The following is a 229,143-nucleotide window of genomic DNA, read 5'->3' on the forward strand; positions in this document are numbered from 1 at the left end:
TCCTGCTCAGGTGGCTGAAGGGTTTTTTGTCCCTCTTGATCGCTCTCTTCCAACTCCGGCCCAAGCCGGTCGCCGCTTAGAGCCCGGATTGTTCACGGTCGACAAGTTGAAGACCCCGCGTGGCCCCATTTCCAGGGCGCAAGCTGCCGGCGGGCCATGATCGGCTTTGCTAGCGAGGCGTAAAAGAAGGCCGGAGTGCCTTTTCGGCTACTTGCCCCACGCCGAGCGTCGATCGGATATCATCGCAGCAGGTAGTGCCTGACGGCCATTCGCGTTCGTGTTGAATGGCTCGATGCTTGGCCTCAGGCACACACAGGAACAGCGCCATGACACCCACCAAGGTTCTAATTGGGCAGATCGCCGTTGTCTTCGCCTTTGTCATCTTTGGTGTTTGGACAGCAACGCAATGGTGTGCCCAAACGTTAGACTATCAGCCGCAACTCGGACCCCCATGGTTTGTCGCAGCCGGCTGGCCGATCTACAAGCCGTGGCAACTGTTCGGTTGGTGGTTCCATTTCGATGCCTACGCGCCTGAGGTGTTCGACAAGGCGGGCGCACTTGCCGGAGCCAGCGGGTTCCTGGGCTGTGCGGCCGCAATAGCTGGCTCCCTCTGGCGCGCGCGGCAGAGTGGGTTGGTCACCACCTATGGTTCCTCACGATGGGCCGCGGCTCGGGAAATCGAGAAGGCAGGCCTGTTTCAGCCGGCCGGCGTTTTCCTTGGCAAACTGGAGGATCACTATCTGCGCCATGACGGGCCGGAACACGTCATGGCCTTTGCGCCGACACGTTCGGGCAAGGGCATCGGACTAGTTGTTCCGACGCTTCTTTCCTGGACCGGCTCGGCCGTCATTCACGACATCAAAGGCGAGAACTGGCAGCTGACCTCCGGCTGGCGGTCGAAGTTCACCTACTCCCTTTTGTTCAACCCGACCGATCCAAGGTCGGCGCGGTACAACCCGCTGCTGGAAGTGCGCAGGGGTTCAGATGAGGTCCGCGACGTTCAGAACATCGCCGACATTCTCGTCGATCCGGAAGGCGCGCTGGAGCGGCGGAATCATTGGGAGAAGACTAGTCACTCACTCTTGGTCGGGGCCATACTGCACGTGCTGTACGCCGAAGAAGAAAAGACGCTCGCTCGTGTCGCCACCTTCCTGTCGGACCCGCAACGCTCGTTTGCCACGACGCTGCAGCGAATGATGACGACCAACCACCTTGGAGTGCCCGACAGTCCCAAGGTTCATCCTGTCGTGGCCTCGGCGGCGCGTGAGGTGCTGAACAAGTCAGAGAACGAGCGTTCAGGCGTTCTTTCGACCGCCATGTCGTTTCTGGGGCTCTACCGCGATCCCACTGTGGCGGCGGCAACATCGGCCTGCGACTGGCGTATTGCCGATCTAACGGATGCAGAACGACCGATGTCGCTCTATCTGGTCGTGCCTCCATCAGACATCTCTCGCACCAAGCCGCTGGTGCGACTGGTGCTCAATCAGATCGGCAGACGGCTGACGGAGCGCCTAGAGGGAGATCCCAAGAAGAGCCGAAAGCATCAGTTGCTCATGATGCTTGACGAATTTCCTGCACTCGGGCGGCTCGACTTCTTCGAGACCGCACTCGCCTTTATGGCTGGCTACGGCATTCGCGCCTATCTGATCGCGCAATCCTTGAATCAGATTTCAAAAGCGTATGGCGAAAACAACGCCATTCTCGACAACTGTCATGTGCGGATTGCCTTTTCCTCCAATGACGAGCGAACGGCCAAGCGCATTTCGGACGCGCTGGGCACAGCGACGCAACTGAGATCCATGCGCAATTACGCCGGCCACCGGCTGGCACCATGGCTCTCGCACGTCATGGTGAGCCGCCAGGAGACTGCCCGGCCGCTGCTGACTCCGGGCGAGGTGATGCAGCTGCCACCATCCGACGAGCTGGTGCTGGTTTCGGGGTTGCCGCCCATCCGTGCCAAAAAGTTGCGTTACTACGAGGATCGGAATTTCACCGAGCGGGTGGTGCCTGCGCCGGCGCTGCTCGACGGTCCCTATGTCGATCGTCCTCCGTTGCGTCCAGAGGATTGGTCTGGGCAGGTCCGCAGCGTTGACCGCCGTCTAGCCACCGACGACGAAAGCGCCGGCGCGACGATCGAAGACGAGGGCGGCGTGCAACAGCAGCGACATCCCGGCCTGCCCGACGAACAGACCATCGTCGCGCAGGAGTCACACCAGGACAACCTGTTCAAGCCCGCCGACGATGACAGCGAGGTACTCGCCGACAAGCGCGTCATGGATCGGATTTCCACTGCCGCGCGCGCCTATGGCATCAACGAGGGACGGGGCGACGACAGGGACATCTTGCCCGGCTTCTGAGCGCTTCCCCGGCTCGGGCGTATCTCGGCGTAAATAACGCCCATAAGCGATTTTGCGGATCTCGACGATGCTCGTTCTCACCGGCGCATCAGCGCCGGTCCATCGGAACGAGCGCATGAAGTCTCACCGCATTCGCCACCAATTTCTGCTCGAACCGGAATTGAGCGAGAAGCTCGAGACCCTCAGCCGCAATCCTTCGACCACCAAATCGGCGATCGTGGCCAGAGCGGTCGAGGCCTTCATCGAACGGCGCGGCGAGAACGAGCTCGATCAGCGCTACGGCAAGCGGCTCGACCGTCTTTCCCGCGACCTCGGCCATGTCAGGCGCGATGTCGAGATGCTCCTGGAGAGCCTGGCGCTCTTTATCCGCTTTTCGATTACGCTTCATTCCCACACGCCGGTCCCGGATCGGGCGACACAGGCGATTGCCCAAGAGCGCTTTGACAAATTCGTCGAGCAGGTCGGTCGCCAGATCGCCTCCGGGAAGCGCTCGCTTGGCAACGGCAATGGCAATGGCAATGGAGGCGAAGGATGAGCTCTCATCCCGCAGCCGACCACCGCCGCCGCGCCATGCTGCGCACAGCCATGGGCCCCGCGATCACCGAGGCCCTTGCCGATCCGACCGTCATCGAGGTGATGGTCAACCCTGACGGCGCGCTGCGGCTCGACCGGTTGGGAGAAGGCCGGGTCGATACCGGCGTGCATATGTATCCATCCGAGGCCGAACGCATCGTCCGCCTCGTTGCCTCTCACGTGCGCGCCGAGGCGCATGCAGATAGTCCGATTGTCAGTGCCGAATTGCCATCAGGCGAGCGCTTCGAGGGTCTGCTACCGCCGGTCGTGCTGGCGCCATGCTTCGCCATCCGCAAGCCGGCAGCAAAACTCTACACGCTGGCCAACTATGTCGCCGATCGCATCATGCTCCCGCTGCAGGCTGATGCCCTGAGGAAGGCGGTACGCGAGCGGCGCAACATCCTGGTCGCCGGCGGCACATCATCGGGCAAAACGACCCTTGCCAATGCTCTTCTGGCAGAAGTCGCCGAATGCGATGAGCGGGTGATCCTCATTGAGGACACCCGCGAGCTGCAATGCGCGGCCAAGGACTGTGTTGCGCTGAGGACGAGGCGGGGCTCCGTCACACTTGCCGATCTCGTACGCTCGACCCTACGGCTGAGGCCCGACCGCATCATCGTCGGCGAAGTCAGAGGCGCGGAAGCGCTCGACATGCTGAAGGCGTGGAACACCGGTCACCCCGGCGGCATCACCACGGTCCACGCCAATTCGGCGCGCTCGGCCCTCTACCGGATCGAGCAGCTCGCCCAGGAAGCGGTCGTCACCGTTCCCCGCCGGCTGATCGCCGATGCTGTCCACCTGATTGTCTTCATCGCCGGACGCGGATCGTCGCGCCGCATAGACGCGATTGCCGAGGTCACAGGCCTCGACGGCAGTGGCGACTACGCCGTTGGCCAGCTCACTCTTCCGCAACTCCAGCAGCTTTGAAAGGTCATCTCATGCGCAAGAAAATTTGCTTTCTTTCGTCCGCCGCCGTCGCGCTTCTTCTCACGGCCCAGGCTCACGCTGCCGGCTCCGGCATGCCCTGGGAACAGCCGCTTCAGCAGATCCTGGAATCGGTGCAGGGGCCGGTGGCCAAGATCGTTGCCGTGATTATCATCATAACCACTGGCCTTACCCTTGCGTTCGGCGACACGGCCGGCGGTTTCCGCCGGCTGATCCAGATCGTCTTTGGCCTGTCGATTGCCTTCGCGGCCTCGAGCTTCTTTCTCTCCTTCTTCTCCTTTGGTGGCGGGGCGCTCGTCTGATGGCCATGGGAGAGAAGCATATCCAAGGCTTCGAGGTGCCCGTCCACCGGGCGCTGACTGAGCCGATCCTGCTCGGTGGCGCGCCGCGGGCGGTGGCGATCCTTAACGGCACTGCGGCCGCCGCAATCGGCCTTGGCCTGCAGCAGTGGATTGGCGGTCTAGTGCTCTGGATCGCCGGCCACACGCTCGCGGTCTTTGCCGCACGGCGCGACCCGGACTTTGCCAGCGTACTTGTCCGTCATCTTCGTCAGAAGGGCTGGCTTGCATGCTGAAGCTTTCCGAATACCGCGGCAAAGCCGACCGGCTTGCCGACCATCTGCCCTGGGCAGCACTCGTCGCGCCCGGCATCGTGCTCAACAAGGATGGCAGCTTCCAACGGACATTGCGGTTTCGTGGCCCCGACCTTGAAAGCGCGACGGAGGCCGAACTTATCGGCATATACGCGCGGGCAAACAATGCGCTGAAAAGGCTCGGCTCCGGCTGGGCATTATTCTTCGAGGCCGAGCGCAGCGAAGCGCTGGGCTATCCGAGCTCGGCGCTTCCCGATGCTGCCTCATGGCTGATCGATGAGGAACGGCGCTCGGCCTTCGAGGGCAAGGTCGCGCATTTCGAGAGCATCTATCATCTGACCTTGGTCTTCATGCCTGGGCCCGATGGCCAAGCGCGCGCGGAAAGTGCTCTCGTCGACTCGCATGACTTGGGAGGGGAAAGAGACTGGCGCCAGGAGCTTGCCCGGTTCCGAGACGAGACTGACCGCGTTCTCGATCTTCTTTCGGGCTTCGTGCCCGAGGTGCGCGCGCTCGACGATGCCGAGACCCTGACGTACCTGCACGGCACGATCTCGACACGCCGTCATCCGGTCGCCGTGCCGGAGACGCCAATGTATCTCGACGGCGTCCTGGTTGACGCGCCGCTGACCGGCGGCCTAGAGCCGATGCTGGGCGAACAGCATCTGCGCACGCTCACAGTTCTCGGCTTTCCGAACGTCACCCGGCCAGGAATCCTTGATGCGCTCAATAACCAGGATTTCGCCTATCGCTGGGTGACGCGCTTCATTCCACTCGATAAGGCGGAAGCCACGAAGACGCTGACTCGGCTCCGCCGGCAGTGGTTTGCCAAGCGCAAATCGATCGCGGCTATTCTGCGCGAGGTGGTGACCAACGAACCGGTGCCTCTCGTCGACAGCGACGCCGACAACAAGGCGCTCGATGCCGATGCAGCACTGCAGGCATTGGGCGGCGATCATGTCGGCTTCGGCTATCTCACCACAACGGTGACGGTGTGGGATCAGAACCGTAAAGCCGCCGCGGAAAAGCTTCGCGCCGTCGAGCGGATCGTCAACGGGCTCGGCTTCACCACCATTCGCGAAAGCATCAATGCCGTCGAGGCGTGGCTTGGTTCATTGCCGGGTCATGTCTACGCCAACGTTCGCCAGCCGCTCGTTCACACGCTTAACCTTGCCCATCTCATGCCGCTGTCGTCCGTGTGGGCAGGTCCAGCGGAGAACGAGCATCTTGCCGAGGTCACCGGCGATTACGCTCCGCCGCTTCTTTTCGCCGAAACCAGCGGCTCGACGCCGTTTCGGCTTTCGACCCATATGGGCGATGTCGGCCACATGCTGATTGTCGGGCCGACCGGCGCCGGCAAGTCGGTTCTGCTTGCCCTGATCGCTTTGCAGTTCCGGCGCTACGCTGGCGCGCAAATCTATGTCTTCGACAAAGGCAATTCGGCCCGCGCCGCCGCGCTTGCCATGGGCGGCGACCACCATGCGTTGGGTGCGAATGGTGCGCTTGCTTTCCAGCCGCTGCGCCACATCGACGACCCGGCCACACAGAGCTGGGCGGCCGAATGGATCGCCGGCCTCATTGCCCACGAGAATGTCACCGTCACCCCGGAGGTGAAGGAGGCAATCTGGTCGGCGCTCACCAGCCTCGCCACCGCGCCGGCGCAGGAACGCACGCTGACTGGCCTGTCGGTCCTGCTTCAGTCCAATGCGCTCAAATCGGCGTTGATGCCCTACACGCTCGACGGTCCATTCGGCCGGCTGCTCGATGCCGATGACGACCGGCTGGCCATCTCGGATGTGCAGTGTTTCGAGACCCAGGAGCTGATGCACAGCCAAGGCGCTGTGCTGCCTGTGCTCACCTATATGTTCCATCGTCTTGAGGACCGGTTTGACGGGCGGCCGACGCTGCTCATGCTCGACGAGGCCTGGGTCTATCTCGACAACCCGCTCTTTGCCGCCCGCATCCGCGAATGGCTTAAGGTACTGCGTAAGAAAAACGTCTCCGTCATCTTCGCGACGCAGTCGCTTGCCGACATCGCCGGCTCTTCTATCGCACCGGCAATCATCGAGAGTTGCCCGCAGCGCATTTTTCTCCCCAATGATCGTGCGGTGGAGCCGCAGGCACGGGCAGCCTATGAGCGCTTCGGTCTTAATGAGCGACAGATCGAATTGGTCGCCCGCGCCACGCCGAAGCGCCACTACTATCTGCAGTCGCGCCGCGGCAATCGCCTCTTCGAGCTCGGGCTAGGCCCGATCGCTCTTGCGCTTTGCGGCGCCTCCGACCCGGCCGCGCAGAACCTGATCGACAATATTCTTTCCGAAGAAGGGCAGGGCAGCTTTGCCGCCCGTTTCTTCAGTGCGCGCGGCCTGGATTGGGCTGCCGAGCTTCTCCAGCAATTTCCTCAACCTAACAAGGAGCAATCGTCATGATCGGACGCCGCCTTTTTACTAACCTGGTCACCGTTTCCCTGATCGCCAAACCGATGGCTGACTACGTCCAGCCGGCCTATGCGCTCATCGTGTTTGACCCGTCCAACTATACGCAGAATGTGCTGTCGGCAGCACGCGCATTGGAGCAGATCAACAACCAAATCCAGTCGCTTCAGAACCAGGCGACCATGCTGCAGAACATGGCGCGCAACCTTCAGCGCCTGGATTTCTCTTCCGTGGGCCAGCTTACCGGCTCGCTCCAACGGATTGACGGTCTGATGACCCAGGCGAGCGGCCTGAGCTTCGATCTCGACAAGCTGCAGGACCAGTGGCGCCAGCAATATCCGGAAAGCTACGACGCCACCATCAAGGTCAGCGATGTGGCGAGCGCCGCGCGCGAGCGCTGGCAGAGCGCCATGCAGGCGTTCCGCCAGACCATGAGCGCGCAGTCGCAGATCGTCGAGAACGTGCAGGCCGATGGCGACCTGCTTACCGATCTCGTCAATCGCAGTCAGGGCGCGGCAGGTGCCCTCGAGGCAAGCCAGGCTACCAATCAGCTGATCGCGCTTTCGACCAAGCAGCAGATGCAGATCCAGACGCTGCTTGCGACCCAGTTCCGGGCCGAAGCCGAGGATGCGGCGCGCAAGGCGCAGTCTGAGCAAGCCGCTCGCGAGACGACGAAGCGTTTCCTGGGCACCGGCACGGCTTATCCCGGCAACTGAGCGGCAGTTCTTCAAGACAACGAGGAAGGCGGCGACATGAACGACCTCGGAGTCATCGATCGCTTCATGGAGACCTTTACCCGCTACATTGACAGTGGGTTCGGTCTGCTTTCGGGCGACGTCGCCTTTCTCACCACCATTCTGATCGGCATTGACATCACGCTCGCGGGCTTGGTCTGGGCGTTCGGCGGCGAGCCCAACATACTTGGCCGGCTTGTTCGCAAAGTGCTCTATGTCGGCGCCTTCGCCTTCGTCCTGAACAATTTCAAGAACCTCGCCGACATAATTTACCGCTCCTTTGCCGGTCTCGGCATCAACGCATCGGCCGGCAACCTGTCCGCCGACAGTCTCCTGCGGCCAGGCCGCATTGCCGCGGCCGGCTTCGAGGGCGCCTGGCCGCTCCTCAATCAAGCGAGCCAGCTAGTAGGCTTCCCCGAGATCTTCGGTAACGCGCTCACCATCTTCGTGCTGCTTCTGGCCTGGTTCCTGGTCCTCATCGCATTCTTCATTCTTTCCATCCAGCTCTTCATCACCATCCTCGAGTTCAAGCTCACCACGCTGGCCGGCTTCGTCCTGGTGCCCTTCGCACTCTGGAACCGCTCGGCGTTTCTGGCCGAGCGCGTGCTCGGCAATGTGATTTCGTCGGGCATCAAGGTGATGGTGCTTGCCGTCATCGTCGGCATCGGCTCCACGCTCTTTGGCGAGTTCGCTTCCGCCCTGCAGGGCCAGGAGCCGGACCTGGCGGCGGCCATGTCTCAGGTGCTGGGTGCGCTGGCGCTGCTTGGGCTCGGCATTTTCGGCCCCGGGATTGCCTCGGGTCTTGTTTCCGGCGCGCCGCAGCTTGGCGCCGGCGCGGCACTTGGAACAACGGCGGCCGCAGCTGGATCAACGCTCGTTGCCGGAGGCGCTGCGTTTGCCGGCGCGCGCATGGCAACAGGCGGCGGCCTCGCCGCAGTCCGTGCTGGCGCCGCCATGGGGTCCGCTGCCACCGTCGCTTGGCAGACGGGGCGCGCGACATCGCCCGAGTCCGGGCTGTCCGGGGTAGCTGCTGGGCTGCAGGGGGTTGCGAGTGCCGCTAGCGGCGCCGCGATGCGGGGAATGCGATCCGCAGCAGAACCATTCCGCCGTAGTGCCGACGCCGGTCGCGATGCCGGCTGGACCGCGACCGGCGGCATGCCGACCAGCTCGATGAGCGGAAGCTCTCCAGTTACAGCTCCCGCGGCCGCGCCTGCCTGGGCAAGGCGTCTGCGTTCCGAACAGACCGCACGCGCCCATCGCAATGCTGCCACGCAGGCGGTGCGCGATGGAGATCGGGGCGGAAGCGGCGCCAATCCCTCCCTCAATGACAAGGAAGACTAGATGCTCTTCAAGCGACCCGTTCAGCGTTATGGAAAGACGCCCGAACCCGTAACACCCTACCAGAAGGCCAGCCAACTCTGGGATGAGCGCATCGGCGCGGCGCGCGTGCAGGCCAAGAACTGGCGCTTCATGGCCTTTGGCTGCCTGGCTCTGACGACGGGGCTTTCCGGTGGGCTTCTGTGGCAGTCGATGCAGGGCCGCGTCGTGCCTTATGTCGTCGAGGTCGACCGCTTTGGCGAGGCGCACGCGGTCGCGCCGGCAGTCCAAAACTACCAGCCCGACGATGCCCAGATCGCCTGGCATCTCAGCCGCTTCATCCAGAATGTTCGTTCGGTTTCCACCGATGCGGTTCTGGTGCGGCAGAATTGGCTGTCGGCCTACGACTTTGCCACCGACCGAGCGGCGCTCTTCCTCAACGAATATGCCAAGGCGAACGACCCTTTCGGCCAAATCGGCACGCGTAGCGTGTCAGTGCAGGTGACCAGCGTGGTCAGGGCTTCCGACAGCTCGTTCCAGGTCAAATGGACCGAGCAGGTGTTCGAGCGCGGCAGCCTCGCCAGCACGACGCGCTGGATCGGGATCCTCACCATCCTCATCCGCCCGCCTAGGACAACCGAGCAGCTGCGCAAGAACCCGCTCGGCGTCTTCATCAACGCCATCGACTGGTCGCGCGAGCTCGACAGCGCCGCGCCAACCCCCGTTTCCCCTAAGGAGCCCGCCAATGACAAATAGAGCCCCATTGCTTCGTGCTGCCTTGATCCTGTCGGCGTCTGCTGCGGTTCTTTCGGCCTGTGCCTCGAAACCAGTGCCGCCGCCTCAGATTTCCTATGACCACGAGGACTTCAAACCAGCCGCGATCGAGAAGGCGGCGGAGAAGCCGGTCAAGGTCGTGGAAGTGCCGAAACCGTTACCGTTGCCTGGTCAGTTGATGCCCGCACCCGGCAAGCCCGCCCCAGATAAGCGCTCGCCGGAAGAACAGGTCGCCGATGCCAACAAGGCGGCGACGCAACAACCCACCAAGTTTGGCTATGTCAATGCGGTGCAGGTTTACCCCTTTGCCGACGGCGCGCTCTACCAGCTCTACGCCGCGCCGGAGCGCGTCACCGATATCTCATTGCAGCGGGGCGAGAAGCTGACCTCGGTCTCAGCCGGCGATACGGTCCGTTGGGTGATCGGTGACACCGTTAGTGGCTCAGGCGATGACCAGCGCACTCATGTGCTGGTGAAGCCATTCGCGCCGGGGCTTGCCACCAATTTGGTCATCACGACGGACAGGCGATCCTATCACCTGCAGCTTCAAAGCACTGAGAAAACTGCCATGGCGGCGCTCTCCTGGATTTACAGCGAAGACCAACTCGTGGCGCTTCGGCGGCGCAACGCTCAGGCCGAGGCTGAAATGCCCGCAGCCTCGAACGTAGCACTCGAAAACATCCGCTTCCGCTATTCGATCGCCGGCGACACGCCACCGTGGAGACCGACGCGCGCCTTTGATGATGGCAGCAGGGTCTATATCGAATTCCCGCGCCGTATCGACCAAGGTGAGGCGCCGCCGCTCTTCATCGTCGGAGCCGACGGGAACAACCAGCTCGTCAACTATCGCATGCGCGGCAACTACTACATCGTCGATCGCCTCTTTGCTGCGGCCGAGCTAAGGCTGGGCACCAAACAGCAGCAGGTGGTGCGCATTACGAGAACCGACGGTCGGCAACCGCCGCGGCGGGTTTCGCTGTTTTCGCGTTTTGGCAGGTGAGGGGAGGCTCATGACCGATACTTCCCATCCGAATGCTCCGCCGAAGCTCAATCCCGAACAGCTGCAGCTGCGAGCCTCGCCCCGCCGACCGGTGCGGTTCAGGCGCGGCATAATCGTCGCGATCGCTGCTGTTGGTTCCGGCGCTGTTTTTGGCGTCACGATGATGGCGCTGCAGGGATCCGCATTGCGCCTGAAACAGCAGGCCGAAGAGCTCTACAGCACGGACCGCAAGCCGACCGCCGAGGGACTTGAATCGCTGCCTAAGGACTATTCCGGGAGCAAGCCGAAGGCTCCGGTGCTTGGACCGCCGCTGCCCGGGGATCTCGGCCGTCCTATTCTCGAGCACCAGCGCCAGCTTGGCATCGCACCTGGGCAAGACGTTTCCGCCGAGGCGCAGCGGCTTGCACAACAAGCGATTGAGGCGCGCGAGTCGCAAGTCCTCTTCCGCATCGAAAAACGGCTCCAGCAGACGGAAGCTTTTGGCAGTGGGCAGGGCGGACGTTCGCCTTTCGAGACGGCGTCTCCGCAGCCAGATACCGAAAGCCAGCGAGCTTCCGTCGCGCCGGCCGAGGGCGACCAGAACAATCAACAGCGCAAGCTCGATTTCATCGATCAACGGAACACCGGCGGGATCTACAATCCGCATGCACTGCAGACGCCGGCTTCGCCCTATCAGATCATGGCCGGTAGCGTGATCGCTGCAAGCCTGATCACCGGCATCAATTCTGATCTGCCCGGCCTTGTCGTCGCCCAGATCACCGAGAATGTGCACGACAGCGTCACCGGCAGCATCCTGCTCATCCCGCAGGGCTCACGGCTGATCGGCACCTACGACAGCGTTGTAGCCTTTGGGCAAAGGCGCGCTCTGTTGGTGTGGCAACGCATCGTGATGCCGGACGGCTCCTCTACCGAAATCGACAATCTGCCCGTGACCGACGCGGCCGGCTATGCCGGGCTCGAGGACAAGGTGGATTTCCATACCTGGCAGCTGATCAAGGGCATTGCGCTCGCCACCTTGCTGGGCGTGGGCACCGAATTGAGCTTTGGGGAAAATGAAAGCGACTTGGTCAAGGCAATTCGTGAATCCACCCAGCAGAACGTCAGTCAAGCGGGCCAACGGATCACTGAAAAGAACCTGAACGTCCAACCCACGATCACCGTGCGCCCTGGTTGGCCGTTGCGCGTCATCGTGCACAAGGACCTCGTGTTGCGGCCATACACGGGGTGAACAGGAGGACTTCATGGCTAACCTGAAACTCGGAAAACTTCCGGACCGGACACCTTCGAAGATCACCATCACCGTTGGCGCCGACTTGAGCCAAGCACTCAACGACTATGCCGCACTTTACCGTGAGACCTATGGCGAGTCCGAAACGGTGGCGGAACTGATCCCCTTTATGCTGGTCGGGTTCCTGGAAGGCGACCGGGCGTTTGCCAAGGCCAGAAAGGAAGGTCTGCCGGGCGCCGGCGCGTCGGAGAAACCACGAAGGCAATCATCTTCCACACTGGACAACGGTTAGCGCTTGGTGTCGTTTTGGAGCACGCTAGGTTCTTGATCCTGACCGCGTTGCCGCCGGTCCGTACTCCACCAGTTCGAGTGCCTCCTCCTTTGTGCAGGAATTCGCCTGAGCGAGTTCGAGCGCCTCTTCAAGGAAGCGATGATTGCGCTCCTGTACATCGAGGTGCGCCGGCGTCGGAAAGCACGCGACAATCCATTGCCACACGCGGTGTTGAAAGGAGCCTGAAGGCATGTCTAATCCCAGAGGTTACCCTGAGAAGACACTGAGTCTGAGGGAGATTCAAGTTTCAGGGGAACAACTAAGCCTGCTAGACAATAAAGGTTGTGCATAAAAGCCGTGGCTTTTTCTTGCGGCCGGCCTCGTTCTCTTCGGACAAAAAATCGATCTTGTCAGGATGCCGCCAGACCGGATGCTGAATGACAGCTTCTCGCCAACAGTAATTGAATAGCGGACCAGACCGCTCCCGGCCCCGACAACGTTGTTGAGTTCTCGACCAGCGGTCATTCTCGATGGTACCGTGGCGAAAGGTCGATCGCACATTGTTGCGTGGCGCAATGATTTTATATAGGTTCGTATATGAAGGTTGCCGATATGTAAACCTATATAGCGTTAAATTGATATAGTAACGTATATTGACACCCGTCATATACGAGCCTATATCAGGCTAGCTCATACAGAAATCGTATACGCCATGAAGATCAGAACAGCTCGCGACATTGGAATCCTGATCAAGGAGGCCCGCACCCGGCGCGGCCTGTCACAGGCTGCCTTGGCCAAAATGATCAACACGACGCAGACGTGGGTGTCGTGGATCGAGAACGGCAAGCCCAGCGCCGAGATCGGCAACGTGCTGCTGGCGCTGACCACGCTTGGTGTGGAGATGGACTTTCAGATCCCGCCGGCGCCGACGTCGGCTGATCATCATCATAATGCCGATGAACGGCATGTCGACCATGACGACGACGAGATTCCCTACAAGCTCTAGATGACGATGATCATGTGAACCCGATCGACACCCTCGACGTCTATATCGCTGGCAGACCGGTTGGGGGGCTCCACCACCTGCAGGGCGGCAAGCTTTCGTTCTCCTATCACGAGGCATGGATGGAAGGCCGGGTGGCGATCCCGCTCTCCCTGTCCATGCCGACGATCACCAGGACCTACGAGGGCAAGGTCGTCGAGGCATTCCTCTGGGGCCTACTGCCGGATAATGAGCAGACCCTCGCCAGATGGGCGCAGAGGTTCCAGGTCTCCGCCCGAAACCCGTTTGCCCTGCTCAAGAATGTCGGCCGCGACTGCGCCGGCGCCGTCCAGTTCCTTTCGCGTGGCGACCAGATTTCCTGCGGCGAGAACGTGGAGTTGCTCACCGAGGCGCAGATCGGCGACCGCCTGCGCGATCTGCGCAAGGATGGTGCAGCGACCCGGCGAATCGGCGATCCTGGTCAGTTCAGTCTCGCTGGTGCGCAGGCAAAGACGGCGTTCCATTTCGACACGGGCAGCAATCGCTGGGGTATTCCTCTAGGCGACACGCCCACGACACACATCTTAAAGCCGCCTTTGCCGCACTTGCACGGGCATACTGAGAACGAGCATTTCTGCCTGCAGCTTGCATGCAAGCTCGGCATGGACGCTGCACACAGCCAGGTTCTCGACTTTGCAGGCGAAAAGGCGATCGTTCTCGAGCGCTACGACCGCCGCAACATCGACGGCAAGACCATCCGCATCCATCAGGAGGACATGTGCCAGGCCCTGTCGGTGATGCCGACGCTAAAGTACGAGAACCAGGGTGGGCCAGGTATCACGACGATCTCCAAAAAGGTGCTGTCGGCCTCCCTCGACCCCGTCCAAGACCGTCAGACCTTCATGGCCGCGAACGTCTTCAACTGGATCATCGCCGGCACGGACGCGCATGCAAAGAACTACTCGATGCTGCTCGGTGCCCAGGGCGAGGCCCGCCTAGCTCCGCTCTACGACATCTCCTCCATTCTGCCGCACCTGGGCGAGGGAGAGATCCAAGCTGAGATGCGCGACCTTAAACTGGCGATGAAGATCGACAGAGTCTACCCGATCGACGAGATCATGCCGCGCCACTGGGGGCGCTGTGCGTCCTCAGCAAAGGTCGGCGCCGAGTACACGGTGCGGACGATCCGCCATCAGCTCGCGGTGATGCCCGATATGGCATCGGAGTGCGCCCAAGAGCTTCGCCAAGAGGGGATCATCCATGAGATCGTTGGTCGCCTCGTCGACGCGATCGCGACGCGCATCAAGGGCTTATCCCGGATCTATGGAGAGGAAGCCGCCGCGGAGCCCCTGGAGGTTGTGGAGGTGAAAGTCGGGCGGGGATAGCCGGATCCACGGACTAATGCCGGCGAAACGGACGGACCGCACACTGCCCAAGGGATTCTCGCTCTAGTAGCGCGGCCCCGGGCCGGGTAGATGGCCGGTTTCGGAACCGGCCATCCGGCATCTTGAATGACGGGAATGGGGTCGGCTGCAGAACGGCAGCTTCCCGCCGAACGTCCAGTCCGCTCTCGGCCAACCGTCATCATTCACCAACCTTATTGATACCCCGGAGAGAAAGTTGATCCTCCGGGCCGACGATTTGGCGCGAGTTTCGGCGTTTTTCGACGGTCAGTATGATTTCCGGCGGTTAGAGATTTGCATCGGCGTTTGGTGAACGGCCGCTGTTGGGTTCAAAGTGGATGGTCGCGTTGGCTTGCGGCGTCCCTCGATTGAGATCACCCGCGGGTTTTTGCTCTTGAGTTCATCCAGATAGTCGGCCCACCATTGCATCATTTTCACGCGCTCGTCCCAGTGCTCTGCCCGGGCGTAGGCGCGCCGAACGTCGTTGTTCTCAATGTGGGCCAGCTGCCGCTCTATGGCGTCCGGATGCCACTTGCCGCATTCGTTCAGCAGAGTTGATGCCGTTGCTCGAAAACCATGCGCGGTTGCTTCTTCCTTGCCGTAACCCATACGACGCAGCGCGGCGTTAAGCGTGTTGTCGGAAATCGGACGCGAAGCCGATCGAACACTAGGAAACAGCAGCGATCCACCACCAGAGATTTCCCTCAGTGAAGTCAGGACGCTGATCGCCTGCTTTGACAGGGGTATGCGGTGCGGACGTCGCATTTTCATGCGTGCTTCAGGGATGGTCCATACCGAGCTTTCAAAATCGAACTCTTCCCATTCAGCGGAGCGAAGCTCGCCGGGGCGGGGAAACATCAGAGCCATCAGCTTCAGACCGGCTCGGGTTGTAGGCTGTCCGTCAAATGCATGGATCGCCCTCAGCAAACCGCCCAAGGCCTTCTGATCGGTAATCGCGGCGCGAGGCGTTACCGTCGGACTGATGAGTGCGCCTCTGAGGGCGAAGGTCGGATCTGTCTCGGCGCGTGCGGTGGCGATTGCGTATCGAAACACGCTGCCGATGGTGGAGCGCAGTCGCCTGGCCGACTCGTATCGACCGCGAACCTCAACGCGACGGAGGGCGGCAAGGATGGTGGCCGTATCGATCTCCCGAATGCACTTATCGCCGATAATCGGATAGGCAAAGTCGAGCAGCCATTTGACCTTGCTGATCGTCCGGTCGGCACGTCCCTCCTTCTTTAGCTTGTCGACATATTCGTCCGCGATTGAGCGAAAGGAGTCCTTAGCCGAATCAGCCTTTTGCAAGCTGCGTTCCTTTCCAGGGTCGACGCCAGCTAGCAGGAGCCTTTTAGCATCATCGCGCGCCTCCCGTGCCTCGGCGAGAGAGATAAGGGGATAGCTGCCCAGCGCGAGCAGTTTCTGCTTGCCCTTAAAGCGGTAGGCGACCCGCCAGAGGCGAGAGCCCGTGGGCTGTACCCATAGCTGCAGCCCGCCCCCGTCAGATAATTTCACGAGCTTGGAAGCAGGGCGGGCATTTCGACATTTCACGTCGGAGAGGGGCATTCGTCAGGTCTCCCTTGGCTGTTTCGATACCATCAGGATGTCGAATACCAACGGAAATACCATCCCCCCGCCTCGTTGGACCAAATGCTCCTGAAGCGCTCCCTGTCCGCTTAACTGCGCAATGCGACTGCAAAACATCAACAATTCCAGGCGCTTGCAGAAGCTGCAGCGTAGAAGGTTCGGTGAAAGGGAGTGTCGGGAGAAGGGGGGATGGTGCCCAGAGGCGGATTCGAACCACCGACACGCGGATTTTCAGTCCGCTGCTCTACCAACTGAGCTATCTGGGCCTGTTCCGGCAAACGAAAACTCGCGGACCGGATTTCATGAAGGCGCCGTGGACGCCCCTTGAAAGCGCGTGGGTTATAGCACGGGAATCCGGCCTGTCCAGCGCCCAGATAGCGAATTCCGGCAGGAAAAGAGATGCCACGCCGCAGGCGCTTTTCCAGGCGGCTTCCTGCGCCAGAATGGCGCGGGGCCCACCCTTTCGGCGTCCCGGCTGACGCCGCCGTGCCGCGCTGGAGCGATCCGCCTTTAGCCGGCGATCAAGCGCGGCAATGCATTCTGCGTCACCGTGGAAGCGCCGCCGGTCGGCGCGGATTACTTGGCGCCAGCCAGGCCCTTGCGAAAATCGGAGGGCGTCATGCCGGCGAGCTTGCGGAACGATTTGTTGAAGGCGCTGAGCGAGCCGAAGCCCGAATCCATGGCGACGCGCAGCACATTGGCGTCCTGGTGCATCAAAAGCGCCTGCGCGTAGCTCAGCCGCAAGAGGTTGACATATTCGTTGAGCGTCATGCCGGTCGATTTCTTGAACAGGCTCATGGCGTATTTGGGATGGATGTCAGCCGCCGCAGCTATGTTCATGCAATCGATCTCGTAGAGAAAATTCTCGGCGATGAAATCGCACATACGCCCGACATTGCGTGACGATTGCTGGTCGAAGGGGCTGCCGGCCTCCTGCCCGGCCGTGGTTCCGGGCACCAGCCGGTATGGCTCGAACCGTATCCGTTCCAGCCGCAGCAGCAATTCGCTGACGGCGTGCTCGGTCCTGGCCGCGTCGCCCGAGCGGGCATAGCGGTTCCAGCGGGCGAAATTGTCGTTGTCGGACTGGTCGGTGGAGCTGGTCACCAGTGTCGCGCCGGTCATCAGCCGGTGGCGTATGTCCGCCGGCAGATGCAGCCGGAAGAAATGCACCAGCGGCAGATGCGCGCCGGCATAGACGGCATCGTCCGTCAGATCGTCCATCTGGTGCGGCAGTCCGCCCCAGAACAGGCACATCTCGCCGGCCGAAAGCCAGATCTCGTGCTCGTTCATGCGGTAATGCACGCTGCCGCTGACGATGAAATTGACCTCGACCTGGGCATGCCAATGCGGCTTGAGCATCACCAACGGGTGGTTGTGGAACATTTGCAGCGCCAACGGGAAGCCCTCGACGCTGCTGGCGCCGGGCTGGTAAAACGGCCGTTCCGTCATCTTACTTTCCGCCAATTCCTTATTCCCTTTGTCGGCGACAAGCCGTCCGCGCTGCATAGTCTAGCCAGGCTCGCAGAGAGAGCAAATGAAATGGGAGGATTTCAATGCGCATCACACTGACCTGCGCCGCGCTGGCGCTTGCCTTGGGCTCAGCCCCGGCCTTCGCGCAATCCGGCGAAATCACGATCTGGAGCTGGAACATCGCTGCTTCATCGCTGAAGGCGACCATTGCCGGCTTCAACAAGCTGCATCCCGACATCAAGGTCACGGTCCAGGATCTCGGCAATCAGCCGACCTACGACAAGTCGATCGCCGGCTGCGCCGCCGGCGGCGTCGGCCTGCCCGACATCGTCACCATCGAGAACGGCGAGGCAGAGAACTACTGGAGCCAGTTCCCCGACTGCTTCGTCGACCTGCATACGCTGGGCTACACCGCCGAGGATCAGGCGAAATTCCCCGATTTCAAACGCACCGAGCTCGAAGTCGGCGACAAGGCCTATTCGATGCCGTGGGATTCCGGTCCGGTTGCGGCCTTCTACCGCCGCGACTTCTACGAGAAGGCCGGCGTCGATCCGGCGTCGATCAAGACCTGGGACGATTTCATCGCCGCCGGCAAGAAGATACAGGCCGCCAATCCGGGCGTCTCGATGACAAACGCCGATTTCAACGGCGATACCGAATTCTTCCGCATGATCTCCAACGAGCAGGGCTGTTCCTATTTTGCCGAAGATGGCCAGTCCATCACGGTGAACCAGCCCAAATGCGTCGACGCCATGACCAAGCTCAAGGAGATGAAGGACGCCGGCATCATCTCCTCGGCGGACTGGGGCACCAAGATCACCAACAACACGGCCGGCACCGTCGCCACCCAGGTCTATGGCGGCTGGTACGAAGGCACCATTCGCACCGAATCGGCCGGGGAAAACGGCAAGTGGGGCGTGTATTTGATGCCGAGCCTCACCGCCGATGGCCCGCGCGCCGCCAACCTCGGCGGGTCTTCGCTGGCCATCACGTCGGCCTCGAAGAACAAGGAGGCGGCCTACGAGTACCTGAAATACACGCTCGGGACCAACGAGGGCCAGATAACGATGCTCAGGGAATTCGGCCTCGTACCCTCGCTGGTGTCGGCGCTGAACGATCCCTTCGTCTCGCAAGGCCTGCCCTACTGGGGTGGCCAGGCGGTGTGGAAGGATATTCTCGGCACCTTGCCCAAGGTCGTCCCCAGCCGTGGCACGCAGTTCCAGAGCGATGCCGAGATCATCGTCCGCGCGGTGCAGACCAAGTACCTGGCCGGCGGCTATGCCGATGCCAAGGCAGCGCTCGACGATGCCGCCAGCCAGATCGCCGCGGCGACCGGATTGCCGGTCAAGTCGTAACCTCCCGAGCCGGGTCCGGGACCGACACACGTGTCGCCCGGACCCGACCATGTCCCGCGAGTTTCTCCTCGCGGGGCGTGCGATGGCTTGCAATCTCGACAGATCGGTTCCCGCTGCCGCGGGAACCGCTTGAAACACCGGCAAGAGAAGGAGGAGCAAGATGCGCAACCGCAACGCCACGGCCTATCGCTTTCTCACGCCCTACCTCCTGATCTTCGCGATCTTTTGGGTATGGCCGATCATCAGCTCGTTCCTGATTTCGTTCCAGGCGACGCGCACCGTGCCCTGGCGGTTCGCGCCCGGCTTCAACTGGGGCCGGTTGATCGGCGATCCGGCCTTCTTCAACGCGCTGAAGAACACGCTGCTGATCCTCGTCATCCAGGTTCCGGTGATGATCACGCTGGCCATGGTGATGGCGGTGCTTCTGAATTCGCCGCTGCTGAAGGCGAGGGGGCTCTACCGCTTCGCTTTCTTCGCCCCGGTCGTGGTCGGCGAGGTCGCCTATTCGGCGGTGTTCCGGCTGATGTTCAATCTCAATTTCGGCATCATCAACAAATTGCTGAACAGCGTCGGCCTGCCCAGCATCGACTGGTTCTCCAACGTCACGCCGGCAATGGCGCTGATCATGATCGCGGTTACCTGGCGCTGGGCCGGCTACAACGCGATCATCCTTCTGGCCGGCATGCAATCCATTCCCGAAGACGTCTACGAGGCGGCGACGCTGGACCGGGTCAGCAAGCTCAAGCAATTCTTCTTCATCACCTTGCCGCTGTTGAAGCCGGTCATCGTGTTCTGCATGGTGCTGTCGATCATCGGCACCATGCAGCTGTTCACCGAGCCGTTCCTGATCACCGAGCGCGGCGGACCGGGCGGCGGCACCGAGACGCTCGGCCTGCTGCTCTATCGCCAGGGCTTTCGGTCACTCAATTTCGGCTATGCCTCGGCCGTCGCCTACACCATGGCCGGGCTGGCGATCGCGATCACGCTGGTGCAGCTGTGGCTGACGAGGGAAAAGCAATGAGCTCGCTCTCCGCCGCCAGGCTGAGGCGCAGCATCGCGCTGCATCTCTTCCTCACGCCGCTGGCGCTGATCTGGCTGTTTCCGCTGTGGATGATGGTGGTGTTCTCGACCATGCCCGACAACGGCATTTTCAGCCCCGGCATAGAGTTGCTGCCGCACGGCAACTTCGTGGATAATTTCAACAATCTGCAACGCGACACCAACTTCGTCGGCGCCATCGGTATCTCCGTCTCCGTGGCGGTGACCTACACCTTCCTGTCGGTGCTGCTGACCTCGATGGCAGGCTGGGCACTGGCGCGCTACCAGTTCTTCGGCAAGGGCGTGGTCGTCGCCATCATCCTCGGCACCATCACGCTGCCCTACGCGGTGGTGCTGATCCCGCAATTCATTATGGTGGCGCGCGACTTCAAGCTTGCCAACACCTGGGTGGCGCTGATCGTGCCGCCGCTGTTCAATTCGCTCGGCGTGCTGTTCATGCGGCAGAGCTTCTCGATGATGCCGGACGATCTGTTCGACGCGGCGCGCGTCGAAGGCGTGAAGGAATGGCGCATCTTCGTCTTCGTCGCGCTGCCTCTGGCGCGGCCGATGCTGGCGGCACTCGCCATCATCCTGTTTCTCGCCTCCTGGAACAATTATCTGTGGCCGCTGCTGATCAACAGCCAGCCGGGCTCGATGACGGCGCCGGTGGCGCTCGGCACGCTGATCGGTCTCACCAAAGTGTCGTGGGGCGGCATCATGGCCGGTGCCGTGATGCTCACCGTGCCGATGCTCGTCGTCTTCGTGCTTTTGCAGCGTCATTTCATCGCCGGCATAGCCGCCGGCGCGGTCAAGTAAAGGAGCAGCATGGCGACCGTCACGCTCAACAATGTCGTCAAGCGCTTCGGTGTCTTCGAAGTCGTCCATGGCGCCAACATAGACGTCAGGCACGGCGAGTTCGTCGTCTTCGTGGGCCCGTCCGGCTGCGGCAAGTCCACGCTGCTCAGGATGATCGCCGGGCTCGAGGACATCAGCGCCGGCGAGATCGCCATCGGCGGCAAGCTGGTCAACGACGTCGAGCCGGCCGACCGCGGCATCGCCATGGTGTTCCAGTCCTACGCGCTCTACCCGCATATGAGCGTCGAACAGAACCTCTCCTTCGGGCTGCGCATGACCGGCAATCCGAAGGCCGACACAGACCGGCGGGTGAAGCGGGCGGCCGAGATCCTGCGCATCAGCGAATTGATGGAGCGGCGCCCGAAAAAGCTCTCCGGCGGCCAGCGCCAGCGCGTCGCGATCGGCCGCGCCATCGTGCGTGAGCCGCAGGTGTTCCTATTCGACGAGCCGCTCTCCAATCTCGATGCCGAATTGCGCGTCCAGATGCGGGTCGAGATCTCGCGACTGCACAAGGAACTCGGCGCCACCATGATCTACGTCACGCACGACCAGACCGAGGCGATGACGCTGGCCGACCGGATCGTCGTGATGCGCGCCGGCCATATCGAGCAGATCGGCCGCCCGCTCGATCTCTACGACGATCCCGACAATCAGTTCGTGGCCGGGTTTGTCGGCTCGCCGAAGATGAACTTCATCAAAGGCCGCATTGTCGGGCACGACGCGCGCGGCGTCGTGGTCGAGCTGGCGGCTCAGGAGAAGACCCGCATCACGCAACCGCTGACAGGCACCGCACCCGAAACGGGCAGCAAGGTCATCGTCGGCGTGCGTCCCGAACATTTCGGCGGCCAGGGCGAAGGCGACACCGACCTTGCCGTTGCCATCGACGTGGTCGAGCACCTGGGCGGCACGAGCTTTATCTATGCCCGGACCGCCCATGGCGAAGACGTGGTGATCCAGCGCGACGCGACAAGGGTTCCCGACACGTCCGAGATCACCGTTTCCATCCGCAAATCCTACCTGTTCGACGAAAATGGGTTGCGGCTGCGCTGACCCCTTCCAGCCTTCAAGGAGAATGACAATGACCGCAACCACGCCCATTCGCTGGGGTATTCTCGGCCCGGGCAGCATCGCCCAGGCCTTTGCCGGCGGCGTGGCCGCTTCGCGCACCGGCACGATTGTCGCACTCGGCGCGCGCAATCCCGCCAAGCCGGGCCTCGCCGGGAAGTTTCCCGGCGCCCGCATTCTTGACGGCTACGATGCCTTGCTCGCCGATCCGCAGGTCGATGCCGTCTACATCGCGATACCGCATCCCGGCCACGCGCAATGGGCGATCAAGGCCGCCGAGGCTGGAAAGCATGTGCTGTGCGAAAAGCCGCTCGGGCTGACCGCCTTCGAGGCCGACGCGATGATCCATGCCGCGCGCAAGGCCGGCACCTTTCTCGGCGAGGCCTTCATGTACCGGCTGCACCCGCAGACGCTGAAGCTGGTCGAACTGATCAAGTCGGGTATTATCGGCGATATCAGGATGATCAAATCGAGCTTCGGCTTCGCCATGCCGGGCTTCATGCCGCAGCACCGGCTCTATGCCAACGAGTCCGCCGGCGGCGGCATACTGGACGTCGGCGGCTATCCGGTCTCGATGGCACGGCTGATCGCCGGGGCGGCATCCGGACAGGCATTCGCGGAGCCCGACAAGGTGGTCGGCGTTGCCCATCTCGGCCAGTCCGGCGTTGACGAATGGGCCTCGGCGCTGCTGCACTTTGCCGGCGGCATCGTCGCCGAGGTGTCCTGCAGCATCTCGCTCAACCAGGACAATGTCTTGCGCATTTTCGGCACCAAGGGCCGCATCGAAGTGCCCGACTTCTGGTTTGCCGGCGGCAATCGCGATGTCGGCCTCGGCCAGATCGACGTGATCGGATCGGACGACGCGCGCGAGACGATCAGTGTCGACGAAAAGCGCCATGTCTATTCCTTCGAGGTCGACGCCGCCGGCGAGGCCATACTCGCCGGGCGCCAGGAATTCGCCTGGCCGGGCATGACCTGGGCCGACAGCCTCGGCACTTTGCGCGTGCTCGACAGATGGCGCGCCGCCGTTGGCCTGGAATACGAGATCGAAAAGGCAGCGCTGCGCACCGACACCATCTCCGGCCGGCCTTTGCGATCCGGCGGCACGGCGATCGCCAAGCGCGCCATTCCGGGCCTGTCGAAGCCGGCCTCGGTTGTGGCGCTCGGTTTCGAGGATTTCCGCACCTTCTCCTCGGGTTCGATCCTGCTCGATGCCTTTTTCGAGGCCGGCGGCAATCTCTTCGATACCGGCTATGTCTATGGCGGCGGCTACACCGAGACCTTGCTCGGCCAGTGGCTGAAGAACCGTGGCGTGCGCGAGCAATCGGTGGTCATCGCCAAGGGCGCGCATTCGCCGCTCTGCTATCCCGACGTGATCGGCAAGCAGCTCGCCCAGTCGCTCGATCGTTTGCAGACCGATCATGTCGACATCTATTTCATGCACCGCGACAATCCGGACGTGCCGGTCGGCGAATTCGTCGACGCCATGGATCGCGAGGTCAAGGCGGGCCGCATCCGTGGCCCGTTCGGCGGCTCGAACTGGACGATGGAGCGCATGGACGAGGCGATTGCCTATGCCGAGCGGACCGGCAAGCAGAAGCCCGGCGCGCTGTCCAACAACTTCTCGCTGGCCGAGATGCTGGAGCCGATCTGGGCTGGTTGCGTCACCTCCTCGACCGACCGATGGAAGGCTTGGCTGGCCGCGCGGCAGATGCCGAATTTCGCTTGGTCAAGCCAGGGCCGCGGCTTCTTCACCGACCGTGCCGGGCGCGACAGGCTCGACAGTGAGGAACTGGTGCGGGTCTGGTACTCGGAGCGCAATTTCGGCCGCCGCGACCGGGCGATCGAGCTCGCCGCAAGGCTGGGCAAGAGTCCGATCCATATAGCACTGGCCTATGTGCTCAATCAGCCGTTCCCATCCGTTCCGCTGATCGGGCCACGCACGCTGGGCGAACTGGACGACAGCCTGCGCGCCCTCGACATCGCGCTTTCCCCGGCCGATCTCGAATGGCTGGATGGCGGCAGCCGTCACGCCGCCTGATGGATGTCACCTGGAGCGCGCAGCGGTTTGGGGTAATGACAGGCATAAAACAGGGGTTTTAAACCGGCGTCAGGCCTCGTCATCCGACGGCCTGACGCCGTGCCTGGCCGGAATCCTCAAACTGGCGTACATGCCGGTGGTGCGGAACTGGCTGGGCGTGATGCCGTAGCAGCGGCGGAACACCTTCGAAAAATAATTCGCGTCCTCGAAACCGCATAATATGGCGACTTCCTTGACCGGCAGGAAGTCCACCTTGGTCAAGAGTTTCGCCGCGCGTTGCAGGCGCTGCTGCAGCACGAATTCGGCGGGCGGCAGGCCTTCGCTCTCGGCGAAGCAGCGCGAGAAATGAGCCCGGCTGAGGCCACTGATGTGGACAAGGTCTGCCACCGGCAGCGGCCCGTCGAGATTGGCGTTGATATGATCGATGACCGGCTGCATGGCGCTTTGTTTCTCGGCGAAGGCGTGCGAGCCGAAAACGTCGTCATAGAGAGCCATCGCGGCCTCGTATGCGACGGCGGATGCGGCACCCGGCGAAGCGGCACCCTTGATGAGACGCAGGCTGCAATCGGCCAGATGGTCGATCGTCGCCGGCTGCAGCCGGAACACCGGGCCCGACGTGCCGAGAATGGATTTGTGGATGCGCAGCGCCTCTTCGCCGTTCATCGAGATCCAGAAATATTCCCAGCGCTCGTCCCTGGCCAGCCAGTAGCGATGGTTGTGCGGCACCAGCACCAGCAATGTGTCGTTCTTCTGCAGGCGGTAGTCGCGGTTTTCGTAGCGCAGGCGGCCGGTGCCGCTGATCGTGTGCTGGAGCACGGTGAACGGCGTCTGGCCGCGCCGGCGCCCGTCCCAGTCGTAGGTTTCATTCTCGCGCACTTCATAGCCCGTGCTTGTCGGCATGGCATGCAGGCGCTGGCGTCCGCGCGGTAGCGAGATCGTGCGCATCGACTGTCCGTTGGCGATCAAATCCCGTAGCACAAAATTACCCCTGAAAGCATAATCCTTCTCTGGTCGCGCTCGCGAATAAGGGCATAATCCCTCCTCGAAGAACGGAAGAACCCGCGGTCGAGGAGCGGGCGGGAGGAGAAAAAGCCGGATTCCGGCTTGAATGGCATGCGCGCCCTGGCGCGTCGTCATATCCTCCCTTGGTTGCTCCTTGCCTATCATTCGATCGGATCGAGGTGAAGGTGATGAGTTTCAAAATCGCTATTATCGGCGCCGGCAGCGTCGGCTTCACCAAAAAACTGTTCACCGACATACTATGCGTGCCCGAATTCAAGGACATCGAATTCGCGCTGACCGATGTCAGCGAGCACAATCTCCAGATGATCAAGGCGATCCTCGACAGGATCGTCGAGGCAAACAAATTGCCGACCAGGGTGACGGCGACCACGAACCGCCGCAAGGCGCTCGAAGGCGCGCGCTACATCATCAGCTGCGTACGGGTCGGCGGCCTCGAAGCCTATGCCGACGATATCCGCATCCCGCTGAAATATGGCATCGACCAGTGCGTCGGCGACACGATCTGCGCCGGCGGCATTCTCTACGGCCAGCGCAACATTCCGGTGATCCTGGATTTCTGCAAGGACATAGGCGAGGTCGCCGAGACCAACGCCAAATTCCTCAACTACGCCAACCCGATGGCGATGAACACCTGGGCGGCGATCGAATACGGCAAGGTCGACACGGTCGGCCTCTGCCACGGTGTCCAGCACGGCGCCGAGCAGATCGCCGAGGTGCTGGGCGCGAAGTCTACTGGGGAACTCGACTATGTCTGTTCCGGCATCAACCACCAGACCTGGTTCATCGATTTGCGCCTCAACGGCCGCAAGATCGGCAAGGACGAACTGGTCGCCGCCTTCGAGGCGCATCCGGTCTATTCCAGGCAGGAAAAGCTGCGCATCGACGTCTTGAAGCGCTTCGGCGTCTATTCGACCGAAAGCAACGGCCACCTGTCCGAATACCTGCCCTGGTACCGCAAACGCCCCGAGGAGATCACGCGCTGGATCGACATGTCCGACTGGATCCATGGCGAGACGGGCGGCTACCTCCGGTACTCCACGGAAACCCGCAACTGGTTCGAGACCGAATATCCGCAGTTCCTCGAAGCGGCGTCGAAGCCGATCGACACTTCCAGGCGCTCCAACGAGCATGCCAGCCACATATTGGAGGCGCTGGAGACCAACCGCGTCTATCGCGGCCACTTCAACGTCAAGAACAATGGCGTCATCACCAATCTGCCGCGGGACGCCATCATCGAGTCGCCCGGTTTCGTCGACCGCTTCGGCATCAACATGGTCTCGGGTATTACGCTGCCGGAAGCTTGCGCCGCCACCTGCATCGCCTCGATCAACGTGCAGCGCATGTCGGTGCATGCCGCGATATCGGGCGACATCGACCTGCTCAAGCTTGCGGTGTTGCATGACCCGTTGGTCGGCGCGGTGTCTACACCAGAGGAGGTCTGGCAGATGGTCGACGAAATGGTGGTCGCCCAGGCCGCCTGGCTGCCGCAATATGCCCACGCGGTTCCGGCCGCCAGGGAGCGGCTGTCGAAATCGCAGGTCAAGACCCGTGAATGGGCGGGCGCCGCGCGGCGAAGCGTCCGCTCGATCGAGGAGTTGCGGGCCGAAAAGGCAGCACTCAAACAGGCCGGCTGAAAACCGGGCGGTGGCGGGCCCGCGGGAGGCGGTCCGTCGCAATCAGCCGTCCGGGCACAAGACCAAAAGCAGCAAACATCTGAACACCGAGGGAGGAGAAACAAATGAGGAATTTACGCAGAATTGGAATTGCCGCCGGTTTGGCGCTGAGCGTCTCCATTCCGGCACTCAACGCGTTCGCTTCCGAACCGACGGTGCCGCCGGAGCCGGCAGCGTTCCCGGCCGAGGGCAAGATCAAATACGTCGCGCGCGACTCCATTGTGGAGTTCAAGGCGCTGCCGGACTATCACGAGCCGGACTGGGTTACCGAGAAATACGTCAAGACCGGCAAGCTGCCGCCGGTGAAGGACAGGCTGCCGAAGGAGCCGATGGTCTTCAAGACCGCCAACATGCCTGACGGCATCGGCACCTATGGCGACACGATGCGCCATGTCATCGGCGGAAGGCCGGAAGGCTGGAACTACGGCGCCGGCCAGACGCAAGGCTGGGGCGGCATCGATATCGGCCTCTCCGAGTGCCTGACGCGCACCGCGCCGCTGTTCCAGGTCGAGGCCAAGGATACCGAGCCGCTGCCGAACCTCGCCAAAAGCTGGGACTGGTCGGCGGATGGCCACAAGCTGACCATGCATCTGGTCGAGGGCGCGAAATGGTCCGACGGCGCGCCCTTCAATGCCGACGATGTCATGTTCTATTGGGACGACGAGGTCGTCGACCCGAACGTCTCGCCGCTCAATGGCGCGACACAGGAAACCTTCGGCGTCGGCACCACGCTCAAGAAGATCGACGACTACACCGTCGAGTGGACCTTCAAGGACGCCTTCCCGAAGCAATATCTCTATGCCATGGCCTACGGCACCTTCTGCCCCGGCCCGTCGCATATACTGAAGCCGCAGCATCCGAAATATTCGAAGAACACCTACGACCAGTTCAAGAACGCCTTCCCGCCGGAATATATGAACATGCCTGTGATGGGCGCCTGGGTGCCGGTCGAATACCGGCCGGACGACATCATCGTCATGCGCCGCAACCCCTACTATTGGAAGGTCGACGAGAAGGGCAACCAGCTGCCCTACCTCAACGAGCTGCAATACAAGCTGTCGACCTGGGCCGACCGCGACGTCCAGGCCGTGGCCGGCTCGGGCGACTTCTCCAACCTCGAGCAGCCGGAAAACTTCGTCGCCTCGCTGAAGCGGGCGGCGGAAGCGAATGCGCCGGCACGCCTGGCCTTCGGCCCGCGGCTGATCGGCTACAATCTGCGCCTGAACTTTTCCGCCAATGGCTGGGGCAACCCGGACGAGCGCGGCCAGGCGATCCGCGAACTGAACCGCAACGAGGATTTCCGCAAGGGCGTCACCATGGCGCTTAACCGCAAGGCGCTCGGCGAGTCCCTCGTCAAGGGGCCGTTCACCGCCATCTACCCCGGCGGCTTCTCCTCGGGCACCAGCTTCTATGACCGCAAGTCGACGGTCTACTATCCCTTCGACCTCGAAGGCGCCAAGGCCGAACTCGCCAAGGCCGGCCTCAAGGATACCGACGGCGACGGCTTCGTGAACTTCCCGGCCGGCACGGCCGGCGGCAAGAACGTCGAAATCGTGATGCTGGTGAACAACGACTACGGCACCGACAAGAGCCTCGCCGAAGGCGTCGTCGGCCAAATGGAAAAGCTTGGCATCAGGGTCGTGCTCAACGGCCTCAATGGCACCCAGCGCGACGCCTCGCAATATTCCGGCCGCTTCGACTGGCTGATCAGGCGCAACGAGCAGGAGCTGACCTCCGTCGTGCAGAACACCGTGCAACTCGCGCCCGTCGGCCCCAAGACCAGCTGGGATCACCGCGCGCCTGAAAGCGGCGTGGTCGACCTGATGCCTTTCGAAAAGGAACTTGTCGACATCGTCAACAAGTTCGTCTCCTCCTCGGACAATGACGAGCGCGCCAGCCTGATGAAGCAATTCCAGAAGATCTCGACCGAACACGTCTACAATATCGGCCTGACGGAATACCCCGGTGCGTTGATCGTCAACAAGCGCTTTTCCAACATTCCGCAGGGCACGCCGATCTTCATGTTCAACTGGGCCGAGGATTCGATCGTCCGCGAACGGGTCTTCGTCGCGGCCGACAAGCAGGCGAAATATGAATTGTTCCCTGAAGAACTTCCCGGCAAGCCTGGAGACAAGGGCCCGATGGATTAAGGTTTACCTCCCCTGACTGAGAGAATTCCGGCCGCGCCGCTGGCGCGGCCGGACAAAGCCAACCTCCGGAAGCCCACGCGCGACCGGCGAAAATGTGGAAGCGGACCGCCCGATGTTGCGATTCCTGTTCATGCGCATAGCGTCCGCAATTCCGGTCCTCGCCATCCTCAGCATCGTCACTTTTGCCATTATCCAGGCGCCGCCAGGCGACTATGCCGACTACATCCGCTCGCAGCTGATCAACCAGGGCGGAGCTTCCTTCGCCCAAGCCGATGCGCAGGCGCAGGCCTACCGCGTCGAACATGGCCTCGATAAGCCGCTGCCCGTGCAATATCTCAACTGGATCGGCGGCATCATCACCCGCGGCGATTTCGGCTACAGCCTCTATTACAACAAACCGGTGGCCGATGTGGTCGGCGAGCGCCTGCCGCGGACGCTGCTCTTGGCGCTGGTCTGCCACTTGCTCGCCTCGGTGCTGGGCATCACCTTCGGCATCTGGGCGGCGACCCGGCAATACACCTGGGTCGACTCGATCCTGTCGGCAATCTCCTTCCTCGGCATGACGGTGCCGCGCTTCCTGATGGCGCTGATCATCGTCTATCTCCTGGTCTTCCAGTTCAACGTGTCGGAGATCGGCAGCTTCTTCTCGCCGCAATATGGCGGTGCGCCATGGTCGTGGGCGAAGTTCGTCGACCTGGTCAAGCATGTCTGGCCGGTCGTGGCGATCGCCACCTTCGGCGGCCTCGCCTACAATATGCGCGTCATGCGCGGCAATCTGCTCGACACGCTCAATGCGCAATATGTCGAGACGGCGAAGGCCAAGGGGCTGACCGGCGGCGCCGTCGTCATGCGCCACGCCGTGCCCAACGCGCTGCACCCGCTGGTCATGTATCAGGGCGTGGTGCTGCCCTACATGCTGACCGGCGAGATCGAGACGGCGATCATCTTCGCGCTGCCCACCGTCGGTCCGGCGATCGTCGGCTCGATGGCGGTCGGCGACGTCTATGTCACCGCCACTTTCATGATGGTGCTGTCGGCGACACTGATCGTCGGCAACATCGTCGCCGACATGTTGCTGGTCCTGCTCGATCCGCGCGTGCGCCAGTTCGGAGAGAACTGATGCTTGCCCGCGATAAATCGCCACCCCCACTGCCGGCCGAAGGGCCGGTCGAGAGACCCGCGCGCGGCAACGAGAGCTATACCGCGCTCGTCTGGCGTCGGCTGAAGCGTTCCTGGACCGGCATGGCGGGGTTCTGGCTCGTCGTGCTGCTGATCCTTATGGCCGTGTTCGCCGAGTTCCTGGCGCCGATGGACCCGAAGGTCACGGATGTCGGCTTCGCTCCGCCGCAAGTGCCTGTCTTCCGTGACAAGGACGGCAATTTCGTCGCGCGGCCGAGGGTCTACGCGCTGGCCGATTCGGCGGACCTCGATCCGGTCACCTTCCAGCCCGTCGTCGGCCCCGACTACGACCATCCGAGGCTGCTTGGGTTCTTCGTCCAGGGCGCGCCCTACAAGCTCCTCGGGCTCCTCCCGGCAAACCGGCATTTCTTTGCCTCGACGGACGGCCAGCCCGTGCATTTCCTCGGCACCGACAAGTTCGGCCGCGACGTGCTGTCGCGCGCCATCCATGGCTCGCGTGTCTCGCTGATGATCGCGCTGACGGTCGTCTTCATCATCACCGTCATCGGCACCACCGTCGGCACGGTCTCCGGTTATTTCGGCGGCCGGTTCGATGTCTGGATGCAGCGCTTCGTCGACCTGGTGCTCGCCTTCCCGCAACTGCCGCTCTATCTGGCGCTGACGACGCTGATCCCGGTCACCGCTCCAACCAACGTCTTCCTCGCTTTCGTCATCATCGTCATGTCGGCGTTGGGCTGGGCGCAGATGTCGCGCGAGGTGCGCGGCAAGACGCTGGCGCTGGCGCGGATCGAATATGTCCGCGCCGCCATGGCGGTGGGGGCCACCGACCGGCGCATCATCATGCAGCACATCTTCCCCAATGTGATGAGCCATGTGATCGTCGCGGTAACGCTTGCGATCCCGACCGTGGTGCTGCTGGAATCCTTTCTCGGTTTCCTCGGTTTCGCCGTCAAGCCGCCGCTGATCTCGTGGGGCCTGATGCTGCAGGACACCGCCACCTATTCGGTCATCGGCACCTATCCCTGGATCCTGTCGCCGGTTGGTTTCGTGCTTGTCACCGTCTTCGCCTTCAACGCGCTGGGCGATGGCCTGCGCGACGCCGTCGACCCTTATTGAGGTGGCAGGAATGACCGTTGCGCTCGCCACATCCTTCGCCCCAGCCGTCCGCCACGACCATGGCGCACGCCAGGACCAGCCCGTCATCGACGCTCGCAACATCGAGGTCGCCTTCAAGGTCGAGCACGGCGTCGTCGAAGCGGTCAAGGACATCTCGTTCCAGCTCTATCGCGGCGAGACGATCGCCATCGTCGGCGAATCCGGTTCCGGCAAGTCGGTGACGGCGCGCACCGTCATGGGGCTGCTGTCGCGGCGGGCCACGGTATCGCCGAAATCGAGCATCGAATATGACGGCCAGGACATCCTGAAATTCCCCGAGCGCGACCGGCGCAAGCTGCGCGGCAACCGCATCTCGATGATCTTCCAGGAGCCGATGAGCTCGCTCAACCCGATCTACACCGTCGGCAGCCAGATCGTCGAGGCGATCAGGGTGCACCGCAAGATCGGCCGCAGGCAGGCGCAGGCGAGGGCGCTCGAACTGTTGCAGCACGTGCAGATTCCCGAGCCCGCCGCGCGCCTCAAGCAATATCCGCACCAGCTCTCGGGCGGACAGCGCCAGCGGGTGATGATCGCCATGGCGCTGGCCAACAATCCCGACGTGCTGATCGCCGACGAGCCGACCACCGCCCTCGACGTCACCGTACAGGCACAGATCCTGAACCTGATCCGCAACCTGCAGAAGGAGCTGCGGATGGCGGTGATCCTGATCACCCATGATCTCACCGTGGTGCGCAAGTTCTCCGATTACGTCTATGTCATGCAGCATGGCGAAATGTGCGAGCACAACGTCACCGAGCGGCTTTTCGCCGACCCGCAGCATCCCTACACAAGGCGGCTGCTTGCCTCCGAGCCGCGCGGCCGGCCGCAGCCGCTCCCAGAGGGCTGCGGCACCATTCTGGAGGCGAGCGGCGTGCGCGTCTGCTTCATGCTGCGCCACGGCACCTTCCTGAAGCCGGACTGGCGCGAGCTGGTCGCAGTCGACGACCTCGACCTGACGCTCAGCCGCCACGAAACGCTCGGACTGGTCGGCGAGTCCGGCTCCGGCAAGACCACTTTCGGCCAGGCCTTGCTCCGGCTGATTGACGCCAAACGCGGCGAGATCCGCTTCGAGGGCAAGCCGATCCAGGGCCTGTCGCGGGCCGAGATGCGGCCGCTGCGCTCGCGCATGCAAATCGTCTTCCAGGATCCGTTCTCCTCGCTCAATCCACGCATGACGATCGGGCAGATCATCGAGGAAGGACTGGTCGTCAACAGCATCGGGGCGACGCGGCGCGAGCGGGTCGACCGGGTGCGCGAGGCGCTGACCAGCGCCGGCATGCCGGGCGACATCCTCTCGCGGTTCCCGCACGAATTCTCCGGCGGCCAGCGGCAACGCATCGCGATCGCCCGCGCCATCGCGCTGGAACCCGAATTCATCCTGCTCGACGAGCCGACATCGGCGCTCGACCTCTCCGTCCAGGCGCAGATCATCGATCTCCTGCGCAAGCTGCAGGACGAACGCGGCTTGAGCTATCTGTTCATCTCGCACGACCTCAAGGTGGTGCGCGCGCTGTGCCATCGCGTCATCGTCATGCAGCACGGCAAGATCGTCGAACAGGGACCTGTCGACGAGGTCCTGTCCAATCCCAAGACCGCCTACACCGAACGGCTCGTCAGGGCCGCTTTCGACGTGGCCTGAACACATGCCGGAGGTTAGCGTGACAAGAAATCCCAGGATCACTTTCATTGGCGCCGGCTCGACGGTGTTCATGAAGAACATCGTCGGCGACGTGCTGCAGCGCCCGTCGCTGTCGGGCGCGACGATCGCGCTGATGGACATCAATCCGCAGCGCCTGGAAGAGAGCGCCGTCGTCGTCAACAAGCTGATCGCGACGTTGGGCGCCAAGGCGAAGGTCGAGATCCATTCGGACCAGCGCAAGGCGCTGGCCGGCGCCGACTTCGTCGTCGTCGCCTTCCAGATCGGCGGCTATGAGCCCTGCACGGTCACCGATTTCGAAGTGCCGAAGAAATACGGCCTGCGCCAGACCATCGCCGATACGCTGGGCGTTGGCGGCATCATGCGGGGCCTGCGGACCGTGCCGCATCTGTGGAAGATCTGCGAGGACATGCTCGCCGTCTGCCCGCGGGCGATCATGCTGCAATACGTCAACCCGATGGCGATCAACACCTGGGCGATATCAGAGAAATATCCCGATATCCGGCAGGTCGGGCTCTGTCATTCGGTGCAAGGCACGGCGATGGAACTCGCGCATGATCTCGACCTTCCCTATGACGAGATCCGCTACCGCTCGGCCGGCATCAACCACATGGCGTTCTACCTGAATTTCGAGCATCGCCAGCCGGACGGCTCCTATCGCGACCTCTATCCGGATCTCGTGCGCGCCTATCGCGAAGGCCGCGCTCCCAAGCCCGGCTGGAACCCGCGCTGCCCCAACAAGGTGCGCTACGAGATGCTGACGCGGCTTGGCTATTTCGTCACCGAAAGCTCGGAGCATTTCGCCGAATACACGCCCTATTTCATCAAGGAAGGCCGCCCCGACCTGATCGAGAAATACGGCATTCCGCTGGATGAATACCCCAAGCGCTGCATCGAGCAGATCGAGCGCTGGAAAGAACAGGCGGCGGCCTATCGCTCGGCCGAGCGCATCGAGGTCGAGCAGTCGAAGGAATACGCCTCCTCGATCATGAATTCGGTCTGGACCGGCGAGCCGTCGGTGATCTACGGCAACGTCCGCAACAATGGCTGCATCACCTCGCTGCCTCGCGATTGCGCCGCCGAGGTGCCGTGCCTTGTCGATGCCTCCGGCATCCAGCCGACCTATATCGGCGAGTTGCCGCCGCAGCTGACGGCATTAATCCGCACCAACATCAACGTGCAGGAGCTGACGGTGCGGGCGCTGATGACGGAGAACCGCGAGCACATCTACCACGCGGCGATGATGGACCCCCACACATCAGCCGAGCTCGACCTCGACCAGATCTGGTCGCTGGTCGACGAGCTGCTCGCCGCTCATGGCGACTGGCTGCCGGCCTGGGCACGCGTGAACCGCAAGAACGAAGCCGCCTGACCGGGCGGCCCTATTTCGGCTCGTCGGGGTCGGTCTCTTCCTCGTCGTCGCGGGCCTTGATGACATAGGCCCCCTTCAGCCAGCGGTTGAGATCGATGTCCTTGCAGCGCTTCGAGCAGAACGGATAGGTCTCGCGCGCCGACGGCTTGCCGCATTCGGGGCAAGGGCGTTTTGGCCGTAGCGGCGTCACCTTGTCGTCAACACTCATGGCCGCGCGGAGAACCAGCTTTGATGGATCTTGAAGCCTTCGCCGGACAGCAGCGCCACCGTCTCATAGAGCGGCAGGCCGACGACGTTGGTGTAGGAACCGACCAGCTTGACGACGAAGGAGCCGGCTAAACCCTGGACGGCGTAGCCGCCGGCCTTGCCGCGCCATTCGCCCGAGGCGACGTAGGCGTCGATCTCCTCGCGTGGCAGCCGCTTGAAACGCACCCGCGTCTCGACCAGCCGCTGGCGCAGCTTGCCGCCCGGCGTGATCAGGCAAATGCCGGAATAGACCCGGTGCGAACGGCCGGACAACAGCCCGAGGCAGTTGGCGGCGTCATCGAGGGTCTCGGCCTTGGGCAGGATGCGCCGCCCGACCGCAACCACCGTATCGGCGGCCAGCACGAAGCCCGGCGCATAGTCGTCCTCGGCCTTCAGCGACGCGAACGCTTTCTCGGCCTTTTCCTTCGACAGCCGCTTGGCCAGCGAGCGCGGATGCTCGGCGCGCAGCGGCGTCTCGTCGACATCGGCCGGCAGCACACGGTCCGGCTCGATGCCGGCCTGCTGCAAGAGTTCGATGCGGCGCGGCGAACCCGAGGCAAGCACCAGCTGCTGCAAAATGCTCATCGCGTTTCGGTCGAGCCTTGATCTTATTTGAAACGGTAGGTGATGCGGCCCTTGGTCAGGTCGTATGGCGTCATCTCGACCAGAACCTTATCGCCGGTCAGCACGCGGATGCGGTTCTTGCGCATGCGGCCGGCCGTATGGGCGATGATCTCGTGTTCGTTTTCGAGCTTTACCCGGAACATCGCGTTGGGCAACAATTCCGTCACGACACCCGGAAACTCGAGGACTTCTTCCTTCGGCATTCTATACCTTTGCTTGGATGGCGGTTCCGGCTCCCCGGCCGGAATTTCGGCGGAACCTATATGATAATCGTGCGCTTGTGAACACGCTTAATCCGTCGCGTTTTTTTGTTCCGGAAGCAAAAAACGTCGACCAATGCGCAACTTCAGCCGCTCGCGAACGTCGCGGTAGGCCGCCATGATCTGTTCGCGCGTGCCGCCGGCATCGGTCGGGTCCGGCGTCGGCCAGTATTCGACCTCGACGGCGAGCGAGCGGGTGAGTTCGAGCGCGGCATGATGCGCCTCCGGCGCCAGCGTGACGATGAGGTCGAAATAATCGTCCTCGAGATCGTTCAGCGTCCTTGGGTGGCGCTCGCCCAGCGACAGGCCTTCCTCGCCAAGCACCGCATCGACGAACGGATCGCGCTCGCCCGCACGCACGCCGGCCGAGGCGACGAAGACGGTGGCCGGCAGCATCCGGCGCGCCAGCTGCTCGGCCATCGGCGAGCGCACGGCGTTCATGCCGCACAGGAACAGGATCGAGCGGGGCAGGGCGCCGGGTACCAGGACTAGCCCCGCCAGTGCAGCACGCAGACCAGCGTGAACAGCCGTCGCGCCGTGTCGAAGTCGATATCGATCTTGCCGGAGAGCCGGTCCATCAGCGTCTGCGATCCCTCATTGTGCAAGCCGCGGCGGCCCATGTCGATCGCCTCGATATGGCTCGGCGTCGAGGAGCGGATGGCGTCGTAATAGCTTTCGCAGATCATGTAGTAGTCCTTGACGATGCGCCTGAGCGGCGTCAGCGACAGGATGTGGGTGACGACCGCGCTGCCGTCCTCGCGCGCCACGGCAAACACCAGGCGCTGCTCGGCCAGCGACAGTTTCAGCCGGTAGGGGCCGGCGCCGCTGTCGTTGACGGGTTGAAAGCTGTTCTCCTCGATCAGGTCGAAGATCGCCACCGCGCGTTCATGCTCGACGTCGGGGGTCGAACGGCCGATCGATTCATCGAGTTCGATATCGATCAGCTTTGCGCGGGTTTGATCGGAGCCCGTCATGCCGGCCTACATGTTCAGCCGTATGGAGACGGATCGGCCGTGCGCGTCCAGCCCTTCCGCCTTGGCGAGCGCGATCGCCGCCGGCGCCAGCGCGCGCAACTGCTCCGGTCCAAGCTTGAGGATCGAGGTGCGCTTGACGAAGTCGAGCACGGACAGGCCGGACGAGAAGCGCGCCGAGCGGGCTGTCGGCAGCACATGGTTGGAGCCGCCGACATAGTCGCCGATGGCTTCCGGGGTATGGCGGCCGAGAAAGACGGCACCTGCATTGCGCATCCGCGACAGGAAATCCTCGTCGTCGTCGATGGCCAATTCGACATGCTCGGCGGCAATGCGGTCGACCAGCGGCAGTGCTGCTTCGATCGTCGGCACCAGGATGACGGCGCCGAAGTCGCGCCAACTCGCCGACGCCGTGTCGGTCCTCGGCAGGCTCTTCAACTGGCGCTCGACCGCCGCTTCGACCGCTTTGGCAAAGGCTGGATCATTGGTGATCAAGATCGACTGCGCCGACGCATCGTGCTCGGCCTGGGCCAGCAGGTCGGCGGCGATCCAGTCCGGATCGTTGTTGCCGTCGGCCACGACAAGAACTTCCGACGGGCCGGCGATCATGTCGATGCCGACCGTGCCGAACACCTGCCGCTTGGCCGCCGCGACATAGGCATTGCCGGGACCGACGATCTTGGCGACAGGCTTTATCGTCTCGGTGCCATGGGCCAGGGCGGCGATCGCCTGGGCACCGCCGACGCGGTAGATTTCGGATACGCCTGCTATGTCGGCCGCCACCAGCACCAATGGATTGATGACGCCGCCCGGCGCCGGCACCACCATGACGATGCGCTCGACACCGGCCACCCTGGCCGGCATGGCGTTCATCAGCACGGAGCTTGGGTAGCTCGCCGTGCCGCCCGGGACATAGAGTCCGACCGCCTCGATCGCCGTCCAGCGCCAGCCGAGCTCGACGCCGGCGCCATCCGTGTAGCGATCGTCCCTCGGCCGCTGCCGATCGTGATACGAGCGGATGCGGTCGCGGGCGAATTCAAGCGCCTCGATCGTCAGCGGATCGGCGGCTTGGTAGGCCCGGGCGATGTCGTCCGTCGATACGGCGATGCCGACGCTTTTCAGGTCGGCCCGATCGAATTTCAGCGAGTAGTCGATCAGCGCCGCGTCGCCCTCGGCGCGCACGCGCCCGATGATCTCGCGCACCGCGGCGTCGACATCGGCCGACACCTCCCGCTTGGTGGTGAGGAAGGCGGCGAAACGCGGCTCGAAATCGGCATCGGAGTGACGGAGCGTGATGGCCATTTTGACCCTCAAGCCCTGTGCACGGGACGCGACGTGGCTTCCCAGGCGCCGCCTATGTCGGCAAGGCGGGCCTCGATGCATTCGACGTCGAGCATGATGGCGCCGCCGCCCGAAAAGATCAGCTCGACGATGCCGGCCGGCTTGCTGATCTCGATGAAGCTGATCGCCAGCAGCGACAAGACCTCGGCCGGCTTGTCGCGGGCGATGCCGCTGGTCTTGGCGCCCAACACCCTGTCGAAATGCAGCACCGCCTGCCGCCGCTCATTGTGCTGGCGAAAGATGCCGGATTTGGCCTCCCAGACGAAGCGGTTCATTGTCAGCACGAAACGCTTGGCCGATGGCAGGTATTCGAGATCCGAAACCTTCATCACGGCATCCTGTACATGGGCCGAGACGATGCTCAGATCCTGATCGTCGAGCGCGATAAGCTTGAGGGCATTCATGCGGATTTCGCACCTGGAAGTTGATGTTCAGCCTTCTGTTAGGCGGTCTTGGCGATCCGTGCAACCGCGCCAATAACCGCGGGTTTGCGCTGCCCCTCATCGCCCTGCCCATCCTCCGCAGCTGCTGCGGAGGACGGGCAGGCGGATGAGGGCAGCGCCGAGATCGACAGTTAGTCTGGCGCCCTCGCCGAAGCGCCTAAGCCGAAATCCGCTCGATCACCGCGCCGCAGTTGGAGAGCTTTTCTTCCAGCCGTTCGAAGCCGCGGTCGAGATGATAGACGCGGTTGACGGTCGTCTCGCCTTCGGCCGCCAGACCTGCGATGACCAGCGAAACGGAAGCGCGAAGATCGGTCGCCATGACCGGCGCACCCTTCAGCTTCGGCACGCCCTCGACGATCGCCGTCTGGCCGGAAAGCGTGATATGGGCGCCGAGCCGGGCCAGTTCCTGCACATGCATGAAACGGTTTTCGAAGATCGTCTCGGTGATGCGCGACTTGCCCTTGGCCATCGTCATCAGGCCCATGAACTGCGCCTGCAAATCGGTCGGGAAGGCCGGGAAGGGCGCCGTCGTCACGTCGACCGGCGAAATGCCGGCGCCGTTGCGCCTCACCCGGATGCCGGAATTGGTCTGCGTGATCTCCGCGCCCGTCTGCGCGATCACGTCGAGCGCGGTCTGCAACAGCTCCGGCCGAGCGCCCTCGAGCACGACATCGCCGCCGGTCATCGCCACCGCCATGGCATAGGTGCCGGTCTCGATGCGGTCGGGGATGACGCGCACGCGCGCGCCCGACAGCGCTTCGACGCCGTCGATGGTGATGGTCGGCGTGCCGGCGCCGGAAATCCTGGCGCCCATCGCGTTGAGGCATTCGGCGAGATTGACGATCTCGGGCTCGCAGGCGGCGTTTTCGAGCACCGTTTCGCCCTTGGCCAGCGCAGCCGCCATCATCAGGACGTGGGTGGCGCCGACCGACACTTTCGGAAAGATGTAGCGGTTGCCGACAAGCCGGCCGTTCCTGGTCTTGGCGATGACGTAGCCGGTGTCGACATCGATGTCGGCGCCCAGCGCCTGCAGGCCTTCGAGGAACAGGTCGACCGGGCGCGTGCCGATGGCGCAGCCGCCGGGCAGCGACACCTTGGCTTCGCCCATGCGGGCAAGCAGCGGGCCGATGACCCAGAAGGAAGCGCGCATCTTCGACACCAGCTCGTAAGGGGCCGTGGTGTCGACGATATTGCGGGCGGAGAAATTGATGGTGCGCGAATAGCCTTCATTCTGCTTTTCGCGGCGGCCGTTGACCGAATAGTCGACGCCGTGATTGCCCAGGATGCGGATCAGCTGTTCGACATCGGCCAGATGCGGCACGTTTTCCAGCGTCAGCGTGTCGTCGGTCAGGAGCGAGGCGATCATCAAGGGCAGGGCAGCGTTTTTCGCGCCCGAGATCGGAATGCTTCCGGCGAGCTTGTTGCCGCCGACAATTCTGATGCGATCCATGGAAGAACGTCCCTCTCGGCCGAAAAAAGCCGGTTCAATCGTTTGAGTATCGGCCCGTCTAGACCATTGGCCGGCCTGGTTCAAGAAATAGGATTTCGCCAAACCGGCGCCAAGAATGGCCGATTCGAGTTAATCTTTCTGCATTTCCTTGCCCGCGCCCAGCCCGTCCGGCCGCTGGTCGGCGCCGCCGGTGCGGCGCGAGCGCGATTGCGCCTTGCGTTTCTGCAGATTGGCGCGCAACTGCTCGGCGAGCCGGCCCTTGCGGTCCGCACCGCCTTTTTTCGCTGGATTTGTCTTGTCGTCCATCGTCCCGTCCCGGCCCGCCGGCCAATCTGCCGTTCAGGCATAGCCAACATTGTGGCACCGCCATGTCATCGAAGCCATCCGGCACAGGCTTTCGCAGAAGCGTTGTTCTTGGCCTTGCGCTTACCAGTTCGATATGGCAGAAGCCCCGCCATCAGCGGCTGCGGTAGCTCAGTGGTAGAGCACTCCCTTGGTAAGGGAGAGGTCGAGAGTTCAATCCTCTCTCGCAGCACCAGTTTCCAAGGCTTTTCGCAAAAGGTTTCTATGCTGCTGTGCACAGCCGCGCAGGGTTACGCGCCGGATTGTGGCACAAAATCCGGCACAGCATGACCTGTCGGGGAACTATCCTCCCAGCTTCCGCAGCATTCTGCATGCTCTCTTCCTGCCCTCGCTGCAATTCTGCCGACAGCGCTCTATGTTGCCGTCACGGCATCGGCCCTCGAAGATCGTTGTGGTCGTCGGCGGTTTTGATACGCTCGACCGGTTAGGTGCTAGTGCCGGAGCAACGACAGGTTTCGTCTTCTTAGTGGACGTTTGGGGAGCTTTCGTTCTGGGAGCTTTTGGCTTCTTAAGGTTCGAGATCCGGTCTTTGGCAATCTCGCTAAAGGTGCCCGCCGGGAACGCTGCCAAGTAGGCACGGAACATCTTTATCTCCGAAGTATCCTTGATCGAGCGCCAAAATTCGAGGTCAGCCGCATTGGATTCGATGGGCGGTTTGGAGTTCTGAATTGTCGATTTCTCTTGCTCTGGGTCCGGGCGGAATGCAAATCCTGGCTCAATCAGCGACGAGTTGCTCCAAGGCACCTGCTGCTGTTCGGTCGCCTCCATAACGTCCGCTCGAACCCGCCGCATTAAGATCTCAATATCGATTTGCGACGTTGCGATATGCCTTAAGAGCGCGGCAGCAAAAGGGCTGTGGTCGCCATCTCCGTCGAGCGCGACATTGCCTGGTTGCGTTGCAAAACCAATATACACCCCTCTTCCTGCATCGACTGGCGCAAGACCGAGCCCGAAATTGATGGCGCGGCTCTTTTTTGCGAGCGACAGAGTTTGGGTAAAAGGATTGTTGCGGCAGGCGTCCAGGAGAAGAATTGCCGTGTTGTTTTCAACGGTCATGGCGTCGATGACATCGTCGAGACGCTGTCCTTCAATGGCTAGATCCGACGGGCGTTTTAGGGCCGCGTCCACCGGGATGAGATAGTTTGTGCCATTCGCCTGCAGGCCATGACCGGCATAGTAGAACAGCGACACATCACCCGGCCGCAAGCTACGGCTGAACTGCTCGACAGCCTCGCGCATTGCCTCATGGTTGACATTAAGACTGAGCGAAACGCCAAAGCCTAGATTTTGCAGCGCCGTAGCAATGGCAGCGGCGTCTTTCTTCCCATTAGGAAGTGAAGGGGCATGCTGATAGTCCGAGTTGCCGATGACGAGCGCAAACCTGCCGGCGGACCGAATTGCCACTGTTTGTCGTGCGGCCAGGTCGTCCGCGATTGTCTGCTGACCATTGGCCTGCCCCCACAGGCTGGCCAGCGCAAGCAACAAAAACGCGCAGAAGATGCGAAGCTTGAACAAGTCCGCTCGCCTTCCTTTCAGCAGCTTGCAGACTAACTTTTTCGCTGCTGCTTGGAAAGAGACGGCATTGACCGTTGGTACGGACCCGAACTATCGCTCCCCTGCAGCGCTGCCCGAGCGTTCGAAGAAGCCAGAAAAGCCAAAGCACAAGCTGGTTGGCCGGAAGTGGTTGGATGCCTTTATGGCAGAGGCGGACAAGGGCAAGCTTCCGCACCCGCCTGCGCTGTGACACCGTTGCCCCTGTAGAACCGTCGGTGCCGGGCGCTGCCCTCGTTCAGGACAGCCTACGCGGCGTGCCGACCGATCTGGGCGCTGCCGATGCGTCAATATCGGCATTTGCGCCGGCGGCCCGCTCGTGATCCAAGACGACGAGAAATCTTGAGGCAGTCGTCGTTGCCGTTGGAGCGTTGAATGACCGTGCTGACACGCCGCGGGCTTTTGAAATCGGCCGCGGTTGCCGGCGCGGGCGGGATCGGGCTTTCGGCCATGGGCAGGCTTGGCGGCTGGGCCGCTGCCAAGCCCGAGCCCGTGGTGCTGCAGACGGCCAAAATCCAGGCGAAGCTGATGGATGTCGGCCAGACCAGGGATGTGCTGACCTATGGCAATGCAGGCATGCCGCCGGTGCTCAGGATGAAGAAAGGCGAGCCGTTCGCCGCGCGGCTCGTCAACGCCATCGACGATCCGACGACGATCCACTGGCACGGCGTTCGGGTCCCCAACAAAATGGACGGCGTTCCGTTCCTGGTCCAACCCTATGTCTATACAGGCGATCACTTCGATTACGCCTTCACGCCGCCCGACGCCGGCACCTTCTGGTACCACCCGCATTGCAACACGCTGATCCAGATGGGCCACGGCCTGACCGGGGTGATCGTGGTGGAGAACCCGAGCGACCCGAAATTCGACGCCGAAATGGTGCTCAATCTGCGCGACTGGCGGCTCGGCGACGATGGCCAGTTCATCGATCAGTTCCGGCCCCGCGATGCCGCGAGAACCGGCACCTATGGCACGGTGCGCACCGCCAACTGGCTCGATCAGCCGCAATATGATGCACCGGCCGGCGGGCTGGCGCGGTTGCGTGTCGCCATCACCGATGTCACTCGCATCTATGCCTTTCGTGTCGATGGCGCCGACGCGACAGTCATCGCACTGGACGGCAATCCGGTGCCGCGGCGTTTCTCCCCCGACGCCTTGCTGCTTGGACCGGGCCAGCGCATGGAACTCGCCATTCGCATGCCGGACGAGGAGGGCGCGATCGTCAGCTTGCGGGACGTCAGGGGCACCAAGCCCAAGGTGCTGGCGACCTTGCGTGCGACGGGAGGTTCCCTCAAGCGCGATGTTCGCGATCTTGCTCCCCTGGAGGCCAATCCGGTGGCGGAGGTGGATATCACCAGCGCCCAGCATATCTCGCTGGCGCTGAGCGCCACGGCCGAAAATGTCCCGAGCGACGGCATCTGCGGTTCGCTCGGCTATAGTTTCTGGGCCATCAACAAGGTTCCGTGGCCGGGCGATACGTCGGATCCAACCGCACCGCTGGCCGAACTGAAGCTCGGCAAGAGCTATGTCATCGACATGGAAAACCTGACGCCGCAATCGCATCCGATGCATCTGCACGGCATGAGCTTCAAGGTGCTGTCGTCGTCGACGCGCCAGGTGCAGCCTCTGATCTCCGACACTTATCTCATCGAGCCCAATGAGAAGGTCAGCCTGGGCTTCGTCGCCGACAATCCTGGCGACTGGCTGCTGCACTGCCACATCATAGAGCACCAGAAATCGGGAATGACCAGCTACGTCAGAGTGGTTTGAAGCCGAGCTGTCGTCGAGGCCGTGCAACCGCTCGCGATCGTCACTTGCGCATCATAACGTCAATTGACAACCCCTTGAGCCAATCCAGGACGAGATGCTCGAGGTCGCTGGCGTTGTCATGACAGGTGCACTATATTGTAGTGACAGAGACGCTGAGGATCGGCCAATGAATCTCCAGATCAGGGATCCGCGTGCGCGTGACTTGGCACGACGTCTTGCGGCGAAACGCAAGATTTCCATGACCGAAGCGGTTATCGAAGCGCTTGAATCTGAATTGAAGCGGGAAAGCGGACGCGTTCCCTTGGCGGAGCGGCTAGCTGCTATCGCCGGTGACTTTAAAGCCAAGGCTGGCCAGGGGGGGCGGCCAGTGACCAAGGACGAGATCGACGACATGTGGGGACATCCCTGATGTTCGTCGACACATCCGTCGTTGTCGCAATTCTTTCGGAAGAGGAAGATGCCGGCGAGTGGAGTAACCGCATCGAAGCAGCACCTCACAGGATTACCTCCGCTCTGGTGGTGCTTGAGGCGGCGATGCGGCTTTCCACTATGCTTGCCGTCGAACCTGTGGTTGCGGAAACGGCGATAGAGGCTTTTCTGCGCGAGGCTGAGATCGAAATCGTGCCGATCCACGCAGGCGACGCCAAACTCGCGATCCGGGCGTTTTCAGACTATGGAAAAGGGCGCGGGCATCCCGCCCAGCTCAACCTTGCGGATTGCCTATCCTACGCCTGTGCCAAGAGCCGCGGCTCAGTTCTGCTCTACAAAGGCAACGACTTCTCGCATACGGATCTCGCCTAGCGACGTCTACTTTCCCAGCTCGATAGATCGCAGCCGCGCCGCTTCCACGGCCTGGGTGACGAGATTGGTCAGCCGGTCCTCGCCCATCAGTACGGCAAGGGCGGCTGCCGTGGTGCCGTTGGGGCTGGTCACCTGCTGGCGCAGGATGCCGGGCTCTTCGCCGCTTTCGGCGGCGAGCGAGGCAGCGCCGTAGACGGTCTGCATGGCGAGCAGCTTGGCGGTCGCTGCCGGCAGGCCTGCCTTCTCCGCAGCCACGGTCAGTGCTTCGATGAAATGGAAGATATAGGCCGGTCCAGATCCGGACACGGCGGTCACCGCATCCATCAGGCTCTCATCGTCGATGGTGGTCACTTCGCCGCTCGCCGAGAGCAGGTCGGCGACGAAGCGCTTGGTATCGTCGGACACCAGGTGATTGGAAAACACCACCATCATGCCCTTGCCGATGGCGGCAGGCGTGTTGGGCATGCAGCGCACAACAGGCGCGCGGTTGCCGAGGATTTCCTCGAAGGTCGCGGCAGGCGTGCCCGCCGCGATGCTGACGAAAGCCGTGCGGCCGTCGCCGAAGCGCTTGTAGGCGGCGGTGACGTCGCGGATCACCTGCGGCTTCACCGCGATAACGACGAGATCAGGCACGGCATCGGCCGGAATATCGCCGGCATCCGCGGCGGTGCCGCAGCCCAACGCTGCCGCGCGCTGGCGCAGGTCGGCATTGGGCTCTACCACGAAGACCGCCGAAGGCGCGAGTTTGCCGGATTTCAGCCAGCCCGAGAGCATGGCGTAACCCATATTGCCGCAGCCGGCGAGAACAAGCCTGATCGTCATCGAGAGCCTCCGAAAGGTCTTCCCATAGACGCTCGCGCTCCGGTGGGGAAGCCCTGTCAGGGGCGGCCGGAAAATCCCGCACCGCGATCGGGATTGCGCACCGGGATCGGCCGCAGCGACACTTGCCTCAGGCCAAACACGCCGAGCACGAAGAACAGCCAGACCTGATCGCCGCGATGGAAGAAGAAGCTTTCGAGGAAAGCGTTGAGCGCCGCGAACAGCACCACCATCATGAAGAAGTCGCCGAGATAGATATTCTCCTTGCGCAAGGGAATGCGCATGTAGTCGCGCATCGGCGCGATGAGGAAGGTGTGGACCGCCACGCAAAGGGCGGGAATGCCCATCAGCACGGCAATGTCGAGGTAGCCGTCATGGCCATGCACGATGGTCCGGATGTCCCAGGCCCGATCGAAGGGCTGATCCTGGTTGAGCAGCAGCGGCGTGCCCCAGAAGCTTTCATAGCCGTAGCCGGTCCACGGCTTTTTCGCCAGCATGCTGCCCGCGAACTCCCACAGCGTTGCGCGCCCGGTATAGGTGAGATCGGGGAAATAGATCGCCGCCAGATGTTTGACCGGCGGCAGGAAGACGATGCCCAGCGTGCCGACCGCGGTAGCGATAATCGCCAGCGCAAACAGGATCGGCGTGCCGAGCCGCATGCCCATCAGGCTCGGAAACATCACGATCAGGATCGAGAAAGGCACCAGGCCGGCCGTGGTCTTGGAGCCGGTGTGCAGCATGAAGATCATCGCCGCGCCGAAGATCCCGGCACCCCAGAACCGTTGTCCACGCCGGTAGAGATAAAGGCCCGCGAAACTGAAGCAGGCCATGATCGGGCCGGCGATGTTCTTGTGGGTGAGCACGCCGCGCCACAGGCCGGCATGTTCGGGTTCCTGTGAATCGGCCGTGTGCATCGCCTCGTGCGGAAAGACGATGAGGCCGAGATAGGAAAGGCCCATCACTACGACGGCGGTGAAGATGATGACCTTCGAGATGGCCTCGGCATCGCGTGGCAGCACCAGGATCGTTGCCATGGTCAGAATCCCGATCATGGTGAAGAAGGCGGCGCGCATGGCCGAGGGCGGATCGGTCGCCAGCACCACAGACAGGAAAAAGAAACCCAGCATCAGCATCCAGGACGGGCTGAGCAGCGAGCGCACGATGCGCGGATCGGCAAAGGCCATCAGCGAGAAGACCGAGATGGCGCCGAGCGAGCCGAAGCCAAGCTGGTTGACGATATCGCCGCCGTCGCCGGTGAGTTCCGCGCCGGCCGGCTGGAACGGGCGGAAGGACACCATGATGACGGTGAACAGCAGCGCCGCGATCGCCGTCGCCACGCCTTCGCGCGTGAACGCAGCGCTGAGCGGCGCGCGCTCAGTTTTTCTCAGGCTGGCGGTATTGCTCATTGGCATATCCGAATTCGGCCAGCACGCGACCAAGCGCGACATGGATGGGATAGATGGCGATCGCCGGCGATCCTGTCCGCGCCAGCCGCATCATGCCGCGAAACGGCGAGGCGGCAAGCAGCGCCAGGCTTTTCAGCAGCACTTTGGCGCCGGCGAACGGCGTGCCGGCACGTTTCTTCTTTTCGACCAGCGTCGAAATCACGCCGTTGCGCAGGCTGCGCGCACGGATCCAGCCGGCTTCGACGCGCCGGGCCGGAACGGTTTCATGCACCTGTGCCTCGGCGCACCAGCCGAGCACGAAGCCTCGCTGCGCCGACCGGCTGAGAAAGTCGGAATCGCCGCCGCCCATAAAGTTGAACTTCAGATCGAGAAAGGGTGGCCCCATGGCAATGAGCACGTTGCGCCCGACCAGGAGATTGCCGGACGAATAAAGTGCGGGCACGCGTCCCGTTTCCCGGTAGGGCGGCGCGAAAACAGGATGGCCGGCCCATCTCGCATGGGCCGGATCGGCGAATACGGGCACCTGCGGGCCGCCGACGATATCGGCATCGAGCGCCTCCGCTGCCCCGCACATCCGTTCCAGCCACTGTGGATCGGCGATCTCGTCGTCGTCGATGACCAAGAGATGCCTGAAGTTCGGAAAATGCAGGATCGCCGTCTGCCAGCCGGCATTGTAGGCGCTGCAATTGCCGCGCTCATGCGCGATGATGACCATGCCCGGCATCTCGCCGCGCTCGAACAGGGGCAGTGCCGCCTCGGCGCCGGCGCGCAGTTCGGCGTCGTTTTCCATGACGATGACGGCAAAGCGCCTGCCGGTCTCTTGCGCCCGCAATGACGCCAGCGTTTCCAGCACCTGTTCGGGCCGCGTGAAGGTCGGCAAGGTGACGACCGCTTCGACGGCTTCCACGTCAAGCCGCGGAGACCGTCCCGCGATCGATACCGAACCGTCCGACGGCAAAGAGATCATTCGCGTCCAGCCACATGGTGAGTTGCGGTTCTGGTAGCACCACGATGATAACGTTTCGTTAATCACCTTGCACGGAGAAGCCTCCCGGCAGGGGCTTTCGGCCGTTGATTGTCGCCGTTTAATCAAGGGTTCACCGCGCTTTGCTACCGCCTACACCACAGGATAGGTGAGATGCATCTGCTGTTCGCCACATCGATCGTGCCCGACGGCGCTCTCGCCTCGGGCTACGAGATCGCCAATGCCGCGATTATCGCCGCCTTGCGGCGTGCTGGCGCGCGCGTCACGGTCATCGGCTTCACCTGGCCGGGAAAACCCGCCGCCGATCCCGAAAACACCGTGGTTCTGGGTGCCATCGACGTTCGCACGGAAAACGCCTCCGCGCTGCAGAAGCTTGCCTGGGTCGGCAAGGCGATGCTTTCGGGCCTCACATTCGCGTCGGTCAAGCTGCGAACGGTGTCCGACGAAGATGTTCTTGCCGCCATCGAGCGGGCCGGCCCCTTCGACGGTTATGTGCTGAATTCCGTGCAGTTCGCCGGCGCCTTCGAAAAGCTCTTCGCCGACCGGCCCTCGATCTTCGTCGCTCACAATGTCGAGCATCTTTCGGCGCGGGAGAACGCCGCTGCAGCCGGTAGCCTCTTCCAGCGGCTTTTGTTCCGCCGCGAGGCGAGATTGCTTAAGGAAATGGAGCAGCGTCTCTGCCGCCGGGCCCGCTTCATCTTCACGCTGGCCGAGGAAGACCGCGCGGCACTCGATGTCGCCTTGGACGACCGCTCGGCGGTGCTGCCGCTGGTGACGACCGCCAAGACGCCGGCCCGGAAGCCGCGCCGGATCGATTGCGACGCGGCCCTGGTCGGCACATGGACCTGGCAGCCGAACCGCACCGGCCTGGACTGGTTCCTCGGCAAGGTGGTGCCGCATCTCGGGCCGGATTTCCGCGTCCGCATCGCGGGCCACATGCCCTCAAGTGTCATCTCGATGCATCCGGGCGTCGAATTCATCGGCCGCGTCCCCGACGCCCAGGCCTTCGTGCGCAGCGCTGCCGTCATACCTTTGATCAGCACGGCCGGCAGCGGCGTCCAGTTGAAGACCATCGAGACTTTCGAACTCGGCCTGCCTTCCGTAGCCACCAGCCGTTCGCTGCGCGGCATCGACCACCGCCCGGCCAATTGCGTCGTCACCGACGATCCCATCGCCTTCGCCAGGGCACTAGAGGCCGCGGCGGCAGACGTCCGCGACGTCGACGGCGGCGCGTTCCATCGCCGGCAGGTCGAGGCGCTGGATGCCGCCATCCGGTTCGGCCTCGAAAAGCTAGGGCCGCTCAGGCAGGAGGCGTTTGCATGAACATGCATGCTGCCCGCGCCGCGTTCGGGCTCGACACTTTGAAGACGATCCTCGGCATCTCGGTGCTCGCGATCCACTGGGACGATGCGGTCGCCCTGCTGAACCGCCTGATTGCCGAGCGGCGTTTCACCAAGGTCAGTTTCCTCAACGCGCATAATGCCAACCTCGCCCATACCGACCCGGTCTTCGCCGAGGCGCTGGAAGATTTCCTCATCCTGCCGGACGGCGTCGGCGTCGATCTCGCGGCGCAGTTGCTCTACGGTCAGCCGTTTCCGGACAATCTCAACGGCACCGATTTCGTGCCGGCCTTCCTGCGGGCCTCGACGACGCCGCTGACCGTGGGCCTGCTCGGCGCGACGCGCGTCAACGCGGAGGCGGCGTCCGGCAAACTGGCGGCCATCGCCGCCCAGCACAGTTTCGTGGTCATTCATGACGGCTATTTCTCCGCCGCTCAGGAATCGGAAATCGTCAACCGGATCGCGACGCTGCGGCCGGACGTGCTGTTGGTGGCCATGGGCGTGCCGCGCCAGGAACTGTGGATCGCCAGGCACATCGACGAACATCACTGCACGCTGCCGATAGCCGTCGGTGCGCTGCTCGACTTCTTGAGCGGCTCGGTGCCACGCGCGCCCCTGTGGATGCGCCGCCTGCGGCTGGAGTGGCTGTTCCGGCTGGCCGTCGAACCGGGCCGGCTCTGGCGACGCTACGTGGTCGGCAATCCTCTGTTCCTGTGGCGGGTCGTCAAACAGAAATTGTCGCGCCGCTCTGCGGGAGATGCTGCTTGAACAAAAGGTTTGTTCCAGGCGCTCTTGCCGACCCCAAGCCATTGCCGGGAACACCCACGGCTGCGATGGTGACGGCAAGCTACGCGCCGGACTTCGAGCGTTGCCGCCTGTTGTGCGAAACAATCGACCGGTATGTTTCAGGCGCGGCACATCATTACATTCTGGTCGAACATCGCGACGTTGCGCTTTTCCGTCGGTTGGAGACCAGCCGGCGCTCGGTCATCGACGAGCGTGAACTGCTGCCGCGCTGGCTGCACGCTCTCGACGATCCGCTCAGCCTGTTCCGGCGCCGCGTCTGGCTCAGCCTGAAGACGCAGCCGCTGCGCGGCTGGCATGTGCAACAGCTGCGCCGCATCGCCATATCGGCACACGCCAGGGAAGATGTGCTGGTGTTCTGCGATTCCGACGTCGCTTTCCTCAAGCCTTTCGACTGCGGCGCCTTCTGGCGCGACGGCAAGGCGCGACTATTCCGCCGCGAGGGCGTGCTCGCCGATGACGGCCACGACGAGCATCTCCTGTGGTCGCGCAATGCCGGTTCGGCGCTCGGCATCGACCCGTCCCGGACATCGGTCCACGATTACATTTCGACGCTGATCGCCTGGCGCCGCGACACGGTGCTTGCCATGTGCGGCCAGATCGAAAAAGTCCATGGCCGCGGCTGGGTCGAGGTCGTCGGTCAGGCGCGCAGATTCTCCGAATGCATGATCTACGGCCGCTATGTCGACGATTTGCTGGAAGGTGCCGGCCATTTCCACGCATCGGAGGAATTCTGCCGCATCCACTGGACCGGTGAAGCACTGTCGGATGAGGAGTTCCGCCGCTTCGTCGGCGCCATGGCGCCGGAGCAGGTGGCGATCGGCATGCAATCCTTCATCGGCACCGATATCGGCCGCATCCGTCGCCTGATCGGGCTGGATGAAGCATGATCCTCAAAAGTGGGAACCGGTCTTCGGAAAAGATCACGCTCAGGCAAGAAGCCTAGACGGATTTCGCCGGCTTGCGCAGCGCCGAATAGGTCAGCAGCATCGACGCGAGATAGAGCAGCAGGAAGACGACATTGAGCGACAGCACCAGCTTCGGCGTATCGGCAATGGTGGTCAGCACGTAGGTCAGCAGCAGCGCCTTCAGCGCGGCGAGCAGGCCGAGATTGAGCGCCCGCACCAAAGTCTGGCCACGCGCGAACAGAAGCTCAGCCTGGTATTCGACCAGGTTGCGCAGGCCCGGAACGCAGATCGCCAGTGCGACCAAGGGGGCCGCCTCGGCGACATTCCTGCCGAGCGCGTTGGGAAAGAAATGCAGCACGATGGCGAGCGTCAGCAGCGCCAGCGTCGAGACGGCGAACACGCCGCCCTCGATACCGCTCTTGACCGCCAGCCGCGACAAGAGTTCCGGCGCGCGCATCATGCGCTGCACCAGCATCATCGAAAAGGTGCGAATGGGGATTGCCGTCAGGTCGACCAGCCGCATGATGATGGCATAGATGCCGGCCAGGTGCGGCCCTCCGATGGCCAGCACCAGCAGCTTGTCGAATTCCATCTGCAAGTAGAACAGCACCTCGGCGCCGGCCACGTAGATCGAATCCGCGAGCCGGCGTAGATAAAGCTCGGTACGCAGCCGCAGCCGCTGGCGCGGATAGAAGAAGCCGAAGGCAAGCAGCAGCGATGCCGCATTGGCGCCGATATAGAACCAGGACCACACCCAGACGCTGTGCTGCCCCCAGACCATGAACAGCACCGCGCCAAGCGCCCGCAATGCCGTGGCCAGGATCGTCAGCAGCGCGGCGCGGCCGAACCTGCCGAGGCCGTTGTTGACGATCAGCGCCACTTCTACCGGCCGCCACAACAGCGCCTCGGCAAAGACGACGGCCGAAAACACCGATAGCGGCACGGTGCCGGCGAAGAAGATCGCGTAAACGCCGAACGAGCTCGCGGCCAGCAGCGGCAGCGAAGCGACGCCGAGCAGCAGGAACCCGGCGCTGAAGGTGCCGATCAGATTGGGCCGGATGGTCGCGGTGCGATAGAGCGCCGAGATGAAGCCGAAGGCCAGGAGGCGCGACAGCATCACCCCGGCTGCCGACGCGGTGGCGAACATGCCGAAATCGGAGATGGACAGCGTGTTGGCCAGCGCGATGAAATAGGCGAGGGAAAACACCAGCCGCCCGCCGGCGCCGCTGATCGCCGACAGATAGTCGCGGAGCAATCCCCGGCGTTCGGCCACGAAGGTGCCGATCCGGGTGAGGGTCCGCCTTTGCGGTATGTCGCTGGCCTCGGTCATGCGTCGGGGAAGGCATAGGCGGGAATGTTTAACGTGCCGTTCTGAGGCGTTCCGCATGGGCTGGATTTATGCAACCAAGGCGGGAAACCTTCCCCTTCCAGCTGGGAAAATTAACCTTTTGTTTTCTATGCTTGTTTAGCGTGACTTAACGAATGGCCGACCGCCGCTGCCAAGCGGCCAAGAGTGAAGCTCCAAGACAATGGTCGACAGGAATGATCGTGAGGATTGGAAGCGCGAGCGCTCGTTGCTGGCGTTGGGCCAGGCCGTGCGCGGTGAGGACGACGCATCGCTGGTCTCGATAGGGGATCGCGCGGACCCGTCATGGCGCGAGGATGCGGCCACGCGCCACCGGTTGGCCCGTTCCCGGCGCGAAGTGCGGACCTCGCCCGCCGGCATGGGAACAGAGCGGTTCCAGCCGGACGAGCACCCGGCGGCGCAAGACGACGTTCGCCGCCCGCAGGAGACCGGTGTCGACGATTTGCCGCCAGCCTCGACGCACACAAGGACCGCCCCCAAAGAGCATTCCGGCAGCGGCCCGCATGATGCGTCGGGATCCCGGTATGCGAGACAGGCGGATGCATCCGCCGGCGATGGTCAGGACGACCAGCAGTGGAAGCCGCTGATCGATCCGATGCAGGTGGTTCGTGGCATCGCCAGATCCAAGGCGCTGATCGTCACGACCACGATACTGGGCGCCGGCCTCGGTATCGCGATCGCTTTGTCCATGCCGAAGAAATATGAAGCCACCGCCGAACTGATCGTCGACCCGCGTGATCTCAAGCTCACCGACCGCGATCTCACCCAGAATGTGGTCGCCTCCGACGCCACGCTCGCCATCGTCGAAAACCAGGTCCGGGTGCTGACCTCGGGCACTGTTTTGAACAAGGTCGTCGACAAGCTCAATCTCGTCAACGACCCGGAGTTCAATGGCCAGGGCAGCGGCGGCCTCGGCGTCATCTCGCTCGTCCGTTCGATCCTGTCGCGCCACGATGGGCCGGGCGGCGTCGACGATGCCCGCCGCCGCGCGCTCGCCGTCGGCAATCTGGCCGAAAGCCTTTCGGTGGCGCGCGGCGGCAAGACCTTCGTCATCACCGTCAGCGCCGTTACGCAGAATGGCGAGAAATCGGCTCTCATCGCCAACACGATGACGGATGTCTTTCTCCAGACCTTCGGCCAGATCCAGTCCGATACCGCCGGCCGTGCGACGGATGAATTGACGGCAAGGCTCGGCGAACTGCGCAAGGGCGTCGAGGCGGCCGAACGCAAGGTCGAGGAATTCAGGGCCTCGCACGACCTTGTCGACGCACAGGGCCACCTGATCAGCGACGACGAGATGCTGAAGCTCAACGAACAGCTGTCGGTCGCTCGCGCCCGTACGCTGGAGCTTAATGCCAGGGCGGCTTCGGCGCGCGCGGTCGACGTCAACTCGGTTCTGTCCGGCACCTTGCCCGAGGAGATCAACTCCAACACGATGAGCGAATTGCGCTCGCAATACGCGGCGCTCAAGCAGGAATCCGATCGCGCCGCCATCCGGCTCGGCCCGCGCCACCCCGAACTCCAGGCGATCAATGCACAGCTTGCCGGCGCGCGCGACCGCATCGCCGGCGAACTGCGTCGCATCGCATCGTCGCTGCAGGTCGATCTGAAGCGCGCCGTCCAGCTCGAGCAGGATCTGGCCTCGCGCCTGGCGCAGCTCAAGGTCCGCAGCGGCGACGTCAACAGCGATCTGGTATCGATGCGCGAACTGGAGCGTGAAGCCACGGCCAAGCGCTCCGTCTATGAACAGTTCCTGCTGCGCGCCAAGGAGACCGGCGAGCAGAAGGACATCAACACCGCCAACATGAATGTGATTTCCAAGGCCTTCGCGCCGCTCGAGCCGAACGGCCCGTCGCGGGCCGTGGTCGTGCTCGCCGGCCTGCTCCTGGGTCTTGCCTCCGGCATAGGCCTTGGCGCCATGCGTGGCGCCTATGAGAGCTTGCGCGAGACCGCGACTTCGCGATCGCGCCATGGCCGCAAGGCATCGCTCGAGGAACAGTCATTCCGGGCAGCACCTCCGCCTGTGCCGCCAATGCAGGCATCGCCGGTGACCCCGGCACCGCCACCGCCTGCACCACCGCCGCCCGCCGCGAAGGCCGAAGCCGCTTCCGTCGAGAGGTCCGGGCGGATCGGCGCTCTCATGGCGAAGCTGCGCAAGGCTGTATCCCGCGAGCCGTCCGGCGAGGCGCACGAAGCCATTTCCAACGAGTTCGCCCCACCTGCTCCGGCCGGAAACACGCGGCCGCCGGACACTTCCATGCTCCCTCGCTATCCGCACCCGGATCCCGCCTTCATGCCCCCGCCGGCCTACCCGCAGCTACCGTTCCCACCGGGTGCCGATGCCGCATATCCGCGGACAATGGGTCCGCCGTCACGGTCGCCGTTCATGCCGCCGCCGCAGGCGATGTATCCGCTTCCTGCTTCGCCGTCCTATCCCCAGGCGCAGCCGATGGGCTACCCGCAGATGCAGTCCTGGCAGACGCGGGCGCCGGCAGGCTCCCCCTACGGCCAGGCATTGGCGCCGTTTGCCGGGCAGATGCCGTATCCGCCGCAGCCCGCTCCGGCGCAGCCGCCGGCCCGTCCTGCCCAGCCACCGGCGGATCCTGCTCCGCGGGTCGAGGAGGGCGCCGAACAGGCACCGATCGAGGAAATTCGCGCCAGCCTGCGCGAATTCCGCGAGGCGGTTCGCGAACTCACCGAGAGCCGCGCCCACCGCCGCTACTTCTGAGCCATACAAAAGTCCCCGGTGCCGAACAAAACCCCGCCGGTTTCGAGTAAACGGCATGAGACGGCGCTTTGACGGGATTGCGTGCTTGAATTTTCGTGAAAATGCCGCGCTTGTGCATGTCGCCAAAAGCATGCATCCGGGCCTGGTTCAAGGCTTGAGCGAAACGGTGTCGAGGGTTGTCCATGGCCGAATTGATTGACGGAAAGAGCGTCGCCGAAGACGTGGTGCGGACAGTCAAGACGCTGACGTCAGAGCTTGTCGCCAAAGGCAAGGCCAAGCCTGGTCTCGCCGTGGTCATCGTCGGCGAGGACCCGGCGAGCCAGGTCTATGTCGCCTCGAAATCCCGCACTGCCAAGGAATGCGGCTTTCATTCGCTCCAGCATACGTTGCCGGCCGAGACATCCCAGGACGCACTGCTCAAACTCATCGGCGAGCTCAACGCGGACCCGGCCATCAACGGCATATTGGTGCAGCTTCCGCTGCCCGCCCATGTCGACGCCGGCAAGATCATCCAGGCCATCGCGCCGGAGAAGGACGTCGACGGCTTTCATTTCATCAATGTCGGCAAGCTCGGCACCGGCGAACTCGAAACCGCCTTCGTGCCCTGCACGCCCGCCGGCTCGATGCTTTTGATCGAGCGCGTGCGCGGCAAGGACCTGTCCGGCCTCAACGCCGTCGTCGTCGGCCGCTCCAACATCGTTGGCAAGCCGATGGCCAACCTTCTGCTTGCCGCCAACTGCACCGTCACCATCGCGCACAGCCGCACCAAGGACCTGCCGGCACTTGCCCGTACCGCCGACATCCTTGTCGCGGCGGTGGGCAGGCCTGAGATGATCAGGGGTGACTGGGTCAAGCCCGGCGCCACCGTCATCGATGTCGGCATCAACCGCATTCCCGCACCCGAGAAGGGCGAGGGCAAGTCCCGCCTCGTCGGCGATGTCGCCTTTGCCGAAGCGGCCAAGCAAGCCGGTGCCATCACACCGGTACCCGGCGGTGTCGGGCCGATGACCATTGCCATGCTGATGGCCAATACATTAGCCTCCGCCTACCTTGCGGCCGGATTGAAACGGCCCTCCTTCTGAAAGCGCCAGCTTTGCCGAACCCCTCTGTTTCCCAGGAACGGCCGGTCATGAATGATCCCGTTCAAGGCGGCCGGCAATTCGCATTCCTGCTGGTCGACAAGTTCTCGATGTTCTCGCTGGCCGCCGCGATCGACACGTTCCGCTCGGCGAACCGGCTGCTCGGCCGCGATTTCTACGGCTGGACGACGGTGTCGGCCGATGGCGACCCGGTGATGGCTTCCAACGGCCTGCCGCTCAAGATCGACTACAGCGTCGCCGACCTCCCGGCCGTCGATATCCTCTTCGTTTCGGTCGGGCTGACGACGGAATTCCCAGGCAAGAGCAAGGTGCTGGCGGCACTGCGCAGCTGGGGCCGGCGCGGCAATGCGCTCGGTGCGCTGTCGGTCGGATCCTATTTGCTGGCCGAGGCCGGCCAGCTAGAAGGCTATCGTTGCACCATCCATTGGGAAAACCGCGCCGGCTTCGTCGAGCGTTTTCCCGACATCAACTGCACCGGCAATGTCTTCGAGATCGACCGCAAGCGTTACACCTGTGCCGGCGGCACCACCTCGATCGACCTGATGCTGGAGATCGTGCGCGGCGATTTCGGCTCGAACCTCGCCAACGGCGTCGCCAACCAGTTCCAGCATGAGCGCATCCGCTCGGCCGGCGACCGCCAGCGCGTCGGGCCGGAACGAGACCTGACCGGCAAATCCGAGAAACTCAGGCGCATCGTCGAGCTGATGGCCGATCATCTCGACGAGCCGCTGTCGGCGGTGCAACTCGCCAAGTCGGCTGGTCTTTCGGTGCGCCAGGTGGAGCGCCTTTTCCTGCGCCACCTCAACGTCACGCCGGGCCGCTACTACATGCGGCTGCGGCTGGAGCGGGCGCGCGAACTGCTGCGCCAGACCAACATGCCGATCCTCGACGTGGCGATCGCGACCGGCTTCACCTCGCATTCCTATTTTGCCCAGAGCTACCGGCTGCAGTTTGGCCGCCCGCCTTCCGAAGAGCGGCGCACGACATACTGAGCGACATCCATGCGCAGGACTCCGAACTCAAGTCGGCAAAAGGCCTGACGACGGCCAAAACCGGCGATGCCGCCAGCTTGTTGCCGGCATTCTCGATAGGAATTTTTTCTTGACATCCTGACCGCAGCTATGGTAGGTATTCATCCACGGTGCAGATGTGCGCCAGTGACCGCTTCTCAACCCAACGCGCCGGCGAACGCTCCCCGTTAACCCGGATTCGTTGCCCTGCATCCATGCGCCTCGGGCTTGTGTCCCGATCCGCGCTCAAATAGTTTCCCCGTGCGGACGAGGGGGCTAACTCAGGAGATTTCGATGGCGGGACTTGCACGGAGCGTCGCTGCGGCGATCCTCCTTTTGTCGATGACGACGTTCGGCTTTGCCGCGAACAAGGTCATCGTCATTCTCGATGCCTCCGGCTCGATGTGGGCGCAGATCGACGGCAAGCCCAAGCTCGAAATCGCCCGCGAATCGCTGAGAACCGTGCTTCAGTCGGTTCCCGCCGACGACGAGATAGGCTTCATGGCCTACGGTCATCGCGAAAAAGGCAGCTGCGAGGATATCCAGTTGATCGTGCCGCCCCAGGCAGGCTCGGCAAGCGCCATCTCGGCCGCTGCCGACAGTCTGAAGTTCCTCGGCAAGACGCCGCTGACATCAGCCGTCAAGCAGGCGGCCGAAGCGCTGAAATACACCGAGGACAAGGCGACCGTCGTCCTCATCACCGATGGGCTTGAAACCTGCGGTGGCGACCCCTGTGCGCTTGGCAAGGAATTGGAGGCGTCCGGCGTCGACTTCACCGCCGATGTCGTCGGCTTCGGCCTGACCGCCGACGAAGGCAAGCAGATCGCCTGCCTCGCCGACAACACCGGCGGCAAATACATCCAGGCCTCCGACGAAAAGGCTTTGCAGGAGGCGCTTGTCGAGACCGTGGCGGCACCGGCGGCCGCTCCCGAACCGGCTCCGGCCCCCGTGCCCGAGCCCGCGAAACCGGAATTCAACTTCCAGCCGACGGTGGTGATGGCCGAAGGCGGCGAGCCGATCACCGACGGCAATGCCTGGGAGATCTACAAGGCCAAGCCGGACGGCTCGCGCGGGGATTCCGTCACCACCGAATACGGCACCTACAACGGCAATCTCGAGCCCGGCGACTATGTCGTCGTCGCCCGCGACGACGAGGCCAAGGTCGAGCAGAAGGTCAAGATAGAGGCGGGTCAGGTCTACAAGCCGTTGTTCACCTTGAACGCCGGCACGGTGCTCATCCATCCGCGGCCGAGCCAGGGCGCCGAAATCAGCGACGAAGCCCATGTCGATCTCGCCTATCCCGGTGGCAACACCACCCATTACGGCGACACCAAGGTCATCGTCCCGGCGGGCGAACAGAAGATCACGGTCGAGATCGGCGCCGGCACCGTCACCGAGACCGTCCAACTCGCCGCCGGACAGACGATCGAAAAGGACGTGGTCGTCGGGGTCGGGCATGCCGTCCTCAACGCCTATTACACCGCCGGCGGCGACAAGGCCGACAGCTCGGGCATCGGCTTCCAGATCGTCAAGGCGAAGAAGAAGATCGACGGCTCGCGCGACAGCGTCGAGCACTCCTATCGGCCTGATTGCAAATTCTGGCTGCCGCCGGACGACTATGTTGCGGTCACTACGCTCGATCTTGCGGTTGTCGAGCAGCCGTTCACCATCAAGGTCGGCGACAGCCTGGACGTGAAAGTCGCGCTCGATGCGGGCGTGCTCGCAATGTCGGCGCCCGGCGCTTATTCGATCGAGGTGCTTTCGTCGAAAAAGGACATCGAGGGCAAGCGCAAATCGCTCGGCTTGAACTACGGCGACAGCTGGCAGCAGACGATCCCGGCCGGCGATTATGTCGTTGTCCGGCACATGTCGGACGAAGGCCATGACAAGGAGATGCCTGTGACGATCAAGGCCGGCGAACGGACCGAGATCACGGTTCAGTAGGCCCCCTCTATCCGCGAGATCGATGGCGAGGAACGGTTCAAGGTGGTCGGCATCGTCGGGGAGAAGCTGTTCACCGGCGTCTTCGTCTGGCGGGGCGAGCTGCCCCGCTTCGCTTCATTTCGGTGAGAAGGAGCAACAAGGGTGAAGAACGAGCATATCTCACTACCTGCTGACCCGGCTGACGCCGAAGATTTCGACGTGGCGGCCGAGGCGATGGACCGGGGCCAGCGCGCCCGCCTGATCCGCAAGACGAGGACCGGGCTTGGCCTATCGCAGTCCGAGTTTGCCAGCCGCTTTCGGGTTCCGGTCGGCACCCTGCGCGATTGGGAACAGGCGCGGGCAACCGCACCGGATTTCGCCATCGCCTATGTACGGGTGATCGGTCGGCATCCGGACATGGTGGCGAAGGCTGTCGCATAGCTTGCGTTGCCGGGAGTTTCGGCTTGCATGTCGTAGCTGTCCATTTTCATTGCAGCGCGAATTCCGCTGCGGCGGTTCCGAACGCGCTGGCGCCGTGGTCGGCGCGGCCCACCAGCTGCCGCAATCCGGCAAAAAGCTCGCGGCCGAAGCCGAATTCATTGCCGATGAGGTCGGCATCCGCTGTTCGCCGCAGCGCGAATTCCGCCGCCGGCACCAGGACTTCGAGCGTTCCCGCATCGGCATCCAGCCGAATGACGTCGCCGTCGTGGATCCTGGCGATCGGCCCGTCCTCGACTGCTTCCGGCGTCACGTGGATCGCCGCCGGCACCTTGCCCGAGGCGCCCGACATGCGCCCGTCGGTGAGCAGCGCCACGCGCTGGCCGCGATCCTGCAGGATGCCGAGCACGGTGGTCAGCTTGTGCAACTCCGGCATGCCGTTGGCCTTTGGGCCCTGGAAGCGGACGACCGCGATGAAATCGCCGGTGAGCGTCCCCGCCTTGAAGGCGTCGTTCAGCCCTTGCTGGCTGTCGAACACCTTGGCCGGCGCCTCGATGATGCGCCGCTCCGGCTTGACGGCGGAAGTCTTGATGACGGCATGGCCGAGATTGCCTGACAGCACCTTCAGGCCGCCTGTCGGCTGGAACGCCTTCTTGAACGGGGCCAGCACCTTTTCGTCGCCGCTGGCGCGCGGTGCGGCTTCACGCACGACGCTGCCGTCGGCACCGAGCTTTGCCTCGACCGCATAGGGCCGCAGGCCTTCGCCCCACACAGTCTGCACATCCTCGTGCAGGACGCCTTCGTCGAGCAGTTCGCGGATCAGGAAGCCGAGCCCGCCGGCGGCGTGGAAATGGTTCACGTCGGCAAGACCGTTCGGATAGACGCGCGCCAGCAGCGGCACGGCTTCCGAGAGGTCCGAAATATCCTGCCAGGTGAGCGCAATGCCGGCCGCCGCCGCCATGGCGATGAGATGGATGGTGTGGTTGGTCGAGCCGCCGGTGGCATGCAGGCCGACGACGCCGTTGACGATCGAACGCTCGTCGATCATCCGGCCGACCGGCGTATAGGCATTGCCGAGTGCGGTGATCGCCAGCGCCCGCTTCGTCGCTTCGCGGGTCAGGGCGTCGCGCAGCGGCGTGCCGGGATTGACGAAGGAAGCGCCCGGCGTGTGGAGGCCCATGATCTCCATCAGCATCTGGTTGGAGTTGGCGGTGCCGTAGAAGGTGCAGGTGCCCGGGCCGTGATAGGATTTGGACTCGGCCTCCAGCAGTTCGGCGCGTCCCGCCTTGCCTTCGGCATAGAGCTGGCGGATCTTGGCCTTTTCGTCGTTCGGGATGCCCGTGGTCATCGGCCCGGCCGGGATGAACACCGCCGGCAGATGGCCGAAGGTCAGTGCCGCGATCACCAGCCCCGGCACGATCTTGTCGCAGACGCCGAGATAGACGGCGGCGTCGAACATGTTGTGCGACAGCCCGATCGCCGCGGCCATGGCGATGACATCGCGCGAAAACAGCGACAGCTCCATGCCGGGTTGTCCCTGGGTGACGCCATCGCACATCGCCGGCACGCCGCCGGCCACCTGGGCGAGGCCGCCGGCCTCGCGCGCCGCCTCCTTGATCAGGGCGGGGTAGGTCTCGAACGGCTGATGCGCCGACAGCATGTCGTTGTAGGAGGTGATGATGCCGAGGTTCGGCACCTTGTCGGCCCCGAGTGCCAGCTTTTCCGAGGGGCTGCAGACCGCAAAACCATGGGCAAGGTTGCCGCAGGACAGCACCGACCGGTTGGCGGTCTGGCTCGATGCGGTGGCGATGCGGCTAAGATAGGCCTCGCGCCCCGCCTTCGAGCGTTGGCGGATGCGGTCGGTGATGGCTTCGATGTCGCGTCTTGCGGTCATGGCGGTCGGTCCTTTCAAGCGAGGTCCCGGAAACATCCTCCCGCCGTTTGCCGGGACCATTGTGAATCTGTAATCAGGGTGCCCAGAAAACCTCTACGGGCTTGCGTGCGGCGTCGAGCACGGCGCGGATCGGCTTTCGCGGTCCGGGCGCAATCGCCCCGTCGAAGGCGCTGCGCTTGTCCTCGCCCTCTATGTGCAGCGCGATCAAACCGGCATCGACAATGCGCGCCAGCGACAGGGTCAGCCGCGGTTCACCCGCACTCAACGCATGAACCGGCAGCACGATCCTGTCCGAAGAAGGATCGAGCAGCTTTGCCAGGTCGTCGGCATCGGGAAAGAACGACGCGGTGTGGCCGTCCAGCCCCATGCCGAGCACGACGACGTCGAGCGGCCAGGGCAATGACCGCAGGGCCGCATCGTCGGATGTGGCCGCATCCTCGATGCCGGCGCCCTCGTGGTAGAGCGGCACGAAGCGCGCTGCCTTGGCTGCGTTCTGCAACAGATTGGCGGCAACCAGCCCGGCATTGGAGCGCGGCGAGGAGGCCGGGACGAAGCGCTCGTCGACCAGTGTCACGATCACTTTGTCCCAGGCGATCGGCGACCCTGAAAGTGCCGCGAGGAATCTCGCCGGCGTCGTGCCGCCGGAAACCGCCAGCAGCGCCGTGCCGCGCTCGGCTATCGCCTTGGCCAGACGGCCCGAGACTTCCGCGGCCAGCGCGGCCGCCAATTCCGGGCGATCGGAAAAGGCGTTCCATCCATAGCTGGCGCTGTTCAATTGCTCTCGTGCCATGTCCGCCCGTCACGTTCGATCAGTGCTATGGAAGCCGAGGGTCCCCAAGTGCCCGCGGTATAGCCCTGTGCCTCCTGCCGGGCACTCTCCCAGGCGTTCTGGATCGGGTCGATCCATTTCCATGCCGCCTCGACCTCGTCACGGCGCATGAACAGGGTCTGGTTGCCACGGATGACGTCCATGATCAGCCGTTCATAGGCGTCGGGCGCGCGGCCGTCGAAGGACTGCGCGAAACTCATGTCGAGCGAGATCTGGCGCAGCCGCATGCCGCCGGGACCCGGATCCTTGATCATGATGAACTGCTTGACGCCTTCGTCGGGCTGCAGCCGGATGACCAGCTGGTTGGCGAAGATCGGCCCGGCGCTGTCGCCGAAGATCGAATGCGGGATCGGCTTGAATTCGATGACGATTTCCGAAACCCGCGTCGCCAGCCGCTTGCCGGTCCTCAGGTAGAACGGCACGCCCGACCAGCGCCAGTTGCCGATCTCGGCCTTGATGGCGACGAAGGTCTCGGTATTGCTGTCCTTGCCGAGTTCCTCGACATAGCCTTTCACCGGCCCGCCGGCCGAGGCACCGGCGCGGTACTGGCCTCGCACGGTGTGCTTCGGTGCCTCGTTGCCGTTGACGCGCTTCAGCGCCCGCAGCACCTTCAGCTTCTCGTCGCGCACGGCGTCGGCGTCCATCGACGACGGCGCTTCCATGGCGACGAGGCAGAGCAGCTGCAACATATGGTTCTGCACCATGTCGCGCAGCGCGCCGGCCTTGTCGTAATAGGTAACGCGGTCTTCCAGGCCGACGGTTTCGGCGACCGTGATCTGCACATGGTCGATATGGGCGGAGTTCCACAGCGGCTCGTAAAGCGCGTTGGCAAAGCGCAGCGCCATCAGGTTCTGCACCGTTTCCTTGCCGAGATAATGGTCGATGCGGAAGATCTGGCTTTCGTGGAAATCGTCGCCGACCAGATCGTTGAGCGTCTGGGCCGAGGCCAGGTCGCGGCCGATCGGCTTCTCCAGCACGATGCGCGAATTCGGCGTGATCAGATTGTGCTCTTTCAGCTTGTGCGAGATATCGCCGAACAGCGCCGGCGCGACCGCCAGGTAGAAGGCGCGGATGCGGTCGCTGTCGCCGATCGCCTTCTTGAGCTTGTCGAAGCCAGCACCGGTCGTCGCATCGGCCGACACGTAGGACAGCCGTGCCAGGAAGGTCGTCAGTTCCTTGGCGTCGATGTCGGCCGGCTTGACGTGGTCGGAGATCGCCTGTTTGGCAAAGGACTGGAATTCCTCATCGCTCATCTTCGAACGAGACGTGCCGATGATGCGCGTCGGCTCGGAGAATTGATGGTCGCGCTGGCGGTAGTAGAGCGAAGGCAGAAGCTTGCGTTCCGACAGATCGCCGGTGCCACCGAAAATGATGAAATCGAAAGGCTCGACGGGGATGATCTGGCTGGTCATGGTCTGTCCGCTTTGACGCCGGTCGCTAGTACGCGGCTGATATAATCTAATCGATTTAAATTTTCCAGTGCCATGGTGTCACATCGAGGACCAATCGCTGCATACTGGTTCGGTCCACATGTGCGCTTGACACCGGCGTCCCCCGGAGGCTTGTCGCTAGGCGACGACTCCCGAAAGCGTTCGCAGTTGCAGCATAGAACGTGAATGTGACGAAAGCTAAGGGAGAAATCGGCGCGGCCGTCGCGGCATGCGTCATGACGATGGGGCCTGTTATGCCAGTTGTGGGATGATCTCAATGAGCGGGAAAACCATGCGTCTCGAAAACAAGGTCGCCATTGTCACGGGCGCGGCGTCAGGCTTCGGCGAAGGCATGGCGAAGCGCTTCGCGCAAGAGGGCGCGCGGGTGCTCGTCGCCGACCTCAACGCCAAGGGGGCCGAGCGCGTGGCCAACGAGATCGGCGAAAGCGCGATCTGGACGCAGACCGATGTTTCGCTGCGCTCCGAATTCGACGAGATGGTCCATGCCGCCAAAAGCGCCTTCGGCCGCATCGACATCATGGTCAACAATGCCGGGTTTACCCATCGCAATGGCGACATGCTCGAGGTCGACGAGAAAACTTTCGACCTGATCACCGCCGTCAACATGAAGGCGATCTATCACGCGGCACTTGCCGTGGTGCCGGTCATGGAGCGGCAAGGCGGCGGCGTCATCCTCACCACCGCTTCCACGGCGGGTCTCAGGCCCCGGCCGGGCCTCACCTGGTACAATGCGTCGAAGGGCTGGGCGATCACCGCCACCAAATCGATGGCGGTGGAACTCGCGCCCAAGAACATCCGCGTCAATTGCCTTTGTCCGGTCGCTGGCGAAACCGGCATGCTGGAGAAGTTCATGGGCGCCGACACGCCTGAAATCCGCGAGAAGTTCCGGGCATCGATCCCGCTCGGCCGGCTTTCGACACCGCTCGACATCGCCAACGCGGCACTTTGGCTGGCATCCGACGAAGCCGCATTCATCACCGGTGTGGCGCTCGAGGTCGACGGCGGACGCTGCATCTGAGGCGCATCGCGATTGCAAGTTTCGGAGCAGGCATTGCCTTGCCACCGGGTTTGACTTGACTCGAAGTTGCCCGAAGCGATTCCGGGAAAAGTGCGAAACGGGTTTGTCCGGAATTGCCTAAAAAAGATGGTTAGCGCAGTAGGTATCAGGCGCCGGTCTTGATGTAGCTCTTGTAGATCCAGCCAGTCTTGCCGTTGTAGACGACTTGGCACCATTGCTTGCAACTCATCACCTGCACCGAGCTTTTGGCGGGCACCGTGCCGATGACTGCTGCATTCTTCTTCGGACCGGTGCGCATGGTCACGGCCCTGAGAGTCCGGCCCGACCCGGCAGCGGCCACTTTCCGTGGCTCTTCCTTGGCCTGGCTGCCGTCGCCTTCAACCGCTACGGCCTGCGGAGCCGGCACGTGCGGCTGCGCCTCCGGGATGGCGGCGGCCGGGATGGCGGCGGTTTGTGCGCCATCGGGATTGCTGCCCGTGGCCGGAGTGGGCGCGGCGACCTTCGCAAGTTCGGTGCTGGCATCGGTATGGGCTGCCGGCTGCGTGAATGCCGCCGCTTTGTTCAGGGCCTGTTGAGCCTGTTTCGCCACCTGATCGGAAGAAGTCGGAGCGGGAGCGGACACGGCCTTCGGCTGTGCGCCCGTCCAACGCGGATCATTGGCCGAGAGTGCCGGAATGGCGGCTTCAGCGACAGCCACGGTTGGTGAAACCTGGTCGGACTTGCGCGCCGCCTGCGGCGCGGCTGCCGCGGTCACCGTGGTCCCCGGAGCGGCGATCTTGGTCGTTTTGACCGGGACAGCCGGAATGGTCTGCTCGGTGCTAGCAGCAGCTTGCCTCTCGCTCGCCGGCAATGCCAGCCAGAGCGCCACCGCCGCCACGCCAAGCAGCGCGGCAGTGCCGACCGCGGCAATCACCAGATGGGAATTGGAACGAACTTCCTGCCAAAATGACGGGCGCATGTCATAGCCGAATTGCATGGCAAAGCGCCGACGTTCCGGAGCACCGAAACCGAAGGGCTCTCTCACTCTTGCAACCTCCATAAGCGGGCCGGTGTTCTTACGATCAAATACCGCAAATCGTGCATTCGATCAGCATCGGTCCCAAATCAAAAGCGGGCGAGCCCGCATAAGTCCCCGTATAGAAGCCCATATCAGGCATCTTTTACCCGTGATTGTGGCATCAGTGCGCCATTGCGGAGGATTCTGCGCTATTGCCGGGGATTCCGCAACGCACGGCCTGGGCAAGAAATATTACAACAATATTACAATGAGCGGATCGATCTAGATCCTGTCCCGCAGCGCGAACCAGTTGAGTGCGAGGAAAAGCAGCGGCGCGCGAAAGCGCCGGCCGCCTGGGAACGGCGGAATTTTCAAATCCTCGATCAGCTTGAGCCGGTCGCGGTTGCCGGCAACGGTCTCGGCATAGAGCTTGCCGAAGAAGTTCGACAGCATGATGCCATGGCCGGAATAGCCGCCGGCCGAGATCACGTTCGGCATCACTTCGCGCACGAACGGTTTTCTCGGCACCGTGATGCCGACATAGCCGCCCCAGCCATGCGTGATCTCGACATCCTTCAGCGCCGGGTAGAGTTCCGCGATCTGGCGGCGGATGTGGATGTGGATATCCCTAGGATCGTTGACGCCATATACCTCGCGTCCGCCGAACAGCAGCCGTCCGTCCCCGGATCTGCGGAAATAACGCACCACGAAGCGGGAATCGTCGACCGACTCGCCGCCCGGAAGCACGTTCGAATCCGCTCCAAGCGGCACGGTCGCGCCGATGAACGAACCGATCGGCATGATGTGCGAGGCACTCACCGGCTCGATCGTGCCGCCATAGGCATTGACCGCGACCAGGCATTTCTGCGCCGTGACCGTCCCTTTGGCTGTCGAAACCTTCACCATGCCGCCGCTCGAAACAATGCCGGTCGACGGCGTCCCCTCGAACAATTGTGCGCCGGCCTGTGCCGCCACCCGCGCCGTGCCGATCACCAGTTTCATCGGATGGATGTGGCCGGTGCCGGTGTCGCGCGTGCCGCCGAAATAGGCGGTCGAGCCCAGCCGCTGCGCAGTTTCCGTCGCATCCATGAAAGAAATATGCGGATAGGAAAAACGGCCGGCCATGATCTCGGCATGCGCCTTGTACTCGTCGACATAGCGCGGCTTGTGCGCAACCGAGAGCTGGCCCGGCATGTAGTCGATATCGATCTGGTTGGCGGCGGCGAATTCGAGGAGATGCGCCTTCGCCTCCTCGGCGAGATCGAACAGTGCCTTGGCACGGGAAAATCCGTATTCCGCCTCCAAGTCTTCGACCCAGGCCCGCTGTCCGGTGCCAAGCTGGCCGCCATTGCGCCCAGACGCGCCATCACCGAAGCGATGCGCCTCGATCAACACGACATTGGTTCCCGCCTTGGCAAGATGGGCGGCCGCCGACAGCCCGGTGAACCCGCCTCCAATGATGACGACGTCGCAATTCCGGTCGCCGTCGCGCGCCGGATACCCGGGCCGTGGGCCGGCCGTGTCCTCATACCAGGACCGGCCAGGGGAGATTGGGGATTGGTAGGGCATGATGCTCGACAAGGGAGGGGAGTAGGGCAGTAGGGGGGACTATTCAGGTGACAATTTGCGGATCAGAAGCCGCAACAGCGTTCCCACGCTCTCGCTGGAGGTCATCAACGGGTCGATTGCCTCGTTCGAGGCGATTCCGACGCGCTGCGCAATCAGCAGATGCGTCTCCGACTCCTTGAGGGATCCCTGCGCGATCCTCAGAAATTGCTGATAGGAAGCTCGGCTTTCTCGTCCATAGCCCTCAGCGATGTTGGCGGGCACGGAAGTTGCTGCGCGCCGTAGCTGACTTGTCAGTCCATAAAGCTCTTCTTTCGGCCAGGCTCTTGTCGTCTTGTAGATTGATACCGCCAAGTCCATTGCCTGCTGCCAGACGATCAGATCCCTGTACGAATCTATCTTCACCATCGTCTGTGGCCCCCTACTGCCCTACTGCCTTACTCCCCTACTCCCTTACTCCCCTAGACATTCAGCAACAAATACTCCCTCTCCCACGGGCTGATCACTTCCATGAAGGTCTCGAATTCCGCCCGCTTGATCGCCGCATAGGTCGCGGCGAAGGACTTGCCCAGCAGCGCACAGAGTTCCTCATCGCCCTCGAACAGGTCGACGGCCTCCAGCAGGCTGCGCGGCAGGTCGATCTCGTCGGCATTGGCCGTCGTCAGCACCGGAGGCTCGGCCTTGATCTTGTTGGTGATGCCGATCAGCCCGCAGGCGAGCGAAGCGGCGAGTGCCAGGTAGGGATTGGCGTCGGAGGAAGGGATGCGGTTTTCGACGCGCCGCGCCGCCGGATCCGAACGCGGCACGCGAAACGCGGTGGTGCGGTTGTCGTAGCCCCATTTGTTGTTGACCGGAGCCGAGGCCGCCTGTGTCAGTCGGCGGTAGGAATTGACATAGGGCGCGAACATCACGAGCGCGTTCGGCACATGCTTCTGCATGCCGCCGATGAAATGGAAGAAATCCTCCGTTTCCGAGCCGTCCTCGGCCGAAAAAATGTTGCGTCCGGTCTTCTTGTCGATGATCGACTGATGGATATGCATGGCCGAGCCCGGCTGGCCCTGGATCGGCTTGGCCATGAAGGTGGCATAGATCTCGTGCTTGAGCGCCGCCTCGCGAATGGTGCGCTTGAACATGAACACCTGGTCGGCCAGCTCGATCGGGTCGCCATGGCGCAGGTTGATCTCGAGCTGGCCGGCGCCTTCCTCATGAATGAGCGTGTCGATCTCCAGGCCCTGGCTTTCGGAGAAATGATAGATGTCGTCGATGAGCTCGTCGAATTCGTTGACGCCGGCGATCGAATAGCCGGCGCCGCCGCCGATCGCTCGCCCCGAACGGCCGACGGGCGGTGTCAGCGGATAATCCGGATCCGGGTTCTTGCGCACCAGATAGAATTCGATCTCGGGCGCCACCACCGGTTTCAGCCCGCGCCTGTCATAGGCGGCTAGAACGCGCTTCAAGACGTTGCGCGGCGTGAATTCCACCGAGCGGCCATCCTGGTGGACGAGGTCGCAGATGACCGCGGCCGTCGGGTCTTCCTCCCAGGGCACCACCGTCAGCGTCGACAGGTCCGGCATCAGCTTGAGGTCGCCGTCGTCTTCGGGGTAGTGGAAACCGTTGCCGTCCTCGGGATAGCCGCCGGAAATAGTGGTCATGAACACCGCCGAAGGCAGCGCGAGCGAAGTGTTGGAGGTGAATTTCTTCGACGGCATCATCTTGCCGCGCGCAACGCCGGCCTGGTCAGGGGTGATGCATTCGATATCCTCGATGCCGCGCCATTCCAGCCAGGCGCTGACTTCCTTCCAGTTCTTGACGCCGCGTTGGTTCTTCACGAAGGCAGGGGTACGGGCTCGTCCTCCGCGGCTCGACGGACGGACTTCCTTTTTTGCAGGCGGCATCATTCACCAGATTGGATTGCGGATTTCCGAGTATAGCCGTGCCCCACTGTGGAAGGAAAGGGGAGCCGAGACCGGCATTCGCCGTTGCGGTTGAAAATCGCGCCGTTCGGCTTAGGTTCGGGCGCTTCCAACCCAGAAGGGTGACCCAAAAAAGGCCGTCGATGCCAAACAACAGCGAACTGACCACCATCGGCTTCGATGCCGACGACACGCTCTGGCAGAACGAGCAGTTCTTCCGCATGACGGAGAAACGCTTCGCCGCCATGCTTGCCGATCATGGCGAGGAGAAGCAGATCTCGGCTCGCTTGCTCGAGGCCGAAAGGCGCAACCTTGCCGTCTACGGCTTCGGCATCAAGGGGTTCACGCTGTCGATGATCGAAACGGCCATCGAGGTCACGGAAGGCCGCGTGCCGGCCCCGGTCATATCCGAGATTCTCGGTGCCGGCCGTGAGATGCTGAGCCATCCGATCGAGGTCTTGCCGCATGTGCGCGAAACTGTCGAGAAGCTTGCCGGCGCGTTCCGCCTTGTGCTCATCACCAAGGGCGATCTCTTCGACCAGGAGCGCAAACTGGCCGGGTCTGGCCTCGGTGACCTGTTCGACGCGGTCGAGATCGTCAGCGACAAGAATGCCGCCACCTATGCCCGCCTGTTCGACCGCCACGGCGATGGTCCAGCGAAAAGCATGATGGTCGGAAATTCATTGAAGTCGGACGTGGTGCCGGCCATCGAGGCCGGCGGTTGGGGTGTCCATGTGCCGCACGAACTGACCTGGGTGCTGGAGCATGTCGAAGCGCCCGTTGCCGAACCGCGCTTCCGTCAGATATCTGATCTCGGACAATTGCCCGAACTGATCGAAAGCATCACGAAACCAGGTTGATCGAAGCGGGCGGGAAATCGTTACACGTCGCCTGGAATAGCGCTACCGCTTGATCAGGCAATCGATCACCGGTTGCAGCCGTTCGGGTGTGATCGGCTTGGCCACGATCGCGTCGATGATATCAGACAGGCCCAGGCCCTCCGGCGTGCTGTTCTTGGTGGAGAGCAGGATCACAGAAGGCAACGATTTGCCCGAGGCCCGCCGCAGCGTCTCGATACTGGACATCAGATTGTCGCAGTCCCTGTTGTCGGGGCCGCCATCGAGGACAACCACGCCGGGGATGAGCGAGCGCAATATCCTCGCCGCCGTGTCCGGCGATTCCGAGATTGGCTTGAGCCCGGACCGTTCGACGATCTTCGACACCACTACGCGATTGATCGGCGATTTTCCGACGACAAGCACCTGCGAGGCGTCGCGGATCGTCTCGGTATCTGGATCCCGGGATGCCGGATTCCGATATCTCGCATTCTCGCCCTCGCGATTCATTGGGAACCCAAATCGGCCAAGCAGCTCGCCCCGTTTCAATGCAGAGTTGAAATTTCGGGACAATTGGCGTGAGATCGCCGCCCATGTCAAGTTGAAATAAAAGGGTCGTGAAACACCTCCGGCAGCAGTGGATTCAAGCAACGGTACTGTACTGCCCTGTCCACGGTTTAGTCACATGAAAATAAAATTCACCTGCGCATAAATTGCGCAGGTGAAGGTTCGGTTGCGAAATCGATCAGCCGTGGCTCTGCTGCGTGACGATCACCGGGATCAGCAGATCGCCCCAATTGCCGTCGCCGCCGTGATGCCGTGCCGAGCGCACCAACTCCACCGAAACACCGGCCTCGACCGCCTTCATCACGGACTGGTTGAGTCTGTGCAGATCGTTGGCCAGCATCCGGATCGTCGCCTGCTGGTCGACGCTCATCGTGGTCGATTGCTCTTCTGCCCGTTCCTTGACGCGGCTTATCGATGCCATTGGACTTCTCCTGTATATTGAGCCCTCGCGGGCGTTTCCTCGGTGTTCTGTGGTCTGCTATTCCGCGGCCGGCTTGAACTGCGCATGCTCGGTCGATTCATGCATAGCGGTGGTCGATGACTGGCCGCCGGTAATCGCCATCGACACGGCGTCGAAATATCCAGTGCCGACCTCGCGCTGGTGCTTGGTCGCGGTATAGCCGTTGGCTTCCGCCGCGAACTCCGCTTCCTGCAATTCCGAATAAGCCGCCATCTGGCGCGCCTTGTAGCCGCGGGCCAGTTCGAACATGCCGTAGTTGAGCTGGTGAAAGCCGGCGAGCGTGATGAACTGGAACTTGTAGCCCATGGCGCCAAGCTCCCTCTGGAACTTGGCGATCGTCGCGTCGTCGAGGTTCTTCTTCCAGTTGAAGGACGGCGAGCAATTGTAGGCAAGCAGCTTGTCCGGGTGATGCCTGCGCACCGCCTCGGCGAATTTTCTGGCCTGCGCCAGGTCCGGTTTCGACGTCTCGCACCAGATCAGGTCGGCGTGAGGCGCGTAGGCAACGGCGCGGGCGATACAGGGTTCGATGCCGTTCCTGACATGGTAGAAACCTTCAACCGTGCGCCCTGCATCGTAGTCGACGAAGGGCTGGTCGCGTTCGTCGATATCGGACGTCAGAAGCTTTGCCGCCTCGGCATCGGTGCGCGCGACGACCAGGGTCGGCGTGCCCATCACATCAGCAGCCAGTCGCGCGGCATCGAGGTTGCGGATGTGGGCAGCGGTCGGGATCAGCACCTTGCCGCCGAGATGGCCGCATTTCTTCTCCGATGCCAGCTGGTCTTCGTAATGGACGCCAGCCGCACCTGCCTCGATGAACGCCTTCATGATCTCGAAGGCGTTGAGCGGTCCGCCGAAGCCGGCTTCGGCATCGGCGACAACAGGCGCGAACCAGGTCTCGACCGACAGCCCGTTGCCTTCGGAGGTCTCGATCTGGTCGGCGCGCTGCAAGGTGCGGTTGATGCGCTTGACCAGTTCGGGCGCGGCGTTGGCCGGATAAAGCGACTGGTCGGGATACATCGCCGAGGCGGTGTTGGCATCGGCGGCGACCTGCCAGCCCGACAGGTAGATCGCTTTCAGCCCGGCGCGCACCTGCTGCATGGCCTGGTTGCCGGACATGGCGCCGAGCGCGTTGACGAAGTCCTCTTCGTGGATGAGCTTCCACAGCCGGTTGGCGCCCATTTCGGCCAGGCTCTGGCGAATCTGCACCGAGCCGCGCAGCCGCTTCACATCCTGTGGCGAATAGGGACGTTCGATGCCGTCGAAGCGACCTTCAGGCGCCGAGGGAACAAGGTTGTAAAAATCGGTCATTGGTCACTCCGAAGGATTTCTGTTTGATATCCAGTCGCCATCTGCTTCGGCGCTGGAACGTGACTGAATTTACATTTCGGCGCAAAACGAGCCAGGGAAATCAACAAACCTGCATGGAGATAAGGGAAAACCTGTGTTGTGTTTGACAGAGAGGTGCGGTAAATTTGTCATGATTGTCAAAGGCGGGATCATCTGCACTGTCGGAGTGGCAATGTAAATTTCTGTCAAGGACCGGCATCAAGGATCACCCCATGGCTGACCAGAAGATTTTTGCCGGGCCACGCATCCGCCGCATCCGCAATGCCAAGGGCTTGACCCAGACGGCTATGGCCGAGGGGCTTGGCATCTCGCCGTCCTACCTCAACCTGATCGAGCGCAACCAGCGGCCGCTGACGGTGCAGCTGATCCTCAGGCTGGCGTCCGTCTACAAGGTCGATCCGCACGAGCTGCACGGAGAGGCAAGGGGGTCCGTCGCCGCCTTGAAGGAAGTGTTCACCGACCCGCTGCTGGTGGGCGAATTGCCGGGAGATCAGGAACTGATCGAGCTTGCCGAGGCGGCGCCCAATGCATCGGCGGCGGTGATAAAGCTGTTCCGCGCCTACCGCGAGCAGGCCGAGCGCCTGTCCGACCTCAACGAGCTTCTGGCTCGTGAAGGGCGGGCGACGGCGCTTTCCGGCGCTCGCCTGCCGATCGATGAAATGCACGAGACTTTCGAGCGGCGGCCAAATTATTTTGCCGCACTCGAGGAAGAGGCCGAGGCTTTCACGTCGGTGCTTGATCCGGGCGACGACCTGTTCGGCGCGCTGAAGGCCTGGCTGAAGCGCGAATACGGCATCGTCGTCAAGGTGCTGCCGGTCGCCACCATGCCGAACTGGCGCCGCCGCTACGATCGCCATTCGCAGCGCCTGTTCCTGTCCGAACGCCTGTCGCCGTTCGATCAGTTGCGCGAGGTGGCGATGGAGGCCTGCCTGATCCGCATGACGGTTGCGGTCGCCGCAGAGATCCAGGCGCTCAGGCTGACCACCGACGAGGCCCGCCGCCTCGCCCGCTTCGAGCTTGGCCGCTATGCCGCGCATGCGCTGATGATGCCCTATCAGATCTTTCATGCGGCAGCCGTTCGCGCACGCTATGATATCGACGTGCTGCGTTCGCGCTTCGGCGTCTCCTTCGAACAGGCTGCGAACCGCCTGACCATGCTGCAGCGGCAGGGTGCCCTCGGCGTGCCGTTTTTCATGCTGGAGGTCGACAATGCCGGCAACCGTTTTCGCAAGGCCGGCAGCCAGGGCTTTCCGCAGAGCCGCTTCGGCGGTGGCTGTCCCAAGCTCCCCGTGCATGTCGCCTTCTCTCAGCCCGGTCAGATCTTCATCGAGGCGGTGGAAATGCCCGACGGCGCCGAATTCCTGTGCATCGCCCGCACGCTGGAAGGACCGCAAGGCGCGTTCTCGGAGCGTCCGCGCCGCACCGCCCTGCTGCTCGGTTGCGATATCGGCTTTCGCGACGACATCGTCTATGGCGCGGCACTTCCCGGCGCGGCAGCCGGCGCAAAGACGGGGCCGGTCACGGCGACCCCGGTCGGGCCCGCCTGCCGGCTTTGCGAGCGCGTCGGCTGTCTGGCGCGCGCCGAGCCGCCGGTGACACGTCCGCTCGGCCTCGACGAAATGGTGACGGGCCTGAGCGCGTTCGACTTCCAGTGACGCTGCCGCAACTTGCCGGCAATCAGATTGTGCAGGCTGGCCTGCTGGTGGTAGCGCTCGTCGTACTGATCCTGCTGATTCCGTTGGCCGGGCTTTGGCGGCTCGTTCGACGCAACAAAGGCTCCTCCTCCTAGGTCGGGATACAGGCGTCTCGCCGGTGCGCCAAAGAGAACGTGCAGCTGGATCACGCCCGATCGCCGCCGATGCGTTAGGCGAAAATAGCACGTTTCTGTCGCCCACTGCGCATCGTGCAGCGCCGGAAACGCCGACAGTGGCAGCCATGAACAACATCGCGTCGCCAGCCATCTCGCCACGCGAGGAACGCGTCGGCATGCTTTTGGTCTTCCTGTCGGCGCTGATGTGGAGTTTCGGCGGCACCATCGCCCGCTTCATCGCCGCCGGCGACAGCTGGACGATTGTTTTCTGGCGTTCTGTTTGGGCAGCGGCTTTCCTGATCTGCTTCATGATCTGGCGCGACGGCTGGCGCGGCATGTCGAAAATGTTCCGCGGCATGGGCCTGCCGGGCCTTGCCGTCGGCTTCTGCTTCGCCACCGCATCCACCGCGTTCGTCGTGGCGCTTGCCTATACAACCGTCGCCAATATCCTGCTGATGCAGGCCGGCGTGCCGCTTCTGGCGGCGCTGTTTGCCTGGGCGCTGTTTCGCGAAAGAGTGGCTGTCGCGACCTGGGTGGCGATCGCCGCCGTCATCACCGGCGTTGCCATCATGGTCTCGGAATCGCTCGATGGCGCCGTCTCGCCGATAGGCGACGGGCTGGCGCTGCTGATCGCGGTCATGTTCTCGATCGCCACCGTCATCACCCGGCGGTTCTCCAGCGTGCGCATGACGCCGGCGACCTGTCTCGGCACGATCCTGGCGGCCGGCTTTGCCGCTTCGCAGACCTCAACCTTCGCCGTATCGACCAGCGACATGGGCTTTCTCTTCGCTTTCGGCGTGGTCAATCTCGGCATTGGCCTGGTCTTCTTCGCCACCGGCGCGCGCCTGATCCCGGCGGCTGTCGCGGCACTGCTCGGCACGTTCGAACCGGTCCTCGGACCCGTATGGGTCTGGCTCATCCATTCAGAGGTGCCGTCCGGGCGCACCATTATCGGAGGCGCGGTGGTGGTGGCGGCGCTGCTGGTCCATATCGGGCTCGAGTTCAAGCGCCAGGCGCGGCCGCAGCGTGCAGGGGTCACCGGCGTGCCTTCGCCCAATTGATTTGGCGCGCTCAAGCTTTGCCATTGACAATGTTGCTGCCGCCCGGGCAGGCTGGCAATACGGCAACAACAAGACAGGCCCATCTTGCCAAGTTCCCCCGGCGGCTCGATCGAGACCGGATCACATTCCTGTATTTCTGTCCGCGCGGCGGCGAAAGCTTCTGGCGGCGCCGTCATCTCTTCCAGCCCGGGACAATCGGGGATGAGTATCGCTTGCGGCCGCGTTTTGCGCGGCAATTGGCGCTTGTCGCCCCTTGGAAAGCTCAATAGTCTCAAAGCAAATGCCCGGCCGCGCGAGAATGCCGCGACGAGCCGGCGATGGAACACTCACCAAAGGAGAATAGCATGATCCGCAAAGCGCTCTGGCTTTCGGCGACTTCGGCATTTCTGGCGCTTTTCACGCTCGGCGGTCACGCCGAGGATCGCGTCGTCAACGTCTTCAACTGGTCGGATTACATCGACAGTTCGATCATCGACGATTTCACCAAGGCAACCGGCATCAAGGTCGTCTACGACACATTCGATTCCAACGAAATCCTTGAAACCAAGCTGCTTGCAGGCGGCAGCGGCTACGACGTCGTCGTGCCCAGCGGCCACTTCCTCGCGCGCCAGATCCAGGCCGGCGTGTTCCAGAAGCTCGACAAGTCGAAGCTGCCGAACATTTCCAACATGTGGGACACGGTTTCGGAAACAACCGCGAAGTACGATCCCGGCAACGAGTATTCGGTCAACTACATGTGGGGTACGGTCGGCATCGGCTATAACATCAAGAAGGTGCAGGCAGCGCTCGGCACCGACAAGATCGACAGCTGGGATGTGTTCTTTAATCCCGAGAGCCTCGCTAAGTTGAAGGATTGCGGCGTCTACGTGCTGGATTCGCCCTCCGACATCATCCCGGCGGCATTGAAATATGTCGGCCTCGATCCGAACAGCACCTCGCCCGACGACATCGCAAAGGCCGAGGAGGCGCTGATGAAGGTTCGGCCCTTTATCAGGAAATTCCACTCCTCCGAGTACATCAACGCCCTCGCCAATGGCGACATCTGCCTGGCGGTCGGTTGGTCGGGTGACGTGTTCCAGGCTCGCAACCGTGCGGTCGAGGCCAAGCAAGGCGTGGAAATCGGCTATTCCGTGCCGAAGGAAGGCGCCCAGATGTGGTTCGATCAGATGGCGATCCCCGCCGATGCGCCGCACGTCGCAGAGGCACTCGAATTCATCAACTACATGATGAAGCCTGAGGTGATCGCCAAATCGTCGAACTATGTGCTCTACGCCAACGGCAACAAGGCGTCGCAGCAATTCGTCGACAAGGCATTGTTGGATGATCCTTCCGTCTATCCCGATGCCGAGACGATCAAGAAGCTCTATACGGTCTCGCCATACGATCCGAAGACCCAGCGCGTCATCACGCGCACCTGGACCAAGATCGTCACCGGCCAGTAAGCAATGGATATGACCCCGGCAGCGTCTGCCGGGGTCGATTTCTCTCGGGGCAAGAAGCAAGAAACAGGACGGAGTGGGGATATGAAATCGCTTGGCAGCATCCGCAGGGATTTTGCGCCATGGAACGACCCGAAAGCCAAGCCATATATCCAGTTCGAAAACGTCACCAAGAAGTTCGGTGACTTCATCGCCGTCAACAATCTGTCGCTGACCATATTCGAGCGCGAGTTCTTCGCCCTGCTCGGCGCCTCCGGCTGTGGAAAGTCGACGCTGCTCAGAATGCTCGCCGGCTTCGAGGAACCGACGGCCGGCCGTATCCTGCTCGACGGCCAGGACCTGCGCGGCATTCCGCCCCACCGCCGGCCGGTCAACATGATGTTCCAGTCCTATGCGCTGTTCCCGCATATGACGGTGGAGAAGAACATCGCCTTCGGCCTCAAGCAGGAAGGCATGCCCAAACCCGATATCGAAAAACGCGTTGCAGACATGCTGAAGCTGGTCAAGCTCGAGCAGTTCGCCAAGCGCAAGCCGCACCAGCTCTCCGGCGGCCAGCGCCAGCGCGTCGCGCTGGCGCGCTCGGTCGCCAAGCGGCCGAAGGTGCTGCTGCTCGACGAGCCGCTTGGCGCGCTCGACAAGAAGCTGCGCGAGGAAACGCAGTTCGAACTGATGGACTTGCAGCAGGAGCTTGGCCTTACCTTCGTCGTCGTCACCCACGACCAGGAAGAGGCGATGACCATGGCTGACCGCATCGCCATCATGGAGAAGGGCGAGGTCATGCAGGTTGCGACGCCGGCGGAAGTCTATGAAGCCCCGGCGTCGCGCTTCGTGGCGCATTTCGTCGGCAACGTGAACATGTTCGAGGGTAAAATTGCCGAGCGCTCGGCGAACACGACGCGCATCACCGGAGCCAGCGGAGCCCAGATCCTTGTCGAAAATGGCGGCTCCGCCGCCGCCAATGCCGACATCGTCTTCGCCATCAGGCCGGAGAAGATCAAGGTGACGTCGAAAAAGCCGGCCGATGCCGTCAATGCGCTGGAGGGCGAAGTCTATGATATCGCCTATCTCGGCGACATGACCGTCTATCACGTCAGGCTGGACGATGGGCAGATCGTGCGGGCTAGCGCCTTGAACGCGGCACGCGTGAGCGAGGATCCGCTGACCTGGAACGACCGCGCCTGGGTGTCCTTCCGGCCGGACGCCGGCGTCGTGCTGGCACGATAAGGGGCCGATATGTCCAACATCGCTGCCACCGATGCCGCCGCTCTACCAGCCGTCGCCAAACCGTTCCTGGCGCGGCTGGGCGCCGGTTTCACCAGCCGCCTCGTCATCCTAGTCCCTTATCTCTGGCTGCTGTTCTTCTTCCTCGTCCCCTTCATCATCGTCTTCAAGATTTCGCTGTCGCAGACGGCGATCGCCATGCCGCCCTACACGCCGGTGCTCGATTTCAAGGACGGCATAGCCGGTTTCTTCGCCGGGTTCCGCGACCTCAATTTCGACAACTACGCCTGGCTGACGCAGGACGCGCTCTATTTCAACGCCTATATCACCAGCCTGATTATCGCGGCGATCTCGACCGTGCTGACGCTGATCGTCGGCTATCCCATAGCCTACGGCATGGCGCGCGCGCCGGCGACGATCCGCCCGACATTGCTGATGCTGGTCATCCTGCCGTTCTGGACGTCGTTTCTGATCCGGGTCTATGCCTGGATAGGCATCCTGAAGCCGGAAGGCTTGCTCAACCAGCTGCTGCTGTCGCTGCATCTGATCGACCAGCCGCTGGTGATCCTCAACACCTATACGGCGATCTTCATAGGCATCGTCTACTCCTACCTGCCCTTCATGGTGCTGCCGCTCTATTCGTCGCTGGAAAAGATGGACTATTCGCTGATCGAGGCGGCCAAGGATCTCGGCTGCCCGCCGACCGCCGCCTTCTGGAAGATCACCTTTCCGCTGTCGCTGCCAGGCGTTATTGCCGGCTGCCTGCTGGTTTTCATTCCCGCCGTCGGCGAGTTCGTGATCCCCGATCTGCTCGGCGGCTCGCAGACTCTGATGATCGGCAAAACCTTGTGGAACGAGTTTTTCGCCAACCGGGACTGGCCGGTCTCGTCCGCGGTTGCCGTCATCCTGCTGCTCCTGTTGACCGTGCCGATCATGCTCTTCCAGCAGGCACAGGCGCGCGCCCAGGAGCAGGACAAATGAACACCACCTGGAGCCGCTTCAACGTCACCTCGATCGTGCTGGGTTTTGCCTTCCTGTATCTGCCTATCGTCCTGCTCATCGTCTTCTCTTTCAACGAGTCCAAGCTCGTCACCGTCTGGGGCGGCTTCTCGACCAAATGGTACGTGTCGCTATTCCACAATCAGGGCCTGATGGACGCCACCTGGGTCACGGCGCGAGTCGGCGTCATTTCGGCCACGGTGGCGACCGTGCTCGGCACGCTGGCGGCGCTCACCTTGACGCGTTACACGCGCTTCCGGGGCAGGATGCTGTTTTCCGGCATGGTGTTCGCGCCGCTGGTCATGCCGGAAGTCATCACCGGCCTGTCGCTGCTTCTGCTCTTCGTCGCCATCGGCCTCGACCGCGGCTTCCTAACCGTGACGCTCGCCCACATCACGCTCACAATGTGCTTCGTGGCGGTCGTCGTGCAGTCGCGCCTGGTCTCCTTCGACCGTTCGCTGGAGGAGGCGGCTATGGACCTAGGCGCTACGCCGGTGAAGACCTTCTTCCAGATCACGCTGCCGGTCATTCTGCCGGCGATCGTGTCTGGCTGGATGCTGGCCTTCACCCTGTCGCTCGACGACCTGGTCATCGCCAGCTTCACTTCGGGGCCGGGAGCAACCACGCTGCCGATGAAAATCTACAGTCAGGTCCGCCTCGGCGTGACGCCGGAGATCAACGCCGCCTGCACCATCCTGATCGCCGTCGTCGCGGTCGGCGTCATCCTCGCTTCGATCGCCAACAAGCGGCGTGAGGTGCAGCGCCAGCTCGATGAACAGGTCGCGCAGCGCGGGTAGGGTCAGGAGCAGCGGCGGCCTATTCGCCCGAGACGCCGCGGCTTATCGGCGAAATGAACGGCGTGCTCCACGTCCCGCCGACGAAGAAGGCCGACTGGCTGGGGCCTTGCTGGGCGTTTGCCTGCGTCGCTGCCTGGTCCGGCTGGATGACGCCGCCGGACAGCGCTAGTCCGCGCCCGGCATAGGACGCGATCCCAGACAGCCAGATCTTGTATTGCGCCGAATTAGCCTCGGCCTTGTCCAGCCTCGCCACGCCTTTCGAGATGGTTGCCTTCAACTCGGCGCCGTCGATCGGCAATGTCCCGTCCGAGACATCGTCGAGCGCGAAGAAGCCGCCTTGCTGCGTATGCTTGAGAAAGGCTGGCAGGTTGAGTTTGCTGAGCGCGCCGGGCCCGAATGTAGCCGACGCCGAACCGTCGGCGTTTTCAAAGATCGAATCCCAGGTCCTGCCCGGCCCCTTGAGGATCACCGAAACGGTCCCCGTGCCGACCGGCACCAGCCGGGTCATCCCGGCGGCGGTGCCGAAAGCGCCTCCGTCGATATCGGAGGCCAGCAGCCGGATCTCGACTTGGGTGCCCTCGGGCTTGCGGTCGAAACGAAGGCTGGTCTGGATATTGCCGCCGAAGGCCGAGGCGTCCGAGATATCGAAAACCGAAAGACCGTCCTTGACCTGGGCGGTGGCGGCGACATCGGCAAGTTGGATGCTGCCCGCAGTCGCGTGTGCCGCCGACAATCTGAGATCGAGATTGATTCGGTCGGCGAAACTTGGGTCGACTTCGCTCGGTTCCGCCCCACTTCCCGGCCCGAGCGGCGTGAAGGCCGACAGAAACGATCTGAGGTCGAGCGTATCGAAGGCGAGCGTGCCCGAGATCACCGGCCGTGCATCGCCAAGCGACAGGTCCAGCGCGCCCATTCCCGGATTGTTGTCCAGCGCCAGCGCGGTGTTCTCGAACTTGATCCGTCCGGTCGTTGCCGTGACCTTGCTCGAGATACTGACCGAGCCGATCGCGGCGCCCGGCGCGATGCCGGCCTGCGACCATTCCAGCACGCGGCGCAGCGAGGGCGCCGAAAACTTCGCCTGACCGTCGAAATAGGCGTTTTCGGACATGCTGGCCATGCCGTCGAAAGAGAAGGTTGCGGGTGCTGCCTTAAAAGACAGGATAAGCGGCGCCATGCCCCCGGCGAACAGCACCAGCGGCTTCGCCGAAGCGATATCGAGGGCGACGCTCTCGCCACGCCAGATCCCGGTTGCCGACAAGGTGGCATTGCTGTTCATCGCCGCCCAGGTCGCCTGGCCGCTGAGACTGCTCAGGACCTCGACGTCCTTGCCGTTGACGGAGGCCACCATGCGGCCGTCCCTGAACTCCACCGTGCCGAAAGTGTCGGCGGGCAGCTTGTCGAGATCGGGCTTGGCGGGATCGGCGCTGACCACGCCGCGCGCCGCATCGATGGAGCGGGCGATACGGCCGCCGGTCGGTACGGTGGGCAGGAACAAGCCGTTTGCCGTGCGCTGGACCCGGATCGTCGGCCGCACCAGCCTCGCCGTGGAAAACACCACGTCGCCCCGCAATGCAGCCATGGCCGACAGATCGACTTCGACCCGTTCGGCCTCGACGACGGGCGGCGCGTCGACGTCAGTCCACTTCGACAGTGTCACGTCGGTCAGAATTGCGCGGAATTTCGGCCAGACCTCGATGCGAGGAGAGCCCTCTATGGCGACCCGGAAGCCGCTCCATGCGCTCATCTCCCAGGCGATGCGGTCGCGCACGATACGGGTCGAGGCGATCAGCGGCAGGGCGGCGACCACCAGCGCGATGACGATCACGGCAGCGCCGATCGCCCATATTCCGCGGCGGATCAAGGATGATGGCATATGCCCCGTGTCTTCCATTCCGACAAGAATCGTCCGACGGGTGTAACCCCAGTCGTCACTACGACTTAGGGCTGAGGCATTTCAAGTCTTTATGGCCCGGCGATGGCATTTGCACACACCTGGCGGCTTCGACCGAACAAAATCTTGCTCTGCTGCGCGGCGATATGCATAAGCGATGGCGACCGTGGGAGGATCGATCATGGCTGCCGAAGTACCGCTCTGGACCCCGACGCAGGACCAGATTGACGCCTCGCCGTTGACTGCTTTCATGAAGGCCGCGGCCGCGAAAACCGGCGTTGCGCTCTCCTCCTATGCCGACCTGCACCGCTGGTCGGTCGCGGATCGCGAGGCGTTCTGGAGCCTCGTCTGGGACTTCTGCGGGATCGTTGGCGACAAGGGCGAGACCGTGCTGGTTGATGGCGACAGGATGCCCGGCGCATCGTTCTTTCCTGACGCCACCCTGAACTTCGCCGAGAACCTCTTGAAGAAGACCGGCGCGGGCGAGGCCATCGTCTTTCGCGGCGAGGACAAGGTCGAGCGGCGGCTGTCCTGGAACGAGCTCGAGGGCCTGGTCTCGCGCCTGCAGCAGCTTTTCCTGTCACTCAAGGTGAAGAAGGGCGACCGCATTGCCGCGATGATGCCCAACATGCCCGAGACCGTCGCCGCCATGCTGGCCGCCGCCTCGATTGGCGCGGTGTGGTCTTCCTGTTCCCCCGATTTCGGCGAACAAGGCGTGCTCGACCGGTTCGGCCAGATCGAGCCCGTCGTCTTCATCGCGCCCGATGGCTATTGGTACAACGGCAAGGCGATCGAGATCGCCGACAAGATCGCCGCTGTCGCGGCCAAGCTCGGCACCGTTCGCAAGGTCCTGGTCGTCGATTATCTCGGCACTTCGGCCGACATTGCCGATACGATCGACAAGGCCGTGGCGATGGAGGAGGCGCTGTCGCCCTTTGGCCCGAAGCAGCTGACCTTCGAGCGGTTGCCGTTCGCGCATCCGCTCTACATCCTGTTTTCGTCGGGAACCACCGGCATTCCCAAATGCATCGTCCATTCGGCCGGAGGGACCCTGATCCAGCATGTCAAGGAGCACCGTCTGCATGCCGGTCTGGTCGACGGCGACCGCTTTTTCTACTTCACCACCTGCGGCTGGATGATGTGGAACTGGCTGGTGTCCGGCCTCGCTTCCGGCGCGAGCCTGCTGCTTTACGACGGGTCGCCCTTCTACCCCGACGGTAATGTGCTGTTCGATTTCGCCGATGCCGAGAAGATGACTTTCTTCGGCACGTCGGCCAAATTCATCGATTCCGTGCGCAAGGCCGGTCTCAAGCCGATCCGCAGTCATGATCTGTCGACCGTGCACGCGATCTCCTCCACCGGGTCGCCGCTATCGCCCGAGGATTTCCGCTTCGTCTATGACGGCGTCAAGAAGGACGTCCATCTGGCCTCGGTTTCCGGCGGCACCGATATCGTCTCCTGCTTCGTGCTCGGCGTGCCGATCGAACCGGTCTGGACCGGCGAGATCCAGGGACCTGGCCTCGGCCTTGCCGTCGATGTCTGGGATGACGAAGGCAAGCCGGTCCAGCAGGAGAAAGGCGAACTGGTCTGCGCCAAGGCGTTTCCGTCAATGCCGATCGGCTTCTGGAACGACCCCGACGGCAAGAAATACCACGCGGCCTATTTCGAGCGTTTCGACAATGTCTGGTGCCATGGCGACTTCGCCGAATGGACCGCCCATGGCGGCATGATCATTCACGGTCGTTCCGATGCAACGCTCAACCCAGGTGGCGTGAGGATCGGCACGGCGGAGATCTACAACCAGGTCGAACAGATGCCCGAGATCCTCGAGGCGCTGTGCATCGGCCAGGATTTCGACAATGACGTGCGCGTCGTTCTGTTCGTACGGCTGGCTGCTGGCGTTGAGCTGGACGAGGACCTCGAAAAACGCATTCGCGCCAAGATCCGCAGCGGAGCAAGCCCCCGACACGTGCCGGCAAGGATCGTCGCCGTCACCGATATCCCGCGCACCAAGTCCGGCAAGATCACCGAGCTTGCCGTACGCGACGTGGTGCATGGCCGCGCCATCAAGAACAAGGAGGCGCTCGCCAACCCGGAAGCGCTGGAGCTGTTTCGCAACCTGCCGCAGCTTGCCGAATAGGGCCCGTCCGCCATGGTTAACGAAATATCTCGCTCGAATTTACCTAGATTTCACGAGTGGTACACATTCGTAAATTTTTCGCGGCGCCGGTAAGGACTTGTTAAGTCCCGGCGTCGATAGTCGTGCGTAACTTGAGGGAGAAATCCCGTTCCTCAGCCCCCGGAGGATCTGAATTCGCTCAAGCCCCCGTTGTGACAGCAATCTCATTTCTAAGGCGTCCTCCCGGGCGCCTTTTTTCTTGTGTGGGCGCAATTCCAGAGTGTGGAACCGTCCGCAATTGCGCCAAAACAAGGAGATCGCCGGGGCGAGATCTATTCCGCCAGCACCCTGGTGGACGGGAAGGCGACTTCCACCAAGGTTCCCTCGCCAGGCGTCGAATTGATGGTGAACCGCGCGCGGTTGGCCTCCACCATCGCCTTGGTCAACGGCAGACCAAGGCCTGTTCCGTCACCGCGCCCGCGCTTCAGCGCATTGATCTGCTTGAATGGTTTCAGCGCTTGCTCGATCTCGGCCGGGCTCATGCCGATGCCGGTATCGCGAACGCGCATGACCACGTCGCCTGAAGTCTCGTAGGCGGTCGAAACGATCACCTGGCCGCCGGCTTGCGTGTAACGGATGGCGTTGGACAGGATGTTGAGCGCGATCTGGCGCACGCTGCGCAGGTCGGCCACCACTTCGGGCAGCCGCGACGCAAAGCTGGAGCGGATGATGACGCGCTCGCGGTTGGCCTGCGGCTGCATCATCGCCACGGTCTCGGCCAGCGTGTCATTGAGCGACACCGCCTCATACGCCATCTCCTGCTGGCCGGCCTCGATCTTCGAGATGTCGAGCAGGTCGTTGACAAGATCGAGCACGTGGTTGCCGGAACGGTTGATGTCGCGCAGGTAGTCGCGGTAGCGGTCGTTGGCGACCGGCCCGAACTTCTCGTCGACCATCAGTTCGGAAAAGCCGATGATGGCGTTGAGCGGCGTGCGGATCTCATGGCTGATGCGGGCGAGGAAATCGGTCTTTTGCGAGGAGGCGCGTTCGGCTACCGCGCGCGCTTGCGTCAGGTCCTCTTCAGCCCGCTTCCACTGCGTGATGTCGCGCACGACGGCACAGAAGCCGCTGTCGTTGGGGAGCCGGCCAATGGTCATGAACAGCGGGATGAAGCGCCCCTGCGCCTCGCGCCCGATCACCTCGCGGCCATCGTTCATCACGCTCGCCACGCCTGGCTCGGACAGGCCTGTGAGATAGTCGCGCGCCGCGCGCTGGCTTTCAATGGCAAACAGCGAGGCGAATGGCTTGCCGGTCACGTCGTCGCTGTCGAAACCGAACAGCGCTTCGGCCGGGCGGCTGATCGAGCGGATGGTGCCGTCATTGCCGATCAGCACGACGCCGTCGGTTGCCGTGTCGATGATGGTGCGCATCTCGGCGATGCGTGCCTTGAGCTCTGGAATATCCGGCTGTGTCTGCTCCTCGCCGATCGCGTGCAGGGCCGCCGGCACGTCTTCCTCGCCGGAGCGGCGCACGACCAGCATCAGCGCCTTACCGTCGCGCCAGGGCACCGACCGCAGAATGGCCTCGATCGGGAATTCCTGTCCGCCCTGCGTCTTCAGCCGCAGCGGCCGGTCGCCGCCATCGGAGGCTCCGTCATCGGCGTACGGATCGGCAAACAGCGCGCCCAGACCGCCGGCGCCGGCCAGATCGTCGAGCGTCGCGTATCCGGTCAGGTCCAGGAACTCCTGGTTCGCGTAGTGCAGCTGATCGCCCGAATGAATGAGCAGCGGCACCGGCAGTTTTCCCAGCAACGTGGTATCCGGAGCCCTGTGCTCGTCTCCGGCCGAAAAGGCCGACGGCACGAACCCTTCCGCCTTGAGCGGCGGCACCTGCAGGCGTGGCCGCTCGACGGGCGTCTCCGCAGGGCTGCCCGCGCTGGCGGTTTCTTCGGCGGATGTCCGCTCATCGGCCGCGGCGGCTTCGTCGCCGTCGGCCCAGTCCTCGCTGTCCTCGGCATCGCGGAAATCGGCCGATGTCATGCTGTCATCGTCGCCTATGCCGTCATGCTCCGCCGCGATCGGCTCCGAAGCCGGTGGCTCGTCGCTCTTTTCAGTAATCGAACCGGGCTGGTCATTCCGGTCGGCATAGTCGAGCAGCGAGCCGGTGACATTTGATGTGGCTTCGGCGGGTTCTTCTCGATCCGCTTCGTCCGGGTGACCGCCATCAAGCCGGGCAAGGTCGTCTACGGCCTCGGCATCGGTATCGCTCTCGGATGGCTCGGCCGGCACAGCTTCGCCATCCGGCGCCGACGGAATCTCATCGGCATCTGTCGCTGCCTCGGGCGGCGCCGTATCGGAGGGCGATGAACCCATTCCGGCAGCTTCGTCCGGAGCTTCGGTCTTGGCCGTCGGTGTCTCTGCTGTTCCCGCCGCAGGCGTCTTTTCGATCACCTGCTCCGCGGCGGTGTCGATGCCGGACTTTCCGGCCTCCGGCGGCTCGGCCGGCGAACTGTCCTTCTTCAGCCGTTCGCCGATCTCGCGGAATGCACTGCGTTCCAGGGTCGACAGGCCCTTGTCGTTGGCCGGCTGCCGGTGTTCGGCCAGCCGGATCACCTTGTCGGCAAAGCGGCGCTCCGGTTTCGGCACGATGGTCAGCGCCGGCACTTCGCCCTTGAACGGATCGGATGCCCCGGATTCCTGGCCCTCCGGCACCTCGACCTTCGGCACCTCGGCCTTGGGCTCTTCGCCCTTCGCCTGTTCGGCTATGGGCTCGATGGCCTCCCGTGCCGGTGTCGCCGGAGCCCGGCCATTGGGCATCAGTGCCATGCCGATTGCTTCCGGGTCGATGACCGCATCGCCGGTTCGGGCGACGCCGAAGCCGCGGAAACCTTCGAAGGCACGGCTGCGGCCATAGACAGGCAGCGCCGCCAAGTCGACTGGGATCTTCAGGTCGGTGCCGACGACCGGCCACAGCACGGAGCGGCCGGACCAGGTGTCGCGCCGTTCCAGCAGACCGGCGATCTCGCCGGACGCATCGAGGCCGAAGGCCGCCGCGACATCCCTGAACCGGCGGCCGATCACGTCGGCCGCCGGCTTGCCGACAATATCGGCGAATTCCGGCGACAGCATGCTGAACTTGCCTTCGGCATCGGTGCGCCAGACAAACCGCATCGGGGCGGCTGTGCGGTCTATCATCCGGACGGCTGGCGTTTCGGCCGGAGCCGGCGAGGTGGGCTCGACGTCGTCCTGCCCGGCACTTTCCGCGGGCCTTTCGCCGTGGGTTTGGCCAGCTCTGGTTTCAGCGCCCGGCTCGGGCGGCGCTGGTCGCCCGTCATTCTCGCCGGCGTTGAAGTACCAATGGTCGTGCTGCGATGGTGCGCCACCCATCGGTGGCTGGTCATTGTCTGCCGATGTCTGCCCGGCAACCGTCTCCGTCCGCGAAACATCAACTGCCGGCTTGTTGTCCGGTTCGGGCTGGAACCGCGCGGTGCCGCTGTCGGCCGCTATTGCCGCACCGGCATCGGTTTCATAGGCGGGACGTTCCGTCGCCGCGGAAGGGTCGCGCGCCGGAGTTCCGTCCGCGTCCCCGATCTTGTCCTCGTCGATCACGACCAGGAGATGCCGCTCCGGCGTCAGCCGGGCGAGGCCGGCCGGGTAGGAGGTGTTGCCGCCCGGAACGAGGCGCTTGACGATGCGGTCGCCCTCGGCAGCCACATCGGCCACCAGTGCCGCCAGCGTCGCGGGCTCGATGCCCAGTGCCGAAAACCCCTCGGAAGCGGCCTCGACATTGCCCTTGGCATCGATGAAGGCGATGAAATGACCGTCCTCGGTAAAGCCGCCGATCGCCCGGCTGGCGATCTCGGCGGCACTTCGCGAGCCTGTCTGCGCCGCAGGCACCGTCAGCATGATCGCATTCTCGCCATCGGGCAGCGTCACCGCGCTGGCAAGGAAGCCGACCGCGCGACTGGTCATGCCGGTCGCCAACCTGAGCGTGACGGCGCGGTCGCTGCCGATCTCCGGAAAGCCGCTGGTCGCCATGATCTGGCGGCGGGCGATCAAAGGCAGCCGCGCCGAGGCGCCGATGATTGCCTCGATATAGGGATAGCCGAATACCGCGGCTCCTGGCCCATTGGCCCAGATCACCTGTTCCAGGTCCGCCGACAGGATCGCGATCGCGTCGCCGGCGGCAAACCGCTGGCGGACCGCGTCGAGCACGGCGACATCGAGAAAGGAATAATCGGACGGCATGCGCTTGGCGGACCTCGGGGCGGCGAATTTGCGGTTAACGCTTTGTTAATAAAAGCCGACGGCGCGAAGGTCCACAAGCCAGAACGTGCAAAGGATGGAATCTAGCCGTTTGGTTAACGGCGCGGGGAAATTTATGGTGCAGTGCAACAAGGATATTGCATTGCACAAAATTTGCCTTTATATTGCCATCATAGATGAATGAGACGGCTTTCTGTCAAAGCCGCTGAAAGGATGGAAAATGTCCAGGACCAAGACCGCTGCCGAGACGATCGAAAACGTCGAATTTCCGAGCTTCGACGCTTCCAAGGCCACCGACCAGATCCGCGCTTTCGCCGAGAAGGGCGTTGAGCAGTCGAAGGAAGCCTACGCCAAGCTCAAGACCGGCGCCGAGGAGACCCAGAAGGCTCTGGAGTCCACCTACGAGACCGCCAAGACCGTTTCCAGCGATCTGTCGCTGAAGAGCATCGCGGCACTGCGCGCCAACGCCGAAGCCGGCTTCTCGCATCTCGAAGCCCTGATCGGCGCCAAGTCGCTGTCGGAAGTCGTCGAATTGCAGACCGCCTTCCTGCGCAAGCGCGTCGAGATGAGCGTTGAGCAGGCCAAGGACTTCCAGACCGTCGCCTCCAAGGCGGCCGAGGACGTTTCCAAGCCGATCAAGGCCGCCTTCGAGAAGGCGATGAAGGACATTAAGGTTGCCTAATATTTACGCATGATCGGAAGATGCAGCAAAAGGTCGCATTTTCTTAAAACCGATCACGCGTATGATGGCAGCCATCAGCGAATACCCGGCGGGTGGAACCTCCTCCCTCTGCTCCCGGGGTGACCAGCCAGCACCTCCTCCCGCTGGCTCGTAACAGGAAAAGGCCGGCACCTCCTCCCGCCGGCCTTTTTCTTATGTCTGGTGTTCTTTTCGTTGCCGATGAATCTCGCACCGATGTGGGCGACCGATCTTTGCTTTCCAAAAGCCTTGAATTAAAATCCATAAGCCCGTAAGGACGCATCGCCGAACGACAGAGCGGGGAACAGGTTTCTGCCTCGACCTCGCCCAGGCAGTGTGCCGTTGTAGCTCAGCTGGTTAGAGCGCCGGATTGTGGATCCGGAGGTCGCTGGTTCAATCCCAGCCAACGGTACCATAATTTCTTCCAAGCTATTGTCAGGCGGGCTCGGTCATGACGCCGATCCGCCGGTAGACGAAAGGTTCATCCTTCGAAGGAACCGCCGCGGTACGCTGGGCTTGGTCGATCAGCGTCGCCATGCGGGCATGGATCGGCGATTTCGCGCAGGCCGGGTCCGTTGCAGCGGCATCGCCGGCAATCGCCATCGCCTGGCAGCGGCAACCGCCCCAGTCGATCTCACGCCGCTCGCAGCTGCGGCAGGGCTGCTGCATCCAGTCGGTGCCGCGAAAGGCATTGAATGCCGGTGAATCGGTCCAGATCTCGGCCAGGTTGCGCTGTCCGAAACGCTCAAATCTCAGCGACGGGATTGTCTGTGCGGCGTGGCACGGCAGCACGGTGCCGTCCGGCGTCACCATGAAGGCGTCGCGCGCCCAGCCGCCCATGCACGGCTTGGGATAGATGGCGAAATAATCCGGCGGGACGTAATCGATGTTCATGATGCCGGCGAGCCGTTCGCGCGCCGCCGCGACGATCTCCGCCTGCCGGTCGACCGCGGCACGCTCGGGCATCAGTTGATCGCGATTGGTCAGCGCCCAGCCGGCGTACTGCACATTGGCGATCTCGAGCCGCTCCGCGTCCAGCGAGAGGGCGAGCTCGATGAACTCCGGCACTTCCTCGATGTTGTGGCGATGGATCGGCGCATTGATGGTGAGCGGCAGGCCGGCCGCGCGGGCGCGGCGTGCCGTCTCCAGTTTCTTCTCGTGGCCGCCTTTGTGGTTGCCGATGCGGTCGGTGGTCGCCGGCTGTGCGCCTTGAAAGCTCAGCTGCAGATGGTCGAGCCCGGCTTCGGCAAACGCCTCGATGCGGCCTTCGGCAATGCCGACGCCGGCGGTGATCAGGTTCGTGTAGACACCCCGCGCCGAAAGCCCTGCGATCAATTGCTCGAGGTCGCGGCGTAGCGTCGGTTCACCGCCGGACAGATGCACCTGGAGAACACCGAGATCGGCGGCCTGCGAGAACAGGTCGAGCCAGGTCCGGGTATCGAGTTCGCGATTGGCCTTCAGCAATTCGAGCGGATTGGAGCAATAAGGGCACTGCAGCGGACAGCGATGCGTCAATTCCGCCAGCATGCCGATCGGAGGGAGAAGGGGTTCGCTCATAGTTTCACCAACAGCTTGTCCGACCATTCCTGAAGAAAGGCGATGACGTCGGCCGCCACGGCCTCCCGTTCGGCGTCATAATCCGCGGCAAGGCCGGCAATGATGTGGGCGACCGTGGACCGTCCATCGCAGCGGCGCAATATGTCGAGGCTGATGTCGTTCGGCCAGAATATCTTTTCCGGCGAAAGCACGGCGAACGCCTGCCGCACGGGATCGTACTGTATGCGCACGTGCTTCGGCAGCGATGGCGCCGATCGCGGCGACACCAGGGCTCTTTCGCGCAGCGCCATCATCGCGCTGCCTCCGGACGGAAGGCGCCGGGCGGTATGTTTCCCGGCTCGCCATAGGCGTGCTGAAGCGCGTCGAGCATGGCCCAGAGTATATCGCATTTGAACACCAGCGCATCGATCGCCTGCTGCTGGCGTTCCGCCGTGTCGGCATGGCCGAGCACATAGGCGAGGGCGAAGTCGGCGTCGCGCGATGCCTGTTCGGGCCGTCGGCTGAAATAGGCCAGCGTATCCTCCGTGATGTAATCGTATTTGGCCAGCATCGCCGGCACCCGCTCGCCGATGATGAGCGGCGAGAACATCTCGGTCAGCGACGACGCGACCGCCTCGAACAGCGTCCGGTTCGTGCAGAAGGAGAGGTAAGCGCCGACCGCGAAGCGTGTCGCCGGCAGCGCCAGCCTTTCGCTCTTCACCGCATCGGCACCGAGACCGAGCGACGTCGCCAGATGCAGCCAGCGCGCAATACCGCCGCTCCAGCCGTCCTCGCCGTCATGGTCCTCGATGCGTTTGCGCCAGGCGGCGCGAAACGCCGGGTCCTCGGCTTGGGCGAGGATCATGGCATCCTTGCGCGGAATGACAGCCTGGTAGCAATAGCGGTTCAGCGCCCAGGCCTGCATCTCGGTCCTCGACAGCGCACCGCTGGTCATCCTGTGGTGGAAAGGATGGCGGTTATGATAGCGCTCGGCACCGACCTGCCGCAGCACGGCTTCGAGTTCGCTGGAGGACAGGCCGTCTCTGGCCGCGTCGTGGAAATTACTCAAAATTCCATCTCCATCCCGTCGCGGGCGACTTCCCAGCCGGCCGCTTTGACCGCTGCGTGTTCGGTGGAATCCTCGTCCAGAACAGGGTTGGTGTTGTTGATGTGGACGAAGACGCGGCGGCCGATCCTCACATCGGCCAGCCCGGCGATGGAACCCGTTTCTCCCGACATTGCCAGATGCCCCATGCGCGCACCGGTTTTTTGGCCGACGCCGGCGGCAATCATCTCGTCGTCGGCGTAGACCGTGCCGTCGAACAGAAGGCAGGCGGCATCGGCCAGACGCGCGCGCAAGGTCGCATCGATGCGTGCACAGCCCGGGATATAGAAGACCGAGCCGCGACTGCCGGCACCGGCGATACGGACGCCGATCGTGTCGCCGGTGTCGGAGCTGAAATTGGCGTCTGGCTGGCTTCTTTCCTCGAGATAGAGGGCTATCTTGCCGGGCACGGGAAAGCTCTCGACGGTCACGCCGGTGTTGTGGCCGTCCGCATCGCAGATCGCAAGTTCTTCCGCCGGCGGCAAGGGGCGTCGCGGCACGAGTGCCGGATCGAGAACATTGAAAATCGAATTCGCCTCCAGCGTCGCCAGAACCTGCGTCGTTGCATAGATAGCGAAAGGCTGCCGCTCGCGCAGGCTGAGCAGGCCGGCGACATGATCGACATCCGCATTGGTCAGCACCACCGCGCGGATAGGCGTCGAACGCAGCGGCGCATCGTGCGCGGGCTGCAACTCAGGCGTTGCCGCGATCTGCTGGCGAATGTCGGGCGAGGCGTTGAAAAGAACCCAGCCGGCTCCATTCGCCGATGCGGCGACACTTGATTGGGTTCGCGAATGCACGCCAGCCATCCCGGCGCGAGCGGCACGGCTCAGGCGATAGTTGCAGTTCCATTGCGGAAAACCGCCGCCCGCCGCCGATCCGATGATCTTCAAGCGCATGGCCAAGCCCACTCTGCGGCTTGTTCAATCAGCAGGAAACTTGCGGTCGTAAACGACTTCATCACCAGATCGCGTGCGTCAAAGCCTCCCGCGAAGACCGCGTGCGGCAAGGGGATGCGTGCCCCTGTTGCCAGGGACACGCACCTCTGCGGCCTACTTCTTGGGAGTAATTTCAGCAGGCAGATACCGCGAAATTTCAAAGCCCGCAGCAACCTGACACATGGTCGGTTTCTTCCAGCTCTTCTTCATGACATTTCTCCTCTTATACCAGCCCGAAGGGGCCGATCCTGTCGTTAGCCAGCCATTGCAGGGCACCGAAGCAATGGCTCGTCCATCAAATCTCAAAATGGACAAATGAAACGGTAGGTTTTGAAAACCGAAAAACAAACTGTCGAACGTGATCCTCCTTCAATTGTCCATCGCGTAGGGCCTTTTCTCCTCCAGCGGGAGATTTGCACTTTCCCATCCATCAGCGCCGAGCGGATACCAGATCACTGAGCTGTAGCCCCACTCGACCGCCCGCTTCGCGGCATTCCAGGACATCCAGCAATTTGTCATGCAATAGAACAGAATCGCGCGTGTTTTGTCGGTGCCAGCCGCAGCCGCGAGGCCCTGGCGAAAATAGCTGGCTGTCTCCTCCGAAATTGCGCCGTATCCCACGTTGGCCAGCCATATGCTGCCAGGAATGTCCTTTCTGACCTTGTCTCTCCATATCGTTCCTGCCGGCAAATTGGTCGGCTTCGGCGTGTTCGGCATTACGTCGAAGAAGACTGCCTTTTTCGCTCGCCACAGCGCTTCCGCCTCCTCCGTTGTCGCCACCGTGGCGCCTCGCAGCGTGTCCGGCACCGGCGCCCGGTATTCGTCCAGCCGGTAGCCTGCGGGTTCATCAACCCCGCCCGCCCATGCCGGCTCCATAAGGCCCAGCACACCTGCCGCCATCAGAAAAACCGCTTCCTTTCCTTTCATCGCCTGCCACATTCTTGCCGGCTCATCCTAGCTATTGCGTGATCGGATTGTCGTGTTCGTCGATCAGCGGCACGTTGTAACTCAGCAGGATCTTGGTGATCTCCGCCTGGTTTTCCTTGATCACCCGGTTGAGCGTCCGCTTCCATTCCTGGTCGGACGGACGTACGCCCATGGTGATGCGGTAGGACATGCGCGACCCGGTCTTTTCCTTCACCAGCGGAATGATCGCAACATCGGTGCCGAGTTCCTTGGCATAGTAGCCTGCCATCGGACCCCACAGGACCGCTGCGTCGATCTTGCCGGCGAGCATGTCCTTGATCATGACCTCCCCCATCGACGGGGTGACCCGCGTATCGACGGCCAGCGGATAGATTTTCGCTGTTCGCAAGAGCTTGTTTGCGGCCATGTTGGCGGTTGGCGGCGTGCTTTCGACGACGCCGATTCTCTTGCCGGAGAGTTTCGGATCTTCGATCGTTTCGACGCCTTCCATGCCATTGCCTCTCGGGTGCACCAGCACATAGGAGGAGCGATAGTAGGCGTTGGTGTTCTGCACCAGTTCATCGCCCTGGGCATAGCCCATGATGATGTCGCATCGGTTGGCTCCAAGCGTGTTGCGCACGAAGCCGGTGACAGTGGGAAACCATGTGTAAGCGACTGATTTCCGCCCCGTCTTCTTGGCAACCAGTTCGGCCAGCTTGTTTTCGAAGCCTTGGCCGTTCTTGTCGGTGAAGGGCATGTTCGAGGGATCGGCGCAGACGCGCAGGATATCGGGATCGACCAGTTCTCCCGCGGCGCCAAGGCCGGCGTTTTGCGCCAGCGCGTTCGACGGCAGCAAGGCGATCGCGCCGAGGATCGGCAGGACGATGCGCAGCTTCGATTCAACGCAGCCGGTCATATCATCCCCCCATGCAGGATGCTTCGGCATCCTTGGCTGCCTGGGCTTTGTCTTCGTGCTTGGGCGGCCTGCCGCGGGGCGCCGCGCCATCGGCGCGCGCGCGCAGATAGACGTAGAGATCGTCCAGGTAGCAATAGACGTTCTTGTTGTCGCCAAACGCAGGCATGACGTTTTCCTTGCCGCCGCCGACATTCTTGCGGCCCTCGGCGACGATCGAGAGGAACGTCCCGTAATCCATGGTTTTCAGACTGTTGACCAATGCCGGCGCATAGCTCGAACCTGTCGCGTCCTGTCCGTGACAGACATGGCAATCGGAGTGATACCGGCGGTATCCGCTGAACGTGTACCAATCGACGGTTCCGTTCTCGATCTTGTAGGTAGGATTTCCGTCCGCGTCCAAATACTTGCCACCTTCTTCCTTCACCGCCTTGGCTTTTTCCATGCTGTCGTCGGCCTGCGCGGGACCTGGGCCTGCCAGAGGCAGAAGAACCAGAGCGAGGGCCGAAATTGCAATGCGAACAAACATTCAAACTCTTCCTTTGGTTCGCCATGGACGCGGTTTTGCAGTCGCCAAGCGGCATTGATCGATGTTTTGGTGCGCAACGAAAGAGAGAGCCCCGTCCTCGGTTCCAATGAGCCGGGGCTCTCTTTCTCAACCCTTCAATCCCTTCAAGGACCTCGGGCATGCTTTATGGTTCCCGCGTGTCAGTCCGGGAGGCCGAAGACGGTGAGCTGACCGCCCAGTGTCGTGTAGTCGGCAAGTGCCGCGTAGCCGCCGACTGCACCCAGACCAGCGGTTCCAACGACCGCGGCTTGGTCGCCTTGCGCACGGCCCTGATCGACGGCGCCATGCCAGGCAGCGGCGTTATCGGGCGAAAGCAGGCCACCTGCCAGACCGATACCAGCCCATCCACCGACGCCGGACAGAACGGCGATGTACTGCTTGCCGTCATGCTCGTAGGTCGTGATGTTGCCGATGATCCCGGACGGGGTCTTGAACTTGTAAAGTTCCTTGCCGTCCTTATCGACCGCCTTGATGTAACCTTCGAGCGTACCGTAGAAGACGACGTCGCCATCAGTCGCCAATGCGCCCGACCATACCGAGAATTGCTCGGGCTTCGACCAGACGATCTCACCCTTGGCTGCATCCCAGGCAATGAAGTTGCCCATGTTGCCGTCACCGCCAGGCGCCGGATACATCGACACGGTGGCGCCCACATAGGGCTGACCGGCGGTGTAGCTCACTTTGTAAGGCTCATAGTCCATGCAGACATGGTTGGTCGGCACGTAGAACAGCCCGGTCTTCGGCGAGTAGGCCGCCGGCTGCTGGTCCTTCGTTCCAAGCGCGGCCGGACAGATGCCGGTCGAGTTGGTGTCTTCGCCGTTCTGCTGGGTCGAGTATTTGGCCACGACCTGCGGGCGGCCATACTGGTCGCTCTTGGGATCCATGTTGACTTCCGTCGCCCAGTTCACCGCCGGATCGTATTTTTTGGCGACGAGAAGTTCGCCGGTGGCGCGGTCCATGGTGTAGGCAAAGCCGTTGCGGTCGAAATGCACCAGCACGTCGTGCTTGGCGCCGTTGACTTCCATGCCATCCACGAGAATCATCTCGTTGATGCCGTCGAAGTCCCATTCGTCGTGCGGGGTCATCTGGTAGAGCCATTTGGCAACGCCAGTATCGACATCGCGAGCCATGATCGTCATGGACCAGCGATTGTCGCCGGGGCGCTGGACCGGGTTCCACGTCGAGGGATTGCCGGTACCGTAATAGACGAGGTTCAGCTTGGGATCATAGGAATACCATCCCCATGTCGTGCCGCCGCCTGTCTTCCACTGTTCGCCCTCCCAGGTGTTCGTACCGGAATCCTTTCCGACAGGCTTGCCGAGATGGGTGGTCTTCTCGGGATCGAGCAGGGTGTCTGCGTCCGGACCTTCCGAATAGGCCTTCCAGGCGAGCTTGCCGTCACTCAGATTGTAAGCGGCTATCCAGCCGCGAACGCCGAATTCGGCGCCGGAGACACCGACGAGCACCTTGTCCTTGATGACGACGGGTGCCGATGTGCCTGATTCGCCCTTGCCGCCGTTGGTTTGGTCGCCGTTCTTGACCGACCAGACGACCTTACCGGTCTTGGCGTCGAGCGCGACGACGGTGGTGTCGGCCTGGTTGAGAATGATCTTGCCGTCACCATAGGCGACACCGCGATTGACCGTGTCGCAGCACATGATCGGTATGACGTTCGGATCCTGCTTGGGTTCGTATTTCCAGAGGATCTTCCCGTCGTTGTTGAGGTCAAGGGCAAAGACGTTGTTGGGGAAAGGCGTGTGGACATACATCACATCGCCGATGATCAGCGGCCCACCTTCGTGACCGCGCAGCACGCCGGTGGAAAAGCTCCATTTGACCTGCAGGTTTTTCACATTGTCCGCGGTGATCTGGTCGAGCTTGGAATAGCGGGTGTTGGCGTAGTCACCCGTCTGCATCGCCCAGTTCTTCGCATCCGATGCGAGCTTTGCAAGGTCTTCGTTGGCCGAAGCCGCATAGGCCGCGCCGAGCGACAGAAACGCGGCGGTCGTCAGTATGTAAGTAGTTTTCGCAAGTGCACGCATCCGAAATCCTCCCGGGTTCACAGTGGAGAATCGATCGTCAAGCCCCAAGGGCTTGCCCAAGCGATCCATGTGGGAAGTATTTCCGGCAGCTGTCACGACCTACCCCGACAAGCAGAGGGCACCGTTACTGCCCGCCCCACTTGGCCTTCGCAAGACTGCCGCCGCTCCCTAATGACGATGGCGCTTTTGAAGCCGGAAACAGGGAAAAAGCTATGTCATTGCAAAACGCCAGGCAAGCAAAAACCCATGCTGCGCTCTTGCGGTGCAACATAAATTATGATGCGTTGCAATATGAAGAAACAAGTAAGATGAGAATCTGCCAGTAAACTATTGAACGGATTGGCGCCTGCCGCAATTTATATAGTGGTCCTATTATGACGGTATTCTCCATGCGGTGCCTATTCGAACTTATTTAGATATAGTTCTCCAACTACGTTGGGTTAAGTATGTGTGCGTCTTGTTGGACGCCGATAGTGAGCAAGGCGGGAAATGAACGCTGGAACCGGGGCACGGAGCGGATCATGAAGCTGTCATGGAGGGCTCTTGTCGGCGGATGGGACATTCCTCCTTTGGTCCTATACGGAGGCCACGGGAGCTTGACTGGATTTGCGGTGCGTCGCCAATTGGCACGATGTCCCGTCTGGATGCGTCGTATCCAGGCCAACCGGAGGTTCCTTCATGATCGGATATGTTGGATTTTCTACTTTGCCGCTGGTCTTTACGGCGACGCTGGCCTTCGCAAATCCAGCCGGCGCCGCGGGAGATTACCCGACGGTAGCGGTTGCCGACTACGTGCTCGGCTGCATGCAGACAAATGGCCAGACACGTCAGGCGCTTGAAAGCTGTTCCTGCTCGATCGACGTTATCGCCTCCATCCTTCCCTACGATCACTATGAGAGGGCGGAGACCTTCAAAAGCATGTCGCTGACGACAGGGGAGGCCGCAGGGTTGTTTCGCGAAAGCGCGCCGGCGAAAGCGGCGCGCACAGAACTGAAACGCGCGCAAGCGGAAGCCGACATACGTTGCTTTTAGAGCATGATGCCGAAAAGTGTGAAGCGGTTTTCGGACGACATCATGCTTCATCTCTTTGATCTAGAGGCGGATTCAGATTTCAGGTCGACTTGACCTGAAATCATCCGGCTCTAGTCAGGCGGAGCAGGCGCGCGCGACGGTGCCTTACAGTCCGGCCGCTTCCATCGGCCAATGGCCGCGAAACACCTCGCCATCCGTGTCTGTCGCCTCGACACGGATTTCGCCATTGCCGTGCGCCGTGAAATCGAACCGGAAATTGGGATCCTCCGAAATCGATATTCCGCCCTCCATCGAGAGAATCGGCTTGTCGGCCTGAGAGATCGACAATTCGTGGATGAAGTGCGCGGGGATGAAATACTGGGTCAGCGGGTCCCGCTGCAGGCCCGAATTGTTCGGGTGCCGGATCATCAACTGCAGCTCCTGCACCTTCGTCATCGTCTCTTGAGGCGGGAACTGGCGCAGTTTCATCTGTCCCGTCGTCGCCATCGCCTCGTCCATGTTCTTGACCGCGGGAGCCGAACAGCCGCCTGACGCCTTGACGAAGGTCTTGGCCATGTGGAGTTCCCCGCCTTGCGTCTCGGCGATGGCGCGCAGATAGGAATAATCATTGACGCGTACGCGTGTCGACAGATGTGTCACGCCGGCGTCCTTGCCGATCTGGAACGTCGCCGCCACCGGTGCCGGATTGACGTCGATGATCAAGGTGATGGATTTGATGCCGTCGGGCGCCTTGGCGGGATCGATATAGATGTCGACGGGTACGATGGCGGCATCTTGTGCCCGCTTCGGCGCCTCGATCCTGACGACGCCGGTATCGACCAGCATCGCCCGATCGCCGAACACGTCGCCCTTCAAATCCTGCCAGATCCGGTCTGAATAAACGCTTGTCTGCTGTGCTGTGGCGGTTCCGGAGGAACCGAAGAGCGTGCCGATGGTCAAGATGCTCACGGCCAAGATGGTTGCGAGCGGCAAGGCGAGCTGCCGGTTGTGGTAAGTGTGTTCTTGCATGTCGATGCCTCCACCGATGTCAGAGAGGTGGTGCCCAGGCTGGCGCCAAGGGTAGGCCTTTGACGATGCGTTGGCAAATCGATCCATTTCACCGCCTGCGGCGCTGTCGGTGTGGTCTATTCCCATTCCAGCTCGGCGAAGGCTGCTGTTGCATTGCGTTCATTGTAGTCGTCGAACAGGTGCCAATTGCCCCGTTCGCTTCGGCCGGCGGTTTTGACTGCCGCGCCGAGCGGCGTCCCGTCGGCGATCGCCTTGCGAATATCGTAGGCCAGAACCTCGAAATAGCGCCGCTCTCCCGTCAGCGCTTCCGGCCAGTCGGTCGGTGCCGGACCATGACCCGGCACGACGCGCGCAGCGCCGATCGCGGCGAGTGCGTCCATCTGGCGGAGCCAGCCGAGCAGCGATCCGTCGAGCGTCGGCAAAGAACCCATGAACACGAGGTCGCCGGCAAAAAGGGTGCTGGTCGCGGTGTCGAAAACAGTCAGGTCGTTGTCGGTGTGCGCCGGCTTCCAGGCCTGCAATTCGAGCGTGCGGCCGCCGAGGTCGAGTCGCATGCGATCGTCGACCAGCATTGTCGGCGGCACGATCTCGACCCCCTTCATAAGCGCGTCGCCGACCTGTCCGCGATAGTTGTGCAGGTAGAACGCGCCGCGCGCCTCGAGGGCGCGGGGCAGATTGTGATGGCCGACGATGGTCGCACCGATCTCTCGGAATGCGGCGTTGCCGAAGATGTGGTCGGGGTGCATGTGGGTGTTGACCAGGAAGCGGATCGGCTTGGCGGTTATCTTTCCGATCGCGGCAATGAAGGCATGCGCTTCTACCAGGCTGCCGCCACTGTCGATGACGGCAACGGCATCGGTGCCGACGACGACGCCCAGATTGCAGATCGCGCCCTCATTGGCGGCCGTCATCAATTCATCTGCGCCCTGGAAGGCGAAAACGCCGTCCGCGATTTGCCTGACCGACAACTGCAGGCCGCCGGCAGCGGCCAGAACGGCCCGTCCAAAGCAGCATGGCAGCATCGCGGCGCTGGCGCCGACGCAGGCGAAACCACCCACAAATCTGCGCCGGACCTCGTCGATAGGCATGGAATCTCCGCTAAGCATCTGGCCGTCGCGACGATCAGGTCACGCCCGGAAATTTTCGATGGAACGACCGCAACAGATCGCTCATCACCCGTGGATTGCGATGTTGCCGCGGCAGCCGCACATCGAACATGCCCAGCACATGGCTCGGTTGCGGCGCGAGCACGATGATGCGGTCCGAGAGCATCAGCGCTTCACGCAGATTGTGCGTTACCATCAAGGCGGTCGTTGGCCGCGCCGACCACACCGACAGAAGCAGGTGACGAAGCCGCAAGGCAGTCCGCTCATCGAGTGAGGCGAAGGGTTCGTCCAGGAAAAGCACCGCCGGCTCGTTGGCGAAGGCCCTGGCAAGTGCTGCCCTGCGCGCGAGGCCGAGCGAGAGTTCCGTCGGATAGAGCGAGCGCATGCCGGTGAGGCCGAGACTGTCGAACAGTTCGTCGAGATTTTTCGCCCTCAGGCCTTTCGGCAGCGCCAGTCTGACATTCTGCTCGACCGTCCGCCATGGCAGCAAAGTAGGCTCTTGGAACACAGCGGCGATGCGATTCGAGCCGCCTTGCGGCAATTGGAAGGAGCCGGAAAAGTCTTTGTCCAATCCAAGCAAGATACGCAACGTCGTGGTCTTGCCGCAGCCCGACGGCCCGAGCAGACAGGCGAATTCGCCCTGCCGGACCTCGAAGGACAGACCCCGAAGCGCCGGCACCGAGACACCTCGCGCGGATCTGAAGGTCTTTTCGGCGATATCGACCTTAAGCGGGACGACGGCGCCAACGGGTTGCATGTCGTTCAACGGGCTGCACCAGGAGAAGTTCGATGACAAGCATCACCGCCACGAAAGCCAGCGTGTAGGCAAGAATGGCGGCGACGTCGAAGAGTTGGAAATAAAGATAGATCTGGAAGCCGACGCCATTGGAACGTCCGAGCAGTTCAACCACCAGGACGATCTTCCAGATGAGAGCGATGCCGGATCGCGAAGCCGCGGCAAAATAGGGCTGCAGTTGCGGCAGCAGGACATGGCGGATGCGGTCGAGGGGGCCGAAGCGGTAGACTGCGGCCATTTCGGCATAAATTGGGTCAAGCGCCCTGGCGCCCTCGCGCATGGTCACCACGACATTCGGGATCTTGTTCACGGCGACGGCGCCTATCGCCGCCGCCTCGTTGAGGCCGAACCAGATATAGGCGAGCACGATGATCACCAGCGCGGGAATGTTGAGAAACAGGATCAGCCAGGGATTGAAGAACCGGTCCGCACCGCGATAGCTGCCGAGAACGACGCCGATGACCGATCCAATGATCATTGCGACGACGTATGCCGCGGCAACCCGGCCGAGCGACACGCCAAGATGATAAAAAAGATCGCCGCTCGCCGCCTCCCTGAGCAGTTCCTGCCAAACCTGCCCTGGCGAGGGGAAGGCACGGCTTTGCCATAGATGGGCCGCGAGGCTCCACAGCAGGCAAAGTCCGAGCAGCGAAACCGCCACCGTCAGCGTTGGCATCAGTGCCGTCGCCAAACCGGATCGACCGGACATATCCGTCGCCGCGCCGTTTGTGCCGTCGCCGGTTTCGGGTGCGGTCATTTCGCCAGTTCCGGCCAGAACGTGCCGGGCGCCATCTCCGGCGCCCTGCCAACCAGCTTCTCGCCGCCTATTGCAGCCAGCACGTGATAGAGCCTGCCCGCGTCAGCCGCTTCCTCGGAGACTGGCCGTCTGGGAATGCCCTGGCGATAGCGGTCGCGCAGTTTTTCCAGCTCCTTGCCTTCCGCGCGAATCAGTGGCGCCAGACGCAGCCATTCATCGTCGGATCTGGCCAGCAAGTCCTTTGCCTGCTTGGAGGCCTTGACGAAGCCCCGGGCGGAATCCGGATTCTCGTTCGCCCATTGTTCGTGGAAGACGTAGCCGAGCGCCGACACGGCGCCCGAGGCTCCGAGCGCTTTGGCCGCATCATCCGCTCCGATCAACCGACGAAAGCCGTTGGCCTCGAGCCGGGCGCAGAAATGCCAGAAATTGAGTACCGCATCGAGTTCGCCCTGCATCGCCTTTTCCGAAATCAGCGGCGGTGCGCCAAAGACGACGTCACTGGTTGACGGCAGGTCTATGCCGTGATCGCGCCTGGCCAGCGCCTGGATCAGTAGCCAGCTCTTGTCGAGCGGTCCGCCGGCGACACCGATCTTCTTGTCCTTGAGGTCGGCGATCGTCCGGATCGGCGATTTCTCCTTCACCATGATTGCGCCCACGGCGGTCGAATAGGGAACCATTGTAAGGTCGCCGCCCTCGGAGCGCTGGCGCGAGACCCACAGCCAGTCGGTCACGATCATGTCGATGGCGCCGGCCAGCATCGCGACGTTGGTCGCATCCTCGCCGGCGAAGTAGACGATTTCCAGATCGATCCTGTTGGCCTCGTCGAGCTTGTGTTGTTTCAGCGTATCGAGCTCCCAGCTCACGGTGCCGAACTTCAGGACACCAATTCGGATCTTGGCTGCTGCAAAGACTGCAACCGGCCTTAAGGCGAGGATGGCGGCTGTCCCAAGAGATGCCAGACGCAGCGTTTCGCGCCGCGAAATCATCTTGCAGTCTCCTTTTTCTCAGCCGCCGATGAACTAGGGATGTCGATCAAATCGCTCGTTCCTTACTCGGAAAGGCACATTTCCAGCGCACGATCTTGAGCCCCGGATGTTCCTGAGACCATTTTGCAATCTCGCTGGGCGCCAGGACCATGCATTGGAACAGAGAGCCACGGCTCTCGAAATAGAGATGCTCGTCTCGGCAATTGCCCGGATTGGCACTCAGGCACACCGTCAATATGAGATCGACCGTATCCATTTGGCACCTATCGTCGCCTGCGCGGCGATCTCTCCAGAGACCGTGCTTTGGAGTCGCATCGTATTTCCTGAAGGTGCCGAACAGGAAACCGGTTGAAGTCAGGCTACGCGTTCGGCCAATACGCGTCAACAATGTGAACCGTATGCCGCCAAGCACTTTCACTTGCGCAGTCGGGAAACGAAACAGGACCTTTGTACGATTGACTTCCCTCAGCGGCAGTCTAGCTTTTCGAGGCGTGCAGGTGCTGCCATTCCAGAGGAGGGCGGATAGTCCCGCGTAAAACCGGATGCCGGCGGTCAAGGCATCGACGCGCACAAACCATCCACGGCACGCAGACGATCAACGAGGAAACACCATGCGCGCAATTGCATTTTTCGCCGTCGTATCCGTTGTGGCCTTCACGAACCAATCCCAGGCACAGGATGCCGCGGCGGGCGAGAAAGTCTTTACCAAATGCAAGGTCTGCCACATCGCCGACCAGGACAAGAACAAGATCGGCCCGTCGCTGAACGGCGTCGTCGGCCGGACGGCAGGCACGCATCCGGGTTTCAGCTATTCTCAAGCGATGGTCGCAGCCGGCAAATCCGGCGTCAAATGGGACGAAGCCACGCTGGCGACCTACCTTCACGATCCCAAGGCCATGGTCAAAGGGACGAAAATGGCGTTTGCCGGTCTCAAGCAGGACGAAGACGTCGCCAATGTCATCGCCTATCTGAAGCAATTCTCCAAATAACCCGGTTCTTCCACTGGAAGTAACCCGGTTCTTCCGCAGGAAGTAACCCCGGTTCTTCCGCAGGAAGTGGCCCAGTTCTTCCGGCCGTTCGAAACTCCGTTCGGCGCCCACCCTGGCGCCGCCGGTCAAGCGGCGTCTTGCAGCCTCTGCATCGTGGAAGGCAGGTCGAGCAGGCTGTCGCAAACGAGGTCGGCGCCAAGCTCTTCAACGGGAATTTGGGTGTAGCCGCCACGCAGCAGAATGACGGGGATACCGGCGGCGCGCGCGGCGACCACGTCGGCGCTGCTGTCTCCGACCATCAGCGTGTCGCGAGGTTCGATCTGAAGCTGGTCGAGCGCCAGCAGCAAGGCATCGGGCGCCGGCTTGGGATTTGTCACCGCGTCTCCGCCGACGATCGCGCCGAAATATTCCGTCAGGCCGAAATGCAGCAGGATTTCGCGGGTCGCCAACTGCGGCTTGTTGGTGGCCACGCCCATGGCTATCCCACTCAGGTGGAAATGGGTGAGAACCTCCCTGATGCCAGGCGTCAGCTTTGTCAGGCCGGTCAGATGTCGGCGATAGATCGGCGCCATGACGCGGTTGGCCTCATCGAGCGCGCTGCCGAGAAGCGGTGCCCCGGAAGCCGCGAAGGCTCGCTCGACCAGTTTCCTGACGCCGCCGCCGATCATCGCCTTGACCTGTTCCAGGCGCAGCGGCGGCAGATCGCGGCCAGCCAGCAACTCGTTGACGGCGGCCGTTATGTCAGGCGCTGAATCGATCAGCGTGCCGTCGAGATCAAACAGGATCGCCTTCCGCGATCGGAATGGCCTGCCTGCGCCGACGTTCATGCGGCCTCCTTCCACTTGATCGAGCAGCCGATCGAAGCGATCTGTTGCAGCGGTCCATCGCCGGTTCGGGCAACCTGCTTCATCGCCTCGAACAGGTCGCGCCTCAGTCCGGGCGGTCCGGCGTCGCGTCGCGACGCGTCCAGCCGGCCGCGATATTGCAGCGTCAACTCGCTGTTGAGCCCGAAGAAATCCGGGGTGCAAACGGCTCCATAGGCACGCGCCACCGTCTGGCGCTCGTCGTGGAGGTAGGGGAAGGTGAAGCCGCTCGTCCTGGCGAAGAGCTTCATGTTGTCGAAGGAATCATCCGGATAGGCGTCGGCATCGTTGGAGTTGATCGCGACAAAGCCGATGCCTTCGGCCTTGAGGTCGTCGGCGTCGCGGACGATGCGTGAAATCACTGCCTTCACATAGGGGCAGTGATTGCAGATGAAGGCCACGACCAGCCCGTTCGGGCCGGCGTGGCTGAAGATCGAATGCGATTTGCCGTCGACGCCGGGCAAAACGGCATCGACGGCTTGCCAGCCGAAGTCGCAGACAGGTGGGATTGCCGCCAAGATTTCCTCCGATGAAAATGCTTGCCGATGAAGCGGTTTATGCGGCTTGCCGGATCGCCCCGTCGGCCGCCTGTCTGATGGCGCCGATATTGGCGCGATAGGCAACTTCGGTGCCGCCCTTGAAGATGGCCGAGCCTGCAACCAGCACATTGGCGCCGGCCGCGGTGACCAGCGGAGCGGTCTCGGGCGTGACGCCGCCGTCGATCTCGATATCGATCGGGCGGTTGCCGATCAGCGCCTTGATTCGCCTGACCTTGTCGACGACAGCCGAAATGAAAGCCTGGCCGCCGAAACCTGGGTTGACTGTCATCAGGAGCACCAGATCGAGCCGGTCGAGCACATATTCGATGACGCTTTCCGGCGTCGACGGATTCAGCGACACGCCGGCTTTCTTGCCGAGATTCCTGATCGCCTGCAGCGAACGGTCGAGATGCGGCCCGGCCTCGGCATGCACCGTAATGATGTCGCAACCGGCATCGGCGAAGGCGGCGAGATAGGGATCGGCCGGCGCGATCATCAGATGGCAATCGAAGACCTTGTCCGTTCGATCGCGGATCGTCTTGATCACCGGCGGACCGAAGGTGATGTTGGGCACGAAATGGCCGTCCATTACGTCGAGATGGATCCAGTCGGCACCCGCCCTGACGACGGCTTCGACCTCGTCGCCGAGCCGGGAGAAGTCCGCGGAAAGCACCGAGGGCGCGATGATTGTCTTGGTACCCATGGTCGTCGGCTCCCACTCTGTCTTCCATTTTCCGGTCGCTTCACACCAACCGGCGTCTCTTGTCAGCGCGCCTTCGTCTCCGGTTCGCCTTCGAGCTTACCTTCCGCGAACACGCGGCTGCCGCGAATATCGGATTCCTCAATGGTGATAAGGTCGGTCTTCGTCAACGCCCGGTCGCGCGACGCGAAGAGCCGGTTGGCCTGGCGAAGCCGCGCCCGGTCGAGCCCATTGCGGACCGACCGCGCGTTGGAGAAATGCGGCAGCCGCATACGGATCGGGAGATACTCTTCGAGCGCCTTGGCCGCCGCTTCGCTGAGACGGTAATTCTGTTCCGCCAGCATGATCTCGGCGATCGACTTGAGTTCGCCGACGCCGTAGTCGGGAAAATCGAGGTGATGGGCGATGCGCGAGCGCATGCCGGGATTGCTGTCGAAGAAGCGGTCCATCTTGTTCTTGTAGCCTGCAAGAATCACAACCAGATCGTCTCGATTGTTTTCCATGCATTGCAGCAGGATTTCGATCGATTCCTGGCCGTAGTCGCGTTCGTTTTCGGGCTTGTAGAGGTAGTAGGCTTCGTCGATGAAAAGCACGCCGCCCATGGCGCGCTTGATCACTTCGCGGGTCTTGGGCGCGGTGTGGCCCACATACTGACCGACGAGATCGTCTCGCGTCACCGCGACTATGTGGCCTTCGCGGACATAGCCGAGGCGATGCAGGATTTCGGCCATCCTCAGCGCCACGGTGGTCTTTCCGGTACCGGGATTTCCCGTAAAGTTCATGTGCAGCGTCGGTGCGCCCGAGGTCAGCCCGAACTTGCGGCGAAGCCGGTCGACCAGGAGCAGCGCAGCGATCTCGCGGATGCGGTTCTTGATGGGCTTCAGGCCAACGAGTTCGCGGTCGAGCTTGTCCATCACCTCGTCGATGTTAGAGGCCTCGAACTCGGCCTGCAGATCAACCGATTCGTCCTGCGCGGCAGCGCCCTTTGCTATCGCGTTCAGCATGGTTGGCTAGCTCCGCTCGCCTTCGGGCCTGTCGGTCGCATAAGGCACGATCGAATAACCCTGGCTGCGGCCGTCGCGCTCCTGGCGCAGTAGCCGGAACCCGGGTTCGTTGGGCGGCCGGTTGACGATGAACGACATGCGCGGCGCTTCCCAACCCTTGGTCGAATCGAAGGCGGTGACCCGGACATACATGTTGGGCATGGTTTTCCGGCAATTGTTGACTTCAAGCAGGATGCCCGCCGGGTCCCTCAGGTCGAACATCGGGTTGCCGTACATTTCCCAATAGGTATTTCGCGGATGCGGATCGTCCGTGTACTCGACGCTGACCGCCCAATGGTTTTTCAGCGCGTATTTGATCTGCGCCGAAATCTGCTCATCGGTCAGGTCGGGCAAGAACGAAAACTGTCCTTGCGTGACCTTGTTTCCCGGATTGGTCATCATGGCGACGGTTCCTTCTTCTAGAAGCTGGGCGTTGCGGTTGGCACGAAGTCGGCCGTGTCGGTCGATTCGTAATTGAAGGTGACGTCCTTCCAGGTCTCCAGGGCCGCCTTCAGCGGCGTGCACCATCTGGCCGCCTGTTCGAGTATTTTGGTCCCTTCGCGCAGATAGTCGCGGCCCTCGTTGCGGGCGAGGATCATAGCCTCCAACGCGACGCGATTGGCCGTCGCGCCGGCCTGGATGCCGTCCGGATGGCCGATCGTGCCGCCGCCGAACTGCAGGATGACGTCCTCGCCGAGATAATGGATCAACTGGTGCATCTGGCCGGCATGGATGCCGCCCGAGGCGACGGGCATCACCTTGTTGAGCGAGGCCCACTCCTGATCGAAGAACAGCCCGGTTTCGAGGTTCTGCGGCGTGCGTTCCTCGCGCAGCGTGTCATAAAACCCCCTGATCATCAGCGGGTCGCCTTCCAGTTTGCCGACCACCGTGCCGGCATGGATGTGATCGACGCCGGCCATCCGCATCCATTTGCAGATGACGCGAAAATTCATGCCGTGGTTCTTCTGGCGCGAATAAGTCGAGTTGCCGGCGCGGTGCAGGTGCAGGATCATGTCATTGCGGCGTGCCCACTTGGCCATCGACTGGATCGCCGTGTAGCCAATGACGAGGTCGATCATGACGATGCAGGAGCCAAGCTGTTTTGCGAATTCGGCGCGCTCGTACATCTCCTCCATCGTGCCGGCGGTGACGTTGAGATAATGGCCCTTGACCTCGCCGGTGGCGGCCGACGCCTTGTTCACAGCCTCCATGCAGTAGAGAAAGCGGTCGCGCCAGTGCATGAAGGGCTGCGAGTTGATGTTCTCGTCGTCCTTGACGAAGTCGAGGCCACCCTTCAGCGCCTCGTAGACGACACGGCCGTAGTTGCGGCCTGACAGGCCAAGCTTCGGCTTCGTCGTCGCGCCGAGCAGCGGCCGGCCAAATTTGTCGAGCCGCTCACGTTCGACCACTATGCCGGTCGCCGGTCCCTGGAAGGTTTTGAGGTAAGCCACCGGGATGCGCATGTCCTCGAGGCGCAAGGCCTTGACTGCCTTGAAGCCGAACACGTTGCCGATGATCGATGCAGTCAGGTTGGCGATTGAGCCCGGCTCGAACAGGTCGAGGTCGTAAGCGATATAGGCGAAGTACTGTTGCTCAGTCCTGGTGCCGGGACCTGTGTTCGGCACCGGCTCGGATCTGAACGCCTTGGCGCGGTACAGCTCGCAGGCGGTCAGCCTGTCGGTCCACACCACGGTCCATGTCGCGGTGGAGGATTCACCGGCAATGGCGGCCGCTGCCTCCTCGTGGTCGACACCGGGTTGCGGTGTGATCCGAAACATGGCGATCAGGTCGGTCTCCTTGGGCCGGTAGTCCGGCTCCCAGTAGCCCATCTTCTTGTAGGGGATGACCCCTGACTTGTAGCGCTCCTTGCCTTCCTTGAGCGTGCCTGGCGACGGCATGTCGATCTTGTTCATGACAGGTCTCCTGTTGCCGCTCAGGCGGCTTTCGCGGTTGCGACATGCGGGTCGAGTTTTCCCGTGGCGTAACGTTTGGCCATCTCGTCCATGGCGATAACCCTGATTTTCGAGGCGTTGCCCGCGGTGCCGAAGCGTTCGAAGCGATCGCGGCAAAGGTCGCGCAAGGCATCCATGGCGGGCTTGAGGAATTTGCGCGGATCGAACTCGCGCGGGTCCTCCGTCGCGACGCGACGGAACTGCCCGGCCATGGCCATGCGGCAATCGGTGTCGATGTTGACCTTGCGCACGCCGTAGCGGATGCCGCGCTCGATCTCCCCGACCGGAACGCCAAAGGTCTGGGGCATCTCGCCGCCATATTTGTTGATGATGTCCTGCAGTTCCTGCGGCACGGAGGAAGAGCCATGCATGACCAGATGTGTGTTGGGCAGCTTTTCGTGGATCGCCTCGATCACTTGCATGGCGAGGATGCCGCCGTCGGGCTTGCGGCTGAACTTGTAGGCGCCGTGCGAGGTGCCGCAGGCGATCGCCAGCGCGTCCACCTGGGTTGCGGTCACGAAGTCGACCGCCTGATCGGGATCGGTCAAAAGCTGGTCGTGGGAAAGCGCGCCTTCGGCGCCGTGCCCGTCCTCGGCTTCGCCCTGGCCGGTTTCCAGCGACCCCAGCACGCCAAGCTCGCCTTCGACCGAAGCGCCGACCCAATGCGCCATGCGTGCGACACGTTCGGTGATGGCGACGTTGTAATCGTAGCTCGCCGGCGTCTTGGCGTCCGCCATCAATGACCCGTCCATCATCACCGAGGTGAAGCCGTGGCGGATCGCCGAAAGACAGGTGGCTTCGTTGTTGCCGTGATCCTGATGGACGCATAGCGGAATGGCCGGATGGATTTCGGTCAACGCCTCCATCATCTTGGCCAGCATGATGTCGTTGGCATAGGAGCGCGCACCGCGCGAGGCCTGGATGATGACCGGCGCGTCGCAGGCCTTGGCCGCCTCCATGATGGCGAGGCCTTGTTCCATGTTGTTGATGTTGAATGCCGGAACGCCGTAGCCGTGCTCGGCGGCATGGTCGAGAAGCTGGCGAAGGGTGATGCGGGCCATTTGTCGGGTCCTCCTAGATGATGAGCTTCAGCGCCGCTGCCGCGATGGCTTCGGGCGTGATGTCGAAATGCCGGTAGAGATCCGGGGCAGGGGCGCTGGCGCCGAAACCAGCCATGCCGACGAAAGCGCCGGTGTCGCCGATCCAGCGGTCCCAGCCGAGACGGGCGGCTGCCTCCATGGCAACGCGCGGCGCTGAACCGAGGACGGACTTTCGGTAGTCCGCATCCTGTTCCTCGAAAAGCTCCCAGCACGGCATCGAGACGACCGCGGCGGCGATGCCGTGCTCGGCTTCCAGCCGTCCCGCGGCGGCAACGGCAATCTCGACCTCCGAGCCGGTGGCGATCAGCGTCACGGCGCGGTGCTCGGCTGGCTCGCGCAGGATGTAAGCGCCCTGGCTCGACCGGTTCTCCTCGCTGTGTGACTCGTTGCTGTGTGCTTGGCGCAGCATCGGCAGGTTCTGGCGCGAGAGCACCAGCACGCTCGGCCGGCTCTCGCTCTTCAGCGCCAGTTCCCAGCACTCGGCTGTTTCGATGATGTCGGCCGGACGGAAGACGTTGAGGTTGGGCGTCGCCCGCAGCATCGCCAGGTGCTCGACCGGCTGGTGCGTCGGACCATCCTCGCCGAGGCCGATGGAATCATGCGTCATCACGTAGATGACGCGCTGGCCCATAAGCGCCGAGAGCCGCATCGCGCCGCGCGCATAGTCGGCGAAACACAGGAACGTACCACCATAAGGCACGAACCCGCCATGCAGCGCGATTCCGTTCATGGCCGCGGCCATGCCGTGCTCGCGGATGCCGTAATGGATGTAGCGGCCGGCATAGTCATCAGGCGCTATGCGATCCATGCCCTTGGTGATCGTCAGGTTCGAATGCGTCAGATCGGCGGAACCGCCGACGGTCAGCTCGGTAGCAGCGTTGATCACACCGAGCGCCATTTCGGAGGCTTTGCGCGTTGCGACCTTGGTCGCCTTCTCGACATGCTCCTTGCGGAAGGCGCCCAGGGCCTCGAAGACCGCGTCGGGCAAGTTGCCGGCGATCACGCTCGCAAAGGCCTCGCGCTGCGGCGAGGCAGCAAGCCGCTGCTCCCAGGCGAGCCGCGCCGCTTGCCCGCGCTCGGCAATTTCACGCCAGGCGAAAACGATGTCGTCCGGCACCTCGAACGGCGCGTGGGCCCAGCCGATGTTTTCGCGCGTCGCGGCGATCTCTGCATCGCCGAGCGGCGCGCCATGCGTCTTCTCGGAACCGCCGAGATTGGGCGCGCCCTTGCCGATCACCGTGCGGCAGGCGATCAAGGACGGCCGATCCGACTGCTGCGCAGCTTCGATTGCCGCAGCGACGGCGTCCATATCGTGGCCGTCCACCGATTGGACGTGCCATCCAGCGGCTTTGAATCGTGCCGGCTGGTCCATCGATGTCGACAGCGAAGTCGGTCCGTCGATCGAGATCGCATTGTCGTCCCAGAAGACGATCATCCTTGAGAGCTTCAGGTGACCGGCAAGATCGATCGCCTCATGGCTGATGCCTTCCTGCAGGCAACCGTCGCCGGCGATCACGTAGGTGAAATGATCGACGAGATCGGCGCCGTGGCGGGCAGCAAGCATGCGCTCCGCCAGCGCCATGCCGACGGCGGTCGAAATACCTTGTCCGAGCGGACCGGTCGTCGTCTCGATGCCAAGCGCATGGCCATGTTCCGGATGTCCGGCGGTGCGGCTGCCCAGCTGGCGAAACCGCTGCAATTCCTCGATCGGCATGTCTGCGTAGCCGAGCAGGTAGTGCAGCGCATATTGCAGCATCGACCCATGCCCGGCCGAAAGCACGAAGCGGTCGCGATCGGGCCAGTTGGGCGCCAACGGATCGATGTTGATGAAGCGGCCGAACAGCACCGTCGCGACGTCGGCCATCCCCATCGGCATGCCCGGATGACCGGAATTGGCCTTTTGGACGCTGTCCATCGCCAGTGCGCGAATCGCGTTCGCCATGTCGCGCTCCGAGACGGCGGCGACGGGCTTCAATGCGGCTTGGCTGTTCATGGCGTCCTCCTCACGACACACGGTTCTTGCGTTCGATCAATTGCAGGATGAGCGGCGTCAGGATGAGCTGCATGGCGAGGTCGAGCTTGTTGCCTGGAACCACTATGGAATTCGGCCGCGACATGAAGGAGTCGTGGATCATTGAGAGCAGGTAAGGGAAATCGATGCCGCGGGGATTGGCAAAGCGGATGACCAGCATCGATTCGTCGGGCGTCGGGATCCAGCGCGCGATAAACGGGTTGGACGTGTCGACGATCGGCACGCGCTGGAAATTGATGGCGGTCTGCGAGAATTGCGGGACGATGTAGCGGACATAGTCCGGCATGCGGCGCAGGATCACGTCCATCACCGCCTCGGTGGAATAGCCGCGCGTTGCGCGATCGCGATGGATCTTCTGGATCCATTCGAGATTTATGACCGGCACCACGCCGATCTTGAGGTCCGCGTGCCTAGCCAGGTTGATCTTGTCGGTGACGACGCAGCCATGCAGGCCCTCGTAGAAGAGCAGGTCGCTCGGAGCGAATTCGCGCCATTCGGTAAAATGTCCCGGCGGCGTGCCGTACTGCTTCTCCTCGTCCTCGTCATGGATGTAGGTGCGGGTCTTTCCGGTTCCCCGGCGGCCATATTCCTCAAACACTTCTTCGAGGATTGCGAGCTCGTTGGCTTCGGCATTGAAGTGGGTGAAGTTCGGATTGCCAACCTTCTCTTCCTCGGCCACCTTTGTCTTCATCGTGGCCCGGTCGTAGCGGTGAAAGGCATCGCCCTCGATGAAGGCGGCCTCGATGTTCTCGCGCCGGAAGATCAGATCGAAGATGCGCTTGACCGAGGTGGTGCCTGCGCCAGACGATCCGGTGATGGTGATGATGGGGTGCTTTGCCGACATGGTACTCAGGCCCTGAAAAGGCCGCGGCGGCTGAACAGCGGCGCACGCTCGCCGATCGCACTGGGCTCGGTGTGGTAGCGGGTGATGCGCGCGACTTCCCGCGCCGATCCGAACACCATGGGGACGCGCTGGTGCAGGCTCTCGGGTTCGATTTCGAGAATGCGGGTGATCGTATCGGTGGCGGCACCGGCCGCCTGTTCGATGAGATAGGCGATCGGGTTGGCCTCATAGACGAGGCGCAGCCGCCCCTGGCGGTAACCCTTGCGCGTGTCGCCTGGATACAGGAATACGCCGCCGCGCATCAATATGCGGTAGCAGTCGGCGACCAGGGAAGCGATCCAGCGCATGTTGAAATCCTTCTCGCGTGGGCCTTCGGTGCCTTCCAGGCAGTCGTCGATATAGAGCCGCACCGCCTCATCCCAGTGCCGGTAGTTGGCGGCGTTGATGGCGAACTCCTGGGTGCGTTGCGGAATGATCCGGCTCTCATAGGCCTGGACGAAGGTGCCGAGCCTGGTCGAGAGGACGAAGACATGCGTGCCGCTGCCGAGCGACAGAACCAGCGCCAGTTGCGGCCCGTAGATGAAAAAGCCGGCGGCGAGCTGGTTCACGCCTGCCTGCAAAAAAGAGGCGGCCGGATTCCCGTCCGGCGCGCCAGTTGCAGGGAGGAGCGAGAAAATCGTTCCAATCGACACGTTGGTGTCGATGTTGGACGAACCGTCGAGCGGGTCGATGGCGATGGCGAGAGGCGCTTGCCTGTCGAGCAGGACCGGCTGCTCCAGTTCCTCGGAGGCGTAGAGCGCGACCGGAGCGTGGCGCATGGCGTCGAGGAAGATGTCGTCGGCGAAGATGTCGAGATCCTTCTGGACATCGCCATCGGCATTGGCGCCGCGGGTCCCGGCAAAGGCCGCGCCGAGCACCCCTTGATTGATGGTATTGCGGATCTTGGTGGCGGCCTGCGTCAGCTGACGGACAGTGGCTACGACCGCGGAGCGCAACTCGTCCGGCGGGCCGAGATAGGAATTCAGAAAAGCGTCGAGCGTTGCCGCTGGCATCGTAACCTCCCGATCCAGCCGCATCTCCTCGGGGTCGGCCGGATTGGGGAATGAAAGCAAACGAAATAGGATAAGTAAAATTTAATAACTTTACTTCAACGGTAAAAAAATTTTAGTATGCCATATGAAAAACCTCACGCTCAGGCAATTCAAGACCGTTCAGGCGATCATCAGTCACGGAAAAATTGTCAGTGCGGCCAAGGTGTTGGGTCTGTCTCCTCCTGCGGTGACGATCCAACTGCGACAAGTGGAAGAGGAGTTCCAACTGGCCTTGTTCGACCGGACGTCGGACGGCATGCGTCCCACTGCCGCAGGTCTGGCCTTCGTGGAGGCGGCGCAGGCCATCGAGGAGCGGCTGCGTCTGCTCGAAGACACGATGGATGCGATCAAGGGCGTGCGCACCGGCAGTCTGAGGCTCGGCGTCGTTTCCACCGCCAAATATTTCGCGCCGCGGCTCATGGCCGGCTTCATGAAGGAACATCCCGACATCGATATGCGGCTTGCCATCGGCAACCGTGCCGAAACGATCGATAGTCTGAAGAACCACGATATCGACATCGCGCTGATGGGGCGCCCGGCCAAGGAGGTCCCGGTGCGTGCTTCGGTCTTCGGCGATCACCCGCTGGTCATCATCGCGCCGCCCGAACACCCGCTGGCGTCGGTACGCGACATTTCAAAGGAACGGATCGCCGAAGAGCATTTCCTCATTCGCGAGCCCGGCTCCGGCACGCGCATCTCGCTGGAAATATTCCTGAGTGACGTGCCCGGCCGGATCGACGATCTCGGCGTCGAGATGGGCTCGAACGAGACGATCAAGCAGGCGGTGATGGCCGGTCTCGGCATCGCCTTCATTTCTGCCCACACCGTTGCCGCAGAAACCGAAGCCGGCCGGCTGGTCATCCTCGACGTCGTCGGCATGCCGATCCGCCGGCAATGGTTTTCGGTGATGCGCACCGATCACGCGATCTCGCCGGCCATGGCGACGTTCCACGATTTCCTGATGCGCAAGGGCGCGATGTACCTGCCCCTGTTCGGCAAGCTCTATCCGCACACCAGACAGGGATGATGTTGGACTGGTGCGCCGACCGGAACGGCCGACCTATCCAAGGCTAGAAATCGAGAAAGCTTCGAGAAGGGAGTGGAGAACGCCCGGCGATTGTTGGCGTTAGATAAGCTGTATGTTATGTTGCAGTGCGAAAGAGCGGGGGCCACGTCCTTTCACACCCGTAAGCGATCTGTATGTGCGATCCCCGCAGACTGGTCTGTATCTCGGAAACCGCCCGGGCATGGGGTTCGGGAATCGATGGGGAAAAGGGGCAATGCTTTATACACTCGTTATGATGGTCTGCCTGACGAATGTGCCGCAGGACTGTGAGCAGCGCGAACAGATGGTGGACGGCCTGGCCATGAATCCCGGCACCGCCTTCATGCAGGCGCAGCCGCTGGTGGCCAACTGGATCGAGACACATCCCGGATATTTCGTGCGGCGCTGGCGCGTGCTGCCGGGCCGGGGATCGTGAGATCCGCCGCGAAGAGCGAATGAGGTTCTACTTCTTCGCGGCGAGCGTTTCCGAGACGACCTTGGACAATTGATAAAGCCGCTGCTCGATTATCGTCGGCACATCGCAGACATATGTCAGCGATTGGACGCGTTCATTGAAAATTCGCGTTGCGAATTTCAGCTGTTCGGTTCGCCGCTCGATCTCGTCCGGATCCGCATCGGGCTTTGCCCGCAACGCATCGACGTCGGATGCTTCCTTGCGCAAGGCGGCCGCCATTTCGAGTTGTTTGTGGGCATAACGGGAAATGCCCGAAATCACGTGAGAGCGCTCGGCGTCCATGTGATCGAACATCCCCTGCACCAGCATCGCCATTTTCGGCGCAAGCTGCCCGGCCGGCAACGAAGCGGCAAAATCCTTGATCTCCTTTTGGGCGTCGGCAATCGGTATCCGCCGTGCCGCCACGTCCTCGACCAGGGCGGAGACGGCAGTATCCTTGGACCAGTCCCTGGCCGACGGCGGGAGGTCCGGTCCGTTCCATACCTGACCGAGTGACAGTTGCGGCACCTTGCGCTGCATGCAAGGCCAGTCGGGATCGGCGGTCGCCGCATTGGCGTTCGCGAGCGGGGCAAAACTGGCGACCAGAACCAGGCAGCGAACAAGACCCATGCTTGCCATCAGGCATTTCCTCCCATGTCCTGTTTGCGAGTGATCAGGCCGCGCGAGGGATTGTAGGCGATGATGGCGGCGGCCAGAAACAGCAGCGTGCAGCCGGTGACGACGCCCAGCGACACCCAGTCGACCTGTCCATAGAAAGCGAAGCGGATCAGTTCGACGGCATAGGTGAACGGATTGGCGAGGCAGATCTTGTAGAGCAGGGGACTGGCCTCCTGGATGCGCCACAAGGGATAGAGTGCCGGAGACGCAAAATAGCCGGGAAAGATGACGAAGTTCATGATGCCGGCAAAGTTTTCGAGCTGTTTGATCATCGAGGACAAAAGCATGCCGAGGGCGCAAAGCATCATGCCCGACAGGAACAGCGCCGGCAGCACCATGAGATAGCCGAGCAGCGGAGCCTTGACGCCCCAGAACCAGGCAACGATCAAAAATGCATAGACCTGCGCGATCGATACCGCGACGCCGGCAAGCATTTTCGACACCAGCAGGAACCAGCGCGGGAAGGGGCTAACCAGCAGGGTGCGCATGTTGCCCATCTCGCGGTCATAAACCATCGACAGCGAGGACTGCATTCCACTGAACAGCAGGATCATGCCGCATAGTCCGGGCGTGATATAGACCTCGTAGAGCACGTAAGTCTTGTAAGGAGGGATGATCGAGACGCCGAGCACCTGCCGGAAGCCGGCAGCGAAGATGAACAGCCAGACGAGCGGCCGGACCAGCGAGGAAATGAAACGCTCGCGCTGGTGCAGGAAGCGCAGGCACTCGCGCAGGACGACGCCCTTGAGGCAAATGAGATAATGGCGGAGGCCAAAACTTTCTGACCGCACCGGCACGATGACGGCTTGACCGGGGACCGCGGGAGCGCTCATGGGGGCATCTCCGCCTTGCCTGCCGTGTCAATGCGGCTGAGCTTCGAGAAGGCGTCGCGGATCGAATTTGCGCCGCTCGCCTGGACGACATCGGACACCTTGCCGCTGGCCACCAACTCGCCCTGCCGCAGAACGACGACATCGTCGCCATCGTCAACTTCGTCGATCAGATGCGTGGCCCACAGCACGCCAATGCCCTCGGTTTCGACGAGCTTGCGGATGGTGGCCAGAATGCCCGCACGCGACTGGATATCGAGACCGACCGTCGCCTCGTCGAGCAGGAGCAGGGATGGGCGGTGGAGCAGCGCCCGTGCGATCTCGACGCGCCGCATCTGGCCGCCGGAAAGGCTGCGTGCCTTGTCATGCTGGCGGCCCGGCATGTCGACAATATCGAGCAATGCGGCAATGCGCTGCCGGGCCTCGCGTCCGCCAATGCCGTGCAGCGAAGCGTGGTAGGAGAGGTTCTGGTGGACGCTCAGGTCGAGGTCGAGCGTACGTGCCTGGAACACGATGCCGACACGCCTGAGCGCCTCGCCGGAAGCGCGGCTGACGTCGTGGCCGAAGATGCGGATCGATCCGCGGCGCGTGTCGTAGAGATGGCTGATCAGCGAGAACAAAGTAGTCTTGCCGGCTCCGTTGAGGCCGAGCAGAACGGTGAAAGTCGCCGGCGCGATCGAGAAGGAGACGTCGTTGAGCGCCGGCTTCGGTCCATAGGAATGGCTGACGGCTCCGACATCGAGCGCCGCCACCCCGTCTCCTGGTCCGCTTGTCTTCACATGCTGCACGCCCGGTCGCTCCTCCGATCGCCGCTGGCTATTTGATCGTGATCTTACCCTTCAGGCCCTTGTCGGCAAGGTCGGAACCGACCAGGTGTATTCGCCCGGCCGGACGGTGTGGAACTGCACCTGGATCATTCCAGCGTCATCGAATTCCAGCCAGGCCGGCCCGCCGTCCATGTGCACCCTTGCTCCAGCCGGAGCAAGGGCAGGTCCGGCGAGCGCGGCGAAGACCAACGTGCGGCAAAATTTCATGTCCTCAGCTCCCGATGATCAACCTCTGCTATTTGGGTGAAATGACCACACCCCAGGGCTGCTGGCCCACGGTGAGCGATTGGACCGGCTCGTCGGTCGCCGTATCGATAAACGTGATGTCGTTCGAATTGCCGTTCGTGGTGATCAGCGTCTTCTGGTCGGGAGTGAAGGCCAGATGCCAGACGCGCTGGCCGACGAGGATGTATTTTTCCACTTCGTAGGTTTCGGCGTTGACCACAGCCACATGATTTGCCGGGCCGAGGGCGACATAGGCCTTCTTGCCATCGGCGCTGATGGCGATGCCTACCGGCTGGATGGTTTCGGCCCGCAATCCCTGAATCGCGAACTGGATCTTCTTCACCACTTCGCGTTTGGCGTTATCGATGACGCTGACGGTGCCTCCGACCTCGGCGCTGACCCAGACCTGCGAGCCGTCGGGCTTGAATTCGGCAAAGCGCGGGCGTGTGTCGACCAGCACATTGTCGGTTACCTCATGCGTGCCGGTGTCGATGAAATGCGCCATGCTGGTGGTTTCGGAGGTGTTGACCATGGTTTTGCCGTCGGGGCTGACACCCATGCCTTCCGGTTCCACGCCGACTGGAATCTCGGCCAGGATCTGCCTGCTTTCGACGTCGATAGCGGTGACGAGATTGTCGTCCTCGTTGGCGACATAGAGCGTCTTGCCGTCGGGCGAGAGCACGAACAATTCGGGATCGGGGCCGGACGGCAGCGTGCCGACGATCTCAAGTGTCGCGGTGTCGATGATTTCGATCGTGTCGTCGTCACTGGCGCACAGATAGACGAATTTCCCGTCATGCGAGAGGGTGATGCCGCGTGGTCTCTGGCCGACTTCGACGGTCTTCACCACCTGCATGGTGGCGGTGTCGACGACGGTCATCGTATTGTCCTTCTCGTTGGAAACATAGGCCGTGTAGGCCGACGCCGGACCGGCCATGACGCCGGTCGCGAGAATGGCGAATGCGCAAGCTCGTCTCTGCACGGAAATTCCTCCCCGATTGCTTTCTACTTAAGGACGCATCTCGTCTCCGGCTGGTCGACACCGAGCGTATCGAGCTCGGAGACCTGATGAAGATAACCTTCCTGCGGCGATGTAGAGACGACCGACTTGGCGTCGCCAAGCAGGATCGGCTGGCGCAGCTGAAGGTTCCATTTGCGGAAGGTCAGCTTCTGCCCCTTGAAAGCAGCGACCGAGAAATCATCCGAGCGGATGTAGTCGCTGATCTTTTTCTCATCGTCGCCATTGATGCGCGTGGTGGCTTCGCCGACGGCCCGCACCGCCGTCCAGGCTGACATGTCCTTGGAAAGCATCCGCCGGCCCGTCGTTTTCAGGAAGCGGCTCTGCATTTGGATGCCGCCCCATTGTTCGCTGGCGGGATGCCACGACGATGCAACAAGCCCGGCGGTGCCGGCGACCGGCCGCGGCGCCCAGGTGCGGTAGGACACGTAGGTCCCGAACACCTCGCTTTCGTCGGCGACAAGCACAATGTCGTGCTCCGGCAAGTCCTGCGTGAATACGGAAATCTGCTGCTGTATCTGCGTGGCGCCGGTATCCGTACGCCTGGCTGTGCCGGTGTCCTTGAATTCCTTCTCGGCGACGATCTGGGCGCCGAAACGGGCTGCCGCGCGGCGCAACGCGTCGGCGTAGAGATGATCCTGCTCATGCGAGCCATAGAGCAGCACCCAATTCGGCCACTTCTTCACCATGAGATACTGCGCCAGCGCGTCGGCAAGCATGCTGCGCGTTGGCGCGATATGGAAAACGTTGATGCGGCAGTCTTCTTCCCGCAGGCTATCGTCGGGGGCGCCGATGTTGAAGATCAGCACGCCTTTGTCACGGGCGATGTCGGCGATCGACAGCAATTGCCTGGCCGAAAGGTCTGCGACCACATAGCGGTCACCTTTGGCGATCAGGTCCTCGAATGCCTGAACCGCGTCGGCTTCGGGCTTTATCTCGGACACGTCGAGGCTGAATTTCTGGTTGGTGAACTTTCCGGTCGTATTGTTATCGCCGATTGCAACATCGGCGCCGGCGACACCTTCATCACGTGGCGGCAGATCGAGCATGGAAAGTGTCAATTGCGGCGCGTAGGCTCGCAAATAGCCTATCTTGATTTCGGCTATCTTTTTTCCCGGCCTATCCGTTGCAGCCGGTTGCTTGCCCGTCACGTCCTGGGCGATCGCGCCCGGAACGTTGAGGGTCAGGAAAAAAATAGGCAAAAAAGCTGCGAGAGTGCCTGGCACCGCTCTCATCATCGATAAAACTATCCGTTCTTGCACTAAAGTCCGATTGTTGCCGGACCTGCGCGAATTCAAGGTGCCCACAATGAGCTTAGCGGACCGACAAAATTTATCAAACCCCTGCAAGTGGACTTACATGCCTGCTTTAGTCCTATGCCATTTCTGGGATACGGCGGCGACTGAGCGGATCGCGATCGTCGACTTCGAGGTCATCGGCAACAATGTCGGAACGTGAAACTCTATCGATCGCCCTGGGAGGAACATCCTGATGAAAACCCGCGCCGCAGTCGCCTTCGCCGCCGGAAAGCCGCTGGAGATCGTGGAGGTCGACCTCGACGGCCCGCGCGAGGGCGAGGTGCTGGTCGAGATCAAGGCGACCGGCATTTGCCACACCGACGAGTTCACGCTGTCGGGCGCCGATCCCGAAGGCCTGTTTCCGGCCATCCTCGGCCATGAGGGCGCCGGTGTCGTGGTCGATGTCGGCAAGGGCGTCACTAGCGTCAAGAAGGGCGACCACGTCATCCCGCTCTATACGCCCGAATGCCGGCAATGCCCGTCCTGCCTGTCGAGAAAGACCAATCTGTGCACGGCCATCCGCGCCACGCAGGGCCAAGGGTTGATGCCGGACGGCACCTCGCGCTTCTCGATCGGCAAGGACAAGTTGTTTCACTATATGGGCTGCTCGACCTTTTCGAACTTCACCGTGCTGCCGGAGATCGCGGTGGCCAAGGTCAATCCGGACGCGCCCTTCGACAAGATCTGCTACATCGGCTGCGGGGTGACCACCGGCATCGGCGCGGTGATCAACACCGCCAAGGTGGAGCAAGGCGCAACGGCTGTCGTCTTCGGCCTCGGCGGCATTGGCCTCAACGTCATCCAGGGGCTGAAACTTGCCGGCGCCGACATGATCATCGGCGTCGACCTGAACAACGACAGACAGGCCTGGGGCGAAAAATTCGGCATGACGCATTTCGTCAATCCGAAGGAGATCGACGGCGACATCGTGCCTCACCTCGTCAACCTGACCAAGCGCGGCGCCGACCAGATCGGCGGCGCCGACTACACATTCGACTGCACCGGCAACACCAAGGTGATGCGCCAGGCGCTGGAGGCGTCGCATCGCGGCTGGGGCAAGTCGGTCGTCATCGGCGTCGCCGGTGCCGGCCAGGAGATTTCGACGCGGCCGTTCCAACTGGTCACCGGGCGGACCTGGATGGGCACCGCCTTCGGCGGCGCGCGCGGCCGCACCGATGTGCCCAAGATCGTCGACTGGTACATGGACGGCAAGATCCAGATCGACCCGATGATCACCCACACGCTCAAGCTCGAGGACATCAACAAGGGCTTCGACCTCATGCATGAGGGAAAGTCGATCCGAAGCGTCGTCGTTTACTGAGGAAAGCCACACGCCGCCGACCAGCAGGCCTGCGACCTCTGTGGTTCACAACATGGGAGGAATGAAATGGCGGAGAAACTGCATCCTAAGATCGACAATGGCTTGCCCAGGGAAAGCGCGAGCTTTGCCGGCGGCACGCTGGTCTGCGCCTGCACCAGCAATCCGGTCAAGGTTCGGGTCAAGGGCCAGATCGCCCACAACCATGCCTGCGGCTGCACCAAATGCTGGAAGCCGGAGGGCGCGATATTCTCGGTGGTTGCCGTGGCCGGCACCGGCGATGTCACCGTTGTCGAGAATGGCGACAAGCTCAAAGTGGTCGATCCCAGCGCGCTGATCCAGCGTCATGCCTGCACCGGCTGTGGCGTCCACATGCACGGACCGGTCGAACGCGACCATGCGTTCAAGGGCCTGTCCTTCATCCATCCCGAGCGTTTCGTCGAGGACGGCTGGTCGCCCCCCGGCTTCACCGCCTTCGTCTCGTCGATTATCGAATCCGGTGTCGACCCGAGCCGCATGGACGGCATTCGTTCGCAGCTGAAGCAGATCGGGCTGGAGCCCTATGATTGCCTCAACCCCGGCCTGATGGATTTTATCGCCACCTGGACCGCGAAAAAGTCGGGCGCCTTGCCGGCTTAGCGACCGTTCAAATTATCGATGGAGCCGGGCGAAAATCGGCCGGCTCCATACGTTGGGAAGACGCAGGCGACCGCGTGGACGGTCGGAATCGAAGCCACCAGCGCTCCCGTGAGTACGATTCGGGCTGAGTCGCTGTCTTGCAAAGTCTGCGGTGCACTCATCACCGAATGGATCTCCTGCGTGTTACCGAGCACGGCCGAGACAGCAGGGAAAGAAGTGCGGGCTTGGTGAAACAAGAGGTGCCGGTGCGCCTCTCGTGGGAACGATGCCTGGACGAGCGTGCTCCATCTCCTTGGGTGTCAAATCCTGGCGATATGCTGGTCGGAGGCGCTGCGGATCGATCTCGACCAATTTCTCCCGCGGCAATCTTTGCCGTGTCGTCAGCGGGCTGCCGCTTTATCGACTGCCGGCTGAGTTCCGTTCATCAGAGCCTGTAAATCGGAGGCCAGCATGAAAGCGGGTTTCGAGAAGAAGCGGTCGAAAAGATGCTGATCCTCATAGGTTGGGGCGTAGCGCCCGGACATCGCCGCCACTTTGATCGTCGGCCTCTCGCGACGATGTAATCAGCCAATCCCAGGCCGTCGAGCTTGCCGGGCATTTCGATGTCGGTCAGCACCAAGTCGATCAGCATGGGGGTCTGGAGAAGCTCCACGGCCTCGTCCGCCGTCCCGGCCTCGTAAACCGTCCAGCCGGCTTCCCGTAGCTGATCGCCTACATCCATGCGGATGAAGAGATCGTCCTCTACCAAAAGCACGATGCCGGCGCGAGCTTGAGCGCCCCCAAGCCCTTCCGGTACAATTTCTGTTGGTTCGTTCGCCATTGGCTGCCCTTCGACGCCACCCAACGCTGCCCCGGCATAAAGGTTCCATATCCGAACGAGCCGGAATATTTGGTAGAAATCTCCGAGATGCGGATCGGATAAGCGGCTCGCGCGAAAGCCCCGTGCGCTCTGATGTGCCGACCCCGGTAGAAGCGCGATCAGCCATTGTGAAATCTGCTCCACGGCACCGACCCGCCGGCCGCGCACGCCGCCCCACAGTCCAGCGCGAGCAGGTCAAGTCAGCCTGAACCTTTTCTTCGGCCTTTGCGTTTCCCGGTCTGGGCGGCGCGATCCGCTGAGTCCGGCAGATCGCCGCTGACGCGGATGAAGCAGGAAATTGGGTACGACATGACCGAAAACCAAACGATACCGCCAGGCGAAGCCAGAGGCGTGGTGATCGCATGCTCGGCACCGGATTGCGAGCCCCTCTACGTTCACGAAAGGGCGGCAATCACGGCTGTCGCGCGCGCGATTGCCGACCTCAAGGGATTTGCTTTCCAGGATGGTTTCAGCAACAGCGGCGGGAATGGCGCATGCTCATATTTCGTGCCGGACGATTGCCTGGTCGCCGCGCATGCGGACCGACTGGGCATCAAGGGGCCGAGAGACCTCTTCGGGGGTGTGGTCCCCTGGCGGTTCGCAACCACCAAGGCACTCACTCACGAATTGGTGGACGCATCGGCCGAGCAGCCGGCGGGTTGGCCGCACGGCTTCGGCCGCGCCGTCAACGCGGCAGTGCTGCCCGGCTACAGCGCGTTTTCTCGACGCGATGCCTTGCAAGCAGCGGAACGGCTGTTGAAGTTCGGGGCGGTCCGGCTCAAGCCACCGCTCTCCTCGCGGGGGCGGGACCAGCACGTTGTACGCACAGTCGCGGACGTCGCAGGCTTTCTTGAGCAATATCGCTCCAGCGATATGCAGGAGTGCGGGCTAGTACTTGAAGCTGACCTTCACGACATCACGACGCTGAGCATCGGCGTGGCGACAATCGATGAAATTGCAGTTGCGTACTACGGCACTCAGAGGATGACGACGGACAATGCGGGAGAACCCGTCTATGGGGGATCCGATCTCGTCGTGATGCGCGGCGAATGGGAGGCGTTCGAAGCCTTGCAACTTCCTAGTGAGCTGCGTTTGGCCGTGGCGCAGGCGAGGGCCTATGACGCTGCAATGCGTAGCTGTCCCGGGTTCTTTGCCTCGCGGCGCAACTATGATGTTGGCCAAGGCATCGATTCATCGGGCACCTGGCGCTCGGGCGTGCTCGAAGCCGGCTGGCGGATTGGCGGCGGCAGCACGGCCGAACTGGCGGCAATGAACGCGATGAAGCGGGATGCCGGCCTCCAACTTGTCCGGGTATCCGCTGTCAAGGCATTTGGCGAGGCTGGTCGTCCGCCGGCAAATGCGGATCTGCATTTCCAAGGATACGATCCTGAAGAAGGCCCGATTACGCGTTACACCGTAGTCACGCAGGCGGCCTGAGCTTGAAGAAAGCGAAACCGGTTCTGGCGAGGTCGATGCCATGGGCTGTCGTGCTGCTACGCCGCGACCACCGGCAGGCCGCCGAAACTTCGCTCGAATTGCTCGCGCAATTCGGTTTCCCGCCCGAGGTAACGCGGCGAGAAATGCATCGGGAAGGCCGTGCGGACGCCGGCGGAGCGCGCGATCTCGCCGGCTTGGCGGGCCGTCAGGTGCTTCCTTGACGAGGCGAGCCGCAGATCGTCTTCCAGAAATCCACCCTCGATGAAGAGCTGGTCGGCGCCGTGCGCAAGTCGGCAAAGGCGGGCGATGTTTTCGGCATGATAGGCAAGATCGGTCGCATAGGCGATCCGCTGACCCGGCGCGCGTCTCAAGGCGCCGGCGTCCAAAAGCTCGTGCAGTGAAATTCGCCTCCCGGCGACAGGCGTGAATTCAGTGGCGGCATCGCCTCCGGTTCTCGCCGCCCGCTTCGCTTCGTTCAGCCATGGACCGACGGGCAGACCGAGTTCATCGAGCCGTGCCTTGTGCACATTGGTCCGGACCTTCTCCTGAAAGGCGAAGGCAAGGCAGGGAATGCCGTGATCGAGCGTTGCCGCCTCTATGTGGAATTCCGCCTCATCGAGGGGCAGCTTGTGACGTTCCAAGGGCTGGGGGCGGCGCGCGAAGGCCTCTCGCGCCCGAAACAGGCTGCGGGCGACAAATTCATCATCTCCCCAGTCCGAGGCGACGATCGAGAAGTCCTGCGATTGCTCGTCCAGAAGGTTCCAGGTGTAGGCCCGCAGCTTGGCTTCGACGGCATTCCCAAGTCCGGGCGGACCGACGATGTTCAGTTGCTTGTCCCTATAGAGGGAAAGCCGCAGCAGATGATCGAAGCCGATGAAATGATCCATGTGCATGTGCGACACGAAAACATGCGTGATGCGGAGGATTTCCCGCGGCGACAACGCCGACAGATCGCCGAGATCGAACAGGATCGCCCTGCCGCCAAAGCGGAAGTCGAGCAGCAAGCCGGCATCCGAGTAAACGTCGTTCACCAGGCGGGGCTGGACAAGGAGCGTCATCGGGCGAGGCCGATTTGAAGACGTATCATCTCCGATAAACCGTAGGCCCCCGACGAGGTTCCTTGTCGCACCGCATGCCGGCGGGCTTGTCGCGAAGCAGGCAAACGCGTCTCGGCGCGAAGAGGAGATTGCCGGGGGAAACCAGCCCCTGCTTTGATCCGCACCTGGCGTCTCCATCCAATATTTGGCGGCCTTGCTTCAGACGGCGGTCGCCTTCGCGGTAATCGCAAACCGGGACCACTTGCGGCAGAGACGTTTTCCCGGCCCCGCCGCGAAACCAAATCGATGCAGGAGCGTTCGCCCTCAGGAACCGGCGCATGGATACGGATCGCACGACACAGCATTTGAGCTTGCGCTTGCCGGGGAAGCCTGGGAGCTGCTGGACAGCGGGCGCTGGGTCGCGGGCTTTCTCGCAATTTGCCGGCTCGATCCACACCGAAACCGTCATTGTCGGTGGAGGAATAGTTGGCCTCACGGCCGCGCTTCGGCTGTGCGAATCGGGTCGTTCGGTCGTCGTCGTCGAAGGGCTGCGAATAGGCGGCCAGGTGACGGGCCGTTCGACAGCCAAGATCACGACCCAGCACGCCCTGATCTATCGGCATCTGATCGATACGCTCGGCCTCGAAGCAGCCCGCGCCTATGCCGAGGCCAACTCCGCAGGCGCCAAGCAGATTCATGATTGGGTTCGGCAACATGCCATCGAGTGCGAGCTCGAGAGCAAGCACGCGTACACCTACGCAACGGAGGCTGCGAGGCGCTCCGAGATCGAGGCGGAAGCGGATGCGGCGCGTCAGGTCGGGCTTGAAGCGGAGGTTCTTGACCGCGCTCCGCTCCCTTTCCGGACGGTCGGTGCGCTTCGTTTTCCGGACCAGGCGCAGTTCAATCCGGCCATGTATCTTGCCGGTCTGGCCGAAGCGGTGTGGGCCCTGGGCGGGCGGATTTTCGAGAACAGCCGTGCGCGGCTGATCGGTGAGGCGAGCCGCTGGCGCGTCGTCACAGACGGCGGCACGATCCATGCGGAAAATGTGGTGGTGGCCACCAACATGCCAGTCAAGAGTCCGGTTGGAATGGCTAACCGCACCCAGCCGCGCTGCCATTCGGCAATGGCCTTCCGCATCGATGACGCTGTCGCCATCGACGGCATGTTCATCGGCATCGACGATCCCACTCATTCGATTCGCACGGGCCGCGATCCGGAGGGGCCGGTGCTCGTCGTCCTCGGGCCGAAATTCAACACGGGCCAGGATGGAAACGTGGCCGCCCGCTTTGCCGAGCTCGACAAATGGGCAAGAGAGAATCTGCCGGTCGGGCACGTTGCCTGGCACTGGTGCAACGAGGACTACGACACGGCCGACCGCGTGGCCTATGTCGGCATGCCCGATCCGGAGAATGCGCCCGGTTTCCATATTGCCAGCGGTTTCAACGCCTGGGGCATCAGCAACGGAACCGCCGCGGGAATGATGATCGCCGATCTGATTTGTGGTCGATCCGGCCGCTGGACCGGCCTGTATGATCCTGCGCGGCCCTATCCGAAGAATTTTCACCGAGACGGCGACAGCCAGTCCGTCGTGGACAATGTCGAGGCGATTGCGCCGTTTGGAGGCGGCGTCATCATCAAGGGAGACGAAAAGATCGCGGCCTCGAGAGACGCCGAGGGCCAGTTGCACTGCGTTTCAGCGACATGCACCCATAAGGGCTGCACCGTGACCTGGAACAATGCGGATATGACCTGGGACTGCCCCTGCCATGGCTCGGTATTCGCCGCCGATGGTTCCGTCATCCATGGCCCGGCGCGAAAGCCGCTTGCCCCGGCGGTCCTATAAAGGTGACCCGCTAAGCAAGCCAGCTGCAGGAGGCCGTGTCCGGATCTGCAGGCCGAAGTATGAAGTCGGAGTTTGAAAATGGCGCTGCATGAAGTCGACTATGTGCTTGCGAAGCTCGATTGGATGCGCGCCGAACGCATCTGGCCGAACGGGCTGCGATATCTATGGACCGATGCTTTCGGGGTCGTTCTCTACCTGTCATTGTATGACGAGCTTGGCGAGGATCGATGGATCGGTCAGGCGGAGAAATTGGTGGCGGACGTAGAGCGCGTCCTTGGCCGGCCACGAGGACTCCGCATCGGCGAGGCCGAGGATCGCGACGGCCAGTACTTCCACTATCTGGCGATGTGGATGTTCGCTCTCGCCCGGCTTGGCGACGTGAAGCCTGAATACAAGGACCGCGGCGTGGCATTGGCGCGCGACGTCCACTCCGCCTTCGTGCTGCCCGGCCGCGGCGTGATCTGGAAGATGCAAGAGGACCTGAGCGGCCCTTACCCCGGTTTCGGATTAGGGTCCATGGACGCCTATGACGGCTATGTCGCATACAACGTGCTCGATCCGGATGCGCTGGCGCAAGAGATCGCCGAGATGCGGGACCTGATCGAAAGAGACTGGCGTCGGTTGGACATCGATCAGGATCTCGGCCTCGGCATGATGTTGTGGCTCGCTCATTTTTTTCCTGAGGAACCCTGGGCCATCGAGCAGGCCAGGCGCGCAGTCGTTGCGCTTGATGGGATGTGGATCGAACCGCCTGGGTATTTCTGCCGCGCACCGTGGCTGCGCGACACGAAGTTCGCTTTCACCAATTACGGCGTCTCATTGGGTCTCCAGGCCGCGAACCTTTGGCCTGAACGCGTGTCGCGCCTCAATGTCTTCTTCGAAAAATGGCGCGCCGGCGACGAGTACGATCGCGAGGCGATCACCTGGGTGATGGCCTGCACGTCCAGGCTTCCCGGAAAGTTTCTTGAAGCCAGGCAGTGAGATTCGAATTTCTGCTCCACATCGAACCAGTGCCGGCGGCGGCGATCAAGCAACTCGCCGTTCAGCGGGATCATCCGGGGCCCATCGCAAGCTGAGCGCCTGCGATCAACCCTGCTGCGGTTCCGCCACGCGCCTGATTTCCTCGGGCAGCGCCTCCCAGACCTTCGCCATCTGCCCGGCATCGACATGGCGATCCAGAACATCGCTGACCACCCTGAGAGCGTCGCCGGCGTCGACCGGGCGAACGGATTCCAACTGGTCCTTGATCCTGGCAAGGAACTCGTCGGGCGACCTGGTCCGGTCGGGTGCTGCCGACGGTCTGTACTGGTCGAAATAGATGCCCCGCACGAGGAGCGGCAATTGCGAGCCGAGATGGGCGGCAAGGTCCGGCGGCAAGCGATCCCTCACCGTGCGCAGCACCGCGCCGAGAATATGCCAGGCCATCTGTCGATCGGGACCCATCTCAGCCATGATTTCATCGAGCCAAATGTGCGTTGTCTGTAGCGTCTTGTCGAAGACGTCCAATCCTGTGGCGCTCATGACAATACAATCTCCCTAGCAATCTCCCTGCAAATTTTTGGACGGCTGTTGCCAACGGGTGCGAAAACCAATTGTTCCGCGCCGATCCGGTAATCTGCGACCGAGGTGCTCCGGTTGGAGCCGATCACAACATCACGCCATCACGAGGCGATCGCTGGCCGTTCGCGTCATCTTGGTGCTACGGACCTCCTGCCATGGAGCCGACCACCACCATGACGATTGCGTCGACGTCGATCTCGCCGTCGACGACTATTCTCTCGCCGTCTCTTCGAACCTTGAGCTTCGACGTGTCTTCGGCGGCTTGCCTTTCGAGTTCCTCGATCACGCCGGTGATCGCCTTCGCCTCGAGCGGCTGCTTGTTCATCTCGAGCGGCTGCTTGTTCATATTGCCGGCACCCATTTCCAGAACACTCCTTCTTTCCGCTCGGGATAGTGCTTGAACTCGCATTCGAAGCGACGACCGTAGGACGCCGCGGCGGCGAGTGCCACGCCGGACGGTGGGTTCATTCCGGTGCGCGGCGCGAACCAGTCCTCCAGGAGGTCATCGGGCACATAGGCGCCTATCCTGAGGGGCAGGTGTTGAAGCACCAAATCCATATCGCGCGGTATTGGCATCGCTCGGTCCGCGTCTCCGGAATCCCGTCGTTGTCGAGCCAAACCCCCGAACGCAAGGAGTGTTCCCGATCGATGTTGAATACCCCACCCGGGGAATGTCGGAAAACCTATTCCGACTCATCGTTGCCTAGGGCGGAACATCGAGGCGCCGCACGAGTTGGGGGCCAGGACCGATGTCTGCATCCGGTCCGCCAATCGACAGGAGCTGGAAATGAAAGTGAGCGAAGTGATGACGCGCGACGTCCGCGTCGCCAATCCGAACGAGACCATCCAGGAGGCAGCCCGCATCATGGCTGAAATAGACGCCGGTCTGGTTCCGGTCGGCGACAATGACCGGCTCGTCGGCATGCTGACCGATCGTGATATCGCGATCCGTGCGGTGGCGCAGGGCAAGGGCCCCGACACCAAGGTCGGCGATGTCATGACGAATGACGTGAAATACTGTTTCGACGACGAAGACACCGATGACGTATGCCGGAATCTCGGCGATCAGCAGATACGTCGCATTCCCGTGGTGAACCGGGACAAGCGGCTCGTCGGCATCGTCTCGCTGGGCGATCTCGCATTCGCGGACGGCAGCGGCGGCACCGGCGATACCTTGGCCGCCATCTCACGCCCCGGCGGGCAGCACACGCAAACCGGCGGCGTGCGGCATTAGCTGGAGCGTTGAAGCGCTGAAATTGCCCGGCGCTTCGAATGGAGGCCGTCCAGGTCCGCAGGGAACTGCCGCATCTTAGCCGCCACCTATCGGCGTCATCACCTTTCCGGTTCCTCCGCATTCGGGACAGGGTGCGCCGCCGACCTTGCCGGTCTCCGAGCAGCGGCGGCAAACGTTCTCGCCGGCACCCGGCGTACCTGGCGAAACTTCGTCAGGATTGCCTTGCGTCTCCTGGGAGTGACGGGATTCGCCCTGAAGCGAGTTTCTTAGCCGATCGACAGATCTCTCATCGAACTCAAGCGCCTTGCTGCTGTCGTCAGGCAAACCTTCGCCGGACTGGGCGATGGTTTCGTCGCGCGGCCGATCATTCAGGCCGGTAGTAATTTTCGGTTTCCGAGCCATTGCGGCATCCTCCGCGATCGCAGAACGGTGATCCTTGGCGAGGGCATGATCCTCGCCTGAACGTCAGCTTCGAAGAGCGTGCTGGAGTTGCCCTGGACATTTTCGGACGCCGAAATACCGCTGCGCCCGACCTCTTGCAGAGTTCGGCCCTTCCGGTGCCGTTGACCCTGAACGCCTCACCAGCGGATGACGATTACCTTGTCGCTCCCGCCGTCCAGTTGCACCGCCTCGGTGCCATCAGACTTCCGGCTGCCGATTCGAGCGTTATTGACGACCTCCACGCCAGCAGGATTCACGCCGAAGACTTCATCCACTTCGGCGGTGCAGACCAGTGTTTCGGGCGGTAAATTCTCGACCTGCTTCATTAGCTCGCGAAGCATCATGTCACACCCTTTCGCTTGGAACGATACGGCATATGCCCGCAAACCCGTTGGAGCGCGAAATGTTCCTCGCCAAGCAGCCGACCGCGGATGCCGGCAGCAGGCGGCGAATTTCCGCGCCAGCTTGGACACCAGAAAAGCCGAAGTGTCACGCCGCTGACCGCCGACCGAACATCTTCGGGCCTATAACGGCACGCCCGACGGATCGATTTCTTCCCGTCGGTATGCTGCGCGCCGGAGGCAGGTTGACCACCTCCGGCTGCTGAACGTCAGCTCTTGCCTTTGATCGCGATGCGTTTTGCCTGTGATCGCGCCTGCTCGGTCTTCGGTAGCGTGATTGTGAGGACGCCGTTGTTGAAACGAGCATCGACCTTGTCCTCGTCTATCTCATAGCCGAGTGGAATACGGCGCTCGAAGCGGCCGTAAAACCGCTCGGAGAACTGTCGGTCCTTGTCCTCCGTTTCGGAGCGCTTCTCACCTTTCAACGCGAGCACGCCATCATCGAGCAGAACCTCGATGTCCTTTTCCTCCATGCCGGGCACCTCGGCCGTGACACGGATCTCCTTCTCGCCATCGGAGATCTCGACGCTCGGCCAGCGCCCGCCGTCCGAGGAGAATGCCGGCAACGACGGCAGTCCGGAACCGAAACCTCGGAAGACGTCGTCGAACAGTCGGTTCACTTCACGGTGCAACGACAGGAACGGATCACGTTCGCCGTCGCGAAACACGCTGGGAACCTGGCCGCGTTCGCGGCCAAACGGAATGAGATCACGTACGCTCATTGTTTTTCTCCTCTCTTTATCTTGGTCTCCTCCAAGTCGCCTCAGAACCGGACGTACTCATCCGGCTGTGAGCTTAAAGTGGACCAGTCTCAGGCGGCCTGCTTTTTGGTCGCCTGGCTAGCAGTCCTGGACTCGATAGTGCGCTCTGTCCCGCCGCTGCCGATCTCAATCCGGCGCGGCTTCATCTCTTCGGGAATCTGGCGCTTGAGATCAATGGTCAGCAAGCCGTTGGCGAGGCCGGCGCCGGTAACCTTCACATGGTCAGCCAATTCGAAGCGACGCTCGAACGGTCGGGCCGCGATGCCGCGATGCAAGTAATCGCCATTGTCCTCTGCTGATCTTTCGCCAGCGACGACAAGCATATTGGGCTCATGTATGACGCTCAACTCATTTTGGCTGAAGCCTGCCACAGCCATGGTGATGCGGTAGGCGTCGTCGCCGGTCTTGGCGATGTCATAGGGCGGCCAATTGTCGACGCTTGTCGACCGGCTCGCATTCTCGAGCAGGTCGAAGACGCGGTCGAAACCGATGCTCGACCGATAGAGTGGGGAAAAGTCGAATGCGGTTCTCATAGCTACATCCTCCGTTGAGCAACATAGATACGAAGAGCGCCAGCACCGGCGCTTATAGCCGGCCCCGTTCGGCGACCGGCGATTTTGATTTGGTAGTTGTCTGTTTGAAATCAAGACCCAATTCTGTGTTGCTGCCGGATTCTGCCGACGAAGCCGCACACCCCATTCCGGCGCTGCTGGCACTCCCACGGAGGACATCATGACCATGACACGCGACGACATCATTTCGGTACTCGGACCCGTCGACGAGGCGGTCATCGCCGATATCGCCCTGACAGGAGCCACGATCGAGGAATTGCGCGAAGCCGTCGCCTGGATTGGGGCCGACGAGGCGCTGGTCAATGAGGGGCGTCCCCTGCCGGGCCCAAGGGTGGCGAAACTGATGGAGTTGCTCGAGACGCCGGAGGAGGAGGACTAACCGGCGTTGGCCGGTGGTCTTGAATCGCTCGGGCGAGTGAACCATGTGCTCCACCGGCGCCGATCCTAGAATCGGTCGCCGGCGTTGCTTGCTCGAAGAACAAAAAGACGGAGGAAGTGATGAACGACGTCCCGTTTACCCAGCCGATCACTCTTAGTTTTCAGTCCAGCAGAGAGCGCAAGGTCGCGAGCAGCTGGGAAGCGATCGAGTGCATGCGCTTTGAATGGCCCACACGAGCGCGCGGCCGTAGCTGGCGCGCAGCCTATCGGACTTGCCGCGACGCGCTCGACGGCTGGCGCACGGCGCGTGAGGCGCGCAAGGCGTTTTTGCACGCGGCCCGCACCGCCGGATTGCTTGCCGCAGCGCACAAGCCCGACGGATCGCCAGAATCGTAAGGGCAACGAGATCCTAGGGCAACGAGGCCGGCGTTAGTGCAGGACGCCGGCTTTACCGTATCACTGAAGGGCGATGATGCCGTCGACCGCCCGCCAGTCCGACGGCTGGATGAGGCGGTGGTGAGCGACACGGACCGAATGGAGCGGGCCATCGAGTTCGCGCTCCCAATAGCCGAGAAACTCCTTGAGTTCCGGAAAGTCCGGAGCGAGATCGTAGTCCTGCCAGATATAGAGCTGAAGCAGGCTCGGATGGTCCGGCAGATGATAGTGTATTTCGGCGGTGGTCAGGCCATAGCCATCCATTTGCAGGCGGAATTCGCTGCTGACGCTTTCAGCCATGCGTTTCTCCTTTCCTATATCTCCGTTCAGGCGTCGAGCCTGTCGAATTTGTGGGCCAGGTTGGAAATGATCGGCGAAAGGCTCTTTCGGTTCATCGATGTCCTCCGTCTGCAAATAACGCCTCGAGAAGGTCGGCGGTTCCGGCCGCCCCGGGGCAGCCGAGCCCGAATGGTCCTGTTGAATCGCGACGAAAATTCAAGTCGCAAGCCCTGGCACTCAAACCAAATAGCTTCGCGATAACAGGCTTTTGGCACTCGCCCCGGTCGTGTGCCAAAATTTTTTGGCCAGGCTCTTGAAACCGAAAAACAGCAAAACTAGCTCGATATGCGCCACGATAGTTGATGAAGGATCGCGGCGCCTGCACCGGCTCGATATTGCCGGTCCGGTGTGGAGGAGGCTCAAAACCTGCTTGTCCATGAGGAGAACGACATGACGTTTCGTCCATTGCACGACCGTATCCTGGTCCGCCGCGTCGAAGCCGAGGAAAAGTCGGCCGGCGGCATCATTATTCCCGACACTGCCAAGGAAAAGCCGCAGGAGGGCGAAGTACTCGCCGTCGGTCCCGGCGGGCGTGACGACAGCGGCAAGCTCACCGAGCTCGACGTGAAGATCGGCGACCGCATCCTGTTCGGCAAATGGTCCGGCACGGAGATCAGGCTCGATGGCGAGGACCTGCTCATCATGAAGGAAAGCGACGTGATGGGCGTAATCGAGCAGACCGCCGAAGTGAAGAAGGCCGCCTGATGGCTTCTTCGAATCCAACCAGTCAACGAATGCTGCCTGAATGAAGGAGTGATCCAATGGCTGCCAAAGATGTGAAATTCCATACCGAAGCGCGCGAGAAGATGCTGCGCGGCGTCGATATTCTTGCCAATGCGGTGAAGGTGACGCTCGGCCCCAAGGGCCGCAATGTCGTCATCGACAAGTCATTCGGTGCTCCGCGCATCACGAAGGACGGCGTCACCGTCGCCAAAGAGATCGAGCTTGAGGACAAGTTCGAGAACATGGGCGCGCAGATGGTGCGCGAAGTGGCTTCCAAGACCAGTGACCTTGCGGGCGACGGCACCACGACCGCGACCGTCCTCGCGCAGGCGATCGTCAAGGAAGGCGCCAAGGCTGTTGCATCGGGCATGAACCCGATGGATCTGAAGCGCGGCATCGACAAGGCGGTCGATGCGGTCGTCGCCGAACTAAAGGCCAATGCCCGCAAGGTGACAAAGAACGACGAGATCGTGCAAGTCGGCACCATTTCAGCCAATGGCGACGCCGAGATCGGCCGCTTCCTCGCCGAGGCGATGGAGAAGGTCGGCAATGAGGGCGTCATCACGGTCGAAGAGGCCAAGACCGCCGAGACGGAACTCGAAGTGGTCGAAGGCATGCAGTTCGACCGCGGTTATCTCTCTCCCTATTTCATCACCAATCAGGACAAGATGCGCGTCGAGCTCGACGAACCCTATGTGCTGATCCACGAGAAGAAGCTCGCCAATCTGCAAGCGATGCTTCCCGTCCTGGAAGCCGTGGTGCAGTCGGGCAAGCCGTTGTTGATCATCGCCGAGGATGTCGAGGGCGAGGCGCTCGCCACGCTGGTGGTCAACAAGCTGCGTGGCGGACTGAAGGTCGCGGCCGTCAAGGCGCCGGGCTTCGGCGACCGCCGCAAGGCCATGCTGGAGGACATCGCCATCCTCACCGGCGGCACCGCGATCTCGGAAGACCTTGGCATCAAGTTGGAAAACGTGACGCTGCAGATGCTGGGCCGTGCCAAGAAGGTGGTGATCGAGAAGGAGAACACTACCGTCGTCGACGGTGTCGGCCGCAAGGAAGAGATCCAGGGCCGCATCGCCCAGATCAAGGCCCAGATCGAGGAAACCACCTCCGACTATGATCGCGAGAAGCTGCAGGAGCGCCTGGCCAAGCTCGCCGGCGGTGTCGCGGTGATCCGGGTCGGCGGTTCGACCGAAGTCGAGGTCAAGGAACGTAAGGACCGCGTCGACGATGCCCTGCATGCGACGCGCGCGGCGGTCGAGGAGGGTGTGCTGCCGGGGGGCGGGGTCGCGTTGCTGAGGGCCGCCAAGGCACTCGATGCCGTCCTCGTCGACAATGCCGACCAGAAGACCGGCGTCGAAATCGTGCGCCGCGCGATCGAAACCCCGGTTCGTCAGATCGCCGAGAATGCCGGCGCCGAGGGCTCGATCATCGTTGGCAAGCTGCGGGAGAAGAGCGAGTTCGGTTGGGGCTGGAATGCCCAGACCGACGAGTTTGGCGACCTCTACGGCCAGGGCGTGATCGACCCGGCCAAGGTGGTGCGCACGGCTCTGCAGGATGCAGCCTCCGTCGCCGGCCTGTTGGTAACCACGGAGGCGATGGTGGCCGAGAAGCCGAAGAAGGAAACCCCGCCGGCCATGCCCGCCGGCGCCGGCATGGAGTTCTGAGGTGTGGCCAGTCCGCCCGCTCCCTGGCGGAGCGGGCACCGGTCGCAAGATAGCGGAGGAAAACATGGATATGACGGCTGGCCTCGGGCCCGTACCCCAGCCGACCCATTCGGCAAAGGATTTCCTGGCCTACGAGACCGAATGCAGGGCGGCGCTGAAGCCGCTGCTGACAGCACTGATCGACATGGCCGAAGCTGCCGGCTGGAGCCGGCGCACTTTGGCATCGACACTGATGTTTCTTGCCGCGCAGCACGTCTCGTCGGCCTCCGAGGAGGTCAAGACATGATTGCGGGCCGGTTGCGGGAATGCCTGAAAGCGCTGAGGTGGGAGGCAAGAGATCTTGCGGCCGAACTTGGCTGTCCGCAACGAGAGGTCGCGGCCTGGCTGGACGGCCGCAGCCCTTCTCCCCTTGCCGTCGGGGCCTGGCTCGAGGCGTTGGTCAAGGCGCACAAGGCCCTGCCGGCGCCGGGCCGGAGTACCCCGGTGCTTCAGCCGGACTCGGCCAAGATCGAACTGGCCGGAATCAGCATCACTGGACCGGCGGTCGCGTCCGCCATGCATGTAATCCCGACGCATTCGCCCTATCCGCGGCGGGCCGCGCTCTCAGGTGCCCGGCCCGTTGCAGGTCCTGCACAATCGAAAGGAGGCACAAGCCATGGATCGCGGGCAGTTTGAAGAACCGGTCACCCTTCTGGTGGGAATGGGTTTTCCGGTGAGAGTCGAGAATGTCATGCAAGCCTACGCCTTGCTTCAGGATTGGCCCGCCGCCAGACGCAACGGCGCCCACGCCGTCGCGCTCAATGCCTGCAAGGCCGGCATCGCCGGCGAGATAGATCCGCAGACCGTGCGGACAACGCTGGTCGCCTTTGGCCGCCGCAACGACATTCTGCTGCCGACCACCCACCCACGTCCGGTGCCGGCATCGCTCGGCAACGCTCTGCCTGCCGGGCGAGTTTGAAGGTCCTTGCGGGCGATTGGATCGGCAGGCCAACGCGCTGCGGCAAGTTTGTTCCAATGGCCGAACGTTTGACGATTTCCATGCAAATGCCCGCGTCCCTGCAGAAGGACGCGGGCAGATCGGGAGGGTTCCCGATCGGCAGCGGTTGAGGGGAAACTGCTGCAAAAGCAGAAACTTCGATCTCGACGAGACGTTCCAGCGAAATCGATAATTTTGCTGGGGCGGCCAGGATGCCATTGTGACGAGACACGATGTCTGCCCCTGGATTGTGCGCCATCGCCGCGGCGCCCTGACCGACAGTTTTCTCGACGACGCGAAGGAACAACTCCCGAGCAGCATTGTTAAAGCTGAGCGTGTCGCTCGATTCGCATTCCTCGATTGTCGGAGATGAAGATGGCCACGAAAAAGAGTTCGCAAAGCAATGCCAAAGGTCTCGAAGACCTGTTCTATGACGGACTGAAGGATATATACTACGCCGAACGCAAGATCCTGACTGCGTTGAAGAAGATGGCGAAGGGGGCCGAATCGTCGGAGTTGACCGCCGCATTTGAAAAGCACCGCGAGGAGACCGAAGACCAGGTCGAACGGCTGCAGCAGGTCTTCGAGATTTTCGGTAAGCGGGCGCAGGGAAAGACGTGCCCCGCCATTGACGGCATCATCGAGGAGGGCCAGGAGATACTGGAGGAGTTCGAAGAGGCGCCGGCGTTGGACGCTGGGCTCGTCGCTGCTGCCCAAGCCGTCGAGCACTATGAGATCGCCCGTTACGGGACACTGGTCACCTGGGCCGGGCTCCTCGGTCTGAAGGATGCGATTCCTCTGCTTGAGCAGACGCTCGAGGAAGAAAAGGCGACGGACGAAGCGCTGACGCAACTCGGAGAGACCGGCGTGAACGAAAGGGCAATGCAGCAAGCCGCATAGACCCGGCCCGCTGACGCCGAGCGAGAAAACCAACTGCCCTGAATCTCAGAGGAAACGTGCCGTCGATGGCGGCGCGTTTGGAGCCTTACTGCATCGGAGCAGGGCTCTTTGGGGACTTCTCAGCTGTCATGGCAGCGGCCATCGCCTCGCATCCGGAGGCCAGTTCGCATGTTTGTTCTTCGGCTGAGCCGACGAGGAACAATATCTCTTCTTGAAAGTTCGATCTGATCATCAAGGAGAAACGAAATGTCGGAATCGCATGAATGGCTTGTCCAATGGCTCAGGGATGCGCACGCCATGGAGGAGCGGGCCGAGACCATGCTGAACGGGCAGTTGAAGCGGATAGAGAGCTATCCGGAATTGAGTGGGCGGATCCGGCAGCACCTCGATGAAACCAGGCAGCAGGCCGCTCGGCTCAAGACCTGTCTCGACCGCATCGGGCAAGGGTCCTCCACGCTGAAGGATGCCGGCGGCAAGCTGACGGCAATGGCGCAGTCGCTGAGCGGCGTCTTCGCCGGGGACGAGGTGATGAAGGGATCGCTCGCTAGCTACACGTTCGAGCACATGGAGATCGCGTCCTACACCATCCTTATCGCCGCCGCCCGATCGCTAGGGGAAACCGAGGTCGCACAGGTCTGTGAGGAAAACCTTCGAGAAGAAGTCGCGATGGCCGACTGGTTGAAGGACCATCTCCCCGCCACGGCCGAGCAGTTCCTTGCGCGGGCCGATACGGACAGCGAGAGCGCCAAGCGTTGACCAGGCTCGTTCGGCAACGGAGCGCGAGCATAGGGGCCGTGCACCGAGGTGTTCGGGCGCCTCGACCGTATTGTCGAGGAGTTCTCGCCCGATTTTCCTACGACATAGACAACAGCTGTCGACGACTGGACGTCGTCCTGAGGAGCGCCCGTCGACTGAACGATAGCTCCGCGAAACTCGCCGCACATGCAAAGGCATTGTGGAATGCCGGTGCCGCTGGTCGATCCACAAGCTTGCCGCGGTCCCATTCAATGCCGTAGATACGCCGGTCGCGATTGATGGTTGGTGAGAGGAACACATGCCGGGAAAGATGAGGATCATCTCCGCCGCCAAATCTCATGGTGGCGTCCAGGGCGTCTATTCCCACGCTTCGGGTGTCTGCGCCTGCGAAATGACGTTTGCCGTTTTCGTGCCGCCGCAGGCCCGGGAAACGCCTTGCCCCGTGCTGTGGTATCTTTCCGGCCTGACCTGCACCCATGCGAATGTGATGGACAAGGGCGAGTACCGGCGCATGGCCGCGGAACTTGGCTTGATCGTCGTCTGTCCCGACACCAGTCCGCGTGGCGCCGATATTCCCGACGAGAAGGACAATTGGCAGTTTGGTTGCGGCGCCGGCTTCTACCTCGACGCGACGCGGGAGCCTTATGCGAAGAACTATCGCATGTACTCATACGTCACAGGGGAACTGCCGGCTCTGATCGCGCAGGAATTTCCGGTCGATATGACGCGGCAGGCGATCTTTGGCCACTCCATGGGCGGCCATGGCGCACTGACGATAGCGCTCAAAAATCCCGAGCGCTTCAAAAGCTGCTCGGCCTTTGCGCCGATCGTGCAGCCAAGCACCGCTGGCTGGTCGAAGCCGGCCTTCGAGAAATATCTCGGCACGGACGCGGCTTCATGGCGGAACTACGATACCACCTTGCTCATCGAAGATGGCCACCGGTTCCCGGAATTCTTGATCGATCAAGGTACGTCGGACGGATTTCTTGATGATGGGCTGAGACCCTGGCTTCTCGAAGCGGCCTGCGCCAAGGCCGGCATTCCCTTGGAACTGCGCATGCAGGAAGGATACGACCACTCGTATTTCTTCATTTCGACGTTCATGGACGATCATTTGAGATGGCATGCCCAAAGGCTGGCAGCTCCGAGATCCGGCGCATAGCCATTTGCCGGAGCCAGGTCGTCACAGCGGATCCATCTCGTCTCCGGCCACCGCGACGAAGAGCTCATTCTCGAACAAATGATACATTTCGGCGTTGCCGGCATAGGGGCGCGCCGATCTTGTGATGAGGGTTATACCACGATGTTCATGGAACGGGTGGTACGCGAAGGCCCCAAGGTCGGGGCGTTCTGGACCAAGGCGCGCATATAGCCCAATGCAAAAGCCTTGCCGGCGTGCCAGGGGGCGTCGCAGGACATTTCCGGCGTATGGTCGGGGATGATGACACCGTCATAGGCTTCGTCCCAAGACCGATCTTCATCGCTTATTTCACGCCGATGCCAGCGGTCAGGCCGCCGTCGATCTTGTAGTCCGCGCCGGTACAGAACCCGGCTTTGGACGAGCACAGGAACGCGATGAGCTCCGCCACTTCTTCCGGCTCGCCGATACGGCCAAGCGGATGGGCCGCGCCGAAGCGCCTATAGGCATCCTCGACATCGGCGTCGCTGCCATTGTCGCCGCGCGCGGCCTTTTCCAAGATGGGCGTGCGGATCGAGCCCGGGCTGACCGAATTGACCCGGATGCCGGCCGCCGCGTAATCGAGCGCCAATGAACGCGTCAGCGTGTGGATGGCGCCCTTGGTGGTGGCATAGGCAGCGACGTTCTGCTGGCAGGCGAAGCCTTGCACGGAAGCGACGTTGACGATGGCGCCGCCGCCTCGCTTGGCCATTTCAGGGATGCCGAAATGCGCGGTCAGGTAGATCGAGCCGACATTGACCGCCATCGCCTTGTTCCAGGTGTCGAAATCGGTACTGGTTGCGGTTCCGTAGGGATGGACCGCCGCCGAGTTGACGATGGCGTCGAGACCGCCGAACCGCTCGACACCGGCGGCGACCGCGTCGCGCACCTGATCCGGAACGGAGACGTCCGCGTCTATGACCAATGCCCCGCCCCCCGAGCGTTGCAGTTCCGCCTTCATCGCCGCGTTCGCGACACGGTCGATACCGCAGGCGATGATCGCCGCGCCGCCTGCCGCGAGGCGCCTGGCGGTCGCCAGGCCAATTCCGGTCGTCCCCGTCACCAAGGCCACCTTGCCGTCGAAATCCTTCATTGCGGGAACTCCTTCACTCACGATCGGAAGCCGGTTCTTCCGGCAGGAAACGCAGGGCGAAATCGAGATGACGGCTCACCAGATACGCATAAGCCAGCCTGTCGCGGGCGCGCAGCGCCGCGATGATCTCGCCATGCGCGGCCAGCGTGTCGGCCAGCACCGGGCGCCGTTCCTTTCCGATAGTCATGATCCGCAGGATCACAGGGGAAAGGAAGGAATACATGTCCGCCAGCATACGATTGTCCGACAGCCGGATCAGCGCCATGTGGAAATTGAAATCGTTTTCGGCGGCCTCTTCGATCGACTGGCTAGCGACGATCCGGGCGTTGATCCCGTCGAGTGCCTCGATCTGTTCGTTCGAGGCATGCAGCACGATGTGGTCGCCGATGCCGACTTCGATGATGCGTCTGTAGCCCTGGATATCGGCGAAGGACGAGCGCGATATATCCATATGCGCGGCGAAAAAATTCTGGATGGCGACGCTTTGCCCGTCGGCTAAAACGGCGCCGACCCGGGGTTTGGGTTGGATAAGGCCGTAGGTGCGGATGGTCCGCAACGCCTCGCGCACGGTGTTGCGGCTGGCGCCGGTGATCTCGCTCAGCTCACGTTCGGTCGGCAGCACGTCGCCGACATTCAATTGTCGCGCGCGGATCAGATCAAGAATTCGCCCGGCCGTCGTGTCGACCGCAGACCTGCCGGCGCGCCTCCCGGCGGCGTTCTCGCGCAAGGCCTTAGAGTTTCCCAAGAGCGAACCTTCCTGTAATTGTTGGACCACAATAACGCAGCATTTGCCGGAAACAATCGCTTCGATCGGATTTTGGGGTCCTAGCGCTGAAATTCAGAGCCTCGTCCCGCGCAAAAGAACTCGGAATTTTAGTTTGACTCTCATTGTGGTCCAACAATAAGTTGCCGTTCTCTCGCAGAAGGAAAGTCGCAATGGAACAGTGCTGGCGCTGGTATGGACCGGACGACCCGGTGACGCTCGATCATGTCAGGCAGGCAGGTGCGACGGGCGTGGTCTCGGCGTTGCATGACATTTATGACGGGCGCGCCTGGCCGATCGAGAGCATTCTGGAGCGCAAACGCATCATCGAGGCGGCGGGGCTGACCTGGTCGGTGGTCGAGAGTATTCCCGTCCACAACTCGATCAAGATCGGCTCGGCGGAAAGGCTCCGCTATGTCGGCTGGTACAAGGACACGATCCGTGCGCTAGCCAAGGCCGGTATCGCGACGATCTGCTACAATTTCATGCCTGTCGTCGACTGGACCCGCACGGATCTGGCCTACCGGCTGCCGACGACAGGCTATGCCTTGCGTTTTGACGCGATCGATTTCGCGGCTTACGACCTGTTCGTGCTGAAGCGCAGGAATGCCGAGGCCGGCTACAGCGCCGCCCGTATCGCCGAGGCCGAAGCGCGGCTCAGGGAGTTGAGCGACGAGAAGATCGACAGGATCGAGCGCAACCTCATCGCCGGCCTGCCGGCGACCGAGCGCAGCTATAACAGGGACAGTTTTCGCGAGGCCTTGGCGGAGTACGATGCGATCGGGCCGAAGGAGTTGCGCGACAACCTTGCCTGGTTTCTGCGCGAGATCATTCCGGTGGCCGACCAGGAAGGGGTGCGCATGTGCATCCATCCCGACGATCCGCCCTTCTCGCTCTACGGCCTGCCGCGCATCGTTTCGACCGCCGAGGATGCGCGTTTCATCCTCAACGCCGTCGACAGCCCTGCCAACGGCCTGACGTTCTGCACCGGCTCCTACGGCACGCGCGCCGACAACGATATCGTCGGCATGGTCAAGGAATTCGCCGACCGCATCCATTTCGTCCATCTGCGCAACATCACCATCGAGGATGACGGCTCGTTCTATGAAGCCGAGCATCTCGAAGGCGGGACGGACATGGCGCACGTCATCCTCGCTCTGATGCAGGAGGAGGCACGCCGCCGCCGGGAAGGCCGTGCCGACTGGCGCATTCCGATGCGGCCCGACCACGGTCACCTGCTCGCCGACGACATCGGCAAGACCAGGATCAATCCCGGATACTCGCTGATCGGCCGGCTGAAAGGCCTCGCCGAACTGCGCGGCATCATGCGCGCCGTGGAGCGGTTCGGGCTGGCTTGAGGAAATCACCAGGCTGTTGCGTATGTAAAAACTACTTGTTCAGGTGAAAAGCCGCTGCTCGACATGTCCGCCGCGCGTCTTCTTCGACGGCATCTTCACCAGCCCGCGCGTCGCGCATCCGGAGGGCGTGGCTGTCCACCGCGATGGTTCGATCTGGTGCGGCACCGAAACCGGCGATCTTCTGCGGCTGGCCGCCGATGGCGGCTCGGTCGAACGTATGGGCGGCACCGATGGGTTTCTGCTTGGCATCGCTTTGGACAGCGTGGACAACTGTTTTGCCTGCGATCTCAGGCATGCCGCGATCTTTCGCTGGGATGCCGCGACAGCCCATATGGAGCGCTTCGCTTCGTCCGGCATCCGCGTACCGAACTATCCGATCGTCGACGAGGCGAGAGGCTGGCTCTACGTGTCGGACAGCGTCGGCGAAGACAATCGCTCGGGCATTTTCCGCTACGACCTCCGGACCGGCGAGGGCAGCCCGTGGTCCCGGGAGGCCATGTCGTTTGCCAATGGGATGGCGATGGCGCCGGATGGCAACGGCCTCTATGTCGTGGAGAGCGACGCGGCCTGCATCAGCTATATACCGATCCTCGGCGACGGTGCGGCTGGGTCACGGCAGGTCGTCGTCGAAGGCGTGCGCAATGTCCCGGATGGCGTTGCCTTCGCGCCGGACGGCTCGCTCTTCATCTCATGCTACGAGCCGAGCCGGATCTATCGCTGGCGACAGGATCGAGGTCTCGAAGTGCTGATCGAGGATCCGGCGGCGACCACGCTGGCGCACCCCACCAACATCGCCTTCAAGGGCGACAAACTCTACACCGCAAATCTTGGCCGCTGGCACATCACCGAGATCGATCTGGCGAAATTGTTGGTGTGACATTCGCTGGACCCGGGTTGAACTTGCGTCGGACGTTTTCCAGATGCTCGCGCATCGCCTTGCCGGCCGCTTCGGGATCGTGCCGTTCGATGGCTTCGAACACGCTTTTGTGGCCGGCGAAGCTCCTGCGGTTCTCGACCTCGGTATTGGCCATGTGGATGCGCTGGTTGATCAGCCATTCCACCAGCGCTTCGTGCGCGGCGAGGAAGATCGGATTGCCGGGGATCGCGGTCAGCACGCGATGAAAGGCGACGTCGGTGACGGCGAATGCGCGGGCGCGGGGAATGGCGCGTTCGTTTTCGGCAAGCGCGGCGGCAAGCGCGTCGACCTGCTGACGACTCGCCATCTCGGCGGCATGGCGCGCAATAGAGACTTCCAGAAACAGCCGCAACTGCTCGAAATGGCCAATGCCGTCGGGCTGGTCCATCAACAGATGTGCCGTGCCGGTCAGCTGCTCCAGCATGTTGCGCGGCGTGGGCCGGGTGACTTTGGGTCGCTCGCCGCTGTTGATGCGCACCAGTCCCATCTTCTCCAGCGCAAACAGCGCCTCGCGCACCGAGGGACGGCCGACATCGAACATCGACATCAGGTCGCGCTCGGACGGCAGCGAAGCGCCGACCGGATAGACTTCGTCCCGGATCATCTCCTCCAGGCGGAGGCGGACTTCGTTGGACAATTTTTTTCGAATTGGCATATTGTGCATGGTCTACCTTTTAAGCTATTAGACCAGTCGCCGCAAGTGAGGACTTGCGGGACCGAAGGGTTGGAGGAGGCCACCGCGGGCTGATAGTGCGGTGGCCGGCGCGACAGGCGAGGCCTGGCGCGGGAGCAGGGCACGCCCCGATTTCGGCCGATGAAAACAACGGGAGGAGAATTCCATGAGACGACTGTTGATGAGCCTTGTGCCGGCGCTGGCGTTGATGTTTGCCGTCGTGGCCGCCAAGGCCGAAGGAGGCGGCACGTTCCGTTCCGCCATGCGCACCGGCTGTATCGAGATGGGCACGCTGCACACCACCTGCGGTCATCGGCTCGACGAGACGGTTCTGCAAGGGCTTGTCCACATCAAGTGGACGGGCGACGGCGTGCAACCGATGCTGGCCGAAAGCTGGAAGACGCCGGACGGCGGCAAGACCTACGTCTTCAACCTGCGCCACGGCGTCAAATGGCACGACGGCCAACCCTTTACCGCCAAGGACGTGGTGTTCAGCCTCAACCTCTACGCCAATCCGAAGGTCGGCTCGCCGTGGTCGCAGAAGCTTTCGGCCGTGGCCGGATACAAGGCGCTCCAGGACGGTTCGGCCAGCGCGCTTGCCGGGGTGAAGGCGCTTGACGACACCACCGTCCAGATCGAGCTCGACAGCGCAAAGCCGCTCTGGGTCGAGCTGCAGCTGATCGCGATCAGCATCTTTCCCGAACACATCCTGGGCAAGGTCGCGCCCGGCGATATCAAGGGCAATGCCTTCTGGGTCAACCGCGTCGGCACCGGCCCGTTCATCTGGAAGAAATATGAGAGCGATCAGTATGTCGAGGTCGACCGCAACCCTGACTATTTCCTCGGCGCGCCGAAGCTCGATCGTATCATCTACCAGATCTACAAGGATGTGCCGCCGATCATAGCCGCCCTGGAGACGCAGGAAGTCGACGCCATGTCCTATGAGGGCGGCGGCGTGCCGATCTCCGAGCTCGCCCGCTTGCAGAAGCTCGATTATCTGACGGTGCTGCCGAAATTCTCGGCCGGCCTGCCGACCTATCTGCAGTTCAACCTGGAGAACAAGCGCTTCGCCGACGTGCGCGTGCGCCAGGCGATGCTCTATGCCATCGATCGCAAGGCGATCATCGAGACGGTCAAGCAAGGCGCCGGCGAACTGTTGAACACGCTGTTCCCGCAGGACTGGGCGCGCGCCAAGGACCTCGAACAGTATGACTACAATCCCGACAAGGCCAAGCAGTTGCTCGCCGACGCCGGCTGGGACGCCGGCCAGCCGGTCGACTTCATCTACTACTATTCCGACCAGATGAACGTCGACACCGTAACCGCCATTCAGAGCTATCTGGCCGCAGTCGGCGTCAACATTCAGCCGCGGCTGCTCGATCCGGCGGCGATCAACCAGGTCTATGCCGACGGCAGCTTCCAGATGGGCTTCTTCGCCAATGGCGTGGGGCTTGATCCCTCGCTCGGCTCGCCGCTGGTCGTTTGCGGCGCCAAGCCTCTCGCCATGGGGTATTGCAATCCCAAGGTCGACGAACTCTTCAACAAGGGGCTGGAATCGAACGACCGCGCCGTGCGCGCCGCGAGCTATCAGGAAGCCTCGCGCATCCTCAACCAAGACCTGCCCAAGGCCTGGCTGTGGAACGAGGTGCGCCCACTCGCCTTCAACAATCGCATCGTCGGCCTGGCGCAACACTTCAAGGAGCAGCCGCTCGTGATCTTCAATCACCCGGTCTACAACGAAGTCGAGAAGTGGGAAGTGGCGAAATAGCCCCTGTGGAACGTCATCGCTTGCCGATCATGGGGTTCTGCCGGAGCCTCATGATCAGGCGCCTCAAGAGCCGCCTTCAGCCATAGGAGAGGCCGGTGCTCAGCTACCTCTTGCGCAAGCTGCTGCTCAGCATTCCCGTGCTGTTCGGTGTCACCGTGATCGTCTTCGCCATCGCGCACGCCATGCCGGGCGATGCCGTACTGGCGATGATCACGGCCGAGGCGCCGTCGAGCGATGAACTGATCGCGATGCGGCGCGGCGAGCTCGGCCTCGACCAGCCGCTCTATATCCAGTACCTCAACTGGATCGGCCAGATCCTGCACGGCAATCTCGGCCGCTCCTTCGTCAACGGCCGCGGTGTCGGCGAGATCATCGGCGAGCGCCTGCCGATGACGCTGGAGCTGATGGGCGTGGCGCTGCTCGTGGCCTTCGTCATCGGCGCCACGCTCGGGGTGGTCTCGGCGCTCAGGCAATACAAGTTCACCGACTATTCGCTGACGCTCGCCGGCTTTGTCGGCGTCTCAATCCCCGATTTCTTCATGGGGCTACTGCTCGTCTATGTGTTTGCGCTTGAGCTGCGCTGGCTGCCGTCCTCGGGCATTTCGACGGCCGGCGACAGCTTCTCGCTGCTCGACAATCTCAGGCATCTGATCCTGCCGGCGGCAGCCCTTGCGCTGTTCCGTGCCGCGATCTTCATGCGTTACGCCCGCGCCGGCATGCTGGAAGTGCTGAACCAGAGTTATATGCGCACCGCCAAGGCCAAGGGCCTGCGTCCCAGCACGATCACGCTACGCCACGGCTTGCGCAACGCGTTGATCCCGCTGGTCACCGTCTTCGGCCTTGCCTTGCCGACGCTGTTCGGCGGCTCGGTGGTGATCGAGACGATCTTCCAGTGGCCAGGCATCGGCCTGATGTTCATCGATTCCGTGGTGAACCGGGATAGTCCGGTCATCATGGGCTATGTGCTGATCACCGCCATCATCGTCATGCTGGCGAACCTAGCGACCGATCTTGCCTACAGCGTGCTCGACCCGCGGGTGAGCTATGACTGACGCCACCGCAGCCGATGTGACCATTGCCTCCGGCGTCTCGCGCGGCTTGTGGGGCGAAGCGGCGCGCCGCTTCCTGCAGCACCGCCTGGCGACGCTCGGCCTGGTCATGCTTGCCATCATCGTGCTGGCCTGCGTGCTGGCGCCGCTGATCGCCCATTACGGGCCAAACGACATCGACCTCAGGGGCCGCAACCAGCCGCCCGGCGGCGTCCATTGGCTGGGCACCGATGGCACCGGTCGCGATATCTTTGCCCGCATCCTCTATGGCGGCCGCATCTCGCTGACGGTCGGCTTTGTCGCCGTGGCGATCTCTGCGGCAATAGGTATCTTCGTCGGCTGCGTCGCCGGCTACTTTGGTGGCAAGGTCGACCTCTTGCTGATGGGCCTGATCGACATGGTGCTGACCTTTCCGCGCCTGGTCATCATCATCGCCTTCGTCGCTGTCGTCGGTCCGAGCATCTTCAACACGATGGTGGTCATCGGGCTGCTCAGCTGGCCGTCCATCGCCCGGCTGACGCGGGGCGAAATCCTGGCGTTGCGCAATCAGGAATTCGTCCTCGCCGCGCGCTCGCTTGGCACCTCGCCCTCCGTCATCATCTTCGAGCACATCCTGCCAAATGTGCTGAGCCCGATACTGGTGGCGATCACGCTGGACGTCGCGACCGTCATCCTGCTCGAGGCATCGCTGTCCTTCCTCGGCTTGGGCGCGCAGGCGCCGGCCGCGAGCTGGGGCAACATGCTGCGCAATGCGCGCACGCTGTCGATCCTGGAGAGCCAGCCCTGGATGTGGATCCCGCCCGGCGCGATGATCGCGATGGCCGTACTCAGCATCAACTTTGTCGGCGACGGCCTGCGCGACGCGCTCGACCCGCAGCACATTATGGGCGGGGGCGCAAAATGATGCGGCCGGACACGCTCGCCCATGATCGGCCTGCCGAATTGCCGGGGCAGGCCCCGGTGCTATCCGTGCAGGGGCTGAGCGTCGAATTCGGGCCGAGCGGCAATTCCGTCTATGCGGTCAACGACGTCTCTTTCGAGCTTACCGAAGGCGAGTCGCTGGCGATCGTCGGCGAGAGCGGCTCTGGCAAGTCGGTCACCGTGCAGACGCTGATGGGCCTGATCCGCAAGCCGCCCGGCCGGGTCACCGCGGGCCGCGCGCTGTTTCGCGGCCGTGATCTCCTGGCCATGCCCGACAGCGAGTTGCGCCGGATCCGCGGCCGCGACATCGCCATGATCTTCCAGGATCCGATGTCGTCGCTGAATCCGGTGCTGACCATCGGCCTGCAGCTGACCGAGGCGCTGCGCGAACACCAGGACTTGAGCGAGGCCGAGGCCCAGCGCCAGGCGCTCGACATGCTGGGTCTGGTCGGTATCGCCAATGCACCGAAGCGCATGCGCGCCTTCCCGCACCAGTTCTCCGGCGGTCAATTGCAGCGCATCGGCATCGCCATGGCGCTGGTCTGCAAGCCGTCGATCCTGATCGCCGACGAGCCGACGACGGCGCTCGACGTCACCATCCAGGCGCAAATCGTCGAACTGGTCGTGCGCCTGCAGAAACAGCTCGGCATGGCGATCATCTGGATCAGCCATGATCTCAGTCTCGTCGCCGGCTTCGTCGATCGCGTCGCGGTGATGTATGCCGGCTCGATCGTGGAAAGCGCGGCGGTCGACGAGCTGTTTTCGACAACGAAGCATCCGTACACGATCGGCCTGTTGAACTCGATTCCGTCGCTGACGGCGGCCAACACCAGGCTGGTGCCGATCAAGGGCGCGCCGCCCAATGTCACTCTGGCCCCTACCTTCTGTGCCTTCGCGCCGCGCTGCGATTATGCCGAGGCGCGCTGCCGCGAGCAAAAGCCGCCGCTGGAGGCGGTTGCGGATGGCCACACGACAGCCTGCTGGCGCTGGCGGGAGGTGGAGCGATTGCCACGCAAGGCAGCGATGGCTGCGGACAAATCGGCCATGGCTAAGTCGCACCAGGAACCGCTGCTCGTAGTCGCTGATCTCAAGGTGTATTTCCCGATCCGGCGTGGCGTGCTCAGGCGGCAGGTCGGCGCCGTGCATGCCGTCGACGGGGTGAGTTTCGAAGTGTTGCGCGGCGAGACGCTGGCGCTGGTCGGCGAAAGCGGCTGCGGCAAGTCGACGACCGGCCGCGCTGTGCTCGGCCTGGAGCGCCCGAGCGCCGGAAGCATCCTGTTCGAGGGCAGGGACTATGCGACTGCGACGGGCGAACAGCTCAAGCAACGCCGCCGCGACATGCAGATGGTATTCCAGAACCCGTTCGGTTCGCTCAATCCGCGCATGACCGTCGGGCGCATCATCGGCGAGGGGCTGCGCGCCCAGAAGATCGGCACGCGCGCCTCGCGCGACGCTCGCGTACGCGAGTTGCTGGCGCTGGTCGGCTTGCGGGAGGCGCTGCGCGACCGCTACCCGTTCGAGCTCTCCGGCGGCCAGCGCCAGCGCGTCGGCATTGCCCGGGCGCTGGCGGCCAATCCGAAATTCATCATTGCCGACGAGCCGATCTCGGCGCTCGATGTTTCCATCCAGGCGCAGATCGTCAACCTGCTCGACGACCTCAAGGCGCGCCTTGGGCTGACCTATCTGTTTGTTGGCCATGATTTGTCGATGATCCGCTATCTCAGCGATCGCGTCGCGGTGATGTATCTCGGCCGGATCGTCGAGATCGGTACCACCAAGGCGGTGTTCGGCAGTCCGCTGCATCCCTATACGCGCGCGCTGCTTTCGGCGATCCCGGTGCCCGATCCGAAGGCCGGTGGAACGCGCCGGCGCATCGTGCTCGGCGGCGCCGTGCCCGACCCGTCGAAGCCGCCGCCGGGTTGCCATTTTCATCCACGCTGCCCTCTTGCAACGGATATCTGCACCAAGGTGGACCCGCAGGTCCGCGATTTTGGCTCTGATGTCGCCGGCCAGCATCTCGTCGCCTGCCACCATGCCGGCGAAGCCACACAATGAAATCTCTGGAAAGACTGAGGATCCCTGAATGACCAAGCAATTGGCGGGCATGTATGCCGCCTTGATGACCGGACTGAGCGATGCAGGCGAGTTCGATCCGCAGCGCCAGCGCAACATCATCGAATACGTCCTGCGCCAAGGTCTGGCCGGCCTCTATGTCGGCGGCAGCAGCGGCGAATCCGGCCTGCTGACGGTGGACGAACTGGCGGCCCAGCAGGAGGTGGTCTTCGCCAACGCGGCAAGCTCTGGCACCACGCTGATCGCCCATGTCGGCATGCCGAACCTGCGCGATTCCATCCGTCTGGCCCGGCAGGCGCAAAAGCTCGGCTACCACGCGCTATCGGCGCTGCCGCCGCACTCCTACCCGTTCTCGGACGAGGAGGTTTTTGGCTATTATCAGGCTCTGGCGTCGGCGACGGATTTGCCGCTGATCGTCTACGAGATACCCTTGCGCACCGGTCGGCCATTGCCGCTCGACCTGCTGGTCCGGCTGCTCGACCTAGGCAATGTCGTCGGCATCAAATTCACCTCCACCGACCTGTTCAAATATTCGCTGCTGCGCAAGCGGCAGCCGCAAAAACTGTTCTACTACGGCTTCGACGAGATTTATGCCGCCGCCGGCATGCTCGGCACCGAAGGCGGCATCGGCACCACCTACAATCTGCTCGGCAGACTGTATGTGGCAATCGACCAGGCAATCCGTGCCGGCGATCTGCCACGGGCGAAAACGCTGCAGATGATATCGCAGGATTTCGTCGAGGTCTTGCTGGATACCGGCGTGCTGCCGGGCATGAAGGCGGCCTTCCGCGTCATCGGCGTCGATTGCGGGCCGACCCGGGCGCCGATGGCGCTTGTCGTTGCCGACGCCGAAGACCGGATGCGGACGGTTCTTGCCCGCCCGGCGATCAAGGAGTGGCTGGCATGAACTGCGGCATTGGGAAAGCGTCAGCTTTGGGTGACTAAAGCTAACCGCCGCCCGCGCGAATGGAAAAATTATTCGTCGCGGCCAGCATTGAAAGGCTGATCGTTCCTTCCTCGGCAATCCGAAGTCGATGAGACTGCGCGCACCGATGCGGCCTCGGCCGTGTAAGTGCCTGCATGTCCAACAAACCTGGCTTCGGGTGGAGGCTTCATGCCGTATTCGCTAGCCAAGGGAAGGAGCCTGATATGCCCAGAATAGTGCCCGTGCTCGATCTCAGCCGTTTTGAACAAGGCGCCTCGGAGCGCCGCACGTTTCTGGTGGATTTGCGCTCCGCCTCGCGCGACATCGGTTTTTTCTACCTGGCTGGGCACGGCATCTCCTGGGCCGAGATCAGCGAGGTGCTCACCGCGTCACGGCGCTTCTTTGCCTTGCCGGAACAGGACAAGCTCGCCATCGAAATGGTCAAGTCCTCGCAATTTCGTGGCTACACGCGCGCTGGCGGCGAATTGACCAAAGGCATGGCGGACTGGCGCGAACAGCTCGACATCGGCGTCGAGCGCCAGCCCATAGCGCAGGGGCCTGGAATTCCCGCCTGGACGCGACTGCAAGGCCCGAACCAGTGGCCCGCGGCACTGCCGGAACTCCGCCCGGCGCTCCTGGCATGGCAGGCCAAGGCGACAGCCGTGGCCATCCGCCTGCTCAAGGCATTCGCGCTGTCGCTGGACCAGGATGAAGACGCCTTCGACCCGATCTATCGCGACTCGCCCAACCACCGCATGAAGATCGTGCGTTACCCCGGCCGCGAAGCAACCGGCGGCGACCAGGGGGTCGGCCCGCACAAGGATGGCGGCTTTCTCACGCTGCTGCTCCAGGATGACAATAAGGGACTGCAAGTCGACTATGATGGAAGCTGGGTGGACGTAGACCCCATCCCCGGAACGCTCGTGGTCAACATCGGCGAATTGCTTGAGCTGGCCTCGAATGGCTATCTGCGCGCGACGGTGCATCGCGTGGTGACACCGCCTGCCGGTGTCGAACGCATTTCGGTGCCGTTCTTCTTCAGCGCCAAACTCGATGCGACGATACCGTTGCTTGATCTTCCCGAGGACCTTGCGAAGCAGGCCCGCGGGCCGGCCAGCGATCCGGACAATCCGCTCTTTCGCGATGTCGGAACCAATGTTCTGAAAAGCCGGCTGCGTTCGCATCCCGACGTCGCGCGCCGTCATTACGCCGACCTGCTGGAGCCGGAAGCCCGGGCGAGCTGAGCTTTCATTGGGGGCGCGAAGAACAGGATTTTTGCGCTTTCAACTTATTTTGAAAAACCATTCGTCGCTTTTCGGCGAAAATCGGTCCAAAAGGGAAAAATCCGTTCGGCGGTCTCCTCCCATTCCGCAGGACGGTGTTCCCCTCTGAAGGTTATGACCTTCTTTTTGGCCGGGCCGTTTTCTGCCCGGCCATTTTTTTCTGTTCCGCCCGGCGCATTGCCTGGGCCGCGCCGATCCGGCAAATTCCAGCACGTCATTCGATCCAGGCACCGGCTGCAAATCGGTGCAAAGAAGGAGAGGCACCATGACATCGAACGTCGCCGTCATCGCAGGGGCGGGCTCCGGATTGAGCGCCTCGCTTGCGCGCCTCCTTGCCGGCCAGGGTTTTCGCGTCGTTCTGGCTGCCCGCGATATCCAAAAGCTCGACGCCTTGCTGGCGCAGACTGGCGCGCAGGCAGTGGCAACGGATGTCTGCGACATTGCGTCGGTGGAGCATCTGTTTGAGGTCGCAGACAAGGCAGGCCAGCTCTCGCTCGTGATCTTCAACGCCAGCGGCCGTGCCCGCGGACCGATAGCTGAGCTCGACCCCGAAGCTGTCCGGCAGGCGCTGCTGGTCGGGGCCTATGGCGGCTTCCTGGTCGGCCAGCAGGCAGCCCGGCGATTTCTCGCCCAGGGCTCGGGATCGATCTTCTTCACCGGAGCGACGGCAAGCGTGAAGGGGTTTGCCGGCTCTGCCGGCTTTGCGATGCCGAAATTTGGGCTGCGCGGACTGGCGCAGTCGATGGCCCGCGAACTGGCTCCCAAGAACATCCACGTTGCGCATTTCATTGTCGATGGCGCCATAGCCCCGGCCGCGTCCGAACAGGCTTCCGAGCCGCAGGACCGTCGGTTGTCGCCGGATGCGATCGCTGAGGCCTATCTCGGCATCCATCGCCAGCACCGCAGTGCCTGGACCTGGGAAATGGAGCTCAGGCCCTGGGTTGAGAGCTTCTGACAGGCTCGGCGCCGGGGTGCGACTTTCCGCATCTGCGCGTACGATCGAGGAGAGTCGACATCGCATATGGATATCACTATATAGCGGCGGCTTCGACCCGCGCGCCTGGACGGTTGCGCCTCCCCAAGCACTGCGCGTTGTACGATCTATTGTGACGTAAAATCGGCTCGGAAACCGGATAAAACAAATAGAAACAATGGCACAAGCTGAGTTGACCTCAGCCAACGGTACCGACCCCTCCAAATCAGAAAATGCTCTTGACCCTTCGATTTCCTTCGGCTCTGTGGACCTTGGACAGCATCGGCTTGCCGTGCGGTCGCGACTCGGCTGGAATGGGAGCATGCATCCTTCTCGGGATGCCGACGTTTATGATTACCAACCGGCTTTGCCGCAAGGGAACAGCAGTATGAGTGAACACGCGATCGAGTTCTTGCGGGGATGGATCGGCGAAAAGGTCCATTGCCAATCCCACCCCAGGATCGAGAAGCAGGCCGAGACATTGGCCAAGGAATGCGCCGCCAAGGCGGCGGAGGTCGGCATACCGCTGGAGGACATCCAGGAAGAAGTCGGCGACATCCAGGAACTCATTGCGTCCCGGCTCGAGGAAGCCGCCGAGGCCGACGAGCACCAGCAGGCCCCCCGCAAAGCCGCGGAATGATTTAACGAGGCGACCTTTTGTGAGACGCGGGCTGTTCGGCTCGCGTCCTCGTCTCAATTGCTCTCAACCAAACTGCTCTTTCAGCCATGCCTTTGGCAGCGCAGGCACGAAATTGCCGTCGCGCCCGGTCATGTCATCGTTCGCCACCAATGCGTTGAGGATCGATTCCTCTACCGCCTGGATCACGGCATCGAAAAACGGGTCGATGTCGGTGTCGGGGATGAAATCTGCATTGGCGATCCGGCCGGACGGTGCAAGTGCGGCGGCAGGATTGGCTGTAGAGAAGGCGAGAAAAATATCGCCTGAGCTATGATAGCCGAAGCCGCCGGTCATTGCGACGCCAAGTGGCACCCGGCGAGCCAGCCGCTTCATCTGGTGCGGCAGGAATGGTGCATCGGTGGCGATCACGGCGATAATCGATCCTTTCTCCGCCCGCGGCGTGCCTTCACGGATGGCTGGCTCGATGAGTTCTGGCCCCGCACGCAGGCCGCGAAGTGTGAAATTGCGCCGCTTGCCGAAATTAGACTGCACGAAGGCGCCGACGATGTAGGCGCGCCCCTGCCATTCGACGATGCGCGACGCGGTGCCGGAGCCGGCCTTGAACCCGAAGGTGATCATGCCGGTGCCGCCGCCGACGCTGCCTTCCTCGATCGGTCCACCGGTGGCGCCGTCAAGGGCGTCGGCGACATGCCCTGATGTCACATGGTGGCCGTTGATATCGTTGAGGAACCCGTCAAAGGTCTCCGCCGCCACCGGCAGGCCCCAAGCGCTGTCGAGCGCGGCTGGAAGCACGCGCTGCATCCAGCGTAGCGTGCCGTCGCGTGAAACACCGCAGGAATGCGTGTTGGTGATGGTGACCGGGAAGTTGAAGGCGCCGGTTTCCTCGATGATGTGGGAGCCGGTCAACTCGCCATTGCCGTTCTGGCTGAAAATGCCGGCAAAGACAGGCGTGGCAAGGTCGGCGCGCGGCCTGGGCAGGATCGCGGTCACGCCGGTTCGCACCGGTCCCTTGCCGACGACGAGCGCGCCGTCGCCGGAAATCAGCGTCGCATAACCGACGGCGACGCCGGGTACGTCGGTGATCGCGTTGAACGGCCCAGGGGCTCCGTCGAAACCGATGCCAAAGCTTCGCGCGCGCGGCTTGCCCGCAGGCGTGGCCAGATGATGCGGACTGTCGGTCATAGTCAGAACAGCGATCCCTGATTGCCGGGCTCTTTGGGCTTGCCCGCCGGCCTGGCGACCTGTTTCGGCCGTGCCGTGCCGCTGGTCGCGACCGCATCCGCGGTGCCGTCCGCGAATTCCAGCGAAAGCGCCATTCCTGACGCTATGTCAGCCGCCTGCTTGATGACGCCCCCGTCGGGGCCCTTCACCAGGGCGAAACCGCGCGCCAGAACCGCCCTGTGTGAAAGCGTGGCCAGCAGCCGGTCGGCCTGGCCGACGCGGCCGCGCAAACGCTCCAGCCTGACCAGCACCGCCTGGCCGCCGCGCCGCGTCAGGGCCGTCAGCAGATCTCTCTGCACGCGCTGCCGCCGTGCTGCCGGTTCGATCGTGATGCGGCCCTGCAGCAAGGCCAATTGTTGCCGGTGCCGCAGCAGCGACGCTTTCGCACATTTTGGCAACTGATCCGCCGCGCGTCGCAATTCGGCACGCCGTGCCCTTGTCAATGCACGCAGCGCGCCTTGTGCCCGCAAAAGATTGCTATCATTGGTTCGCCGTGCCTCGGCAATTCGCTGCGACAGCATTGCCGGTGTCAGCTTTACGGCGAAGAACCGCGCCCGCTTGCGCTCGGTCGAGACGGTCAGGCCGCGGCCGAGCCGGCTTGTCGCTTCGTCGAGATGCCGGCGCGGCAGCGCCAGCAATTGATCGGGCGAGGGGAGCGCGCGGGCAGCCGCCCGGGCGGCCTGCCGCTTGCGTTCGAAATTGCGCAAGACCGCTGCCTTGAGGCGTGCGCCGAGGCTGGCAAGCGTCGCTTCGAGATCGGCCTTCACCGGCACGGCGATTTCGGCGGCACCCGTCGGTGTCGGCGCACGCACATCCGCGACGAGATCGATCAAGGTCCAGTCCGTCTCGTGGCCGACGGCCGAGATCACCGGAATGGTTGAAGCGGCGACGGCGCGGGCCAGCGCCTCGTCATTGAAGGCCCAGAGGTCTTCGAGGCTGCCGCCGCCGCGCGCCACGATCAGAAGATCGGGGCGTTGAAAAGGTCCGTCCCATTCCAGCGCGTTGAAACCAGTGATGGCATTGGTCACTTCCGCGCTCGCCGTCTCGCCCTGCACGCGCACGGGCCAGACGAGCACGTGCAGCGGAAAACGGTCCTTGATGCGGTGGATGATGTCGCGGATCACAGACCCGGTCGGCGAGGTGACGACGCCGATGACGCGCGGCATGAAAGGCAGCAACTGCTTGCGGGCGCTGTCGAACAGACCCTCGGCCTGCAGCCGGCGCTTGCGTTCTTCCAGCAGCGCCATCAGCGCGCCGGCTCCGGCCGGCTCCAGATTGTCGATGACGATCTGGTAATTGGACTTGCCGGGATAAGTGGTGAGCTTGCCGGTGGCGATCACCTCCATCCCCTCCTCGGGGCGGAACTTCAGCCGGCTCATCGTGCCTTTCCACACCACGGCGTCCAGCCGGGCGCGGTCGTCCTTCAGGGCGAAATAGGCATGGCCGGAGGAATGCGGTCCGCGATAGCCCGAAATTTCGCCGCGCACGCGCACATTGCCGAAAACATCCTCGACCGTGCGTTTCAAGGCACCCGAGATCTCGCTCACCGTGTATTCGGTGGCGTTGGTGCGTGATTCGGATGCTGCTTCGCTCATGGGCCGATTGGGGGATGCTTGGAGCCGCACGTCAAGGCGCCCGTGTCGGGCCAGGCGCCCAGGACCGGTGTGCCTGACCTTCCTACCAGCCCGGCAGGATCTGGTTCGGCTTGGTTCGCTTCATCCTGGTGAAGGCGAGTGCCGCGAAATCGAACGTTCCCGTCTCCTCGGCAAGCGGTACAGAGATGTTGTCGAGGCTCTCCGAAATGTGGCGAGCCAGCGCGTCGACGATCTCCGGCCGCGAGGTCTGGCCGCGCATGATGCCGATGCGGCAGTCGGGCAGGGCGCCGAAGCCGTCGGCTTCCCCCAGCACCCGCATGCCGGGCCTCAGCGCGCATTCCGGCAGCACCGAGATCGCCAGGCCCGACAGCACCGCGGCGGTGATGACGGTGGCCGAGAAGCTGGTGAACAGGATGCGATAGTCGCGGTTCTGCTGGTCCAGTACATCGACCGCGGCGCGCCGCCAGATGCAATTCGGCCGGCCGAAAGCCATAGGCAGCGTTTCCTGCTCATGCGTCGCATGATTGGCCGAACTGACCCACAGCAGCGGTTCGCGCCGCACCACTTCCGACTGGCCGCGCGTGTCATTGTGCGTCACCAGCGCCAGATCGAGATTGCCGCGTTTGATATGCTCCACCAGTCCCGGCGTCGGCTCGCAGATGACGGTCAGTTCGACGCGCGGATTGGAACGCGTGAACCGCGCCATGATCTCGGGCAGGAAACGGTCGGCGTAATCGTCGGGCGTGCCGATGCGGATCGTGCCTTCGAGCCGCCGGTCGTCGAATGCGGCCAGCGTTTCACGGTTGAGGTAGAGCAGCCGCCGCGCATAGGAAAGCAGCTTGTCGCCTTCCTCCGTCAATCGGTTGGTGCGCCCGTCCTTCTCGAACAGCGGCTTGCCGATCCGTTCCTCCAGCCTGCGCATCTGCATCGAAACCGCCGACTGGGTGCGGTGCACCTCCTCGGCTGCCCGGGTGAAACTGCCGGTGTCGGCGATCGAGATGAAGGTCTGCAACTGATCGAGATCGAGCGGCGCTTTCATCGGCGTGATCCATCACTGGTGTTGATATTAAAGATTAGAAACATTCGTTGGATTAATCAATCGGCTGATGGCAAATTGCTGGTGTCCACATGAAAGGCATGTGAATCGAAGCCGGAACGGTCGCTGTAGCCAGCGCCGATCGCCAGGCCTTGTCCGCTCTTCTCGCAAAGGAGACTGCCATGACCACGTTTGATTTCGCCACCGAGACCTCGCGCATCACCTCGCGTCCGGCCGTTGCGACGCGCGTGGCAAACACCGTCTCCGATGCCTACCGCGCCTGGAAAAACCGCCGCGCCTTCTATCGCCTCGGCGAGATGTCGGATGCGGAGCTTGCCGATATCGGCCTGACGCGCGCCGACCTGCATGTCGCCATCGACGTGCCCTTTGGCCGCGACCCAACGGCGATGCTGCGCGAAATCGCCAGCGATCGCGTGGAGACGATCGAGGATCTTGCCCGCACGGTAGCCTGATTGCTTGAGTTTCGGTCGCATTGAACCTTTCTGAGGTTCGAAACGACTGACGATTTGCAGGCCCACTCCCTGCCGGATCCCCGCCGGCCCGCCTGCACCCTGCCCGGTCCTCCCAGGACCGGGCTTTTCTTCCTGGCTTGCCGAAGACCGGTCGTTGGCTCGATCGCTACCGCCGATCCATATCCCGCTTGAATTGGTCGAAGATCGTTTCGACGCCCTTCTGGTAATCGTCGCGCTGCTGGGAGCCGGTCTCGAACATCTTGCCGAACAGATCGTCGAATGGATTCTTCGGCCGGCCGTTCGGATTGGCCTGCGGCTGCGGTGCCTGAGGCGCCTGTGGCTGTTGCGGTGCCGGCTGTCCGCCGGGCATTCCGAAACCACCGCCGCCTTGCCGCAGCATCTCCTCGAAAATTTTCCCCAGCGGATTGTCGCCGTAGGGGCTCTGCGTCTGTTGAGGTTGCGGCCGCACCTGGCCTTGCGGCTGCTGCGGTGCGCCACCGCCGAACATGTCCTGCAAAACCTTGCCGAGCGGATTGTCGCCATATGGATTGGGTGACGGCTGCGGCTGGCTTTGCGGCTGCGGCGTCCCGCCGCTGAACATGTCCTGCAAGACCTTGCCGAGCGGATTGTCCATTGGATTCTGAGGCAGCGGAGCCTGCCGCTGTTGGGGTGCCGGTGCCTGCATGCCCCCTTGCCGCATCATCTGGTCGATGATCTCGCCGAGCGGATTGTTGCCGGCGCCGCCAAAACCGGCGGCGGCCTGCATCTGGTTTGTCGTCTGCTTGAACAGTCCGCCCATGACCATGGAGGCGATGGCGGGCAGCATCTGCTGCAGGATCTGCTGGTTGACGCCGCTTGCCTGCGCCGCCTGGCTGGCCACGGCGCGCGACAGATCCTTCGAGCCGAACAGATGGCCCAGAATGCCGTTGCCCTCGTCGACGCCTTGCGGCGAGAAGGCCCGGCTTGCATCCTCGAAATACTTGGCATGCTGGCCGCTTGCCATCGCCGTCATGAAGGCGCCGAGCCCATAGGGGTCCGCGGTGTTGCGCTTCAATCCCTGCGAGAACGCCGGCAGCAGCGCCTCCACCGCCGACTGCGTCTGCTGCATCGAAAGCCCATATTGTTGGGCAAGCGCTTGCATGCCATTGCCGTTCTGGGCTTGCGCCAGCATATCGAACAAGGAAGGCATTGGTCTCTCCTCCGGAAATCCCCGTCGGAGAAACCTAGTTCCTTTCCACCGCCGATTGAAGCGGCTTTTGGCGATCAATCGGGCGAGGCGATGCCGCAGGGTTAATAGGCATATTCCATGAACACCGGCTCGATCGAGCCGCCCCAGCGCGTGTGATAGGCCGACAGCATTTCCTCGGCGCTGGTGGTGCCTCGCGCCACGACCTCGTCGAGCGTGTTGAGGAACGAGGTCTCGTCGTAGCCGTCGCGGTTCTTCTTGCCGCGGTTTTTGAGTCCCATGCGTGAAATGGTCAGCACGTCGCGAGCTATTTCGCGCAGCGTGGTGTTGCGCAATGGCGCTGAAATGCCTTGCTCCGGCACGGCGTCGCGCATCGCCAGCACCTCCTTGTAGGTCCAGCTCGAGGTCAGCGCCTCGGCCGCGTCGAGCGCGGCCTCGTCATAGAGCAGCCCGACCCAGAAGGCCGGCAGCGCGCAGATGCGCCGCCACGGGCCGCCGTCGGCGCCACGCATCTCGAGGAACCGTTTCAACCGCACATCCGGGAACAGCGTGGAGAGATGGTTCGCCCAGTCCCCCATCGTCGGCAGCCCATCCGATATTTCATTGCGGGCAGCGCCCGCCATGAACTCCCGGAAGGTGATGTGCGTCATGTCGTGATAGTGGCCGTCCCGAATGACGAAATACATAGGCACATCGAGCGCCCATTCGACATAGTCGGCGAAACCGAACTCGGGCGAGAAGCATAATTCGAGCAAGCCGGAACGCCGGTTGTCGGTGTCGCGCCAGATGTCGCCGCGCCAGCTCTGCAGGCCGTTCGGCCGGCTCTCGGTGAAGGGCGAGTTGGCGAACAACGCCGTCGACAGCGGCTGCAGCTTCAGCGACACCTGCATCTTGCGGCGCATGTCGGCTTCGCTCTCGAAGTCGAGGTTCACCTGGATCGTGCAGGTGCGGTACATCATGTCGAGGCCCTTGGTGCCGACTTTCGGCATGTAGCGCGTCATGATCTCGTAGCGCGATTTGGGCATTTTCGGCGTTTCGGCCAGCGACCACTTCGGACTGCCGCCAAGGCCGAGGAAGCGGATGCCCATCGGTTCGGCGATCTCGCGAACCTGCGCCAGATGGGCATTGCCCTCCCGGCAGGTCTGATGGATCGTCTCCAGCGGCGCGCCGGACAACTCGAACTGGCCACCCGGCTCCAGCGAAATCGCACCTTGGCCGGTCGGTTCGACCAGGCCAATGATGCGGCCGGCATCCATGATCGGATCCCAGCCGAGCTTTGACTGCATGCCTTCGAGGATGGCGCGGATTCCGCGCTCGCCGCCATAGGGCACGGGCGCGTTGCCATCGACGAAGAAAGGGAATTTCTCGTGCTCGGTGCCGATGCGCCATTTGTCGCGCGGCTTGTTGCCTTCAGCCAGATGCGCGACGAGTTCGTCGATGTCTTCGATCGGCCGGAAATCGGTTGTGTCGCGCGCCATAATTAGCCCTCAGAGGCGATCGGACGACCGCCGGCGCTAAATGGACGAAATGTCAGCAGCCGATCAAGCGAAAAATCCTGAGCCACAAGTCAACGGGAATTGAATGTGACGGTGATTTCCTTCTCGCCCAGGGAGAAGGAAACCACTCACCAGTCTCCCAACGTTGCCTGGATCACCGCCAAGGCTGCCACCGCTGCCGTATCGGCGCGCAGGATACGCGGTCCAAGCGGAATGGCGGTCACGAAAGACAGGGCGCGCAGCATCTTGCGTTCCTCGTCGGAGAAGCCGCCCTCCGGTCCGACCAGCAGGCCCAGCTTTCTGTCTTTCACCGCGTGCAGCGCGGGCAGCGGATTGTTGGTCGAAGCGTCCTCGTCGCAGAAGATCAGCCGTCGCTCTCTGTCCCAGCCGGCCAGCAGGCGGTCGAATTTCTCCGCTTCGCGCATTTCGGGCACCGCCAGGATGCCGCATTGTTCGGCGGCTTCGATGACATTGGCACGCAGGCGATCGATCGAAGGTTTTGTCACCTGCGTGTGCTGGGTGATGACCGGCAGGAGGACGCCGGCACCCATCTCGACCGCCTTCTGCACGAGATAGTCGAGCCGCCCCTGTTTCAGCGGCGCGAAACAATAGATGAGATCGGGCAGCGGCGGCTGCGGCCGTTGCAGCGTCCGCACTTTGAGCCTGATCGTTTTCTTCGATTTCGCCGCGATGGCCGCCGACCACTCGCCGTCGCGGCCATTGAACACGAGGATTTCGGCGCCTTCGCCAAGCCGCAACACATGCAGAAGATAGTGGCTCTGCTGCTGGCCGGCGTCGAACTCGACATCCGGTCCGAGGTCGTCTGGCACGAAGAGACGTTGCATCTTGTAATTGGCGCGCATGGCCGAGGAATGAGCGAGCCGGCCGCTTCCGTCAAGCACGCATCTCGGCCTGCAGCAAAGACGACGCGGCACTGTCGGAATACCGATGCCGGTTTGTTGAATGATCGCGCAATCTGCGTGGCGGAGTAATGCGAGGCATTCTGATGAACAGGATTACACGAGGCGGCTGTCTCTGCGGCGCCGTCCGCTACGAACTGCATGGCGATTTGCGCCCGATCGTTGCCTGTCACTGCAATCAATGCAGAAAGGCCAGCGGTCATTTCGCCGCCGCCACCCAGATAGACCAAAAACGTGCGACCATCACGGGCGACACCTTGCGCTGGTTTCAGTCGTCGGAGCACGCCGAGCGAGGTTTCTGTTCTGTATGCGGCGGGAACCTGTTCTGGCGTCGCTTTGATAGCCCATTCATTTCTGTCTGGGCCGGGACCATCGACGGCAAGACCGGTCTTAAGATGCAAAGCCAATTGTACCCGGAATCCGCCGGCGACTACTACGAATTGCCGGCGGTGCCCATTGTGCCGCAATCGGACCTGAAATGACGTTGGCCTCAACTGGCCCAGAAAGGCTTGTATCCGGCTCGAAGCACGGCGCCGCTTGTCGGCGGAGTGATCATGAACGGCTCCGCCAGCCGTGAACTGGTAAGGCTGATCGGCGTTTGATAGCCGCCATAATTCCAGGGCAGCGCGCAACCATCGCGTAGCGCATAAGGCTTCTTGTCCGATGAGATCATCGTGCCATCCGGCAACTCTGCAAGCGTGCCAGGACTGAGCCTGGTTGCGCGCCCACCCGATGCCAGCCGCTCTTTGTGCAACCGCTTGTCGATCTGCGGGGCACGCGGCTCGGCAACGCCGAAGGCTTCGCCGAAGCGGCCGACGAAGTCCTTGGCCCGTTCGCGCTGGCAAAAGAAGCAGGGACGATGCCCCGCTGCCAGCGCCGTCACCTCGTCGAGAAAGAACAGCTCGGTCCAGCCCGCTTTTCCTCCCGGCCGGTTGCGGCCCATCGGCTCGCGCCGCACATCACGGAACTGGCAGACGCAGATGATCCAGGCCTGAAGCGCCCAGCGTTTTTTCAACAGCGTCTTGGTCTCGGGATCATGGATGATGCCGCGGTTGCCGGTGAACACTCCTCGCTCGGGCACGGCGTGGATGACCCCGAACGGATCGACCCGGTTTTGCAGTGGCATAGTTTTCTCCCAGGATTCGCATCTTGGCTGCAATGCCGGCCGCATGATATCGCTCGCCGCATCATTTTCATGTCAGCAGGGTTTGCGATGCGGGTGCTGGTGGTCCAGAACTACGACAACACCGGCCTCGGCCAGGTCGGCGCGGCACTTGCCGAAGCGGGAGCCGATCTCGATGTGCGTCTCCCCTACAAGGGGGATCCTCTGCCGGATGACGCGACCGGGCACGATGCCATGGTGGTGCTCGGCGGCGGCCAGAATGCGCTGGCCGACGATGAGTATCCTTATTTCCCGGCGCTGCTCGAACTGACCCGTGATTTCGCCGACAAGGACCGCGCCGTGCTCGGCATCTGCCTCGGCAGCCAGCTTGTCGCCCGCGCCTTCGGCGGCGAGAACCGCATCGGTGGCGCCAACGAATTCGGCTGGTGCGGCGTGTCGCTGACGCCGGACGCCAAGGCCGATCCGGTGCTGGCCTTGCTTCCGGAAGAGTTTCCCATCTTCCAATGGCATGACGACACGTTTGTGCTGCCTGAAAGCGCCGTTCGGCTCGCCGGCAATGATATCGCCGAGAACCAGGCGTTTCGCGTCGGCCGCGCCGTCTATGGCTTCCAGTTCCATTTCGAGGCCGATCGGCCGATGGTGAAGGACTGGAGTTCGTCCTTTGCACCGACCATTGCAGCGCGCCACCCCGACTGGGCCGGCAAGCTCGACGGCGAAATGGCCCGCAACGGCCCGGGTGCCGATGCTGCCGGTCTGGCCATCGCCCGCGCATGGGTGGCGACGATCTAGGCGCTGTGCGGCTACGTCCCTTCATGGCGTGACATAATTGGCACGCGGCGGTGAATCCGCCTGGGGACAACATCATTCATCCTTGGCTTGTGTCCGCCCGCCATCCTAGAAGGCGCGCGTTATCGATCGGCTGTGCAACCGGGATGAACCTTTTGTGTGACCCGTGCGACACACCGCCGATACAGAACATGCCTAGAAGCGCGAAAACGCCAAAACTTTGAAACGAATTTTTCGTTTCAACGCATTGGTAACCGCCTCGTGCCCAGATGCAGAAAGCTCAACAAGAGATGACTTCCGTGAAAGCAGCGCTTCTGTCCTTTGCCATGCTGTCCGCCATCGTAGTTTGCGGTCTGGGCATCTATGCCGCCGACGCCGCCAACAACCATAATGCCGTTGACGGTTACGGCGTCACCGCCTCGCTACGCTAGAGCAATTCAAGGAAAAGCGTGAAACGGTTTTCCCGGGAACGCGCGAAGCGCTTTCTCTACGGAATTGCGTAAAAACAAAAAATAGGGCGGTTTCCGTGAAACGGTGAACCGCCCTGGAATCCGAAACGCCTTCGCGTCCTCGGCGCAGGACGCTCAACGGACCGGGGCGCTCAAGCCTCCTTTATGGTCATCGTCAAGATCCGTTTGTCCGTGCCGTCGACGACGAGCGCGGTCAGCATGCCTGACTGCCAGGCGAGCGTGTCGACATTGACGCGGTTGGCCATCACTTCCGCCTCCGGCACCGGTGTGTGGCCATGCACGATGATTTTCGCATAGAGACCCGTGTGATCGTGAAAAACATCGCGGATCCAGGTCAGGTCCTGTAGGTTCTGCCGTTCCAGCGCAACGCCGGGCCGGATGCCGGCATGGCAGAAAAAGAAATCGCCGAAAGTCGCTGAGAACCGCAGCGATCGCAGAAAATCGACGTGGCCCTGCGGCACGGCTTCGAGCAGGGCCTGGTGGCCCTTGCGCACCGCCGTCTCGGCCCTGCCGAACCACACGCTGGTTCCTTCACTGATCGCCACCCCATAGGACTGCGCCGTCTGGATGCCGCCAAAGCGGATGAAAAGCCCTTCCGGGTCGGGAGTTTTCAGAAAATCGAGAAAGCCGATGTCGTGATTGCCGGCCAGCATCAGATGGCGCCGATCACGCGCTTTCGCCTCGATCAGGAAATCGATGACACCCTTGGAGTCCGGTCCGCGGTCGACATAGTCGCCGAGGTGGATGACGCGCCAGTCCGCGACGAGATCCCGCTCGATCTCGGCCTTGATCTGGTTGTGCATGGCAACCAGCAAATCGAGCCGCCCATGCACATCGCCGATCGCGTAGAGACGCATGCCGTCCGGGCCGCGTGCGTCCAGAAAATGAATGCCGGGTTCCGCCAACTTTTCGCTTGTCTCCGTGGTCAGTATGTCACGGACCCTATCGCCGGAGCTGGTCCTTGCCCATGTCGGTGACCAGACGCTTTCCGCACAGCGCCAGCGTGATGTCCATCTCCTTGCGGATGATTTCCAATGCCTTGGTAACCCCTTCCTTGCCGAGCGCACCCAGGCCATAGAGAAATGGTCGGCCGATATAGGTGCCCTTGGCGCCGAGGCAGAGCGCCTTGAGCACATCCTGGCCGGAGCGGATGCCGCCGTCCATATGCACTTCGATCCTGTCGCCGACCGCATCGGCGATTTCCTCCAGCGCCATGATCGAAGACGACGCGCCGTCGAGCTGGCGCCCGCCATGGTTGGAAACGACGATCGCATCGGCGCCGGTGTCGGCTGCCATCAGCGCGTCCTCCTTGTCGAGGATCCCTTTCAGGATCAGCTTGCCGCCCCAGCGCTCCTTGATCCAGGCGACATCCTTCCACGACAGTTGCGGATCGAACTGTTCCGCCGTCCATGAGGACAGCGAGGCAACATTGCCCACGCCCTTGGCGTGCCCGACTATGTTGCGGAAGGTGCGGCGCGGCGTGCCGGCCATGCCGAGGCACCAACGCGGCCGGATGGCCATGTCGACAAGGTTGGCCAACGTCATCCTGGGTGGCGCCGAAAGCCCGTTACGGATGTCCTTGTGACGCTGTCCGAGGACCTGCAGATCCAGCGTCAGCACCAGCGCAGAGCACTTCGCCGCCTTCGCCCGGTCGATCAGATCGAGCACGAAATCCTTGTCGCGCAGCACGTACAGCTGGAACCAGAACGGCTTCTTGGTCACCGAGGCGACATCCTCGATCGAGCAGATGCTCATCGTCGACAAGGTGAACGGCACGCCGAATTCCTCTGCCGCTTGCGCCGCCAGCATCTCGCCATCGGCATGCTGCATGCCGGTCAGGCCGGTCGGCGCCAGGGCCACCGGCATCGCCACCGTCTGGCCGACCATGGTCGATTCCAGCGAGCGGTTGCTCATGTCGACCAGCACGCGCTGGCGAAACTTGATCTTCTGGAAGTCTTCCTCGTTAGCCCGATAGGTGCTCTCGGTCCATGCGCCTGAGTCGGCATAGTCGAAGAACATCCTCGGCACGCGCCGGCGCGCGAGGGCCTTGAGGTCGGCGATGGTGAGAATGTCGCTCATGCTGGTCCCCGCATATTCAATTCTAGGAGCGTCTGCGTGTGGGTTCGATCTCGCCGGCTTCCGAGCGCTGCCTGAGCCGCAACCGCGACACGCGCTGCCAGTCGCCGCTGCGCTCGGCTTCGGCCATCGAGCGCTCGACATAGATCATGTGGTCCATCGCGGCTTGCCGGGCGGCGACCGGGTCGCCGGCCTTCACCGCCGCGTGGATCGCCTTGTGCTGCGCAAGCAGCGCCTCGCGCGCGCCGGGCACGGTGAACACCAGCAGACGGTTCTGGAACACGCCTTCCGACAGCAGCCGGTAACAGGAGCGCAGCGTGTGCAGGAGCAGGATATTGTGCGCGCATTCGCAGATCGCGTGATGGAATTCGATGTCGATCTCGGCCTCGTCGTCGAAATCGCCGGAGCGGTGTGCCTCGTCCATGCGCGCCATGATGCGGTCGAGCAGGGCCAGATCTTCCGGCGTCGCGCGCCGCGCCGCATATTCGGCCGCCACGCCTTCGATCTCACGGCGGTATTCCAGATAGTCGGCCACCGCCTTACGGTGCGTCGTGATCAAATCCGCCACCGGTTTGGTGAATAACTGTCCGATGATGTCGGCGACGTGCGTGCCGCCACCTGGCCGTGTCGTCAGCAGACCGCGCCCTTCCAGAGCCTTCAGCGCATCGCGCAGGATCGGGCGCGACACCTCGAACTGGCGTGCAAGCTCGCGTTCGCCCGGCAATCGGTCGCCGGTGCGCAGCACGCCTTCGAGGACGAGGCCCTCGATCTGCTGCACCACCTCGTCGGCGGTGCGCGAATGCTCTATCCTGGAGAAAATGTCGCTCAACAGAGTGCCTGGAAGGGTGAACTGGTGTCGCGCAGGATAAAGCCGGGGTCGCCAACTGGTCAAATTATTTATCCAATTGATCGAGCTGTGTCGGTTTGCCGCGAGACGCCATATCGTCTTCGGCTAAACTTTGCTGTTTGCGTCATCTGTCGATTGGCCCTAGAGCGACGCAATGTAAGAGGGTTCAGAGAAACCCGGGGAACAAGCCGTGTCAGACGACCCGTCCAATCTCGAGTTCCAGCCGCGCTCCAAGGGCAGCGTCATGGGTTTTCCCGCGCATGAGGGGCGGCCCGGCGCACTGGGGGAGGTCCATGCCCGGCCGCATCCGCTGATCGAAAAGCCGCGCGTCCTGGTGCAACTCGCCTTCATGACCGAAGGCGGTTCCGGCGTCGACATGGCCGTGCTCTCCGAACTGTCACGGCGTCTCGGCATCGCCGCGCCTGACCGCCAGGCCCGCCACCACGCGATGAAATGGGGCAAGGGCTCGCTGCGCTGGGAGCGGCATACGGAATTTTCGACCTATCTGTGGGAGGGCCCGCTCTCCGAAAGCGGCAGGACGCAAGAAGACTCGCCCTTCGGCAACGGTTTTTCCCCGCCAGGCGCCGTAATCTCGGGCATCAGGCTCGAAATCCGCAAATGGACGCAGGTCAGCGAGAGGCTGATTGCCGGCTTCGATCCGACCAGCCTTTGCTACTCGCTTGTCGAGCGCGGCAACGCCGCAATCGTCACCGACTTCCGCCAGGACGGCGACGGCATGACCCGCATGCTGCTGCTCGATCGCGGCCTGACGCCGGCGCGCACCGGCGCACTGTCGCAGCGGCTGATCGACATCGAAACCTACCGCACCCTCGCCATGCTTGGCCTGCCGCTGGCGCTGACCTTGTCCGGCCGTGCCCGCCGCATCGAGGACAGGCTGGCGCAGACCACGCTGGAGATGAAGGTCGCCGAGACCCGCGACAGCCAGACCTTGCTTGCCGACCTTACCGAACTCGCCGCAGAGCTGGAAGCGGACGCGGCCTCAAGCCTTTACCGCTTCGGCGCCAGCCGTGCCTATGACGGCATCGTCGGCGAGCGGCTGGAAGCGCTCGAGGAAGAAGCCGTGCCCGGCTACGATACCTGGGGCGGGTTCCTGCAGCGACGCGTAGCGCCGGCCATGCGCACCTGCCGCTCGGTCGAGGAGCGCCAGGCCAATCTGTCGCGAAAACTGACCCGCACCACGACGCTGCTGCGCACCTGGGTCGATGTCGAGGTCGAGAAGCAGAACCGCGACCTGCTCGCCTCGATGAACAACCGTGCCCGCCTGCAACTGCGTCTGCAGCAGACCGTCGAAGGCCTCTCGGTCGCTGCCGTTTCCTACTATGTGGTCGGCCTCATCGGCTACGTCGCCAAAGGCGCCTCGATCTTCGGCCACGCCTTCGCGCCGGAAGTCGTCACCGCCGCTTCGGTACCGGCCGCCATCCTGCTGGTCTGGTGGGGCGTGCGCCGCGTGCGCCGGATGCACTCCGAGCCGGCGAAACATCCGGGCGAGTAGGCGCGCCTTTACCCTCCCCACAAGGGGCCACAAGGGGAGGGTGAATAGCGGCAGATTGCCGCTGCGGAAGCCAGGACCAATTCGGCTCGTCGCCGCCATCGCCGCAGGATTTGCAACCGCCGCACGTCACTGGTAAAAGATTTTGACCAGTCAAGCGAAACGAGGCTGCTGATGTCCGGCCTTGCCATGCCGAAACCAGACGACGCCACGATGCGCCGGCGCGACGAGATCGTCGCCGACATGCGCATCATCGTGCCGGGCGAGGGCGTCGTCGACGCGGCGAACGCCATGCGGGCCTTCGAGAGCGATGGCCTGACCGCTTACCGGCAATTGCCGTTGGTGGTGGTGCTGCCCGAGACGGTGGCGCAGGTTTCCCGGGTGCTGAAATATTGCAACGACCGCAACATCCGCGTCGTGCCGCGCGGCTCAGGCACTTCGCTGTCCGGCGGCGCATTGCCGCTGGAAGACGCGGTGCTGCTGGTCATGAGCCGCTTCAACCGCATTCTCAAGATCGATTTCCCCAATCGCGTCGTCGTCGCCCAGCCAGGCGTCACCAATCTCGGCATCACCACCGCCGTCGAGCAGGAGGGTTTTTATTACGCCCCCGATCCATCCTCCCAGATCGCCTGCTCGATCGGCGGCAATGTCGCGGAGAATTCCGGCGGCGTGCACTGCCTGAAATATGGCCTTACCGCCAACAATGTGCTCGGCATTGAGATGGTGCTGATGAATGGCGAGGTGGTGCGGCTCGGCGGCTCTCATCTCGACGCGGAAGGTTATGATCTGCTCGGCGTCATGACCGGTTCGGAAGGGCTGCTCGGCGTCGTCACCGAGGTCACCGTGCGCATCCTGAAGAAGCCGGAGACCGCCCGTGCGCTATTGATAGGCTTCCCGACCAGCGAGCAGGCCGGCCAGTGCGTGGCCGACATTATCGGCGCCGGCATCATTCCGGGCGGCATGGAGATGATGGACCGGCCGGCGATCCACGCGGCGGAAGATTTCGTCCATGCCGGCTATCCCCTTGATGTCGAAGCGCTGCTGATCGTCGAACTCGACGGTCCGGGCGTCGAGGTCGACCATCTCATCACCGCGGTCGAGGCGATCGCCATCCGCAACGGCTCGACCACGTGCCGCATATCGCAATCGGAGCAGGAACGGCTGAGCTTCTGGGCCGGCCGCAAGGCGGCGTTCCCTGCGGTCGGCCGCATCTCGCCCGATTATTACTGTATGGACGGCACCATCCCACGCAAGGAACTGCCACGCGTGCTGGCTGGCATGCGCGAGCTGTCGGAGAAATATGGTCTCGGCGTCGCCAATGTCTTTCACGCCGGCGACGGCAATCTGCATCCGCTGATCCTCTACGATGCCAACGTGCCGGGCGAACTCGACAAAGCCGAAAGCTTCGGTGCCGACATATTGCGGCTCTGCGTCAAGGTCGGTGGCGTGCTGACCGGCGAACATGGCGTCGGTGTCGAAAAGCGCGACCTGATGCCGGAAATGTTCAGTCAGCTCGATCTCGACCAGCAAATGCGCGTCAAATGCGCCTTCGACCCCAACCATCTGCTCAATCCAGGCAAGGTCTTTCCGCAACTGCGCCGCTGCGCGGAACTGGGGCGCATGCATGTGCATCGGGGAGAGTTGGCGTTTCCGGACATTCCGAGGTTTTGACGGTTATGTCAGCGCCTGAACGCCCCCCTCTGTCCTGCCGGACATCTCCCCCTCAAGGGGGGAGATTGGATGCCGCGCCGGGTTTCGCCAATCTCCAGCGTTGGCGGAGGAGCGAAGCGACGAAGCTGCCAATCTCCCCCCTCGAGGGGGAGATGTCCGGCAGGACAGAGGGGGGCGCGAAGGATCGCGGCGTTCCCGCACTAGTAATCAGCGCCAGCTTTGCCCCCTCTCCGTCTCGGGCTTCGCCCGAGCCACCTCTCCCCCGCTTTGCGGGGGCGAGGAACTGGGCGCGAACATGACCACGTTCACCCCCACCACATCAGACGAAGTCCTCTCCACAATCGCCTGGGCGGTTGCGGAAGGCTCGCCGCTGGAAACCCTTGGCCATGGTTCCAAGCGCGGCATAGGCCGTCCGCTGCAGACCGAACACACGCTCGACCTTTCGAAACTCACCGGCGTGACGCTCTATGAGCCCGCCGAACTGGTTCTGTCGGCGAAGGCCGGCACGCCGCTTGCCGACATCGAAAAGCTGCTGGCGGAAAACGGCCAGCAACTCGCCTTCGAACCGATGGACTACGGTCCGCTGCTCGGCGGCGAGCCGGGCAAAGGCACGATCGGCGGCGTGCTCGCCGCCAACCTTTCCGGTCCGCGCAGGCTGAAGGCGGGTGCTGCGCGCGACCATGTTCTGGGTATCAATGTCGTGTCCGGGCGGGGCGAGGCCTTCAAGTCCGGCGGCCGTGTGGTCAAGAATGTGACCGGTTATGATCTGTCGAAACTGATGGCCAACAGCTGGGGCACGCTGGCCGTGTTCACCGACGTCACGTTCAAGGTGCTGCCCGCGGCCGAGACCGAAGTCACGCTCGCCATCCGTGGCCTGCTCGACGATGCGGCCGCCGGCGCCATGGCGCTGGCGCTCGGCTCCAGCGCGGAAGTGTCGAGCGCCGCCCATCTGCCGGAGCGGATCGCCGCGCGCGTCGCCGGCGGCGCGCTCGGCGGCGATGCCGCCACGCTGCTGCGCGTCGAAGGTTTTGGCCCGTCCGTCGCCTATCGCGTCGCCGCGTTGAAAACGCTGCTCGGCAATGCCGGGCCGCTGGAGGAGATTTCCGGCGCGGCATCACGGATAATCTGGCGTGATATCCGCGATTGCAGGCCTTTCGCCGACGGCAGTCAAAAACCGGTCTGGCGCGTCTCGATGACGCCGGGAGAGAGCCATCAGATGGTCCTGACCCTGCGCATGCAGGCTGCGGTCAGCGCCTTCTATGACTGGCAGGGCGGGCTGGTGTGGTTGCGCATGGAGGAGGGTGATCCGGAAGCCGCTTTGCTGCGTGGGCTGCTGCGCAAACATGGCGGCGGCCATGCGACGCTGGTGCGCGCCGCACCCTCCCATCGCGCCGCCCTGCCGGTATTCGAGCCGCAGGCTTCGGCGCAGGCAGCGCTCAGCCAGCGCCTGAAGCAGGAATTCGACCCCAGGAACATCCTCAATCCCGGCCGCATGGCCTAGGACTAGAACGAGATGCAGACCAACTTCTCTCTTGCCCAGCTTGCCGACCCGCATGTCGCGGAATCGGAGAAGATCCTGCGCAAATGCGTGCATTGCGGTTTCTGCACCGCCACCTGCCCGACCTATGTGACATTGGGCAACGAGCTCGATTCGCCGCGCGGCCGCATCTACCTGATCAAGGACATGCTGGAGAACGGCCGTCCGGCCGACAAGGAGATCGTCACCCACATCGACCGCTGCCTGTCCTGCCTCGCCTGCATGACCACCTGCCCGTCGGGCGTCAATTACATGCATCTGGTCGACCATGCCCGCGCCCATATCCAGCAGACCTACAAGCGGCCGTTGTTCGACCGCCTGACCCGCGCCATGCTGGCCTTCGTGCTGCCTTATCCCCGGCGCTTCCGCGCCGCGCTCAAACTGGCCAAGCTGGGCAAGCCATTCATCGGCTTGTTCGAAAAGTTCCCGGCGCTGAAGCCGCTCGGCGCGATGCTCAAACTCGCCCCGGCGTCGATCCCTACCGCCTCGCCATTGGCCGCGCCGGGAATCCACGCCGGGCAGGGGGCAAAAAAGGGCCGCGTCGCCATCCTCACCGGCTGCGCGCAATCCGTGCTTGATCCCGCCATCAACGACACGACGATCTCGCTGCTGACCCGGCTCGGCGTCGAGGTCGTGGTGCCGCAAGGAGAGGGCTGCTGCGGCGCGCTCGTCCATCACATGGGGCGGGAGCAAGCCGCCCTTGCTTCGGCAAGACAAAATGTCGATGCCTGGACCCGCGCCATCGAAGATGGTGGGATCGATGCCATCATCATCACCGCGTCCGGCTGCGGCACCACCATCAAGGATTATGGTTTCATGCTGCGGCTCGATCCGGCCTATGCCGACAAGGCTGCACGTGTTTCCGCTCTGGCCAAGGACATTACGGAATACCTGACCGCCATCGACCTGCCCGAACCGGTGCGCAAGCCGGGCACGGTCGTCGCCTATCACTCCGCCTGCTCGATGCAGCACGGCCAGAAGATCACCCGCCAGCCGAAGGAACTGCTAGCCAGGGCCGGCTTCATCGTGCGCGAGCCGCGCGAGGGCCATCTGTGCTGCGGTTCCGCCGGCACCTACAACATCCTGCAGTCCGACATTTCGGCCAGGCTCCGTGACCGCAAGGTAAGAAACATAGAGGCGACGGGTGCCTCGGTTGTCGCCACCGGCAACATCGGCTGCATAACGCAGATCGCATCCGCCGCGAAGCTGCCGGTGGTGCATACGATAAAGCTGCTTGACTGGGCTTATGGCGGGCCGAAGCCGGAAGGCGTTCGGGAAGAGAGCTTGATCGCCGCGGAATAGGGGCGGCCGTCCCGGCGCTACTCCGCCGCCAGCCTGTCCGCCGTGCCGTATGTCGCCTCGTAAAGAGCGCGCTGCCGGCTGAGCGCCACCATCGTATTGCGCAGCAGGATCGCCACGGTGATCGGACCGACGCCGCCCGGCACCGGCGTGATCCAGGAGGCGACTTCGCGCACGCTTTCGGTGTCGACGTCGCCGACGATGCGGCTTACCCCATCCGGCCCGATCTCGGAATTGATACCGATGTCGATGACGGCAGCACCGGGTTTGACCATGTCGGCCTTGATCAGCCGCGGCTTGCCGACAGCGACGAACAGCGCGTCGGCGCGGCGCGCATGCGCTGCAACCGATCGCGTCATATGGTGGCAGACCGTCACCGTCGCGCCTTCGCTCATCAGCAGGAAAGCTATCGGCTTACCGACAATTTCGGAATGGCCGACGATCACGACTTCCAGCCCCTTGAGGTCGAGACCGGTTTCCTTCAGCAGTTCGACCGAGGCGGCCGCTGTGCAGGGCGCGAGGTCGAGCTGGTTGTAGACGATGTTGCCGATCGAGGCCGGATGCATGCCTTCGACATCCTTGAGCGGATGCACTGCCGCCTGCAAGGTCTTGATCGGGATGTGGGCGGGAACCGGCCGCTGGATGATGATGCCGGTGACGCGCGGATCGGCGTTCAGGCCATGGATCGCCGCTTCCAGTTCGCCTGAGGTGATTGTGGCGGGAAAACGCCGTTCCTCGAAATCGATGCCGGCGAGGTGGGCCTTGGCGCGCTGATTGCGCACGTAAACGCCAACCGCATCGGTGTCGCCGACGGTGATCGAGATCAGCTTGGGCGGGAAACCCTCGGCCTTGGCAATGGCCGCATCTTCGCGCACCGCCGCGATGATGCGCTGGGCAACCGGGCCGCCCCGGAGATAGCGGCTGTCGTCGGACAGGGACATGGGTGGACTCTTTTCGGCTTGATACCGCCGACATAGCAAAAGAATATCGGCAATGGCAGCACGAAAGCGAACCGTCATGCCTCTTGCGCGACGTGACGGCGAAAGAGTGCGTCGCTACGCTTCAGACCCCGATCAAAACGGAAAGGGCAGCGCGGTTCCCCGTGCTGCCCTTCCTGACTGGCCGCATCCCCATACGGCCCGTCCCCCGTTGTCTCCAGACTGGCCTCGAAAAGCTGGCTGCTTTACCGGCCAAGTGATTCGCAACCGGAATTATATCACCTCGACAGTGGTTCCGACATTGACCCGTTCATAGAGGTCGACCACGTCCTCGTTGCGCATGCGGATGCAGCCCGACGATACCGCGCCGCCGATCGTCCACGGCTGGTTGGTGCCGTGGATGCGATACTCGGTCGTGCCGAGATAGAGCGCGCGGGCGCCGAGCGGGTTTTCCATGCCGCCAGCGAGATAGGTCGGCAGATAGCGGCCCTTGGCGGCCTCGCGCTTGATCATCTGCGCCGGCGGGCGCCAGTCCGGCCACTCGCGCTTGTTGGTGATCTTGTGCGTGCCCGACCATTCGAAACCGGGCTTGCCGGTGCCGACGCCATAGCGCCGCGCCTTGCCGTTCTTCTCGATCAGAAAGAGGAAATTCTGCGTCGTGTCGATGACGATCGTGCCCGGCTTCTGCGGGCCGTCATAGGCGACTTCCTGCGGCAGGTAGATCGGATTGATCTGCGCGCGCGTGACCATGCGTTTGGCCGGCGCCTGCACCGCCGCCGTCTGTACCCTGTCGGGCTGCGCCGGCTGAGCGTAGCGCAGGCGCGGCTGCACGGCCTGGCGCCGCACGATGCCCGGCGCCTGGCCAAGCTGGAGCACCCAGGGCGCGGAAAGGTCGGGGCTCACCATCACCGGCGGCCTGTCGGCATAGCGGTCGCCTGCGGTCGAGGGCGTGACGCCGGCGGCAAATATAGCCATGCCGCCGAGCACGGAAAGCAAAACTCTCTTCATCGGGAACGCACCTTGATCGTCGAACATATCGGGTGGAAACATCCTCCCGGTTCAGCGATCATTGGCGTGGAAGCAGCAACCGAATCATGAATCGGAATGCGTAAAATGTGCAAGTGTCGGTAAACCTTTTGGTGTGGTTACCGCCGGGTTCAGGAATCTGGTAAAGCCGCGGTAAAACCGGCGCAAAAGCGCGTTAACGAATGGATCTTTGGCCATGGGAAACGAAAACACCGGCCTGCTTGCTGGTCCCGACGGTGTCGCGCGCTGCTTCTGGCATGGCAATCTGCCCGACTATCTGCATTATCACGACCATGAATGGGGCCGGCCCGTGTCGGATGACCGCAGGCTGTTCGAAAAGATCTGCCTCGAAGGTTTTCAATCCGGCCTGTCCTGGCTGACCATCCTGCGCAAGCGGGAAAACTTTCGCGAGGCTTTCGCCAATTTCGAATTCGACAAGGTCGCGCTCTTCACCGAAGAGGACGTCGAACGCCTGCTTGGCGATGCCGGCATCATCCGTCACCGCGGCAAGATCGTCTCGACCATCAACAACGCCAAACGCGCCCGCGAAATGGCCGATGAATTCGGCTCGCTGGCCGCCTGGTTCTGGAAATTCGAACCCGGCAAGGAGGAACGGCCCGAGATCGTCGATATCGCCCATCTGCGCGCCAACCCGACCACGGCAGTCTCGGTCCGGATTTCGAAGGAACTGAAGAAGCGCGGCTGGAGTTTTGTCGGCCCGACCACGGTGTACGCTTTCATGCAGGCCATGGGGCTGGTCAACGATCATCTCGAGGGCTGCGTTTGCCGCATGCAAGTCGAGAACGAACGGAAGGCTTTCAAACGGCCGAAGTAGCTCCCCACCTTCCCCTCGCGGGAGGCGATTTCAGGTGCCGTTCGCGCTGGCAAAGTCCTGGTCGCTCTGTGCTGCCCCTCATCGCCCTGCCGGGCACTTCTCCCCGTAAGTGACGGGGAGAAGGACACCTTCATCGATGGCTCGCCTTGCAGGGTTACCCTTGCTGGTCCTTGTCGCATCGGTTAGGACACGCGCGTTGCGAAAATCGCAACATTGTTGACCTTCAAGCATCACGAAATACCGGGCAAAATCACATGGCCGACAAATCGGAGAAGACGAAAGCGCGGCTGCCGCGCGGTTTTGCCGACCGCAGCGCCGAGGACATCCGCGCCGTCGAGAAGATGATGGCGACGATCCGCTCGGTCTATGAGCTTTACGGCTTCGAACCGGCAGACCAGCCGCTGATCGAATACACCGATGCGCTCGGCAAGTTCCTGCCCGACCAGGACCGGCCGAACGAGGGCGTGTTCTCGTTCCAGGACGATGACGACCAATGGCTGTCGCTGCGCTACGACCTGACCGCGCCGACGGCGCGCTTCGTCGCCGAGAACTACGAGCGCCTGCCCAAGCCATACCGCAGCTACCGCTCCGGCTGGGTGTTCCGCAACGAAAAGCCCGGCCCCGGCCGCTTCCGCCAGTTCATGCAGTTCGACGCCGACACGATCGGCACGCCGGGCGTGGCGGCCGACGCCGAAATGGCGATGATGATGGCCGACGTCATGGAGGCGCTCGGCATCAAGCGCGGCGACTACGTCATCCGCGTCAACAACCGCAAGGTGCTGGACGGCGTGCTGGAGGCAATCGGCCTAGGCGGCGACGAAAATGCCGGTCGAAGGCTGACTGTGCTGCGGGCGATCGACAAGCTGGACAAGCTCGGGCCGGAAGGCGTGAGGTTGCTGCTTGGACCGGGGCGCTGGGATGGCGGCAAGGAAGGCGAAGGCGACTTCGCCAAGGGCGCCGGGTTGAATAACGGGCAGGCCGAGGCAGTGCTGACCGCGACAGCGAAGAATGGACAGGCTGGCCAGGATTCCATGGTTAGTTCGAACGCAGTCTACCAGGAAGGCGCCAGCGAACTTTCTATGATCGAAGCGTTGGTCAGGGCAGCAGGATACGGCGAGGATCGCGTCACGATGGATCGTTCCGTCGTCCGTGGCCTCGAATATTACACCGGCCCCGTCTTCGAGGCTGAGCTTCTCGCTGAAATTCCCAACGAGGACGGCCAGATCGTGCGCTTTGGTTCGGTCGGCGGCGGCGGCCGCTATGACGGGCTCGTCTCGCGCTTCCGCGGCGAGCCGGTGCCGGCGACCGGTTTCTCCATCGGCGTCTCCAGGCTGATGACGGCGCTGAAGAACCTCGGCAAGCTCGACAGCGCCGACGTGATCGCGCCTGTCGTCGTGCTGGTGATGGACAGGGACACCGACAGCCTCGGCCGCTATCAGAAAATGGTGGCGGAGCTGCGTGCCGCCGGCATCCGCTCCGAAATGTATCTCGGCGGCGCCGGCATGAAGGCGCAGCTCAAATACGCCGACCGGCGCGGCTGCCCGGTCGCAATCATCCAGGGCGGCGACGAGCGCGCCACGGGCGAATTGCAGATCAAGGACCTGATCGAAGGCGCGCGCATGTCGGCGGAGATAGCAGACAACGCCGAATGGCGCGCCGCCCGCCCGGCACAGGTGACGGTGGCGGAGAGCGACGTGGTGGTGGAGGTCAGGAAGATACTGGCGGCGCAGGCTGAGGAGAGGGCGCGTGGCAAGTAGAGGCCGCGTTCTGTCGCGCCGTAGAGTGCCGGCCTTTGGTCGACCCACTAGTCCCAAACCAGTGGGTCGTGCGATACGGAGGCTGGCATAATGACCTCGCGCTACCCCGCCATATCAGCCGATATCACAAACCTCTTCGCCACACGCAACACGCACGCGGTCGAGGTTGCCGTTCTGCAGCCGGCCGACCCCTTCCTCGACATGGCCGGCGAGGATTTGCGCCGCCGCATTTTCCTGACCGAAAGCGAGACCGGGCAGACGCTCTGCCTGCGCCCTGAATTTACCATTCCCGTCTGCCTGGACCACATCGCCAGCCAGGCCGGCACGCCGCGCCGTTATTCCTATCTCGGCGAGGTGTTTCGCCAGCGCCGCGAAGGTGGCAACGAGTTTTTCCAGGCCGGCATCGAGGATCTCGGCGATCGTGACACCGCGCAAGCCGATGCCCGTTCGCTGGCCGATGCGCATGCGCTGCTCTCCCTGGTGCTGCCCGACCAGCCATTGGCGATCACCCTCGGCGACCAGACCATTTTCGAGGCGGTGCTCGCAGCCCTTGGCCTGCCGCGTGGCTGGCGCATGCGGCTTGCGCGCGCCTTCGGCTCGGCGCCGATGCTTGAGGCAGCGCTCGCCGATCTCGCCAACCCGCCGCGCAACGGCCAGCTTTCCGGCCCGGTCGCGGCGCTCGTCCTCGACGGCGATATCGAGGGTCTTTCCGCCCATATCGCCGGCGGCATGGAAGAGGCCGGCCTGTCGGCATCGGCCGGACGCGCGCCATCGGATATTGCGCGGCGGCTGATCGAGAAGGCTGAATTGCGCAGCGTGCGGCTGTCGAACGACGCCTTCGCTGCGCTGAAGAATTTTCTTTCGATCGACGTGCCGCTCGATGGCGCGGCCCACGCGCTGGAAGCCTTCGCCGCCGGTGCCGGGTTGTCGCTGGGCGCCGCGCTGGAGAAGTTCGCGTCCCGCGCCGGCGCGATCGAGGCGCATGGCTTGCCGGCTGGAAAAATCCGCTACGATGCCGCCTTCGGCCGTCCGCTCGATTATTACACCGGCGTGGTCTTCGAAATCGCGGCGCAAGGCGGCGACAGGCCGCTGGCCGGCGGCGGCCGGTACGACCGGCTGCTGACGTTGCTTGGCGCCAAGACACCGATCCCCGGCGTCGGCTTTTCCGTCTGGCTCGACCGCATCGAGTCCTTGCGGGAGGCAGCACGATGATCACACTGGCAATCCCGTCGAAAGGTCGCCTCAAGGAACAGGCGCTGGAGATGCTGGCCAAGGCCGGTCTCGCTGTCAGCCTGCCCGGCGACGAACGCTCCTATCGCGCCCGGATCGAAGGCGCCGATGGCATCGACATCGCCTTCCTGTCGGCGTCCGAGATATCGGGCGAGATCGGCCAGGGCGCGGTCGATCTCGGCATCACCGGCGAGGATCTGGTGCGCGAAAACCTCGCCGACTGGGAGGCCCGCGCCGAAATCGTCGCCCGTCTCGGCTTCGGCCATGCCGATGTCGTGGTGGCGGTCCCCGAAATCTGGCTCGACGTCGACACCATGGCCGATCTCGACGACGTCGCCGCCGATTTCCGCCACCGCCATGGCCGGCGGCTGCGCATTGCCACCAAATACTGGCGGCTGACGCAGCAATTCTTCTCGCAGAAGCACGGCATCCAGGTCTACCGGATCGTCGAAAGCCTGGGCGCCACCGAAGGCGCGCCGGCGGCGGGGCTCGCCGATGTCATCGTCGACATCACCACCACGGGCTCGACGCTGCGCGCCAACCATCTCAAGGTGCTGGCCGACGGCGTCGTCCTGCGCTCCGAGGCGTGTCTTGTCGCGTCGAGAAAGCCGCGTTCCAAGGCCGACGAGACGATCCTGCGCGACGTCGCGGCGAGGATGGCATCGGTGCGGGAATAGCCCGTCCAGCGTATCTCGGCGATTGTCGAATCTGGCAGCAGGCAAATTTTGTTCTTGCTTTGTGCCCGCAGCTATGCTACTAATTTGGATATGGTGTTGATTTGCGCCACCCGCCCGCCAGCCAAGGCGGGTTTTTCGTTTCTGCGCCATTCTCGCGACCATCGAAGGCTGCGCGGCCCGCCTTCGAAGCCCCGCCATACCTTCGGCGGGATTTCCACCGTCCAGGCAGGCTGGTAAGTTCGGATATCGTGGGAGGAGAGAGCGATGCCGGTCAATCTCGACGAGCTGAAGAACGCCACCAATCTGCGCGGGCGCGGAGCGCGCACTGGCGGTGTCTTTGTCGCGCCGGTCGACGGCAGGGCGCATGTCTCGGGTGAACGCAAAGTGCCGCTGCTCGACAAGACCATCCCTGCGCTTTTCTCCGATACGGTCAGCAAACATGGCACCCTCGATGCCGCCGTCTTCGTCGGCCAGGACAAGCGCTTCACCTGGAGCGAGCTGTCGGACACGGTGGATGCGCTGGCCGCCGGCTTCCTGGCGCTTGGCCTGGAGAAGGGGGACCGCGTCGGCATCTGGTCGCCCAACCGCTGGGAATGGCTGGTGACGCAATTCGCCACCGCCCGCATCGGCCTGATCCTGGTCAACATCAATCCTGCCTACCGGCTGACCGAGCTGGAGTATGCGCTGAACAAGGTCGCTTGCCGGGCGCTGGTCACCGCGGCCAGCTTCAAGAGCTCGGATTATCTCGGCATGATCGAAACGCTGGCGCCGGAGATCGCCAGGGCGGCGCCCGGCAAGCTCAAGGCACAAAAACTGCCGGCGCTCAGGATCGTCATCCGCATGGGCGAGGAGAATTCGCCCGGCATGTTCAATTTCGCCGATGTGCTGGCCATGGCCGGGCGCGACGAGCATGACAGCCTCGACCGCATTTCCGAGGGACTGAAGCCAAACGATGCCATCAACATCCAGTTCACCTCGGGCACCACCGGAGCGCCCAAAGGCGCGACGCTGACCCACAACAACATCGTCAACAACGGCAATTTCGTCACTTCGGCGATCAGGTTGACGGCCGACGACCGGCTCTGCATTCCCGTGCCGCTCTACCATTGCTTCGGCATGTCGATGGGTACGATGGGCTGCGTCACCAAAGGCGCGACCATGGTCTTTCCTGGCGAGGGCTTCGACCCTGGCGCCACGCTGAAAGCGGTGGCGCAGGAACGCTGCACCGGCCTCTATGGCGTGCCGACCATGTTCGTCGGCCTGCTCGATCATCCGGACTTCGGCACATTCGATCTCTCCAGCCTGCGCACCGGCATCATGGCCGGTTCGCCATGCCCGATCGAGGTGATGAAGAAGGTCGTCTCGCTGATGCACATGTCCGAAGTGACCATCGCCTACGGCATGACCGAGACCAGCCCGGTTTCCTTCCAGAGCGGCGTCGACGACCCGCTGGAAAAACGCGTCTCGACCGTCGGGCGCATCCACCCGCATGTCGAGGTCAAGGCCATCGATGCCGATGGCGCCACCGTCGCCGTCGGCATGCCGGGCGAGCTGTGCACGCGCGGCTATTCCGTGATGAAGGGATATTGGGACGACGACGACAAGACCCGCGAGGCGATCGACAGCGACGGCTGGATGCACACAGGCGACCTCGCCACCATCGACGCCGAGGGCTATTGCAACATCGTCGGCCGGGTCAAGGACATGGTCATTCGCGGCGGCGAGAACGTCTATCCCCGCGAGGTCGAGGAATTCCTCTACCGCCACCCCAAGGTGCGGGAAGTGCAGGTGTTCGGCATTCCCGACGCCAAATATGGCGAGGAGCTCTGCGCCTGGATCGTGCTCAAGCCCGGCCAGATCGCCACCGAACAGGAGATCAAAACCTTCTGCGCCGGCCAGATCGCCCACTACAAGATCCCGCGCCACATCCGCTTCCGCACCGAATTGCCGATGACGGTAACCGGCAAGCCGCAGAAGTTCCTGATGCGCCAGGCGATGGTGGAGGAGCTGGGGCTGGTGGTGGAGAGGACGGCTTGAAGCCACGGGTTGGGCTGCTCGGGACAAGAAAGCTGCTAGTGTCTGGACATTGCGAAATGAAATGTCGCATTTGGGGCCGGAGGCCGACTGGCTGGTTCTGGCGAGCGATGATGGGGTAGCTGCCGTACCACTCCCGACCTCGTTACGGTCGAAACGGCCGCGCTGGTCTCACTAAAAAAAGGCCACTAGAATAGGTTGCCGATATGGCGGTTTCAGATCAATTGCGGATATTGGCAGACGTTCGCGCCCCATACGCCCTAGTCCAGCCTGGAAATCGGGATCAGGGCGTTTCCATCTCGGAAAATTTCAACTAGGTGCACGTTCTTGAGCCCGTCCCAATATCGCGGATTTATGTGCTCGAAAACGATCATCTGGAACTCTTTTCCCATTTCATTTGCCGTAGTGATGAACTGGTCCAAAAGCTCCAATGCCAACTTGACCTTTGCGACATCGCTCTGGTCGACGTCCTTCTCGCCTTCCCCGTCCTCCTGATCATCCTCGCCCCAGTAGGGCCTAGAGAACTGATCAATAATCAGAAACGGTGCCACGTGAATGCCGTCGTTCCGCATGATCAGCTCATGCAGACCAAGGAACAGAAACAGGTGGAGGAACATGTGGTTGGAACTGCTGCCGACGTTCTCGGTCGATGCTGTTCTTGGTTTGCGAAGATGAAGCTTCTTTTCCGAGTAATTGAAGGCAGAACGATATTCGCCATAGTTCCCGAGCGCTGCCTTTGTTAAAGAAATATATTCCTGGATTGCCTCATCTAGGGTCCTGGTGAACAGCTCTTGCCGGTCGCTGACAGGTGACACAGCGAGGTCTTCGATTTCAGCTTCCAGGTTTGCGATCAACTGACTGTTGTCTTGAGCTTTTTCTGACTCTGGATCGCCGTACAGCTCTAGTTTGGCTTTCGTTTCGCCGATGAAGATATATTTATCTTTGTCGGTCTCGAAGCTCTCCATCTCGGCGGGAAGGGCTTGAAGGTCTTTTTCGAGCTTCCGGCGCTGAGTTTCCAATCCCTTGATAATTTCGGAAATGTTACTGTCCAACGGCGTCTTTCGAGCAGTGGCGTCTTTAATTTGCTGTAGACCCTCAGAAAGGTTCCTGAGAATGTCTTCGAATACGGATGTACGAACCGCCTCCTCGTAGTTCCTCATCAGATATTCAATAGGCTGGAGGCTATCCGCCGTCTCCTTGAGGGTCACCTTATGATTTCCATACTCCGAAGCGAATTTGCGAAGCCCCCTGATCTTTCGAGAAACTCGGTATATCTGTGAAGAAATTTCCTCATACTGCGCGGATACATACAGATCGGGGCCACTCTCCCGCTCTGTCACCATTCGCTTCAACGCGGCGACTGAAGCATCTGCATCTGTATCGTCGGCAACGAGTCCGTATCCCTTCGCCCGCGCGACGGTTTCAGCCAATTGGGCGTTAAACTGATCGTGCTTTTCCTCCGTTTTCGCGGCCAGTTTTTCAAGGCGGGCGAGGCTTCGCTCCAACTCAGCCCGTTTCTCTCGCTTCAGTATGTTCTCGACCGTGTCGATCCCCACAGCAATGTCAAATATGCGTGGTAACGCCTCTTGATAGCGAGGCTCGTTCTGCTTGTCGAAAAACTGATCGCTATGGGTGATTATATCTTGAGAGATCGTGTTGAAGAGCAGGAAGTATCGCAGAGACACCCTAGCGCCGGTTTGCAGCGTTCTCCCGCCAAAGGGAATTTTGACGTCTTGGTCGATGCCGAAGTCAGCGCTTAATTGCTTCTTCAAAACACTTTCGCTGATATTCGGGATTGGCGCGGAGTCCGGAATTTCTCCTATTGAGGAGAAGGAGTAATCAGACGATGTGGTCGTTCCTGCCGGTGCGCGTCTTGCCAGCGTATAGATTTTATCGTTCACATGAACGCGCAGTCCGTACCAGGCGACATTTTCGTTGATAATGCTCTCAGAAATACGGTGCTTGCTCGCGAACATGCAATAATCGACGATGTCCAGGATGGCGGTTTTACCAGTGTGGCTGTCTCCGGTGATCACATTCACCTTGTTCGGCAAGAACGTAACGGACCTTCTTTGTTCGGTCTTGAGCCACAAGTGCAGGCTTTCGATGTAGAATTTCATAGCTCGATCCTCGCATTGAGGTAGAAAACTTCAGCATTGCCGGAAACCAGGGCAGCTATGTTTGGTGCCGCGCGCTTAACGCGCTCGGCGCGTTTGCCCATCGATGAGTCGAAGGGTAAATCAGACGCAATCACCGCGCCATCGCCCTTCAATTGAAGCACGCCCATCTCATACAAAAATTGGATGGCATTAACGGTAGGGGTAAGAGACGCAAAGTATCGCTCATTAAAATTGTAGAAGAATTCGACGTTATCGATCATATACTGTTCAAAACTGACAAAGCGGAATCTGCCATCTGCTAGCTTTTTTACCATCTGGCGATGCGCAACAACTGGCAAAATCAACGCAATTTGGGGAGTCGCCAGAAATCCCGCCTCTTTCAGCACAGAGGAGATCGCGAACGCATTGATCCCGAGATTGTTGTAATATGAACTGAACTTCACTTGTAGCGGTCTTTCCAGTTGCTCAACCAGCCAATCACCGGTCGATCAGAGAGATCGTAGAACCCGCCATGGCTCATGGGTATCGGAAGCTCCTGCGAAGCAAGCGTCAGCTTTCTCTGCCGCAAATCTCCGACAATCGCACGGGCAGATGCGCTCTCGTCACCGGTTGACTGTTGGCCTGAGTAAGCCTGGAGGAACTTGCCTTCCCACATGACGGAAGCCTCCTCCTCCAAATCGTCAATATCGGATTGGGTGATATCCCCGTCCTGGATCAGTCGTTCGATGTTATCGCGAAAGTGCAGCCGCCTGATGGTGAAATTCGTATGAAACTCAATGCCATCCTCCGAGATGTCATTGATATCCACCAATTGCTTGATGAACGTCTGGTCGAGGAGATTGTCCGGCAAAACAGGTGGAAATTTCCTGAAAAGCAGACCGCCGCTCCGAGCTTTATCGAAATACCGTCGGTATTTCTGGGTGAATTCGTCAAAGCTGATCGTGATTTTCTGCCCTGCCTTGACGGTGGCGTAGGAATTTTGCCGTACCTCTGAGTCGATGGCGTGAAAAACGTCGTCAATACGGGATTGGTGTATCTGCTTCTCCGCGATGGACGCTCTACATAGGTTGATGATTTCGTCCTTCCCCAAAGCGAACGACAGGTGCTCAAAAAACCTCTCTGACACGGCGGCGTCGAGTGAAAGCGTGTCATCGATGTAGCCTTGAATCACCTGGTCTTTGCTTTTTGCCTTGAGCGACGTGATATCAGCGACAAGCTCAGCATGACTTTTGGTGGTAGCTTTGAAGGATTCAATGGATATCAGAAGGGCGTTTTTTTCGTTCTCTGACTTGTTGGATGCGAGCAGGAAGCTGGTCTTTTTAAGAAAGGCAAGCTGAGAATCCACCGACGCCCGTCCATCCGCCGGGTCGATGATCAATTTGCACCAGTTCGAAATCGATTTCCAAAGATCATTGTCCAGCGTCGTAAGGTTGATAGGAGTGCCCTGTGCGCTCGTCTGAACTGTGTGCTTCAGCTGGACAAGTAGATTGGTGCCGTCAGGGCGCTCGATATGAACGTCATCTAGAACCTCCAAGCCCACAACTTGACCAGTTTTCAAATTTAGCAACTCATTTAGAAAGTAATAATACTGGTAGTCGAAACCAATTGATTTATCTTCTGCACTAGTCGTATCGACACGCGACCTTCCGCTCATGACCTACCAACAGAATTTGAGAAAACACACCCCAAGTTGTTACCCCGACACCTAGCAGCTGCCAACCGCTATTTCAATTTACTAACAATGGGGTTTGGAGCTAAGATCCATTTCAATTTAACCGGTTCTGTCGCTGACTTCGCCTTCTCGGGTATTGAGAAGGAAGATCTGGAGATTCTCGCTCGGTTGAATAAATCTCGTCCCGTCCGGAACCGGCAGGACTCTGGAACTTTCTGCCCAACTCGGCCTGTGCGGAGGTGGTGAGTATGTCCGCTTTCAGTGGCAGGTTCCGACCGTCCGAAATGACCGATAAGCGGCGCAAAGCAGCCGTTCAATAAATGCACCTTCGAAGTTCGCCTTGCCCCGACAGCAAGCCTGGGCCTCCCGCCATCACCGCCGCCCCGAATGATCTTGGCTCGTTCCACGGCGCGAGGGCACCTCTCAGGCTTCACGCCTTCACCGCCCTTGTCATCGAGGAGGCTCGACCAAGAACGAACAGAGCACCACCGGCAGCGAGCCGATCAGCGCTCCCGGGCACCGGAAAAAACTCGCCTGGCACGCGCTGCCAGCACGCACAGGTCAATCGCGGAGTCCAGAGATCAAACCGGCGGGTCGTCGACGTGATCTGCCCCCAACCGCTGCAGCTTTATCGGACATCTCGCGTCTTCACCTTGATACGGTCGATGTGCTCGTAGGGATCGGCGATATCGCGCGTTTTCGGCATGCCGCGCGGATCGATGCCCGAACACCGTCACCATGCGACGGCGACAAAGATCGGCACGCAGGAACGACATAGGGTGCTAAGGGCGAAAGCGCACAATCCTTTTACGCGGCATTGTCCCGCATACTTGATCGCGTCGGGAAGGAGATTGCCACGGTGCTGAGGGGCTTTTGATGACAGGATCACCCTGCCACTCGCCCGATTTGCGATGGAAATGTAATGGCACTTACACCGCTTCTACTTCACTGGCTCCGGCATCGCCGAGGAGTGGTGGTGGACGATGAGCCATTTTCCGTTGCGCAATTCGTAGATGTAGGAGTAGCGCGCCTTGACGGTTTCGGTCGTGCCTGGCGTGCTTCCGGAAAGCGCGAAGGTATAGGTGCCGACGTCATACGCCGTGTTGCAGCCAATATGAATCGTGCGGCTATCGATGGTGCCGTGGGGATTGCGCTCGAGGAAATGGACGAAATAATCCTTGATTGCGGCAGGACCCGTTCGCGGTTGATTGGAAACGGTCGCCAGCAACACTGCATCAGGAGCATAATTAGCGGTGACCTTGGCCGCATCGTGCGTTTCCAGCGAATTGTTCCAGCGATCGAACAGCGCGGCGATTTGGGCTTTGTTGACCGTCTTGCAGCTCATCGACGTTTTGGCTTGCGCGCCTTGTGCGACAGCACATGCCACGCAGGCGACGGCCACTGTGATGAATCTTTTCATCTCTGATGGTACCTTTTGGAGGATACGGACGGTAACTGCGCTACGAACGTTTGGTCGCCATGGTGTACAGCGGACTTAAAAGAGATGACCGGTGCGACGAGGGACTACTGAGGGGACATGGCGCTGGCCGCACCGGTCAACGCTAGAACTTGAAAGCTATCAGCATATTAGCAACTGCGCAATCACGCGGAAGAAGTACGCCTTTGCCGGCAGTTTGCCGGGCGCGCGGCACGGCAAAGCCGTAGTGGGCGCGGATATCAGCTTCCCCGCCATGTGCGGGGCTGCGTCATTCATCTGGTAAACTCGCGCGGCACTTGCTTCAATGCATGGCCGCTGCTGCACTGATCAGACCGTCAGAACCGGAAACATTTTCTCAACAGGCACGGCCCCGTTTAACGTGGCGCCGCATGCTTGCACGACACTGTTGCAATAGTCACCGCATCACACTCCAACCCAGTCATGGGAGCAAGCGCATTGCCATCTTTTGGACCGTCTCGCGCGCGTTGCAGCCCTTTGCTTCCGCCAGGTAGGACATCGATCCGCCGATGATATAGGCAGCTTTTGCCGAGGCATCCTGCACTCCGCGGAGAGACAACTCCAGTTCGAGCCGCACTTTAAGCGCCTCCCGAAACCGGGGCAGTAAAGCATCCCCACGCTTGCCCGCCATTGCGCCGGCAAAAAAGTCCGGTGCTGCGCCCACGTGCGAAACCAGCCAGTTCAGCGTCGCCAACTGTTCGCTTGGCCGCGTTGAAGGCTTTATGTCACCCAATATATCGGAAAAGATTTCGTCCAGCAGGTCAGCTTTGGTGTCGAAATGCTCGTAAAAGGAGGAGCGCGCAACGCCCGCTCGACGGCAGATGGCGCTTGCAGTGATTTCGGACCAATCACCCTGCTGTAACAAGTGCATCAGGGCCTCCTTCAATGTGGCGCGCGTGCGCACGGCGCGCGGATCATCGGACACATTGGTCTGCACCTGTCCGGAAAGATGACCGCTCATCTGGTTCTTCTGCTCAAATCCGTTACCTCTCTCGAACTTATCAGACACCTGTCTGAAAACTCAAGGAGGACCGAACATGAGTATCGAGAATATAACTCGGCGGCTCATCCGCTGGGGATTGTACCCGGTTTCGTGGATCTGGGTCATCTACGCGTTGAACCGGTTCCTTGCGATGGGCGTGGACGAGCGCCCCGCCTGGATATTGATCACCCTGCCACTCTTGCTGACCTATCTGGTTATCGAGTTGACGTTGCCGATGCAGAAACGCTGGTCGATGACCTGGCGAACACTGTTGCCGGACCTTGCCTATATCGTGTCGTCCGGGGCGACCGTGGCATTGGTCTCCGCGGTACTTGCGATGCTGACGATCACCATTTCCAGCAAAACCGATGGCCCAGCACGTGATTGGCCGATCTGGATTCAATTGCCAGTCCTGTTCGTCGTCTTCGAGTTCATGAATTATCACATCCACCGAGGCATGCATGAACTGCGGGGGCCACTGGGAGGGTTGCTCTGGCGTATCCACGCTGCGCATCACTTGCCGGAACGGCTTTATCTGCTGATGCACGCTGTTTCGCATCCGTTCAACGCAGTGCTCGTTCAGGCGTTTGCGATCATTCTGCCGATCTGGCTCATGGGATACTCAACCGACGCGGTTCTGATCTTTCTCGTTATCAATGCTTTTCATGGTATCATCAGCCATTTCAACGTTGATCTGCGCCTGGGATGGGCCAATTACATCTTCGTTGGTCCGGAAGTGCATCGTTATCACCACTCTGCGGACGTGAATGAGGCCAAGAATTACGGCGCAACCCTGACACTTTGGGATCAGATCTTTGGCACCTTCGTTTTCCATCCGGGCCTTGCACCACAGGATCTGGGCGTCTCTCCGGACGCAAACCTTCCCCACTATCAGCAGATTCCGTCAGTGCTGGCCTTGCCCTTCCGACGCTCGTAGTCAGGAAAGCCAGCAGCAGGGATTGGCCAAGCTCATTGGCACCTCACGCCGCCAGCACTGCCGTATCCAGGCCGCGGATGATCTTCGCCAGTTCGACGCATTCGTCGTGCCGCACCTTGTTGCGCCGCCAGGCGAGGCAGATCATGCGCCGCGGCATCGGTTCCTGGAACGGCACGATCTTCAGATCGGGCATGGCACCGGCCGGCTTGACCGCCATCTCGGGGATGAGCGTCACGCCGAGCCCATGCGCCACCATCTGTAGGAGCGTGGTCAGGCTGGTCGCGCCGTAGCTTGCCATCGCCACCGGCCGCACATTGCCGCAGACGGAGAGCGCCTGCTCGCGCAGGCAATGGCCTTCTTCCAGAAGCATCAGCCGCTCCAGCGCCGGGCTCTCGGGCGGGACAGGCGGGGAGGCGAAGGCAGGATCGCCGGCGGGCACCGCCAGGAAGAAACGGTCGGAAAACAGCTCTTCGCTGACAAGGCCGGGTTGCGCCAGCGGCAGGGCGGCGATGAAGGCATCCAGCCTGCCCGATGCGCTGTCCTCGATCAGCGAGGCGGTCACCGCTTCGCGCAGCTCGAGCTGCAAGGCCGGGAAATGCAGTTTCAGCTCCGGCAGCATATGGGGCAAGAGGTAGGGCGCGACCGTTGGGATGATGCCCAGCCGGAAGCGCCCTTGCATGGCCGGCCGGCCGCGCCGGGCCGTCGTCTCGACATCGCGTATATCGGCCAGGATGCGCTCGATGCGCGGCAACAGCACCACGGCTTCGTCGGTCATGCGCACCGTTTTGCCGCCGCGTTCGAACAGCCGGCAGTTCAGCCGCTGCTCCATCTCGGCGATCTGCGACGACAGCGCCGGCTGGCTGACCCCGGCAAGCTTCGCCGCGCGCCCGAAATGCAGGGTCTGCGCCAGCGCGTCGAAATAGTGCATCTGCCGGACGGTCAAGCCTATCATAAGAAAATCCTATCGAAGTGAACAGGAAAGGCAATTTGTTTTTATCGGAAATGCGGGTTAACCTGGAATCATTCCAGAGTGGCGGCCGTTGGCAGCCCCGGAAACCTCGGCAAAATCTCGGAAAAATCGGAGTGTAAGATGGACGCGAAAACCGACGACAACAGCGCTGGCAAATGCCCCGTAGCGCATGGATCCGCCGGCAGGAAAAACCGCGACTGGTGGCCGAACCAGCTCGACCTCGGCGTTCTCCACCAGCAGTCGAACCTCTCGGATCCGATGGGCGAGGACTTTGACTATGCTAGGGAATTCGAGAGCCTCGATCTCGATGCGGTGATCAAGGATCTGCACCATGTGATGACGGATTCGCAGGACTGGTGGCCGGCCGACTTCGGCCATTACGGGCCGCTGTTCATCCGCATGGCCTGGCACAGCGCCGGCACCTATCGCATCGGCGACGGCCGCGGCGGCGCCGGTGCCGGTCAGCAGCGTTTCGCTCCGCTCAACAGCTGGCCGGACAATGCCAACCTCGACAAGGCGCGCCGGCTGCTGTGGCCGGTCAAGCAGAAATACGGCAGGAAAATCTCCTGGGCCGACCTGTTGATCCTCGCCGGCAACGTGGCGCTGGAATCGATGGGCTTCAAGACCTTCGGTTTCGCCGGCGGGCGCGCCGACGTCTGGGAGCCCGAGCAGGACGTCGACTGGGGTTCGGAAACCAAGTGGCTCGGCGACGAGCGCTATTCCGGTGACCGCGAACTTCAAGGTCACCTCGGCGCCGTCCAGATGGGGCTTATCTACGTCAATCCGGAAGGGCCGAACGGCAAGCCCGATCCGCTGGCCTCGGCACGCGACATCCGTGAAACCTTCGGCCGCATGGCGATGAACGACGAGGAGACCGTGGCGCTGATCGCCGGCGGCCACACTTTCGGCAAGACCCATGGCGCCGGCGATGCTTCGCTGGTGGGCGCGGAGCCGGAGGGCGCCGGCATCGAGGCACAAGGTCTCGGCTGGTCGAGCAAATATGCCACCGGCATCGCCGGCGACGCGATCACCTCGGGCCTCGAAGTCATCTGGACCACCACGCCGACGAAGTGGAGCAACAACTTCTTCGACAATTTGTTCAACTACGAATGGGAGCTGACGAAGAGCCCGGCCGGTGCTCACCAGTGGACACCGGAGGGCGGCGCCGGTGCGGGTACCGTGCCGGACGCACACAACGCCTCCAAGCGTCACGCGCCGGCCATGCTGACCACCGACCTGGCGCTGCGGTTCGACCCGGCCTATGAGAAGATCTCGCGCCGTTTCCACGAGAATCCGGATCAGTTCGCCGACGCGTTCGCCCGTGCCTGGTTCAAGCTGACCCATCGCGACATGGGACCGGCCGTACGCTACCTTGGCCCGCTGGTGCCGAAGGAAGAGCTGATCTGGCAGGATCCGATCCCGGCGGTCGACCACGAACTGGTCAGCGAGCAGGATATCGCATCGCTGAAGGCGAAGATCCTTGCCTCTGGCCTGACCGTTTCCGAACTTGTGTCGACGGCCTGGGCCTCGGCCTCGACCTTCCGCGGCTCCGACAAGCGCGGCGGTGCCAACGGCGCCCGCATTCGCCTGGCACCGCAGAAGGACTGGGACGTCAACCAGCCGGCTGAACTGTCGAAGGTGCTGGCGAAGCTCGAAGCCGTCCAGAAGGAGTTCAACACCGCGCAGACGGGCGGCAAGAAGGTTTCGCTCGCCGATCTCATCGTGCTCGGCGGCGTGGCCGCGGTCGAGAAGGCCGCGAAGGACGGCGGCCATGAGGTGAAGGCGCCGTTCACGCCTGGCCGCATGGACGCCTCGCAGGAACAGACGGACGTCGCCTCCTTCGCCGCTCTCGAGCCGAAAGTCGACGGGTTCCGCAACTATGTCAGGGGCAAGCAGCCGATGTCGGTCGAGGCGATGCTGGTGGACCGGGCGCAGCTGCTGACGCTGACGGCGCCGGAGATGACGGTGCTGGTCGGCGGCTTGCGGGTGCTTGGTGCCAATGCCGGCAAGTCGAAGCACGGCGTGTTCACCGACAGGCCGGGCACGCTGACCAACGACTTCTTCGTCAACCTGCTCAGCATGAGCACGGTCTGGGATCCGGTCGCGGGCTCCGATGAAATCTACGAGGCGCGCGACCGCACGACCAGGGCGGTCAGGTGGACCGGCACCCGCGCCGACCTGATCTTCGGCTCGCACGCACAGTTGCGTGCGCTTGCCGAGGTCTACGGGTCGGCGGATGCCGGGCAGAAATTCGTCGGGGATTTCGTCGCGGCATGGACCAAGGTGATGAACGCCGACCGCTTCGATATCGCCGCCTGATCCAGGACGATTTCTCAATTGAAAAAGGCGCGGGCCGTGGCCCGCGCCTTTTTTACGGCCAGACTTTCGAAATCAGTCCTTCTCGAAAATGCGTGCCTTGGCGACGACGCCGGCAATGGCGCCGCCGATCAGCGGCGCAACGATGAACAGCCAGAGCTGGCCGATCGCGGCGCCGCCCGAGAACAGGGCCGGGCCGATGGAGCGGGCCGGATTGACCGAGGTGCCGGTGACCGGGATCATGGCGAAGTGAATTCCCGCCAGCGTCAGGCCGATGACCAGCCCGGCAAAGGCCGTCGAGTGCTTTTCAGCGGTGACGCCGAGGATAACCGTGACGAAAGTGAAGGTGCCGATGAGTTCCCACAGGAACGCCGAGCTGACCCCCCATTTGGTCTCGTCCCAGCCATTGGCGCCGAAGCCGCCGGTATGGCCGCCGACCTGGCCGGAAACGATGATCCACAATGCCAGCGAAGCCAGGACGGCGCCGATGATCTGCGCGATCCAATAGGGAATGACGTCCTTGGCCGGCAGCCGGCCAGCAAGGAAGACGCCGAGCGTTACCGCCGGATTGAGATGCGCGCCCGAAATGGGGCCGATCGCATAGGCCGCCGCGATGAGGCCGATGCCGAACGCCAGCCCGATGCCTTCCTGGCCCAGTGGAAGCGCGCCGCCGAAGCCGCCCGTCACCACCGACGCAGTGCCGATGAAAACCAAAAGAAACGTGCCTAGAACTTCCGCCAGATAAGTCTTCATTGCCCTCTCCTCGTAACGATCCGCCGGTCCGCGTTTTCCGCGCCGCGAATCATGGCGCCAAGAGTATTCCCAACGGAAAAACTTGGAAAGCAGAGCAGATGCGCTTCATGCCGAGCTTGCAGGCGCCGGTCACGAACATTAGAGGTCTTTAATCTACTGATCGATCTGTTGTCGCAGGTCGAGGATGCTTTGTGGCGGGGTATCTGGTCTCGGTTTGGACGCGTCGTCGCCGCGGGGACGGAAGCAGGGTTCAATCCGGACGTGAAAGGCTCTAAGAGCAGGCCTGAGATCCTGTGCTCGATTTGATGGAATGACGAATGCGACTTGGCGGACGGCTGGCTGCGGCTATCGAAGTGCTGGAAGACATTGGCCGGCGTCACCGGCCGGTGGCGGACGCGCTCAAGGATTGGGGCCTGTCACACCGTTTTGCCGGCGGCGGTGACCGCGCGGCGATCGGCAACATCGTCTACGACGCGCTGCGCCACAAGCGCTCCGCCGGCTGGCTGCTTGGCGAGGACACGCCGCGTGCCATCGGCTTCGGCGCGCTGCTGCTCGAATGGGGGCAGACGGCGCAATCGCTCAACGGTGCGCTCGATGGCGACAAGTTCGCGCCGCCGCTGCTCAATCCAGCGGAACTCCAGGCGATCGCCGGGCGCCGGCTTGCCGATGCGCCGCCTGCCGTGCAGGCCGATATACCCGATTGGTGCGAGCCGCTTTTCGAACGCGCCTTTGGTGAGAACTGGGTCGAGGAGGGTGCGGCGCTGGCCACCCGTCCGCCGCTCGACATCAGGGTCAATACGTTGCAGGCCGATCGCGCCAAGGTGCTGGCGGAACTGGCGCAGGCCGGCGCCAGCGCCGCTCGGATCGCGCCGCACGGCATCCGCATCCCGCCTATCGACGGCGACGGCAGGCACCCGAACGTGCAGGCCGAACCGGCCTTTCAGAAAGGCTGGTTCGAGGTCCAGGACGAGGGCTCGCAGATCGCGGCGGCGCTTGCGGGTGCCGAGGCCGGCATGCAGGTGCTCGATTTCTGCGCCGGCGCCGGCGGCAAGACGCTGGCGCTGTCCGCGGCGATGGACAACCGCGGCCAGGTCTTCGCTCATGATGCCGAGAAGGCACGGCTGGCGCCGATCTTCGACCGCATCCGCCGTTCGGAAAACCGCAACGTGCAGGTGGTCACCAAACCGGCCGAACTGGCGCCGCTCGGCAACCATATGGATATCGTTCTGGTCGACGCGCCCTGCACCGGCAGCGGCACCTGGCGCCGCCGCCCCGACGCCAAATGGCGGCTGACGCAAAGGCAGCTCGATGCCCGCAAGGGCGAGCAATCGGCGATCCTCGACGCGGCCCAGGCCTATGTCAAACCCGGCGGCCTGCTGGTCTACGTCACTTGTTCGGTGTTCGACGAGGAGAATGGCGAACAGATCGCCGCGTTTCGCGAGCGCAACACCGGCTTTGCCCTGGTTGATCATCGCGCACTGTGGGACAGCCGTTTTCCAGGCCACGCAGCCGCGATGCGGATCGGCCCCCTGGGCGGCATTTCCCTGTCGCCGGCGCTGAGCGGCACCGACGGTTTCTTTGTCTGCGCCATGCGCAGGTCCGGCTGAACCGCATCGGATGTCGCCAGGTCCTGGCGGCGTGCGTGCGTTGTCGGGAATGATGAGGCCGATTGTTGCAGTGCAGCAAAAGCATTTGCCTGCCGTCCGTGCCTCTGCAATAAGCTTTCCCGGCAAAGGTGAAGGCAATTGCGATGGCGGCAAAGATCGTACCGGCTCCGGATTATGAGGATCGCGTCAGGGCGTCCTTCGCGCGCCAGCAGGCGATGGCGACGATCGGCGCCGAACTGACGCTGGTGACGCCGGGCATCATCGAGATCGAAATGCCTTATTCGGCGGCACTGACCCAGCAGCACGGCTTCCTCCATGCCGGCGTCATTTCGACGGCGCTGGACTCGGCCTGCGGCTATGCCGCCTTCTCGCTGATGCCGGAAAACTCCGGCGTGCTGACCATCGAGTTCAAGGTCAATCTCCTGGCGCCGGGCAGGGGCGAGCGTTTCCTGTTCCGGGGTTCGGTGACCAAGCCCGGCCGCACCATCATCGTTGCCGACGGCCAGGCCTATGCCTTCGCCGCCGACGGCGAGGCCAAGCTGATCGCCACCATGACCGGTACGATGATGACGGTGGTCGGACGGGACGGTATTGCTGGGTGAGTGGCAGGTTCGCCGTAGGCGAATTCATCGTGCCAGTGGCACGATGAATTGCCACGAACGCCGGGATCTGCCGGAGGCAGCGGGTCCCGGCGAGCAGGTGGTGGAGACTGCGGGGTACGGAGGGAGTAGATCATCATGGCCGATAAAGTGTCGCGCATGGCCGGCAAGAATGTCCTCTTCGTCATGGCGGTGCAGGCCGAATACGGTCCGCATCTGCAAAAGCAGTTCACGCCGCTGATGACGGGCGTCGGCCCGGTCGAAGCCGGCGTCAGGCTCGGTGCGGAACTCTCCCGGCTGAAGTCGCGGAGCGCACTGCCGGATCTCGTCGTGTCGCTCGGCTCCGCCGGCAGTCGGACGCTGGAGCAGGCCGAAATCTATCAGGCCGTCTCCGTCGGCTATCGCGACATCGATGCCTCGCCGCTTGGGTTCGAGAAGGGCATGACGCCGTTTCTCGACCTGCCGGTGACGGTGCCGCTGCCGTTCCGCATTCCAGGCATAAAGGAAGCCACGTTGTCGACCGGTGGCGCCGTCATCACCGGTGCCGCCTATGACGCGATCGCGGCCGACATGGTCGACATGGAAACCTTCGCTTGCCTGCGCGCCTGCCAGCTGTTCGACGTTCCGCTGATCGGTCTGCGCGGCATCTCCGACGGTGCCGCCGATCTCAGGCATGTCGGTGACTGGACCGAATATCTGCACGTCATCGACGAGAAGCTGGCCAGGGCGATCGGGCGGCTGGAACAGGCGATCGGCGACGGTCTGCTGGTTCGGCCATCGCGTGAAGAACCCGACCCGGACTGAAGACACGCCGCGCAACCCATTGCGCCGACTCATTTCTTTCTCTAAACGCTCGCCATGAAAACAGCCAATCATCCCGACACCGTCCTGATTGTCGATTTCGGCAGCCAGTTTACCCAGCTCATCGCCCGCCGCATCCGCGAGGCCGGCGTGTTTTCCGAGGTCGTGCCGTTCCAGTCGGCCGAAGCGGCCTTCAAGCGCATCAACCCAAAAGCCGTCATTCTGTCGGGCGGTCCGGCCTCCACTGGCGACATCGGCAGCCCGCGCGCGCCGCAGATCGTCTTCGACGCCGGCGTGCCGGTGCTCGGCATCTGCTATGGCCAGATGGCCATGTGCGTCCAGATGGGCGGCATCGCGGAGAGCTCCAACCATCGCGAATTCGGCCGCGCCTTCGTCGAGATCGAGAAGGACAGTCCGCTGTTCGAGGGCTTGTGGGCGACCGACCAGCGGCACCAGGTGTGGATGAGCCATGGCGACCGCGTCATCGCCTTGCCGCCGGGCTTCGAGGTTTTCGGCAAATCGGAAAGCTCGCCCTTCGCCATCTTCGGCGATATCGAGCGCAAGATGTACGGCATCATGTTCCATCCCGAGGTGGTGCACACGCCCGACGGCGCCAGGCTGCTGAGGAACTTCGTCCACAACATCGCCGGCATCGAAGGCGACTGGACGATGCGCGCCTATCGCGAGCATGCGGTCGAGACGATCCGCAAGCAGGTCGGCAAGGGCAAGGTCATCTGCGCGCTGTCTGGCGGTGTCGACTCCTCGGTCGCGGCGCTGTTGATCCACGAAGCGGTCGGCGACCAGCTCACCTGCATCCTCGTCGACCACGGCCTGATGCGCAAGGACGAGGCTGCGGGCGTCGTTGCGATGTTCCGCGAACACTACAATTTGCCGCTCATTCTGGTGAACGCGTCGGATCGTTTCATCGGTGCGCTCGAAGGCGAGTCGGACCCCGAGAAAAAACGCAAGACCATCGGCCGGCTGTTCATCGAAGTGTTCGAGGAAGAAGCCAAGAAGCTCGGCGGTGCCGATTTCCTGGCGCAGGGCACGCTCTATCCCGACGTCATCGAAAGCGTCTCGTTTACCGGCGGCCCCTCGGTGACCATCAAGTCGCACCACAATGTCGGTGGCCTGCCGGCGCGCATGAACATGCAGCTGGTCGAGCCGCTGCGCGAACTGTTCAAGGACGAGGTGAGGGCGCTCGGCAAGGAACTCGGCCTGCCCGAAAGCTTCATCGGCCGCCATCCGTTCCCGGGTCCGGGCCTTGCCATCCGCTGCCCCGGCGGCATCACCCGGGAGAAGCTGGAGATCCTGCGCGAGGCCGACGCCATCTATCTCGATGAGATCCGCAAGGCCGGCCTCTACGATGCCATCTGGCAGGCTTTCGCCGTGCTGTTGCCGGTGCAGACGGTCGGCGTGATGGGCGATGGCCGCACCTACGAGTTCGTCTGCGCGCTGCGCGCCGTCACCTCGGTCGACGGCATGACGGCGGATTTCTACCACTACGACATGGCATTCCTGGGCGCAGCCGCCACCCGCATCATCAACGAGGTCCGAGGCATCAACCGCGTCGTCTACGACGTCACGTCGAAGCCGCCAGGGACGATCGAGTGGGAGTAGGGTGCTATAGGGCGGCAATAGCGTAGTCTCGGCGGTTTCTGCTCCGCTCCACGTCGCCGCGTTGGTCGCCTCTGGCCCTTTCGTACTCGTTTCCAAGTAGGTTGATCTTACAGAAACTCGTGGAGCGGTGGATGTAAAGGACCATCGGTATCGCGTAGGGCTATGGCGTAGAATGGCGTGCAAATCGGTGGGTTTGCGCGCCGACAGCTGCCGATGTCTGCCTCACGAGGTCTGGATGACGCCTAGACCTATCGTTCGAGGAGATCGGCATTTCCGAGACCATCCGACGGCCGAACGGCACCGACGATCGCGGTGCGACTGAAACCGAACCGGTCGATCAGCGCCGGCTCGGTCGGCAGTTTGTCGCCCGGCGCGTAAAAGCCAGCCTCAATCTGCGCCCGCAAGGCGTGCGATACCCGCGACGATAGCGAACGGCGCGGCCCTTGCCGACCTGAACCGACGCCGTTTCGGCGCTCCGCCGAAGGCGATATTGCGTAGCCCTTATCACGCAATCAGATGCCGCCAACCGGCAAACCCGATTCGGCAACGGCTCGGTAACGCCCATCTGCAGGGCGCGGGCGTGGAGCGGAACCTCTTAGCCGAACTGGGCGGCGATCTGCGCGCCCGGCGCCAGTGGTGTTGAGCAAGGAGCCGGCGGTGAGCACGCCCTTCGAAGTGATGACACGGGAACCAGAGTTGGTGTGTTCGACCGCGGCAAGCATCACGGCAAAGAATGCGGCCAGTCAAATGTGTCCGCGCTGCTTACGGGCAGAATCGACGTGGCGGCATTTTCTGCGCCAACTGCGGCTCGCATTCTGTCCGACGACAACGTCCGCGGCATCGAACGCGCCTTGCCGTTCGAAGGTGTTCAACAAGATGGACAGGAGCAGTACGGCTATTCGGCGATCGCGTTTCGCAAACAGGACGGTGACCTTCGCGACTTGTACAACTCCCGGCTGAAGGCGCTCAAGCTCGACGGCACGCTTGCGCGCATCATGGCTAAGAATGGCTTCAGCCAACAGGAGAGGGCGCCGGATCTGACGCATGATCAGGTCTGCGCGGGGCAGGACTGACGCTCGGTTGGTCCCGATAGTTAGTGACACCTCAAAATATTTTTTGCGGTGAATTTCCATTTAAAATCAGGAGCGTAATTTTTTGACGGTTTTGGTGTCGGTCTTTTCAGGGTTGTAAAAAAGATTTGACAGCAATTTCAATGGGTTATTGGCTATTTGAACAATCGAGTGGGAATAGGGGGCGATGGCGGCGCGGACTAAATGCTGACCGGTTAGTTGAGTTCCCGACGTCGGTGTTGGCTTTATCCATCTATTGCAGGGATTTCTCGGACTTGCCAAGCGGCACCTTCGGCGGCCGATCATCGAGATTGGCGCAGTCACATGCTTGGTAGTTGTCGGCTCATGTGACTCTGTTATGTCGATGTGGCGGACCATCATCGGATTGGGTGTCCAAAGAGTTGGCTCCCGGCGTTCGAAGGCGAAGACCCCAAAAAATGAGCGCGAATGCAATGATGCCGGTCGGCGCCGACGAGTACCCGACAATTGTAATCAACAGCTCTTGGAGGGGAGTTCCCGCAGGGGCACCCGCTAGTGGCATCGTCGATTTGCCGGCGCCCCAGAGGGCCGCAATGATGAATGCGGCCGTGATAGCGACGCCCGAATAGATAAGGAACCAGAACGCGATCCGGGCCGCGATCGCGCCGAGATTCAGCCTCGGCCACACCAACCCAAGCGAAATCAGGATGACCCCAAGGAGGGCGCTTAACGAGTGGGCGGACCGTCCAAGCAATGGAGCTGCAAGGAACGGAATCGCGAAGCCTTCGAAAGACGTAAACAGGAACAAGCCAACGCCTATCTGCAGCAGACGATGCCCTTGATGTGCGAGTGTATTCGATACCTCCATGGTCCCTCGCAAGTTCAGTTGCCGAGCCTCCAAGGGTGCGAGACTGCAATCCATGCGCCTTGGAGTGAGGCGACGGCTCGGCGAGTTGGTCGATGATCCTGAAACCACACCGCGCTGAGGTCGTTCGCCAGGGTCACGAGCCGGCCATGCTATAAATGCCAGTGCCGCCACCTGGGTTCCTGCAAGGGAAACATCACGGACGTCGGTCTGCAGATTCTGGATGACCTGAGCTACAGCGGGCTTCGATGTCGGCGACCGATGCGACGCATCGACTCTTTAGTTTCGACGTGGGTCTGGACTGACCCTTCACGGCGCTCGCCGATCCGACGTGCCATATCGGCGCGATTGGACCAAAAAACTGGTCGTATCAGCGGTGACGGTCTTTTTTAACCGAGACGTTTCTGCCTACCACCAGGTAGCATTCAAAAATGCCTTCGAGAGCCATATCATTTCTCCTCGACTATCGCCTGAACGGGCGGCGCTGGAAGATGTCGTTGCATGCTATGTTTTCTATTGCTTCGGGGTCTCCGAGATAGAAAGCGATAGGTCTTGAAAGATGGAAGACCTCCGATCGCTGCGTGCGGGAATTGCGCATCATGGCGTGCAAATCGGATGGGTTTGAAGATGAAGCCTAGGAAAATTGGCGATGGGGAAAGCCAAACATTGGCGACAGGCAATCACGAGTTCGCCCTGTTACGCTCTCAGACCGTCCCATTCTCGCAACCGCATGTTCGCAGCGGAGCGGATGCGATCGAGCAGCCACCGAGCGGCCGGACCAGGAAGACTGTCGGCCTTGTAGATGGCCTGCATCGGCAAAAGCCCGGGTCCAGGCCCTTCCAGCATGATCTGGACCAGCTGTCCCGCCGCTAGATCGTCGGCAACCATCGGCAGCGGCATATGTCCCCAGCCAAGACCAGCGATCAGAAAGGCGTGCTTGGCGCCTAGATCGGAAAGACGCCATGTGTTGCTGCTCTGGACGCCGAGATCGACGCCCTTTGTCAACGCAGAGCGATCCGTAAGAACGAGCTGTGTCTCCGTTTCCGCCTGATCCAGCGGCACTGGTCCGCGCCATCTGGCCAAAGCATGGTTCGGCGCCACCACGGTGACCATTTCGACCGACAGCAGGCGTTCCGACGAAAGCGACGGTGGGATCATCGGGTAGGTTCCCATGATGCCGACGCTGCACCGCCCGTCCACGACCAATTCGGCAACGGCGCCGAGTGCCTCGACGTGGAGGCGGAGCGGCGTGCTGGGATAGACCGATGCGAACGCGCTCACGGCTTCCGTCAGCAATCGCTGCGGGAACATGACATCGACCACGATCGACAGGACTGCCTCGAGGCCTGCCGAAAGGCTGCGCGCCTGGGCCTTCAATCTGTCCGCGTCACGGACGATCTGCCGAGCTGAAGGCAGCAGACTCTTTGCGCCGGCAGTGAGCTGGGGAAAGCGGGCGGTCCGCTCGAACAGCGTCAATCCCAATTGTGCTTCCAGGTTTGCGATCGTCTGGCTGACGACAGACTGCGCACGGCCCAGTTTGCGTCCTGCGGCAGAAAAGCTGCCCTCGTCGGCGGCGGCCACGAAGGTGCGAAGGTGATCCAGGGAAACGCCATCCAGCATGTATCGTCCAAACAGATACCAAACATCGAGTAATATAGGCTTATCACATGGAGAGCCGTCCGTATATTCCCGTTCACGATAGGATGGGTCGATGGGGGCGCACTCTATCATGGAGCCGGCGGAGAGATCCCCAACCGATGGATCGCGGAAGCTGTGGCGCGGGACCTCGGCTGTGAGGCGCGCAGCGTCTCCCCGGAAGAAGCGAACGATGTTTGGGGCGAGTTCGGCGCCCTGATCATGGCCTCGTCAAGCCGGTCGCGTTCGCCCAGGGCGCGCGACGAACTCGGCTGGACGGCTGAAAGGACGGACATGCTCGCCATGATCGGCGAGCCACGCCTGAGGGTTTGGGCCGAGAGCGCTCAGCCACCCAACTGACGGCACTTGCCGCCATCGAAACTCTGCGTCCGGCGACCACTCGGCAGCCGGCAGCGGCAGAACTTTGCCAACAACAACGAAGGAAAACACCCATGAGTACACATCAGGACAAGGTCGCGATCATCACGGGCGGCAAGCAGGGCATCGGGCGCGGCATCGCCAATCTTTTGGCACAGCGCGGCGCGAAAATCGTCCTCGTCAATCGCCAGGATGCCGCAAAGGAAGCGTCCGAGATCGGCAATGGCGCGATCGCCTTCGCCGCTGACGTGACGAATGAGGCCGACTGGGCGCGGGTTGCCGCCGAGGTGGAGCAGAAATTCGGCCGTGCCGACATCCTCGTGCATGCGGCCGGCATCTACCCCGTCACCGGACTTGATCAGATGACGCAGGAAGAGTGGCGCCGCGTCATGGCCGTGAACCTCGATGCGCATGTGATCGGCGCCCGGGCGATCGTGCCGCTGATGCGCAAGGCCGGTGGGGGGGCGATCGTCGCCGTGGGCTCCGATGCGGTGGGGATGGTGACACCGCCCGGAATGGGCTTCTCCCATTACATCACGTCGAAGCTGGGCGTGGTCGGTCTCGTCCGCGCTCTCGCCAATGAACTCGCCGCTGACAACATCATCGTCAACGCCGTTCATCCTGGCATCACCGACACGGAAGGCGCGAGCGGCATGCCTAACGAGCAGAAGGCGCAGGTCTACATGATGCAGGCGATCAAGCGGCTCGGCACGCCGGCCGATATCGCCGGCCCGGTCGCCTTCCTCACCAGTGAGGACGCGCGTTTCGTAACCGGTCAAACGCTTGTGGTCGATGGTGGCCTGATGCGGCTCTGACCGGAAGCCGCGAACCCGCCCGCACGTCCGGTGAAACGGACGTGCTTCCCCTAAATGTATCTTCGAACATTCAAGTAATCTCAATAGGTTACTTTAAACGCCACGAGTTCGTGGCGCGGCTGGGATCCCGGAAAGCTGCCGGTCACCTATGCATCGGCCGCCCAGGCCTTCGGCTGATTTTATGAAAGGACGACGGGATTGTCCGTCATCGGAGAGTCGGCCCGTCGACAGCGTGATAACTCGGATCAAATCACGCTCAACAGCTTGCTACAGTGGAACCGACGCTGGTTTATCTTGGCCAAGCCAGCCGACTTGCGTCGCCTCAGGTGAGCCCGTGCCGGACGAGATGGCGAACGACCGGCGAGAACATCTGCTGGCCGATATAAGATCCGGTGTTCGCCTGCTCGAAGAGTGTTTCGGCGGCTACCGCATCCTCGACTATGGGGATACCTGCCTGGCGCGCCTGAGCCATTATCTCGTCGGCGGCGCGGCCCTGACCTTTGCCAACCACCGTCGGCACCGGCGTTTCGCCTTTGACGTAGCGCAATGCCACCGCGCGATCGCCGGACACGAAGACGATGACCGCATTTTTCACGCCCAGCTTCGCAGGTTGCATCACCGCTTCGCGCCGCTGTCGCTGCTGTTCATGGCGGATCAATGGATCTCCTTCGAGATCCTTGTGTTCGCGCTTGTATTCGGTTGCCGTCATGCGCATGTCGCGAAGGAAAAGCCAGCGCTGAATGGGAACATCGATCAAGCCGATAACGACAAAGGCCAGGGCCGCGGCAATTCCAAGGGGTGTCAGCACCGCCTTGATAATCGGCTCCAGGCATGACTGACCGCAGCCTGGCGTGTCGAAGAGCGGCTGCAGCCATTCGGCCAAGATGAATACGAACAGGCTTGCCAGCAACACCACCTTGACCAGGCCTTTGGTGAACTCGATGACGTTGCGGAGCGACAGGATTTTCTGAAGGCCCTTCGCCGGGTTTATGTTATCGAACTGCGGCTTGAGCTGCTCAAACGAGAAGACCGGTCCGAACGTCCCCAGCATGCCGAAGGCCACGGTGAAAACGACAACGATCCCGACCAGCGGAAATGTGGCAAGCATCAGCAACGAAAACGAATGGCGAATGGCCCGCAGGCTGACCTCTCCGAACGAGCCGCCGGGCACCGTCACGGTTTGTACGAGCTCCGAAAGGCGCCTGAAGAGCATCGGCCAGGCAAAATAGAGATACGCGAGCGCTGCGAAAAGCGTGAAGCCGGAGACCAGGTCGCGGCTTTGCGAAACCTGGCCTTTGCGGCGGGCGTCACGAAGCTTCTTGTCGGACGCTGGTAATTTCTTTTCCTCAGCTTCTTCGGCCATGTTGCAATCTTATCGCACTGTCGTGGTTCCAGTGGGCCGCTTGCCTGTGTAAGGTAGGGCGGGCTTGAATACGGAGAGGTGGATATGCGGTTGCATGTCGTATTCTTGCCAATCGTCATCACGCTGGCGTTGAGCGGTTGTCAGACGAGCAAAACCGGCTCTGTGCAGGCGAAGGCCCAAGGGCCGGCCTCGCAATCCGAGCGTTTGATCAAGCTTGCCGACGATATTGACGCGCGCGGAGAAAGCGATACCGCAATCGCGCTCTACCAGCGCGCGGCAGCGATGCCGGACGCCAAGGCGAGTGGGTTTGTCAAGGCGGGCGACGCTTACATGCGGGCGGGCTATCCCGCCGAGGCCGCCAAAGCCTACCAGTCCGCGCTTGCAAAAGCTCCCAATGACGGAGGGGCGATGCTCGGGCTTGGCTCGGCGATGATAGAGGCGGGCGACGTCGATGCCGGCATGCGCGCGCTCGCGCAGGCAGCGCCGGTGGTCAATACCAGCAGCGCCTACAACCGTTTGGGCGTGGCGCAGACATTTGCTGGCCAGACAGGCGAGGCGCAGACCACTTTCGCCCAGGCGTTGAAACTCGCGCCGGGCGATCTCGACGTCGAGACCAACATGGCGTTGGCGGCGGCACTTGAAGACAATTCCGCAATGGCATTGCCGCTGGTGCAGAAGATTGCCGCCACGCCCAACGCGCAATTGCACCACAAGCGCAATGTCGTGGTGGTCTACGGACTTCTTGGCCAAGCCGATCAGATCAAGGGCTCGCCGCCCATCGGCCTGACGACCAAGGAGGTGAATACCTTGCTTGCGCGTGCCAGAGCCATCCGGTTGAAGGGTAGCACTCAGGCCAGGGCGAAAGCGCTCGGCTCCATCCTCGGCTAGGGCAATTTTAGGAAAAGCCTCAAGACAAAGACATAGAGCGGTTCTGCGTTTTGATGGAGAGATGAACTGCTTTAGTGCATCGGACCCGACGCGTTGAGTGGGGCTGTGCGGGCGAAACCGCATCGGCTCACTCGACCGGGTGCGTCGTCTGCGGCGTTGACGGCCCGCTGTTGGCTCCGCCTATCGGAGTCTCTTCGCCATCGAGGTAGCGACGGGCCGCCCGCGCGGTCGGCGCTGCTGCCGCCGGCCCCATGCGCCTGCCCTCGACGAGGTCGCGCTGGCTTTCGGCCATGCGTTGAAGATTGTAGGCGTTGGCGCAGCCGGACGGCAGGTGGGAGCCCACGCCGGAGACGATCGTCAGATTGGTCCTGGCAGCGGAATTGTCGTCATCGGCCGGCTCGGCCAGACATGCATTGGGAGCAAGGACGGAACCGGTGACACCCTTCTGGGAGCCGCCCGTATCTGTCGAAACATAGCTGTAGCCAGGAGAATAATCCTGCCGCAGTTGCGGGTTGTTCACGCAGCCGGCCAGAAACAGCGCTGGAAGAATGACGCAGAAAGCGATGGGCGATGTCATGTTCGTTTTCCCCGCTACTTGATGATCAGACCCGTCGCCGACGCGTCGCTGGCGTGCTTGCGGCTGGCGCGCTTGGCTGCCGGGCGATCGAGCGGCGTGGCGAGGCTGTCGCGCACTGGCTCGACCAGATAAGGCGTAATCAGGATAACCAGTTCGGTCTCCTCATGCTGGAAACGCTGCGATTGAAAGAGCGGGCCAAGCACGGGCACATCGCCCAGAACCGGAAATTTTTCCAGGTTGCGCGAGGTCCGTTGCTGGAACAGGCCAGCGATCGCAAACGTCTGACCGCTCGCCACTTCGACCGTCGTGTCGGCCTTGCGCACGATGAAGCTCGGCATGGCGAAGCCGCCGGCGCTCACGGAGCTTGTTTCCGACAGGGAGCTGACCTCGGGCTGGACGTGAAGCCCGATACGGTTACGGCCAATCAGGGTTGGGGTAAATCCCAGCGAAACGCCGAAGGGCTTGTATTGAACGGTGACGACATCATTCCCCTGGGAAATCGGAATCGGTATTTCACCACCAGCAAGAAAGCTCGCCGTCTGACCGGTCACTGCCGTCAGGTTCGGTTCGGCCAGTATCTTGACGACGCCGTTGCGTTGCAGCGCTTCGATCAGAATGTCGAAGTTGACGCCGTGCGCCTGGTCCATATTCAAACCGAAATTCCCGCTGCCCGATGGCACGCCATTGTCCTGGAACATGTTGAATTCGAAGCCGCCACTCTTGTACCCGGCGGACCAGTCGACGCCGTACGACTGCAGCTCCGTGCGTGAGACTTCGGCGAAGCGGACCCGGATGTTGACCTGCTGCGAGCCCTTCACGGTCATGTTGTTCAGCGGTGGCTGTTCCGGCGGCGAGAATGTCCGGGCGACATTGTCGACATCCGTTGCCTCATCGACGCCGCGTGCCTCGCCCGTCGCGACAATGCGGGTTCCGAAAATATGGAGATTTGTCGCCGAGTTCGGCTGCATTGCATGCTTCGCTTCATTGGCGGGGGTGACATCGGGCGTGACGCGGAATTGGGCCGTTGCCTCGATCCGCTCATCGGCGGTGACCGCAATGAGATTGGTCAGGCCGGGTTTGAGGCCGAACACATAGACCATGCTCGGCGACACGACTTGAAGGTCTGCAATCGTGGTGTCCGCGACGAGCACGGATTCGACCGGTTCATAGAACCGCAGCAAGCGTCCTTGCCCGACCGGCAGGTCGAGCGCTGGCTTGCTCGACAAGGGCGAAACGTTCTGCGCCGACGCTTCGGCAGATGTAATCAGGAACGCCAGCAGGAAGCAAACCGTCGCGATAGCGAGCTGGCGCAAATCTGCCCGCCTGGCGACAGCGGCCGGTCGAACGCCTGCTGCGGTACCGTGGATTGTCATGCCGTTCCTCTCCTGATTCCCCAAATGTTCCCGTCCGTCCGGCTGGCGTCATGAGGTTGCCTCTTGCCTGGCCTTCGGCTGAGCCGATGGCAACGACTGGGAGACACTGCGCGCGCCGGCCTTCCCCGAGCGGCCCGCGATCGTGGCCAGCGGCTGGACGTTGAATTCTTGCGCGAGTTCTTGGAAGGACAGAACCGGAAGCTCGATGGCATTGTGCATGAGCAGGCTGCGCATATGACGCCGCACATCCATCGCGGCGAGGACCACCGGCGAGACATCGGTGGAGTTCTGCGCTAGCGCCCGCTCGATTTCGGTGACCAGGGCCTGCGCATCATCGTCGGAAAGATTCAGGATTGTCCCCGTCGGAGTGCTTTGCACTGCGTTTCGCAGGATATCCTCGGCCGACCGCTGCAGGACATAGGCTGCGATGATGTTGGTGCGGCCGGCGGAGCGGAAGCTGATCTGGCGTTTCAGGGATGTGCGGACATATTCCGTCAGCAGGACGACGTCCTGTTCGCGCTGGCCCCATTCGATCAGGGCTTCGAGGATCAGGCGCAGATTGCGGATCGGCACGTTTTCACCGACGAGCCGGCGAAGCACTTCCGCGATCTTTTGCAGCGGCACGATCTCCTGTGCCTGCTTGACCAGGTCTGCATAATCCGGCTCCATGTCCGACAGCAGTCTGCGTGTCTCCTGAATCCCGACGAAATGGCCGGCATAAAGCCGAAGCGAATTTCCGGTCCATCTGGCCGCTGTTTCGGCTGGTGCGGAGAAGGCGAAGCCGGCTTCCTTCAGCACCGATATGTCGCTGTCATCGACCCACACGAATCTGCGCTGACCGGCAACCGAAGGACCTTTTTCGTAGGTTACTTCGAGCAGATCGAGATGCGTCGCGTCCGCTTCGACAAGAACGCGGTCGGCTGGAATTTCGGCGTCCAGGATGGGCGCTCCTTCCAGGTCGATGCGGATGCTTCGTGGTGAAAGCATCTCGTCGACCTGCGTGCCGATAGCCGGAACGTCGACACCAAGATCGCCGAAGAGTTCGCGGCGCACGCCGTCGGCGAGCGTGGCAAACTCGGGCTCCGGGATCGAGCGCCCTAGCTCGGTTCCGAAGCGGACCACGATGCGATAGGAAGGAGGCAGTGTTCCGGTGGGGATTGCTGAAAGCGAGGCGGAATTCCCCGACTGCTCGGGCAGCTGGCCGATGTCCTCGGGCTCGGATTCCTGGGCTGTGCGCCGATTGACTGCATAGGCGCCCGCTCCGAAGCAGGCACCAAGCATCAGGAACACGACAAAGGGGAAGCCCGGCACCAGGGCAAGGCCGACCATGATCACCGCAGCCAGCGCGAGCGCTCGGGAATCCCTCAGGAGCTGACTGGTTATTTGCTGGCCAAGATCGCCGGTTCCGTCGGCGCTGCCGACGCGCGTCACCATCGTACCGGCGGCCACGGCGACGAGCAGTGCCGGTATCTGCGCCACCAGCCCGTCACCCACGGTGAGCAGCGAGTAGGTGGCAGCCGCGTCCCCCAGGGACATATCGTGCTGCAGCGTTCCGACGGCGAAACCACCGACAAGGTTGACCAGAATGATCACGATCCCGGCGATGACGTCGCCCTTGACGAATTTCATGGCACCGTCCATCGCGCCGAACAGCTGGCTCTCGCGCTCCAGCTGCTGGCGCAGACGGCGTGCCTCCGCCTGGTCGATGTCGCCGTTGCGCAACTCGGCATCGATACTCATCTGCTTGCCCGGCAGCGCATCGAGCGTGAAGCGCGCGGCCACCTCGGCGACGCGTTCGGCACCCCGTGCAACCACGATGAACTGCGCGACGGTGATGATCAGGAAGATGACCAGGCCCACCGCAATACTGCCGCCGACGACGAAGGCACCGAAAGCGGTAATGATGTCGCCGGCGTCGGCCTGGAGCAGGATCAGTCGCGTGGTCGTGATCGTGATGGCCAGCCGGAACAAGGTGGCGATGAGGATGACCGACGGCAGCGACGAGAACTGGAGCGGATGAGAAACGTAAAACGAAGCCAGCAGGATAAGCACGCTGATGGCGATATTGGCGGTGATGAGAATGTCGACGAGGAATGTCGGCAACGGGATGAGCATCATCACCACTGCTACGAGCAGCAGGACGGCAATGACCAGATCGCTGCGGCGTGAAAGCCTGGCCAGAAATCGCAGAAGTCGCTCCGACATGGTCATTCAACACCTCGTTGCGACAGGAAGCTCAGCAAGGCACTGCGCGCCTCGGTCTTGCGCCCGGCCACGAGCAAGGCGCGGCTCTTCAGCAATGCAAGCGCCGGGTGGTCCATTCCGTCCAAGGTCTCCAGCCTGGCGATCGTGGCAAGCGCCTTTTCCGCCTCGCCATCCACTATGAGCAGGTGCGCCAATGTCCGCAGCACGCTGGCATTTCCCGGCGAGAGCTGTGCAGCGATAAGCAAGTACGCCGCGCCCCGCTTTGCCTGCCCGTGAGACCCGTAGAGATAGCCCAGGACATGCAGCAGGTGCACGGTGTCATGCGGGTCGGTCAGGTTTCGATCCCTTCCTGCATGCGACCAAGCAGATCGCGATGACGCTCGATTTCATCCTCCATCAGCGTTCTGGCGAGTGTCTTGAGTTGCTCGCCGCCCTCAAGGTCAGGAACCAAGTGCGTTACAAAATGCTGGAGAATTGGCACGGAGCGCCGCAGGATGGCTGGCTCGGGAATATTGGGCATGACGAAATTGACGAGTATCTCATCGAGCGATTCCCCGGCGGCACCCTGCGAGCGTTGGAATTCCGCGGTTTCTGGCATTTCCGTGCCCGCGGCCGACTTCGTTCCCTGAGCACGGCTTGTGGCTTTGTCGGCGCCATTCATCCGTCGCCGGTTGATCGATTGACCGCGTACGCTTTCAGCCTGCCGAACCTCGCGGCCGGGTGTGTCAACCCTTGCCGTGTCGAAGCGAGGCCCTTCAAGCCGGCGGTTCACGGATATTTCAGCGCGACCGTGGCGCCGCCCTTGGTCAGGAGAAGTTCCGTCTCGCCAATATGCTTTATGGTCCAGCCGTCATTCGTGAATGCGCCTTCGTGGTAGCGTGCGCCGTCCGCTGCGATGACGTATGGCCGCTCGCCATACCAGATTGCCTGCAACGTCAGGCGCGGAGCCTGCTCGGCGTTGCCGATCATGACGTTGGAGACGAGGGCAATGTGCGCGCCGAACGCCTGGTCGAACCAGGATTGCGTTTCCGTCCAAACACCACTCTTGTCACTGGGAATCATCCCCGAGACCACGAGGCGTCCCGATGATCGCTGAACGGCCAATGTGCTTATGCCGGATTGCTCGAGATGCTGCTTGAGCTGCCTTTCCGCGTCGGCGGCACTCTGAATTTGCGCCGGCGATGAATCGTCGAGCACTTCTTGCCCTGCCTCGCCGGCGAAGGCTACCCTGACCGGTTCGCCGTCTTGAGCGGCTAGCTTCTGGCCAATATCGGGCTTAGCGAAAGAGAACCCGTTCGCCGCGACGGAAACAACGAATACGGCAAGGAGAACGCTGCCTGCAACCAGGAGAGGGCGATTGGAAACAGCCCACCGATTCGATGAGCGCTCCGGGTTGACCAGCCGGATACGGGCGTCACCGACACTCATGGTGAGCGGCAGCCTGCAGCGGCTGCCATGTCCCTCATGGATCGTCTCGCCTGTGGCGAGTACGACATCGCTGCCAACGGCTTCGATTTCAAGCCGGTTGCCCTGGCGCCGCAGTCTTGCATGGATCGGCGCGATGCCGGCATCCCTGAGGACGATGTCCGACTCCGTGCTGGAGCCTATCGTATAGACCGGCTCGACCAGACTGATTTCGGCGCCGGCATGAAATCCGTGGACTACGCTGAGCGCGACCGAATGTCCGGCTGCCGGGGAGGGAGCGATAATCGAGCGGAACCGCCGCGCCGGCGCCGCCTCCAGATATCTACCGATAGGACTAGCGGTCATGCCACTTCATCTCCCGCCGATGACGATTTCAAATGCAGCCAGACGACGGCGTTGAAAGGTTTCTGCCGTGCAGTACGCCGCCGGTTGCTTGCGGCGGCGCATGGGTTCGAGAATCCGCTGCCTCAGGCCTTTTCAGCCGACTGGCCGAGCGTCTTTGCGGTGCTCATCAGCATGTCATGCTGGGATTTCGCGATCTCTTTCGTGATCTCCAGCCCGAACATGCGCTCCTGTTGCTTGATCATCTTGTCCAGGTTCTGTTCCGGCGACCCGGTAGAGCCGGAGGTAATGGGAGGGGTAGCAGCCATCATTGTCTCCTTGAGGGACTATTCAAGTTACAAACTCCGGACTCACATCGCTGGGGTCCGGCAGGTTGCCGAGGCACTCTAAGGCGGCATGACCGAAATTGAAAGTCCATTTGGAATATACGAGCCACTTAAGTTCCAACTGTTGCATTGCCTACATGTGAGGAGTAATCTGCCAAGCGGGTGAATGGGGTACTTCAGGATGGAAAAAGGTCCTTTGGCCGAGTTGTTGGTCGAACGGTTTGACAATATGCCGCCGCAGCTGCGGGTCGCCGCGCGTTTCGTGCTGGATCATCCCAAGGATGTCGCGCTGATGTCGATGCGCGAGCAGGCGTACCAAGCCGGCGTTTCGCACAGCACGATGATGAGGCTGGCGCGATGGCTTGGCCTTGAAGGCTACGAGGATATGCGCGGTCTTTATGCGCGCGCGCTGCGCGAGACGATCGCAGGAGAGCCGGCGCGACAGGGGATCGAACAGCGTGGCGATCCGGGATATTCGACCGTCGGCGTCGTTGCCGACGCACTTGCAGCGCAGATTTCAAGTCTTGGTGAATACACCAACGCCATGCAGATCATTGCCGCCGCCGACCTGCTTGCAGGATCGCGCGATCTTTTCGGTCTCGGCTCACGCTCCGCCTATCCGGTCGCCAGCCACTTCGTTCACGTCATGTCGTTTCTGGCTGGCGGTGACCGCAAGGTGACGCTTGTCGGCGAGATGGCCGGACAGGGCCTGGATGCCCTCCAGCGCGCCGGACGTGGCGACGTGCTTCTGGCTGTGGGCATGGCGCCTTATGAACGCACGACCATCGACGTGGCGCGCCAAGCGGCTCGGCAAGGCGTCGGCGTGGTGGCAATCACCGACAGCAGCGTGTCTCCGCTGACGCGGATCGCGCGGGAGACAATTATTGTCACATCGAATTCGCAGTCGTTCTTCCGAAGCATGGCGCCGGCGTTCGCCGCCGTCGAACTTCTGGCGGCACTGACGGCAGCGCGGTCCGAAACGGATGCCGCGGAACGGGTAAAACAGTCGGAAGAGCAGCTTGCAGCTTTCGGCATTTATTGGAAGCCCCCTCGATAACATCCGAAAGGTGCGATCGGGCGGGCGTGCCGGCGGCCCAGGCTGCCGGCAACAGTGATTCCGGAGGTCGTCCAGATGGTTCGCCTGGTAACGCTCAATAAGCCGCCCGTCCAGCCGCAAAAGGTCAATGCGACGGCAAACGCCGAGCAGATAGCGCGGCTGGAGGCGCAGGCGGCGAAACTCCGGGAGCAGATCAGGCTCGCCAACAGGATGGGCGAGCGCGATTGGGCGGCGCAGGCCCGCCAGGAACTGGCGCAGGTGAACACGCAGCTGAGTTCCCTTCGGCCGCCGCCGCTTGCGGCTCCGGCAACGCCAGCTTCGAACGCCAGCACCGGCACATCCGGCAACGGCAAGACGGTGACGCCGGCGCTCCATGTGCGGACTGATCTCGCGGCACCCACGCTGATGCCGGTGAAACTTGACGGAAGCAAGCCCGACGACAACGCCGTGGAAGCGACGACCGCCCGCAGCATCGTCAACGACGTCACCGGTGGCAAAAGCATCGACCAGATTGCGTCTGCCCGCGGCATGACACGCGACCAGGTCATTGCCGCGCTGAGGTCTGGCGGGATGACCGTGTCGACCGCCGACCCGAGTGGCAATGGCGACGTGCAGACAACGAAAATCACGGATGCCAGCGGCCGCACCGTCACGCAATATTACGACTACCAACACGACAGCTACTATACGAGCGTGGAGCACCCCAATGGCACCGCGACCACCACGCCGGTCCGGGATGGGCTCGGGCGCAAGGAAACCAGCAGCTACAATCCCGACACCGCCGCCATCACGACGCGCTATGAAGACGATCTCGGTACCGGCACCGTCACCGAACGGACGTCGCTGCCCAACGGTGCTTCGGTGGAGACGGTGACGCCGGGCGCCGGCCCATCCCTTCCCGTGACCACCGTCACCGGTCCGGACGGCCACAAAACCATATTGGCGGCCGCGCAGGATCCGGGCGGGAAAAGCACGCAGAACATCAAGCAAGGTCTGGCCGACGGGAAAAGCATCGAGCAGATCGCGCGGGAAAACGGCCTCACCAGCGAGCAGGTGATGGCCGAACTGCAGGCCGCCGGCTATCAGGTCAAACCGCAGGCAGCGGAAAGCGGCAATGGCGACGTGCAGTCGGTCGAAATCGTCGATCCGCACACCGGCGACAAGACCGTCTACTCGCATGACTATCAGCACGACGAACGCTCCGTCGTCACCACGGCCGACGGCAAGGAAACTTCGCAATCCGTGGATGGCAACGGCAAGACCCGCAACAGTGTGCACAACACCAAAACGGGCGAGACCACGACCACGATCGTCGATCCGAAAACGGGGACCGAAACCAAGATCGTCACCGACAAGGACGGCCGGGTGACGACGACCATCACCGAGAAGATCAATGGCGGCAAGCCCGTCGAGCACGAGGTCAAGCCCGGCGACAATCTGACCCTTATCGCGCAGCAATATGGCGTGTCGCTCGATGATCTCAGACGGACGAATCCTGAGCTTTTCGATTCGCCCCGAGATCCGGACATCATCAAGCCCGGAGAAAAGGTCACCATCGAAAACGGGACGCGCACGACCGTGGAGGTCACCTTCAACGGCTATAAGCTGACCACCAAGCCCGATGGCAGCATGACGCTGCACAACAGCACCACCGGCACCGACCTGAAGATCGAGGCAGGAAGCACGCAGGCCGCGCTGGCAAGGACGCTATTGGCGGTGAACCCCAACAGCAGCAATTCCGAGGAAGCAAAGGAAGGCCAGATCGTGAAGACCTTTGTCGAAGGGCTGCTGGCCGGTGAGACCTTGCCCGGCCTCATCGACGCTGCGGAGAAAGCCGGACAGGACAAAAAAGCCCTGATCGACAAATACGGTCTGGGCACTGCCGCCAAGCCCAAGCTGGACGGGCAAAACAGGGTTGTCGATCCGTTCGGCGATCCGCCACAGGGCAACGCACCTTCCGGCGGGAAGTGGACGCCGATGAAGATCGACGGAGTCTGGACCTGGGTCGATCCCCAGGTCGCCCAGGCCATCATTTCCGAGAACATCGCCCTGTCGCGGATCACTGAGACGCGAGCTCTGGCCGGCCAGCAGCAGGAGCAGTTCAACGTCGATATGCTCGATCCCGCCTACAAAGATGCAGTTGATGGCGCGCAGACGATCTTGAACAAGGCACTGGCGCCTCACGGTCTGCAATGGACCGCGCAAAAACCGAAGGGCACGCTTGCAGATGCGCGGGAGCGGCTGACCAAGGCCAACACTTTGCTGCAGAACGCGCGGGGTGCCCGTGGTGAATATGAGAATGCCGCACGCGTCCTCAAAGATGCCATCGCCGGGCAGAGTAAGCTGACGCCGCTGGGTGATCCCAATGCAACAGCCGTCGGCCCTGTCAACAGCCCGAACCGGTATACGGAACACGCTCAGGGTGTCTCCGAGCATGCGGCCGTCGACAAGCTGTTTTCCGAGGTCGGCCTGCATCTAAGCAAGGGCGACAAGCTCACCATCGATTTCCTGGTGGGCAAGGCCGAACTGGACGGCGTTCCCACGGACTCGAAGGAATACAAGGATCTGAAGGCGCTACAGACGACAGCAGGCAGTCAGCTCGAACTGGCGCAGGCTTACCAGAACTACTTCGACGCTCATGCCACTGCCGCACAGGTCGGCGCGCAGCAGACGGATCTCGAGCAAAAGCTGCTTGTCCAGTATCTTGGCGAACGGAAGTTCGACCCAAACAAGGAATACAACCGGTACAGCGGCGACTACCTGGGTCACTACAAGACCTCGACGCTCGAAGTCCGTGATGGCCAGCTCTGGGTCGTCAACCATTTCGACAAAGGGACGACAGAGCAGCAGCTCACCTACAGTCTGAACGACAAGAACGTCAGGGACGAATACCGGGACCGCCAGCTCAACAAGGACTGGCAACAGCTTCTGAGCGGTTCGACGGAGAAGGTGTGCACCGCCAACGGCCTGGAAACCGCGAAGGCCGGCGAGGCGCAAGCGGCAAAGAATCTGAACGATGTCCTGGACAAGCAGCTCGGCGACAGCATCACCGACCTGAAAACGAAGCTGACGAGCCTGCAGACCAACTTCAACAATGCGCTGACGCAACACGGGCCTGGAGCGGTCGATGCGCCCCAAGGGACGCTGCCCGATGGCGTGCAGCCGGTCGAAATCGATGTCGGCGGACAGACGATCAAGGTGGCGCCGGAGGTTGCCCAGAAATACAACCAGATAGGGGTCGATGCGCTGACCCAGGGCGGCAAGGCGATCTGGATCGACCTGGACACGCAGGATGACGATCATGGTGGCCGCTGGGTCGACCCCGAACTGGCGGTCTCCAAGCTCAAGCTTGATGCGACAAGAGCTCAGATAGCACAGGCTGAGGATCTGCGCAGAGTGGTGCAAGGGTTCAGCGATTACCATGAGCTTCGGCTCAGCGATCCCTCGCTGTTGGCGGACCGCAACAGCACGGTGGACAAGACCTATCTGGACGAACATCAGCAGCAGACGCTCGACGGCATCTATCAGCCGAAGTTCCAGCAACTGCTCGACAGCGGCTACGACAACCAGTTCCGGGAACAACCTGGTACGACCCTCGATCACACGGTCGCCAGGACGTTCGGCCTGAATTCTTCGACCGATGATGGCCGCGAGGCGATCGAGAATGTGACGCATGAGATCCGCGATATTGGCGGCGACGATCCATATGTGCGCAGCGTACCGATCTTCTATGTCGACGACGAGGTCGGGACGCAGCAGGTCACGCTCTTTGCCGTGCGCGACGGAGACGGCAACACTCGCTATGTCGACGCAACCGGCAAGAAGTTCGACGACCTCGGCGATTTCCAGGACAACAACAGCCAGTTTGGTGAGAACGGCAAGCTCGTCGTTCCCAAAGGACTGGAGATGAAGGCGGGAGACGACGGCAAGATCGCGCTTGAAGTGGTGAAGGCGCGCAACGTCTCGGTCTGGGACAAGGTCGTCGATCCGCTGGTTGGCATCGGGACCGGCATCGCCACCATCTTGTCGTTCACGCCGGCCGCACCGATCGCGGCCCCGCTGGCCTATACGGGTGCTGCCTACCTCGGAACCCGAGCCGTCATAAACCAGGTCAACCATCTGGAACATGGCGGCGAGTGGGACGATGCCGAGTCACTGATGAACATCGCCAGCGCGGCGACCACGGTTCTGCCCATGGCATCCAGCGGCCTGCGCACCATTGGCATGGCGGGAAAGGAAATGACCGCGCTCCAGGCCTTCCGCGGCAGCATAGGTGCAACACGATCCGGTTCTTCCCTGGCGCTCGAAACCCGTGGTTACATGCAATCGACCGCCGGCCTGAACAAGGCGGCGTGGGGAATGGATGTCGGCTCGGTGATTGTCGGCGCACCCTTACTGGCGACCTCTGCCTACGATCTTGCCGTCAACGGAGACCAGATGAATGGTCTCCAGCTTGCCAATGCGCTTACGGGTCTTGGCACCGGCATCACCGGCACCGGCCTCGGCATCCACGGCCTGCGCACGTTGCGGCCGGGAACGGGCACGCAGGCGAGCTCCAATGGTCCGGACGCCAGTCCGCCACCGGGCAGCGACGGACCGCACCAACAGCCGCCTGGCGGCAACGGACCGCGGCAATTGCCGCCGGCGCCGGAGCCCGGTTCCTCGGGGCGCCCAATGAACGTCTATGAGATCGGTGCCGACGGCGTCTACAGGCCGACCGGGAAGCAGGTCTTCCAAGACCCCAACCATCCGGTGATACCCGGAGAAGTGATCAAGGCCGACGACGGCAGCGGCGATGGTTCGACAATGCAGCCGGGCCACGATCCTCAGGGGTCGACCCCGCCTGGTACTGCCCATCCCGCCGATGGCGATCCCATCATCGTACCGGGCAAGCCGATAGGACAAGACGGAACGGTGCGCCTCGTCTGGGATCCGGAGACACGCAGCTTTGCCGGCACGCCGGGACGCGACACGAGCGGGTATGTCTACACCAGCGGCAAGGATCCGAAAACGCCCTCGGCCTATCTCGACGGCTTGACCCTCGAACAGCTTGTGACCCGCTACGAACAGGAGAAGGGCTATTATTCCAGCCGCGAAATGGCCGAGCGTCACGGCCCGGACGGTCTCCAGATTCCGCGTACGCCGCTTCGCGACATATTGCCGGACTTCCGTGTCGGCGTCACCTTCCGGGTCCGGTTGAACACCGGCGACGCCTTCGGGATCGGCTCGCCGACAATTGCGGCCGTTGGTTTCGGTGTCGGAACCAAGACCGATTTCGGCATGATCGGGTGGTCGATCGTCGACAGCGTCAGCCAACACAGCCTGACGCCGTTCAAGGACGCACTCGGCACCCAGGGCGTCGTATCCTACAGGGCACGCGAATACAGGAACATCACAAGCCTCCAGGCCGGTGTCTGGCCGGTGTCCAACCAGACGGCCTTCCCGGTTCGCAGCAGCGATCTGTCGGCGGCGGCGAGCAAGGCGATATTCGGCGATGCGACCGGCTATGACGCCAAGCCGCTGAACGCTGCCATTGTCGGGACGACACCGGATGGCGAAGGCACCGTGATCGAGATGACCTACACGCCTTTGCTCAAGGGCGAGGGGGTCACGCTCGCACCTGGCCAGCATGACTTCTTTGGCGTGCCGGCGGAAAACAGTTTGGGGCACGTCCAGCTGCAAGGCGCGCTTCCGTTCGACCGTGTCATGACCGAGACCAAGGCAGGCATACGCCTGCCGATCGTCGCCAATCATGTCGCCGCGGTGGACCAGATGCCGCGCGTCGGCTTCGAGAAGCGCCCAGAACTGTCCGTCAAAGACACGCTCCAGCCGGGCGACATTGTGTCGACCCAGGCATACGACCAGATCCAGTCCGCTCTCGGCTCGACAAGCCTGAAGATCCAGTTCGCGGTCAAGGATCCGGCGAAGGCGTCCGAACTCATCGCAGCCATCGGCCAGGGCGATGGCATCCGCTCGATACGTGACCTCGTCAAGGCCGGCCAAATCGATCCGTCGAACATTGTTTCTCTGGTTGACGAACCGACGCTGAGCGGGTTGCGCCTCTCGGCCGTACCGGGCAAGGCGCCCACGGCAGAGATCGTTTTGCTAACCGGCGAGAAGGCTCGAATTGTAAACCCCGAGGCGATGCTGGTCGACGTCATCTTCAACGATCACAACAGGCTGCCTGGCGTACTGGGTTTCAATCCCGACCGGATGGTCACGTCCGCGACCTACAAGGTGAAATCGACAGTACAATCATGGCTTCCGGCGGGCTTCCAACCCGACGGATCGCCGCAGTCCCGCTACATGCCGAGCGCGGGCAACATCTATAAGAACCTCTACGGTTCGCATGGCACCCCGGCCACGCGCTACACGCTTTCACTGTCGACGCATCCGCTGCCTGCAGGTGCGTTGACCTTCAGCGCCGAAGTGAGAATCCAGTACAAGTCCAAGGCGGCCAGCATCGCGCCTTCGATCGCCAAGAACGAAACCGCGACACTGACCTTCGATCGTGCCGACGGGCAAAATGAGGAATTGACGATTCCCGCCTGGCTCGCCCACGCCGTAGAAGCCTCGCGCAACGGCGCGGCGAGCGGCATCCCGAAGGGCGGCAAGGCCTCCATGGAGCAGCTCCTCGGCGAACTGGAAAAGAACGCAAGACCTGACCAGCGCGCCGCGATCGAGCAATTTCGGACGGAATTCGGCCCGTCGATCGTCGATGGCGGCTTCATGCGCCAGAACGTTGCCGATGGCGTGCTGACCTTCCTTTCCTCGCAGGTGGGCAGCCGTCGAAACGGCCCGATCCAGATAAGGGACGAGCACGGGCAATCCGTGACGGCCACCCGTTATGGACCACTGCCAAAGAGCGCGGAGAATGTCTATGTGCCGCCCGCCGACGGACCGCCAGCACGCGGCGACGAGCCGGAGCTGATGCACAAGTCGCATATTCTGTTCCGCGATCCCGAGACCGGCGAAGCATACGTCCTGCCATGGATGCGCGGCGCCTCCGAGGACCATGTGCCGGGCAGTCAGGGGCGGCCGGAGGGCGAAAGCGTGCCGCCGGCGGCGGCGCCAGCCAGGAAGGCAATCGAGGCGGCGCCTCCAACGACCTATTCGCTGCAACAGGTCCGCAACATGCGCCAGCCCGAGAAATGGCGGGCCGGCGAGATTTATACGCGCGAACTCAATGGGTCGCTTGGAGAAGCGCATTTCCCGGTCGATGCCAGCCCGGGTGGACCCCACCCCGTCTCAGGCGTGGGTGGGCGATATGTGGATTCGCCCGTCTTCAAGAGCGACGACGTGATCGAGGCGATCGAGGTCAAGACCTATCATCGCTGGACGACGATCAACGGCGTCGCGCAGATGCGCGAAGTGCCGCTCACGCCGAAACTGCAGGAGCAGATCAACAAGGATGTGGCGCTGCGGAACGAGAACCCGGCTTATCAGCCGCGCTGGGTTTTCCTCGATGCGCCGCCTTCCGCGGACTTGCAGCGGGCGCTCGACGATGCGGGGATTGTCGGCAACATCTTCGGACACAACAAACCAGTCTCGGCAGCACCACAACCCCAATCCACGACGACCAAAACCAGTCCGGGCCGAACCCTGCGGCTCGAGGACGAGAGCGGCAAGGTGATCACCGCGGCAATGCTGGGCACCGAGCCGAGGGGGCCGGAACAGGTTTATGTGCCGCCTTCCGACGGCCCTCGCGCGCCAGCCGATGCACCGGAGCTGGCGGACAAGACGCACATACTGGTGTTCGACCCCGACACCGGCGAAGCCGTCGTGCTGCCGTGGATACGCGGTGCTTCCGACGGCCACGTGCCGGGAAGCCCGGGGCCGGAAGTCAGGGCGCTCTCCACCGACCAGATTTCGAAGCTGACCAGCGCGCAGTTGCGCGCCATCAAGCCGGAGCACATCGCCAAGCTGACGCCAGAGCAGGTTGCCGCACTGAGCCCCGAGCAGGTCGGGCAGCTGACACTTGAGCAACTTGCGGCGCTTCGGCCGAAGCAGTTGCGGGCGCTCAGCCCCGAACAGCTCCAGGCGATCAGGCCAAGCAGATTGCAGGCCGTTGCCCATGGCCGCATCAGCGGCTTGCGACCGGATCAGGTCGCTGCGTTCTCACCCGAGCAGCTTGCTGCGTTGACCATCGAGCAGGTGCGCAAGCTGACGCCGGACCAGATCGCCAAACTCAGCGATGAGCAGCGCAACGCCTTTACGTCAGAACAGTTCGCCGCCATGAGACCTGCCCAGTTCGGTCATCTCGATGCGACGCAGTTCGCGGCGTTGAATCCCGACCTTGTCGCGGCACGCGATCCCGTGACAACGGCAAAGCTGTCGCCGGACCACATCTCGGCGCTAACGCGTGAGCAGCTGGGTGCTCTGACCATTCATCAGATCGAGGCGCTGACGAAGCGGCAGATGGCGGCTCTGACACCGAAGCAGCTTGCGGAGTTGAGCCCCGGCCAGTTGCGTAAGTTCACACCCACGCAGTTTGCCTGGATGTCGACGGATCAGACGAATGCGCTTTCCGTGCTGCAACTGACGACCTATCGGGCGACCCATAAAAAGGCGATGACGCCGGATCAGGCCACCAGTGTGGATCTGGCCCTCGGCCATGCCAGGATGCGGGAAAACGCTCAGGCACTCGCTACCTTTGGCGGTATGTCGACCACCTCCTACATCCTGTGGAGTTCGTTGCCGCCAACCTGGACCGCCACCGCCGGAGCGGTGGCATTTGGCGCGCGAGGGTTCGTTTTCGGCGCGCAGGCGCTCTTCCCCAACGCAACCGCAGGTCACAAGCCGTTCGGGCGATTCCTCAACGCACTCGGCGGAGCCACATTCATTGCCGCAGCGCCAGGTGCCGCGACCGGGATGATCCAGGGTAAGGATCTTGTCGTCAACAGCACGTTCACGCTCGGCAACATCGTCTATGGCACGAAGTCGATGCTGCAGTCGTTCAGCGGCAGACCGGTGATCCGAAACCTGGCCGAATATTTGGCTGGTCCCGGCTATGTGCTTGGCTGCGCCGTCTATACGCTGCACTCTTGGCCGGCGCCGATCGCAACAGTCGCCGGCACCATGTTCACGTTCGGCTGCGCGGAATTCTGGGCGTCGGCCATAAGGACGGACCGGATGAATAGCCGTTCGGTGCCGCGAACCGACGCCGATATCGCGGCGGCGCAAAAGTCCGACAAAAAATGGGCTGCATGGGATCGGTGGACCCTGGGCATCACCTTCGGTGTTGGAATGCTTCTCTTCTCGCTGGACTCCCTGCTCGCGGAGCCTTGGGACGGCGCGAAGCCGACCTCTACGCCCGATCCGAAAAAAGCGGATGGCGATGCCTCGTCCCAGCGCCCCGATGATCCTTCGGATGTTCCAGATGGGCCGCAAACCCCGCCAGAGACCTTCCCGCAGCTCGTCGTGCAATCGGATGACGGCCTGAATTTGCGGACCCAGCCTGACGGGAATTCAACGGTGGCGACGGTTCTGCAACCCGGCACGTTCGTCGAGCAGACCGCGAAGCCTTCGACCGATCCGTCTGGAGAAGCCTGGATACCCGTCGAAGGTTTTGGACCGGACGGCGAAATGCATGCCGGCTGGGTTTCCGGCGACTATGTAGAGGTGCATCCCGAGGGCAGCAGCAATTCCGAGGGCCGGACGAATCCAACGCTGGAGAAGGACGGCTATCAGTGGGTCGAGGTCAAGAACGGCGACTCTATTCGCCTGATCGCCAGGACCCACTCGGCGGACGTGGCGGAGACGGTGGTGCTCAACATGGATCACATCCTGAGCCCGGACATGATCTTCTCCGGCGATCGCATCTATCTGCCTGGGACATCGGTCGGCTGAGAACATCGGCCGGCTGGGAAACGAACGGCGGGATCCTGAAGCGCGTCGCGTTTTTTGCGCCCGCCGGCATGCTGCGCCTGGCCGGTTCTCGCGGCATATGCGTGGGCGACACAGGCGGCCAGCTTTGCCGCTCGCTCCGCTATCGGATTGGATGGTTCGGAAGAGTAGGAGGCGGTAAACTGCAGGTCGGACGGGTGCCATTCACAGTCGACGATGCGCAGTTTACCGCTTTCGGTATACTCTTGGACGACGTCCTCTGGCAGGGTGGCTATGCCGATACCGTTGAGTGTCATCTTGATGGAAGCGGCTAGGGAATTGGCCGGAAAGATGCGCGGCGTCTCCTCCAGCTCGCCGGTGAGCTTGCGGTATAGCTCGCTGTAGGGCCTCGTGCTGCGCGCATAGCTGATGATTGGAAATTGCATCAGGTCTTTCAGCGTCAGCTTGCGTCGGTTGGGCAACTGCAATTGCGGCGAGCAGACCCAGATCAGTGGAAAGGATGGCAGCTCTATGTTCTCGATGCTGTATTCCAGTATCGGGCCCATCAGCACCGCAAGATCGAGCCGGTGGGACATGAGTTCATTGCGAAGGGTGGTCGTCGCATCGACGACAATATCCGTATCGACAAGCGGGTAGTTTGCCTGCAGTTCCCTGAGAAAATCCGGAAGCCATGTGTGCACGATGGATTCGGCGACTCCGAGCCGAAGCACCCCTGCCGTCTCCGAAAGAGAGCTGGCCGCCAGTTGCAGCCGCTCTGCTACGCGCAGGACCCGTTGAGCAGGTGGCAGCAGCCTTTGCCCCTCGGCGGTCAGCCTGACGGTGCTGCTCTGCCGCTCGAACAGCTTGGCACCCAGCGCTTCCTCCAGGCCGGCAATTCGCGTGGACACGGCCGGCTGCGTCGTGTTCAGGCGTTCCGCTGCCTTTCGAAAGCTTCCGAAAGTCGCCACCAGGAGAAACGTTTCAAGCTGCTTGATGTTGAACGGAATCACGATTCAATGCCGGACAATAATCTGGGCGCCGATCTTTACTCGATCATAAAGGTCGATAACGTCTTCATTGGTCATGCGGATGCAGCCGGACGAATTCGCCTGTCCGACGGTCCACGGCTGATTGGTGCCATGGACGCGATAAAGCGTGTTTCCGATATACAAGGCGCGGGCGCCCAACGGGTTGTTCGGCCCTCCCACGACGTGGGCGGGCAGCAAGCGGCCTTTTGAGGCTTCCCTGGATCGCATTTCGGCCGGCGGCCGCCAATCTGGCCAGTCTTTCTTGCTCGAAATCGTGTCGCGGCCGGACCACTCCAGGCCTTCCTTGCCGACTCCCACTGCATATCGCAGCGCCTTGCCGCCTCCCAGGATGTAATACAGGCGCCGCTCCGTGGTGTTGATCACGATCGATCCCTTCGGTTGAGCTTCGCTGAAAGCCACGATCTCCCTTGGGATTGCCGACCACCCGGGCTGAATTTCTTCGCCCGAAGTCCGGTCACGACCGGAAGGGGAGACCAACACGTTTCTTGCCGGATCGTAAGCCCAACTTCTGGGGTCATAACCGCTGTTCGATTGGGCCTGCGACGGCGCCATGGCGGCAGTCAACATGGCGAGCAGAGCCGACGCACCCAATCTCTGGAAGGGACGAGGACTGATCGGAATCTTGCGTCCAGGAACGCTTGGGGGACCATCCAGCTTCGCGAGCGAGATCTTGTTTGCCGCCACCGAGACCGATCCCTTTCTGTGAAGCATTGAACCGGCGATCACGAACCGGTGATTGATTCCAGCGCGCACCATATCGCTTTGCGGATCGTTCGCAACATTTGGCACGGGAAGTTAATGCGTAGTCCAATTGGACTTCCATTTTTCCCGTGTGCGCGATAGAGTGAAAACCAGCGGGCAAACCATGAAGCGAGCGACGCGGGGCACCACTCGTGGATCGCTTGCAATAGGACCAAAGTTGACGGGACGCGGTATTTGCCATGCGGATCGGTTGTCGGGAGCCAGGGCCGCCTTTGTCGCCTGCGGCCTTGCCGTCCTGGCGCTCGGCCTTGGCTCGCCGCACGCATACGCTGCCGAACCGCGATGGCCTCCTGGGCCTTACAAATACATCACGGTCGACCAGTCCGTGACAGACGCGCTCATCGAGCTTGGCCGCAACATGCGGGTGCCGATGCGCGTCAGCAAGCTTGTAAAGGGGCGCCTGAGCGCCGGCATGCCGGTGGGAACGGCCCGCGAGTTTCTGGAAGAGATTTGCAATCGATACGGGCTGGTCTGGCATTTCGACGGCATCGTCATGAACGTCGCGACCGAAGCCGAAATCCAGACGGAAATGATCCCGCTTGATGCCAACATGGCTGCCGGCGCGGAAGATCGGTTGTCACGGCTGGGCGTCATTGATCCGAGGTTTCCGATCAAGCTTTCTAAGCAAGATGATGTCGTCTCGGTATCAGGGCCACCCTCCTACATCGAACTGGTCAGGAAAACGCTCGGAGTTCCTGCGGCTACGGGCACGAAGCAGGAGCCGGGCAAAGTTGTCTCGGTCCGCGTTTTCCGCGGAAAGCAGGCGGAGGCGCAGGATGTCCCCTCCGCCAGGAAGAACTGAGGAATAAGGAACAGGAGGGCTGGTTCATGCAGATCGCGCCGATTGGAGCCCTGGAGGCTACGCTTGCAAACTTGACCACCAGTATAAGCTCGCAACAGCAGATCACCGCTGGCTTCGCAGCCCAGCCTGGCAATCGAATGGTTGGTGCCAAGCAGGAGAAGAACGACACCGCGAAAGTCAACACGCCTGAGCGTGGTGATGTCGTCACACGGGCAGGCCAGCAGGCGGCACAGGCATCGTCCGGCGCCAATCAGGCAATGGCTGGACAATCCTCCAAACCGGAAAGGACAGAGCCGATCGTCGAACGCCAACTCTTCGACTATCTGGCGGAGGCCGAGAAGGCGGGGCGCGGGGCGTTCACGGATCCGTCGGCACTGTTCGGTTCCGCCGTCCGGTCATTGGAAGGAACCATGCAACAGGTCCAGAAAGCCCTTGGCCAGGCGAACGCTCCCGTGAGTGCCGATGCAGCCACGGTACAGGATGCCGGTGGCAAGACCGCCACGTCAGGCAAGGAAGCCGAAAACTCTCCGGCAAAGAATGCCGAGCAACTTCTCGAACGGTCCATTTCGGTGATGTGGGCAGCCGCCAATCTCGAGGTGGTGACGAGCAGCGTGACGGCTGTCACGTCGTCCACCAGCACGCTGATCAAACAACAGTAAATGCCGCGGAGTGTTTCGTGCCGACGCTAACCTTGCCGTGGCGGTCAACGCTATTGAACCGATACGGCGCCCGGTGGCGCGTCGCCCTCGTTGTCATGGGTGTGCTCGTGCTGCAGGCGTGCTCCGTGGAGCTCTATTCCAACCTCAGCCAGCGGCAGGCCAACGAGATCGTGGCTACGCTGGTGCGCCACGGGATTCCGGCGCAACGCGAGACCGGCAAAGACGGCAAGATGACGGTTTCCGTAGAGAAGGGCCGCTTCGCCGAGGCCATGGCGATTCTCGACGAAAGTGGCTTGCCCAAACAGGAATTCCAGACGCTCGGCGAGGTGTTCAAGAGAGGTGGGATTGTATCCTCGCCGGCGGAAGAGCGGGCGACGATGATCTATGGCCTGAGCCAGGAGCTGTCGCAGACCATCTCGGATATCGACGGCGTGCTTTCCGCGCGCGTTCATCTCGTCCTGCCCGAAAACGATCCTCTGAGACAGCAGCTGGTGCCGTCGTCCGCCTCCGTCTTCATCCGGCATCGCGCATCCGTTCCGATGAATGAGCTGATCCCGCAGGTCAAGATGCTGGTGGCCAAGGGTGTCGCCGGACTGACTTATGACAATGTTTCCGTCACCCTCATTCCGGTGACCGCGACAGCCCCCGAACAGGGGACCGGCGAGGCGGGCTTTACGAGCTTCCTCGGCCTCTGGCTGCATCCCGGCAGCGTCGCCGCCGCGATGGGGCTGTTTTACGGCATGGCGGCAGCCATACTCGCGCTGGCTGCCCGGCTAGCCTACGTGCAGTGGTACCGACAGCCAGGCGTCTATGCGCTCGATGCTTCGGCGATGCCTGTGAAGAAGACATGACGGGGACTTGCTCGACGCAAACCGCCAGCCCGGAGTGGCAGGCATTCGTGTCCAACCCCGCGTCTTATGTGGATGCGGCAAGGCTCGCGGAATGCTTTGACGGCACGATCGGCGAGGCTGCTTGCGAGCGCATGCTGCAGTCGCAACGCCTGCATCAACGATTGTCGCAGTTTCTGGTCGAGCGTCACAGGCTGTCTTCAGCAGTTGAAGAGCCGGCCGACGAGGTCGATCGAGCGATCGCTCTGTCCTCCGGCGAGGAATTGGAGGAACTCGCGCTTCGCGCCGGCGCGATCTACTGGGCCGGCAGTCTGGCCGCTGTCATTGTTGGGCGCGAAGCGGCAGCTTGGCAGGCGGCGCTTGGCGCGGATCTCTGCGCTTTCGCGGTCGCCAATCGCGATCTGGCCGGTCCGGTGCAGCGATTGGAGCCCCCGGAAGATATTTACGGTCGTGTCTATGCCGACGGCCTGGGTTGCCTTGGCGCCTGGTGTCAGGCGATGCCTGCCGATACGAGCATGCGGGTGCGCCTCAAGCTGGTGCCGCACGAGCTTGTCGACCAGACGGCAGCCGGCCCCTTTGCCGAGGCCGGTCCCGCGATTGTCCGACGAGCGATGAGCTAGGCGGGATGGTCGAACCGGGCAAAGCGACCAATGCTGTGCCGAGGCGCCCTCTCGCCCGGATCCTGCGCGCCGCCGAGGTGCGCGCGCTGCAGGACGGGCATGCCTTTCTCGATGAAGCAAAGCGCGATGCGCAGCAGTTGCGCGACGCTGCCCGGCGAGCCTATGCGGCTGAATATGCGCAGGGTTACGAAGACGGCAAGGCGCACGGCGATGCGGATGTCACGCGCTTGATAAGCGAGACAGCGGTCAAGGTGGATCGCTATCTTGGCGGGCTGGAAGCCGAGGTCATCAGCCTGGCCCTTGATGTCGTCAGGCGAATGCTTGGAGAATTCGACGTCAGCATGCTTGTCGCCAAGGCCGCGAGGCAGGCTGTGACTGAAATTCGCCGCGCCAAATATTTGAATGTCCGGGTTCATCCCGGTTCCGTCGACAGGGTTCGTGATGAGCTGGACGCGGCCTTGCGCGAGAGCGATCTGGGCATGACGGTGGAGATCGACGCGGATGGCGCGCTGGCGGCCGGCGCCTGTATCATTTCTTCTGACTTTGCCGTCGTCGATGCGAGCATCGACGCGCAGCTCCAGGCCATAGCTGCCGCGATTGCGTCAAAGGCGGAGGTTCCATGACAGCGCGCGCCGTTGATATCGAAAGCCGTCTGGCGTCCATCATTCCGAACCTGCGTTCCGCCCTCCGCGACGATGCGAGCCGGCCGAGTAAGGGGCGTGTTAAGCGGGTCACCGGCACGGTTATCCATGCGACCGTGGAGGAGGCCCGGATCGGCGAGATATGCGAACTGGTCGACCCCAGGACCGGCAAGACGACCAGGGCGGAAGTCGTCGGCCTCATGGACGAAATGGCGATCCTTGTTCCGCTTGGCGACCTGAACGGTCTTTCAAGCCTGACCGAGGTGGTTGCGACCGGAAAGGACCAGCGAGTACCCGTCGGTCCCGGGCTTCTCGGCCGGGTGATCAGCGCGCTCGGCGAGCCCTTGGACGGCAAACCGCTTTTGCCGGATGGCATTACCAGCAGCTATCCGGTCAACGCCTATCCGCCATCTCCGCTCGAACGCAGTTTGATTTCCGAGCCGATCCAGCTCGGAATCCGGGCCCTCGACGGGCTGCTCACCTGCGCGCGTGGGCAGCGCGTCGGCATCTTCGGTGAACCTGGCGTCGGCAAGTCGATCCTGCTTTCTGATATTGTCAGCGGCACCGATGCCGATGTTGCCGTGGTCGCCCTTGTCGGCGAGCGCGGCCGCGAGGTGCGCGAATTCGTCGAACATCAGCTTGGACCGGAAGGGCGGCAGCGGGCAATCGTCGTCGTGGCGACATCGGACCGGCCCGCCATCGAGCGCGTCAAGGCCGCCTATGTGGCGACCAGCATTGCCGAATATTTTCGTGACCAGGGCAAGCATGTGCTGCTTGCGATGGATAACATAACGAGGTTTGCCCGTGCGCAGCGCGAGATTGGCCTGGCCTCGGGCGAGCCACCGACGCGTCGCGGGTTTCCGTCTTCGCTGTTCGCGGTCTTGCCGCGCCTGCTCGAACGATCGGGCCCGGGCCGCGTCGGTTCCATCACGGGCCTCTACAGCGTTCTCCTGGAAGGAGACGGCACGCTGGATCCGGTCGCCGAGGAAATCCAGGCGCTGCTCGATGGCCACGTCTTCCTGTCGAACGAACTCGCACAGCGGAACCATTTCCCGGCCATCGACGTCTTGCGCAGCCGAAGCCGCCTTATGGACGCGGTTGTGCCGCCGGTACATCGGTCAGACGCCAGCCGCCTGCGTGAACTGCTTGCCCGCTACGCCGACATCGAACTTCTCCTGCGGGTCGGTGAATACGAAAAGGGCAGCGACGCTTTGGCGGACGAGGCGGTGGCGAAGATCGATGCCATCAATGCCTTTCTGCGTCAGGCGTCCGCCACACACGAGAGTATCGAGAAGACACGCCAAGTCATGCGGGAAATCGTCGATGAAAGACCGTGACATGATCGCTCGATTGCGCGACCTCAGACGCCGCCGGGAAGAACGCGCGAAGGAAGGCGTGATCAGAAGGCACGCCGCCGCGCACCGGGCCACCAGGGAAGCTCAGGAGGCGGCCAGCGCCGTCACGCAACACCTCCAGCGCACGGTTGACGCCGAAGATGCGGCGTTCGGTTCGCTTGTCGGACAACCGGTAAAGGCCGCCAGTCTACATCGGCTCCAGGGACGATTCGAAATCGCCGCCAGAAAAACCGAGAAGCTGCGTGAAAACGAGAAGATGGCCGGCGTCGCCGAGGAGCGACGGAAAATGGAGTTGTCGGCAGCCCGCAACGATCATCATGCGAGCATGAAGGCGGTGGCGAAGCTGGATCGACTGCTGGAGCATCTGACCAAACGCAGCGCGCGTCGTCGCCTGGCTCTTTCCGAGCTTGTCGAGGAAGAGGAACGCGGTTCGCCGCGCTTGCCTGCAGAACGATAGCCCATCGGTGACCGTGGATATGGAAGTGTAATGCCTCAGGCCCTGGCGTCGGCAAAGACGAAAGCGCGCCGAAAACCGGTGAAACGCACGGCCGGCCTGCCCGGAGTCGGCGAACGGCTGACGCTGGAATCCGTCGCCGCCGTGGACGCCGCGGCCTTGAACGCCTTCTACCGCCGTCGCGCTCCCGCGCAGATCACCATCGCGGGGAAGGCAATGACGATTGCTGCGGTCTGGCCGACGGCGAACCCCGCGGACCAGCGGCCGTGCACGATTGCGTTCACCGTCGCAGGCAAGGTCGCCAAATTGCGCCTGCCGCTTTCTGTGGTCGAACAAGCCTTGGCCAAGGCTGACGAACTGGTCGACATGAAACGACTGGCGCCCACTCATGCCGCACTGCTGCTGGAATCCGCATTCGAAGAAGACCTCGAAAGGATCGAGGGCAAGCTGGGTGAGAGGATCGCGCTCACCTCGGTCGAACGAAGAGATACGGTCTCGGAGCAAATCTCGCTCGCTTTCGTCATGGCCAGCAACGACGACACGATAGACTGCGTGCTGAACACGGCGGACGCCGGCCTGGCGGTTCGGATCGGCCGCCTTCTAGACGAGATCGGCAAGACGAGGCCGCCGATTCCGGCCGAATTCCCGCTGTCGGTCTGCCTTCGGCGTGGCGTGCTGACGATCACCCTTGGCGAGCTTCAAAGCCTGCAGCCTGGCGATGTGGTGCTCTTCAGGGATGCGGAGGAAGAACGCATGGCGGCACTCATCATTGCCGAGCGCCTTTATGCGCCGGTGACCTTGACTGCCGAAGGGCCGCAATTGCTTGCCGCGCCGACTGCAATCGCCGGATCGAATTGGGAGTGGACCATGAACCAGAACACGCCGCCGCCAGCCGGCCAGACATTGGAAGAGTCGACTCTGGACGAGTTGCCGGTCGCGCTTGCCTTCGAGATCGGCCGCACGGCAATGCCTCTTGGGGACGTAAGACAGCTTGCGCCCGGCGCTATCGTTGCACTCACCGACGTAACGGAGGAGACCGTCGACATCATCGCCAACGGCAAGCGTGTTGGTCGTGGCGAGATCGTGCGGATTGGGGAAAACCTGGGCGTGCGGATCGTCCGTATGTTCGAC

General features: G+C 62.4%; 212 protein-coding genes, 3 tRNA genes and 1 pseudogene (1 of these 216 only partly in view). 111 read left to right on the forward strand and 105 right to left on the reverse strand.

Annotated elements, in window-relative coordinates; all coding sequences use genetic code 11:
* The first annotated feature begins 326 nt into the window (after positions 1-326).
* The 14 genes from NKI49_RS00005 to NKI49_RS00070 all read left to right on the forward strand — a co-directional run bounded on the left by NKI49_RS00005 (position 327) and on the right by NKI49_RS00070 (position 14,590).
* Entirely contained in the window at positions 327-2,357 is a 2,031-nt protein-coding gene (locus tag NKI49_RS00005) for a conjugal transfer protein TraG (protein WP_023783742.1), read from the forward strand.
* Between the two features lie 115 nt (positions 2,358-2,472).
* Positions 2,473-2,892 (forward strand): hypothetical protein, encoded by a 420-nt coding sequence (locus NKI49_RS00010; protein WP_023783741.1) that lies wholly within the window; start codon positions 2,473-2,475, stop codon positions 2,890-2,892.
* A complete protein-coding gene (gene trbB / locus NKI49_RS00015) occupies positions 2,889-3,857 on the forward strand; it encodes a P-type conjugative transfer ATPase TrbB (protein WP_023783740.1) in 969 nt (322 codons plus the stop codon). The genes NKI49_RS00010 and trbB overlap by 4 nt, the downstream gene beginning before the upstream one ends.
* A gap of 11 nt (positions 3,858-3,868) precedes the next feature.
* Positions 3,869-4,177, forward strand: coding sequence for a TrbC/VirB2 family type IV secretion system protein (locus NKI49_RS00020; RefSeq protein ID WP_023735762.1), 309 nt, complete (start codon positions 3,869-3,871; stop codon positions 4,175-4,177).
* Complete coding sequence (locus NKI49_RS00025; protein WP_023735761.1) at positions 4,177-4,449, forward strand: VirB3 family type IV secretion system protein; 273 nt, start codon at positions 4,177-4,179, stop codon at positions 4,447-4,449. The genes NKI49_RS00020 and NKI49_RS00025 overlap by 1 nt, the downstream gene beginning before the upstream one ends.
* On the forward strand, positions 4,443-6,893 hold the full coding sequence (gene trbE, locus NKI49_RS00030; protein ID WP_352607994.1) for a conjugal transfer protein TrbE: 2,451 nt from the start codon (positions 4,443-4,445) through the stop codon (positions 6,891-6,893). Before NKI49_RS00025 ends, trbE begins: the two co-directional genes overlap by 7 nt.
* Positions 6,890-7,615 (forward strand): P-type conjugative transfer protein TrbJ, encoded by a 726-nt coding sequence (trbJ, locus tag NKI49_RS00035; RefSeq protein ID WP_352607996.1) that lies wholly within the window; start codon positions 6,890-6,892, stop codon positions 7,613-7,615. Before trbE ends, trbJ begins: the two co-directional genes overlap by 4 nt.
* Positions 7,616-7,651: 36 nt before the next feature.
* The gene (trbL, locus tag NKI49_RS00040) at positions 7,652-8,974 is read left to right on the forward strand and encodes a P-type conjugative transfer protein TrbL (RefSeq protein ID WP_023783737.1); all 1,323 of its coding nucleotides are present in this window, start codon (positions 7,652-7,654) and stop codon (positions 8,972-8,974) included.
* Positions 8,975-9,706, forward strand: coding sequence for a conjugal transfer protein TrbF (gene trbF, locus NKI49_RS00045; protein ID WP_023692452.1), 732 nt, complete (start codon positions 8,975-8,977; stop codon positions 9,704-9,706).
* Positions 9,696-10,724 carry a P-type conjugative transfer protein TrbG gene (trbG, locus tag NKI49_RS00050; RefSeq protein WP_023783736.1) on the forward strand — a complete coding sequence of 343 codons (1,029 nt, stop codon included), beginning with the start codon at positions 9,696-9,698 and terminating at the stop codon, positions 10,722-10,724. The genes trbF and trbG overlap by 11 nt, the downstream gene beginning before the upstream one ends.
* Before the next feature lie 10 nt (positions 10,725-10,734).
* Positions 10,735-11,952, forward strand: coding sequence for a TraB/TrbI/VirB10 family type IV secretion system protein (locus NKI49_RS00055; RefSeq protein WP_023783735.1), 1,218 nt, complete (start codon positions 10,735-10,737; stop codon positions 11,950-11,952).
* Between the two features lie 13 nt (positions 11,953-11,965).
* Positions 11,966-12,244 (forward strand): DUF2274 domain-containing protein, encoded by a 279-nt coding sequence (locus NKI49_RS00060; protein ID WP_023689356.1) that lies wholly within the window; start codon positions 11,966-11,968, stop codon positions 12,242-12,244.
* A 691-nt stretch (positions 12,245-12,935) separates the two neighbouring features.
* Positions 12,936-13,229, forward strand: a complete 294-nt coding sequence (locus NKI49_RS00065; RefSeq protein WP_023783734.1) for a helix-turn-helix domain-containing protein — start codon at positions 12,936-12,938, stop codon at positions 13,227-13,229.
* 14 nt (positions 13,230-13,243) lie between these two features.
* Entirely contained in the window at positions 13,244-14,590 is a 1,347-nt protein-coding gene (locus tag NKI49_RS00070; protein WP_051410228.1) for a type II toxin-antitoxin system HipA family toxin, read from the forward strand.
* Positions 14,591-14,875: 285 nt separating this feature from the next.
* Here NKI49_RS00070 and NKI49_RS00075 read toward each other — a convergent pair whose 3' ends face one another.
* From NKI49_RS00075 to NKI49_RS00085, 3 genes are all read right to left on the reverse strand, one after another.
* Positions 14,876-16,171, reverse strand: a complete 1,296-nt coding sequence (locus NKI49_RS00075) for a tyrosine-type recombinase/integrase (protein WP_023783732.1) — start codon at positions 16,169-16,171, stop codon at positions 14,876-14,878.
* A 211-nt stretch (positions 16,172-16,382) separates the two neighbouring features.
* Positions 16,383-16,458, reverse strand: a tRNA-Phe gene (locus NKI49_RS00080).
* Between the two features lie 310 nt (positions 16,459-16,768).
* Positions 16,769-17,641: a helix-turn-helix domain-containing protein gene (locus tag NKI49_RS00085; RefSeq protein ID WP_352608000.1), complete on the reverse strand. Its 873-nt coding sequence runs from the start codon at positions 17,639-17,641 to the stop codon at positions 16,769-16,771.
* Positions 17,642-17,745: 104 nt separating this feature from the next.
* Here NKI49_RS00085 and NKI49_RS00090 point away from each other — a divergent pair, with 104 nt between their 5' ends.
* The 5 genes from NKI49_RS00090 to NKI49_RS00110 all read left to right on the forward strand — a co-directional run bounded on the left by NKI49_RS00090 (position 17,746) and on the right by NKI49_RS00110 (position 24,016).
* Positions 17,746-19,017 carry an extracellular solute-binding protein gene (locus NKI49_RS00090; RefSeq protein WP_027027444.1) on the forward strand — a complete coding sequence of 424 codons (1,272 nt, stop codon included), beginning with the start codon at positions 17,746-17,748 and terminating at the stop codon, positions 19,015-19,017.
* 160 nt (positions 19,018-19,177) lie between these two features.
* On the forward strand, positions 19,178-20,038 hold the full coding sequence (locus NKI49_RS00095) for a carbohydrate ABC transporter permease (protein ID WP_352608195.1): 861 nt from the start codon (positions 19,178-19,180) through the stop codon (positions 20,036-20,038).
* Positions 20,035-20,871 (forward strand): carbohydrate ABC transporter permease, encoded by an 837-nt coding sequence (locus NKI49_RS00100; RefSeq protein ID WP_352608193.1) that lies wholly within the window; start codon positions 20,035-20,037, stop codon positions 20,869-20,871. Before NKI49_RS00095 ends, NKI49_RS00100 begins: the two co-directional genes overlap by 4 nt.
* Positions 20,872-20,880: 9 nt before the next feature.
* Positions 20,881-21,960 carry an ABC transporter ATP-binding protein gene (locus tag NKI49_RS00105; protein WP_352608191.1) on the forward strand — a complete coding sequence of 360 codons (1,080 nt, stop codon included), beginning with the start codon at positions 20,881-20,883 and terminating at the stop codon, positions 21,958-21,960.
* Between the two features lie 28 nt (positions 21,961-21,988).
* The gene (locus NKI49_RS00110) at positions 21,989-24,016 is read left to right on the forward strand and encodes an aldo/keto reductase (protein WP_352608189.1); all 2,028 of its coding nucleotides are present in this window, start codon (positions 21,989-21,991) and stop codon (positions 24,014-24,016) included.
* 69 nt (positions 24,017-24,085) lie between these two features.
* On the opposite strand, the gene NKI49_RS00115 is transcribed toward NKI49_RS00110, so the two are convergent.
* Positions 24,086-25,153, reverse strand: a complete 1,068-nt coding sequence (locus NKI49_RS00115) for an AraC family ligand binding domain-containing protein (protein ID WP_502899641.1) — start codon at positions 25,151-25,153, stop codon at positions 24,086-24,088.
* A gap of 53 nt (positions 25,154-25,206) precedes the next feature.
* On the opposite strand from NKI49_RS00115, the gene NKI49_RS00120 reads away from it, so the two are divergent.
* From NKI49_RS00120 to NKI49_RS00145, 6 genes are all read left to right on the forward strand, one after another.
* Complete coding sequence (locus NKI49_RS00120) at positions 25,207-26,673, forward strand: alpha-glucosidase/alpha-galactosidase (protein WP_352608187.1); 1,467 nt, start codon at positions 25,207-25,209, stop codon at positions 26,671-26,673.
* 104 nt (positions 26,674-26,777) lie between these two features.
* The gene (locus NKI49_RS00125) at positions 26,778-28,862 is read left to right on the forward strand and encodes an ABC transporter substrate-binding protein (protein WP_352608185.1); all 2,085 of its coding nucleotides are present in this window, start codon (positions 26,778-26,780) and stop codon (positions 28,860-28,862) included.
* A gap of 112 nt (positions 28,863-28,974) precedes the next feature.
* Positions 28,975-29,982: an ABC transporter permease gene (locus NKI49_RS00130; protein ID WP_352608336.1), complete on the forward strand. Its 1,008-nt coding sequence runs from the start codon at positions 28,975-28,977 to the stop codon at positions 29,980-29,982.
* Positions 29,982-31,118 carry an ABC transporter permease gene (locus NKI49_RS00135; RefSeq protein ID WP_352608334.1) on the forward strand — a complete coding sequence of 379 codons (1,137 nt, stop codon included), beginning with the start codon at positions 29,982-29,984 and terminating at the stop codon, positions 31,116-31,118. The genes NKI49_RS00130 and NKI49_RS00135 overlap by 1 nt, the downstream gene beginning before the upstream one ends.
* Before the next feature lie 10 nt (positions 31,119-31,128).
* On the forward strand, positions 31,129-32,796 hold the full coding sequence (locus NKI49_RS00140; RefSeq protein WP_352608332.1) for an ABC transporter ATP-binding protein: 1,668 nt from the start codon (positions 31,129-31,131) through the stop codon (positions 32,794-32,796).
* Positions 32,797-32,815: 19 nt separating this feature from the next.
* Positions 32,816-34,186 carry an alpha-glucosidase/alpha-galactosidase gene (locus tag NKI49_RS00145; protein ID WP_352608330.1) on the forward strand — a complete coding sequence of 457 codons (1,371 nt, stop codon included), beginning with the start codon at positions 32,816-32,818 and terminating at the stop codon, positions 34,184-34,186.
* Positions 34,187-34,196: 10 nt separating this feature from the next.
* Here the strand turns inward: NKI49_RS00145 and yacG are convergent, their stop codons facing one another.
* The 9 genes from yacG to NKI49_RS00190 all read right to left on the reverse strand — a co-directional run bounded on the left by yacG (position 34,197) and on the right by NKI49_RS00190 (position 39,827).
* Positions 34,197-34,394, reverse strand: coding sequence for a DNA gyrase inhibitor YacG (gene yacG / locus NKI49_RS00150; protein WP_027027433.1), 198 nt, complete (start codon positions 34,392-34,394; stop codon positions 34,197-34,199).
* Complete coding sequence (locus NKI49_RS00155) at positions 34,391-35,017, reverse strand: Maf-like protein (RefSeq protein WP_352608328.1); 627 nt, start codon at positions 35,015-35,017, stop codon at positions 34,391-34,393. Before NKI49_RS00155 ends, yacG begins: the two co-directional genes overlap by 4 nt.
* 23 nt (positions 35,018-35,040) lie before the next feature.
* Entirely contained in the window at positions 35,041-35,259 is a 219-nt protein-coding gene (gene infA, locus NKI49_RS00160) for a translation initiation factor IF-1 (RefSeq protein ID WP_006200926.1), read from the reverse strand.
* Between the two features lie 87 nt (positions 35,260-35,346).
* The gene (locus NKI49_RS00165; RefSeq protein ID WP_352695513.1) at positions 35,347-35,817 is read right to left on the reverse strand and encodes an arsenate-mycothiol transferase ArsC; all 471 of its coding nucleotides are present in this window, start codon (positions 35,815-35,817) and stop codon (positions 35,347-35,349) included.
* On the reverse strand, positions 35,805-36,290 hold the full coding sequence (locus NKI49_RS00170) for a UPF0262 family protein (protein ID WP_027027430.1): 486 nt from the start codon (positions 36,288-36,290) through the stop codon (positions 35,805-35,807). Before NKI49_RS00170 ends, NKI49_RS00165 begins: the two co-directional genes overlap by 13 nt.
* A 6-nt stretch (positions 36,291-36,296) precedes the next feature.
* Complete coding sequence (hisD, locus tag NKI49_RS00175) at positions 36,297-37,589, reverse strand: histidinol dehydrogenase (protein WP_352598332.1); 1,293 nt, start codon at positions 37,587-37,589, stop codon at positions 36,297-36,299.
* An 8-nt stretch (positions 37,590-37,597) separates the two neighbouring features.
* A complete protein-coding gene (locus tag NKI49_RS00180) occupies positions 37,598-38,032 on the reverse strand; it encodes a DUF2948 family protein (protein WP_352598331.1) in 435 nt (144 codons plus the stop codon).
* A 196-nt stretch (positions 38,033-38,228) separates the two neighbouring features.
* The gene (murA, locus tag NKI49_RS00185; RefSeq protein WP_352598330.1) at positions 38,229-39,521 is read right to left on the reverse strand and encodes a UDP-N-acetylglucosamine 1-carboxyvinyltransferase; all 1,293 of its coding nucleotides are present in this window, start codon (positions 39,519-39,521) and stop codon (positions 38,229-38,231) included.
* 129 nt (positions 39,522-39,650) lie between these two features.
* Complete coding sequence (locus NKI49_RS00190; protein ID WP_081689627.1) at positions 39,651-39,827, reverse strand: hypothetical protein; 177 nt, start codon at positions 39,825-39,827, stop codon at positions 39,651-39,653.
* 157 nt (positions 39,828-39,984) lie between these two features.
* Between NKI49_RS00190 and NKI49_RS00195 the strand changes: the two genes are divergently transcribed.
* A tRNA-Thr gene (locus tag NKI49_RS00195) sits at positions 39,985-40,059 on the forward strand.
* Positions 40,060-40,166: 107 nt separating this feature from the next.
* Here NKI49_RS00195 and NKI49_RS00200 read toward each other — a convergent pair.
* Positions 40,167-41,399 carry a caspase family protein gene (locus NKI49_RS00200; RefSeq protein WP_352598329.1) on the reverse strand — a complete coding sequence of 411 codons (1,233 nt, stop codon included), beginning with the start codon at positions 41,397-41,399 and terminating at the stop codon, positions 40,167-40,169.
* On the opposite strand from NKI49_RS00200, the gene NKI49_RS00205 reads away from it, so the two are divergent.
* The 4 genes from NKI49_RS00205 (at position 41,392) to NKI49_RS00220 (ending at position 44,006) form a co-directional block, all read left to right on the forward strand.
* A complete protein-coding gene (locus tag NKI49_RS00205; RefSeq protein ID WP_352598328.1) occupies positions 41,392-41,628 on the forward strand; it encodes a hypothetical protein in 237 nt (78 codons plus the stop codon). The two genes, NKI49_RS00200 and NKI49_RS00205, sit on opposite strands and share 8 nt — an antisense overlap.
* Positions 41,629-41,810: 182 nt before the next feature.
* Positions 41,811-43,205, forward strand: coding sequence for a multicopper oxidase family protein (locus tag NKI49_RS00210; protein WP_352598327.1), 1,395 nt, complete (start codon positions 41,811-41,813; stop codon positions 43,203-43,205).
* Between the two features lie 166 nt (positions 43,206-43,371).
* Positions 43,372-43,614, forward strand: a complete 243-nt coding sequence (locus NKI49_RS00215; protein WP_027027350.1) for a type II toxin-antitoxin system VapB family antitoxin — start codon at positions 43,372-43,374, stop codon at positions 43,612-43,614.
* Positions 43,614-44,006 (forward strand): type II toxin-antitoxin system VapC family toxin, encoded by a 393-nt coding sequence (locus NKI49_RS00220; RefSeq protein WP_352598326.1) that lies wholly within the window; start codon positions 43,614-43,616, stop codon positions 44,004-44,006. Before NKI49_RS00215 ends, NKI49_RS00220 begins: the two co-directional genes overlap by 1 nt.
* A gap of 6 nt (positions 44,007-44,012) precedes the next feature.
* Here the strand turns inward: NKI49_RS00220 and proC are convergent, their stop codons facing one another.
* Genes proC through NKI49_RS00235 form a run of 3 tightly spaced genes read right to left on the reverse strand, consistent with a single transcriptional unit; the run spans position 44,013 to position 47,198 of the window.
* Positions 44,013-44,828: a pyrroline-5-carboxylate reductase gene (proC, locus tag NKI49_RS00225; protein WP_352598325.1), complete on the reverse strand. Its 816-nt coding sequence runs from the start codon at positions 44,826-44,828 to the stop codon at positions 44,013-44,015.
* 56 nt (positions 44,829-44,884) lie between these two features.
* Positions 44,885-46,231, reverse strand: a complete 1,347-nt coding sequence (locus NKI49_RS00230; RefSeq protein ID WP_352598324.1) for an O-antigen ligase family protein — start codon at positions 46,229-46,231, stop codon at positions 44,885-44,887.
* On the reverse strand, positions 46,200-47,198 hold the full coding sequence (locus NKI49_RS00235) for a glycosyltransferase family 2 protein (RefSeq protein WP_352598323.1): 999 nt from the start codon (positions 47,196-47,198) through the stop codon (positions 46,200-46,202). The genes NKI49_RS00230 and NKI49_RS00235 overlap by 32 nt, the downstream gene beginning before the upstream one ends.
* A gap of 171 nt (positions 47,199-47,369) precedes the next feature.
* Here NKI49_RS00235 and NKI49_RS00240 point away from each other — a divergent pair, with 171 nt between their 5' ends.
* The 3 genes from NKI49_RS00240 to NKI49_RS00250 are packed head-to-tail and all read left to right on the forward strand — an operon-like array spanning position 47,370 to position 50,250.
* On the forward strand, positions 47,370-48,539 hold the full coding sequence (locus tag NKI49_RS00240; protein ID WP_352598322.1) for a glycosyltransferase: 1,170 nt from the start codon (positions 47,370-47,372) through the stop codon (positions 48,537-48,539).
* Positions 48,536-49,324 (forward strand): WecB/TagA/CpsF family glycosyltransferase, encoded by a 789-nt coding sequence (locus NKI49_RS00245; RefSeq protein WP_352598321.1) that lies wholly within the window; start codon positions 48,536-48,538, stop codon positions 49,322-49,324. Before NKI49_RS00240 ends, NKI49_RS00245 begins: the two co-directional genes overlap by 4 nt.
* Positions 49,321-50,250, forward strand: coding sequence for a DUF6492 family protein (locus NKI49_RS00250; protein ID WP_352598320.1), 930 nt, complete (start codon positions 49,321-49,323; stop codon positions 50,248-50,250). The genes NKI49_RS00245 and NKI49_RS00250 overlap by 4 nt, the downstream gene beginning before the upstream one ends.
* A gap of 52 nt (positions 50,251-50,302) precedes the next feature.
* Here NKI49_RS00250 and NKI49_RS00255 read toward each other — a convergent pair whose 3' ends face one another.
* The gene (locus tag NKI49_RS00255) at positions 50,303-51,598 is read right to left on the reverse strand and encodes a lipopolysaccharide biosynthesis protein (RefSeq protein WP_352598319.1); all 1,296 of its coding nucleotides are present in this window, start codon (positions 51,596-51,598) and stop codon (positions 50,303-50,305) included.
* A 199-nt stretch (positions 51,599-51,797) separates the two neighbouring features.
* Between NKI49_RS00255 and NKI49_RS00260 the strand changes: the two genes are divergently transcribed.
* From NKI49_RS00260 to NKI49_RS00280, 5 genes are all read left to right on the forward strand, one after another.
* Complete coding sequence (locus NKI49_RS00260) at positions 51,798-54,362, forward strand: GNVR domain-containing protein (RefSeq protein WP_352598318.1); 2,565 nt, start codon at positions 51,798-51,800, stop codon at positions 54,360-54,362.
* A gap of 182 nt (positions 54,363-54,544) precedes the next feature.
* Positions 54,545-55,444, forward strand: coding sequence for a bifunctional methylenetetrahydrofolate dehydrogenase/methenyltetrahydrofolate cyclohydrolase FolD (folD, locus tag NKI49_RS00265; RefSeq protein ID WP_352598317.1), 900 nt, complete (start codon positions 54,545-54,547; stop codon positions 55,442-55,444).
* Positions 55,445-55,491: 47 nt separating this feature from the next.
* Complete coding sequence (locus NKI49_RS00270) at positions 55,492-56,454, forward strand: GlxA family transcriptional regulator (protein ID WP_027027361.1); 963 nt, start codon at positions 55,492-55,494, stop codon at positions 56,452-56,454.
* A 312-nt stretch (positions 56,455-56,766) separates the two neighbouring features.
* Positions 56,767-58,416, forward strand: a complete 1,650-nt coding sequence (locus tag NKI49_RS00275) for a vWA domain-containing protein (protein ID WP_352598316.1) — start codon at positions 56,767-56,769, stop codon at positions 58,414-58,416.
* Between the two features lie 141 nt (positions 58,417-58,557).
* The gene (locus NKI49_RS00280; protein ID WP_352598315.1) at positions 58,558-58,836 is read left to right on the forward strand and encodes a helix-turn-helix domain-containing protein; all 279 of its coding nucleotides are present in this window, start codon (positions 58,558-58,560) and stop codon (positions 58,834-58,836) included.
* A 46-nt stretch (positions 58,837-58,882) separates the two neighbouring features.
* On the opposite strand, the gene edd is transcribed toward NKI49_RS00280, so the two are convergent.
* The 3 genes from edd to zwf form a co-directional block, all read right to left on the reverse strand.
* Positions 58,883-60,727, reverse strand: coding sequence for a phosphogluconate dehydratase (edd, locus tag NKI49_RS00285; RefSeq protein ID WP_352598314.1), 1,845 nt, complete (start codon positions 60,725-60,727; stop codon positions 58,883-58,885).
* Positions 60,728-60,800: 73 nt separating this feature from the next.
* A complete protein-coding gene (gene pgl / locus NKI49_RS00290; RefSeq protein WP_352598313.1) occupies positions 60,801-61,517 on the reverse strand; it encodes a 6-phosphogluconolactonase in 717 nt (238 codons plus the stop codon).
* On the reverse strand, positions 61,499-62,968 hold the full coding sequence (zwf, locus tag NKI49_RS00295) for a glucose-6-phosphate dehydrogenase (protein WP_352598311.1): 1,470 nt from the start codon (positions 62,966-62,968) through the stop codon (positions 61,499-61,501). Before zwf ends, pgl begins: the two co-directional genes overlap by 19 nt.
* A gap of 310 nt (positions 62,969-63,278) precedes the next feature.
* Between zwf and NKI49_RS00300 the strand changes: the two genes are divergently transcribed.
* Positions 63,279-64,025, forward strand: a complete 747-nt coding sequence (locus tag NKI49_RS00300) for an SDR family oxidoreductase (RefSeq protein WP_352598346.1) — start codon at positions 63,279-63,281, stop codon at positions 64,023-64,025.
* A gap of 145 nt (positions 64,026-64,170) precedes the next feature.
* On the opposite strand, the gene NKI49_RS00305 is transcribed toward NKI49_RS00300, so the two are convergent.
* From NKI49_RS00305 to NKI49_RS00320, 4 genes are all read right to left on the reverse strand, one after another.
* On the reverse strand, positions 64,171-65,049 hold the full coding sequence (locus tag NKI49_RS00305; RefSeq protein WP_352598310.1) for an SH3 domain-containing protein: 879 nt from the start codon (positions 65,047-65,049) through the stop codon (positions 64,171-64,173).
* 255 nt (positions 65,050-65,304) lie between these two features.
* Positions 65,305-66,591 (reverse strand): NAD(P)/FAD-dependent oxidoreductase, encoded by a 1,287-nt coding sequence (locus NKI49_RS00310; protein WP_352598309.1) that lies wholly within the window; start codon positions 66,589-66,591, stop codon positions 65,305-65,307.
* 39 nt (positions 66,592-66,630) lie between these two features.
* Complete coding sequence (locus NKI49_RS00315; RefSeq protein WP_352598345.1) at positions 66,631-66,993, reverse strand: four helix bundle protein; 363 nt, start codon at positions 66,991-66,993, stop codon at positions 66,631-66,633.
* Between the two features lie 56 nt (positions 66,994-67,049).
* Positions 67,050-68,486 (reverse strand): glutamine synthetase family protein, encoded by a 1,437-nt coding sequence (locus NKI49_RS00320; protein WP_352598308.1) that lies wholly within the window; start codon positions 68,484-68,486, stop codon positions 67,050-67,052.
* 158 nt (positions 68,487-68,644) lie between these two features.
* Here NKI49_RS00320 and NKI49_RS00325 point away from each other — a divergent pair, with 158 nt between their 5' ends.
* Positions 68,645-69,361, forward strand: coding sequence for an HAD family hydrolase (locus tag NKI49_RS00325; RefSeq protein WP_352598307.1), 717 nt, complete (start codon positions 68,645-68,647; stop codon positions 69,359-69,361).
* Positions 69,362-69,403: 42 nt separating this feature from the next.
* On the opposite strand, the gene NKI49_RS00330 is transcribed toward NKI49_RS00325, so the two are convergent.
* The 3 genes from NKI49_RS00330 to aceA all read right to left on the reverse strand — a co-directional run bounded on the left by NKI49_RS00330 (position 69,404) and on the right by aceA (position 71,672).
* Positions 69,404-69,847, reverse strand: coding sequence for a PleD family two-component system response regulator (locus NKI49_RS00330; protein WP_352695495.1), 444 nt, complete (start codon positions 69,845-69,847; stop codon positions 69,404-69,406).
* Between the two features lie 235 nt (positions 69,848-70,082).
* The gene (locus NKI49_RS00335; RefSeq protein ID WP_006202762.1) at positions 70,083-70,325 is read right to left on the reverse strand and encodes an SMc00767 family acetate metabolism repressor; all 243 of its coding nucleotides are present in this window, start codon (positions 70,323-70,325) and stop codon (positions 70,083-70,085) included.
* 57 nt (positions 70,326-70,382) lie between these two features.
* Positions 70,383-71,672: an isocitrate lyase gene (aceA, locus tag NKI49_RS00340; RefSeq protein WP_352598305.1), complete on the reverse strand. Its 1,290-nt coding sequence runs from the start codon at positions 71,670-71,672 to the stop codon at positions 70,383-70,385.
* Between the two features lie 251 nt (positions 71,673-71,923).
* Here aceA and NKI49_RS00345 point away from each other — a divergent pair, with 251 nt between their 5' ends.
* From NKI49_RS00345 to NKI49_RS00370, 6 genes are all read left to right on the forward strand, one after another.
* Positions 71,924-73,366 (forward strand): helix-turn-helix domain-containing protein, encoded by a 1,443-nt coding sequence (locus tag NKI49_RS00345; protein ID WP_352598304.1) that lies wholly within the window; start codon positions 71,924-71,926, stop codon positions 73,364-73,366.
* A gap of 280 nt (positions 73,367-73,646) precedes the next feature.
* Complete coding sequence (locus tag NKI49_RS00350) at positions 73,647-74,582, forward strand: DMT family transporter (RefSeq protein WP_352598344.1); 936 nt, start codon at positions 73,647-73,649, stop codon at positions 74,580-74,582.
* 344 nt (positions 74,583-74,926) lie between these two features.
* Positions 74,927-76,024 (forward strand): polyamine ABC transporter substrate-binding protein, encoded by a 1,098-nt coding sequence (locus NKI49_RS00355; RefSeq protein WP_352598303.1) that lies wholly within the window; start codon positions 74,927-74,929, stop codon positions 76,022-76,024.
* Positions 76,025-76,105: 81 nt separating this feature from the next.
* Complete coding sequence (locus NKI49_RS00360) at positions 76,106-77,245, forward strand: ABC transporter ATP-binding protein (RefSeq protein WP_352598302.1); 1,140 nt, start codon at positions 76,106-76,108, stop codon at positions 77,243-77,245.
* Between the two features lie 9 nt (positions 77,246-77,254).
* On the forward strand, positions 77,255-78,223 hold the full coding sequence (locus tag NKI49_RS00365; RefSeq protein ID WP_352598301.1) for an ABC transporter permease subunit: 969 nt from the start codon (positions 77,255-77,257) through the stop codon (positions 78,221-78,223).
* Positions 78,220-79,038: an ABC transporter permease gene (locus tag NKI49_RS00370; RefSeq protein ID WP_352598299.1), complete on the forward strand. Its 819-nt coding sequence runs from the start codon at positions 78,220-78,222 to the stop codon at positions 79,036-79,038. The genes NKI49_RS00365 and NKI49_RS00370 overlap by 4 nt, the downstream gene beginning before the upstream one ends.
* 19 nt (positions 79,039-79,057) lie before the next feature.
* Here the strand turns inward: NKI49_RS00370 and NKI49_RS00375 are convergent, their stop codons facing one another.
* A complete protein-coding gene (locus tag NKI49_RS00375) occupies positions 79,058-80,911 on the reverse strand; it encodes an AsmA family protein (protein ID WP_352598298.1) in 1,854 nt (617 codons plus the stop codon).
* Positions 80,912-81,110: 199 nt separating this feature from the next.
* Here NKI49_RS00375 and NKI49_RS00380 point away from each other — a divergent pair, with 199 nt between their 5' ends.
* Positions 81,111-83,069 carry an acetoacetate--CoA ligase gene (locus tag NKI49_RS00380; RefSeq protein WP_352598297.1) on the forward strand — a complete coding sequence of 653 codons (1,959 nt, stop codon included), beginning with the start codon at positions 81,111-81,113 and terminating at the stop codon, positions 83,067-83,069.
* Between the two features lie 311 nt (positions 83,070-83,380).
* On the opposite strand, the gene NKI49_RS00385 is transcribed toward NKI49_RS00380, so the two are convergent.
* Positions 83,381-87,295: a PAS domain S-box protein gene (locus NKI49_RS00385; RefSeq protein ID WP_352598296.1), complete on the reverse strand. Its 3,915-nt coding sequence runs from the start codon at positions 87,293-87,295 to the stop codon at positions 83,381-83,383.
* 238 nt (positions 87,296-87,533) lie between these two features.
* Here NKI49_RS00385 and NKI49_RS00390 point away from each other — a divergent pair, with 238 nt between their 5' ends.
* Positions 87,534-87,995, forward strand: coding sequence for a phasin (locus tag NKI49_RS00390; protein ID WP_352598295.1), 462 nt, complete (start codon positions 87,534-87,536; stop codon positions 87,993-87,995).
* A 356-nt stretch (positions 87,996-88,351) separates the two neighbouring features.
* Positions 88,352-88,428, forward strand: a tRNA-His gene (locus tag NKI49_RS00395).
* 20 nt (positions 88,429-88,448) lie between these two features.
* Here NKI49_RS00395 and pqqE read toward each other — a convergent pair.
* From pqqE to NKI49_RS00435, 9 genes are all read right to left on the reverse strand, one after another.
* Positions 88,449-89,570, reverse strand: a complete 1,122-nt coding sequence (gene pqqE, locus NKI49_RS00400) for a pyrroloquinoline quinone biosynthesis protein PqqE (RefSeq protein WP_352598294.1) — start codon at positions 89,568-89,570, stop codon at positions 88,449-88,451.
* A complete protein-coding gene (pqqD, locus tag NKI49_RS00405; protein ID WP_352598293.1) occupies positions 89,567-89,863 on the reverse strand; it encodes a pyrroloquinoline quinone biosynthesis peptide chaperone PqqD in 297 nt (98 codons plus the stop codon). The genes pqqE and pqqD overlap by 4 nt, the downstream gene beginning before the upstream one ends.
* Positions 89,860-90,618: a pyrroloquinoline-quinone synthase PqqC gene (pqqC, locus tag NKI49_RS00410; protein WP_352598292.1), complete on the reverse strand. Its 759-nt coding sequence runs from the start codon at positions 90,616-90,618 to the stop codon at positions 89,860-89,862. The genes pqqD and pqqC overlap by 4 nt, the downstream gene beginning before the upstream one ends.
* On the reverse strand, positions 90,615-91,553 hold the full coding sequence (pqqB, locus tag NKI49_RS00415) for a pyrroloquinoline quinone biosynthesis protein PqqB (RefSeq protein WP_352598343.1): 939 nt from the start codon (positions 91,551-91,553) through the stop codon (positions 90,615-90,617). The genes pqqC and pqqB overlap by 4 nt, the downstream gene beginning before the upstream one ends.
* A gap of 153 nt (positions 91,554-91,706) precedes the next feature.
* Positions 91,707-91,802, reverse strand: coding sequence for a hypothetical protein (locus NKI49_RS33330; RefSeq protein ID WP_155915029.1), 96 nt, complete (start codon positions 91,800-91,802; stop codon positions 91,707-91,709).
* A gap of 159 nt (positions 91,803-91,961) precedes the next feature.
* Complete coding sequence (locus NKI49_RS00420; RefSeq protein WP_352598342.1) at positions 91,962-92,519, reverse strand: PQQ-dependent catabolism-associated CXXCW motif protein; 558 nt, start codon at positions 92,517-92,519, stop codon at positions 91,962-91,964.
* Positions 92,520-92,550: 31 nt separating this feature from the next.
* Complete coding sequence (locus NKI49_RS00425) at positions 92,551-93,414, reverse strand: substrate-binding domain-containing protein (protein ID WP_352598291.1); 864 nt, start codon at positions 93,412-93,414, stop codon at positions 92,551-92,553.
* A 1-nt stretch (position 93,415) separates the two neighbouring features.
* Positions 93,416-93,940 (reverse strand): c-type cytochrome, methanol metabolism-related, encoded by a 525-nt coding sequence (locus NKI49_RS00430; RefSeq protein WP_352598290.1) that lies wholly within the window; start codon positions 93,938-93,940, stop codon positions 93,416-93,418.
* 179 nt (positions 93,941-94,119) lie between these two features.
* Positions 94,120-95,895, reverse strand: a complete 1,776-nt coding sequence (locus NKI49_RS00435) for a methanol/ethanol family PQQ-dependent dehydrogenase (protein WP_502899447.1) — start codon at positions 95,893-95,895, stop codon at positions 94,120-94,122.
* A gap of 804 nt (positions 95,896-96,699) precedes the next feature.
* On the opposite strand from NKI49_RS00435, the gene NKI49_RS00440 reads away from it, so the two are divergent.
* A complete protein-coding gene (locus NKI49_RS00440) occupies positions 96,700-97,053 on the forward strand; it encodes a hypothetical protein (protein ID WP_352598288.1) in 354 nt (117 codons plus the stop codon).
* A 144-nt stretch (positions 97,054-97,197) separates the two neighbouring features.
* Here NKI49_RS00440 and NKI49_RS00445 read toward each other — a convergent pair whose 3' ends face one another.
* The 5 genes from NKI49_RS00445 to NKI49_RS00465 all read right to left on the reverse strand — a co-directional run bounded on the left by NKI49_RS00445 (position 97,198) and on the right by NKI49_RS00465 (position 101,706).
* Entirely contained in the window at positions 97,198-98,061 is an 864-nt protein-coding gene (locus NKI49_RS00445) for a quinoprotein dehydrogenase-associated SoxYZ-like carrier (RefSeq protein ID WP_352598287.1), read from the reverse strand.
* A 116-nt stretch (positions 98,062-98,177) separates the two neighbouring features.
* Complete coding sequence (locus tag NKI49_RS00450) at positions 98,178-99,149, reverse strand: quinoprotein relay system zinc metallohydrolase 2 (RefSeq protein WP_352598286.1); 972 nt, start codon at positions 99,147-99,149, stop codon at positions 98,178-98,180.
* Between the two features lie 34 nt (positions 99,150-99,183).
* On the reverse strand, positions 99,184-99,924 hold the full coding sequence (locus NKI49_RS00455; RefSeq protein ID WP_352598341.1) for an ABC transporter ATP-binding protein: 741 nt from the start codon (positions 99,922-99,924) through the stop codon (positions 99,184-99,186).
* Complete coding sequence (locus NKI49_RS00460; protein WP_352598285.1) at positions 99,893-100,720, reverse strand: ABC transporter permease; 828 nt, start codon at positions 100,718-100,720, stop codon at positions 99,893-99,895. Before NKI49_RS00460 ends, NKI49_RS00455 begins: the two co-directional genes overlap by 32 nt.
* Positions 100,717-101,706: an ABC transporter substrate-binding protein gene (locus NKI49_RS00465; protein WP_352598284.1), complete on the reverse strand. Its 990-nt coding sequence runs from the start codon at positions 101,704-101,706 to the stop codon at positions 100,717-100,719. The genes NKI49_RS00460 and NKI49_RS00465 overlap by 4 nt, the downstream gene beginning before the upstream one ends.
* A gap of 154 nt (positions 101,707-101,860) precedes the next feature.
* Between NKI49_RS00465 and NKI49_RS00470 the strand changes: the two genes are divergently transcribed.
* On the forward strand, positions 101,861-102,058 hold the full coding sequence (locus tag NKI49_RS00470) for a hypothetical protein (protein WP_352598283.1): 198 nt from the start codon (positions 101,861-101,863) through the stop codon (positions 102,056-102,058).
* 259 nt (positions 102,059-102,317) lie between these two features.
* Positions 102,318-102,695, forward strand: a complete 378-nt coding sequence (locus tag NKI49_RS00475; protein WP_352598340.1) for a c-type cytochrome — start codon at positions 102,318-102,320, stop codon at positions 102,693-102,695.
* Positions 102,696-102,820: 125 nt separating this feature from the next.
* On the opposite strand, the gene gph is transcribed toward NKI49_RS00475, so the two are convergent.
* From gph to NKI49_RS00525, 10 genes are all read right to left on the reverse strand, one after another.
* Entirely contained in the window at positions 102,821-103,522 is a 702-nt protein-coding gene (gph, locus tag NKI49_RS00480; RefSeq protein ID WP_352598282.1) for a phosphoglycolate phosphatase, read from the reverse strand.
* The gene (locus NKI49_RS00485) at positions 103,519-104,076 is read right to left on the reverse strand and encodes a thioredoxin family protein (protein ID WP_352598281.1); all 558 of its coding nucleotides are present in this window, start codon (positions 104,074-104,076) and stop codon (positions 103,519-103,521) included. The genes gph and NKI49_RS00485 overlap by 4 nt, the downstream gene beginning before the upstream one ends.
* Positions 104,077-104,113: 37 nt before the next feature.
* The gene (rpe, locus tag NKI49_RS00490) at positions 104,114-104,800 is read right to left on the reverse strand and encodes a ribulose-phosphate 3-epimerase (RefSeq protein WP_352598280.1); all 687 of its coding nucleotides are present in this window, start codon (positions 104,798-104,800) and stop codon (positions 104,114-104,116) included.
* 62 nt (positions 104,801-104,862) lie between these two features.
* Positions 104,863-105,801, reverse strand: coding sequence for a CbbX protein (gene cbbX, locus NKI49_RS00495; RefSeq protein ID WP_352598279.1), 939 nt, complete (start codon positions 105,799-105,801; stop codon positions 104,863-104,865).
* A 6-nt stretch (positions 105,802-105,807) separates the two neighbouring features.
* A complete protein-coding gene (locus NKI49_RS00500) occupies positions 105,808-106,242 on the reverse strand; it encodes a ribulose bisphosphate carboxylase small subunit (protein WP_352598278.1) in 435 nt (144 codons plus the stop codon).
* A gap of 17 nt (positions 106,243-106,259) precedes the next feature.
* Positions 106,260-107,753, reverse strand: coding sequence for a ribulose-bisphosphate carboxylase large subunit (locus NKI49_RS00505; protein WP_352598277.1), 1,494 nt, complete (start codon positions 107,751-107,753; stop codon positions 106,260-106,262).
* A gap of 20 nt (positions 107,754-107,773) precedes the next feature.
* Entirely contained in the window at positions 107,774-108,853 is a 1,080-nt protein-coding gene (gene fba, locus NKI49_RS00510; protein ID WP_352598276.1) for a class II fructose-bisphosphate aldolase, read from the reverse strand.
* 13 nt (positions 108,854-108,866) lie between these two features.
* Complete coding sequence (gene tkt / locus NKI49_RS00515) at positions 108,867-110,885, reverse strand: transketolase (RefSeq protein WP_352598275.1); 2,019 nt, start codon at positions 110,883-110,885, stop codon at positions 108,867-108,869.
* A gap of 10 nt (positions 110,886-110,895) precedes the next feature.
* Positions 110,896-111,768: a phosphoribulokinase gene (locus NKI49_RS00520; RefSeq protein WP_352598274.1), complete on the reverse strand. Its 873-nt coding sequence runs from the start codon at positions 111,766-111,768 to the stop codon at positions 110,896-110,898.
* A gap of 5 nt (positions 111,769-111,773) precedes the next feature.
* Complete coding sequence (locus tag NKI49_RS00525) at positions 111,774-112,820, reverse strand: class 1 fructose-bisphosphatase (protein ID WP_352598273.1); 1,047 nt, start codon at positions 112,818-112,820, stop codon at positions 111,774-111,776.
* A 124-nt stretch (positions 112,821-112,944) separates the two neighbouring features.
* Between NKI49_RS00525 and NKI49_RS00530 the strand changes: the two genes are divergently transcribed.
* Positions 112,945-113,886, forward strand: a complete 942-nt coding sequence (locus NKI49_RS00530) for a LysR family transcriptional regulator (RefSeq protein WP_352598272.1) — start codon at positions 112,945-112,947, stop codon at positions 113,884-113,886.
* A gap of 253 nt (positions 113,887-114,139) precedes the next feature.
* Positions 114,140-114,340: a hypothetical protein gene (locus NKI49_RS00535; protein WP_352598271.1), complete on the forward strand. Its 201-nt coding sequence runs from the start codon at positions 114,140-114,142 to the stop codon at positions 114,338-114,340.
* 27 nt (positions 114,341-114,367) lie between these two features.
* Here the strand turns inward: NKI49_RS00535 and NKI49_RS00540 are convergent, their stop codons facing one another.
* Genes NKI49_RS00540 through NKI49_RS00565 form a run of 6 tightly spaced genes read right to left on the reverse strand, consistent with a single transcriptional unit; the run spans position 114,368 to position 119,174 of the window.
* On the reverse strand, positions 114,368-114,997 hold the full coding sequence (locus tag NKI49_RS00540; RefSeq protein WP_352598270.1) for a hypothetical protein: 630 nt from the start codon (positions 114,995-114,997) through the stop codon (positions 114,368-114,370).
* Entirely contained in the window at positions 114,997-115,869 is an 873-nt protein-coding gene (locus NKI49_RS00545) for a lanthanide ABC transporter permease protein PedC (RefSeq protein ID WP_352598269.1), read from the reverse strand. The genes NKI49_RS00540 and NKI49_RS00545 overlap by 1 nt, the downstream gene beginning before the upstream one ends.
* A complete protein-coding gene (locus NKI49_RS00550) occupies positions 115,866-116,654 on the reverse strand; it encodes a lanthanide ABC transporter ATP-binding protein PedB/LutE (RefSeq protein WP_352598268.1) in 789 nt (262 codons plus the stop codon). The genes NKI49_RS00545 and NKI49_RS00550 overlap by 4 nt, the downstream gene beginning before the upstream one ends.
* Before the next feature lie 51 nt (positions 116,655-116,705).
* Positions 116,706-116,900: a hypothetical protein gene (locus NKI49_RS00555; protein WP_352598267.1), complete on the reverse strand. Its 195-nt coding sequence runs from the start codon at positions 116,898-116,900 to the stop codon at positions 116,706-116,708.
* 28 nt (positions 116,901-116,928) lie between these two features.
* On the reverse strand, positions 116,929-117,906 hold the full coding sequence (locus NKI49_RS00560) for a YVTN family beta-propeller repeat protein (RefSeq protein WP_502899446.1): 978 nt from the start codon (positions 117,904-117,906) through the stop codon (positions 116,929-116,931).
* 17 nt (positions 117,907-117,923) lie between these two features.
* Positions 117,924-119,174, reverse strand: coding sequence for a lanthanide ABC transporter ABC transporter substrate-binding protein PedA1 (locus NKI49_RS00565; protein WP_352598265.1), 1,251 nt, complete (start codon positions 119,172-119,174; stop codon positions 117,924-117,926).
* 253 nt (positions 119,175-119,427) lie between these two features.
* Here NKI49_RS00565 and NKI49_RS00570 point away from each other — a divergent pair, with 253 nt between their 5' ends.
* Positions 119,428-120,555, forward strand: a complete 1,128-nt coding sequence (locus NKI49_RS00570; RefSeq protein ID WP_352598264.1) for an S-(hydroxymethyl)glutathione dehydrogenase/class III alcohol dehydrogenase — start codon at positions 119,428-119,430, stop codon at positions 120,553-120,555.
* A 66-nt stretch (positions 120,556-120,621) separates the two neighbouring features.
* The gene (gene gfa, locus NKI49_RS00575) at positions 120,622-121,191 is read left to right on the forward strand and encodes an S-(hydroxymethyl)glutathione synthase (protein ID WP_352598263.1); all 570 of its coding nucleotides are present in this window, start codon (positions 120,622-120,624) and stop codon (positions 121,189-121,191) included.
* Positions 121,192-121,615: 424 nt separating this feature from the next.
* Here gfa and NKI49_RS00580 read toward each other — a convergent pair whose 3' ends face one another.
* Positions 121,616-122,194, reverse strand: a complete 579-nt coding sequence (locus NKI49_RS00580) for a response regulator (RefSeq protein WP_352695497.1) — start codon at positions 122,192-122,194, stop codon at positions 121,616-121,618.
* Between the two features lie 141 nt (positions 122,195-122,335).
* Between NKI49_RS00580 and NKI49_RS00585 the strand changes: the two genes are divergently transcribed.
* Complete coding sequence (locus NKI49_RS00585) at positions 122,336-123,487, forward strand: DUF3182 family protein (protein ID WP_352598261.1); 1,152 nt, start codon at positions 122,336-122,338, stop codon at positions 123,485-123,487.
* 56 nt (positions 123,488-123,543) lie between these two features.
* Here NKI49_RS00585 and NKI49_RS00590 read toward each other — a convergent pair whose 3' ends face one another.
* Positions 123,544-124,545, reverse strand: coding sequence for a ribonuclease Z (locus NKI49_RS00590; protein WP_352598260.1), 1,002 nt, complete (start codon positions 124,543-124,545; stop codon positions 123,544-123,546).
* 317 nt (positions 124,546-124,862) lie between these two features.
* Here NKI49_RS00590 and NKI49_RS00595 point away from each other — a divergent pair, with 317 nt between their 5' ends.
* Positions 124,863-126,368, forward strand: coding sequence for an FAD-dependent oxidoreductase (locus NKI49_RS00595; protein WP_352598259.1), 1,506 nt, complete (start codon positions 124,863-124,865; stop codon positions 126,366-126,368).
* 78 nt (positions 126,369-126,446) lie between these two features.
* On the forward strand, positions 126,447-127,349 hold the full coding sequence (locus NKI49_RS00600; RefSeq protein WP_352598258.1) for a hypothetical protein: 903 nt from the start codon (positions 126,447-126,449) through the stop codon (positions 127,347-127,349).
* A gap of 105 nt (positions 127,350-127,454) precedes the next feature.
* Here the strand turns inward: NKI49_RS00600 and NKI49_RS00605 are convergent, their stop codons facing one another.
* The 3 genes from NKI49_RS00605 to NKI49_RS00615 form a co-directional block, all read right to left on the reverse strand.
* Positions 127,455-127,889 (reverse strand): DUF2267 domain-containing protein, encoded by a 435-nt coding sequence (locus NKI49_RS00605; protein WP_352598257.1) that lies wholly within the window; start codon positions 127,887-127,889, stop codon positions 127,455-127,457.
* 178 nt (positions 127,890-128,067) lie between these two features.
* Positions 128,068-128,289, reverse strand: coding sequence for a hypothetical protein (locus NKI49_RS00610; RefSeq protein WP_352598256.1), 222 nt, complete (start codon positions 128,287-128,289; stop codon positions 128,068-128,070).
* Positions 128,271-128,504 (reverse strand): hypothetical protein, encoded by a 234-nt coding sequence (locus tag NKI49_RS00615; protein WP_027027760.1) that lies wholly within the window; start codon positions 128,502-128,504, stop codon positions 128,271-128,273. Before NKI49_RS00615 ends, NKI49_RS00610 begins: the two co-directional genes overlap by 19 nt.
* Before the next feature lie 211 nt (positions 128,505-128,715).
* Here NKI49_RS00615 and NKI49_RS00620 point away from each other — a divergent pair, with 211 nt between their 5' ends.
* Entirely contained in the window at positions 128,716-129,162 is a 447-nt protein-coding gene (locus NKI49_RS00620; RefSeq protein ID WP_352598255.1) for a CBS domain-containing protein, read from the forward strand.
* A 75-nt stretch (positions 129,163-129,237) separates the two neighbouring features.
* Here NKI49_RS00620 and NKI49_RS00625 read toward each other — a convergent pair whose 3' ends face one another.
* The 4 genes from NKI49_RS00625 to NKI49_RS00640 form a co-directional block, all read right to left on the reverse strand.
* A complete protein-coding gene (locus NKI49_RS00625) occupies positions 129,238-129,564 on the reverse strand; it encodes a hypothetical protein (RefSeq protein ID WP_352598254.1) in 327 nt (108 codons plus the stop codon).
* Positions 129,565-129,740: 176 nt separating this feature from the next.
* A complete protein-coding gene (locus tag NKI49_RS00630) occupies positions 129,741-129,947 on the reverse strand; it encodes a sugar phosphorylase (RefSeq protein WP_352598253.1) in 207 nt (68 codons plus the stop codon).
* A 266-nt stretch (positions 129,948-130,213) separates the two neighbouring features.
* The gene (locus NKI49_RS00635; RefSeq protein WP_352598252.1) at positions 130,214-130,726 is read right to left on the reverse strand and encodes an Hsp20/alpha crystallin family protein; all 513 of its coding nucleotides are present in this window, start codon (positions 130,724-130,726) and stop codon (positions 130,214-130,216) included.
* An 89-nt stretch (positions 130,727-130,815) separates the two neighbouring features.
* The gene (locus NKI49_RS00640) at positions 130,816-131,298 is read right to left on the reverse strand and encodes an Hsp20 family protein (RefSeq protein WP_352598251.1); all 483 of its coding nucleotides are present in this window, start codon (positions 131,296-131,298) and stop codon (positions 130,816-130,818) included.
* A gap of 199 nt (positions 131,299-131,497) precedes the next feature.
* Between NKI49_RS00640 and NKI49_RS00645 the strand changes: the two genes are divergently transcribed.
* Both NKI49_RS00645 and NKI49_RS00650 read left to right on the forward strand, forming a co-directional pair.
* Positions 131,498-131,716 carry a hypothetical protein gene (locus NKI49_RS00645; protein WP_352598250.1) on the forward strand — a complete coding sequence of 73 codons (219 nt, stop codon included), beginning with the start codon at positions 131,498-131,500 and terminating at the stop codon, positions 131,714-131,716.
* A gap of 119 nt (positions 131,717-131,835) precedes the next feature.
* Positions 131,836-132,111, forward strand: a complete 276-nt coding sequence (locus NKI49_RS00650; protein ID WP_352598249.1) for a DUF982 domain-containing protein — start codon at positions 131,836-131,838, stop codon at positions 132,109-132,111.
* Positions 132,112-132,171: 60 nt separating this feature from the next.
* Here the strand turns inward: NKI49_RS00650 and NKI49_RS00655 are convergent, their stop codons facing one another.
* Positions 132,172-132,450: an usg protein gene (locus tag NKI49_RS00655; RefSeq protein WP_027027753.1), complete on the reverse strand. Its 279-nt coding sequence runs from the start codon at positions 132,448-132,450 to the stop codon at positions 132,172-132,174.
* Positions 132,451-132,879: 429 nt separating this feature from the next.
* Between NKI49_RS00655 and NKI49_RS00660 the strand changes: the two genes are divergently transcribed.
* From NKI49_RS00660 to fghA, 7 genes are all read left to right on the forward strand, one after another.
* Positions 132,880-133,194 carry a co-chaperone GroES gene (locus tag NKI49_RS00660; protein WP_352598247.1) on the forward strand — a complete coding sequence of 105 codons (315 nt, stop codon included), beginning with the start codon at positions 132,880-132,882 and terminating at the stop codon, positions 133,192-133,194.
* Between the two features lie 56 nt (positions 133,195-133,250).
* Complete coding sequence (gene groL / locus NKI49_RS00665; protein WP_352598246.1) at positions 133,251-134,879, forward strand: chaperonin GroEL; 1,629 nt, start codon at positions 133,251-133,253, stop codon at positions 134,877-134,879.
* A 64-nt stretch (positions 134,880-134,943) separates the two neighbouring features.
* Entirely contained in the window at positions 134,944-135,165 is a 222-nt protein-coding gene (locus tag NKI49_RS00670) for a hypothetical protein (protein ID WP_352598245.1), read from the forward strand.
* Positions 135,166-135,534: 369 nt separating this feature from the next.
* Positions 135,535-135,837, forward strand: coding sequence for a DUF982 domain-containing protein (locus NKI49_RS00675; protein WP_352598244.1), 303 nt, complete (start codon positions 135,535-135,537; stop codon positions 135,835-135,837).
* Between the two features lie 393 nt (positions 135,838-136,230).
* On the forward strand, positions 136,231-136,755 hold the full coding sequence (locus NKI49_RS00680) for a YciE/YciF ferroxidase family protein (protein WP_352598243.1): 525 nt from the start codon (positions 136,231-136,233) through the stop codon (positions 136,753-136,755).
* 246 nt (positions 136,756-137,001) lie between these two features.
* Positions 137,002-137,511 (forward strand): ferritin-like domain-containing protein, encoded by a 510-nt coding sequence (locus tag NKI49_RS00685; RefSeq protein WP_352598241.1) that lies wholly within the window; start codon positions 137,002-137,004, stop codon positions 137,509-137,511.
* A 310-nt stretch (positions 137,512-137,821) separates the two neighbouring features.
* Positions 137,822-138,673, forward strand: coding sequence for an S-formylglutathione hydrolase (gene fghA / locus NKI49_RS00690; RefSeq protein ID WP_502899444.1), 852 nt, complete (start codon positions 137,822-137,824; stop codon positions 138,671-138,673).
* Positions 138,674-138,995: 322 nt separating this feature from the next.
* On the opposite strand, the gene NKI49_RS00695 is transcribed toward fghA, so the two are convergent.
* Positions 138,996-139,781: an SDR family NAD(P)-dependent oxidoreductase gene (locus NKI49_RS00695; RefSeq protein WP_352598239.1), complete on the reverse strand. Its 786-nt coding sequence runs from the start codon at positions 139,779-139,781 to the stop codon at positions 138,996-138,998.
* 13 nt (positions 139,782-139,794) lie between these two features.
* Positions 139,795-140,526 (reverse strand): FadR/GntR family transcriptional regulator, encoded by a 732-nt coding sequence (locus NKI49_RS00700; protein WP_352598238.1) that lies wholly within the window; start codon positions 140,524-140,526, stop codon positions 139,795-139,797.
* A gap of 191 nt (positions 140,527-140,717) precedes the next feature.
* Here NKI49_RS00700 and uxuA point away from each other — a divergent pair, with 191 nt between their 5' ends.
* Entirely contained in the window at positions 140,718-141,902 is a 1,185-nt protein-coding gene (uxuA, locus tag NKI49_RS00705; protein ID WP_352598237.1) for a mannonate dehydratase, read from the forward strand.
* Positions 141,903-141,945: 43 nt separating this feature from the next.
* The gene (locus NKI49_RS00710; protein WP_352598236.1) at positions 141,946-142,779 is read left to right on the forward strand and encodes an SMP-30/gluconolactonase/LRE family protein; all 834 of its coding nucleotides are present in this window, start codon (positions 141,946-141,948) and stop codon (positions 142,777-142,779) included.
* On the opposite strand, the gene nanR is transcribed toward NKI49_RS00710, so the two are convergent.
* Positions 142,745-143,455, reverse strand: coding sequence for a transcriptional regulator NanR (nanR, locus tag NKI49_RS00715; protein WP_352695501.1), 711 nt, complete (start codon positions 143,453-143,455; stop codon positions 142,745-142,747). The two genes, NKI49_RS00710 and nanR, sit on opposite strands and share 35 nt — an antisense overlap.
* 202 nt (positions 143,456-143,657) lie before the next feature.
* Between nanR and NKI49_RS00720 the strand changes: the two genes are divergently transcribed.
* From NKI49_RS00720 to NKI49_RS00755, 8 genes are all read left to right on the forward strand, one after another.
* Positions 143,658-145,259, forward strand: coding sequence for an ABC transporter substrate-binding protein (locus NKI49_RS00720; RefSeq protein ID WP_352598235.1), 1,602 nt, complete (start codon positions 143,658-143,660; stop codon positions 145,257-145,259).
* Between the two features lie 95 nt (positions 145,260-145,354).
* Positions 145,355-146,311, forward strand: a complete 957-nt coding sequence (locus NKI49_RS00725; RefSeq protein WP_352598234.1) for an ABC transporter permease — start codon at positions 145,355-145,357, stop codon at positions 146,309-146,311.
* Positions 146,304-147,212 carry an oligopeptide ABC transporter permease gene (opp4C, locus tag NKI49_RS00730; protein ID WP_352598233.1) on the forward strand — a complete coding sequence of 303 codons (909 nt, stop codon included), beginning with the start codon at positions 146,304-146,306 and terminating at the stop codon, positions 147,210-147,212. The genes NKI49_RS00725 and opp4C overlap by 8 nt, the downstream gene beginning before the upstream one ends.
* Positions 147,209-149,284: a dipeptide ABC transporter ATP-binding protein gene (locus NKI49_RS00735; RefSeq protein ID WP_352598232.1), complete on the forward strand. Its 2,076-nt coding sequence runs from the start codon at positions 147,209-147,211 to the stop codon at positions 149,282-149,284. Before opp4C ends, NKI49_RS00735 begins: the two co-directional genes overlap by 4 nt.
* 28 nt (positions 149,285-149,312) lie before the next feature.
* Complete coding sequence (locus NKI49_RS00740; RefSeq protein ID WP_352598231.1) at positions 149,313-150,209, forward strand: dihydrodipicolinate synthase family protein; 897 nt, start codon at positions 149,313-149,315, stop codon at positions 150,207-150,209.
* Between the two features lie 242 nt (positions 150,210-150,451).
* Positions 150,452-151,471, forward strand: a complete 1,020-nt coding sequence (locus NKI49_RS00745; RefSeq protein WP_352598230.1) for an isopenicillin N synthase family dioxygenase — start codon at positions 150,452-150,454, stop codon at positions 151,469-151,471.
* A 304-nt stretch (positions 151,472-151,775) separates the two neighbouring features.
* A complete protein-coding gene (locus NKI49_RS00750) occupies positions 151,776-152,465 on the forward strand; it encodes an SDR family NAD(P)-dependent oxidoreductase (RefSeq protein ID WP_352598229.1) in 690 nt (229 codons plus the stop codon).
* A gap of 406 nt (positions 152,466-152,871) precedes the next feature.
* Positions 152,872-153,123, forward strand: coding sequence for a hypothetical protein (locus tag NKI49_RS00755; protein WP_352598228.1), 252 nt, complete (start codon positions 152,872-152,874; stop codon positions 153,121-153,123).
* Positions 153,124-153,186: 63 nt separating this feature from the next.
* Here the strand turns inward: NKI49_RS00755 and NKI49_RS00760 are convergent, their stop codons facing one another.
* From NKI49_RS00760 to NKI49_RS00770, 3 genes are all read right to left on the reverse strand, one after another.
* On the reverse strand, positions 153,187-154,305 hold the full coding sequence (locus tag NKI49_RS00760; protein ID WP_352598227.1) for a DmpA family aminopeptidase: 1,119 nt from the start codon (positions 154,303-154,305) through the stop codon (positions 153,187-153,189).
* A gap of 2 nt (positions 154,306-154,307) precedes the next feature.
* A complete protein-coding gene (gene xseA / locus NKI49_RS00765; protein ID WP_352598226.1) occupies positions 154,308-155,939 on the reverse strand; it encodes an exodeoxyribonuclease VII large subunit in 1,632 nt (543 codons plus the stop codon).
* A gap of 82 nt (positions 155,940-156,021) precedes the next feature.
* Positions 156,022-156,978 (reverse strand): LysR substrate-binding domain-containing protein, encoded by a 957-nt coding sequence (locus tag NKI49_RS00770; protein WP_352598225.1) that lies wholly within the window; start codon positions 156,976-156,978, stop codon positions 156,022-156,024.
* 179 nt (positions 156,979-157,157) lie between these two features.
* Between NKI49_RS00770 and NKI49_RS00775 the strand changes: the two genes are divergently transcribed.
* Complete coding sequence (locus tag NKI49_RS00775; RefSeq protein WP_352598224.1) at positions 157,158-157,448, forward strand: DUF1127 domain-containing protein; 291 nt, start codon at positions 157,158-157,160, stop codon at positions 157,446-157,448.
* 166 nt (positions 157,449-157,614) lie between these two features.
* Here NKI49_RS00775 and NKI49_RS00780 read toward each other — a convergent pair whose 3' ends face one another.
* From NKI49_RS00780 to NKI49_RS00790, 3 genes are all read right to left on the reverse strand, one after another.
* Complete coding sequence (locus NKI49_RS00780) at positions 157,615-158,637, reverse strand: DUF937 domain-containing protein (RefSeq protein WP_352598223.1); 1,023 nt, start codon at positions 158,635-158,637, stop codon at positions 157,615-157,617.
* A gap of 101 nt (positions 158,638-158,738) precedes the next feature.
* Complete coding sequence (locus tag NKI49_RS00785) at positions 158,739-160,112, reverse strand: glutamate--cysteine ligase (RefSeq protein ID WP_352598222.1); 1,374 nt, start codon at positions 160,110-160,112, stop codon at positions 158,739-158,741.
* Positions 160,113-160,258: 146 nt separating this feature from the next.
* Positions 160,259-160,993, reverse strand: coding sequence for a 16S rRNA (uracil(1498)-N(3))-methyltransferase (locus NKI49_RS00790; protein ID WP_352598338.1), 735 nt, complete (start codon positions 160,991-160,993; stop codon positions 160,259-160,261).
* A 143-nt stretch (positions 160,994-161,136) separates the two neighbouring features.
* Between NKI49_RS00790 and NKI49_RS00795 the strand changes: the two genes are divergently transcribed.
* Complete coding sequence (locus tag NKI49_RS00795) at positions 161,137-161,532, forward strand: GFA family protein (protein ID WP_352598221.1); 396 nt, start codon at positions 161,137-161,139, stop codon at positions 161,530-161,532.
* An 8-nt stretch (positions 161,533-161,540) separates the two neighbouring features.
* On the opposite strand, the gene NKI49_RS00800 is transcribed toward NKI49_RS00795, so the two are convergent.
* On the reverse strand, positions 161,541-162,176 hold the full coding sequence (locus tag NKI49_RS00800; RefSeq protein ID WP_352598220.1) for a hypothetical protein: 636 nt from the start codon (positions 162,174-162,176) through the stop codon (positions 161,541-161,543).
* 87 nt (positions 162,177-162,263) lie between these two features.
* Between NKI49_RS00800 and NKI49_RS00805 the strand changes: the two genes are divergently transcribed.
* Complete coding sequence (locus tag NKI49_RS00805) at positions 162,264-162,962, forward strand: type 1 glutamine amidotransferase (RefSeq protein WP_352598337.1); 699 nt, start codon at positions 162,264-162,266, stop codon at positions 162,960-162,962.
* A gap of 296 nt (positions 162,963-163,258) precedes the next feature.
* On the forward strand, positions 163,259-163,390 hold the full coding sequence (locus NKI49_RS00810) for a hypothetical protein (RefSeq protein WP_280801316.1): 132 nt from the start codon (positions 163,259-163,261) through the stop codon (positions 163,388-163,390).
* Positions 163,391-163,560: 170 nt separating this feature from the next.
* Here NKI49_RS00810 and NKI49_RS00815 read toward each other — a convergent pair whose 3' ends face one another.
* The 3 genes from NKI49_RS00815 to NKI49_RS00825 are packed head-to-tail and all read right to left on the reverse strand — an operon-like array spanning position 163,561 to position 166,334.
* Complete coding sequence (locus NKI49_RS00815; RefSeq protein WP_352598219.1) at positions 163,561-164,334, reverse strand: metallophosphoesterase; 774 nt, start codon at positions 164,332-164,334, stop codon at positions 163,561-163,563.
* A 37-nt stretch (positions 164,335-164,371) separates the two neighbouring features.
* A complete protein-coding gene (locus tag NKI49_RS00820) occupies positions 164,372-165,508 on the reverse strand; it encodes an alpha-hydroxy acid oxidase (RefSeq protein WP_352598218.1) in 1,137 nt (378 codons plus the stop codon).
* A gap of 22 nt (positions 165,509-165,530) precedes the next feature.
* Positions 165,531-166,334, reverse strand: a complete 804-nt coding sequence (locus NKI49_RS00825; RefSeq protein WP_352598217.1) for a FadR/GntR family transcriptional regulator — start codon at positions 166,332-166,334, stop codon at positions 165,531-165,533.
* Between the two features lie 208 nt (positions 166,335-166,542).
* Between NKI49_RS00825 and NKI49_RS00830 the strand changes: the two genes are divergently transcribed.
* The 4 genes from NKI49_RS00830 to glcF all read left to right on the forward strand — a co-directional run bounded on the left by NKI49_RS00830 (position 166,543) and on the right by glcF (position 172,372).
* On the forward strand, positions 166,543-167,865 hold the full coding sequence (locus NKI49_RS00830; RefSeq protein WP_352598216.1) for a DUF3422 family protein: 1,323 nt from the start codon (positions 166,543-166,545) through the stop codon (positions 167,863-167,865).
* 171 nt (positions 167,866-168,036) lie between these two features.
* Positions 168,037-169,533 (forward strand): FAD-linked oxidase C-terminal domain-containing protein, encoded by a 1,497-nt coding sequence (locus tag NKI49_RS00835; RefSeq protein WP_352598215.1) that lies wholly within the window; start codon positions 168,037-168,039, stop codon positions 169,531-169,533.
* A 295-nt stretch (positions 169,534-169,828) separates the two neighbouring features.
* On the forward strand, positions 169,829-171,034 hold the full coding sequence (locus NKI49_RS00840) for an FAD-binding protein (protein WP_352598213.1): 1,206 nt from the start codon (positions 169,829-169,831) through the stop codon (positions 171,032-171,034).
* Positions 171,035-171,046: 12 nt separating this feature from the next.
* Complete coding sequence (gene glcF, locus NKI49_RS00845) at positions 171,047-172,372, forward strand: glycolate oxidase subunit GlcF (protein ID WP_352598212.1); 1,326 nt, start codon at positions 171,047-171,049, stop codon at positions 172,370-172,372.
* Positions 172,373-172,389: 17 nt separating this feature from the next.
* Here the strand turns inward: glcF and NKI49_RS00850 are convergent, their stop codons facing one another.
* Both NKI49_RS00850 and NKI49_RS00855 read right to left on the reverse strand, forming a co-directional pair.
* The gene (locus tag NKI49_RS00850) at positions 172,390-173,310 is read right to left on the reverse strand and encodes a bifunctional 5,10-methylenetetrahydrofolate dehydrogenase/5,10-methenyltetrahydrofolate cyclohydrolase (RefSeq protein ID WP_352598211.1); all 921 of its coding nucleotides are present in this window, start codon (positions 173,308-173,310) and stop codon (positions 172,390-172,392) included.
* 270 nt (positions 173,311-173,580) lie between these two features.
* Positions 173,581-174,315, reverse strand: coding sequence for a L,D-transpeptidase (locus NKI49_RS00855; protein ID WP_352598210.1), 735 nt, complete (start codon positions 174,313-174,315; stop codon positions 173,581-173,583).
* 214 nt (positions 174,316-174,529) lie between these two features.
* Here NKI49_RS00855 and NKI49_RS00860 point away from each other — a divergent pair, with 214 nt between their 5' ends.
* The 5 genes from NKI49_RS00860 (at position 174,530) to NKI49_RS00880 (ending at position 180,869) form a co-directional block, all read left to right on the forward strand.
* Positions 174,530-175,168: a DNA-3-methyladenine glycosylase I gene (locus NKI49_RS00860; protein ID WP_352598209.1), complete on the forward strand. Its 639-nt coding sequence runs from the start codon at positions 174,530-174,532 to the stop codon at positions 175,166-175,168.
* A gap of 254 nt (positions 175,169-175,422) precedes the next feature.
* Positions 175,423-176,925 carry a histidine--tRNA ligase gene (gene hisS, locus NKI49_RS00865; RefSeq protein WP_352598208.1) on the forward strand — a complete coding sequence of 501 codons (1,503 nt, stop codon included), beginning with the start codon at positions 175,423-175,425 and terminating at the stop codon, positions 176,923-176,925.
* A 90-nt stretch (positions 176,926-177,015) separates the two neighbouring features.
* Complete coding sequence (locus NKI49_RS00870) at positions 177,016-178,137, forward strand: ATP phosphoribosyltransferase regulatory subunit (RefSeq protein WP_352598207.1); 1,122 nt, start codon at positions 177,016-177,018, stop codon at positions 178,135-178,137.
* Complete coding sequence (hisG, locus tag NKI49_RS00875; protein ID WP_352598206.1) at positions 178,134-178,832, forward strand: ATP phosphoribosyltransferase; 699 nt, start codon at positions 178,134-178,136, stop codon at positions 178,830-178,832. Before NKI49_RS00870 ends, hisG begins: the two co-directional genes overlap by 4 nt.
* A gap of 264 nt (positions 178,833-179,096) precedes the next feature.
* Positions 179,097-180,869 (forward strand): AMP-binding protein, encoded by a 1,773-nt coding sequence (locus NKI49_RS00880; protein WP_352598205.1) that lies wholly within the window; start codon positions 179,097-179,099, stop codon positions 180,867-180,869.
* A 257-nt stretch (positions 180,870-181,126) separates the two neighbouring features.
* Here the strand turns inward: NKI49_RS00880 and NKI49_RS00885 are convergent, their stop codons facing one another.
* From NKI49_RS00885 to NKI49_RS00905, 5 genes are all read right to left on the reverse strand, one after another.
* Positions 181,127-182,986, reverse strand: a complete 1,860-nt coding sequence (locus NKI49_RS00885; RefSeq protein ID WP_352598204.1) for a DUF3732 domain-containing protein — start codon at positions 182,984-182,986, stop codon at positions 181,127-181,129.
* Positions 182,983-183,429 (reverse strand): three component ABC system middle component, encoded by a 447-nt coding sequence (locus NKI49_RS00890; RefSeq protein WP_352598203.1) that lies wholly within the window; start codon positions 183,427-183,429, stop codon positions 182,983-182,985. Before NKI49_RS00890 ends, NKI49_RS00885 begins: the two co-directional genes overlap by 4 nt.
* The gene (locus NKI49_RS00895) at positions 183,426-184,640 is read right to left on the reverse strand and encodes a hypothetical protein (RefSeq protein ID WP_352598202.1); all 1,215 of its coding nucleotides are present in this window, start codon (positions 184,638-184,640) and stop codon (positions 183,426-183,428) included. Before NKI49_RS00895 ends, NKI49_RS00890 begins: the two co-directional genes overlap by 4 nt.
* Before the next feature lie 958 nt (positions 184,641-185,598).
* Positions 185,599-186,078: an SgcJ/EcaC family oxidoreductase gene (locus tag NKI49_RS00900; RefSeq protein ID WP_032919580.1), complete on the reverse strand. Its 480-nt coding sequence runs from the start codon at positions 186,076-186,078 to the stop codon at positions 185,599-185,601.
* A 457-nt stretch (positions 186,079-186,535) separates the two neighbouring features.
* Positions 186,536-187,075, reverse strand: a complete 540-nt coding sequence (locus tag NKI49_RS00905) for a TetR/AcrR family transcriptional regulator (RefSeq protein WP_352598200.1) — start codon at positions 187,073-187,075, stop codon at positions 186,536-186,538.
* 76 nt (positions 187,076-187,151) lie between these two features.
* On the opposite strand from NKI49_RS00905, the gene NKI49_RS00910 reads away from it, so the two are divergent.
* Positions 187,152-188,033 (forward strand): sterol desaturase family protein, encoded by an 882-nt coding sequence (locus NKI49_RS00910; protein ID WP_352598199.1) that lies wholly within the window; start codon positions 187,152-187,154, stop codon positions 188,031-188,033.
* Between the two features lie 43 nt (positions 188,034-188,076).
* On the opposite strand, the gene NKI49_RS00915 is transcribed toward NKI49_RS00910, so the two are convergent.
* The gene (locus tag NKI49_RS00915; protein WP_352598198.1) at positions 188,077-188,985 is read right to left on the reverse strand and encodes a hydrogen peroxide-inducible genes activator; all 909 of its coding nucleotides are present in this window, start codon (positions 188,983-188,985) and stop codon (positions 188,077-188,079) included.
* A 138-nt stretch (positions 188,986-189,123) separates the two neighbouring features.
* Here NKI49_RS00915 and katG point away from each other — a divergent pair, with 138 nt between their 5' ends.
* On the forward strand, positions 189,124-191,322 hold the full coding sequence (gene katG, locus NKI49_RS00920) for a catalase/peroxidase HPI (RefSeq protein ID WP_352598197.1): 2,199 nt from the start codon (positions 189,124-189,126) through the stop codon (positions 191,320-191,322).
* A gap of 72 nt (positions 191,323-191,394) precedes the next feature.
* Here the strand turns inward: katG and NKI49_RS00925 are convergent, their stop codons facing one another.
* Complete coding sequence (locus NKI49_RS00925; RefSeq protein WP_027025729.1) at positions 191,395-192,072, reverse strand: MIP family channel protein; 678 nt, start codon at positions 192,070-192,072, stop codon at positions 191,395-191,397.
* Positions 192,073-192,389: 317 nt separating this feature from the next.
* Here NKI49_RS00925 and NKI49_RS00930 point away from each other — a divergent pair, with 317 nt between their 5' ends.
* The 4 genes from NKI49_RS00930 to guaA all read left to right on the forward strand — a co-directional run bounded on the left by NKI49_RS00930 (position 192,390) and on the right by guaA (position 196,699).
* The gene (locus tag NKI49_RS00930; RefSeq protein WP_352598196.1) at positions 192,390-193,679 is read left to right on the forward strand and encodes an RsmB/NOP family class I SAM-dependent RNA methyltransferase; all 1,290 of its coding nucleotides are present in this window, start codon (positions 192,390-192,392) and stop codon (positions 193,677-193,679) included.
* 143 nt (positions 193,680-193,822) lie between these two features.
* Positions 193,823-194,281, forward strand: coding sequence for a PaaI family thioesterase (locus NKI49_RS00935; RefSeq protein ID WP_023686843.1), 459 nt, complete (start codon positions 193,823-193,825; stop codon positions 194,279-194,281).
* 135 nt (positions 194,282-194,416) lie between these two features.
* A complete protein-coding gene (locus tag NKI49_RS00940) occupies positions 194,417-195,082 on the forward strand; it encodes a 5'-methylthioadenosine/S-adenosylhomocysteine nucleosidase (protein ID WP_352598195.1) in 666 nt (221 codons plus the stop codon).
* A gap of 54 nt (positions 195,083-195,136) precedes the next feature.
* On the forward strand, positions 195,137-196,699 hold the full coding sequence (guaA, locus tag NKI49_RS00945) for a glutamine-hydrolyzing GMP synthase (RefSeq protein ID WP_352598194.1): 1,563 nt from the start codon (positions 195,137-195,139) through the stop codon (positions 196,697-196,699).
* 275 nt (positions 196,700-196,974) lie between these two features.
* On the opposite strand, the pseudogene NKI49_RS00950 reads toward guaA, so the two are convergent.
* Positions 196,975-197,190: pseudogene (locus NKI49_RS00950) on the reverse strand (GntR family transcriptional regulator); the annotation flags it as partial.
* Between the two features lie 210 nt (positions 197,191-197,400).
* Here NKI49_RS00950 and NKI49_RS00955 point away from each other — a divergent pair.
* Positions 197,401-197,772: a type 2 periplasmic-binding domain-containing protein gene (locus tag NKI49_RS00955; RefSeq protein WP_352598193.1), complete on the forward strand. Its 372-nt coding sequence runs from the start codon at positions 197,401-197,403 to the stop codon at positions 197,770-197,772.
* 340 nt (positions 197,773-198,112) lie between these two features.
* On the opposite strand, the gene NKI49_RS33335 is transcribed toward NKI49_RS00955, so the two are convergent.
* Positions 198,113-198,670 carry a styrene oxide isomerase gene (locus tag NKI49_RS33335; protein ID WP_502908753.1) on the reverse strand — a complete coding sequence of 186 codons (558 nt, stop codon included), beginning with the start codon at positions 198,668-198,670 and terminating at the stop codon, positions 198,113-198,115.
* Between the two features lie 639 nt (positions 198,671-199,309).
* Positions 199,310-200,233 (reverse strand): LysR family transcriptional regulator, encoded by a 924-nt coding sequence (locus NKI49_RS00960; RefSeq protein WP_352598191.1) that lies wholly within the window; start codon positions 200,231-200,233, stop codon positions 199,310-199,312.
* 467 nt (positions 200,234-200,700) lie between these two features.
* On the opposite strand from NKI49_RS00960, the gene NKI49_RS00965 reads away from it, so the two are divergent.
* Positions 200,701-201,441 carry an SDR family NAD(P)-dependent oxidoreductase gene (locus tag NKI49_RS00965; RefSeq protein ID WP_352598190.1) on the forward strand — a complete coding sequence of 247 codons (741 nt, stop codon included), beginning with the start codon at positions 200,701-200,703 and terminating at the stop codon, positions 201,439-201,441.
* A 322-nt stretch (positions 201,442-201,763) separates the two neighbouring features.
* On the opposite strand, the gene NKI49_RS00970 is transcribed toward NKI49_RS00965, so the two are convergent.
* Positions 201,764-202,804, reverse strand: a complete 1,041-nt coding sequence (locus NKI49_RS00970) for an EscU/YscU/HrcU family type III secretion system export apparatus switch protein (RefSeq protein WP_352598189.1) — start codon at positions 202,802-202,804, stop codon at positions 201,764-201,766.
* Positions 202,805-202,888: 84 nt separating this feature from the next.
* Here NKI49_RS00970 and NKI49_RS00975 point away from each other — a divergent pair, with 84 nt between their 5' ends.
* Complete coding sequence (locus NKI49_RS00975) at positions 202,889-203,692, forward strand: tetratricopeptide repeat protein (RefSeq protein ID WP_352598188.1); 804 nt, start codon at positions 202,889-202,891, stop codon at positions 203,690-203,692.
* Between the two features lie 127 nt (positions 203,693-203,819).
* Here NKI49_RS00975 and NKI49_RS00980 read toward each other — a convergent pair whose 3' ends face one another.
* The 7 genes from NKI49_RS00980 to NKI49_RS01010 all read right to left on the reverse strand — a co-directional run bounded on the left by NKI49_RS00980 (position 203,820) and on the right by NKI49_RS01010 (position 209,922).
* Positions 203,820-204,269 (reverse strand): hypothetical protein, encoded by a 450-nt coding sequence (locus NKI49_RS00980; protein WP_352598187.1) that lies wholly within the window; start codon positions 204,267-204,269, stop codon positions 203,820-203,822.
* Between the two features lie 14 nt (positions 204,270-204,283).
* Complete coding sequence (locus NKI49_RS00985; protein ID WP_352598186.1) at positions 204,284-205,642, reverse strand: type II and III secretion system protein family protein; 1,359 nt, start codon at positions 205,640-205,642, stop codon at positions 204,284-204,286.
* A 48-nt stretch (positions 205,643-205,690) separates the two neighbouring features.
* Positions 205,691-207,853 (reverse strand): type III secretion system export apparatus subunit SctV, encoded by a 2,163-nt coding sequence (sctV, locus tag NKI49_RS00990; RefSeq protein WP_352598184.1) that lies wholly within the window; start codon positions 207,851-207,853, stop codon positions 205,691-205,693.
* Positions 207,850-208,161, reverse strand: a complete 312-nt coding sequence (locus NKI49_RS00995; protein ID WP_352598183.1) for a tetratricopeptide repeat protein — start codon at positions 208,159-208,161, stop codon at positions 207,850-207,852. The genes sctV and NKI49_RS00995 overlap by 4 nt, the downstream gene beginning before the upstream one ends.
* Before the next feature lie 17 nt (positions 208,162-208,178).
* Positions 208,179-208,619: a hypothetical protein gene (locus tag NKI49_RS01000; RefSeq protein ID WP_352598182.1), complete on the reverse strand. Its 441-nt coding sequence runs from the start codon at positions 208,617-208,619 to the stop codon at positions 208,179-208,181.
* Positions 208,616-209,617 (reverse strand): SctD/MshK family protein, encoded by a 1,002-nt coding sequence (locus NKI49_RS01005; protein ID WP_352598181.1) that lies wholly within the window; start codon positions 209,615-209,617, stop codon positions 208,616-208,618. The genes NKI49_RS01000 and NKI49_RS01005 overlap by 4 nt, the downstream gene beginning before the upstream one ends.
* Positions 209,618-209,739: 122 nt before the next feature.
* Positions 209,740-209,922, reverse strand: coding sequence for a hypothetical protein (locus tag NKI49_RS01010; protein WP_031260038.1), 183 nt, complete (start codon positions 209,920-209,922; stop codon positions 209,740-209,742).
* 214 nt (positions 209,923-210,136) lie between these two features.
* Here NKI49_RS01010 and NKI49_RS01015 point away from each other — a divergent pair, with 214 nt between their 5' ends.
* A complete protein-coding gene (locus tag NKI49_RS01015; RefSeq protein ID WP_352598180.1) occupies positions 210,137-210,997 on the forward strand; it encodes a MurR/RpiR family transcriptional regulator in 861 nt (286 codons plus the stop codon).
* A 75-nt stretch (positions 210,998-211,072) separates the two neighbouring features.
* Complete coding sequence (locus tag NKI49_RS01020) at positions 211,073-220,846, forward strand: LysM peptidoglycan-binding domain-containing protein (protein ID WP_352598179.1); 9,774 nt, start codon at positions 211,073-211,075, stop codon at positions 220,844-220,846.
* Here NKI49_RS01020 and NKI49_RS01025 read toward each other — a convergent pair.
* Together NKI49_RS01025 and NKI49_RS01030 are read right to left on the reverse strand one after the other, a co-directional pair.
* Positions 220,819-221,832: a LysR family transcriptional regulator gene (locus NKI49_RS01025; protein WP_352598178.1), complete on the reverse strand. Its 1,014-nt coding sequence runs from the start codon at positions 221,830-221,832 to the stop codon at positions 220,819-220,821. The two genes, NKI49_RS01020 and NKI49_RS01025, sit on opposite strands and share 28 nt — an antisense overlap.
* 3 nt (positions 221,833-221,835) lie before the next feature.
* On the reverse strand, positions 221,836-222,660 hold the full coding sequence (locus NKI49_RS01030) for a L,D-transpeptidase (RefSeq protein WP_352598177.1): 825 nt from the start codon (positions 222,658-222,660) through the stop codon (positions 221,836-221,838).
* Between the two features lie 343 nt (positions 222,661-223,003).
* On the opposite strand from NKI49_RS01030, the gene NKI49_RS01035 reads away from it, so the two are divergent.
* The 8 genes from NKI49_RS01035 to sctQ all read left to right on the forward strand — a co-directional run.
* Positions 223,004-223,435 (forward strand): type III secretion protein, encoded by a 432-nt coding sequence (locus NKI49_RS01035; protein ID WP_352598176.1) that lies wholly within the window; start codon positions 223,004-223,006, stop codon positions 223,433-223,435.
* Positions 223,436-223,461: 26 nt separating this feature from the next.
* Positions 223,462-224,094, forward strand: a complete 633-nt coding sequence (locus tag NKI49_RS01040; RefSeq protein ID WP_352598175.1) for a hypothetical protein — start codon at positions 223,462-223,464, stop codon at positions 224,092-224,094.
* Positions 224,095-224,111: 17 nt separating this feature from the next.
* On the forward strand, positions 224,112-224,945 hold the full coding sequence (sctJ, locus tag NKI49_RS01045) for a type III secretion system inner membrane ring lipoprotein SctJ (RefSeq protein WP_352598174.1): 834 nt from the start codon (positions 224,112-224,114) through the stop codon (positions 224,943-224,945).
* Positions 224,942-225,562, forward strand: coding sequence for a SctK family type III secretion system sorting platform protein (locus tag NKI49_RS01050; RefSeq protein ID WP_352598173.1), 621 nt, complete (start codon positions 224,942-224,944; stop codon positions 225,560-225,562). The genes sctJ and NKI49_RS01050 overlap by 4 nt, the downstream gene beginning before the upstream one ends.
* Positions 225,563-225,567: 5 nt before the next feature.
* Complete coding sequence (gene sctL, locus NKI49_RS01055) at positions 225,568-226,185, forward strand: type III secretion system stator protein SctL (protein WP_352598172.1); 618 nt, start codon at positions 225,568-225,570, stop codon at positions 226,183-226,185.
* Positions 226,182-227,540, forward strand: coding sequence for a FliI/YscN family ATPase (locus NKI49_RS01060; RefSeq protein ID WP_352598171.1), 1,359 nt, complete (start codon positions 226,182-226,184; stop codon positions 227,538-227,540). The genes sctL and NKI49_RS01060 overlap by 4 nt, the downstream gene beginning before the upstream one ends.
* Positions 227,527-228,015: a hypothetical protein gene (locus NKI49_RS01065; protein ID WP_352598170.1), complete on the forward strand. Its 489-nt coding sequence runs from the start codon at positions 227,527-227,529 to the stop codon at positions 228,013-228,015. Before NKI49_RS01060 ends, NKI49_RS01065 begins: the two co-directional genes overlap by 14 nt.
* Positions 228,016-228,093: 78 nt before the next feature.
* On the forward strand, positions 228,094-229,143 hold the 5' portion of the coding sequence (sctQ, locus tag NKI49_RS01070) for a type III secretion system cytoplasmic ring protein SctQ (RefSeq protein WP_352598169.1). The gene runs 9 nt beyond the window's last position; the window shows 1,050 of its 1,059 coding nt (coding positions 1-1,050); its start codon is at positions 228,094-228,096; the stop codon falls past the right edge of the window.

Source organism: Mesorhizobium sp. M0587 (assembly GCF_040320945.1).
Taxonomy (GTDB): domain Bacteria; phylum Pseudomonadota; class Alphaproteobacteria; order Rhizobiales; family Rhizobiaceae; genus Mesorhizobium.

Bases quoted from the DNA above. Each gene is read 5' to 3' on its own strand.
- NKI49_RS00820 (WP_352598218.1), bottom strand. From the start codon at position 165,508: ATGAGCGACATTCTCACCATCGCCGACCTCAAGGCCCTCGCGCGCCGG.
- NKI49_RS00915 (WP_352598198.1), bottom strand. From the start codon at position 188,985: ATGATAGGCTTGACCGTCCGGCAGATGCACTATTTCGACGCGCTGGCG.
- NKI49_RS00970 (WP_352598189.1), bottom strand. From the start codon at position 202,804: ATGGCCGAAGAAGCTGAGGAAAAGAAATTACCAGCGTCCGACAAGAAG.
- NKI49_RS00095 (WP_352608195.1), top strand. From the start codon at position 19,178: ATGCGCAACCGCAACGCCACGGCCTATCGCTTTCTCACGCCCTACCTC.
- yacG (WP_027027433.1), bottom strand. From the start codon at position 34,394: ATGAGTGTTGACGACAAGGTGACGCCGCTACGGCCAAAACGCCCTTGC.
- NKI49_RS00940 (WP_352598195.1), top strand. From the start codon at position 194,417: ATGGCCGATAAAGTGTCGCGCATGGCCGGCAAGAATGTCCTCTTCGTC.
- pqqB (WP_352598343.1), bottom strand. From the start codon at position 91,553: ATGCGCTTGAAGATCATCGGATCGGCGGCGGGCGGCGGTTTTCCGCAA.
- pqqD (WP_352598293.1), bottom strand. From the start codon at position 89,863: ATGATGGCGCTGCGCGAAAGAGCCCTGGTGTCGCCGCGATCGGCGCCA.
- NKI49_RS00385 (WP_352598296.1), bottom strand. From the start codon at position 87,295: ATGCCGTCCGATTATTCCTTTCTCGATGTCGCCGTGCTCGACGCGGTC.
- gfa (WP_352598263.1), top strand. From the start codon at position 120,622: ATGGCGGAGAAACTGCATCCTAAGATCGACAATGGCTTGCCCAGGGAA.
- NKI49_RS33330 (WP_155915029.1), bottom strand. From the start codon at position 91,802: ATGAAGAAGAGCTGGAAGAAACCGACCATGTGTCAGGTTGCTGCGGGC.
- NKI49_RS00935 (WP_023686843.1), top strand. From the start codon at position 193,823: ATGGCGGCAAAGATCGTACCGGCTCCGGATTATGAGGATCGCGTCAGG.
- NKI49_RS00800 (WP_352598220.1), bottom strand. From the start codon at position 162,176: ATGCCACTGCAAAACCGGGTCGATCCGTTCGGGGTCATCCACGCCGTG.
- NKI49_RS00065 (WP_023783734.1), top strand. From the start codon at position 12,936: ATGAAGATCAGAACAGCTCGCGACATTGGAATCCTGATCAAGGAGGCC.
- NKI49_RS00190 (WP_081689627.1), bottom strand. From the start codon at position 39,827: ATGGACGACAAGACAAATCCAGCGAAAAAAGGCGGTGCGGACCGCAAG.
- tkt (WP_352598275.1), bottom strand. From the start codon at position 110,885: ATGAACAGCCAAGCCGCATTGAAGCCCGTCGCCGCCGTCTCGGAGCGC.
- NKI49_RS00370 (WP_352598299.1), top strand. From the start codon at position 78,220: ATGAACACCACCTGGAGCCGCTTCAACGTCACCTCGATCGTGCTGGGT.
- NKI49_RS00140 (WP_352608332.1), top strand. From the start codon at position 31,129: ATGACCGTTGCGCTCGCCACATCCTTCGCCCCAGCCGTCCGCCACGAC.
- NKI49_RS00235 (WP_352598323.1), bottom strand. From the start codon at position 47,198: ATGATCTCTTTGCCGTCGGACGGTTCGGTATCGATCGCGGGACGGTCT.
- katG (WP_352598197.1), top strand. From the start codon at position 189,124: ATGGACGCGAAAACCGACGACAACAGCGCTGGCAAATGCCCCGTAGCG.
- NKI49_RS00210 (WP_352598327.1), top strand. From the start codon at position 41,811: ATGACCGTGCTGACACGCCGCGGGCTTTTGAAATCGGCCGCGGTTGCC.
- folD (WP_352598317.1), top strand. From the start codon at position 54,545: ATGGCCGAATTGATTGACGGAAAGAGCGTCGCCGAAGACGTGGTGCGG.
- NKI49_RS00685 (WP_352598241.1), top strand. From the start codon at position 137,002: ATGTCGGAATCGCATGAATGGCTTGTCCAATGGCTCAGGGATGCGCAC.
- NKI49_RS00695 (WP_352598239.1), bottom strand. From the start codon at position 139,781: ATGAAGGATTTCGACGGCAAGGTGGCCTTGGTGACGGGGACGACCGGA.
- NKI49_RS00125 (WP_352608185.1), top strand. From the start codon at position 26,778: ATGAGGAATTTACGCAGAATTGGAATTGCCGCCGGTTTGGCGCTGAGC.
- NKI49_RS00055 (WP_023783735.1), top strand. From the start codon at position 10,735: ATGACCGATACTTCCCATCCGAATGCTCCGCCGAAGCTCAATCCCGAA.
- sctV (WP_352598184.1), bottom strand. From the start codon at position 207,853: ATGACCATGTCGGAGCGACTTCTGCGATTTCTGGCCAGGCTTTCACGC.
- NKI49_RS00600 (WP_352598258.1), top strand. From the start codon at position 126,447: ATGGCGCTGCATGAAGTCGACTATGTGCTTGCGAAGCTCGATTGGATG.
- trbJ (WP_352607996.1), top strand. From the start codon at position 6,890: ATGATCGGACGCCGCCTTTTTACTAACCTGGTCACCGTTTCCCTGATC.
- NKI49_RS00785 (WP_352598222.1), bottom strand. From the start codon at position 160,112: ATGGCGCGCGACACAACCGATTTCCGGCCGATCGAAGACATCGACGAA.
- NKI49_RS00590 (WP_352598260.1), bottom strand. From the start codon at position 124,545: ATGACGCTCCTTGTCCAGCCCCGCCTGGTGAACGACGTTTACTCGGAT.
- NKI49_RS00245 (WP_352598321.1), top strand. From the start codon at position 48,536: ATGAACATGCATGCTGCCCGCGCCGCGTTCGGGCTCGACACTTTGAAG.
- NKI49_RS00760 (WP_352598227.1), bottom strand. From the start codon at position 154,305: ATGACCGACAGTCCGCATCATCTGGCCACGCCTGCGGGCAAGCCGCGC.
- NKI49_RS00170 (WP_027027430.1), bottom strand. From the start codon at position 36,290: ATGACGGGCTCCGATCAAACCCGCGCAAAGCTGATCGATATCGAACTC.
- NKI49_RS00100 (WP_352608193.1), top strand. From the start codon at position 20,035: ATGAGCTCGCTCTCCGCCGCCAGGCTGAGGCGCAGCATCGCGCTGCAT.
- NKI49_RS00475 (WP_352598340.1), top strand. From the start codon at position 102,318: ATGCGCGCAATTGCATTTTTCGCCGTCGTATCCGTTGTGGCCTTCACG.
- NKI49_RS00110 (WP_352608189.1), top strand. From the start codon at position 21,989: ATGACCGCAACCACGCCCATTCGCTGGGGTATTCTCGGCCCGGGCAGC.
- trbG (WP_023783736.1), top strand. From the start codon at position 9,696: ATGACAAATAGAGCCCCATTGCTTCGTGCTGCCTTGATCCTGTCGGCG.
- NKI49_RS00310 (WP_352598309.1), bottom strand. From the start codon at position 66,591: ATGCCCTACCAATCCCCAATCTCCCCTGGCCGGTCCTGGTATGAGGAC.
- NKI49_RS00325 (WP_352598307.1), top strand. From the start codon at position 68,645: ATGCCAAACAACAGCGAACTGACCACCATCGGCTTCGATGCCGACGAC.
- xseA (WP_352598226.1), bottom strand. From the start codon at position 155,939: ATGAGCGAAGCAGCATCCGAATCACGCACCAACGCCACCGAATACACG.
- NKI49_RS00435 (WP_502899447.1), bottom strand. From the start codon at position 95,895: ATGCAGACGGGTGACTACGCCAACACCCGCTATTCCAAGCTCGACCAG.
- NKI49_RS00930 (WP_352598196.1), top strand. From the start codon at position 192,390: ATGCGACTTGGCGGACGGCTGGCTGCGGCTATCGAAGTGCTGGAAGAC.
- NKI49_RS00885 (WP_352598204.1), bottom strand. From the start codon at position 182,986: ATGAAATTCTACATCGAAAGCCTGCACTTGTGGCTCAAGACCGAACAA.
- NKI49_RS00855 (WP_352598210.1), bottom strand. From the start codon at position 174,315: ATGAAGAGAGTTTTGCTTTCCGTGCTCGGCGGCATGGCTATATTTGCC.
- NKI49_RS00530 (WP_352598272.1), top strand. From the start codon at position 112,945: ATGAAAAACCTCACGCTCAGGCAATTCAAGACCGTTCAGGCGATCATC.
- NKI49_RS00635 (WP_352598252.1), bottom strand. From the start codon at position 130,726: ATGAGCGTACGTGATCTCATTCCGTTTGGCCGCGAACGCGGCCAGGTT.
- NKI49_RS00365 (WP_352598301.1), top strand. From the start codon at position 77,255: ATGTCCAACATCGCTGCCACCGATGCCGCCGCTCTACCAGCCGTCGCC.
- NKI49_RS33335 (WP_502908753.1), bottom strand. From the start codon at position 198,670: ATGGATTGCAGTCTCGCACCCTTGGAGGCTCGGCAACTGAACTTGCGA.
- NKI49_RS00060 (WP_023689356.1), top strand. From the start codon at position 11,966: ATGGCTAACCTGAAACTCGGAAAACTTCCGGACCGGACACCTTCGAAG.
- NKI49_RS00520 (WP_352598274.1), bottom strand. From the start codon at position 111,768: ATGTCGGCAAAGCACCCCATCATCACCATCACCGGATCGTCTGGCGCA.
- NKI49_RS00135 (WP_352608334.1), top strand. From the start codon at position 29,982: ATGCTTGCCCGCGATAAATCGCCACCCCCACTGCCGGCCGAAGGGCCG.
- NKI49_RS00770 (WP_352598225.1), bottom strand. From the start codon at position 156,978: ATGAAAGCGCCGCTCGATCTCGATCAGTTGCAGACCTTCATCTCGATC.
- NKI49_RS00610 (WP_352598256.1), bottom strand. From the start codon at position 128,289: ATGGGTGCCGGCAATATGAACAAGCAGCCGCTCGAGATGAACAAGCAG.
- NKI49_RS00735 (WP_352598232.1), top strand. From the start codon at position 147,209: ATGATGCGGCCGGACACGCTCGCCCATGATCGGCCTGCCGAATTGCCG.
- cbbX (WP_352598279.1), bottom strand. From the start codon at position 105,801: ATGCTGAACGCGATAGCAAAGGGCGCTGCCGCGCAGGACGAATCGGTT.
- NKI49_RS00105 (WP_352608191.1), top strand. From the start codon at position 20,881: ATGGCGACCGTCACGCTCAACAATGTCGTCAAGCGCTTCGGTGTCTTC.
- trbE (WP_352607994.1), top strand. From the start codon at position 4,443: ATGCTGAAGCTTTCCGAATACCGCGGCAAAGCCGACCGGCTTGCCGAC.
- NKI49_RS00720 (WP_352598235.1), top strand. From the start codon at position 143,658: ATGAGACGACTGTTGATGAGCCTTGTGCCGGCGCTGGCGTTGATGTTT.
- groL (WP_352598246.1), top strand. From the start codon at position 133,251: ATGGCTGCCAAAGATGTGAAATTCCATACCGAAGCGCGCGAGAAGATG.
- NKI49_RS00335 (WP_006202762.1), bottom strand. From the start codon at position 70,325: ATGGCATCGATAAGCCGCGTCAAGGAACGGGCAGAAGAGCAATCGACC.
- NKI49_RS00120 (WP_352608187.1), top strand. From the start codon at position 25,207: ATGAGTTTCAAAATCGCTATTATCGGCGCCGGCAGCGTCGGCTTCACC.
- murA (WP_352598330.1), bottom strand. From the start codon at position 39,521: ATGGATCGCATCAGAATTGTCGGCGGCAACAAGCTCGCCGGAAGCATT.
- hisS (WP_352598208.1), top strand. From the start codon at position 175,423: ATGGCCGACAAATCGGAGAAGACGAAAGCGCGGCTGCCGCGCGGTTTT.
- NKI49_RS00975 (WP_352598188.1), top strand. From the start codon at position 202,889: ATGCGGTTGCATGTCGTATTCTTGCCAATCGTCATCACGCTGGCGTTG.
- NKI49_RS00620 (WP_352598255.1), top strand. From the start codon at position 128,716: ATGAAAGTGAGCGAAGTGATGACGCGCGACGTCCGCGTCGCCAATCCG.
- NKI49_RS00795 (WP_352598221.1), top strand. From the start codon at position 161,137: ATGAACAGGATTACACGAGGCGGCTGTCTCTGCGGCGCCGTCCGCTAC.
- NKI49_RS00010 (WP_023783741.1), top strand. From the start codon at position 2,473: ATGAAGTCTCACCGCATTCGCCACCAATTTCTGCTCGAACCGGAATTG.
- NKI49_RS00090 (WP_027027444.1), top strand. From the start codon at position 17,746: ATGCGCATCACACTGACCTGCGCCGCGCTGGCGCTTGCCTTGGGCTCA.
- NKI49_RS00640 (WP_352598251.1), bottom strand. From the start codon at position 131,298: ATGAGAACCGCATTCGACTTTTCCCCACTCTATCGGTCGAGCATCGGT.
- NKI49_RS00985 (WP_352598186.1), bottom strand. From the start codon at position 205,642: ATGACAATCCACGGTACCGCAGCAGGCGTTCGACCGGCCGCTGTCGCC.
- NKI49_RS00650 (WP_352598249.1), top strand. From the start codon at position 131,836: ATGAACGACGTCCCGTTTACCCAGCCGATCACTCTTAGTTTTCAGTCC.
- NKI49_RS00440 (WP_352598288.1), top strand. From the start codon at position 96,700: ATGATCGGATATGTTGGATTTTCTACTTTGCCGCTGGTCTTTACGGCG.
- NKI49_RS01005 (WP_352598181.1), bottom strand. From the start codon at position 209,617: ATGACCGCTAGTCCTATCGGTAGATATCTGGAGGCGGCGCCGGCGCGG.
- NKI49_RS00850 (WP_352598211.1), bottom strand. From the start codon at position 173,310: ATGTCCCTGTCCGACGACAGCCGCTATCTCCGGGGCGGCCCGGTTGCC.
- hisG (WP_352598206.1), top strand. From the start codon at position 178,134: ATGATCACACTGGCAATCCCGTCGAAAGGTCGCCTCAAGGAACAGGCG.
- NKI49_RS00535 (WP_352598271.1), top strand. From the start codon at position 114,140: ATGCTTTATACACTCGTTATGATGGTCTGCCTGACGAATGTGCCGCAG.
- NKI49_RS00260 (WP_352598318.1), top strand. From the start codon at position 51,798: ATGGTCGACAGGAATGATCGTGAGGATTGGAAGCGCGAGCGCTCGTTG.
- NKI49_RS00460 (WP_352598285.1), bottom strand. From the start codon at position 100,720: ATGACCGCACCCGAAACCGGCGACGGCACAAACGGCGCGGCGACGGAT.
- NKI49_RS00500 (WP_352598278.1), bottom strand. From the start codon at position 106,242: ATGATGACCAATCCGGGAAACAAGGTCACGCAAGGACAGTTTTCGTTC.
- uxuA (WP_352598237.1), top strand. From the start codon at position 140,718: ATGGAACAGTGCTGGCGCTGGTATGGACCGGACGACCCGGTGACGCTC.
- NKI49_RS00420 (WP_352598342.1), bottom strand. From the start codon at position 92,519: ATGAAAGGAAAGGAAGCGGTTTTTCTGATGGCGGCAGGTGTGCTGGGC.
- NKI49_RS00180 (WP_352598331.1), bottom strand. From the start codon at position 38,032: ATGAATGCCCTCAAGCTTATCGCGCTCGACGATCAGGATCTGAGCATC.
- NKI49_RS00320 (WP_352598308.1), bottom strand. From the start codon at position 68,486: ATGATGCCGCCTGCAAAAAAGGAAGTCCGTCCGTCGAGCCGCGGAGGA.
- NKI49_RS00155 (WP_352608328.1), bottom strand. From the start codon at position 35,017: ATGAGCATTTTGCAGCAGCTGGTGCTTGCCTCGGGTTCGCCGCGCCGC.
- NKI49_RS00870 (WP_352598207.1), top strand. From the start codon at position 177,016: ATGACCTCGCGCTACCCCGCCATATCAGCCGATATCACAAACCTCTTC.
- NKI49_RS00540 (WP_352598270.1), bottom strand. From the start codon at position 114,997: ATGGCAAGCATGGGTCTTGTTCGCTGCCTGGTTCTGGTCGCCAGTTTT.
- trbB (WP_023783740.1), top strand. From the start codon at position 2,889: ATGAGCTCTCATCCCGCAGCCGACCACCGCCGCCGCGCCATGCTGCGC.
- NKI49_RS00300 (WP_352598346.1), top strand. From the start codon at position 63,279: ATGCGTCTCGAAAACAAGGTCGCCATTGTCACGGGCGCGGCGTCAGGC.
- guaA (WP_352598194.1), top strand. From the start codon at position 195,137: ATGAAAACAGCCAATCATCCCGACACCGTCCTGATTGTCGATTTCGGC.
- NKI49_RS00450 (WP_352598286.1), bottom strand. From the start codon at position 99,149: ATGCCTATCGACGAGGTCCGGCGCAGATTTGTGGGTGGTTTCGCCTGC.
- NKI49_RS00805 (WP_352598337.1), top strand. From the start codon at position 162,264: ATGCGGGTGCTGGTGGTCCAGAACTACGACAACACCGGCCTCGGCCAG.
- NKI49_RS00270 (WP_027027361.1), top strand. From the start codon at position 55,492: ATGAATGATCCCGTTCAAGGCGGCCGGCAATTCGCATTCCTGCTGGTC.
- NKI49_RS00130 (WP_352608336.1), top strand. From the start codon at position 28,975: ATGTTGCGATTCCTGTTCATGCGCATAGCGTCCGCAATTCCGGTCCTC.
- infA (WP_006200926.1), bottom strand. From the start codon at position 35,259: ATGCCGAAGGAAGAAGTCCTCGAGTTTCCGGGTGTCGTGACGGAATTG.
- NKI49_RS00570 (WP_352598264.1), top strand. From the start codon at position 119,428: ATGAAAACCCGCGCCGCAGTCGCCTTCGCCGCCGGAAAGCCGCTGGAG.
- NKI49_RS00625 (WP_352598254.1), bottom strand. From the start codon at position 129,564: ATGGCTCGGAAACCGAAAATTACTACCGGCCTGAATGATCGGCCGCGC.
- NKI49_RS00445 (WP_352598287.1), bottom strand. From the start codon at position 98,061: ATGCAAGAACACACTTACCACAACCGGCAGCTCGCCTTGCCGCTCGCA.
- NKI49_RS01035 (WP_352598176.1), top strand. From the start codon at position 223,004: ATGCGCGTCAGCAAGCTTGTAAAGGGGCGCCTGAGCGCCGGCATGCCG.
- NKI49_RS00900 (WP_032919580.1), bottom strand. From the start codon at position 186,078: ATGAAAAGATTCATCACAGTGGCCGTCGCCTGCGTGGCATGTGCTGTC.
- NKI49_RS00390 (WP_352598295.1), top strand. From the start codon at position 87,534: ATGTCCAGGACCAAGACCGCTGCCGAGACGATCGAAAACGTCGAATTT.
- NKI49_RS00025 (WP_023735761.1), top strand. From the start codon at position 4,177: ATGGCCATGGGAGAGAAGCATATCCAAGGCTTCGAGGTGCCCGTCCAC.
- NKI49_RS00630 (WP_352598253.1), bottom strand. From the start codon at position 129,947: ATGATGCTTCGCGAGCTAATGAAGCAGGTCGAGAATTTACCGCCCGAA.
- NKI49_RS00670 (WP_352598245.1), top strand. From the start codon at position 134,944: ATGGATATGACGGCTGGCCTCGGGCCCGTACCCCAGCCGACCCATTCG.
- NKI49_RS00020 (WP_023735762.1), top strand. From the start codon at position 3,869: ATGCGCAAGAAAATTTGCTTTCTTTCGTCCGCCGCCGTCGCGCTTCTT.
- NKI49_RS00545 (WP_352598269.1), bottom strand. From the start codon at position 115,869: ATGAGCGCTCCCGCGGTCCCCGGTCAAGCCGTCATCGTGCCGGTGCGG.
- fghA (WP_502899444.1), top strand. From the start codon at position 137,822: ATGAGGATCATCTCCGCCGCCAAATCTCATGGTGGCGTCCAGGGCGTC.
- NKI49_RS00660 (WP_352598247.1), top strand. From the start codon at position 132,880: ATGACGTTTCGTCCATTGCACGACCGTATCCTGGTCCGCCGCGTCGAA.
- NKI49_RS00525 (WP_352598273.1), bottom strand. From the start codon at position 112,820: ATGCCAGCGGCAACGCTCGACGCTTTTCTGAATTCCTATCTCGGCCCG.
- NKI49_RS00585 (WP_352598261.1), top strand. From the start codon at position 122,336: ATGAAGCAGGAAATTGGGTACGACATGACCGAAAACCAAACGATACCG.
- NKI49_RS00380 (WP_352598297.1), top strand. From the start codon at position 81,111: ATGGCTGCCGAAGTACCGCTCTGGACCCCGACGCAGGACCAGATTGAC.
- sctL (WP_352598172.1), top strand. From the start codon at position 225,568: ATGGTCGAACCGGGCAAAGCGACCAATGCTGTGCCGAGGCGCCCTCTC.
- NKI49_RS00355 (WP_352598303.1), top strand. From the start codon at position 74,927: ATGATCCGCAAAGCGCTCTGGCTTTCGGCGACTTCGGCATTTCTGGCG.
- NKI49_RS00255 (WP_352598319.1), bottom strand. From the start codon at position 51,598: ATGACCGAGGCCAGCGACATACCGCAAAGGCGGACCCTCACCCGGATC.
- NKI49_RS00910 (WP_352598199.1), top strand. From the start codon at position 187,152: ATGAGTATCGAGAATATAACTCGGCGGCTCATCCGCTGGGGATTGTAC.
- NKI49_RS00745 (WP_352598230.1), top strand. From the start codon at position 150,452: ATGCCCAGAATAGTGCCCGTGCTCGATCTCAGCCGTTTTGAACAAGGC.
- gph (WP_352598282.1), bottom strand. From the start codon at position 103,522: ATGAACGTCGGCGCAGGCAGGCCATTCCGATCGCGGAAGGCGATCCTG.
- NKI49_RS00980 (WP_352598187.1), bottom strand. From the start codon at position 204,269: ATGACATCGCCCATCGCTTTCTGCGTCATTCTTCCAGCGCTGTTTCTG.
- NKI49_RS00780 (WP_352598223.1), bottom strand. From the start codon at position 158,637: ATGCCTTCCTTGTTCGATATGCTGGCGCAAGCCCAGAACGGCAATGGC.
- NKI49_RS00565 (WP_352598265.1), bottom strand. From the start codon at position 119,174: ATGATGAGAGCGGTGCCAGGCACTCTCGCAGCTTTTTTGCCTATTTTT.
- glcF (WP_352598212.1), top strand. From the start codon at position 171,047: ATGCAGACCAACTTCTCTCTTGCCCAGCTTGCCGACCCGCATGTCGCG.
- NKI49_RS00555 (WP_352598267.1), bottom strand. From the start codon at position 116,900: ATGAAATTTTGCCGCACGTTGGTCTTCGCCGCGCTCGCCGGACCTGCC.
- NKI49_RS00455 (WP_352598341.1), bottom strand. From the start codon at position 99,924: ATGCAACCCGTTGGCGCCGTCGTCCCGCTTAAGGTCGATATCGCCGAA.
- NKI49_RS01020 (WP_352598179.1), top strand. From the start codon at position 211,073: ATGGTTCGCCTGGTAACGCTCAATAAGCCGCCCGTCCAGCCGCAAAAG.
- NKI49_RS00345 (WP_352598304.1), top strand. From the start codon at position 71,924: ATGGCTGACCAGAAGATTTTTGCCGGGCCACGCATCCGCCGCATCCGC.
- edd (WP_352598314.1), bottom strand. From the start codon at position 60,727: ATGACCGCAAGACGCGACATCGAAGCCATCACCGACCGCATCCGCCAA.
- NKI49_RS00220 (WP_352598326.1), top strand. From the start codon at position 43,614: ATGTTCGTCGACACATCCGTCGTTGTCGCAATTCTTTCGGAAGAGGAA.
- NKI49_RS00330 (WP_352695495.1), bottom strand. From the start codon at position 69,847: ATGAATCGCGAGGGCGAGAATGCGAGATATCGGAATCCGGCATCCCGG.
- aceA (WP_352598305.1), bottom strand. From the start codon at position 71,672: ATGACCGATTTTTACAACCTTGTTCCCTCGGCGCCTGAAGGTCGCTTC.
- NKI49_RS00675 (WP_352598244.1), top strand. From the start codon at position 135,535: ATGGATCGCGGGCAGTTTGAAGAACCGGTCACCCTTCTGGTGGGAATG.
- NKI49_RS00085 (WP_352608000.1), bottom strand. From the start codon at position 17,641: ATGACGGAACGGCCGTTTTACCAGCCCGGCGCCAGCAGCGTCGAGGGC.
- NKI49_RS00615 (WP_027027760.1), bottom strand. From the start codon at position 128,504: ATGCCAATACCGCGCGATATGGATTTGGTGCTTCAACACCTGCCCCTC.
- NKI49_RS01040 (WP_352598175.1), top strand. From the start codon at position 223,462: ATGCAGATCGCGCCGATTGGAGCCCTGGAGGCTACGCTTGCAAACTTG.
- NKI49_RS00960 (WP_352598191.1), bottom strand. From the start codon at position 200,233: ATGCTGGATGGCGTTTCCCTGGATCACCTTCGCACCTTCGTGGCCGCC.
- NKI49_RS00075 (WP_023783732.1), bottom strand. From the start codon at position 16,171: ATGCCCCTCTCCGACGTGAAATGTCGAAATGCCCGCCCTGCTTCCAAG.
- NKI49_RS00925 (WP_027025729.1), bottom strand. From the start codon at position 192,072: ATGAAGACTTATCTGGCGGAAGTTCTAGGCACGTTTCTTTTGGTTTTC.
- NKI49_RS00465 (WP_352598284.1), bottom strand. From the start codon at position 101,706: ATGATTTCGCGGCGCGAAACGCTGCGTCTGGCATCTCTTGGGACAGCC.
- fba (WP_352598276.1), bottom strand. From the start codon at position 108,853: ATGGCCCGCATCACCCTTCGCCAGCTTCTCGACCATGCCGCCGAGCAC.
- NKI49_RS00230 (WP_352598324.1), bottom strand. From the start codon at position 46,231: ATGAGCAATACCGCCAGCCTGAGAAAAACTGAGCGCGCGCCGCTCAGC.
- proC (WP_352598325.1), bottom strand. From the start codon at position 44,828: ATGACGATCAGGCTTGTTCTCGCCGGCTGCGGCAATATGGGTTACGCC.
- NKI49_RS00775 (WP_352598224.1), top strand. From the start codon at position 157,158: ATGACCACGTTTGATTTCGCCACCGAGACCTCGCGCATCACCTCGCGT.
- hisD (WP_352598332.1), bottom strand. From the start codon at position 37,589: ATGGCCATCACGCTCCGTCACTCCGATGCCGATTTCGAGCCGCGTTTC.
- NKI49_RS00240 (WP_352598322.1), top strand. From the start codon at position 47,370: ATGCATCTGCTGTTCGCCACATCGATCGTGCCCGACGGCGCTCTCGCC.
- NKI49_RS01010 (WP_031260038.1), bottom strand. From the start codon at position 209,922: ATGGCTGCTACCCCTCCCATTACCTCCGGCTCTACCGGGTCGCCGGAA.
- NKI49_RS01065 (WP_352598170.1), top strand. From the start codon at position 227,527: ATGAAAGACCGTGACATGATCGCTCGATTGCGCGACCTCAGACGCCGC.
- NKI49_RS00505 (WP_352598277.1), bottom strand. From the start codon at position 107,753: ATGAACAAGATCGACATGCCGTCGCCAGGCACGCTCAAGGAAGGCAAG.
- NKI49_RS00680 (WP_352598243.1), top strand. From the start codon at position 136,231: ATGGCCACGAAAAAGAGTTCGCAAAGCAATGCCAAAGGTCTCGAAGAC.
- NKI49_RS00275 (WP_352598316.1), top strand. From the start codon at position 56,767: ATGGCGGGACTTGCACGGAGCGTCGCTGCGGCGATCCTCCTTTTGTCG.
- NKI49_RS01050 (WP_352598173.1), top strand. From the start codon at position 224,942: ATGACGGGGACTTGCTCGACGCAAACCGCCAGCCCGGAGTGGCAGGCA.
- NKI49_RS00895 (WP_352598202.1), bottom strand. From the start codon at position 184,640: ATGAGCGGAAGGTCGCGTGTCGATACGACTAGTGCAGAAGATAAATCA.
- NKI49_RS00645 (WP_352598250.1), top strand. From the start codon at position 131,498: ATGACCATGACACGCGACGACATCATTTCGGTACTCGGACCCGTCGAC.
- NKI49_RS00375 (WP_352598298.1), bottom strand. From the start codon at position 80,911: ATGCCATCATCCTTGATCCGCCGCGGAATATGGGCGATCGGCGCTGCC.
- NKI49_RS00115 (WP_502899641.1), bottom strand. From the start codon at position 25,153: ATGACGACGCGCCAGGGCGCGCATGCCATTCAAGCCGGAATCCGGCTT.
- zwf (WP_352598311.1), bottom strand. From the start codon at position 62,968: ATGACCAGCCAGATCATCCCCGTCGAGCCTTTCGATTTCATCATTTTC.
- NKI49_RS00840 (WP_352598213.1), top strand. From the start codon at position 169,829: ATGACCACGTTCACCCCCACCACATCAGACGAAGTCCTCTCCACAATC.
- trbF (WP_023692452.1), top strand. From the start codon at position 8,975: ATGCTCTTCAAGCGACCCGTTCAGCGTTATGGAAAGACGCCCGAACCC.
- NKI49_RS00430 (WP_352598290.1), bottom strand. From the start codon at position 93,940: ATGTTTGTTCGCATTGCAATTTCGGCCCTCGCTCTGGTTCTTCTGCCT.
- pqqE (WP_352598294.1), bottom strand. From the start codon at position 89,570: ATGAGCGAACCCCTTCTCCCTCCGATCGGCATGCTGGCGGAATTGACG.
- trbL (WP_023783737.1), top strand. From the start codon at position 7,652: ATGAACGACCTCGGAGTCATCGATCGCTTCATGGAGACCTTTACCCGC.
- NKI49_RS00005 (WP_023783742.1), top strand. From the start codon at position 327: ATGACACCCACCAAGGTTCTAATTGGGCAGATCGCCGTTGTCTTCGCC.
- NKI49_RS00215 (WP_027027350.1), top strand. From the start codon at position 43,372: ATGAATCTCCAGATCAGGGATCCGCGTGCGCGTGACTTGGCACGACGT.
- NKI49_RS00905 (WP_352598200.1), bottom strand. From the start codon at position 187,075: ATGAGCGGTCATCTTTCCGGACAGGTGCAGACCAATGTGTCCGATGAT.
- NKI49_RS00880 (WP_352598205.1), top strand. From the start codon at position 179,097: ATGCCGGTCAATCTCGACGAGCTGAAGAACGCCACCAATCTGCGCGGG.
- NKI49_RS00425 (WP_352598291.1), bottom strand. From the start codon at position 93,414: ATGACCGGCTGCGTTGAATCGAAGCTGCGCATCGTCCTGCCGATCCTC.
- NKI49_RS00350 (WP_352598344.1), top strand. From the start codon at position 73,647: ATGAACAACATCGCGTCGCCAGCCATCTCGCCACGCGAGGAACGCGTC.
- NKI49_RS00360 (WP_352598302.1), top strand. From the start codon at position 76,106: ATGAAATCGCTTGGCAGCATCCGCAGGGATTTTGCGCCATGGAACGAC.
- NKI49_RS00605 (WP_352598257.1), bottom strand. From the start codon at position 127,889: ATGAGCGCCACAGGATTGGACGTCTTCGACAAGACGCTACAGACAACG.
- pgl (WP_352598313.1), bottom strand. From the start codon at position 61,517: ATGGCACGAGAGCAATTGAACAGCGCCAGCTATGGATGGAACGCCTTT.
- opp4C (WP_352598233.1), top strand. From the start codon at position 146,304: ATGACTGACGCCACCGCAGCCGATGTGACCATTGCCTCCGGCGTCTCG.
- NKI49_RS00860 (WP_352598209.1), top strand. From the start codon at position 174,530: ATGGGAAACGAAAACACCGGCCTGCTTGCTGGTCCCGACGGTGTCGCG.
- NKI49_RS00655 (WP_027027753.1), bottom strand. From the start codon at position 132,450: ATGGCTGAAAGCGTCAGCAGCGAATTCCGCCTGCAAATGGATGGCTAT.
- NKI49_RS00965 (WP_352598190.1), top strand. From the start codon at position 200,701: ATGAGTACACATCAGGACAAGGTCGCGATCATCACGGGCGGCAAGCAG.
- NKI49_RS01060 (WP_352598171.1), top strand. From the start codon at position 226,182: ATGACAGCGCGCGCCGTTGATATCGAAAGCCGTCTGGCGTCCATCATT.
- NKI49_RS00595 (WP_352598259.1), top strand. From the start codon at position 124,863: ATGGATACGGATCGCACGACACAGCATTTGAGCTTGCGCTTGCCGGGG.
- NKI49_RS00750 (WP_352598229.1), top strand. From the start codon at position 151,776: ATGACATCGAACGTCGCCGTCATCGCAGGGGCGGGCTCCGGATTGAGC.
- NKI49_RS00790 (WP_352598338.1), bottom strand. From the start codon at position 160,993: ATGCGCGCCAATTACAAGATGCAACGTCTCTTCGTGCCAGACGACCTC.
- rpe (WP_352598280.1), bottom strand. From the start codon at position 104,800: ATGGGTACCAAGACAATCATCGCGCCCTCGGTGCTTTCCGCGGACTTC.
- NKI49_RS00755 (WP_352598228.1), top strand. From the start codon at position 152,872: ATGAGTGAACACGCGATCGAGTTCTTGCGGGGATGGATCGGCGAAAAG.
- NKI49_RS00740 (WP_352598231.1), top strand. From the start codon at position 149,313: ATGACCAAGCAATTGGCGGGCATGTATGCCGCCTTGATGACCGGACTG.
- NKI49_RS00835 (WP_352598215.1), top strand. From the start codon at position 168,037: ATGTCCGGCCTTGCCATGCCGAAACCAGACGACGCCACGATGCGCCGG.